218 protein-coding genes and 3 tRNA genes (1 of these 221 cut by a window edge) are annotated in these 224,167 nt (G+C 68.7%); 114 read left to right on the top strand and 107 right to left on the bottom strand.

What is annotated here, in order from left to right; all coding sequences use genetic code 11:
- On the top strand, window positions 1–780 hold the 3' portion of the coding sequence (locus HOW07_RS08385) for a MerR family transcriptional regulator (protein WP_175116636.1). Its footprint begins 48 nt before the window's first position; the window shows 780 of its 828 coding nt (coding positions 49–828); its start codon lies off the left edge, out of view; the stop codon is at window positions 778–780.
- Here the strand turns inward: HOW07_RS08385 and HOW07_RS08380 are convergent.
- Both HOW07_RS08380 and HOW07_RS08375 read right to left on the bottom strand, forming a co-directional pair.
- Entirely contained in the window at window positions 708–1,208 is a 501-nt protein-coding gene (locus HOW07_RS08380; protein ID WP_175116635.1) for a GNAT family N-acetyltransferase, read from the bottom strand. The two genes, HOW07_RS08385 and HOW07_RS08380, sit on opposite strands and share 73 nt — an antisense overlap.
- A gap of 288 nt (window positions 1,209–1,496) precedes the next feature.
- The gene (locus tag HOW07_RS08375) at window positions 1,497–2,132 is read right to left on the bottom strand and encodes a TetR/AcrR family transcriptional regulator (protein ID WP_175116634.1); all 636 of its coding nucleotides are present in this window, start codon (window positions 2,130–2,132) and stop codon (window positions 1,497–1,499) included.
- Window positions 2,133–2,195: 63 nt separating this feature from the next.
- On the opposite strand from HOW07_RS08375, the gene HOW07_RS08370 reads away from it, so the two are divergent.
- Complete coding sequence (locus HOW07_RS08370) at window positions 2,196–2,921, top strand: NAD(P)H-binding protein (protein WP_371743619.1); 726 nt, start codon at window positions 2,196–2,198, stop codon at window positions 2,919–2,921.
- Here the strand turns inward: HOW07_RS08370 and HOW07_RS08365 are convergent.
- Complete coding sequence (locus HOW07_RS08365; RefSeq protein WP_175117156.1) at window positions 2,909–3,898, bottom strand: aldo/keto reductase; 990 nt, start codon at window positions 3,896–3,898, stop codon at window positions 2,909–2,911. The two genes, HOW07_RS08370 and HOW07_RS08365, sit on opposite strands and share 13 nt — an antisense overlap.
- 168 nt (window positions 3,899–4,066) lie before the next feature.
- On the opposite strand from HOW07_RS08365, the gene HOW07_RS08360 reads away from it, so the two are divergent.
- The gene (locus HOW07_RS08360; protein ID WP_121292874.1) at window positions 4,067–4,729 is read left to right on the top strand and encodes a GNAT family N-acetyltransferase; all 663 of its coding nucleotides are present in this window, start codon (window positions 4,067–4,069) and stop codon (window positions 4,727–4,729) included.
- A gap of 19 nt (window positions 4,730–4,748) precedes the next feature.
- Here the strand turns inward: HOW07_RS08360 and HOW07_RS08355 are convergent, their stop codons facing one another.
- The 3 genes from HOW07_RS08355 to HOW07_RS08345 all read right to left on the bottom strand — a co-directional run bounded on the left by HOW07_RS08355 (window position 4,749) and on the right by HOW07_RS08345 (window position 8,599).
- On the bottom strand, window positions 4,749–6,398 hold the full coding sequence (locus tag HOW07_RS08355) for a cell wall metabolism sensor histidine kinase WalK (RefSeq protein WP_175116633.1): 1,650 nt from the start codon (window positions 6,396–6,398) through the stop codon (window positions 4,749–4,751).
- A 187-nt stretch (window positions 6,399–6,585) separates the two neighbouring features.
- Complete coding sequence (gene ctlX, locus HOW07_RS08350; RefSeq protein WP_175116632.1) at window positions 6,586–7,563, bottom strand: citrulline utilization hydrolase CtlX; 978 nt, start codon at window positions 7,561–7,563, stop codon at window positions 6,586–6,588.
- 7 nt (window positions 7,564–7,570) lie between these two features.
- Window positions 7,571–8,599 carry an ornithine cyclodeaminase gene (locus HOW07_RS08345; RefSeq protein WP_064293980.1) on the bottom strand — a complete coding sequence of 343 codons (1,029 nt, stop codon included), beginning with the start codon at window positions 8,597–8,599 and terminating at the stop codon, window positions 7,571–7,573.
- A gap of 162 nt (window positions 8,600–8,761) precedes the next feature.
- On the opposite strand from HOW07_RS08345, the gene HOW07_RS08340 reads away from it, so the two are divergent.
- A complete protein-coding gene (locus HOW07_RS08340) occupies window positions 8,762–9,193 on the top strand; it encodes an Lrp/AsnC family transcriptional regulator (RefSeq protein ID WP_056010076.1) in 432 nt (143 codons plus the stop codon).
- Window positions 9,194–9,391: 198 nt separating this feature from the next.
- Here the strand turns inward: HOW07_RS08340 and HOW07_RS08335 are convergent, their stop codons facing one another.
- From HOW07_RS08335 to HOW07_RS08325, 3 genes are all read right to left on the bottom strand, one after another.
- On the bottom strand, window positions 9,392–11,953 hold the full coding sequence (locus HOW07_RS08335) for a polynucleotide kinase-phosphatase (RefSeq protein ID WP_175116631.1): 2,562 nt from the start codon (window positions 11,951–11,953) through the stop codon (window positions 9,392–9,394).
- Window positions 11,950–13,344: a 3' terminal RNA ribose 2'-O-methyltransferase Hen1 gene (locus HOW07_RS08330; protein ID WP_175116630.1), complete on the bottom strand. Its 1,395-nt coding sequence runs from the start codon at window positions 13,342–13,344 to the stop codon at window positions 11,950–11,952. The genes HOW07_RS08335 and HOW07_RS08330 overlap by 4 nt, the downstream gene beginning before the upstream one ends.
- A 131-nt stretch (window positions 13,345–13,475) precedes the next feature.
- Window positions 13,476–13,955 carry a hypothetical protein gene (locus HOW07_RS08325; protein WP_175116629.1) on the bottom strand — a complete coding sequence of 160 codons (480 nt, stop codon included), beginning with the start codon at window positions 13,953–13,955 and terminating at the stop codon, window positions 13,476–13,478.
- Between the two features lie 77 nt (window positions 13,956–14,032).
- On the opposite strand from HOW07_RS08325, the gene HOW07_RS08320 reads away from it, so the two are divergent.
- Window positions 14,033–14,845: an endonuclease/exonuclease/phosphatase family protein gene (locus tag HOW07_RS08320; RefSeq protein ID WP_175116628.1), complete on the top strand. Its 813-nt coding sequence runs from the start codon at window positions 14,033–14,035 to the stop codon at window positions 14,843–14,845.
- Between the two features lie 39 nt (window positions 14,846–14,884).
- Here HOW07_RS08320 and HOW07_RS08315 read toward each other — a convergent pair whose 3' ends face one another.
- The 4 genes from HOW07_RS08315 to HOW07_RS08300 are packed head-to-tail and all read right to left on the bottom strand — an operon-like array spanning window position 14,885 to window position 19,856.
- On the bottom strand, window positions 14,885–15,613 hold the full coding sequence (locus tag HOW07_RS08315) for a YoaK family protein (RefSeq protein WP_175116627.1): 729 nt from the start codon (window positions 15,611–15,613) through the stop codon (window positions 14,885–14,887).
- A 48-nt stretch (window positions 15,614–15,661) separates the two neighbouring features.
- A complete protein-coding gene (locus HOW07_RS08310; protein ID WP_071261950.1) occupies window positions 15,662–16,630 on the bottom strand; it encodes an acetylxylan esterase in 969 nt (322 codons plus the stop codon).
- Window positions 16,631–16,671: 41 nt separating this feature from the next.
- Window positions 16,672–17,454, bottom strand: coding sequence for an IclR family transcriptional regulator (locus tag HOW07_RS08305; RefSeq protein ID WP_121292858.1), 783 nt, complete (start codon window positions 17,452–17,454; stop codon window positions 16,672–16,674).
- A 53-nt stretch (window positions 17,455–17,507) separates the two neighbouring features.
- Complete coding sequence (locus HOW07_RS08300) at window positions 17,508–19,856, bottom strand: FAD-dependent oxidoreductase (RefSeq protein WP_175116626.1); 2,349 nt, start codon at window positions 19,854–19,856, stop codon at window positions 17,508–17,510.
- A 162-nt stretch (window positions 19,857–20,018) separates the two neighbouring features.
- Between HOW07_RS08300 and HOW07_RS08295 the strand changes: the two genes are divergently transcribed.
- Window positions 20,019–21,368: an MFS transporter gene (locus HOW07_RS08295; protein WP_079000422.1), complete on the top strand. Its 1,350-nt coding sequence runs from the start codon at window positions 20,019–20,021 to the stop codon at window positions 21,366–21,368.
- A 65-nt stretch (window positions 21,369–21,433) separates the two neighbouring features.
- Here HOW07_RS08295 and HOW07_RS08290 read toward each other — a convergent pair whose 3' ends face one another.
- From HOW07_RS08290 to HOW07_RS08275, 4 genes are all read right to left on the bottom strand, one after another.
- Complete coding sequence (locus tag HOW07_RS08290; protein ID WP_147427163.1) at window positions 21,434–21,799, bottom strand: hypothetical protein; 366 nt, start codon at window positions 21,797–21,799, stop codon at window positions 21,434–21,436.
- Window positions 21,800–21,863: 64 nt separating this feature from the next.
- Window positions 21,864–22,304, bottom strand: coding sequence for a hypothetical protein (locus HOW07_RS08285; protein WP_175116625.1), 441 nt, complete (start codon window positions 22,302–22,304; stop codon window positions 21,864–21,866).
- Window position 22,305: 1 nt separating this feature from the next.
- Complete coding sequence (locus HOW07_RS08280; protein ID WP_121292850.1) at window positions 22,306–22,827, bottom strand: GNAT family N-acetyltransferase; 522 nt, start codon at window positions 22,825–22,827, stop codon at window positions 22,306–22,308.
- 12 nt (window positions 22,828–22,839) lie between these two features.
- Entirely contained in the window at window positions 22,840–23,838 is a 999-nt protein-coding gene (locus tag HOW07_RS08275) for an acetylxylan esterase (RefSeq protein WP_175116624.1), read from the bottom strand.
- Between the two features lie 95 nt (window positions 23,839–23,933).
- Between HOW07_RS08275 and HOW07_RS08270 the strand changes: the two genes are divergently transcribed.
- Window positions 23,934–24,755, top strand: coding sequence for a DeoR/GlpR family DNA-binding transcription regulator (locus tag HOW07_RS08270; RefSeq protein WP_064293993.1), 822 nt, complete (start codon window positions 23,934–23,936; stop codon window positions 24,753–24,755).
- Window positions 24,756–24,816: 61 nt separating this feature from the next.
- On the opposite strand, the gene HOW07_RS08265 is transcribed toward HOW07_RS08270, so the two are convergent.
- The 5 genes from HOW07_RS08265 to HOW07_RS08245 all read right to left on the bottom strand — a co-directional run bounded on the left by HOW07_RS08265 (window position 24,817) and on the right by HOW07_RS08245 (window position 31,004).
- Window positions 24,817–25,710, bottom strand: coding sequence for a LacI family DNA-binding transcriptional regulator (locus tag HOW07_RS08265; protein ID WP_121292846.1), 894 nt, complete (start codon window positions 25,708–25,710; stop codon window positions 24,817–24,819).
- 73 nt (window positions 25,711–25,783) lie between these two features.
- Window positions 25,784–27,688 (bottom strand): BNR-4 repeat-containing protein, encoded by a 1,905-nt coding sequence (locus HOW07_RS08260; RefSeq protein WP_175116623.1) that lies wholly within the window; start codon window positions 27,686–27,688, stop codon window positions 25,784–25,786.
- 46 nt (window positions 27,689–27,734) lie between these two features.
- Window positions 27,735–29,069, bottom strand: coding sequence for an extracellular solute-binding protein (locus HOW07_RS08255; RefSeq protein ID WP_064293996.1), 1,335 nt, complete (start codon window positions 29,067–29,069; stop codon window positions 27,735–27,737).
- Window positions 29,070–29,163: 94 nt separating this feature from the next.
- Window positions 29,164–30,102: a carbohydrate ABC transporter permease gene (locus HOW07_RS08250; protein ID WP_083397394.1), complete on the bottom strand. Its 939-nt coding sequence runs from the start codon at window positions 30,100–30,102 to the stop codon at window positions 29,164–29,166.
- A complete protein-coding gene (locus tag HOW07_RS08245) occupies window positions 30,099–31,004 on the bottom strand; it encodes a carbohydrate ABC transporter permease (protein WP_079000409.1) in 906 nt (301 codons plus the stop codon). Before HOW07_RS08245 ends, HOW07_RS08250 begins: the two co-directional genes overlap by 4 nt.
- 214 nt (window positions 31,005–31,218) lie before the next feature.
- Between HOW07_RS08245 and HOW07_RS08240 the strand changes: the two genes are divergently transcribed.
- Window positions 31,219–31,758, top strand: coding sequence for a hypothetical protein (locus tag HOW07_RS08240; RefSeq protein ID WP_064293998.1), 540 nt, complete (start codon window positions 31,219–31,221; stop codon window positions 31,756–31,758).
- Between the two features lie 72 nt (window positions 31,759–31,830).
- Here HOW07_RS08240 and HOW07_RS08235 read toward each other — a convergent pair whose 3' ends face one another.
- The 5 genes from HOW07_RS08235 to HOW07_RS08215 form a co-directional block, all read right to left on the bottom strand.
- Window positions 31,831–33,933 (bottom strand): alpha-galactosidase, encoded by a 2,103-nt coding sequence (locus HOW07_RS08235; protein ID WP_371743615.1) that lies wholly within the window; start codon window positions 33,931–33,933, stop codon window positions 31,831–31,833.
- A gap of 7 nt (window positions 33,934–33,940) precedes the next feature.
- Window positions 33,941–35,263: an ABC transporter substrate-binding protein gene (locus HOW07_RS08230; RefSeq protein ID WP_175116622.1), complete on the bottom strand. Its 1,323-nt coding sequence runs from the start codon at window positions 35,261–35,263 to the stop codon at window positions 33,941–33,943.
- A gap of 77 nt (window positions 35,264–35,340) precedes the next feature.
- Window positions 35,341–36,210, bottom strand: coding sequence for a carbohydrate ABC transporter permease (locus HOW07_RS08225; RefSeq protein ID WP_079000402.1), 870 nt, complete (start codon window positions 36,208–36,210; stop codon window positions 35,341–35,343).
- Window positions 36,207–37,151, bottom strand: coding sequence for a carbohydrate ABC transporter permease (locus tag HOW07_RS08220; RefSeq protein ID WP_064294001.1), 945 nt, complete (start codon window positions 37,149–37,151; stop codon window positions 36,207–36,209). The genes HOW07_RS08225 and HOW07_RS08220 overlap by 4 nt, the downstream gene beginning before the upstream one ends.
- The gene (locus tag HOW07_RS08215; protein WP_175116621.1) at window positions 37,148–39,157 is read right to left on the bottom strand and encodes a beta-galactosidase; all 2,010 of its coding nucleotides are present in this window, start codon (window positions 39,155–39,157) and stop codon (window positions 37,148–37,150) included. Before HOW07_RS08215 ends, HOW07_RS08220 begins: the two co-directional genes overlap by 4 nt.
- A gap of 151 nt (window positions 39,158–39,308) precedes the next feature.
- Here HOW07_RS08215 and HOW07_RS08210 point away from each other — a divergent pair, with 151 nt between their 5' ends.
- Window positions 39,309–40,331 carry a LacI family DNA-binding transcriptional regulator gene (locus HOW07_RS08210; RefSeq protein WP_175116620.1) on the top strand — a complete coding sequence of 341 codons (1,023 nt, stop codon included), beginning with the start codon at window positions 39,309–39,311 and terminating at the stop codon, window positions 40,329–40,331.
- 78 nt (window positions 40,332–40,409) lie between these two features.
- Here the strand turns inward: HOW07_RS08210 and HOW07_RS08205 are convergent, their stop codons facing one another.
- The 9 genes from HOW07_RS08205 to HOW07_RS08165 form a co-directional block, all read right to left on the bottom strand.
- Window positions 40,410–40,691 (bottom strand): hypothetical protein, encoded by a 282-nt coding sequence (locus HOW07_RS08205; RefSeq protein WP_175116619.1) that lies wholly within the window; start codon window positions 40,689–40,691, stop codon window positions 40,410–40,412.
- A gap of 86 nt (window positions 40,692–40,777) precedes the next feature.
- Entirely contained in the window at window positions 40,778–41,680 is a 903-nt protein-coding gene (gene rarD, locus HOW07_RS08200; RefSeq protein ID WP_175116618.1) for an EamA family transporter RarD, read from the bottom strand.
- A gap of 30 nt (window positions 41,681–41,710) precedes the next feature.
- A complete protein-coding gene (locus HOW07_RS08195) occupies window positions 41,711–42,223 on the bottom strand; it encodes a hypothetical protein (RefSeq protein ID WP_175116617.1) in 513 nt (170 codons plus the stop codon).
- A gap of 212 nt (window positions 42,224–42,435) precedes the next feature.
- Complete coding sequence (locus HOW07_RS08190) at window positions 42,436–43,209, bottom strand: ABC transporter permease (RefSeq protein ID WP_175116616.1); 774 nt, start codon at window positions 43,207–43,209, stop codon at window positions 42,436–42,438.
- A complete protein-coding gene (locus HOW07_RS08185) occupies window positions 43,206–44,165 on the bottom strand; it encodes an ABC transporter ATP-binding protein (protein ID WP_175116615.1) in 960 nt (319 codons plus the stop codon). Before HOW07_RS08185 ends, HOW07_RS08190 begins: the two co-directional genes overlap by 4 nt.
- Window positions 44,162–44,386, bottom strand: coding sequence for a helix-turn-helix transcriptional regulator (locus tag HOW07_RS08180; protein WP_175116614.1), 225 nt, complete (start codon window positions 44,384–44,386; stop codon window positions 44,162–44,164). The genes HOW07_RS08185 and HOW07_RS08180 overlap by 4 nt, the downstream gene beginning before the upstream one ends.
- Window positions 44,383–44,805 (bottom strand): hypothetical protein, encoded by a 423-nt coding sequence (locus HOW07_RS08175; RefSeq protein WP_175116613.1) that lies wholly within the window; start codon window positions 44,803–44,805, stop codon window positions 44,383–44,385. Before HOW07_RS08175 ends, HOW07_RS08180 begins: the two co-directional genes overlap by 4 nt.
- Complete coding sequence (locus HOW07_RS08170) at window positions 44,802–45,878, bottom strand: ABC transporter permease (RefSeq protein WP_175116612.1); 1,077 nt, start codon at window positions 45,876–45,878, stop codon at window positions 44,802–44,804. The genes HOW07_RS08175 and HOW07_RS08170 overlap by 4 nt, the downstream gene beginning before the upstream one ends.
- Before the next feature lie 206 nt (window positions 45,879–46,084).
- Window positions 46,085–46,171: transfer RNA gene (locus HOW07_RS08165), tRNA-Leu, on the bottom strand.
- Window positions 46,172–46,409: 238 nt separating this feature from the next.
- Here HOW07_RS08165 and HOW07_RS08160 point away from each other — a divergent pair.
- The 7 genes from HOW07_RS08160 (at window position 46,410) to pknB (ending at window position 55,332) form a co-directional block, all read left to right on the top strand.
- Window positions 46,410–47,156 carry a DUF3662 and FHA domain-containing protein gene (locus HOW07_RS08160; RefSeq protein ID WP_064294018.1) on the top strand — a complete coding sequence of 249 codons (747 nt, stop codon included), beginning with the start codon at window positions 46,410–46,412 and terminating at the stop codon, window positions 47,154–47,156.
- Entirely contained in the window at window positions 47,153–47,689 is a 537-nt protein-coding gene (locus tag HOW07_RS08155; RefSeq protein ID WP_064294019.1) for an FHA domain-containing protein, read from the top strand. Before HOW07_RS08160 ends, HOW07_RS08155 begins: the two co-directional genes overlap by 4 nt.
- A gap of 4 nt (window positions 47,690–47,693) precedes the next feature.
- Window positions 47,694–48,938, top strand: a complete 1,245-nt coding sequence (locus HOW07_RS08150; RefSeq protein WP_064294020.1) for a Stp1/IreP family PP2C-type Ser/Thr phosphatase — start codon at window positions 47,694–47,696, stop codon at window positions 48,936–48,938.
- Window positions 48,928–50,325, top strand: a complete 1,398-nt coding sequence (locus HOW07_RS08145) for an FtsW/RodA/SpoVE family cell cycle protein (RefSeq protein WP_064294021.1) — start codon at window positions 48,928–48,930, stop codon at window positions 50,323–50,325. Before HOW07_RS08150 ends, HOW07_RS08145 begins: the two co-directional genes overlap by 11 nt.
- The gene (locus HOW07_RS08140; RefSeq protein WP_079000372.1) at window positions 50,322–51,797 is read left to right on the top strand and encodes a penicillin-binding protein 2; all 1,476 of its coding nucleotides are present in this window, start codon (window positions 50,322–50,324) and stop codon (window positions 51,795–51,797) included. The genes HOW07_RS08145 and HOW07_RS08140 overlap by 4 nt, the downstream gene beginning before the upstream one ends.
- Window positions 51,794–53,536 (top strand): protein kinase, encoded by a 1,743-nt coding sequence (locus HOW07_RS08135; protein WP_175116611.1) that lies wholly within the window; start codon window positions 51,794–51,796, stop codon window positions 53,534–53,536. Before HOW07_RS08140 ends, HOW07_RS08135 begins: the two co-directional genes overlap by 4 nt.
- Window positions 53,537–53,640: 104 nt before the next feature.
- Entirely contained in the window at window positions 53,641–55,332 is a 1,692-nt protein-coding gene (gene pknB, locus HOW07_RS08130) for a Stk1 family PASTA domain-containing Ser/Thr kinase (protein WP_175116610.1), read from the top strand.
- A 91-nt stretch (window positions 55,333–55,423) separates the two neighbouring features.
- On the opposite strand, the gene HOW07_RS08125 is transcribed toward pknB, so the two are convergent.
- The 3 genes from HOW07_RS08125 to HOW07_RS08115 are packed head-to-tail and all read right to left on the bottom strand — an operon-like array spanning window position 55,424 to window position 57,026.
- Window positions 55,424–56,059, bottom strand: coding sequence for an aminodeoxychorismate/anthranilate synthase component II (locus HOW07_RS08125; protein ID WP_175116609.1), 636 nt, complete (start codon window positions 56,057–56,059; stop codon window positions 55,424–55,426).
- Entirely contained in the window at window positions 56,056–56,217 is a 162-nt protein-coding gene (locus HOW07_RS08120) for a hypothetical protein (RefSeq protein ID WP_162852296.1), read from the bottom strand. The genes HOW07_RS08125 and HOW07_RS08120 overlap by 4 nt, the downstream gene beginning before the upstream one ends.
- A 2-nt stretch (window positions 56,218–56,219) precedes the next feature.
- Entirely contained in the window at window positions 56,220–57,026 is an 807-nt protein-coding gene (locus tag HOW07_RS08115) for a class E sortase (protein ID WP_139382341.1), read from the bottom strand.
- Window positions 57,027–57,104: 78 nt separating this feature from the next.
- On the opposite strand from HOW07_RS08115, the gene HOW07_RS08110 reads away from it, so the two are divergent.
- A complete protein-coding gene (locus tag HOW07_RS08110) occupies window positions 57,105–57,350 on the top strand; it encodes a cell division protein CrgA (RefSeq protein WP_064294026.1) in 246 nt (81 codons plus the stop codon).
- A 417-nt stretch (window positions 57,351–57,767) separates the two neighbouring features.
- Here HOW07_RS08110 and HOW07_RS08105 read toward each other — a convergent pair whose 3' ends face one another.
- Together HOW07_RS08105 and HOW07_RS08100 are read right to left on the bottom strand one after the other, a co-directional pair.
- A complete protein-coding gene (locus tag HOW07_RS08105; protein WP_240555610.1) occupies window positions 57,768–58,460 on the bottom strand; it encodes a rhomboid family intramembrane serine protease in 693 nt (230 codons plus the stop codon).
- A gap of 165 nt (window positions 58,461–58,625) precedes the next feature.
- Window positions 58,626–59,183, bottom strand: a complete 558-nt coding sequence (locus tag HOW07_RS08100) for a peptidylprolyl isomerase (RefSeq protein WP_064294028.1) — start codon at window positions 59,181–59,183, stop codon at window positions 58,626–58,628.
- Between the two features lie 104 nt (window positions 59,184–59,287).
- On the opposite strand from HOW07_RS08100, the gene HOW07_RS08095 reads away from it, so the two are divergent.
- A complete protein-coding gene (locus HOW07_RS08095) occupies window positions 59,288–59,812 on the top strand; it encodes a hypothetical protein (protein WP_064294029.1) in 525 nt (174 codons plus the stop codon).
- A 70-nt stretch (window positions 59,813–59,882) separates the two neighbouring features.
- Here the strand turns inward: HOW07_RS08095 and HOW07_RS08090 are convergent, their stop codons facing one another.
- The 11 genes from HOW07_RS08090 to dnaA form a co-directional block, all read right to left on the bottom strand.
- Window positions 59,883–60,305: an NUDIX hydrolase gene (locus HOW07_RS08090; protein ID WP_079000360.1), complete on the bottom strand. Its 423-nt coding sequence runs from the start codon at window positions 60,303–60,305 to the stop codon at window positions 59,883–59,885.
- A gap of 74 nt (window positions 60,306–60,379) precedes the next feature.
- Window positions 60,380–60,452, bottom strand: a tRNA-Ala gene (locus tag HOW07_RS08085).
- A 55-nt stretch (window positions 60,453–60,507) separates the two neighbouring features.
- Window positions 60,508–60,581: transfer RNA gene (locus HOW07_RS08080), tRNA-Ile, on the bottom strand.
- An 87-nt stretch (window positions 60,582–60,668) separates the two neighbouring features.
- Window positions 60,669–61,076 carry a DUF3566 domain-containing protein gene (locus HOW07_RS08075; RefSeq protein WP_056010202.1) on the bottom strand — a complete coding sequence of 136 codons (408 nt, stop codon included), beginning with the start codon at window positions 61,074–61,076 and terminating at the stop codon, window positions 60,669–60,671.
- Window positions 61,066–63,690 (bottom strand): DNA gyrase subunit A, encoded by a 2,625-nt coding sequence (gyrA, locus tag HOW07_RS08070; protein WP_071261999.1) that lies wholly within the window; start codon window positions 63,688–63,690, stop codon window positions 61,066–61,068. Before gyrA ends, HOW07_RS08075 begins: the two co-directional genes overlap by 11 nt.
- A gap of 107 nt (window positions 63,691–63,797) precedes the next feature.
- Entirely contained in the window at window positions 63,798–65,807 is a 2,010-nt protein-coding gene (gene gyrB, locus HOW07_RS08065) for a DNA topoisomerase (ATP-hydrolyzing) subunit B (protein WP_121292818.1), read from the bottom strand.
- Between the two features lie 123 nt (window positions 65,808–65,930).
- Window positions 65,931–66,455: a DUF721 domain-containing protein gene (locus HOW07_RS08060; RefSeq protein ID WP_064294035.1), complete on the bottom strand. Its 525-nt coding sequence runs from the start codon at window positions 66,453–66,455 to the stop codon at window positions 65,931–65,933.
- Complete coding sequence (recF, locus tag HOW07_RS08055; protein ID WP_175116608.1) at window positions 66,448–67,677, bottom strand: DNA replication/repair protein RecF; 1,230 nt, start codon at window positions 67,675–67,677, stop codon at window positions 66,448–66,450. Before recF ends, HOW07_RS08060 begins: the two co-directional genes overlap by 8 nt.
- A gap of 160 nt (window positions 67,678–67,837) precedes the next feature.
- Window positions 67,838–68,728: a phosphogluconate dehydrogenase (NAD(+)-dependent, decarboxylating) gene (gene gnd / locus HOW07_RS08050; protein ID WP_056010210.1), complete on the bottom strand. Its 891-nt coding sequence runs from the start codon at window positions 68,726–68,728 to the stop codon at window positions 67,838–67,840.
- Window positions 68,729–68,745: 17 nt separating this feature from the next.
- The gene (dnaN, locus tag HOW07_RS08045) at window positions 68,746–69,897 is read right to left on the bottom strand and encodes a DNA polymerase III subunit beta (RefSeq protein WP_064294037.1); all 1,152 of its coding nucleotides are present in this window, start codon (window positions 69,895–69,897) and stop codon (window positions 68,746–68,748) included.
- Window positions 69,898–70,365: 468 nt separating this feature from the next.
- On the bottom strand, window positions 70,366–71,787 hold the full coding sequence (dnaA, locus tag HOW07_RS08040; protein WP_064294038.1) for a chromosomal replication initiator protein DnaA: 1,422 nt from the start codon (window positions 71,785–71,787) through the stop codon (window positions 70,366–70,368).
- A 327-nt stretch (window positions 71,788–72,114) separates the two neighbouring features.
- Between dnaA and rpmH the strand changes: the two genes are divergently transcribed.
- The 8 genes from rpmH to HOW07_RS08000 all read left to right on the top strand — a co-directional run bounded on the left by rpmH (window position 72,115) and on the right by HOW07_RS08000 (window position 79,258).
- Window positions 72,115–72,252, top strand: a complete 138-nt coding sequence (rpmH, locus tag HOW07_RS08035) for a 50S ribosomal protein L34 (RefSeq protein ID WP_056010217.1) — start codon at window positions 72,115–72,117, stop codon at window positions 72,250–72,252.
- Complete coding sequence (rnpA, locus tag HOW07_RS08030; RefSeq protein ID WP_371743614.1) at window positions 72,191–72,622, top strand: ribonuclease P protein component; 432 nt, start codon at window positions 72,191–72,193, stop codon at window positions 72,620–72,622. The genes rpmH and rnpA overlap by 62 nt, the downstream gene beginning before the upstream one ends.
- On the top strand, window positions 72,619–72,930 hold the full coding sequence (yidD, locus tag HOW07_RS08025; protein ID WP_079003764.1) for a membrane protein insertion efficiency factor YidD: 312 nt from the start codon (window positions 72,619–72,621) through the stop codon (window positions 72,928–72,930). The genes rnpA and yidD overlap by 4 nt, the downstream gene beginning before the upstream one ends.
- 9 nt (window positions 72,931–72,939) lie before the next feature.
- Window positions 72,940–73,923: a membrane protein insertase YidC gene (yidC, locus tag HOW07_RS08020; RefSeq protein ID WP_064294040.1), complete on the top strand. Its 984-nt coding sequence runs from the start codon at window positions 72,940–72,942 to the stop codon at window positions 73,921–73,923.
- A gap of 8 nt (window positions 73,924–73,931) precedes the next feature.
- Entirely contained in the window at window positions 73,932–74,435 is a 504-nt protein-coding gene (locus HOW07_RS08015) for a R3H domain-containing nucleic acid-binding protein (protein ID WP_064294041.1), read from the top strand.
- A 30-nt stretch (window positions 74,436–74,465) separates the two neighbouring features.
- On the top strand, window positions 74,466–75,107 hold the full coding sequence (rsmG, locus tag HOW07_RS08010; protein WP_121292810.1) for a 16S rRNA (guanine(527)-N(7))-methyltransferase RsmG: 642 nt from the start codon (window positions 74,466–74,468) through the stop codon (window positions 75,105–75,107).
- Between the two features lie 2,190 nt (window positions 75,108–77,297).
- A complete protein-coding gene (locus HOW07_RS08005; protein ID WP_276207400.1) occupies window positions 77,298–78,200 on the top strand; it encodes a ParA family protein in 903 nt (300 codons plus the stop codon).
- Window positions 78,200–79,258: a ParB/RepB/Spo0J family partition protein gene (locus HOW07_RS08000; protein WP_121292806.1), complete on the top strand. Its 1,059-nt coding sequence runs from the start codon at window positions 78,200–78,202 to the stop codon at window positions 79,256–79,258. Before HOW07_RS08005 ends, HOW07_RS08000 begins: the two co-directional genes overlap by 1 nt.
- Window positions 79,259–79,527: 269 nt before the next feature.
- On the opposite strand, the gene trxA is transcribed toward HOW07_RS08000, so the two are convergent.
- From trxA to HOW07_RS07970, 6 genes are all read right to left on the bottom strand, one after another.
- Complete coding sequence (gene trxA, locus HOW07_RS07995) at window positions 79,528–79,848, bottom strand: thioredoxin (protein WP_079003760.1); 321 nt, start codon at window positions 79,846–79,848, stop codon at window positions 79,528–79,530.
- Between the two features lie 45 nt (window positions 79,849–79,893).
- On the bottom strand, window positions 79,894–80,904 hold the full coding sequence (gene trxB, locus HOW07_RS07990; protein ID WP_175116606.1) for a thioredoxin-disulfide reductase: 1,011 nt from the start codon (window positions 80,902–80,904) through the stop codon (window positions 79,894–79,896).
- A gap of 151 nt (window positions 80,905–81,055) precedes the next feature.
- A complete protein-coding gene (murJ, locus tag HOW07_RS07985; protein WP_175116605.1) occupies window positions 81,056–82,672 on the bottom strand; it encodes a murein biosynthesis integral membrane protein MurJ in 1,617 nt (538 codons plus the stop codon).
- Window positions 82,665–85,004: a DUF6049 family protein gene (locus HOW07_RS07980; RefSeq protein WP_175116604.1), complete on the bottom strand. Its 2,340-nt coding sequence runs from the start codon at window positions 85,002–85,004 to the stop codon at window positions 82,665–82,667. Before HOW07_RS07980 ends, murJ begins: the two co-directional genes overlap by 8 nt.
- Before the next feature lie 134 nt (window positions 85,005–85,138).
- Complete coding sequence (locus tag HOW07_RS07975; protein ID WP_175116603.1) at window positions 85,139–86,818, bottom strand: DHA2 family efflux MFS transporter permease subunit; 1,680 nt, start codon at window positions 86,816–86,818, stop codon at window positions 85,139–85,141.
- 67 nt (window positions 86,819–86,885) lie between these two features.
- Window positions 86,886–87,266 (bottom strand): hypothetical protein, encoded by a 381-nt coding sequence (locus HOW07_RS07970; protein ID WP_064294055.1) that lies wholly within the window; start codon window positions 87,264–87,266, stop codon window positions 86,886–86,888.
- A 256-nt stretch (window positions 87,267–87,522) separates the two neighbouring features.
- On the opposite strand from HOW07_RS07970, the gene HOW07_RS19360 reads away from it, so the two are divergent.
- Complete coding sequence (locus HOW07_RS19360; RefSeq protein ID WP_254628261.1) at window positions 87,523–91,119, top strand: efflux RND transporter permease subunit; 3,597 nt, start codon at window positions 87,523–87,525, stop codon at window positions 91,117–91,119.
- On the top strand, window positions 91,082–92,707 hold the full coding sequence (locus tag HOW07_RS07955) for a methyltransferase (RefSeq protein ID WP_175116602.1): 1,626 nt from the start codon (window positions 91,082–91,084) through the stop codon (window positions 92,705–92,707). Before HOW07_RS19360 ends, HOW07_RS07955 begins: the two co-directional genes overlap by 38 nt.
- A gap of 20 nt (window positions 92,708–92,727) precedes the next feature.
- Here HOW07_RS07955 and HOW07_RS07950 read toward each other — a convergent pair whose 3' ends face one another.
- Window positions 92,728–92,985, bottom strand: coding sequence for a Txe/YoeB family addiction module toxin (locus tag HOW07_RS07950; RefSeq protein ID WP_064294057.1), 258 nt, complete (start codon window positions 92,983–92,985; stop codon window positions 92,728–92,730).
- 5 nt (window positions 92,986–92,990) lie between these two features.
- Window positions 92,991–93,242, bottom strand: coding sequence for a type II toxin-antitoxin system Phd/YefM family antitoxin (locus tag HOW07_RS07945; protein ID WP_121292796.1), 252 nt, complete (start codon window positions 93,240–93,242; stop codon window positions 92,991–92,993).
- A gap of 150 nt (window positions 93,243–93,392) precedes the next feature.
- On the opposite strand from HOW07_RS07945, the gene HOW07_RS07940 reads away from it, so the two are divergent.
- From HOW07_RS07940 to HOW07_RS07930, 3 genes are all read left to right on the top strand, one after another.
- Window positions 93,393–94,337, top strand: a complete 945-nt coding sequence (locus HOW07_RS07940) for a DnaJ domain-containing protein (RefSeq protein ID WP_121292794.1) — start codon at window positions 93,393–93,395, stop codon at window positions 94,335–94,337.
- Between the two features lie 88 nt (window positions 94,338–94,425).
- Complete coding sequence (locus HOW07_RS07935; RefSeq protein ID WP_121292792.1) at window positions 94,426–95,364, top strand: G5 domain-containing protein; 939 nt, start codon at window positions 94,426–94,428, stop codon at window positions 95,362–95,364.
- A 109-nt stretch (window positions 95,365–95,473) separates the two neighbouring features.
- On the top strand, window positions 95,474–96,025 hold the full coding sequence (locus HOW07_RS07930; protein ID WP_175116601.1) for a type 1 glutamine amidotransferase domain-containing protein: 552 nt from the start codon (window positions 95,474–95,476) through the stop codon (window positions 96,023–96,025).
- Window positions 96,026–96,326: 301 nt separating this feature from the next.
- Here the strand turns inward: HOW07_RS07930 and HOW07_RS07925 are convergent, their stop codons facing one another.
- On the bottom strand, window positions 96,327–96,590 hold the full coding sequence (locus HOW07_RS07925; RefSeq protein WP_079003747.1) for a GlsB/YeaQ/YmgE family stress response membrane protein: 264 nt from the start codon (window positions 96,588–96,590) through the stop codon (window positions 96,327–96,329).
- A 96-nt stretch (window positions 96,591–96,686) separates the two neighbouring features.
- Window positions 96,687–96,860: a CsbD family protein gene (locus HOW07_RS07920; RefSeq protein ID WP_064294062.1), complete on the bottom strand. Its 174-nt coding sequence runs from the start codon at window positions 96,858–96,860 to the stop codon at window positions 96,687–96,689.
- A 194-nt stretch (window positions 96,861–97,054) separates the two neighbouring features.
- Here HOW07_RS07920 and HOW07_RS07915 point away from each other — a divergent pair, with 194 nt between their 5' ends.
- Complete coding sequence (locus tag HOW07_RS07915; RefSeq protein WP_175116600.1) at window positions 97,055–98,137, top strand: alpha/beta hydrolase; 1,083 nt, start codon at window positions 97,055–97,057, stop codon at window positions 98,135–98,137.
- A gap of 10 nt (window positions 98,138–98,147) precedes the next feature.
- On the opposite strand, the gene HOW07_RS07910 is transcribed toward HOW07_RS07915, so the two are convergent.
- Window positions 98,148–99,068: a hypothetical protein gene (locus tag HOW07_RS07910; protein WP_175116599.1), complete on the bottom strand. Its 921-nt coding sequence runs from the start codon at window positions 99,066–99,068 to the stop codon at window positions 98,148–98,150.
- 111 nt (window positions 99,069–99,179) lie between these two features.
- A complete protein-coding gene (locus HOW07_RS07905; protein WP_121292784.1) occupies window positions 99,180–99,953 on the bottom strand; it encodes a 1-acyl-sn-glycerol-3-phosphate acyltransferase in 774 nt (257 codons plus the stop codon).
- A gap of 94 nt (window positions 99,954–100,047) precedes the next feature.
- Here HOW07_RS07905 and HOW07_RS07900 point away from each other — a divergent pair, with 94 nt between their 5' ends.
- The 3 genes from HOW07_RS07900 (at window position 100,048) to HOW07_RS07890 (ending at window position 102,836) form a co-directional block, all read left to right on the top strand.
- A complete protein-coding gene (locus HOW07_RS07900; RefSeq protein ID WP_071262019.1) occupies window positions 100,048–100,659 on the top strand; it encodes a TetR/AcrR family transcriptional regulator in 612 nt (203 codons plus the stop codon).
- A 157-nt stretch (window positions 100,660–100,816) separates the two neighbouring features.
- Window positions 100,817–101,263 carry a Fur family transcriptional regulator gene (locus HOW07_RS07895; protein WP_079003742.1) on the top strand — a complete coding sequence of 149 codons (447 nt, stop codon included), beginning with the start codon at window positions 100,817–100,819 and terminating at the stop codon, window positions 101,261–101,263.
- A 115-nt stretch (window positions 101,264–101,378) separates the two neighbouring features.
- Window positions 101,379–102,836 (top strand): catalase, encoded by a 1,458-nt coding sequence (locus HOW07_RS07890; RefSeq protein ID WP_079003741.1) that lies wholly within the window; start codon window positions 101,379–101,381, stop codon window positions 102,834–102,836.
- Between the two features lie 71 nt (window positions 102,837–102,907).
- Here HOW07_RS07890 and HOW07_RS07885 read toward each other — a convergent pair whose 3' ends face one another.
- Window positions 102,908–103,120, bottom strand: coding sequence for a hypothetical protein (locus tag HOW07_RS07885; protein ID WP_121292780.1), 213 nt, complete (start codon window positions 103,118–103,120; stop codon window positions 102,908–102,910).
- 97 nt (window positions 103,121–103,217) lie between these two features.
- Window positions 103,218–103,853 (bottom strand): uracil-DNA glycosylase, encoded by a 636-nt coding sequence (locus HOW07_RS07880; protein WP_158596626.1) that lies wholly within the window; start codon window positions 103,851–103,853, stop codon window positions 103,218–103,220.
- 136 nt (window positions 103,854–103,989) lie between these two features.
- Here HOW07_RS07880 and HOW07_RS07875 point away from each other — a divergent pair, with 136 nt between their 5' ends.
- From HOW07_RS07875 to HOW07_RS07865, 3 genes are all read left to right on the top strand, one after another.
- Complete coding sequence (locus HOW07_RS07875; RefSeq protein WP_175116598.1) at window positions 103,990–105,468, top strand: MFS transporter; 1,479 nt, start codon at window positions 103,990–103,992, stop codon at window positions 105,466–105,468.
- 63 nt (window positions 105,469–105,531) lie between these two features.
- Window positions 105,532–106,365, top strand: a complete 834-nt coding sequence (locus HOW07_RS07870; protein ID WP_175116597.1) for a siderophore-interacting protein — start codon at window positions 105,532–105,534, stop codon at window positions 106,363–106,365.
- Window positions 106,366–106,474: 109 nt separating this feature from the next.
- Complete coding sequence (locus tag HOW07_RS07865) at window positions 106,475–107,350, top strand: hypothetical protein (protein WP_175116596.1); 876 nt, start codon at window positions 106,475–106,477, stop codon at window positions 107,348–107,350.
- A gap of 18 nt (window positions 107,351–107,368) precedes the next feature.
- Here the strand turns inward: HOW07_RS07865 and HOW07_RS07860 are convergent, their stop codons facing one another.
- Complete coding sequence (locus tag HOW07_RS07860; RefSeq protein ID WP_175116595.1) at window positions 107,369–107,761, bottom strand: (deoxy)nucleoside triphosphate pyrophosphohydrolase; 393 nt, start codon at window positions 107,759–107,761, stop codon at window positions 107,369–107,371.
- A 214-nt stretch (window positions 107,762–107,975) separates the two neighbouring features.
- Between HOW07_RS07860 and HOW07_RS07855 the strand changes: the two genes are divergently transcribed.
- Entirely contained in the window at window positions 107,976–111,509 is a 3,534-nt protein-coding gene (locus HOW07_RS07855; RefSeq protein WP_175116594.1) for a bifunctional RecB family nuclease/DEAD/DEAH box helicase, read from the top strand.
- On the opposite strand, the gene HOW07_RS07850 is transcribed toward HOW07_RS07855, so the two are convergent.
- Window positions 111,484–112,107 (bottom strand): NAD(P)H-dependent oxidoreductase, encoded by a 624-nt coding sequence (locus tag HOW07_RS07850; protein ID WP_175116593.1) that lies wholly within the window; start codon window positions 112,105–112,107, stop codon window positions 111,484–111,486. The genes HOW07_RS07855 and HOW07_RS07850 overlap by 26 nt on opposite strands.
- Window positions 112,108–112,200: 93 nt before the next feature.
- On the opposite strand from HOW07_RS07850, the gene HOW07_RS07845 reads away from it, so the two are divergent.
- The 3 genes from HOW07_RS07845 (at window position 112,201) to HOW07_RS07835 (ending at window position 115,819) form a co-directional block, all read left to right on the top strand.
- Window positions 112,201–112,782, top strand: a complete 582-nt coding sequence (locus tag HOW07_RS07845; protein WP_371743612.1) for a TetR/AcrR family transcriptional regulator — start codon at window positions 112,201–112,203, stop codon at window positions 112,780–112,782.
- Between the two features lie 143 nt (window positions 112,783–112,925).
- On the top strand, window positions 112,926–114,476 hold the full coding sequence (locus tag HOW07_RS19795; RefSeq protein ID WP_285039827.1) for a trypsin-like peptidase domain-containing protein: 1,551 nt from the start codon (window positions 112,926–112,928) through the stop codon (window positions 114,474–114,476).
- A gap of 125 nt (window positions 114,477–114,601) precedes the next feature.
- On the top strand, window positions 114,602–115,819 hold the full coding sequence (locus tag HOW07_RS07835) for a DUF429 domain-containing protein (protein ID WP_175116590.1): 1,218 nt from the start codon (window positions 114,602–114,604) through the stop codon (window positions 115,817–115,819).
- A gap of 8 nt (window positions 115,820–115,827) precedes the next feature.
- Here the strand turns inward: HOW07_RS07835 and HOW07_RS07830 are convergent, their stop codons facing one another.
- Entirely contained in the window at window positions 115,828–116,325 is a 498-nt protein-coding gene (locus tag HOW07_RS07830; protein WP_064294077.1) for a DUF2809 domain-containing protein, read from the bottom strand.
- A complete protein-coding gene (locus HOW07_RS07825) occupies window positions 116,322–117,686 on the bottom strand; it encodes an LssY C-terminal domain-containing protein (RefSeq protein WP_354293967.1) in 1,365 nt (454 codons plus the stop codon). Before HOW07_RS07825 ends, HOW07_RS07830 begins: the two co-directional genes overlap by 4 nt.
- 63 nt (window positions 117,687–117,749) lie before the next feature.
- Between HOW07_RS07825 and HOW07_RS07820 the strand changes: the two genes are divergently transcribed.
- On the top strand, window positions 117,750–119,033 hold the full coding sequence (locus tag HOW07_RS07820; protein WP_175116589.1) for a M18 family aminopeptidase: 1,284 nt from the start codon (window positions 117,750–117,752) through the stop codon (window positions 119,031–119,033).
- 91 nt (window positions 119,034–119,124) lie between these two features.
- Here the strand turns inward: HOW07_RS07820 and HOW07_RS07815 are convergent, their stop codons facing one another.
- Window positions 119,125–120,207, bottom strand: a complete 1,083-nt coding sequence (locus HOW07_RS07815) for an NYN domain-containing protein (RefSeq protein ID WP_175116588.1) — start codon at window positions 120,205–120,207, stop codon at window positions 119,125–119,127.
- 17 nt (window positions 120,208–120,224) lie between these two features.
- Here HOW07_RS07815 and HOW07_RS07810 point away from each other — a divergent pair, with 17 nt between their 5' ends.
- On the top strand, window positions 120,225–120,674 hold the full coding sequence (locus HOW07_RS07810; protein ID WP_371743611.1) for a type II toxin-antitoxin system PemK/MazF family toxin: 450 nt from the start codon (window positions 120,225–120,227) through the stop codon (window positions 120,672–120,674).
- Window positions 120,675–120,695: 21 nt separating this feature from the next.
- Here HOW07_RS07810 and HOW07_RS07805 read toward each other — a convergent pair whose 3' ends face one another.
- Both HOW07_RS07805 and HOW07_RS07800 read right to left on the bottom strand, forming a co-directional pair.
- Window positions 120,696–122,174 carry a SulP family inorganic anion transporter gene (locus HOW07_RS07805; protein ID WP_121292759.1) on the bottom strand — a complete coding sequence of 493 codons (1,479 nt, stop codon included), beginning with the start codon at window positions 122,172–122,174 and terminating at the stop codon, window positions 120,696–120,698.
- Between the two features lie 131 nt (window positions 122,175–122,305).
- Window positions 122,306–123,724, bottom strand: coding sequence for an aminopeptidase P family protein (locus tag HOW07_RS07800; protein ID WP_175116587.1), 1,419 nt, complete (start codon window positions 123,722–123,724; stop codon window positions 122,306–122,308).
- Window positions 123,725–123,899: 175 nt separating this feature from the next.
- Here HOW07_RS07800 and HOW07_RS07795 point away from each other — a divergent pair, with 175 nt between their 5' ends.
- Entirely contained in the window at window positions 123,900–124,283 is a 384-nt protein-coding gene (locus HOW07_RS07795; protein WP_082915870.1) for a hypothetical protein, read from the top strand.
- Between the two features lie 33 nt (window positions 124,284–124,316).
- On the opposite strand, the gene HOW07_RS07790 is transcribed toward HOW07_RS07795, so the two are convergent.
- Window positions 124,317–124,877 (bottom strand): Lrp/AsnC family transcriptional regulator, encoded by a 561-nt coding sequence (locus tag HOW07_RS07790; RefSeq protein WP_079003723.1) that lies wholly within the window; start codon window positions 124,875–124,877, stop codon window positions 124,317–124,319.
- A 174-nt stretch (window positions 124,878–125,051) separates the two neighbouring features.
- Here HOW07_RS07790 and HOW07_RS07785 point away from each other — a divergent pair, with 174 nt between their 5' ends.
- Genes HOW07_RS07785 through HOW07_RS07765 form a run of 5 tightly spaced genes read left to right on the top strand, consistent with a single transcriptional unit; the run spans window position 125,052 to window position 130,203 of the window.
- Window positions 125,052–126,635, top strand: a complete 1,584-nt coding sequence (locus tag HOW07_RS07785; RefSeq protein WP_217485233.1) for an ABC transporter substrate-binding protein — start codon at window positions 125,052–125,054, stop codon at window positions 126,633–126,635.
- On the top strand, window positions 126,619–127,692 hold the full coding sequence (locus HOW07_RS07780) for an ABC transporter permease (protein WP_071262045.1): 1,074 nt from the start codon (window positions 126,619–126,621) through the stop codon (window positions 127,690–127,692). The genes HOW07_RS07785 and HOW07_RS07780 overlap by 17 nt, the downstream gene beginning before the upstream one ends.
- Window positions 127,689–128,570, top strand: a complete 882-nt coding sequence (locus tag HOW07_RS07775; protein ID WP_079704282.1) for an ABC transporter permease — start codon at window positions 127,689–127,691, stop codon at window positions 128,568–128,570. The genes HOW07_RS07780 and HOW07_RS07775 overlap by 4 nt, the downstream gene beginning before the upstream one ends.
- Window positions 128,571–128,608: 38 nt before the next feature.
- On the top strand, window positions 128,609–129,427 hold the full coding sequence (locus HOW07_RS07770; RefSeq protein ID WP_064294086.1) for an ABC transporter ATP-binding protein: 819 nt from the start codon (window positions 128,609–128,611) through the stop codon (window positions 129,425–129,427).
- Window positions 129,424–130,203, top strand: coding sequence for an ABC transporter ATP-binding protein (locus HOW07_RS07765; protein ID WP_079003721.1), 780 nt, complete (start codon window positions 129,424–129,426; stop codon window positions 130,201–130,203). Before HOW07_RS07770 ends, HOW07_RS07765 begins: the two co-directional genes overlap by 4 nt.
- A gap of 94 nt (window positions 130,204–130,297) precedes the next feature.
- On the opposite strand, the gene HOW07_RS07760 is transcribed toward HOW07_RS07765, so the two are convergent.
- Complete coding sequence (locus HOW07_RS07760) at window positions 130,298–131,065, bottom strand: DUF1353 domain-containing protein (RefSeq protein WP_175116586.1); 768 nt, start codon at window positions 131,063–131,065, stop codon at window positions 130,298–130,300.
- Between the two features lie 179 nt (window positions 131,066–131,244).
- Here HOW07_RS07760 and HOW07_RS07755 point away from each other — a divergent pair, with 179 nt between their 5' ends.
- Entirely contained in the window at window positions 131,245–132,183 is a 939-nt protein-coding gene (locus HOW07_RS07755) for a phosphodiesterase (RefSeq protein ID WP_285039841.1), read from the top strand.
- A 150-nt stretch (window positions 132,184–132,333) separates the two neighbouring features.
- Window positions 132,334–133,413 carry an SDR family oxidoreductase gene (locus HOW07_RS07750; protein WP_175116585.1) on the top strand — a complete coding sequence of 360 codons (1,080 nt, stop codon included), beginning with the start codon at window positions 132,334–132,336 and terminating at the stop codon, window positions 133,411–133,413.
- Between the two features lie 64 nt (window positions 133,414–133,477).
- Here HOW07_RS07750 and HOW07_RS07745 read toward each other — a convergent pair whose 3' ends face one another.
- Window positions 133,478–135,118 carry a stealth family protein gene (locus HOW07_RS07745; protein WP_371743610.1) on the bottom strand — a complete coding sequence of 547 codons (1,641 nt, stop codon included), beginning with the start codon at window positions 135,116–135,118 and terminating at the stop codon, window positions 133,478–133,480.
- A 188-nt stretch (window positions 135,119–135,306) separates the two neighbouring features.
- Between HOW07_RS07745 and HOW07_RS07740 the strand changes: the two genes are divergently transcribed.
- Together HOW07_RS07740 and HOW07_RS07735 are read left to right on the top strand one after the other, a co-directional pair.
- A complete protein-coding gene (locus tag HOW07_RS07740; RefSeq protein WP_175116584.1) occupies window positions 135,307–136,758 on the top strand; it encodes a CCA tRNA nucleotidyltransferase in 1,452 nt (483 codons plus the stop codon).
- Window positions 136,759–136,887: 129 nt separating this feature from the next.
- Complete coding sequence (locus tag HOW07_RS07735) at window positions 136,888–138,204, top strand: sugar ABC transporter substrate-binding protein (protein WP_064294091.1); 1,317 nt, start codon at window positions 136,888–136,890, stop codon at window positions 138,202–138,204.
- A gap of 65 nt (window positions 138,205–138,269) precedes the next feature.
- Here HOW07_RS07735 and HOW07_RS07730 read toward each other — a convergent pair whose 3' ends face one another.
- Window positions 138,270–138,968 (bottom strand): GntR family transcriptional regulator, encoded by a 699-nt coding sequence (locus tag HOW07_RS07730; protein ID WP_064294092.1) that lies wholly within the window; start codon window positions 138,966–138,968, stop codon window positions 138,270–138,272.
- 143 nt (window positions 138,969–139,111) lie between these two features.
- Here HOW07_RS07730 and HOW07_RS07725 point away from each other — a divergent pair, with 143 nt between their 5' ends.
- The 11 genes from HOW07_RS07725 to HOW07_RS07675 all read left to right on the top strand — a co-directional run bounded on the left by HOW07_RS07725 (window position 139,112) and on the right by HOW07_RS07675 (window position 151,871).
- Complete coding sequence (locus HOW07_RS07725) at window positions 139,112–140,737, top strand: ABC transporter substrate-binding protein (RefSeq protein WP_079003715.1); 1,626 nt, start codon at window positions 139,112–139,114, stop codon at window positions 140,735–140,737.
- A gap of 120 nt (window positions 140,738–140,857) precedes the next feature.
- A complete protein-coding gene (locus tag HOW07_RS07720; RefSeq protein ID WP_121292743.1) occupies window positions 140,858–141,871 on the top strand; it encodes an ABC transporter ATP-binding protein in 1,014 nt (337 codons plus the stop codon).
- The gene (locus HOW07_RS07715) at window positions 141,868–142,935 is read left to right on the top strand and encodes an ABC transporter ATP-binding protein (protein WP_071262053.1); all 1,068 of its coding nucleotides are present in this window, start codon (window positions 141,868–141,870) and stop codon (window positions 142,933–142,935) included. The genes HOW07_RS07720 and HOW07_RS07715 overlap by 4 nt, the downstream gene beginning before the upstream one ends.
- Window positions 142,932–143,864, top strand: coding sequence for an ABC transporter permease (locus HOW07_RS07710; protein ID WP_197478999.1), 933 nt, complete (start codon window positions 142,932–142,934; stop codon window positions 143,862–143,864). Before HOW07_RS07715 ends, HOW07_RS07710 begins: the two co-directional genes overlap by 4 nt.
- A 3-nt stretch (window positions 143,865–143,867) precedes the next feature.
- A complete protein-coding gene (locus HOW07_RS07705; RefSeq protein ID WP_071262055.1) occupies window positions 143,868–144,803 on the top strand; it encodes an ABC transporter permease in 936 nt (311 codons plus the stop codon).
- A gap of 72 nt (window positions 144,804–144,875) precedes the next feature.
- Window positions 144,876–146,042 (top strand): Gfo/Idh/MocA family protein, encoded by a 1,167-nt coding sequence (locus tag HOW07_RS07700; protein ID WP_064294097.1) that lies wholly within the window; start codon window positions 144,876–144,878, stop codon window positions 146,040–146,042.
- Window positions 146,039–147,565 (top strand): TldD/PmbA family protein, encoded by a 1,527-nt coding sequence (locus HOW07_RS19790; RefSeq protein ID WP_217485232.1) that lies wholly within the window; start codon window positions 146,039–146,041, stop codon window positions 147,563–147,565. Before HOW07_RS07700 ends, HOW07_RS19790 begins: the two co-directional genes overlap by 4 nt.
- On the top strand, window positions 147,562–149,001 hold the full coding sequence (locus HOW07_RS07690; protein ID WP_175116583.1) for a metallopeptidase TldD-related protein: 1,440 nt from the start codon (window positions 147,562–147,564) through the stop codon (window positions 148,999–149,001). The genes HOW07_RS19790 and HOW07_RS07690 overlap by 4 nt, the downstream gene beginning before the upstream one ends.
- Window positions 148,998–149,912 (top strand): DUF4438 domain-containing protein, encoded by a 915-nt coding sequence (locus HOW07_RS07685; protein ID WP_175116582.1) that lies wholly within the window; start codon window positions 148,998–149,000, stop codon window positions 149,910–149,912. Before HOW07_RS07690 ends, HOW07_RS07685 begins: the two co-directional genes overlap by 4 nt.
- On the top strand, window positions 149,909–150,793 hold the full coding sequence (locus HOW07_RS07680) for a DUF4438 domain-containing protein (protein WP_175116581.1): 885 nt from the start codon (window positions 149,909–149,911) through the stop codon (window positions 150,791–150,793). Before HOW07_RS07685 ends, HOW07_RS07680 begins: the two co-directional genes overlap by 4 nt.
- 58 nt (window positions 150,794–150,851) lie before the next feature.
- Window positions 150,852–151,871, top strand: coding sequence for a D-2-hydroxyacid dehydrogenase (locus tag HOW07_RS07675; protein ID WP_175116580.1), 1,020 nt, complete (start codon window positions 150,852–150,854; stop codon window positions 151,869–151,871).
- Between the two features lie 15 nt (window positions 151,872–151,886).
- Here the strand turns inward: HOW07_RS07675 and HOW07_RS07670 are convergent, their stop codons facing one another.
- The 3 genes from HOW07_RS07670 to HOW07_RS07660 are packed head-to-tail and all read right to left on the bottom strand — an operon-like array spanning window position 151,887 to window position 153,970.
- Window positions 151,887–152,192 (bottom strand): hypothetical protein, encoded by a 306-nt coding sequence (locus HOW07_RS07670; protein WP_121292733.1) that lies wholly within the window; start codon window positions 152,190–152,192, stop codon window positions 151,887–151,889.
- A 39-nt stretch (window positions 152,193–152,231) separates the two neighbouring features.
- The gene (locus HOW07_RS07665; protein WP_217485231.1) at window positions 152,232–152,723 is read right to left on the bottom strand and encodes a RidA family protein; all 492 of its coding nucleotides are present in this window, start codon (window positions 152,721–152,723) and stop codon (window positions 152,232–152,234) included.
- Window positions 152,681–153,970 (bottom strand): aminotransferase class I/II-fold pyridoxal phosphate-dependent enzyme, encoded by a 1,290-nt coding sequence (locus HOW07_RS07660; protein WP_175116579.1) that lies wholly within the window; start codon window positions 153,968–153,970, stop codon window positions 152,681–152,683. The genes HOW07_RS07665 and HOW07_RS07660 overlap by 43 nt, the downstream gene beginning before the upstream one ends.
- A 305-nt stretch (window positions 153,971–154,275) precedes the next feature.
- On the opposite strand from HOW07_RS07660, the gene HOW07_RS07655 reads away from it, so the two are divergent.
- From HOW07_RS07655 to HOW07_RS07640, 4 genes are all read left to right on the top strand, one after another.
- A complete protein-coding gene (locus tag HOW07_RS07655; RefSeq protein ID WP_175116578.1) occupies window positions 154,276–155,907 on the top strand; it encodes an ABC transporter substrate-binding protein in 1,632 nt (543 codons plus the stop codon).
- 124 nt (window positions 155,908–156,031) lie between these two features.
- The gene (locus HOW07_RS07650) at window positions 156,032–157,105 is read left to right on the top strand and encodes an ABC transporter permease (protein WP_175116577.1); all 1,074 of its coding nucleotides are present in this window, start codon (window positions 156,032–156,034) and stop codon (window positions 157,103–157,105) included.
- A 2-nt stretch (window positions 157,106–157,107) separates the two neighbouring features.
- Window positions 157,108–158,232 carry an ABC transporter permease gene (locus tag HOW07_RS07645; protein ID WP_121292725.1) on the top strand — a complete coding sequence of 375 codons (1,125 nt, stop codon included), beginning with the start codon at window positions 157,108–157,110 and terminating at the stop codon, window positions 158,230–158,232.
- Window positions 158,229–159,950 carry an ABC transporter ATP-binding protein gene (locus tag HOW07_RS07640; RefSeq protein ID WP_175116576.1) on the top strand — a complete coding sequence of 574 codons (1,722 nt, stop codon included), beginning with the start codon at window positions 158,229–158,231 and terminating at the stop codon, window positions 159,948–159,950. Before HOW07_RS07645 ends, HOW07_RS07640 begins: the two co-directional genes overlap by 4 nt.
- A gap of 76 nt (window positions 159,951–160,026) precedes the next feature.
- Here the strand turns inward: HOW07_RS07640 and HOW07_RS07635 are convergent, their stop codons facing one another.
- Complete coding sequence (locus tag HOW07_RS07635) at window positions 160,027–160,341, bottom strand: YbjQ family protein (protein WP_064294105.1); 315 nt, start codon at window positions 160,339–160,341, stop codon at window positions 160,027–160,029.
- A 99-nt stretch (window positions 160,342–160,440) separates the two neighbouring features.
- Between HOW07_RS07635 and HOW07_RS07630 the strand changes: the two genes are divergently transcribed.
- Together HOW07_RS07630 and HOW07_RS07625 are read left to right on the top strand one after the other, a co-directional pair.
- Complete coding sequence (locus HOW07_RS07630) at window positions 160,441–161,049, top strand: hypothetical protein (RefSeq protein WP_175116575.1); 609 nt, start codon at window positions 160,441–160,443, stop codon at window positions 161,047–161,049.
- 303 nt (window positions 161,050–161,352) lie between these two features.
- On the top strand, window positions 161,353–163,071 hold the full coding sequence (locus HOW07_RS07625) for a bifunctional 3'-5' exonuclease/DNA polymerase (protein ID WP_371743608.1): 1,719 nt from the start codon (window positions 161,353–161,355) through the stop codon (window positions 163,069–163,071).
- 79 nt (window positions 163,072–163,150) lie between these two features.
- Here HOW07_RS07625 and HOW07_RS07620 read toward each other — a convergent pair whose 3' ends face one another.
- Both HOW07_RS07620 and HOW07_RS07615 read right to left on the bottom strand, forming a co-directional pair.
- Entirely contained in the window at window positions 163,151–164,242 is a 1,092-nt protein-coding gene (locus HOW07_RS07620) for a hypothetical protein (RefSeq protein WP_175116574.1), read from the bottom strand.
- A gap of 8 nt (window positions 164,243–164,250) precedes the next feature.
- A complete protein-coding gene (locus HOW07_RS07615) occupies window positions 164,251–165,558 on the bottom strand; it encodes a heparan-alpha-glucosaminide N-acetyltransferase domain-containing protein (RefSeq protein ID WP_175116573.1) in 1,308 nt (435 codons plus the stop codon).
- A 204-nt stretch (window positions 165,559–165,762) separates the two neighbouring features.
- Between HOW07_RS07615 and rpsF the strand changes: the two genes are divergently transcribed.
- From rpsF to dnaB, 5 genes are all read left to right on the top strand, one after another.
- Window positions 165,763–166,170 (top strand): 30S ribosomal protein S6, encoded by a 408-nt coding sequence (gene rpsF, locus HOW07_RS07610; protein ID WP_217485263.1) that lies wholly within the window; start codon window positions 165,763–165,765, stop codon window positions 166,168–166,170.
- Window positions 166,171–166,175: 5 nt separating this feature from the next.
- Window positions 166,176–166,697, top strand: a complete 522-nt coding sequence (locus tag HOW07_RS07605) for a single-stranded DNA-binding protein (RefSeq protein WP_064295656.1) — start codon at window positions 166,176–166,178, stop codon at window positions 166,695–166,697.
- 65 nt (window positions 166,698–166,762) lie between these two features.
- On the top strand, window positions 166,763–167,026 hold the full coding sequence (gene rpsR, locus HOW07_RS07600; protein ID WP_056010351.1) for a 30S ribosomal protein S18: 264 nt from the start codon (window positions 166,763–166,765) through the stop codon (window positions 167,024–167,026).
- A gap of 12 nt (window positions 167,027–167,038) precedes the next feature.
- Window positions 167,039–167,491, top strand: coding sequence for a 50S ribosomal protein L9 (rplI, locus tag HOW07_RS07595; protein WP_056780635.1), 453 nt, complete (start codon window positions 167,039–167,041; stop codon window positions 167,489–167,491).
- A gap of 575 nt (window positions 167,492–168,066) precedes the next feature.
- Entirely contained in the window at window positions 168,067–169,440 is a 1,374-nt protein-coding gene (dnaB, locus tag HOW07_RS07590) for a replicative DNA helicase (RefSeq protein ID WP_371743662.1), read from the top strand.
- Window positions 169,441–169,613: 173 nt separating this feature from the next.
- Here the strand turns inward: dnaB and HOW07_RS19785 are convergent, their stop codons facing one another.
- A complete protein-coding gene (locus HOW07_RS19785; RefSeq protein WP_175116572.1) occupies window positions 169,614–170,300 on the bottom strand; it encodes a type II CAAX endopeptidase family protein in 687 nt (228 codons plus the stop codon).
- A 239-nt stretch (window positions 170,301–170,539) separates the two neighbouring features.
- On the bottom strand, window positions 170,540–171,277 hold the full coding sequence (locus tag HOW07_RS07580; RefSeq protein WP_175116571.1) for a MerR family transcriptional regulator: 738 nt from the start codon (window positions 171,275–171,277) through the stop codon (window positions 170,540–170,542).
- A 107-nt stretch (window positions 171,278–171,384) separates the two neighbouring features.
- On the opposite strand from HOW07_RS07580, the gene HOW07_RS07575 reads away from it, so the two are divergent.
- Window positions 171,385–171,630 (top strand): hypothetical protein, encoded by a 246-nt coding sequence (locus HOW07_RS07575; RefSeq protein WP_175116570.1) that lies wholly within the window; start codon window positions 171,385–171,387, stop codon window positions 171,628–171,630.
- A 51-nt stretch (window positions 171,631–171,681) separates the two neighbouring features.
- On the opposite strand, the gene HOW07_RS07570 is transcribed toward HOW07_RS07575, so the two are convergent.
- Window positions 171,682–172,134, bottom strand: a complete 453-nt coding sequence (locus tag HOW07_RS07570; protein WP_175116569.1) for a hypothetical protein — start codon at window positions 172,132–172,134, stop codon at window positions 171,682–171,684.
- Window positions 172,135–172,223: 89 nt separating this feature from the next.
- Between HOW07_RS07570 and HOW07_RS07565 the strand changes: the two genes are divergently transcribed.
- Window positions 172,224–172,589 (top strand): hypothetical protein, encoded by a 366-nt coding sequence (locus HOW07_RS07565; protein WP_175116568.1) that lies wholly within the window; start codon window positions 172,224–172,226, stop codon window positions 172,587–172,589.
- A 4-nt stretch (window positions 172,590–172,593) separates the two neighbouring features.
- Window positions 172,594–173,103 (top strand): RES family NAD+ phosphorylase, encoded by a 510-nt coding sequence (locus HOW07_RS07560; protein WP_371743607.1) that lies wholly within the window; start codon window positions 172,594–172,596, stop codon window positions 173,101–173,103.
- 46 nt (window positions 173,104–173,149) lie between these two features.
- Here HOW07_RS07560 and HOW07_RS07555 read toward each other — a convergent pair whose 3' ends face one another.
- Window positions 173,150–173,647 carry a CGNR zinc finger domain-containing protein gene (locus HOW07_RS07555; protein WP_175116567.1) on the bottom strand — a complete coding sequence of 166 codons (498 nt, stop codon included), beginning with the start codon at window positions 173,645–173,647 and terminating at the stop codon, window positions 173,150–173,152.
- A gap of 85 nt (window positions 173,648–173,732) precedes the next feature.
- On the opposite strand from HOW07_RS07555, the gene HOW07_RS07550 reads away from it, so the two are divergent.
- A complete protein-coding gene (locus HOW07_RS07550; protein ID WP_175116566.1) occupies window positions 173,733–174,605 on the top strand; it encodes an alpha/beta fold hydrolase in 873 nt (290 codons plus the stop codon).
- A 33-nt stretch (window positions 174,606–174,638) separates the two neighbouring features.
- On the opposite strand, the gene HOW07_RS07545 is transcribed toward HOW07_RS07550, so the two are convergent.
- Window positions 174,639–174,806, bottom strand: a complete 168-nt coding sequence (locus HOW07_RS07545; RefSeq protein WP_175116565.1) for a hypothetical protein — start codon at window positions 174,804–174,806, stop codon at window positions 174,639–174,641.
- Between the two features lie 78 nt (window positions 174,807–174,884).
- On the opposite strand from HOW07_RS07545, the gene HOW07_RS07540 reads away from it, so the two are divergent.
- Window positions 174,885–175,391: a hypothetical protein gene (locus HOW07_RS07540; protein ID WP_175116564.1), complete on the top strand. Its 507-nt coding sequence runs from the start codon at window positions 174,885–174,887 to the stop codon at window positions 175,389–175,391.
- Between the two features lie 337 nt (window positions 175,392–175,728).
- Here the strand turns inward: HOW07_RS07540 and HOW07_RS07535 are convergent, their stop codons facing one another.
- Window positions 175,729–176,598 (bottom strand): hypothetical protein, encoded by an 870-nt coding sequence (locus tag HOW07_RS07535; protein WP_175116563.1) that lies wholly within the window; start codon window positions 176,596–176,598, stop codon window positions 175,729–175,731.
- A gap of 318 nt (window positions 176,599–176,916) precedes the next feature.
- Between HOW07_RS07535 and HOW07_RS07530 the strand changes: the two genes are divergently transcribed.
- From HOW07_RS07530 to HOW07_RS07520, 3 genes are all read left to right on the top strand, one after another.
- Window positions 176,917–177,798 carry a MerR family transcriptional regulator gene (locus tag HOW07_RS07530; RefSeq protein WP_175116562.1) on the top strand — a complete coding sequence of 294 codons (882 nt, stop codon included), beginning with the start codon at window positions 176,917–176,919 and terminating at the stop codon, window positions 177,796–177,798.
- Between the two features lie 199 nt (window positions 177,799–177,997).
- Window positions 177,998–178,396 (top strand): hypothetical protein, encoded by a 399-nt coding sequence (locus HOW07_RS07525; RefSeq protein WP_137242998.1) that lies wholly within the window; start codon window positions 177,998–178,000, stop codon window positions 178,394–178,396.
- A 264-nt stretch (window positions 178,397–178,660) separates the two neighbouring features.
- A complete protein-coding gene (locus tag HOW07_RS07520; protein ID WP_175116561.1) occupies window positions 178,661–179,377 on the top strand; it encodes a hypothetical protein in 717 nt (238 codons plus the stop codon).
- Between the two features lie 142 nt (window positions 179,378–179,519).
- Here the strand turns inward: HOW07_RS07520 and HOW07_RS07515 are convergent, their stop codons facing one another.
- Complete coding sequence (locus HOW07_RS07515; protein ID WP_175116560.1) at window positions 179,520–179,948, bottom strand: helix-turn-helix domain-containing protein; 429 nt, start codon at window positions 179,946–179,948, stop codon at window positions 179,520–179,522.
- A gap of 110 nt (window positions 179,949–180,058) precedes the next feature.
- Here HOW07_RS07515 and HOW07_RS07510 point away from each other — a divergent pair, with 110 nt between their 5' ends.
- The gene (locus HOW07_RS07510) at window positions 180,059–180,934 is read left to right on the top strand and encodes an oxidoreductase (protein WP_175116559.1); all 876 of its coding nucleotides are present in this window, start codon (window positions 180,059–180,061) and stop codon (window positions 180,932–180,934) included.
- 90 nt (window positions 180,935–181,024) lie between these two features.
- Window positions 181,025–181,660, top strand: coding sequence for a LysE family translocator (locus HOW07_RS07505; RefSeq protein ID WP_175116558.1), 636 nt, complete (start codon window positions 181,025–181,027; stop codon window positions 181,658–181,660).
- 58 nt (window positions 181,661–181,718) lie between these two features.
- On the opposite strand, the gene HOW07_RS07500 is transcribed toward HOW07_RS07505, so the two are convergent.
- The 5 genes from HOW07_RS07500 to HOW07_RS07480 all read right to left on the bottom strand — a co-directional run bounded on the left by HOW07_RS07500 (window position 181,719) and on the right by HOW07_RS07480 (window position 188,941).
- Entirely contained in the window at window positions 181,719–184,550 is a 2,832-nt protein-coding gene (locus tag HOW07_RS07500; RefSeq protein ID WP_371743606.1) for an FAD-binding and (Fe-S)-binding domain-containing protein, read from the bottom strand.
- A 119-nt stretch (window positions 184,551–184,669) separates the two neighbouring features.
- Complete coding sequence (gene nagB, locus HOW07_RS07495) at window positions 184,670–185,455, bottom strand: glucosamine-6-phosphate deaminase (protein ID WP_175116557.1); 786 nt, start codon at window positions 185,453–185,455, stop codon at window positions 184,670–184,672.
- Window positions 185,456–185,474: 19 nt separating this feature from the next.
- Window positions 185,475–186,371, bottom strand: a complete 897-nt coding sequence (gene murQ, locus HOW07_RS07490) for an N-acetylmuramic acid 6-phosphate etherase (RefSeq protein ID WP_175116556.1) — start codon at window positions 186,369–186,371, stop codon at window positions 185,475–185,477.
- Window positions 186,372–186,458: 87 nt separating this feature from the next.
- On the bottom strand, window positions 186,459–187,610 hold the full coding sequence (locus tag HOW07_RS07485; protein ID WP_175116555.1) for an anhydro-N-acetylmuramic acid kinase: 1,152 nt from the start codon (window positions 187,608–187,610) through the stop codon (window positions 186,459–186,461).
- Window positions 187,611–187,618: 8 nt separating this feature from the next.
- Window positions 187,619–188,941 (bottom strand): MFS transporter, encoded by a 1,323-nt coding sequence (locus tag HOW07_RS07480; RefSeq protein WP_064295641.1) that lies wholly within the window; start codon window positions 188,939–188,941, stop codon window positions 187,619–187,621.
- A gap of 202 nt (window positions 188,942–189,143) precedes the next feature.
- Here HOW07_RS07480 and HOW07_RS07475 point away from each other — a divergent pair, with 202 nt between their 5' ends.
- Entirely contained in the window at window positions 189,144–190,034 is an 891-nt protein-coding gene (locus HOW07_RS07475) for a MurR/RpiR family transcriptional regulator (protein WP_121289396.1), read from the top strand.
- Between the two features lie 54 nt (window positions 190,035–190,088).
- Here the strand turns inward: HOW07_RS07475 and HOW07_RS07470 are convergent, their stop codons facing one another.
- On the bottom strand, window positions 190,089–190,880 hold the full coding sequence (locus HOW07_RS07470; protein WP_175116554.1) for an SDR family NAD(P)-dependent oxidoreductase: 792 nt from the start codon (window positions 190,878–190,880) through the stop codon (window positions 190,089–190,091).
- 96 nt (window positions 190,881–190,976) lie between these two features.
- Between HOW07_RS07470 and HOW07_RS07465 the strand changes: the two genes are divergently transcribed.
- Window positions 190,977–191,465 carry a MarR family winged helix-turn-helix transcriptional regulator gene (locus HOW07_RS07465; protein WP_121289390.1) on the top strand — a complete coding sequence of 163 codons (489 nt, stop codon included), beginning with the start codon at window positions 190,977–190,979 and terminating at the stop codon, window positions 191,463–191,465.
- Between the two features lie 53 nt (window positions 191,466–191,518).
- Window positions 191,519–191,923: a VOC family protein gene (locus HOW07_RS07460; RefSeq protein ID WP_175116553.1), complete on the top strand. Its 405-nt coding sequence runs from the start codon at window positions 191,519–191,521 to the stop codon at window positions 191,921–191,923.
- Here the strand turns inward: HOW07_RS07460 and HOW07_RS07455 are convergent.
- Window positions 191,878–192,387, bottom strand: a complete 510-nt coding sequence (locus HOW07_RS07455) for a hypothetical protein (RefSeq protein ID WP_121289384.1) — start codon at window positions 192,385–192,387, stop codon at window positions 191,878–191,880. The two genes, HOW07_RS07460 and HOW07_RS07455, sit on opposite strands and share 46 nt — an antisense overlap.
- Before the next feature lie 143 nt (window positions 192,388–192,530).
- Window positions 192,531–193,004 (bottom strand): GNAT family N-acetyltransferase, encoded by a 474-nt coding sequence (locus tag HOW07_RS07450; RefSeq protein ID WP_175116552.1) that lies wholly within the window; start codon window positions 193,002–193,004, stop codon window positions 192,531–192,533.
- Between the two features lie 121 nt (window positions 193,005–193,125).
- Here HOW07_RS07450 and HOW07_RS07445 point away from each other — a divergent pair, with 121 nt between their 5' ends.
- The 5 genes from HOW07_RS07445 to HOW07_RS07425 all read left to right on the top strand — a co-directional run bounded on the left by HOW07_RS07445 (window position 193,126) and on the right by HOW07_RS07425 (window position 195,880).
- Window positions 193,126–193,683, top strand: a complete 558-nt coding sequence (locus tag HOW07_RS07445) for a dihydrofolate reductase family protein (protein WP_175116551.1) — start codon at window positions 193,126–193,128, stop codon at window positions 193,681–193,683.
- A gap of 84 nt (window positions 193,684–193,767) precedes the next feature.
- Window positions 193,768–194,151 carry a cupin domain-containing protein gene (locus HOW07_RS07440; RefSeq protein WP_064295627.1) on the top strand — a complete coding sequence of 128 codons (384 nt, stop codon included), beginning with the start codon at window positions 193,768–193,770 and terminating at the stop codon, window positions 194,149–194,151.
- 92 nt (window positions 194,152–194,243) lie between these two features.
- Window positions 194,244–194,702 (top strand): NUDIX hydrolase, encoded by a 459-nt coding sequence (locus HOW07_RS07435; protein WP_175116550.1) that lies wholly within the window; start codon window positions 194,244–194,246, stop codon window positions 194,700–194,702.
- A gap of 32 nt (window positions 194,703–194,734) precedes the next feature.
- Window positions 194,735–195,049, top strand: coding sequence for a DUF6412 domain-containing protein (locus HOW07_RS07430; RefSeq protein WP_138945628.1), 315 nt, complete (start codon window positions 194,735–194,737; stop codon window positions 195,047–195,049).
- Between the two features lie 60 nt (window positions 195,050–195,109).
- The gene (locus tag HOW07_RS07425) at window positions 195,110–195,880 is read left to right on the top strand and encodes a membrane protein insertase YidC (protein ID WP_175116549.1); all 771 of its coding nucleotides are present in this window, start codon (window positions 195,110–195,112) and stop codon (window positions 195,878–195,880) included.
- An 81-nt stretch (window positions 195,881–195,961) separates the two neighbouring features.
- Here HOW07_RS07425 and HOW07_RS07420 read toward each other — a convergent pair whose 3' ends face one another.
- Window positions 195,962–197,032: a S41 family peptidase gene (locus tag HOW07_RS07420; RefSeq protein ID WP_175116548.1), complete on the bottom strand. Its 1,071-nt coding sequence runs from the start codon at window positions 197,030–197,032 to the stop codon at window positions 195,962–195,964.
- A 124-nt stretch (window positions 197,033–197,156) separates the two neighbouring features.
- On the opposite strand from HOW07_RS07420, the gene HOW07_RS07415 reads away from it, so the two are divergent.
- Both HOW07_RS07415 and HOW07_RS07410 read left to right on the top strand, forming a co-directional pair.
- Window positions 197,157–197,552: an SRPBCC family protein gene (locus HOW07_RS07415; protein ID WP_175116547.1), complete on the top strand. Its 396-nt coding sequence runs from the start codon at window positions 197,157–197,159 to the stop codon at window positions 197,550–197,552.
- A gap of 76 nt (window positions 197,553–197,628) precedes the next feature.
- Window positions 197,629–197,880, top strand: coding sequence for a hypothetical protein (locus tag HOW07_RS07410; protein WP_175116546.1), 252 nt, complete (start codon window positions 197,629–197,631; stop codon window positions 197,878–197,880).
- A gap of 111 nt (window positions 197,881–197,991) precedes the next feature.
- Here the strand turns inward: HOW07_RS07410 and HOW07_RS07405 are convergent, their stop codons facing one another.
- Window positions 197,992–199,041, bottom strand: coding sequence for an SDR family oxidoreductase (locus tag HOW07_RS07405; RefSeq protein ID WP_175116545.1), 1,050 nt, complete (start codon window positions 199,039–199,041; stop codon window positions 197,992–197,994).
- Between the two features lie 85 nt (window positions 199,042–199,126).
- Here HOW07_RS07405 and HOW07_RS07400 point away from each other — a divergent pair, with 85 nt between their 5' ends.
- The 3 genes from HOW07_RS07400 (at window position 199,127) to HOW07_RS07390 (ending at window position 200,529) form a co-directional block, all read left to right on the top strand.
- The gene (locus tag HOW07_RS07400; RefSeq protein ID WP_175116544.1) at window positions 199,127–199,441 is read left to right on the top strand and encodes a helix-turn-helix domain-containing protein; all 315 of its coding nucleotides are present in this window, start codon (window positions 199,127–199,129) and stop codon (window positions 199,439–199,441) included.
- Between the two features lie 99 nt (window positions 199,442–199,540).
- The gene (locus HOW07_RS07395; protein WP_121289352.1) at window positions 199,541–200,149 is read left to right on the top strand and encodes a DUF3887 domain-containing protein; all 609 of its coding nucleotides are present in this window, start codon (window positions 199,541–199,543) and stop codon (window positions 200,147–200,149) included.
- Entirely contained in the window at window positions 200,146–200,529 is a 384-nt protein-coding gene (locus HOW07_RS07390; protein WP_175116543.1) for a hypothetical protein, read from the top strand. The genes HOW07_RS07395 and HOW07_RS07390 overlap by 4 nt, the downstream gene beginning before the upstream one ends.
- A gap of 39 nt (window positions 200,530–200,568) precedes the next feature.
- Here the strand turns inward: HOW07_RS07390 and HOW07_RS07385 are convergent, their stop codons facing one another.
- The 4 genes from HOW07_RS07385 to HOW07_RS07370 all read right to left on the bottom strand — a co-directional run bounded on the left by HOW07_RS07385 (window position 200,569) and on the right by HOW07_RS07370 (window position 205,408).
- Window positions 200,569–202,200, bottom strand: coding sequence for a chromosome partitioning protein ParA (locus tag HOW07_RS07385; RefSeq protein WP_175116542.1), 1,632 nt, complete (start codon window positions 202,198–202,200; stop codon window positions 200,569–200,571).
- 124 nt (window positions 202,201–202,324) lie between these two features.
- Window positions 202,325–203,059: a FadR/GntR family transcriptional regulator gene (locus HOW07_RS07380; RefSeq protein ID WP_121289343.1), complete on the bottom strand. Its 735-nt coding sequence runs from the start codon at window positions 203,057–203,059 to the stop codon at window positions 202,325–202,327.
- A gap of 41 nt (window positions 203,060–203,100) precedes the next feature.
- Entirely contained in the window at window positions 203,101–204,567 is a 1,467-nt protein-coding gene (locus HOW07_RS07375) for an APC family permease (RefSeq protein ID WP_175116541.1), read from the bottom strand.
- Window positions 204,568–204,571: 4 nt separating this feature from the next.
- Window positions 204,572–205,408 carry a carbon-nitrogen hydrolase family protein gene (locus HOW07_RS07370; RefSeq protein ID WP_175116540.1) on the bottom strand — a complete coding sequence of 279 codons (837 nt, stop codon included), beginning with the start codon at window positions 205,406–205,408 and terminating at the stop codon, window positions 204,572–204,574.
- A 124-nt stretch (window positions 205,409–205,532) separates the two neighbouring features.
- Here HOW07_RS07370 and HOW07_RS07365 point away from each other — a divergent pair, with 124 nt between their 5' ends.
- From HOW07_RS07365 to HOW07_RS07355, 3 genes are all read left to right on the top strand, one after another.
- Entirely contained in the window at window positions 205,533–206,588 is a 1,056-nt protein-coding gene (locus HOW07_RS07365) for a nitronate monooxygenase (protein ID WP_175116539.1), read from the top strand.
- A gap of 70 nt (window positions 206,589–206,658) precedes the next feature.
- Window positions 206,659–207,318 carry a hypothetical protein gene (locus tag HOW07_RS07360; RefSeq protein ID WP_175116538.1) on the top strand — a complete coding sequence of 220 codons (660 nt, stop codon included), beginning with the start codon at window positions 206,659–206,661 and terminating at the stop codon, window positions 207,316–207,318.
- Window positions 207,315–207,581 (top strand): hypothetical protein, encoded by a 267-nt coding sequence (locus HOW07_RS07355; protein ID WP_064296028.1) that lies wholly within the window; start codon window positions 207,315–207,317, stop codon window positions 207,579–207,581. Before HOW07_RS07360 ends, HOW07_RS07355 begins: the two co-directional genes overlap by 4 nt.
- 231 nt (window positions 207,582–207,812) lie before the next feature.
- Here HOW07_RS07355 and purB read toward each other — a convergent pair whose 3' ends face one another.
- The gene (purB, locus tag HOW07_RS07350) at window positions 207,813–209,195 is read right to left on the bottom strand and encodes an adenylosuccinate lyase (RefSeq protein WP_175116537.1); all 1,383 of its coding nucleotides are present in this window, start codon (window positions 209,193–209,195) and stop codon (window positions 207,813–207,815) included.
- The gene (locus HOW07_RS07345) at window positions 209,192–209,719 is read right to left on the bottom strand and encodes a low molecular weight protein-tyrosine-phosphatase (protein ID WP_064296030.1); all 528 of its coding nucleotides are present in this window, start codon (window positions 209,717–209,719) and stop codon (window positions 209,192–209,194) included. The genes purB and HOW07_RS07345 overlap by 4 nt, the downstream gene beginning before the upstream one ends.
- A gap of 477 nt (window positions 209,720–210,196) precedes the next feature.
- Between HOW07_RS07345 and HOW07_RS07340 the strand changes: the two genes are divergently transcribed.
- Window positions 210,197–211,639: a hypothetical protein gene (locus tag HOW07_RS07340; RefSeq protein WP_175116536.1), complete on the top strand. Its 1,443-nt coding sequence runs from the start codon at window positions 210,197–210,199 to the stop codon at window positions 211,637–211,639.
- Between the two features lie 21 nt (window positions 211,640–211,660).
- Here the strand turns inward: HOW07_RS07340 and HOW07_RS07335 are convergent, their stop codons facing one another.
- A complete protein-coding gene (locus HOW07_RS07335) occupies window positions 211,661–212,053 on the bottom strand; it encodes a phage holin family protein (protein WP_079003649.1) in 393 nt (130 codons plus the stop codon).
- A 100-nt stretch (window positions 212,054–212,153) separates the two neighbouring features.
- Here HOW07_RS07335 and HOW07_RS07330 point away from each other — a divergent pair, with 100 nt between their 5' ends.
- The 11 genes from HOW07_RS07330 (at window position 212,154) to HOW07_RS07280 (ending at window position 223,566) form a co-directional block, all read left to right on the top strand.
- Window positions 212,154–213,305 (top strand): histidinol-phosphate transaminase, encoded by a 1,152-nt coding sequence (locus HOW07_RS07330; protein WP_371743604.1) that lies wholly within the window; start codon window positions 212,154–212,156, stop codon window positions 213,303–213,305.
- Complete coding sequence (locus HOW07_RS07325; RefSeq protein WP_071262139.1) at window positions 213,302–214,441, top strand: thiamine pyrophosphate-dependent enzyme; 1,140 nt, start codon at window positions 213,302–213,304, stop codon at window positions 214,439–214,441. Before HOW07_RS07330 ends, HOW07_RS07325 begins: the two co-directional genes overlap by 4 nt.
- Window positions 214,438–215,418: an alpha-ketoacid dehydrogenase subunit beta gene (locus HOW07_RS07320; protein ID WP_175116535.1), complete on the top strand. Its 981-nt coding sequence runs from the start codon at window positions 214,438–214,440 to the stop codon at window positions 215,416–215,418. The genes HOW07_RS07325 and HOW07_RS07320 overlap by 4 nt, the downstream gene beginning before the upstream one ends.
- Before the next feature lie 26 nt (window positions 215,419–215,444).
- Complete coding sequence (locus HOW07_RS07315) at window positions 215,445–216,818, top strand: dihydrolipoamide acetyltransferase family protein (RefSeq protein ID WP_175116534.1); 1,374 nt, start codon at window positions 215,445–215,447, stop codon at window positions 216,816–216,818.
- 175 nt (window positions 216,819–216,993) lie between these two features.
- Window positions 216,994–217,968 (top strand): metal ABC transporter solute-binding protein, Zn/Mn family, encoded by a 975-nt coding sequence (locus tag HOW07_RS07310; protein ID WP_175116533.1) that lies wholly within the window; start codon window positions 216,994–216,996, stop codon window positions 217,966–217,968.
- A complete protein-coding gene (locus tag HOW07_RS07305) occupies window positions 217,965–218,819 on the top strand; it encodes a metal ABC transporter ATP-binding protein (protein WP_175116532.1) in 855 nt (284 codons plus the stop codon). The genes HOW07_RS07310 and HOW07_RS07305 overlap by 4 nt, the downstream gene beginning before the upstream one ends.
- Entirely contained in the window at window positions 218,816–219,715 is a 900-nt protein-coding gene (locus HOW07_RS07300) for a metal ABC transporter permease (RefSeq protein ID WP_175116531.1), read from the top strand. The genes HOW07_RS07305 and HOW07_RS07300 overlap by 4 nt, the downstream gene beginning before the upstream one ends.
- A 92-nt stretch (window positions 219,716–219,807) precedes the next feature.
- Window positions 219,808–220,209 (top strand): Fur family transcriptional regulator, encoded by a 402-nt coding sequence (locus HOW07_RS07295; protein WP_064296039.1) that lies wholly within the window; start codon window positions 219,808–219,810, stop codon window positions 220,207–220,209.
- A gap of 7 nt (window positions 220,210–220,216) precedes the next feature.
- Window positions 220,217–221,305, top strand: a complete 1,089-nt coding sequence (locus HOW07_RS07290; RefSeq protein ID WP_371743603.1) for a permease — start codon at window positions 220,217–220,219, stop codon at window positions 221,303–221,305.
- Window positions 221,298–222,110 (top strand): TIGR03943 family protein, encoded by an 813-nt coding sequence (locus HOW07_RS07285; RefSeq protein ID WP_254628260.1) that lies wholly within the window; start codon window positions 221,298–221,300, stop codon window positions 222,108–222,110. The genes HOW07_RS07290 and HOW07_RS07285 overlap by 8 nt, the downstream gene beginning before the upstream one ends.
- A complete protein-coding gene (locus HOW07_RS07280; protein WP_175116530.1) occupies window positions 222,100–223,566 on the top strand; it encodes a hypothetical protein in 1,467 nt (488 codons plus the stop codon). The genes HOW07_RS07285 and HOW07_RS07280 overlap by 11 nt, the downstream gene beginning before the upstream one ends.
- Window positions 223,567–224,167: the final 601 nt, after the last annotated feature.

Below are 224,167 nucleotides of genomic sequence, written 5' to 3'. Positions count from 1 at the left end.
ATGCTCCGGCATTGGGACACCGCAGGTCTGCTCGTGCCTGCCCATGTGGACGAGTCCAGCGGCTACCGCTCGTATGATCCTTCGCAGTTGGAACGACTGCATCGGATCGTGGCGCTTCGCCATCTCGGCTTCGGTCTCGAGGACGTCGCCCTGATCCTCGACCAAGGGGTGGATGCCACGCGCATCGCCCGGTTGTTGCAGGCGCGTCGAGCCGAGGTCGAACGCGAGCAGCGCGTCGCGGCCGCACGACTCGTCGATGTGGAACGGCGGCTCCACCTCATCGAAAGAGAGCATCACATGTCAGAGATCGAGATCATCGAGAAACCCCTGCCCGCCGTTCGCCTGGCCGCCCGCCGTGGCATCGTCCCCTCCCAGCCGGACATCGCGGACTTCGTCGGACCCTCGTTCGACGCGGTCGCGTCCATCATCGGAGACGAGAGCGGTTCGCTGACCACGCCGATCGCGCAGTACAGCGCGAGCGAGGACGGCACGGAAGTCGTCGTCGGCTACGCCTACAACGGCGCGCCCCGCGAAGGCTTCGAGGTCGTCGAGCTGCCGGCAGAGCACCTGGCGATCTGCGGCATCCATCTCGGATCGATGGACCGGATCGCTGAGAGCTGGCAGTCGATCCACGCCGAGATCATCGCCCGGGGCTTCGTGCCGGCGGGGCCGTGCCGCGAGCTCTACGTTCGGGCGGTGTCGGAGGATCAGTCCGACTGGGTCACGGAACTGCAGCAGCCGATCGCTGCCGCCTCGGTGCTGCGGGACATCAGGACATAGGGCGCTCGTCCAGCGTGGTCGGTGACCGTCTGACGCGGCTCGAACCCGACGGCTCGCCAGAACCGGACGCCGCGCTCGTTCCCGACCTCCGGGTCGACGGTGAGTCGAGCGATGTTCCGTTCCCTTGCGCGGGCCACCATGGCATCGACCACCCGTCGACCGGTCCCCTGACCTCGCGCGGAGGGCGACAAGATGAGGTCGATCCCAGCGCAGTCAGCCCCGTCCACGTGCAGCTGGACGAGCCCGACCGCCTGCTCCTCGACGAGGACGAGGTAGCACTCGACGTCGGGCAGTCGCGCCCCTAGGTACTTGGCGCGGATGAGTTCGTCGGAAAGCCGTCCCGGCCCGCCCCATCCGTGGAAGGCAGGGTCATCGAACAGGCGACGAAGCGTGATGAAGTCATCCGTGGACGCGAGTTTCAGCCTCATCGAAGCCATCATGCCCGGGGGCCAGTGAGCGTCCATCCCCGCGGGCCGCCCTTACAGACCGGCGATTTCAGCCGATCGCACGACGAAGTACACGAGGATGGCGACGAATGCCACGACGAGGACGACGGCGGTCCAGAACATCACGATGCGAAGCCGTCGTATCTGTGGAGATTCGCCGGGTCGATTCCAGGGTGCGCGAGCCATGGAGCAACCATAACGGGGGGGTGGATCGGCGAACACGTCATCGCGCTCGCTCCCGCCGACGCCCCGCGCTGAGGAAGCCGCCGCTCAGGTCCTGCGGTCTCGAGTGGCATCGGGGACGGCAGACGCCGACGCGACGGCACGAACCACCACGGCGAGTGTCGAGGAGGCCTGGGCGGTTGAGAGCGACCCGGACATGACACTTCGGGCGAGGGCGTCCCCGGCACCGACGACAGCTACCAACGATGCACTCACGAGGGGTCCGGTCCAAGGCTCCAGCGCCTCGCGACAGATCTCGAGATACGCCTGCTCCGCCTCCGACCGCAGGGCGCTCAGGGTCTTCGACCCGCGGAGGGCGTCCACCACGGCCGAAAGCTCCAACCCCTCAGCGACCCAGCACGCGATGTAGGCCTCGGCGACCAGGTCGGCTACAGCATCGAGGTCCCGCGGGGCGCTCTCGAGGGCCCGGAGCAGGACGTCTCGCTGGTGGGACTCGAAGGCCCGGTAGGCCTCGGAGAACAGCCCCGACAGATCGCCGAAGTGGTCGTAGGCCACGGGCTTCGTCACGCCGGCGTGCGCGGCCACACGCGCCAGGGTGACATCCGCGAGGTCCTGCGTGCGGATGAGGTCGCGGAACGCATCGAGCAACTGCGCGTGGCGCGCTTCCCACGAGAGGCGACGTTTCGGCGTCGACCTCAGGCTGTCGTCCGAGGTGGTTTCCATCCCCCGATACTATCTACTCTTAGTAAGTTACTATCGGTAGGTAACAGATCGAGAGGATCACCCATGATGCCACGAGACACTATCGCCGCCACCGAAGGTTCGATAGAGGAGACTTCGATCGCATCCTCAACGCGCGTCTTCATCTTCGGGATCACGGGCAGGGTCGGTCGCATGCTGGCGACCCGGCTCCGCGCCAGAGGCGCCAGCGTCTCAGGTCTCACGAGGTCGCTGCCGGACCCCGCCCTCCACGCCGACGGAGTGACGACCGTGACCGGCGAGCTCGGGGTCGCCACCACGGAGGAGATCACGTCGATGATCTCGGACTGGGACGTCATCGTCTTCGCCGCGGGGTCGAACGCCGGAGCTCAAAGTGTGACAAACGACATCGACGACGCGGCGCTCCAGCGCGTGTCGGATGCAGTGATGGCATCACCGGGAAAACGCCTCATCTTGCTGTCCGTCCTGCCGGAGGCCTGGCGCGAGCGACAGCTGAGCGACGACGAGGAACACTACTTCGCCGTCAAGAAACGGGCGGAGGTCGCCCTCACCCGTCAGCCGATCGACTGGGTCATCCTCCGCCCGTCCCTGCTGACCGACGACCCGGGCCGGGGGACGGTCGCCCTCGGGCCCGCCGAGCTCCACGACGAGATCACACGCGAAGACGTGGCCGCGGTCCTCGAGGCACTCGTCCTCGAGCCGACCATCAGCCGGCGGATCCTCGAAGTGAACACCGGGCCGACCGCCATCACCGAGGCGGTCGGCCACGTCGCACGTTCCTACCAGGCGTAGGCTTCCGGGGCCTGGCCACCGGGACCGGGGAAGAGCTCGTCGAGAGAGGCGAGGTCATCGGCGCTCAGCTCGATGTCGACTGCTGCGACGGCGGACTCCAGCTGCTCGATCGTGCGCGGTCCGATGATCGGGCCGGTCACGCCGGGCTGGTGCAGAAGCCACGCGAGACCGAGCGACGCCGAGGTCCAGCCACGCTCGGCCGCGAAGCGGTCGTAGGCGTCGAGTTGCTCCTGCTGCTTGGCACGGGCCTCGGTGATGCGGGACTCGCCCGACCGCGCGCGCTTGTCGGAGGAACCACCGCTCAGCAGACCACCGGACAGCGGCGACCACGGCAGGATGCCGAGCCCGTAGTGCTGCGCGGCGGGGATGACCTCGAGTTCGATCGAGCGCTGCGCGAGGTTGTAGAGCGACTGCTCGCTGACGAGACCGAGGAAGTGCCGCTGAGATGCGACCTCGTTCGCCTGCGCGATGTTCCACGCCGCGAAGTTCGAGCTGCCCGTGTAGACGACCTCGCCGCGCGCGACGAGCACCTCCATGGCCTGCCACAGCTCCTGCCAGGAGATGTGACGGTCGATGTGGTGGAACTGGTACAGGTCGATCCGGTCCGTCTGCAGTCGCTCGAGCGACGCGATCGCCTCGCGACGCACCTGCCAGGCCGACGCACCACGCGCGTTCACCACATCCGAGCCGTCGTCGTTCGGGGCGACCATGGGCGAGTGGACTTTCGTCGCCAGGACGATGTCGTCACGGACGCCGGGGCGGGCTGCGAACCAGCGGCCGATGATCTCCTCCGTCGCGCCACGACCGGCGCTGCCGCCATACGCGTTCGCCGTGTCGAAGAAGTTGACGCCGAGGTCGAACGCCCGGTCCATGATCGCGAACGAGTCCTCCTCGCTGGTCCGATCGCCGAAGTTCATCGTGCCGAGCACGATCCGGGAGACCGTCGTCCCCGTGCGGCCGAGGTGCGTGTACTTCATCGTGGAGCCCTTCTCATCGTCGAACCGGGCCGCGATCCCGCGGCGCGTCGAGTGTGTCACGGAAGCCGCCCTCCAGACCCCCGGCTCGACAGGGCGGCCTCGACCGGCTACAGCGCTTCCCGGCACCTGGCGGGTGCTGGCGTCCGCCCGAGGCGATACCGTGGCCTGATGCTCAGCCTCACCGACGTCTGGCCGCTGTTCGGCCTGGAGATCCGCACGCCGAGACTCGTCCTGCGCCTCGTGCGCGACGAGGACCTCCCCGGACTGATCGAGGCCGCCCTCGCCGGCGTCCACGACCCCGCCGTCATGCCGTTCTCCACACCGTGGACCGACCAGCCGCGCGAACAACTCATCCGCGAGACGGCTCGGTTCCTCTGGACGCAGCGCGCAACGGTGACTCCTTCCTCCTGGACGCTCAATCTCGCGATCCTCCTGGACGGGACGCCGATCGGTCTCCAGGACGTCGGCGCCCGCGACTTCGCCGTCACGCGGACGGTCGGGAGCGGTTCCTGGTTGACGCAGGCACATCAGGGCAAGGGGCTCGGCATCGAGATGCGGGCCGGCATGCTCCAGTTCGCCTTCGACCACCTCGCCGCGGAGGTCGCCGTGTCGGACGCCGCCGTCTGGAACGGCGCATCGCTCGGCGTCTCGCGTCGACTCGGCTATCGGGACAACGGTCTGCAACGCTTCATCGGCCGACCGGGCGAACTCGTCGAGTCGCAGGGCCTCCGGCTGCACCGCGACGAGTTCATTCGGCCCGACTGGACGGCCGAGGTCACCGGCCTCGACGCGGCACGGTCGGCACTCCTCGGTGAACCGTCAGCAGACTAGGGCTGGCCGAGCGTTCGCGTCATCGTGACGGTGTGCGGACAGGCTCCGATGGCAGGACGAGGGTCGCGACGGTCCCACCGGGGACGTGTGCGACCGCGGGTGTGCTCCGCAGGGTCACGGAGCCGCCATGGGCCTCGGCGATCGCCCGCGCTGCCGGCAGGCCGAGTCCCACGCCCTGCACCGCCTGGTCCCGCGCGTACTCGGCCCGGTAGAACTTGTCGAAGGCCTGACGGAGTTCGTCGGCGCTCATCCCGACGCCCGTGTCGCTGACGGTCACCTCGGCGTGCCCGTCGCCCGGCTCGACGACCACGTCGACCGTCCCATCGGCCGGCGTGAACTTCACGGCGTTGGCGACGAGCTCGGTGATCGCACGGAGGACCTGCTCGGGGTCCGCGGAGACGACCGCCGCCGCGTCGGCGTGCAGTCGGACGGCCGGACCCGAGATTCCCGCGGTCGACGTCTCGATCGCACGCGTGGCTACGTCCGTGAGGTCGATACGACTCGGCGCGATCTGAACCGTCGAGTCGGACGCGGTCAACAGCTCCTGCACCCGCCGCTCCAACTCGACCGCGTTGCGCTGGACCACCCGCAGCGCCGGGAGCAGGCCGGGGGCGTCGACTTCGGCGTCGTCCATGATCAGTTCGAGGTAGCCGTGGATGGAGGTGAGCGGCGTCCGCAACTCGTGCGAGACCGTCGTGAGGAACGCCTCACGGACGTTGATCGCATTCGCGAGCTCGGTGACGTCGTGTGCGACGATGACCGTCCCCAGATGCGTGTCGCCGTTGCGCATGACCCGCGTGGAGCTGGCGAGGATCGCACGCTGTTGCCCGGCCTCCCCCACCCATTCGAGATGGTTCGACAGCAGCTCGCCCCGCAGCGCTCTGGGGATGATCTGCTCGTCGAACGGGATCGGTGTCCGGCGGTCGGCTTGGAGCACGTGTTCCCCGGCATACGGCGGGGTGTCCAGCCGGAACCCGACGGCGGCGACCATGTCCGCGGCATGCGCGTTCGCCACGCCCAGGGTGCCGTCCGCCGTGTAGAAGGCCACGCCCGCGTCCACCGTCTCGAGGATCGATTCGGCGAGCGCCTCCGCGTCGAGCGCCCTGGCGAGCGAGCGTTCGAGCTGCGAGGCCTGCTCCTGGATGGCTTGTCGGCTCCGTCGCAGTTGGCGGGCCCCGATGTTCACGGCGACCGCGATACCGATCGTGAGCATGGGCAGCAGGGCGACATTGAGCCAGTCCACGGCGGTCTCCGGCGTGCGAGCCCGGAGGACGTAGGGAGCACTGCTGATGAACAGGGTCCCCGCCACGGCCAGGATGATCATCCGCGGGGTGAACCCGAACGCCAACCAGAGGACGGGGAAGATGCAGAGCAGGCTCGCGCCCGGAGTCACACTGATGAGCTCGAGCCGGATGCTCGCGACGGCGAGGAGGTCGAGGACCGCGATGACGGCCATCGCGTGCGTCGGCCAGCGTTCCCAGGGCAGGAATCCCGCCAGGAGGGTGCTGATCGCCGCGAGAGCGGTGCCCGAGAGGACGGCGACCGTGAAGAACCGCTCGGGCAGGACGATCGCGACGAGGATCGCGACGATGCCGAAGGCTATCGCGAACGGGAGCTGTGCGCGGGCGAACACCCGGAGTCGGCCGCGTCGAGAGGCTTCATGTTCCAACAGCGGCATGATCGCCCACTCCCTGCAGCTCGGTCAGAGAGGACGTCGGCCGGATTCCGCGTCGATCAGCTGATCGATCGTCAATCTAGCCCATGCGCACGCGATCAGCCATCGGCGGAGGCCTGTCGGGCCCAGGCACTGCGTCTGACGGATGGATTTGCGTCAATCGGATCACCGATCGGTGGAATCAGGACCGGGCGAGCTGGGCGGTCGGTGCCACATCGGACGCCGTCGCCGCAGGCCGCCGGTCCAGATGGATCCCGGCGATCATGCATCGGACGGAACCCCCGGCGAGTTCGATCGTCGGGACGTCCAGCGGCAGGATCCGGCAGCTGCGCTCGATGATCGCGAGTTGTTCCGACCGCAGACTCTGGACGGCGCGACTCGAGATCGCGAGGAGGCGTTCCCCCGTCGCCGAACGCAACTCGATCGCGTTGCCGGCGAAGTCGCAGACCTGTCCGTAGTCGAGATCGACGATCGTCCGTCCGTGAGCCGTCAGCCGCTCGATCACCTGATCGCGCCGCGCCGGCGAGGCGATCAGGTCGAGACCGACGAGCGCGAACTCGGTCGCCACGCCCATCATGACGTTGGTGTGGTAGATCGGGACCCCGTGGGGGTCGACCGCGTCGAAGACGAGCGGCTCGTAGCCGAAGTTGGTGCAGAACCGCTCGAGGGCGATCGGGTCGGCACGGTGGGATCGCGCGACGAACGCCACTCGCGCTGCGTGATCGAGCACCATCGCACCGGTGCCCTCGAGGAACACGTCGTCGAGCTCCAGCCCCGAGTAGTCGATGACGTCCTGCACGCGGTACTCGCGCTTCAGCATCTCGACGATGTCCCACCGGCGCTCGCGTCGGCGGTTCACCGCGTACATCGGGTAGACCGCCAGGTGCCCGCCCGCATGGGTGGACAGCCAGTTGTTGGGGAAGACGCTGTCGGGGCGGTCCGGGTCCTCATCGTCGAACAGGTGGACGCGGACGCCCGCGGCATCGAGGGCCTGCGCCACGGCGGTGACCTCGTCGAACGCCGCGTGAGCCACCCCGGCCACGGACGCCGACGGGACGCCCTCCGCCACCTGGAAGACGTTGTCGGCCGCGGTCAGCGGGTTCGGCGTGAACCGGTGCGGCCGGATGAGCACCACGGCCGACGGCGCCTGGACGGACATGTGGGACTCAGCCGACGGGAGAGAGCGCGCCGACGAGCCCGAAGAGATCCTTCGGGTCGTCGGGGGCGGCGACGAGGTCGATCTCCTCGAAGTACTCGCTGCCGTCGACGGAGTCGCGGAGGAAGCGCAGCGCGGTGAAGTCCTCGATCGCGAAGCCGACGGAGTCGAAGAGCGTGATCTGCTCCCGCGAGGTGCGGCCGGGGACGGCACCCGTGAGGACCTGCCAGAACTCGATCACCGGGAAGTCGGGAGCCATCTGCTGGATCTCGCCCTCGATGCGGGTCTGCGGCGGGAATTCGACGAACACCTCGGCGCGATCGAGGATCGACGCCTCGAGCTCCGTCTTGCCGGGGCAGTCGCCACCGATGGCGTTCAAGTGCATGCCGGGCTCGACCAGGTCGTTCGTGAGCACGGTCGCGAGCGCCTTATCGGCCGTGCATGTCGTGACGACGTCCGCGCCCGCCACGGCGTCGGCGGCACTCGTCCCGATGACGACCTCGAATCCGAGCGGCTCCAGGTTGCGCGCGAACTTGTCCATCGCGAGCGGGTCGACGTCCCAGATCCGCACCGTGTTGATCCCGAGGGCGGCACGCATGCCGAGGGCCTGGAACTCGGCCTGGCTGCCGGCGCCGATGAGCGCGTGGACGCTCGAGTCGGGACGGGCGAGGTGCTTCGCGACCATGCCCGACGTCGCGGCGGTCCGGAGGGCCGTGAGGAGCGTCATCTCGGCGAGGAAGGTGGGGTAGCCGTTGTGCACGTCGGCGAGGACGCCGAACGCCGTGACCGTCTGGTAGCCCCGGGCGGGGTTGGAGGGGTGGCCGTTCACGTACTTGAAGGCGTACGTCTCGTGATCGCTCGTCGGCATGAGCTCGATGACGCCGAACGGCGTGTGGCTCGCGACCCGCGGGCTCTTGTCGAACGACGGCCAGCGGCGGAAGTCGGCCTCGAGGTAGCCGATCATGCCGGCGATGATGCGCTCGGGACCTCGGTCTGCCGTCCAGCGGACCATGTTGCGGACATCGACGAAACGCGTCATGACGTTCCCTTCCAGACGAGTTCGGGCTCGGAGCCGACCGGAGCGGACCACTCGCGGTTGCTTCGAGCCTAGGTTTCGACGATCTGCACTTTCCATTCCAGAGATGCACGATTTGTGCACAGGTTATGCACAATGTGAGTAACTCGGTTGTACATTATGTGCATGGCTGCGCTGGACGATCTGGACCGGAGGCTGTTGGCTGCGCTCCGAGCCGACGGCCGTGCGTCGGTCGCGAGCCTGGCCCGGTCGCTCGACGTCGCCCGGGCGACCGTGAACAGCCGTCTGGAGCGACTCGTCTCCTCCGGCACGGTCGTCGGGTTCTCGGTCCGGGTGCGCGACGAACTCGACCCCGGCACCATCCGCGCGATCGCGTTCATCGAGGTCGAGGGTCGCACCACCGACCACGTCATCCGCCAGCTCCGCGGCTTCCCGGAGATCAGCGCGCTCCACACCACCAACGGCGGGTGGGACCTCGTCGCGGAACTCCGCACCGAGACGCTGACCGACTTCGACCGCGTGCTCGGCGGGATCCGACGCATCGAGGGAGTCGTCAACAGCGAGACGAGCCTCCTGCTGAGTTCCGTCCTCCGCTGACGACCCGCCGGGGCCGCGGAGCTGCAGCCCGGGCCCCGAGGTGCAACCCGGTCCCCGAGGTGCAACCCGGTCCCCGAGGTGCAACCCGGTCCCCGAGGTGCAACCCGGTCCCTGAGCTTGTCGAAGGGCACACGGCCTGCCCCCGCCCTTCGACAAGCTCAGGGACCGAAAGGTGGAACGCAGGGACCGGGGTCGACGCTAGAGGCGTGGGTCGATCGGCTCGGACTCCATGGCGAGCACGCCGAAGACGGCCTGGTGCACCCGCCAGGTCGGTTCACCGGCGACGAACCGCTCGACCGCCTCGACACCGAGCGCGTACTCACGCAGCGCCATCGACCGCTTGTGGCCGATGTCCCGATCGCGCAGGCGCTCGAGGTTGTGGGGCTCCGTGTAGTCGGGACCGTAGATGATGCGCAGGTACTCACGGCCCCGCACCTTGATGCCGGGCTGCGCGAGCGCCTTCTCACCGCGGACGAGGCCGGCCACGGGCTTCACCACCATGCCCTCACCACCCGCACCGGTCAGCTCCTCCCACCACGCGGTCGCGGCGTCCTCGGACGCCGACGAGGTGAGGTCGACCTCGATCGAGCGGGTCCGGCGGATGAGCTCCGGGTCGGCGTCCGCGAGGCGGTCCGCCACCGAGAGGTGCCAGGCGTGGTCGCGGCCCAGGTGGCTCGTACCGGTCGAGGCGAGGAGCTGGAACGGCGCGAGCTGCACGCCCTTCAGACCGTTCGAGGGTGCGGTGTACGGACGGTAGGCCGCGACGTAGGCGTCAGCGGCCTCGGCCCGACGGCGCGTCCGCTCGAGCAGGTCCGAGACGTCGACACCGGTCGACGACGCCTGCTCCAGCACGCGGACGGCCGCCGGGAGCGCTGCGGTCGCGGCAGCTCCCACCGAGGCGTACTGGTCGCGGATCAAACTCTCCGCCTTCACCGACCACGGCAGCAGCTCGCTGTCGACGAGCATCCAGGAGGCGTCGAGCTCCTCCCAGAGACCGGCTCGCTCCACGGCGGCGTCGAGCCGGGTGAGGAGCGTCTGCGTCGTCGCATCGTCGAAGAACGGTCGACCGGTGCGGGTGTGGACGGTTCCGCGCCACCCCGCGGGAGCGCCGAAGGGTGCCGGATCACGCGTGAGCAGCACGACGGCACGCGAGCCCATGTGCTTCTCCTCGCAGACCACCCGGTCGAGCCCCTCCCTGCGATACGCCTCGAACGCCTCAGCGGGGTGCTCCAGGAGGTCCTTCCGCTGCGAGGTGCTCGGCGGGCTCATCGTCGGCGGCAGGTAGACCAGGCGCCGAGGGTCGATCGCGAACCGGCTCATGACCTCGAGTGCGCCGGCCGCGGCGTCCTCGCGGATGCCGACCCGGCCCGAGACGCGCGTCTCGACGACCTGCTTGCCGAGGACGTCGTCGATGCGCAGCAGCCCGGGATCCCGCTGCTCGCCGGCGGGACCGGTCGGGCGGCCGAGCGGCACGACGGGTTCGTACCAGACCTGCTCGGCCGGGACGTCGACGACCTCGCGCTCCGGCCACCGCAGGGCACTCAACTTGCCGCCGAAGACGCAGCCGGTGTCGAGACACATCGTGTTGTTGACCCACTCGGCGTCGAGGGTCGGCACGTGGCCGTAGAGGACGGTCGCCTTACCCCGGTAGTCCTCCGCCCACGGCAGCCGCACGGGCAGGCCGTACTCGTCGGTCTCCCCCGTGGTGTCGCCGTACAGCGCGAACGACCGCACCCGCCCGGAGGCGCGTCCGTGATACTGCTCGATCAGGCCGGCGTGCGCGACGACGAGCTTCCCGTCGTCGAGGACGAGGTGCGCGACGAGCTCGCGGCAGAACCGCTCGACCTCGGCCCGGAACTCCTCCGGCTCCTCGGCCAGTTGGGCGAGCGACTCGGCGAGCCCATGGCTGGTCTGCACCCGTTTGCCCTGCAGCGCGCGGACGAGCTTCGACTCGTGGTTGCCGGGCACCGCCAAGGCATGCCCCGCGCCGACCATCCCCATCGCCAGCCGCAGCACGCCAGGGGTGTCCGGCCCGCGGTCGACGAGGTCGCCGAGGAAGATCGCGCGGCGGCCCTCGGGGTGCGCGGCGTCGATCGGTCGACCCTCCACGTCGCGCTCGATCACGTACCCGAGCTTCGTGAGCAGCGTCTCGAGCTCACTCCTGCATCCGTGCACGTCGCCGATCGCGTCGAAGGGACCGCGCTCCTGACGGCGGTCGTTGAGCAGCGGCTCACGCACGAACGACGCCTGCGCGATCGCCTCGACGCCGGAGAGCACGTGGACCTTCCGGAAGCCCTCTTTGCTGAGGTGCCGCATCGACCGACGCAGTTGGTCCTGCTGCCGGGTGATGACGGCCGCGCCGAACGAGCGGTCCTCGCGGGCCTCGTTGCGCTCGATGCAGACGCGCTCCGGGACGTCGAGCACCACGGCGACAGGGAGGACGTCGTGGTTGCGTGCCAGATCGATGAGCGACTTGCGCGAGGCCGGCTGGACGTTGGTCGCGTCGATGACCGTCAGGAGCCCGGCCTCGAGGCGGCGTGCGGCGACATCGCGGAGTGCGGCGAAGGCGTCGGCGCTGGCGGCCTGGTTGTTCTCGTCGTTGGAGACGAGCCCGCGGAAGAAGTCGCTCGACAGGGTCTCGAACCGGCCGAAGTGCGTGGCGGCGAAGGTCGACTTGCCGGACCCGCTCACGCCGATGAGGACCACGAGCGACAGTTCGGGGATCGGCAGGGCAGCGGGGGTGTCCTCGAGGTCACTCATGCGATGGCCTTCCGGAAGATGGCGAGCTGCGTCGGCGAGCCGAGCTGCGGGTCGACGTCGCCGACCGTGCGGTGCTCGACGCCGTAGCCGTATCGCTCGGCCGCAGTGGTGCACCAGGTCGCGAACTCCTGACGGTCCCACTCGAAGCGGTGGTCCGGGTGCCGGAACGAGCCCGCCGGCAACGACGGATACAGCGCGTTGTATTCGCGGTTCGGCGTCGTGACGATCACGGCATCGGGAGCCGCAGCACCGAAGATCGAAGCCTCGAGTGCATCGAGGCGCTCGGCGTCGATGTGCTCCACGACCTCCATCAGCACGATCGCATCGAGTCCGCGCAGCCGGGTGTCGGCGTAGGTCGCCGAGGACTGCAGCAGCTGGACACGCTCACGGACGCGGTCGCTCGCGTCGCGGAGCCCGAGGCGCTGCGACGCGGATGCGAGCGCGCGTGCGGAGACGTCGGTACCGATCACCGAGGTGACGAGAGGATCCGCCAGCAATCGAGTGAGGAGGGCGCCCTCGCCGCACCCGACGTCGGCGACCGACCGAGCCCGCACGTCGGTGAGCGCCTGCAGGACCGCCTCGGCGCGCAGGCCGGCGAGCGCCGGGGCACGCTTCGTCTCTGACGCGGTGGCCGTGTCGTCCCCGTCGGTCCTCGCCTCCGGATCCAGTTGCGACTGCGCATCGGTGACCATCCGCGACTGGTGCGCGAGATACCGCTTGGTGATCAGGTCCCGGTCGGGGTGATCGGCCAGCCACCCCTCGCCGGCGCGGAGGAGCTTGCCGACCTCGTCGTCGGAGACCCAGTAGTGCTTGGCGTCGTCGAGCACGGGCAGCAAGACGTAGAGCTGGCGGAGCGCGTCCGCGAGGCGGAGATCCCCGGTCAGCTCGAGGTCGACGTATCGCGAGTCGCCCCACGCGGGGACCGTCGGGTCGAGCGGGATCACCCGTTCGACGACGGTCCAGCCGAGCGGGGTGAAGAGTCGGGTCGCCAGCTGCTCCAGACCTCGCGACGGCACCGCGGCGACGGTGATCGTCAGTGGGAGCGCTGCCGCGGCGAGCTCCGGGTGGGAGTCGCTGCGGCCGGTCATGGCGCTGCGGAACACCTGCCCGATCGCGACGGCGACCATCGACGACGACGCGTACGGTCGGTCGTTCACGTACTGCGAGAGCGACGCGCTGTCACCGCCGCCGAAGCGCTTCTGACGGACGAGCGCGATCGCGTCGACCTCGAGCAGCAGGGCCACGGTGCACCGCTCGTCGCTCGCCTCCGGGTAGAACACGTGGGCGCGCCCGACGCTGAGGTCGAAGCTCTGCGCCCGCGCGGGATGCTTGCGGACGAGGTGCCCCAGGTCGGCGGCCGACGGCGCGGTCGAGGTGATGGTGACGAGCACAGGTCCATCCGTCCGTTCGGCGGCGAGGTTCCTGAAAGCCTAGCGGCGGTCGTCGTGCGTGCGTGAGTCGCCCGGATCTGCATGGAATTCAGCGATCTCCGTGCAGGTCCGGGCGACTCACGGCCGGCTGATCAGCCCCCGAACAGCTTGCCGAAGAACCCCTTGCGCGGCTTCCAGCCTGCGGCGGTCAGGGTGTCGATCACGGGCTGCTTGACCTCGTCGGTCGTGAACTCGTAGCCCATGAACTGTCCGGTCGTCGTGCCATCGCGGTCGGTGGACTGCGAGATGGGCGCGACGCTCCGCCCGAAGGAGAAGGACTTCTGCGGCCCGGACTGCCAGGTGCGCTTCGTCGAGAGTCCGTCGACGCCGAGCGTCGTCTTCGAGGAGGACGACTGCTCTTGGAACTCCCACTCGCCGTCCTCGGGGTGCAGCTCGACCCGCAGCTCGTACTCGGCACTGAATATCCCGGCACCGATGAAGCCGAGCCATCGCTGGTCGGCGTAGCGCCAGTGCGCGACGATCCCGTCGGGTGTCGGGTCGTAGATGAAGGGGAGTTCTTCGCTGTTGAGCGCGAGGATCCGGGCCTGGGCGTCGCGGAGGTCGAAGGTCATGGGGCGAGTTTAGGCAGGCGGACCGCTCGGCGACATGGGGACAGCTCCCCGTCACCCGGCTCCCCTACGCTGGCCGGGTGAGCGAATCCATCCTGACCCAGAACGTCCTGACCGTCATGAGCTACAACATCCGCACCGCTGTCGCCCAGCCCGGTCACGAGTGGGCGGACCGTGCACCGCTCGTCTCGCAGGTCATCGCCCGCAACGCTCCAGACCTCCTCGGGCTGCAGGAGGTCCGCGAGCATCAGCTGCACGACCTGCTCCCGGGCCTCGCCGAGTACGACTGGTTCGGGCAGGGCCGTGACGGCGGTTCGGCCGGCGAGTACGGACCGGTGTGCTTCCGCCGCTCGCGGTTCGAGCAGCTCGACGCCGGCGAGTTCTGGCTGTCGGACACCCCCGACGAACCGGGCTCGAACACCTGGCCGTCACTGCACGCGCGGTTCGTCACCTGGGTCAGGCTCCGCGAGCGCCGCACCGGCGACGAGCTCGTCTTCGCCAACACCCACCTCGACCACGAAGGTACGCCGCACGGCGACGACGTCCGGACGCGCAGTGCGAAACTGATCGCCGACCGCTTCTCCGGCGTGGACGTGCCCGTCCTCCTCACCGGCGACTTCAACACCGAGCGCGGATCGGCGGCGCACGACGCCCTGGCGGACGCCGGGTTCGTCGACCTCTCGCCGGTGGAGAGCGACAGCATCGGCACGTTCCAGGGATACGGTCCGCAGCGTCCCGGGAACGCACGCATCGATTGGGTGCTCGGCCGCTCAGGCAGCGTCGCGCCGCACACCCGACTGGAACCGATCGAAGCCCTCGTGGACGAGCAGGAACCCACCTCGGAGGCGAGCGACCACTTCCCCATCGTCATCCGGGCGCAGCTCACCCACTGACGGCGGCGCGTCTCGGACACGCGCTCGAAGTTCGGTGGATCAGGCGTTGGAGACCGTCGGCGCGAGCCGGAGGAGGACCAGCCCGACGATCGATGGGAGGAGGGGCAGCGCGGCACCGAACACCGGGTCCACACCGGTGAGGAGCGAGCCGCAGAGGGCGCCCGTCACGAGCAGCACGATCGCGCCGATGCGGATGAGGTGGTGGTCGTGGACGCCGTCGGCGAGGCTCTGCATGAGACTCGTGAGGGTGCCGGTCACGAAGGTGGTCGTCACGCCCGACCGCTCGATGCGTCGCGCGACGGCCGTCTGCCCCGCCATCGCGAGCGTGGAGAGCGCGATGAGGGCGCAGATCACGGGCGTCGTGCGCAGGTCGGAGGACACGATCCATCCGATGAGGACGCACGCCTGCGCGACCACCGCACCGCCGAGGACGAGGACGAGCCGGTGCTGCGGCGCCTCCGGAGGCCGCCCAGGGGTGGCGACGAGCCTCGTGAAACGGAAGGCCAGGAACGTCCCGACGGAGAACAGCAGCACGGCGACCGTCGCCCCGAGCAGGACCTCGCCGAAGTCCGGTCTGCTCGTGAGTCCGGCCAGCACGAAGTTGCCGGTCATGTTCGCGGTGAAGACGCCGCCGAGCTGGAGGAACGCGAAGGCGTCGGTCGCTCCGGCCGCGAACGAGAGCACGAGCGCCATCGCCGCGATCATGCCGGCCCGCGTCCGACGACGGTTGGTCGTCAGTGTCGGGTCGGTACCGCCGGTCTCAGTCACGTGCACATCGTCCCACGCCCGCTCGCCCATCTTCGGGCGAACGGCGCGTCAGGCGAGGAGGTCCGCGAGGAAGGTCAGCTGCGCCTGCTGCTGCACCGGCCCGCCACCCTCGTGCCCGTTGTACGGGTAGACGGCGATGTCCTTCTGCGTGCCCGCGTAGTGGTTGAACGCCGCGTACACCGTCGAGGGCGGACACACCGCATCGCAGAGCGCGACGGAGAACAGTGCGGGGGCGGTCGCGCGGGCGGCGAAGTTCGTCGCGTCGAAGTACGAGAGCGTCCGGAACACCTCCTCCTCGTGACCACGTCGGCTGATGAGGTACGTCTTCAGCTCGGCGAAGGGGCTCGCGTCGGTGATCTGCAGGGCACGACGGAAGTGCGACAGGAACGGGACGTCGACGAGCGCCGCCGCGAGTCCCTCGCAGAGCCCGGCCGCGGCGAGCGCGATGCCGCCGCCCTGGCTCCCACCGGCGACGACGACCCGGGCGGGGTCGACCTCCGGGAAGCTGCGCACCGCGTCGACGGCGAGCGCCGCGTCCGTGAAGACCCGACGGTAGTAGTAGGTCTCGGGGCTGTCGAGCCCGGCGCTCATCTTGCCGGCGACCTGCGGACCGCTTCCGAACGGGTCGGCCGTCGCGCCCGGCAGGTTCGCGCTCCCCTGGCCGCGGGTGTCCATGACGAACACGGCGTAGCCCGCGGACGGGTGCATCGTCCACTGGTGGGCGAGCCCGCGACCGCCGCTGTACCCGATGTAGTGCACGATGCACGGGAGGGGCTCGGTCGCGCCCGCCGGCCGGATGAACCAGCCTTTGATCGGGTCGCCGCCGAATCCGGAGAACGTGACGTCCTCGACGACGAGACCGGTCAGCTCAGGGTCGGATCGTTCACGCACCGTCGGCTGGGCGAGGGCGTGGGCTTCGGCGAGGGTGTCCGCCCAGAACGCGTCGAAGTCCGGCGCCTCCTCGCGGTCGGGCCGGTACTGCTGGAGCTGGGCGAGGGGGAGGTCGAATTGCGCCACGGGTCACCTTCGGTTCGTGAGATCGGATGCGGGAGAACGAATCAGGAGGACGGGATCGCGGAGATGAGCCCGAGACCGACGCTGATGCGGTCGGCCACTTCGATGAGGTCCTCGGTGAGGACGTCGAGGTCGCGTTCGCGCATCAGGCTCAGCCGACCCGAGATCGAGATCGCCGCCACGACTCTGGCGTTCGCGTCGCGGATCGGCGCCGCGATCCCGAGACGACCCAACGCGAGCTCCTGGTCCTCCATGCAGACGCCGCGTTCCCGCGCCGCCGCGAGCTCCGCGGCGAGGGCCGCGTGCTCCGTGATGGTGTTGGCCGTGTAGCGCGGGAGCGGCTCGTCACCGAGCAGCGCACGGAGACCGTCCGCGTCGAGGTCGAGGAGCAGACACTTGCCGAGCGCGGACGCGTGCAGTGGCTGGCGCAGCCCGATCATCGAGTGCGACTTCGGTGCGAGGGCTCCCTCGAAGTGGCAGAGGTAGATGAGGCTCGAGCCGTCGAGGACGCCCACGTTGACGCTGAGCCCGATCCGTTGCGCGAGTTCCTGGGCGGGAGCGCGCGACTCCCGGTGCACCGGGTTCTGGTTGAGCCCTTCGCTCGCCAGCGCCAGGATGGTCGCCCCGATGGCGTAGGACGGACTGTCGGCCGCCTTCGTCACATAGCCGAGCTCCTCGAGCGTGCCGAGGAGGCGTGCGGTCGTCGAGGTGCCGAGACCGGTGGCACGGGCGATGTCGGAGGCCCGCAACGGTCCGGTGGTCGATGCGCCGAGCACGGCGAGCACGGATGCCGCACGGCCGATGCCCTGCTGGATCTCACCTGCCACGGGTCCTCCACGGTGTCGGTGTCGGTTCGGATGTCCGGCCTCGGAGGCCGTGTTCAGCGTAGCGGTCGGGCTCGGCGCGGCCGGGTGGTGCGCCCGCTCGGCTGTTCGAAGACCTTCACACTCACGACACTCACGTAGGGCGAGCCGTTCGTAGCCGTGACGACGACACGGAGGGCGTCGACCCGCACGGGCTCGACGTCGTGGATCCGGTGGCGGTGGCGGTTCCCCTCGACCTCGGCCAACACCGTCCACGTCCCTTCAGCCGCACCCGCGGGTCTCCCCTCGAGTCGGTAGTCGGCGACGAGCTCGGGGACCGCCTCGAAGTCGGTGCGGTGGTGGTGCAGGTTGATGAGGTCCACGTCGACGTCGTCGTTGAACACGATCCGCACGGACGCGACATCGACGGGCTCGTCCCAGTGCAGTGTGAGGACCTCGGGCTCGGCGACCAGATCGCGGTTGTCAGCGAGTCGCTCCGAGGACCACAGGTGCGGTCCCCCGTACGGTCGCTGGTAGCCGTCGACGATCCGCTCCGGGCGGTACGCCGTGGTGTCTCCACCGACGGTCAGCGCGACGCTCCGGCCGCGCAGCTTCCGCGCGTTCCAGTCCAGGATCGCCTGGTCCTGCTCCTCGGGGATGTGGTCGTCGAACACCTCGTCCGAAGCATGCTTGGCGGTCAGCACGAGGAGCCCGTAGGGGTGGCCTTCCGTGAGGAGCAGGCTGACGTCCGGGTTGGCACGGACGACGAGCACCGCGTTCTGCTCGATCTCCGGCGTCCATCCGAAGCGGACGGTGGCCGACACGCCGACCCCGGCGGCGATCTCCGCGGCTCCGTCGAGGAGGTGCTCGACCGGGACGGCGTTCTGGCGTTTGCCGGTGCTCCACAGTTCGACGCCGAGGGTCGTGTCGCGTGCAGCGTCGACGAGCAGGGTGATCTGGTCGAGTGACGGAGCGACGGGTACGAGGATCGCGACGTCGCGGTCGAGGGTGAACCGCTCGCCGGAGCCGAGGTGCTCCAGCGTGGAGATCGCGTCGAGCGCGCTCGACGCGGAGACCGTCGCCCGCCCGGCCAGATCGTCGGGGTCGTCCGTGGTGATGCCGATGACCGGGGCGTCCTCGCGGAGGAGCGTGCGCTGCAGGAGCGGGAGCGCCTGCCCGGCGAGCTCCCGCGGCGTCAGCCTGTCGCGGGCGATGAGCGCCGCAGCCGTCCCCGCCGCCTGACCCTGCGTGGCGCAGGTCGCCATGACGCGGGTGGACCCGAACGCGACATGGGAGGCGGAGATGTTGCGTCCGGCGAACAGCAGGTTGTCGACGTCCCGCGAGTACAGGCTGCGGAAGGGGATGCCGTAGGTGCCGTTGCTGAACCGCTGCTGCGCACCGGCGGTCTCGGCGTAGACGCCCTCCACGGGGTGCAGGTCGATCGACCAACCTCCGAAGGCCACGGTGTCCTCGAAGTCGACCTGGTCGAGCAGGTCGTTCTGCGTGAGGGTGTGGTCGCCGAGGAGCCGGCGGTACTCGCGCTTCCCCGGGATGGATCCGACCCACTCGAGCGTGAGGGTGTCGGCGTCGAACTCGCCGGAGTTCTTGATGTAGTCCCAGATCCCGAAGACGACGCTCCACAGCTCGTCTCGGATCTGCTCGTTCTCGGCGACGGTGTCGAGCTCGCCGCCCCACTCGATCCACCAGTAGTTGCAGCCGTTGTCGCCGGTCCGGATGATCCGGTTGGTGAGGATCGGGGTGTCGCGGATGTCGCGCGCGATGTCGGGAGCGACGAACCGCTCGGGGCGTCCGGCGTCCTTGGTGTAGAAGAAGATCGAACTGCCGAGGAGCTCGTCGTCCGCCACCTCGGGCGCCCACGGCTCGCCGAGCTCGGCGCGACCCTCGCGCCCGATGCGGGAGGTGGCACCGGCGAGATGCCCCACCAGCCCGTCTCCCGTGCAGTCGATGAAGACGGGGGCGACGAACTCGGTCTCGATCTCGCTGCCCATCGTCCATCCGGTGACGGACGCGATCCGCGGCGACGGCGACTCCTCACCGTCCGCCGGCTTCTCCATCGTGACGATGCGGACGTCGGTGTTGAGGTGCAGCTGCAGGTTCGGCTCGGCGCGCACGAGGTCGAGGACGGTCTGGTCCCAGTAGAACGGGTTACCCTCCGGATTGCGGTACTGGTTCTCGAGGAAGAGCTCCCCCATGATCCCGGTCTCCCGTGCGAACCGCTGGTGGCCGTGCGCGGTCGCTCCGACCACCCACACCCGAACCTCGCTCGACGAGTTCCCACCGAGTACCGGGCGATTGGTGACGAGCGAGACCCGCGAACCGAGGCGGGCGGCGGCGACGGCTGCTGACACGCCCGCGAGGCCACCGCCGATGACGACGACGTCTGCGGTCTGGGTGCGGTGCTGCATGGATGACACTCCTTCGTGATGCGTGATCCTGGAGGCCGTCGAACAGGTGGCGACCACCGGGCGAGTGCCACGCTACCATTCAGCGGTACGACTTTCCCATTCAGTGGGTAAGATTCTTCGGCAGGTGAACCTCGAAGCACCCCGACAACGATGTGAGGACCGATGGACGAGAGCAGGACCCAGGCTGCAGCCCTGGCCGAAGCCGCCGCGCACAGCGCACAGACCCCCTACGACGACGCGGAGCGATCACGCCGTATGCGGAAGGTGATCTGGGCGGCCGGGGCAGGTCACTTCGTCGAATGGTTCGACTTCGGCCTCTACGGCACGCTCGCGACCGTCATCAGCCTCAACTTCTTCCAGCAGGGCAACACCCAGGCGGCTCTCCTCTCCGCATTCGCGGTGTTCGGGGCCGGCTTCGTGATGCGTCCGCTCGGTGGCCTCTTCTGGGGCTCGCTCGGAGACCGCATCGGGCGCAAGACGGTCCTCGCGACGGTGATCCTCGTGACCTCCGGGGCGACGGTCGTCATGGGTCTCCTGCCGACATTCGACCTCATCGGCCTCTGGGCGCCGATCCTGCTCGTGATCGTACGACTCGTGCAGGGCTTCGCCGCCGGTGGCGAGAGCTCGGGTGCCACCACACTCCTCGCCGAGTACGCCCCGTCAAACCGGCGCGGCTTCGTGACGAGCTTCATCGACGTGTTCGGCTTCGCGGCCTTCGTGGTCGGTGCGGGCCTCGTGCTCCTCTTCACCTCGACGCTCGGCACGGACGCCCTCAACGAGTGGGGTTGGCGCGCGCTCTTCTTCCTCGCCCTGCCGCTCGGCCTCGCGGGCCTCTACCTGCGGAACAAGCTCGAGGACACCCCCGAGTTCCAGGCGATCCAAGCGAAGGGGGCCGTCTCGAAGTCACCGTTGCGGACCTCGCTGCGGACGTCCTGGAAGGCGCTGCTCTTCTGCGTCGGCTTCGTCGTCATCAAGGCCGTCGGCCACTGGATCCTGCAGACCTTCATGCCGTCGTACCTCCAGACCGATCTCGGCTACTCGCAGCCGCTCAGCTACGCGGTCACCGTGCTCGGGCTGCTCGCGATCGCCATCCTCGTGCCGTTCATGGGCCTGCTGAGCGACCGCATCGGGCGGAAGCCGGTGATGATCGCCGGTTGCGCCGGGTTCCTGGTGTTGACGTACCCGACGCTCATGCTCATGAGCGCGGGCAACTTCGCCGCTGCGGCCGTCGCGATGGTGATCCTCGGCGTCTTCATGGCCGCCTACGACGGTGCGTCGAGTGCTGCGATGGCCGAGCTGTTCCCGACCAGCATCCGTTACGGCTCGATGGCGATCGCGTACAACCTGTCGGTCGCCGTGTTCGGCGGGATCACGCCGTACTTCGCGACATTCCTGATCGCATCGACCGGCAACCGGTTCGCCCCCGCGTTCTACGTGATGGCGGCCGCGCTCATCACGCTGATCGTCGTGCTGCGGGCCCGCGAGACGGCCAAGCTGCCGCTCCCGCGCTGAGCGACCCGAGCGGACGCCGGCGTCGACCAGATGGGTCGACGCCGGCATTGTCGTGCGGGTACGAGTCAGCGGGAGAAGTCGCGCAGGTCGAGGTCGGGGTCCTCGAGCACGTCCGAGGTCTCGAGGGAGTCGCGTGGCTCGTACGCCGTCGTGGACGGGCGGAGGTCGTCGAGATAGCCCTGCAGACGCGATTCGGCCTCGCTGAAGTCCGGCACGTCGCGGTCCCAGTCGTGCGGCACTGAGAGCACGTCGTTGCCGAGACCGATCACGAGTTGGGCGGATGCGTCCTCGTCATCGGACTCCACGACGATCGGAATCGTGACCGCTTCGGCCCGACCTCGCTTGGCGAGCTCGGCGGTCAGCTCCACCAGGAGGCCCGCGACCTCATCGGTCGTCACAACGTTCTCACCCGCGTATGTAATGCATCGCATGCATCAACCCTGCCTGATCAGGCCTGGAACCTCAGGCCCCTTGACACCCGGTGGGGCCGGATGACTAGGCGGCTCCGAGGCCGGACTCGGTCGACGACGACCGGCGGCGGCTGGTCCGCCACGCTCGCCACGCTCCCGTCGACCAGAGCGCCCAGACGACGAGGAGCGGTTGGAACACCAGTCGGACACCGCGCGCGACATCGCTGTCGAGCCCGAAGGCGTCGGTACCGCGGACGAACTGCTCGATGTTGCCGGGGAACACCGCTACGAAGAACGCTGCGACGATCCAGCCGACGGCTATGCGATACCGGGCGAGCAGGATGAGCGAGAGGCCGAGGAGTATCTCGACGACTCCCGACGCCACGACGACCACGTCGACCGGCAGTGGCAGCCACTGCGGCACCTGGGCGACGAACGACTGCCGCGCGAAGGTGAGGTGGCCGACGCCGGCGAAGGTGAGGACAGCTCCGAGGAGCCAACGGGCGAGTGCGCGGACGAACTCCATGTCAGCTCACGGCCGTCACGGCGTACTTGAAGCCGCGGTGTGAACCGACGAAACCGAGGCGCTCGTAGAAGCGGTGGGCGTCCACCCTGGCCTCGTCGGAGGTCAACTGCACGATCGAGGAGCCGGTCGCCGGAGCGGCGACGTCCGTCACCCAGCGCATCATCGCCGTTCCGACGCCGCCGGATCGCAGCGCGGAGGAGACCCGCACGGCTTCGACGAGCAGTCGGGTTGAGCCGCGGCGAGCCATCCCGGGGATGCGCGTCAGCTGCATCGTCGCGATGACGGCCTCCGCCGCGTCGACGACCAGCAGGATCTCGTTCGCCGGGTCGCCGATGAGGTCCGCGAGCGCACGCTCGTAGGCGGGGAGATCGCTCTCGTTCGCCAGGTCACCGCGGGACGCACTGATCGGGTCGTCGGCGAGGAGCACCATCAGCGCGTCGAGGTCGGCCAGGTCGGCCCGGCGCAGCAGCAGTTCCTGCCCCGGTGTGGAGAGGGCGACGGGGAGCGTGAGGGCAGCGATCATCCATCCACCCTCTCACCTCGCGCCTGCAGCTCCTCCCACTGCCCGCGCGACCGACCGGAGCGCGTGCGCCCTCGTCGCCGCATACGACTCCGCCAGCACGGCATCGAGCCCCGGGTACTCGGTGTGCCCGGCGGGGAGGACGCTCAGCTCGACGTCCTCGAGAGCGTTGGCGACGGCGAACTGCCCGGGTGGTGGCACGTGTCCGTCCCAGAGCGCGGCCTCCACCCGCACCGGCACGTGGACGAACCCCGCGGCCGTCGACGCGTCGAAGAACCGCAGGACCTCACGCGCCTCCGGATGCTCGGCGACGTGGTGTCGAACCCGTTCTCCGCTCCCCTCGCACGGCAGGCGCAGACGCAGGTCGTACTGACCGAAGCTCGGCACCACGAGCGTCGCTCCGACGAAGCGGTCGTCCCATGGCAGGGCGAGCGCACCGATCCCGCCGCCGAAGCTCTCACCGACGAAGTAGAGCGGGAGCGGTCCGACGACGTCGAGCAGCGCCGACGCCGCGTGCCAAAGGTCGACGGCACACCGGCCGAGCGCGTAGCGCTCGACGCTGTCGATGCCGAACAGGACATGCCCGTCCTCCGGTGTCGGCGCTCCGAGTCCCGCGTTGAAGACGCCCTGGCCGCGGGCGATCGGGAAGATGACGGCAGCGTCGTCCGGGACGCGAGACCAGTCGGGCGCCTCCCGCCCGCCGTACCCGTGTCCATGCACCATCCCGAAGCGTGCAGGCCCGCCCGCCGGCATCGCGAGCCATCCGCGCAGACGGAGGCCGTCGGCGACCGTGTGCTCGACGACGAAGACCTCGTGCGCGCCCTGCCGGCCGATCGGGGTCAAGATCGGATCCGGAGACACCTCATGTGCCGCCGCGTACCACCCGCGCCACAGCTCCTCGAATCCGGCCGGCGGCACGACCGGTTCGACGGCCAGGAGCGCCTCGAGGTCGTAGCCGTAGGTGCCGTCGCGAACCACATCGCCGAACCAGTCCCGATGTCGTACCTCACGCATGCGTCATCCGCCTCCGTCTCGTCGTCGTGGATCGCCGGTGCCTCAGCCCGGCACGCGCTCGTGACAGACTGGCAACCGGGTCGAAGGAGGACGCTGTGCTCGGTGCGGAACGCAGATCGCAGATCATGTCGGAGGTGCGCCGCAACGGTGCGGCGAGCGTCGTCGACCTCGCGACCGCGCTCGGCGTCAGCGAGATGACCGTGCGGCGCGACATCGAGCAACTCGCCACGGAGGGCCTCGTCGACCGCGTCCGTGGTGGCGCCACCACGCCCCGGCTGCCCGACCGTGTCGAGCTCGGCTTCCCCAACCAGGCACGCCGACTGCTGGCCGAGAAGCGCGCCATCGCCCGTCGCGCGGCCGTCCTCGTCGAGCCCGGCATGTCGGTCGGCCTGTCCGGCGGCACCACCACCTGGACCCTCGCGCAGGAGCTGCGCGCCATCCCGGAGCTCACCATCGTCACGAACTCCCTCCCGGTGGCAGACGTGTTCGCGCGGCCCGACCGCGCCGACGAGCCGTACACCCAGACGGTCGTGTTGACCGGCGGCGTCCGTACCCCCTCGGACGCCCTCGTCGGTCCGGTCGCCGTGCGGGCGATCGAGTCCCTGCACTGCGACGTCGTCTTCCTCGGCGTCCGCGGGATCGACCTGCAGGCGGGACTGACGACCTCGAACCTCCTCGAGGCCGAGACCAACCGGGCGTTCGTCGGCGCCGGGCGTCGCTCCGTGGTCCTCGCCGACCACTCGAAGTGGGGTGCCGTCGGACTGACGACGATCGTCGACCTCCGCGAGGTGGACCACCTCGTCATGGATGACGACGTGACCGAGGACGTCGAGACCACGCTCCGCGCGCAGTTCGGCGAGGTCTGGCTCGCGCCGGTCGCTTCCGCTTCGGTCGACGACGACCGCATGGACGACTGACCGCGCCGCTTCCAGCACCCCGGCACAGCGGAGCGCCGGCCTGTCCTCCCGCTCATGGACCTCAGCGCGCCGTGCTGTTCCGCGCGACGATCCGCGCGTCGACGACCACGTGCCGGACCGGCGTGTCGGCACCGGGCGGGGCGGCGATCTGACGTTCGAGCTCGGTGAAGGCCGCGCGCACGATCGCGTCGTAGTCGGGGGCGACCGTGGTGAGCGACGGGGTCGAGAACTGGGCGGCGTGGACGTCGTCGATGCCGATCACCGCGACCTCCTCGGGAACCCGCCGGCCGGCTTCCTGGAGGGCCGCGAGCACGCCGAAGGCGATCGAGTCGTTGGAGCAGACGACACCGTCGAGCTCGACGCCCTCGGCGGTCATCCGACGCATCACGCGTCGTCCCTCCTCGGGGGTGAACGCGTCGACGTGCCCGATGAGCGACGGCTCCTGCGCGAGGCCGAGCCGCGCGACCACGTCCCGGTACCCGGCGTACCGCTGATCCGCTGCGTCGGACGGACGTTCGTCCCTGGGCCCGATGAACGCGATGCGGGAGCAGCCGACCTCGGCGAGGTGGGTCGTCGCGGCGTCGGCGGCCGCCCGGTTGTCGATCGAGATGTGCGTGAACGGGCTCACCTGGATGTGCTCGCCGAGGAGCACCAGCGGCCCCGGGGAGGTCCGCCGCGTCAGGTCGCCGACCGTCAGCGAGCGGGGGATGTGGATGAGTCCGTCCGTGAGCGGCAGGCCCACCCCGTTGGCGATGTCGACCTCGCGGTCGTGGTCGCCCTCGGTGTGCTGGATGAGGATCGACAGTCCACGCTCGTCGGCGCCGCGGACGAGGAGCGTCGTGAGCTCCGCGAAGTACGGTTCGTCCAGGTTCGGGACGGCGAGCGCCACCATGCCCGTGCGCGAGCGGCGCGGTACCGGTGCCGATCGCTGAGAGCCGAAAGCGGCGTCCGACATGGTGCTGCTCCTCACTGCTGACCGGGTGGATCCCGGCCGCTCGGGACCGTTGCGGTCCCGACTGAGCACAACGCTATCTCGGGACATCGTCGTTCCTCGCGGATTCGGTGGCGGGTGCCGCGATCGCCTCGATCTCGAAAACCCGCGCGACGTCGGTCGCCGAGGCGGAGGGGTCGGTGATGAGCAGGCGCACCGCGTCGACGACCAGTCCGTCCACGGTCGCGGTGACGGTACCGGCGGTGTTGTCGTCGAACCGTCCGACCTCGACCCAGGCACCGCCCGTCCGGACCTCGACGGTGAAGTCACGGAGCACCGAATCGGTCGAGACTCCCCCGGCGTAGCCGCTCTTGACTCTGACCTCGGCGAGCGCCGTCGGGGCCTGCCAGGCGGCCGTGATCGTGGGTGCCGTGTCGCCGACCGCGGAGATCCAGCGACTCGCGTCCGTGCACACGCCGTCGACGGCGAGCGCACCGCCGGTGTCGGCTCGCAGCGACGACGACACGCTGACGGTCGCACCGAGTGCCACGTTCGTGCCGGATGCTTCGCCACGAAGGCCCGACACGATGTCCTGGAGCGAGGTCCCGCCGGTCTCGGCCGACGCCGCTCGCGGGATCGCCGCGTACCGGACGGTGCCGCGAGTGGTCTCGCTGAGTGGCGCACTCAGGTAGAGCACATCCGTGCCGTCGACGGTCTCCGCCCGCAGCCGTTGCTGGCCGAGTCGATCGGTGCCGACCGTGCGGGCCGTCCACGGGGTGCCGACCGTCTCGCGCTCCAGCCGGACCACCTGGCTGCGGTTCTCGCCGCAGACCTGCACGGCGAGGACCGCGTAGACGCGGTCGACTCCGCCGGCGCTCGTCGCGTCGATCGCGGCGACGGTCGAGACGCCGGAACCGAGCGCGGAGGCGTCGATGAGCGACTCGTCGTTCCAGGCACCGCCGTCCCACGAGGTGTATCGCACGTCGTATGCGGTCTCGTCGGCTCCGACGAACCGGTAGACGATCCCCGCGAGCGCCGTGCCGTCGAGGGCGAGCTTCGCGGTCTGCAACGCCGGCGTGTAGCTGCCGATGGCCTCGCCGGCACCGAAGGGGCGCCAGACGACGGATCCAGGGGTGGTCGGGGTGATCGGTCCGGTGAGCGCGGTCCCTGTGACGTCGGCGAAGGAACCGTCGGACGGGTCGTACGTCGCGTACGACCCGAGGTGCCGCGCCGGGTCCGCCGGGAACGGGCCCCATTCCCACAGCACGTGGACGCGGCCGTCGGCGTCCACCTCGAGGTCGTCGGGATAGAAGGAGTAGCCGGTCGCTGCGGCGACCACTGCTTCGCGTTCCCAGACACCGGTGTCGAGGTCGTACCGGTAGAGCCGCCCCTCTCGTCGCCCCTGCGCGTCCGTCCCGACGCGCACGAGCACCCAGGCGTCGCCGTCCGGCCCGCGCGCCGTCACCGGATAGGTGATCGCCGCGTCGAGGTCGGGCATGGACGACGTCGCCTCCACGAGCGAGGTGACGTCGCCGGGCACTGAGGAGCGGAACACGTTCCACTGCTCGTTGTGCATCGACACGAAGGCGTGGATGACGCCGTCGCCGTCGACCACGATCGAGGGCTGGTTGTGGCCGTTGTCGTCGGTGAAGGTCACGCAGGCACCTCCGGCCGTCGAGCGCAGGCACCCTTCGGTCCACGTCCCGTCCGCGCCCCGCGAGGCCAGGTGCACCTCGTGCTTGGACGCGGTGGACGCCGGCGCGTTGAAGGCGAAGTAGGAGACACCGTCGACGACGTCGAGCGGTCGCCACCAGCCGGCCTGGTTCGACGTGTCGACGGTGACGGGCACGGTCTCGACCGTGTCGGTCACCGCATTCCCGCCCACGTCACCACGCACCGGTCCTCCGGGGGCTGCGACCGCCGGCGCCGTCACCCCCAGCGCGAGGACCGTGAGCGCGGCCGCGGCGAGCGCGCGGACGGTGTTCGATGAGCTGCGTCGCATGGTTCCCCCGCTGCCGGTCACAAGCGTCCGATCGTCGATCCGCGGCTCAGCCGACGAGCTTCTGAGCGGCTTCGCCCGCGGACTTCATGGCTTCAGCGGGCTTCTCCTGCCCGACGAGGACCGCCTGCACCTTCTCCGCGATCTTCGTCTCGATCTGCGAGTACTGCACGAACTTCCAGAACGGGTTCGTCGAGCTCGTCTTGGTGATGCGGTCACTGAAGTTCGTGGCGAACGAGTCGTTCTTCACGGCGTCGGAGTTGAGCGCGTCCTCGGTCGCCGGCGGCAGACCACGGGCTGCGAAGTCCTCGAGCACGGTCTCCGGGTCGGACGTCACCCACTGGGCGAAGTCCGCTGCGGTGCCGGCGGCCGGACCGTCGACCACGGCGAGCGCCCCACCCCAGACGAGCGCACGCGGCGTGTCACCCTGCTTGAGGACCGGCCGGGAGACCGGCTGCAGCTTGCTCGCGAAGTCGGGGTCGGGTGATTCGCCGGTCACGGCGCTCCGTCCGACGATCGCGTCGTCGTAGATCGCGGTGCGCCCCTGCGCGAACAGTGAGCGTGCGTCGAAGCGGTCGACGTCGGCGGCGATGAGGCCCTGGTCGTACAGGCTCTTGTACCAGGTGACCGCCTCGATGCTCGCGTCGTCGCCGATCGTGACGGTGTCCCCGTCGACCAGCGGGCTGCCGAAGGTCTGCATCCAGATGAGGATGTCCTTCAGCTGCGCGGCCTTCGTCGACGCGGCGTAGGGGATCATGCCGTTGCCGAGACCCTTGAGCTGCTTGAGCGACCCCTCGAACTCGTCGATCGTCGTGGGGAACTCGCCGATGCCGGCCTGGTCGAGGATCGCCTGGTTGGTGACGAGGCCGATCGCGCCGATCGTCCACGGGAGGCCGTACTGCACGCCGTCGAATGTCGCGGCCGTGAGCCCTGCCTTCGTGTATCCGCGTCCCTCGGTCAGCCCGGAGACGTCCTGCAGCTTGCCGAGGCTCGCCAGCGAGCCGAGCCAAGCGACGTCGACGTGGGCGACACCGGAGAACTGCCCGCCGCGCACCTGCAGCATGAGCTGGTTGATGTACTCGTTGTAGGGGAAGGACACCTCACCGACGTCGATCTTGGCCTTGCCCTCGTACTTCTGCAGGAGGCTCTGGATGGCGGGTGCCGAAGCCTTCTCGGTGAGCGACCAGCTCGCGAAGTCGAAGTCGGTCGCGGTGCCGCCGGCGGTCGCCTTCGGGATGGATCCAGCCCCGGGTGCGGCACCGGTGGGTGCACATCCGGCGAGGGTGGCTGCGGCGACGCCGATGCCGAGGAACTGCAGGGCACGGCGGCGGGTGATGACGGTCTGCTGTGCGGCGGTGGCGAAGGACGGGGTGCGGTGGGACATGGCTCCTCCTCGAGCGTGATCCTGGCGGGACGTGTCTGGGTTGGTGGGACGGATTATGGGGAGGCCGGCGGCGGGCCGGTCCGGTGTACTGCGCTCAGCCCTTCACGGCGCCGGCGGTCAGTCCGCCGACGAGATGACGCTGCAGGGCCATGAACGCGATCGCCACGGGTAGGGAGACGACGAGGGACGCGGCCATGAGCTCGGGCCAAGCCGTGGCCGCCTCACCGACGAAGGTGTTCACGAGGCCGGGCGGGAGTGTCTGCTTGTCGGGTCCCGCGAGCGTGAGCGCGAAGATGAAGTCGTTCCACCCGCGGACGAAGGCGAACAGGCCCGCGGCGACCAGGCCGGGTGCGGACAACGGGAGAACGATGGAGTGGATGATCCGCAGGCGGGAGGCCCCGTCGACGCGGGCCGCCTCGATGAGTTCGTCCGGGATCGTGTCGAAGAACCCCTTCAACATCCAGACGCACAGCGGCAGGGTGAACGTCGTGAACGACAGCACCAGCGCTGCATAGGTGTTGAGGAGCCCGTAGGCGCTGAACACCGAGTACAGGGTGATCAGCAGCAACGCCTGCGGGAACATCTGCGAGGCGAGCACGAAGTACATGAGTGATCGACGCCCGCGGTAGCGGAACTTCGAGAACGAGTAGCCCATGTAGGCCGAGACGATCACGGACAGCAGGGCGGTGATGACGGACACGATGATGCTGTTCCGCAGGTAACCGAACAGGTCCGGGTTCGATGCGAGGGCGGTGTAGGCCTCGAAGCTGATCTCCGTGGGGAAGAGCTTCGGTGGGTACGAGAAGACCTGGGCGCGTGGGGTCAGCGAGGTGGCCAGCAACCAGTACACCGGCAGCAGCCCGAAGCCGCCGCAGACGATCACCGCGACCCAAGCGCTGATCCGGACCGCCCGGCTCTCCGAGCGGAAGAGCGACGGACGGCGTCGCAACGTGCCGAGCTCGGTCGCGACGAACGGCGGTTGCGGGTCCGGCGTGGTGTCCTGCGGTGCCGGCGGGGCGGTGGAGACGCTCATTTCTGCTCGCCTTTCTCCGAGAATCGGACGTAGACGACGACGAGCGCCATCAGGAGGATGAGCCAGAGCAGCCCGAGGGCGCCCGCGTGGCCGAGGTCGAAGCCGCGGAAGGCGGTCTCGTAGACGGCGGTGGCGAAGGTCTGGGTGCTCCCAGCCGGGCCGCCGCCTGTCAGGACGTAGATGATGTCGAAGTGCTGGAAGTTCCAGATGAACTCGAGCAGCAGGACGAGGCCGATGATGCCCTTCAGCTGCGGGACCGTGATCGAGAAGAAGCGTCGGATGGTCCCGGCGCCGTCCATCTCGGCCGCCTCATGGAGTTCCTGTGGCACGGTCTGCAGGCCGGCGAGCAGCATGACCATGATCCAGGGGAAGGACTGCCAGGTCTTCGCAACGATCACCGCGAACATGGCCGTCTGGGGTTGTGCCAGCCACGCCTGCGCGTCGATTCCGAACAGACCGAGGATGGCGTTCGCCACTCCGTAGTTCGCGTTGAAGATCCACATCCAGAGGAACGACACGACGACGCCGGGAACGAGCCAAGGGATCAGCATGAGTCCGCGCATCACCTTGGCACCGCGGATGCGGGTGTTGAGCGCGAGGGCCAATGCGAAACCGATGACGAAGGGGGCGATCGTCGTGCCGAGCGTGAAGACCATCGTCTGCCCGAGCAACTTGAGGAAGTCACCCTGCAGCACATCGATGATGTTCTGGAATCCGACGAACTCGCGGCCGGGCACCACCAGGCTCTGCTTGAAGAACGCCGTGACGAGAGCGGTCAGCAGCGGATAGGCGACGACCGCGACGAGCAGCGCGAGTCCGGGGAGGACCAGGACGAACGCGAACATCCCGTCCGGCATCCGCCTCGGCTTGTTTGAATTTGCAACCAATTGTGAAGTCGTCATACTCACATCCTTGTGAGGAGCAGTCCGCTGCATGCGGGTCGTCCTGGGCGGCGGCGCCAGTATCAGCGGCCAAGTGTTGTTCAGCATGCCGGGTGTCCCCGGGACAGGTCAACGCACACTGGTCACGGTTCCATAACGGACTGTTCATAATTGATAGAACTTGTTGCTTGAGAGTGTCTGTCCGCTGTCAGAGTGGACATGGGAGAGTTGATGGGTGAACTACGACCTCAGCGCTCCTGCTCGCCGCGACATCAAAGGCCTCACGGCCGCCATCGAGTCGGCCGAGGACGCTGCTTCACTGCAAGCGCGTCTGAGCGTGCCCCGCTACGGCGTGTTCGACCTCGTCGGCCGGGCCCGCCGCTCGCCGATCATCGGCGGGCTCCTCCTGGCCGGTACGGCGCTCGACCAGAACGGCAAGCCGACGAAGCCGCTCCAGGTGCTCGAGACGATCCCCGAGCTGGACCCCGTCGACCCTGACCCCGGTGCCGTCGCCGCTCAGCTCGCCGAGCTCGCACATGGCGACCTCGTCACGGTGCGGTTCTCCGACGGCGCCTACGGCGACTTCGGCGTGACCGGCATCGCCGTCTGGTCGGTCCCCGGCACCACCTTCCTCGTGGGCGGCTGGCTCATCGGTTCCGCGGGTGCGCCGGCGCCCCGAGTCACCGAGCTCGTCCGTCTCGCACCCGTCGGCGACCACCCTTGGCCCGTCCCGGCCCAGATCACCGTCGTCGGCGAGGACATCGGCATCGACTGACCGTGCTTCGTTCGCCCAAACATGGGCGAACGAACACACATTCGCCCGAAGATGGGCGAATGAACGCGGCGGCTACTCCGCGTCGAGGGTGAAGAGCTGCGCCTGCTCGGGAGCGAGGAGCGGCATCGCGATCCCGACCTCGGCCAGCGCACGGCCGGTGAGCACGACCGAGCCCTCGACCAACCACCGGGGCGGTACGTCCTGGATCGACCGGGCGGGCGCACCGAGGTCGAGCGGGCGGACCCGATAGCGACGCTCGGGATCGAGGCCGGGCACGCGCAGCGGCGCGGGGATCGCCGTCAGCGGTGCGGCGAGCGCCACCTGCGCGACGATCGCGGACGAGCGGTCCTGGGCGATCACCCCGTGCGCGTGCAGTGCCGGGTCGGCGCTGTCCATGCGGACGATCTCGCCCGTGTGCAGCAGCGGGCGGAGGCGCTTGTAGTGCGCGATCCAGGTCGCGATCAGCTCGAGTTCCGGCTCGCTCGCCTCGTTGAGGTTCCACTCGATGCCAGCGCTCCCGAAGAGGGCTGTGGCGAGGCGGAACGAGAGGTCCGAGGTGCGCCAGGTGGTGTGCGAACGGGCCGCACCGAGATGACCGCCGAGGTACTCCGGTGGAACGACGAGCCCCGTGTAGCGCTGGATCGACTGCCGCTCCAGCGGGTCGTTCGTGTCGCTCGTCCACACCCGTTCGACCCGTTCGAGGATGCCGAGGTCGATCCGCGCGCCACCTGAGGCGCACGACTCGATGTCGACACCGGGGTGCAGGGCACGCACCTCGTCGAGCAGTCGGTAGAGCGCCGTCGTCTGCCGGTGCGCCGAGCCGCCGAGGAGGTCGCGGTTGTGGTCCCACTTGAGGAACGCGATGTCGTACTCGGTCAGCAACGCGTCGAGGCGTCCGAGGAGGTAGGCGAAGGTGTCCGGGTTGTCGAGGTCGAGCACCCGTTGGAAGCGCCAGGTGGGAGCGTCCGGGTGCCCCAGCACCCAGTCGGGGTGGGTGCGCGCGAGCTCGGAGTCGGGGTTCACCATCTCCGGCTCGACCCACAGCCCGAAGTCCATGCCGCCACCGGTGACCGCGTCGATGAGCGGCGACAACCCACCGGCCCAGCGTTCCGGGTCGACGAACCAGTCGCCCAGCGCGCGGCGGTCGTCCGTGCGACCGGTGAACCAGCCGTCGTCCAGGACGAACCGCTCGACACCGACGCGCTTGGCCTGCTCCACGAGGGTGAGCAGTGTCGGCAGGTCGTGGTCGAAGTACACGGCCTCCCAGGTGTTCAGCACCACCGGGCGGGGCTTCGTGATCGTGCTCCACGAGCGGATCCAGGGGTGCAGTCGCGCGGAGACGCCGTCGAGACCCGCGTCGGAGTAGACGGCGACCGTCCACGGCGACTCGTAGGTGTCCCCCGGTGCCAGCGTGACTTCACCGGGCGCGAGGAGTTCACCGGAGCCGGTGACCACGGGACCGAGTGGCGAGCGCTCGCTCCAGATCACCTTGTCGCCGCTCCATGCGAGGTGGGTCGCCCACACCTCGCCGCAGCGGAAGTCGAAGCCGGGTGCGCCCGCGACGGACAGGAACGCGTCGTCGTGACCGGGTCGTCCGTGACGGTGCTCGCGCGTCCAGGCGCCCTGCCCGAGGCGGTGGCGCTGCGGCGTGCGCTCGTGCGTCCAGAGACCGGTGAAGTCGAGGAGTTCCGTGGCGCGGTCGGGAAGCGGGAGCACGACGGCGAGGGCGTCGACGGCGAGGGGTCGGTCGACCTCGGCGTCGTTCCGCACCGTGTGCCGGACGCGGAGCACACCCTGGGGGGTCAACTCGATCGTCGAGACGATCGTCACCGCGGCGCGCTCGTCGGACGTCGTCAGGATCAGCGAGGTGTCGGTGGCCTGCTGGTCGATCAGCCGCAGCGCGAGCAGGTTCGACGCATCGGCTCCGCCCGGCCGGTGCACGCCGACACCCGGGCGGCCGCTCCAGCCGTCGAACACGATGGGCAGCAGGCTGAGGCGCGGCGGGGCATCGATGGACGAGGGCGGGATCGCCGGCGTCAGCCCGTCGGCGAGGGCGGTGAGTGAGTCGGTGGCGAGTTCGCCGACATCGGCTCCCCAGTGGAGGATGGTGGGCACCTCCGTGCCGCGGGCGTCGACGATCAGGCTGACGCCCGCGGCACGAAGGTGGTGGATCACTGCTCTGTTACTCCTTGACGGGGATGGACTGCGCCTTGAGGGCGTCGATCGTCGCCGACTGGCCCTTGGCGAGGGCGTCGAGCAGGGTTCCGTCGCCGGAGACCGCAGCCTTGAAGCCGTCGGACACGTCGTTGTACGTCTGCGTCATCGTCGGACCCCAGGCGAAGTCCTCCGACACCTCGGAGGAAGCCTCCGCGAAGACATCGTAGATCGGCTGGCCGCCGTAGAAGTCGACGCCCTCCTTGAGGACGGGCAGGTTCAGGCCCTCCTTCGTCGCCGGGTAGATGTTGGCGCTCGTGTTGAGCATGGTGAGCGCCTCGTCCGAGGTGTTCAGCCACAGCGCGAACTTCGACGCCTCATAGGGGTGCTTGGAACCGGTGAAGACGGCGGTCGAGGAACCGCCCCAGTTGCCTGCCGCGGAGTCGCCGGCCTCCCACTGCGGAGCCTTCGCGACGGCCCACTTGCCGGCGGTGTCGGGAGCACCCGACGCGATGGAGTTCGCGCCCCAGACGGCGGAGTTCCAGGTCCAGGCGGCGCTGGAGTTGTACGCGTTGTCCCACTCGGTCGTCCAGGTGGGGACGGTCGAGACGAGGTCCTCGTCGATCAGGTCCTGCCAGTAGTCGGCGACCTTCTTGGAGGCGGGGTCGGTCAGGTCGACGGTCCAGTCGGAGCCGTCGTTGTCGAACCAGCTGCCGCCGGCCTGCCAGACGAAGCCGGCGAACTGGTTGATGTCACCCTGCGAGAAGTTGGTGATGTAGGCACCGGTGGCGCGGACCTTCTTGGCGGCCTCCTTGTACTCCGCCCACGTCGTCGGGATGGCGATCCCGTTCTGCTCGAACAGGTCCGCGCGGTAGAACATGGCCATCGGGCCGGAGTCCTGCGGGACGGCGTAGACCGAGTCGGACTCACCGAGCGAGACCTGACCCCAGGTCCAGTCGACGAAGTCGTCCTTGGCGGCCATGACGTCGTCGCACGCACCGAGGTCCATGAGGCCGTTCTGCACGCGGAAGTTCGGGAGGGCGTCGTACTCGATCTGGCCGAGGTCGGGGGCGTTGCCGGCCTTCAGCTGGTTGAAGAAGTTCTGGTACGTACCGCTGTTGCCGTTCGGGCCGGTCTGGACCTTGACCTGGATGTCGGGGTTCTCCTTGTTCCAGACGTCGACGACCTCTTCGATACCGGGGATCCAGGAGGTGAAGCTGAGGTCGACCTTGCCCTCGGCCGGGGCGCAGGAGGAAGCAGCACTGCCGCCCTCCGACCCGGTGGAGGAGCAGCCGCTCAGGACGACGGCCGACAGCACCGCTGCGGCGACCGCTGTTCTCTTGAGGTTCATAGCGAATCCGTTCTTCTGTGAATGGTGTGGGATGGGTGTTGGTGCGGGATGGAGAAGATGCCTACTGGTCGGTCCGACTACTTCACGGCGCCGGCGCCGAGGCCGGAGCGCCAGAACCGCTGGAGCAGGAGGAAGGTGATGACGAGCGGGATGATCGACAGGAATGCGCCGACGAGGACGTAGAGGCGCAGCTCGGGGATCTGGTTGACCTGCGAGTTCCACGAGTAGAGCCCGAGGGTGACCGGGAACAGGGCTTCGTCGCGGAGCATGATGAGCGGCAGGAAGAAGTTGTTCCAGATGGCGACGAACTGGAAGAGGAACACGGTGACGAGCGCCGGGAACATGAGGCGTACGGAGATGGTGAAGAAGGTCCGGATCTCACCGGCACCGTCGAGACGCGATGCCTCGAGGAGTTCCTCGGGCACGCTCGACGCCGCGAAGATCCGCGTCAGGTAGACACCGAAGGGGCTCACCAGCGAGGGCAGGAAGACCGCCCAGAACGTGTTCGTGAGGCCCACCTGGCTGAAGATGAGGAACAGCGGGAGCGCGAGCGCGGTCGCGGGGACGAGCACACCGCCGAGGACGACGTTGAAGATCAGGTCGCGTCCCGGGAACCGGTACTTCGCGAGGGCGTAGCCGCACATGGCCGCGAAGAGCGTGCCGAGCAGTGCGCCGAGGCCGGCGTACAGCACCGAGTTCAGCATCCACTTGAGGTAGACGCCGTCGCGGTAGGCGACGAGCTGGCCGATGTTGTCGAACAGATTGAAGTCCGCGAACCAGAGCGGAGCCGAGTTGCCGAACTGCGCTGACGACTTCGTCGAGGCGATGAACAGCCACCAGATGGGGATGAGGAAGTAGAGCGTGAAGACGAGCATCACGATGAGCGCGCCGGCGCGCGACAGGCGGCTCTCCTGCGGGCCGCGGCCGGTGGACAGGATGGCGGTCATTTGCCTTCCTTTCGCTGCGTGAACTTCAGGAACCCGAAGGAGAGGACGAAGGTCGCCAGCGCGAGCACGACCGAGAAGGCGGCTGCGAGGTTCACGTTCGGGATGGACGAGGTGGTGTAGACGGTGAGGTTCGGGGTGAAGGTGCTGCTGACGGCTGAGCTGAAGGTGCGGAACACCTGCGGCTCGGCGAGGAGCTGCAGCGTGCCGATGATCGAGAAGATCGCCGTGAGCACGATCGCCGGCATCACGAGCGGGATCTTGATCGACCAGGCGATGCGCGCCTGACCGGCGCCGTCCAGCCGCGCGGCCTCGTAGATCTCCGTCGGGATGGAGAGCAGCGAGGAGTAGATGATGAGCATGTTGTAGCCGACGAACACCCAGGTGACGACGTTCGCGATGGCCCAGAGCACGAGGTCGGCCGAGAGGAAGTCCACGTTCTGCGTGATCGCGGTGAACGGCGAAAGGTTCGGCGAGTAGAGGAAGCCCCACATGATGGCGGCGATCACGCCGGGCACCGCGTACGGGACGAAGAACGCGAGACGGAAGAACCGCTTGCCGCGCAGGAGCGGTGAGTCGAGCAGCAGCGCAAAGAGGAGCGCGAGCCCGAGCATGACCGGCACCTGGACGACGCCGAACAGGAGCACCCGTCCGACGGACTGCCAGAACGGGCCGTTCTGGAAGACCTGCACGTACTGCGCCAGTCCGCCGAACACCTCCCGGGCCTGACCGAAGGTGCCGTCACGCTCGATCACGAGCAGTGACTGGTAGACCGCGTACCCGATCGGCACGAGGTAGAACAGCGCGAACAGCACGGCGAACGGGACGATGAAGATGGCGATCGCCCGCTTGTGCTGCACCACCGCCTTCGGCAGCTTGGCCGCCCTCGGCGGGCGGACGGGCCGCGGCGACGTCGCCTCGGCCGTCTCGATGTTGACGCTCATCGCGTGCGGTCCTCTCTGATGACGCGCACGGCGCCGGCTGGCACGCGTGCGATGGAGTCGACGGGTTCGCCGGTGACGAGCTCGCGCCCGCTGGCCGGCAGCTCGACGTCGTTCGTCGAGTGGTTGATGAGGAAGAGGTAGCTCCGACCCTCGTCGGCGCGGCGGATGACCTCGAGGCCAGGCTGGTCCGGATCACCCTGTGGCAGCGCCCCGGCCCCCGCGGCTGCGTCTCGGAGCACTTCGTCGAGCGCGACGGCATCCAGGTTCGTCGCGAGGTACCAGGCGTCACCGCCACCCGCGATGCGGTTGCGCGTGATGGCCGGGCGACCGATCGACGGGCCGTCGGCGAAGGAGTCGACGACCTCGGCACCGCGGACGCGAGACCGCTCGGACCAGGCCGTCGCAGTCCGGCCCGACGCGAGCGTCAGCACCTGGCCGGGGAGGACGGGGGCGAACTCCTCGACGTTGACGCCGAGCAGGTCACGGAACGCACCGGGGTAGCCGCCGGGGCGGACCCGGTCCTCCTCGTCGGCGATCCCACTGAAGAACGTGACGACGGCGTGCCCACCGGCTGCGACGAAGTCCGAGACGACCGCGGCCTCGCTGTCGCGCACCAGGTACAGGTTCGGGACGACGACGAGCCGGTAGGCGGAGAGGTCGGCGCCCGGACGCACGACGTCGACGGTGTGACCCAGACGACGCAGCGACGCGTGGACCGCGTGGACCTGCGAGAGGTGGTCGATCGCGTGGGTCGGGCGGCTCTCGCCGTCGGCGGCCCACCAGTTCTCCCAGGAGAAGAGGAGGGCGACATCGGCCTGGACGCGCGTGCCGGTGATCTCGTCGAGTCGGTCGAGCGTGCCGCCCAGCTCGACGACCTCGCGCCACACGTCGGAGTCGGTGCCCGCGTGCGGCAGGAGGGCCGAGTGGAACTTCTCCGAGCCCTGCAGTGACGCGCGCCACTGGAAGAAGCAGATCGCCTCCGCGCCCTTCGCGACGTGCGTGAGGGAGTTCCGGGTCATCTCGCCCGGTGCCTTCGCGAGGTTCTGCGGCTGCCAGTTGACCGCACCGGTGGACTGCTCCATGAGCAACCAGGCGCCGCCCCCGGCGAGACCGCGCGTGAGGTCGCTCGCGAACGCGAGTTCGGCCGTGGGGTCCGCGAGGCGGTTGTCGAGGTAGTGGTCGTTGGCGACGACGTCCATCTCGGGCGCCCACCGCCAGTAGTCGAGGTTCCGGATGTGCGCGGTGACCATGAAGTTGGTCGTGACGGGCACCGAGCTGTGACGGCGCAGGACCTCGAGCTCGGCCCGGTAATAGCCGAGGAGCTCGTCGGAGGAGAAGCGGTGGAAGTCGATGACCTGGCTCGGGTTCCGGCTCGACAGGGTCAGGCGCGGCGGCAGGATCTCGGCGAAGTCGCTGTACTGCTGGCTCCAGAACGACGTGCCCCACGCGATGTTCAGACGCTCGATCGTCTCGTAGCGGGCGCGGAGCCAGCCTCGGAATGCCTCGGCGCTCTCGTCGTCGTAGCAGAGCGCGTTGTGGCAGCCGAGTTCGTTCGACACGTGCCAGAGCTCGACGGCGGGGTGTGCGCCGTAGCGCTTGGCGACGCGCTCCACGAGTTCGAGGGCGTAGCGACGGAAGACCGCGGACGACGGGCACCAGGCCTGGCGACCGCCAGGGAAGCGGGTCGTCCCGTCCTCGGTCTCGGGGAGGATCTCCGGGTGCCGGAACGTCAGCCACGGTGGGGCCGATGCGGTGCCGGTTCCGAGGTTGACCCGGATGCCGGCCTCGTGGAGCAGGTCGAGGATCTCGTCGAGCCCGGCGAAGTCGAACTCGCCCGGCCGTGGCTCGAGGTGCGACCAGCCGAAGATGTTGAGGGCGACGAGGTCGACGCCCGCCTCCTGCATGAGCGCGACGTCTTCGCGCCAGACGGACCGATCCCACTGCTCGGGGTTGTAGTCGCAGCCGTAGGCGATGCCGTCGTGGCTGAACGTGGGGGTCGTGCTCATGGTGCCTTCCGCGATCTGTGAACGTGCACAGATCGAAGAGCGACAACTCCACGTTGAGAGTCTGTGAACGTACACAGAGTAGGCGTGCGTTTCGGAATCTGTCAACACGGAGCCCGCCGAAGGCCGCCCGGACCGGCGCTAGGGTGGAGCCGTGACCCCTCCGCCGACCCGACGCAAACGAGCGACGGTGCACGATGTCGCCGTCGAGGCCGGCGTCTCCCGAGGCACGGTGAGCCGGGTCGTCAACGGCGAGCGCTACGTGTCGGCCGAAGCGCGCGAGGCCATCGAGGCCGCCATCGAGAAGGTCGGCTACGTGCCGAACACGGCCGCCCGGAACCTCGTCATGCAGCGCACCCAGGCCGTCGGATTCGTCGTCCACGAGCCGCACAGCCTGTTCGTCGACGACCCCAACATCGGCAACATCCTGCTCGGGGCGAACGAGGCCCTGTCACAGGCCGACCACCAGCTCGTCTGCCTGGTCGTCGACTCCGAGCGCGACACCGACCGCATCACCCGGTACCTCTCGGGCGGCTTCGTCGACGGGGTGATCATGGTCTCCGCCCGCCAGAACGACCCGATCACGCGCGTCATCGAGCGCCTCGGTCTCCCCGCGACCTTCGTCGGCCACCCGCCCGACCTCCGTGAGCTCCCGTTCGTCGGGATCGACAACCGGTCGGCGTCGGTCGACATCACCGGTGAGCTGATCGGCGCCGGTCGACAGCACATCGGCATGATCGCGGCAGCCCTCGACCGGGACTCCGGCTCCGACCGACTGGCCGGATTCCGCAATGCGCTCGGCGACCGCTTCGACGAACGACTCGTCGTGGAGGTCCCGCTCTACTCGCACCAGGACGGCTTCGCTGGGATGGTGGAGCTGCTCCGCCGGGAGCCGGCCGTCGACGGCGTGTTCGCGGCCTCGGACGCCGTCGCGGCCGGAGCGCTCGAAGCCCTCCGTGCGGCAGGGCGGAATGTTCCGGAGGACGTGTCGGTCGTCGGCTTCGACGATTCGGCGTGGGCGCTCCGTTGCCACCCGCCCCTCACCACGGTCCACCAGCCGGCGGCGGCCGTCGGTCAGCGCGCGGCCGAGGTGCTGCTCGCGCAGCTCCGGGGTGAGACGATCTCGCCCGTCGGCTCGTTCGTCCCCACGTCGATCGTGCGTCGCGGGAGCGTCTGAGCCCGTTCGTTCGCCCATGCTTGGGCGAACCGGCGTTCATTCGCCCAATCATGGGCGAATGAACGCCGGTGGAGCGACTCAGAGCTGCGGCGACGGCCGTCGGATCGCGGCGCGCTTGGCCTCGTCGAAGGTGTCCACATGCAGCCATTCAGGCGGGCTGGGCGCGACGATGAGGACGTCGTAACCGGCGCCCTGTGCCTCGACGTACGCGAGACAACATTCGGGTGAGGAGGGATCGGCGTCGTTCGAGATCCGCCATTGCCGGGCACCGATCGGGACGACGTGGTGCCGTTCGGACGAGTCTCGCGCTGGAGGAAACGGCGACTCGAGCGACACTGCTGGAGCATGCTTCGTAACCATGCCTTCAGGCTAGGCGCGCTCGCGGAACGCGTCCCGAGGCTTGACTTCACAGGTTCGCGGCGACGCGCCGTGCTGAAGGAGGGCGCTCAGCGTGGCCTGCGCACGGTCTCGAGCCCGAGCAGGACGAGGGCGACCACGATCGGGCCGTAGACGAACCCGTCGGCGAGCGTCAGTGATTCGCCGAGGAGGAGGACCGCCACGAAGACCAGCAGCACCGGTTCCAGGTAGCTGAGCAGTCCGAAGACGCCGAACGACAGCAGGCGACTCGCGACGAGGTACAGCACGAGGGCGACGCCGCCGATCACCCCGAGGAGCACGATCCCCCAGCCCAGCTGCGGGTGCGCGGCCAGGATGGCGAGTGAGGACGGTTGCAGCGCCAGCACGATCGCGACGGGGACGAGGACCGCCAGCTCGAAGCAGAACGCACCGATGGAGTCGAGCCCGGCTCGGCGCCGGATCGCGAAGTACACCGGGTAGCCGACCGCGACCGCGATGGTCGCCCAGGACAGCCCACCGGCCACGACGATCGCGGCGGTGACGCCGAGGGCGGCTGCGGCCACAGCCGCGATCCGGAGCGGCGCGAGTCGCTCCCGATGCAGGACGACGCCGACCACGACCATCGCCAGCGGCATCAGGAGGTAGCCGAGTGCGAGTTCGAGCCCGTGCCCCGTCTGCGGTGCCCAACCGAAGAGCCACAGCTGCAGGGACAACAGGAGCCCGTCGAGCACGACCACGAGGACGAGGATCGGACGACGCGCGAGACGGACCGCGATGTCCCGGACCTCCCGCCACCACCCGAACACCGCGATGAGCGTCGCCAGCACCGGCACCGTCGCGATCACGCGCCAGGCGAAGATCTCGTTCGCCCCGAACGGCTCCAGCAGGGGCGGCAGGAAGAACAGCGCCGCGAACAGGAACGAGGCGACGACGGAGACGAGTACCCCGCGGGGCGTCGTCTCGCGATGCTCAGGGGGAAGGACGGCCGTCACGGGTCCTCACCCTATCGTCGCGCGGGCAGCTCAGCTCGTCGCCGACTGGGCGGCCAGGACGAGGGCCTCGGCTTCGCGACGTTCGTCCGCCGTCAGCTCCGAGTAGCCCGATTCCATGAACTGATCGGTCTTCGGCTTCAGCATGGAGTATCGGAACTCGATCGACGGGTGTCCGGTCGTCAGGTCCTCCGCGAACGTGGCGTAGCCGTTGCGGCGGTAGCCCCTGATGCTCGGACCATCCCGCAGGGCGATGCGGAAGCTCTGGGCTGTCCAGCTCAGTCCGATCGAGGTGACGTCGTCGATACGGACGACGCGGGAGCGGAAGGCCGTGTACGCCACCAGATGCTCATCGAGCACGACGATCCGGTGTGTCGTCACGACGAGGGTGTTCCATGCCACGGCTGCGAGGATCACGACGACGATCACCAGAGGCAGCGCAGCCGCTGCGAGTTTGTCCTTCGGCGTCACCAGGAAGATGAAGAGCGGCGCCACGCAGAGCATGGACACCTGCGCCTTCAGGCCGAAAGAGGGCACGTACTTCATGCGTCGCGGGTCGTCATCGGGTGCCTGGCGTCCTTCAATTCCGGGTCGTCGGGAGGAGCAGCCGTCCCGGAACCCGCAGCGCCTCGCGCATCGGGACGGACGTGGCGGAGGACCGCACGCGTTCGAGGCAGCACCGCATCATCTCACCTCACAACCGCGGAGCACCAGATGCCACCGCCGCCCCGCTCACCAGTCGTGGACGGTGCCGTCCGTCAGCCTGCGTCCCATCGGTGGAGCCCGGCGGCCGCGAGACCCGACACGACCGCGCACGCCGCCATCAGACTCCAGACCACCGCGAGCGGCACGGGCTGAGGGCCCTGGGAGATAAGCGCCTCGAGTGCGCCGACGATCCAGGTCGTGGGCAGGAGCCGGAAGAGACCGGCGACCCACTCCGGAAGGACCGCGAGCGGGAAGAGCGCCCCGGATGTGGCGAGAGCGAGCATCGGCAGCAGGTACGCGAGTTGCATGGCGATGTCCGGGTTCGACAACCGCGCCGCGAGGAGGTAGCCGAAGCCGAGCAGCATCGCGCCACCGAGCAGGATCGTGCCGGCGATCGCGATGAGGTCGGAGAGTGGACGGGTCGGCACCGTCCAGGCGGCCAGGGCGATGATCGCCGCAGCCTCGACGACGACCAACCCCACGCGGATCGGCAGATGTCCGAGCAGGTAGGCGTCGCGACGGGCCGGCGAGGTCGACAGCGCCCGCAGCAGGCCGGTGCTGCGATGCCGGACCAGCGGCACCGTGGTGAGCATGAACGCGATCGCCATCGATCCCGTGCTCGAGACGAGCGGGAGGCCACGCTCCAGCACACCGGCAGGCGCGCCGGACGCCGTCGCCACGAGGGCGTCCACACCCCAGAGCAGTGCGATCAAGGCCAGGAAACTCGCCACGAGCGCGATGACCGAGCGCGGGTCCCGGACGAGGTCACGCGCGTGGGCCGCGGCGAAGCTCCGCACCTGCGCCGGGAACGCATGCGTCGTGCTCATGGGCTGTGGGCCGGGTCGCCCGTGGTTGCCGACGTCGGCCGGTTCGCGAGATCGATGAAGAGGTCCTCGAGTGATCCGTGCGCCACTCGGAACCCGCGCGGTCTGAGACCGGTGGAGAAGGTGAGTCGGCGCAGCACGGCGTCGGGGTCGTCGGTCACGATCCCGACCAGGCTGACGTCGCCCTTCGCCGTCACGGTGATCTCGCCGGGGAGGTCGTGGGAACGCAGCTCGTCCGCGGTGGTCGGGCCGGGGACCTCGAAAGTCACCGTGGCCGTGGCGGCGTGTTCCCTGACCAGGGTCTCAGGCTCCCCCGAGGCGGCGATCGAGCCGTTCACGAGGACGGCGATCCGGTCGCAGACCTGGGTGGCCTCGTCCATGTGGTGCGTCGAGAGCAGGATCGTGGTCCCGCGTTCCTGCTGGCGCCGGATGATGTCCCAGAGGTTCCGTCGGGCCTGCGGGTCGAGTCCGGCCGACGGCTCGTCGAGGACGACGATCTCGGGATCGCCGATCAACGCGATGGCGATCAGCAGGCGACGCTCCTGACCGCCCGAGAGGTGCTTCACGCGCACGCGCCGCGCCTCCCGCAGATCGAGCTCGTCCAAGACCTCCTCGGGGCGCCGCGCGTCGCGGTAGAACGACGCGAAGAGGTCGAGCGTCTCCGCGACCGTGAGCGTCGGGAACAGGGTGGCGGCCTGCGGCTGCACCGCCATCCGCTCGGTCACGTACCGGCGGTCGATCGCCGGGTCTCGTCCGAGCACCCGCACGGTTCCGTCGGTGGGACGGCGGAGACCGACGATGGTCTCGAGTGTGGTGGTCTTCCCGGCACCGTTCGGTCCCAGCAGTCCGAACACCTCGCCCGCGCGGACCCGGAGGGAGACGTCGCGCAGGACGCTGCGGCCGCCGTAGCGTTTGCCGAGCCGCTCGACGGTGACGACCACTCGGTCCGGTCCGTTCATCGTCGTCCTCCAGACGGCGGGGCATCGTGTTCACCCGGGAAGAAGATGTCCTCGATCGGGCGGGAGAGCAGTGCGGAGACCCGGAACGCCAACGGCAGGGACGGGTCGTAGCGCCCGGTCTCGAGTGCGTTCACCGTCTGCCTGGAGACGCCGAGTGCTTCAGCGAACTGGACCTGGGTCCACCCGCGTTCAGTGCGCAGGGCGCGAACGTCGTTCTTCATCGGGTGGCCCGGAAGGAGACGACACCGATGGACACGCCCCAGACCGCCATCCCGCCGATGAACACCCACCATTCCGGCTGGGGGACGACGACACCGGCGGTCGACAGGAACACGACCGCGAGACTGATCAGCATCGCCGCACCGAACCCGATGGCGAGACTCAGCACGATCACTCCACGCTGCAGTTCGTCAACGCGACGCACGTGCCGGATGAGTGCGATCGCCATCCACACCACCGGCACGAGCGGGACGAGCGCGACCACGACGGCTGCGGGCGATCCCGGCTCGGTGGGGAACAGTTCCGGTAGGAAGAGGAACGTCACGAGGAACCCGACGGCACCGGCCGCGATCTCCCACATGTATCTGCGGGACGCGCGACGCTCCTGCGGCGTCGATCCCCGTGTCGTGTGCTCGTTCATGCAGCCACCTCTCGTTGTGTGTCGGACGTCGTGGTCGTCCGCCCGTCGCGCTCGGACTGATCCCACTCGAACCACCGCACGGCGAGCACGCCTGCTGCGACGGTGATGAGCGACATGAGCCCCCAGAGCGCGGGGACGGGGAGGAACGGTTCGGCCCCGGTCAGTGAGGCACTCGCGGCGACGGCGAACCAGGTGGTCGGCAGGCAGTCCATGGCGACCTGTACGGCGGCAGGGAGGATGGACTGCGGCAGGAGCCCACCCGACGCGAACACGAGCCCGATCGTCACCATCACCATCGTCTGTTGTATCGCCTCGGCGTTCCGCGATCGGGCGGCGAACACCAACGCCAGAGCGAACAGCATCGCCGCCCCGAGGAGGAACGAGACCCCCAGAGTGAGGAGGTCCACACCGTCGACGTACCTGCGCCAGACGGCGATCCCGGTCGTCAGCACCAGGATGCCCACCGCCACCAGCGCACGCAAGGGGAGCTGCGCGAGGAGGAAGGTCGATCGGCGGAGCGGCGTCACACCGAGCAGCCGGAGCAGCCCGCGCTCCCGCATCGCCACGAGCGGGACGGTCGTCCCGACGAACGCCAGGCTCGCGACCCCGACCAGGACCACGATCCCGAGGTTCTCCTGGAGCGGGTCGATCTTCACGTCGCCCTCGTCATCCGTCACCGTCACGTCGTGCGCAGGGACGCCTGCGTCGCGCAGCCCCCGCCAGATCGGGTCCCACGCAGCCTGGTCGGCAGCGTCGAGCACGACCAGGGCGCTCCCTTCGTGCACGGTCACCCGCGTGTTCCGATCGGGGGCGTCGTCGGTGACCAACCGCACACCGGCCCGCTCCAGAGCCGACGGGACTCCCGGGTCGTCCGTGTCCAGCGCGACGACCGGAGCGGGGCCCAGGACGACGAACGCGAGCCACATGGAGACGTAGATCACGAGGACGATGCCGGTCATGAACCACATCGAGATCCCGGTGAGCGGGTTCCTGAGCACATCGCGAGCGCTCATCGACGCCAGCCGCCGGAACGCGGCGCCACCGCGCCCCTCGCGCTCGGTGAGCGCCGCCATCAGCCGCACACCTCGGGTCCGCGATCCGCGGTGACAAGGAAACCTGACATAGGTCAAGCATGCTTGTCACACGACGACGTGTCAAGTGACCTTGTCAACGCGCGACGAGCGCCCCTGGCTCCACGAACACCGAGAACCGATTCGTCGATCGACGCCGACAACGACGAAGGCCCCCGATTCCTCGGGGGCCTTCGTGTCACATCCACTGGTGCGCGAGGCGGGACTTGAACCCGCACGCCCTTTCGAGCACTGGCACCTGAAGCCAGCGCGTCTGCCAATTCCGCCACTCGCGCGAGACACCAGACGTCACCGCTCTCGCGGCAACTTATCGAGGATAGCACGCGGAGCCCGGGTGGCAGAACACCGGAGATCCGCGCCAGAGCAGGACGAAACGGCCCCGACGGTCCGGTGCCGATGCTGATCTCCTGCTGCCGAGCGGGTGAACACCTGGCGTCGGCGCCCGCGTCGATTGGCCTCGTGTGCAGGCAAACCGTCTAACATTGCCTGGACACCGACACGAATCGAGAGACCGTGGGCATTCTGGACAACTTCGAGAAGGGACTCGAGCGCGCCGTCAACGGCGCCTTCGCGAAGACCTTCAAGTCCGGACTCCAGCCGGTCGAGATCACGAGCGCGCTCCGACGCGAGCTCGACACCAAGGCCGCCGTCGTGTCCCGCGACCGCATCCTCGTGCCGAACAAGTTCACCGTCCGCATGTCGCCCACCGACTTCGAGCGCATGGACGCCATCGGTCCCTCCCTCATCGACGAGCTCGGTTCGCTCGTCCAGAAGCACGCCAAGAGCCAGGGCTACTCCTTCCCCGGGGCCGTGACCATCAAGCTCTCCGGCGACCGCTCCCTCCCCGACGGCCTCGTCCAGATCGACAGCGTCAACCTCAAGGGCTCCGTCACCTGGGCGCCTGTGCTCGACATCGGCGGCAAGCGCTATCCGATCACGCAGGCCCGCACGGTCATCGGCCGCGGTGCCGAGGCCGACATCACGATCCCCGACACCGGCACCTCACGGAAGCACGTCGAGATCCTCTGGGACGGCAACGCCGGTCAGGCGCGCGACCTCGGCTCGACGAACGGTTCGAAGCTCAACGGCCAGCCCTTCCGCCAGGCGGCCCTCTCCCCCGACTCCGTCATCGAGATCGGCCGCACCAGGATCGTGTTCAGGGTGGTCGCCAAGGCCGGCGGATCCGATCGCCAGATGAGCGATGCGACCCGACGTCACGATGTGTCGTCCTTCGGCGACTCCTGGGGGGACGGCGCGTGAGCGAACTGACCCTGCTGGTCCTCCGCATCGGCTTCCTGCTCCTGCTCTGGACGTTCGTCTTCGGCATCGTCTACGCCCTCCGCACCGATCTCTTCGGACCACGTGTCCGGAAGCCGCAGCAGCAGTCGTCGAACGGTGCTCCGGCCACCCCGCCGCAGCCGATGCGCGCCGCGACCGCCCCGGCACCCAGTCGGCCCGCTGCCGGAGGATCGAGCGGCACGCCTCCACGCGCCACGGTCGACAACACCTCGCGCCTCGTCATCGTGTCCGGTCCCAAGCAGGGCACCGAGCTCCCACTCGGCCGCGAGCCGATCACCATCGGCCGCTCAGCGGACTCCGGCCTCATCATCCGCGACGACTACACGTCCACGCATCACGCGCGCCTCATGCTCTGGAACGACGAGTGGATGGTCCAGGACCTCGACTCCACCAACGGCACCTTCCTCGCCGGCAAGCGCGTGAGCGTCCCGACGCAGATCCCACTCGACACCCCCGTCAAGGTCGGCCAGACCAGTTTCGAGTTGCGGCGGTAACCCGGTGACGACCAGCGGCGCCGGCGCAGCGCTCTCCCACGTGGGTAAAGTGCGCTCAAACAACCAGGATTCCGGCTACTCCGGGCACCACCTGTTCGTCGTCGCCGACGGCATGGGTGGCCACGCCGGCGGTGACGTCGCCTCGGCGATGGCACTCAACCGCATCATCGAGGCCGACGAACCGTATCCGTCCTCCGAAGCCGCTGAGGCGACGCTCCAGTCCGCGATCCTCGCGGCGAACTCCATCCTGGGCGACACGGTCTCGAAGCACCGCGAGCTGACGGGCATGGGCACCACGGTCTCCGCGCTCGCGGTCATCGGCAACGAGGTCGCCATCGCCCACATCGGCGACTCCCGCATCTACCTCTTCCGCGAGGGCGAGCTCAGCCAGATCACGGTCGACCACACGTTCGTCCAGCGCCTCGTGGACTCCGGCCGGATCACGGCCGAGGAAGCGATGGTCCATCCCCGCCGATCGGTGCTGATGCGCGTCCTCGGCGACGTCGACGCCTCCCCCGAGATCGACACGATGACGCTCGGGACGCAGCCGGGTGACCGCTGGATCCTCTGCTCGGACGGTCTCTCGGGCGTGGTCGACGAGACGCACATCACCGCGACCCTCACCGAGAAGCTGTCGGCGCAGCGCACTGCCGAGAAGCTCGTCCGGCAGAGCCTGGACCGCGGTGCACCGGACAACGTCACCGTCGTGGTCGTCGACATCGTCGACGAGCCGGTGGGTGACGGCGAGCCCGTCGTCGTCGGTTCGGCCTCGAAGCCCGTGGCCTTCGCGCTCACCCCGTCGGTGAAGAAGCCCTCGCTCATCCCCAACAGCTGGCTGCATCCCGGCCGGGTCACCTCGCTCGGCAACTCGCACTTCGAGCCCGCCTCCGAGGACTACCTCGACGAGCTCATCGAAGAGGACGAGCGTCGTGCGAGACGGCGGCGCATCACCTGGCTCGTCGGCCTCATCGTGGTCATCGTCGCGATCGTCGGCGGGGTCGTGCTCGGGTACGCCTGGACCCAGACCCGCTACTTCGTCGGTGGCGACGACGACACCGTCGTCATCTACCAGGGCATCCAGCAGGACATCGGCCCCATCCAGTTGTCGAGCGTCAAGGAGGACACCGGCATCCCGCTCGGCTCGCTCTCCGATTTCGATCGCCAGGCCGTGGACCAGACCATCAGCGCCTCCTCCTTCACCGAGGCCCTCGACATCGTGAAACGTCTGCGGGTGACCGATGACCAGTGACGTCGCTGCCCCCATCCAAGCCGACACCGGCGTCATCAAGACGATGCGCCGACTCCGGCTGCCGAAGAAGCTCCGCAACCTCGAGCTCGCGCTCCTCATCTTCGCGTTCGCCATCAACGCGGTCGCGGTCATGCTCGTGCAGCTGGGCGCGCTCGGACACCTCGATTTCGCCCTGATCACCTTCGGCTCGGGCCTGTCGCTCCTGGTCCTCGCCTTCCACATCGTGCTGCGCTACACCGCGGCGGAGGCCGACCCCTTCCTGCTGCCGATCGCCACCGTGCTCGGCGGCGTCGGCATCGCCGAGATCTACCGGATCGACATCGCCCTCGGCGACTCCGGTTGGGCGAGCGCCGCGGTCCGACAGATGGTGTGGAGTGCGATCGCGATCGCCGGAGCCATCGCCGTGGTCCTGATCATCCGCAACCACCGCGTCCTCTTCAAGTACACGTACATCGCCGGCCTCTTCGCCTTCGTCCTGCTCCTGCTGCCCCTGCTGCCGGGCATCGGTCGCGAGGTCAACGGCGCCCGCGTCTGGATCGGCATCGGCGACGCGGTCACCTTCCAGCCCGGCGAGATCGCGAAGATCGCTCTCGCGGTCTTCTTCGCCGGCTATCTCGTGCGCACGCGCGACAGCCTCTCGATGGTCGGCAAGAAGTTCCTCGGGATCCAGTTCCCCCGCCTGCGCGACCTGGGCCCGATCCTCGTGGTGTGGGCGATGGCGATGGGCGTGATCGTCTTCCAGCGCGACCTCGGAACCGGTCTGCTCTACTTCGGCATGTTCCTCGTCATGCTGTACGTCGCGACGAGCCGTGCCAGCTGGATCATCATCGGCCTGACGATGTTCTTCGCCGGTGCGTTCATCGCCGGTCAGACCCTGTCCTACGTCGCCGGTCGTTTCCACAACTGGTGGGACGCCTTCAACCCGGAGGTCTTCGACCGCGACGGCGGCAGCTACCAGCTCGTGCAGGGCATCTTCGGCCTCGCCCACGGCGGACTGCTCGGCACCGGGCTCGGCCAGGGCATGCCCGAGATCACCCCAGTCCCGCAGAGCGACTACATCATCGCCAGCCTCGGTGAGGAGCTCGGTCTCGCCGGTCTCTTCGCGATCTTCGCGCTCTACCTGCTGCTCGTCTCGCGGGGCTTCCGGGTCGGCTACGCCGGTACCGACGACTTCGGCAAGCTCCTCTCGGTCGGCCTGGCGTTCACCGTCGCGCTGCAGGTCTTCGTCGTCGTCGGCGGCGTGACCCGCATCATCCCGCTCACGGGGCTCACCACGCCCTTCCTGGCGGCCGGCGGGTCCTCGCTCGTCGCGAACTGGATCATCATCGCCGTCCTGCTCCGCATCTCCGACACGGTCCGAACCCAACCCAAGGCGGTGGTCTCATGAATCGCGAACTCAAGCGGGTGAGCATCGTCGTCCTGGCGATGTTCCTGGCGCTCTTCGGGTCGACCACGATCATCCAGATGTTCCAGGCCGACACCCTCAACGCGGACGGTCGCAACACCCGGACGCTCTACGACAGCTACCGGACGGAGCGGGGTCCCATCCTGCTCACGGACGGGACCGCCATCGCCTCGTCCGTCGCGAGTGACGACGAGTACAAGTACCAGCGCGTCTACGCGAACGGCCCGCTGTACGCGCCCGTCACCGGTTACTTCTCGCCCACCCAGGGCTCGTCCGGTCTCGAACTCGCGACCAACGACCTCCTCAGCGGTACCTCGAACTCGCAGTTCCTCGACTCCATCAACCGGCTCATCTCCGGTCAGGCACCGAAGGGTGCCGCGGTCGAGGTCACCCTGGACCCCATCGTGCAGCAGGCCGCCTTCGACGCACTCGGTGACCAGGAGGGCGCGATCGTCGCCATCGAGCCGAAGACGGGCAAGATCCTCGCCTCGGTGTCGAGCCCCGGCTACGACCCGAACGTCCTGGCCAGTCACGACAACGCGGCGGTGCTCGACGCCTACCGGACCCTCGACGACGACGACCGCCAGCCACTCCTCAACAAGGGCGTCGACGGCGACCTCGATCCGCCCGGTTCCACGTTCAAGCTCGTCACCGCGGCCGCCGCGTTCGCGTCGGGTGACTACACGCCGGAGTCGGAGTTCCCGAACCCCTCCACCTACACGCTGCCCGGGACGAGCACCGTCATCCGCAACTCCGAGGGTGGAAGCTGCGGCGGCGGCGCGACGGTGTCCATCGCGACGGCCGTCGAGCTCAGCTGCAACATCCCGCTCGCGGAGCTCGGCGTCGAACTCGGCTACGAGAAGATCCGCGACATGGCGCAGAGCTTCGGCTTCAACATGGACGTCAACATCACCGGAACGGGACTCAACCCCATGCCGATGCAGCCGAGCACCTTCCCGAACGCGCTGAGCGACGACCAGACCGCCATGGCCGCCTTCGGGCAGTACACCGTGCGGGCCTCGGCACTCCAGATGGCCATGGTCTCGGCCGGTATCGCGAACGGTGGCATCGTCTGCAACCCGCAGCTGGTGAACCGCGTCGTGAACCCCGATCTGAGCGTGCTCAAGGAGTTCGAACCGGCGCAGTTGTCGCAGCCGATCTCGAGCTCGGTGGCCAAGGAGATCACGGACATCATGGTCCAGGGCGTCCAGAGCGGTGCTGCGACTAATGCAAGAATAGATGGGGTCGATGTGGCTGGAAAGACAGGCACGGCACAGAACGGATCCGACGATCCGTACACGCTGTGGTTCACCGGTTTCGCGCCTGCGGACGACCCGAAGGTCGCCGTGGCGGTCGTTGTTGAAGATGGCGGTGGACTCGGACAGGACGGTTACGGCAACCTCGTGGCCGCGCCGATCGCGAAGAAAGTACTAGAGGCGGTGCTGAACAAATGAGACCGACAGCCGGGCTGACCTTCGGAGGTCGCTACGAACTGCAATCTCGCATTGCGATCGGTGGCATGGGCGAGGTGTGGCAGGCCACTGACCTGGTCATCGGCCGGACCATCGCCATCAAGATCCTCAAGGACGAGTACATGGGGGACCCCGGGTTCCTCGAGCGGTTCCGTGCCGAGGCACGGCACGCCGCACTCGTGAACCACGAGGGCATCGCCAACGTCTTCGACTACGGCGAGGAGGACGGCAGCGCGTTCCTCGTCATGGAACTCGTGCCCGGTGAGGCCCTGTCCACCGTGCTCGAGCGCGAGCGCGTCCTGCCCACCGACAAGGTGCTCGACATCGTCGCGCAGACCTCGTCGGCACTCCAGGCCGCGCACGCCGCAGGCCTCGTCCACCGTGACATCAAGCCGGGCAACCTGCTCATCACGCCGGACGGCCGCGTCAAGATCACCGACTTCGGCATCGCCCGCATCGCCGACCAGGTGCCGCTCACGGCCACCGGTCAGGTCATGGGCACGGTGCAGTACCTCTCGCCCGAGCAGGCGAGCGGGCACCCCGCCTCACCGTCGACGGACATCTACTCGCTCGGCATCGTCGCGTACGAGTGCCTCGCCGGACGCCGTCCGTTCACGGGCGAGTCGCAGGTCGCCATCGCGATGGCGCAGATCAACGAGCAGCCGCCGGAGCTCCCCGTCACGATCGCCGAGCCGGTCCGCCGGTTCGTCATGTCGATGATCGCGAAGAACCCGGTCGACCGTCCGGCATCGTCCGCCCACGTCGCGCGCGCCGCCCAGGCGCTCCGTCGGGGCGACCTCAATGCCGCGGCCGCAGCCGTGCCGATGATCCTCGGTGGGGCCGGCGACGCCGCGACCACCGTGATGGACCAGACCCGCCGGATGCCCGCAGCCGACGACGCGACCACGCAGTTGCTGTCCGCCGCCGAAGCGGACCAGCTCGAGGACGACGTCGAGGGCGAGGGCGAGAAGAAGCAGCGCAGCAAGTGGACCTGGCCGCTCATCGGTCTCGTCGCCCTGCTCGTCATCGTGCTGGTCGGTTCGCTGATCGCCGTGTTCGCGAACCAGGGGAACGACGCGGGAGGTACGACTCCGTCGGCCACGACGTCCACGACGCCGAAGCCGACGAAGACCCCGACGCCCACACCGACGCCCACGCCCACGGTGTTCCCGATCAACCTGAGCGACCTCCAGGGCCGGTCCTTCGACGAACTCAACACGATCTTCAGCGCGCCGCCGTACAACTTCAGCGTGTCGAAGAACGTCGGCGACCCGGCCACGACGCCGGAACAGGTCAACACCGTCTACGACGTGAACCCCACGGGCAACGTCAAGACCGGTTCGGCCATCACGTTGACCGTCTACGACGAGATCGCGGTCATCAACCCGCCGACCGAGGCACCGAAGCTCGACCAGTCGGCACTCGACGACGGATCGCTCGTCATCCCGAAGGACGCGACCTCGACCTCGATCAAGGTCGACTGGCTCGCGGTGCAGAACGCCTGCCCGACCGGGGCCGACTTCCTCGGGTACACCGTCGCTGTCTCCGGCGGCTACTTCCAGAACAACTCCTCGGGCCAGTTCGATGCGAACACCACGACGGGTACCATCACAGTCGACGCGGTGGGCACGCTCTCGGTCTCGTACGCGGTCCGCTGCAGCACCGGTACCTCCTCCGGATCGCCGTCCTCGGAGTCGGTCAACGTCATCAAGGAGCAGTAGGCCGATGCCGCGACGAGTGCTCTCAGGGTCATCCCTGAGAGCACTCGGAAGGTGCCCGGGTAAGCTGTTAGTGTTTGTCCTCCAAGCGAATTCAGGGGTGGTACGTGGCTGACGATCAACGCCTGCTCGCAGGCCGATACGTCGTCGGCGACCTCATCGGTCGCGGGGGCATGTCCAACGTCTTCCGCGGCGTGGACACCAAGCTCGGTCGCACCGTCGCCATCAAGGTCCTGAAGTCCACGCTCGCAACCGACCCCGCCTTCCGCTCCCGTTTCCGGCAAGAGGCGCAGGCCGCCTCGCGGATGGCGCACCCGACGATCGTCCGCGTCTACGACGCCGGCGAGGAGCGGGTGAAGGACGTTTCCGGTCACGACCTCATCGAGCCGTTCATCGTCATGGAGTACGTCGAAGGGCGCATGCTCAAGGACCTCATCGCCGAGGGTCCCGTCGAGTCCGAGGAGGCGGTGCGGATCGCGCACAGCATCCTCACCGCCCTGGAGTACTCCCACCGCGCCGGCGTCGTGCACCGCGACATCAAGCCGGGCAACGTCATGATCACCACGGCCGGCGACGTCAAGGTCACCGACTTCGGCATCGCGCGCGCCGTCTCCGATTCGTCCACGACGGTCGCCCAGACGACCGCCATCCTCGGCACGGCTGCGTACTTCTCCCCCGAGCAGGCCAAGGGCGAGACGGTCGACGCCCGGACCGACCTCTACTCCACCGGCGTCGTCCTCTTCGAGATGCTGACGGGCAAGGCGCCCTTCCGCGGCGACACCGCCGTCGCAGTGGCGTACCAGCACGTGAGCGAGCGCCCGGTGAAGCCGAGCTCGATCAACCCGAAGGTGTCGCCGGCACTCGATCAGGTCGTCCTCCGAGCCCTCGCGAAGGATCGCTTCGAGCGGTACCAGAGCGCCGTCGAGTTCCGTGAGGACCTCGACGAAGCCGGAGCCGGCCATGTTCCGGTCCGCCGCGACGACCACGACTCACTGTTCGGCCCGTCTCCGACGGCGGCGTCCAGCACCGAGCAGGCGATCCGTCAGCTCACCTCGGACGACACCGTGACGCGTACCCAGCGCCGGCCACCGGTCGTGTGGATCTGGGCCGCCATCGCCGGAATCGCCGTCGTCCTCTTCTCCCTCGTGTTCTGGGTGGTGCAGCTTCCGCCCGCGACGAGCATCTCCACGGACTCCAGAGAGGTCCCGGATCTCGTCGACGCCACGTGGGAGAGCGCGAACAGCACGATCGAGCAGCTCGAGCTCGTCCCGACCAAGTTCGACGAAGCGAGCAGCGACTACAAGGCGGGTCACGTCATCCGCACCGACCCGCCCGGCGGCACCACGGTGACCAAGAACACGCAGATCAAGGTCTACGTGTCGACCGGCCGTGCCCAGGTCGAGGTCCCCGACGTCGTCAACCAGTCCTCCGAGGCTGCGTGGGCCGCGGTCGCCGCTGCCGGTCTCGCGCAAGGTTCCGTGACCCGGGAGAACTCGCCGACCGTGCCGGCAGGTGTCGTACTGCGGATGGATCCCGGAGCGGGTACCTCCGTCGACCAGGGGTCCACGGTGAACCTCGTGGTCTCCAGCGGGAACGTCACGCTGACGGACGTCGTCGGGCAGCCGCTCCTCGACGCGACGAACTACCTGCAGGACTCGACGAGGCAGTTCACCGTGCAGCCGCAGGCCGACGCGACGTGCAAGGCCGTCGCCGGCGACCCGGTCACGGCGATGTCTCCCGCACCGGGCGACATCCCGCAGAAGTCCGTCATCACGCTCACCTACTGCTCCGGTCCGTAGGCTGCGCCGGTCCGCGGGCGGCGCTGGTCCCTGAGCCTGTCGAAGGGCGGTCCCTGAGCAGGCTCTCCGGTCCCTGAGCCTCTCGAAGGGCCTACCGGGTCATGAGCGGGCTGAGCCCTCGTGCCCGCTCATTCACAGCGGTGAGCCCGGTCGTCTCGAGCCAGTTCGCCAGGAGCTGGTAGCCGCCCTCGGAGAGCACCGATTCCGGATGGAACTGCACGCCGTGGATCGGGGCGTCACGGTGGCGGAGCCCCATGATGACGCCGCCGGTCGTCCGGCTCGTCACGACGAGCTCCTCGGGCACGCTGCCGTCGACGACGGCGAGCGAGTGATACCTGGTGGCGTTGAACTGCGGCGGGATTCCCCGGTACAAGACACTGCCGTCGTGTTCGACGAGCGAGCTCTGCCCGTGCATCAGCTCGTCGGCAGTGTGCACGGTCGCTCCGAACGCCTCAGCGATCGCCTGGTGGCCGAGGCACACCCCGAGGAGTGGTGTCCCGATGCGGTACGCCGCGTGCACGGTGTCCAGTGAGATTCCGGCGTCGGATGGCCGACCGGGTCCGGGCGAGACGATGACGCCGTCGAACCCGCGGATCCGCTGCTCGAGGTCGTCGAGCGCGATGCCGTCGTTCTGCACGACGACCGTCTCGGCACCCAGTTGTTCGACGTACCCGTTCAGCGTGTAGACGAAGCTGTCGTAGTTGTCGATGACCAGGACTCGGGTCATTCGTCGCCGACGGTCACATTCTGATCGACGATGAACGAGTCCACGTAGGGGAACACCCACGTGAAGAGGGCGGCTACGACCGCCACGAACAGGACGACGAGGATGATGATCCTCAGCCAGACGGGTCCGGGCAGGACCCTCCAGAGTGCGCCGTACATCGTCAGCCTCCAGCGGCCGCGACGGACGCGGCGATCTCGGCGGGCGGTCCGGCGGACAGCGGCTGCCAGGACTCGTACACCGCGTAAGCGATACTGCGTTCCGCCGTCGAGTAGAGCGGGTTGCAGGTGGTCAGGGTGAGGATGCGCTGCGTGGGTGCGACGCCGTCCACCTGTGGGACGGGATTGAGGACGTCCACCTGGGTGGGCAACACGTAGGTGATGTTCCGGAACACGTAGGTGTAGTAGCCGTCGGCCGTCTGGACGTAGACCTTGTCGCCGATCTGCAGGTCGCTGATCAGGGTCATCGCACCGCCGTAGGCCTTGCGGTGACCGGCGACGACGAAGTTGCCGACCTCTCCGGGCATCTGGGTGCTCGGGTAGTGACCGACGCCGAGGTCGAAGCTGTTGAGGACGGTCGCGGTGTCGACACCCTCGGCGACGACGCGGCGGTAGTCGGCGCCGTACCGCGGCACGTAGAGCACTGCGAACGGGTCGCCCGGCGCGGGGCGGGCGGTCACGGGCGGCTCACCGTAGTTCGGCGCGCCGGTTGCATCCACGGTCGGTTCGGGCGCGGGAGCGGTCTCGGCGTTCTTGATCCACTCCTGCGACTGGCTCGATGCGGCGTTGGCCTGACTGCCGGCCATGATCATGTCGTTCCACCAGAGCTGCCACGCGAGGAACAGCAGGACCACCATGCCCGCGGTGATGAGCAGCTCGCCGGCCACCCCGAAGACGCTGATGCGGTGCTTCGACGGCGCTCTGCGCTCAGCGGCGCGTGCGCTCGCTCGCGAAGGTAGGTCGTCGGTCACGCATGGATTCTACCGAGAAGAACTCGGGATCGGCTGATCCCCAAGGCACCGATTGGGGTGAACAGGTAGAATGTCGGCATGGCACGCACGAAGTCACGAAGCAAACCGTCCCGCGAACCCGAGCAGACGAGCGGCGAACCCGCACCGAACGCGGTCTGGTTCAAGCCGGTCATGTTCGGCTTCATGCTGCTCGGCCTCGCCTGGATCGTCGTCTACTACTTGAGCGGCACGCTGCTCCCGATCCAGTCGCTCGGCCCGTGGAACATCCTCGTCGGCTTCGGCATCGCCTTCATCGGCTTCCTTATGACCACCAGGTGGCGCTAGCCTCCCTCACTTCACGCGTGCACAGCGGGTCGTCCTCTCGGACGGCCCGCTGTTTCGTTGTGCGCGGGATCCGGCGCATCGAGTTCTCCACAGCAATGTGGAGAACTTCCGAGTTATCCACATGCCGGTGTGGAGAACCGCAGGGAGTCCCGGAAACACGGGGAACCACACCGGTGTAATTATCCCCAGTGTTCATAACTCTGTGGATAACTCAGGCAACCTTCAACGTCTCCTGCATGGTTGCGGCTCGCCGCCGAGCGCGGCGATCGTCGACACACGGTCACCGTGCCATGGCGAATCACCGGCCCACACCCGGTCACCCAGCCAAAACCGATCACCCAGCCGAAACCGGTCACTGAATCGAAACCGGTTACGGAGCCGAACCCGGTCACTGAGCCTGTCGAAGTGCGGTCCCGCTCAGAGGAGGGCGGGAAGGAGGCTGGCGCCCAGGAGGACGACGCTCAAGGCGCCGATCAGGACTGCCTGGAGCGGCTGCTGCGTGCGCTTGCGGGTGTTGACGAGGATGAGGCCGACGAGGGCGCCGCCGACGAGCCCGCCCAGGTGGGCCTGCCAGGCGATGTTCACGCCGGGGATGAAACCGATGACCAGGTTGATGCCCAGGAGCACCAGCAGCCCGCGGGTGTCGGCACCCATGCGTCGTTGGATGACGAGGAACGCGCCGAGCAGACCGAAGATCGCGCCCGAGGCGCCGACCACGGCTGTCGTCGGGTCGGCGAGGAACAGGACACCGACCGAACCGGCGAACCCGGCGACCAGGTAGAGGGCGAGGAACCGCCAGTGCCCGAGCATCGTCTCGAGGATCCGGCCGAAGATCCAGAGCGTGTACATGTTCAGCAGGATGTGGAAGATGAAGCCCTGCGAGTGCACGAACACGGCGGTCAACATCCGCCAGGGCTGGAAGGCTCCGTACGACGGATCGGAGTACACGCCGGCATAGAGGAGCGCGTTCGTGACACCGAGCCCGGGGATCCACTGCAGCAGGAACACGAACGCCGTCACGGCGATGATCGCGTACGTGACGATGGGGGAGGAGTTGCTGATCCTCGCGCCGAGACGGTTGCGAGGGGCGCTCTGTCGTTGCGCCTTCATGTCCTCCGGACAGATGAAACCGACTGCCCCGGGCGTCTGGCATTCTCCACAGATCGTCCGACCGCAACGCTGGCAGAGCACGAAGCTCTGTCGGTCGGGGTGGCGATAGCAGAAGTTGGCCGACGGATCCCGGGGCAGGGTCACGGTCTGTCCTCCGAGCGGGGGCTAAGCCTCGGAGATGGTGACGCTCTCGAGGACGACGGGCTCGATCGGCTTGTCGCCGGCACCGGTCGGGACGGCCTGGATGGCGTCGACGACCGCGCGGGACTCGGCGTCGGCGACCTCACCGAAGATGGTGTGCTTGCCCTGGAGCCACTGGGTGGGAACGGTCGTGATGAAGAACTGCGAACCGTTCGTGCCCTCGACGGCGCCCGTGATGGCATTGCGACGCTTGCCGGCGTTCGCCATGGCGAGGATGTAGGGCTCGTCGAAGTTGAGCTCCGGGTGGATCTCGTCGTCGAAGTTGTAACCCGGACCACCGGTGCCGGTTCCGAGCGGGTCGCCGCCCTGGATCATGAACGCGGGGATGATGCGGTGGAAGATGAGGTCGCTGTACAGCGCGTCGTTCCGGGTCTGGCCCGTCTTCGAGTCCGTCCACTCGCGCCCGCCGGTCGCCAGGTCGGTGAAGTTCTTGACCGTCTTGGGAGCGTGGTCCCCGAAGAGGTTGACCTTGATCTCACCGTGGTTGGTGTGCAACGTGGCGACTGCGGTGTGCTTTGACATACTCCCAATTCTTGCACAAGGGTTCGGGACTCTCGGATGGTATCCAGGGGTCTAAGTGGCAAGATGGAGGTTACGTTGTTGCCGCGATCATTGGAGATGACCACATGAGCCTGTCACGCAAGCGCCGGAAAGAGCTCAAGAAGCTCAAGGGTTCCGCTGCCGACCTCTGGGACTCCCAGCAGGATGTCCTGAACCACGCCAACGAAGTCGCTCGTGAGGTGAGCCGTCAGCTCGGGAACTTCTCGAAGGAGCAGGTGGTCCCCGTCGTCCGCGACACCTATGAGCACCGCGTCGTCCCGACGGTCGACCGGGGGATCAAGGTCTCCCGCAACGCCGTCGATGGCGTGAAGAAGGGCATCTCGGATGGCGTCGTCCCCGCAGTCGGTGGCGTCGTCGGCACGGTGCTGAGCATCGGCGACATCGCCAAGGACACCCGCGTGCAGGCAGCCCTCCGCCGCCTTCACGTCCCCGAGCAGGTGCTGCCCGCCAAGAAGGGCGCGAGCGCCGGTACCGTCATCGCGATCGGCCTCGGCGTCCTCGCCGCTGCCGGTGTCGCCTACGCCGTCTGGCAGACGTTCCGCGCAGACGACGAGCTGTGGGTCTCCGACGAGGAGCCTGCCGCTTCCTGATCTCGCATCGCACGACGCAGCCCCTCGCCGGTTCCGACCGGGGAGGGGCTTCGTGTTGTGACGGCTGTGCTCAGATGAGGCCGGCGAAGCGTCGTCCGACGTCGACCAGGCTGACACGGTCGAGTGAGCCGACCTCCTCGAGCGGGTACCACGCGGCATAATCGGTGCTGCCGTCGGCCTCGTAGGTCAGCGTGCCGCCGACGAGGTGCGCCCGGTACACGATGCGCAGCGTGTGGAGCGGCCCGGAGGCAGCCGTGCTGAGCCGGCGCTCGACCGGCACGACCTGCGAGTCGACGCCGATCAGCTCGTCGAGCTCGGCGTGGTAGCCGGTCTCCTCGAACACTTCGCGGACCGCCGCGTCGGCCGGGTCCTCACCGGGGTCGATCCCGCCGCCGGGGAGCGTCCATCCGCTGTGTCCGCTCTCGTTCCAATGGGAGAGCAGCATGCCCCGTTCGTCGACGATGACGGCATATGCAGCGACGCGGATATCCATGCCGCCAGCCTAACCGCCGGGCCCCGCGACAACGGAGAACGCCCCCGGCGTCTGCCGAGGGCGTTTCTGGACTGTGGAGCCTGGGAGAATCGAACTCCCGACATCCTGCTTGCAAAGCAGGCGCTCTACCAACTGAGCTAAGGCCCCGGATGGAACAGATCCGGGGATCCGATCCAATCGGTGTGTTACTGGTCGTGCAGGGTGGGGCTACCAGGACTTGAACCTGGGACCTCTTCGTTATCAGCGAAGCGCTCTAACCGCCTGAGCTATAGCCCCGTTTTGAACCTTGTTGAGACTACCCGATTCCCGCCGCAACTCATAATCGGGCGGCGCCGCACGGCGCGGCGCCGACCCGACCGAGCGTCAGTTGTTGGTGAACCCGACGAGCAGGCCACCCGTGATCTTCACGCTGAGGTTGTAGAGCCCCGCGAGGAGGGCTCCCATCAGCGTGATGACGATGAGGTTGAGCAGCGCCACGATGCCCGCGAAGGCCATGACCTGCGGCAGGTTGACGTACTGCAGGATGTTGTTCCCCGGGCCCGCGATGTCGGTGAACAGGCCACCGACCTTCGTGAAGACACCGGTGGTGTTCAGCACGGTGTAGACGAGGAAGAAGAACACCACGATGACCACGGCGACCGCGATCGCCGCCAGGAACGACAGCTTCACCGCCGACCAGAAGTCGATGTACACCAGCTTCAGGCGCACCTGCTTGGTGCTGGTGCGTTTGGTCGACTTCTTGGCCAACTTCTCTGCGACGCTACTGCTCATCTACTTCTTCCTTCATCGCCGGAGTCTCGTCCGGCACGGATGCCTCGGGTTCTGCACCCTCCGTGGCGGCTGCGTCTGCAACCGTCTCCGGAACATCCTGGGTCTCAAGGTTTCGGTCACTGTTCTTGGCCAGCGCGATGATTCGGTCGCTCTCCGCGAAACGCGCGAAGACGACGCCCATCGTGTCGCGCCCCTTCGCTGGAACTTCGGCCACGGCAGACCTTACCACCTTGCCACTGGCAAGAACCACAAGGACCTCGTCGCTCTCGTCGACGATCAGGGCGCCCGCGAGGGTGCCTCGATCGTCGTTCAGCTTGGCCACCTTGATGCCCAGACCGCCGCGATTCTGGCCGCGGTACTGGTCGATGTTGGTGCGCTTCGCGTAGCCGCCCTCGGTCACGACGAAGACGAACGCCTCGCGTTCCTCACCCTCGACGGACGGCAGCACCGACGCCGAGAGAAGCTTGTCGTCGTCGCGGAAGTGCATGCCGATGACGCCGCTCGTCGCGCGTCCCATCGGCCGCAGGGTCTCGTCGCTCGCCGTGAAGCGGATCGACATGCCCTTGCGCGACACCAGCAGGACGTCGCTGTCGTTCTCCACGAGCAACGCGGAGGTGAGCTCGTCGCCCTCGCGCAGGTTGATCGCGATGATGCCGCCCGAACGGTTGGTGTCGTACTCCGAGAGCGCCGTCTTCTTGACGAGGCCGTCGTGTGTCGCGAGGACCAGGTACGTCGCGGCCTCGTAGTCGCGGATGTCGAGGATCTCGGCGATCTCCTCATCCGGCTGCATGGCGAGCAGGTTGGCGACGTGCTGGCCCTTGGCGTCGCGGCCGGCCTCCTGCAGCTCGTAGGCCTTCGCGCGGTACACGCGGCCCTTCGTGGTGAAGAAGAGGAGCCAGTGGTGCGTCGTCGTCACGAAGAAGTGGTCGACCACGTCGTCCGCGCGCAGCTGGGCACCCTTGACGCCCTTGCCACCGCGGTGCTGCTGACGGTAGTTGTCGCTCCGCGTGCGCTTGATGTACCCGCCGCGGGTGACGGTGATGACCATCTCCTCTTCGGGGATCAGGTCTTCCATGTTCATGTCGCCGTCGAAACCGAACATGATCTCGGTGCGGCGGTCGTCGCCGTACTTGTCGACGATCGCGGTCAGTTCCTCGCTGACGATCTCGCGCTGGCGGACCGGCTTCGCGAGGATGTCCTTGAGGTCGGCGATCTGCGCTTCGATCTCGGCTGCCTCGTCGATGATCTTCTGACGCTCGAGGGCGGCGAGACGACGCAGCTGCATGTCGAGGATCGCGCTGGCCTGGAGCTCATCGATCTCGAGGAGGTCCATGAGGCCCGTGCGTGCCTCATCGGCGGACGGTGAACGGCGGATGAGCGCGATGACCTCGTCGAGGGCGTCGAGCGCCTTCAGGTAGCCGCGGAGGATGTGTGCGCGCTCCTCCTTCTTGCGGAGTCGGAACACGGTGCGGCGGACGATGACCTCGACCTGGTGCGTCACCCAGTTGGTGATGAACCCGTCGAGCGGCAGCGTCCGCGGGATGCCGTCGACGATCGCGAGCATGTTCGCGCCGAAGTTGTCCTGCAGCTGCGTGTGCTTGTAGAGGTTGTTGAGGACGACCTTCGCGACCGCATCGCGCTTCAGCACGATGACGAGCCGCTGGCCGGTGCGACCGGAGGTCTCGTCGCGGATGTCGGCGACGCCGCCGAGACGACCCTCCTTGACGAGGTCGGCGATCTTCAGCGCGAGGTTGTCGGGGTTCACCTGGTACGGGAGCTCGGTGACGACGAGGCAGGTCCGACCCTGGATCTCCTCGACGTTCACGACGGCCCGCATCGTGATGGAACCGCGACCCGTACGGTAGGCGTCCTGGATGCCCTTGACACCGAGGATCTGCGCGCCGGTCGGGAAGTCCGGCCCCTTGATGCGCTGCATGAGCGCCTCGAGGAGCTCTTCCCGGCTGGCCTCGGGGTTCGCCAGGTGCCAGAGGGCACCGTCGGCGACCTCGCGGAGGTTGTGCGGCGGGATGTTCGTCGCCATGCCGACCGCGATGCCGACGGAACCGTTGACGAGGAGGTTCGGGAAGCGCGCCGGCAGGACGACCGGCTCCTGGGACTCGCCGTCGTAGTTGGGCTGGAAGTCGACGGTCTCCTCGTCGATGTCGCGCACCATCTCCATGGCGAGCGGGGCCATCTTCGTCTCGGTGTATCGAGGGGCTGCCGCGCCGTCGTTGCCCGGTGAGCCGAAGTTGCCCTGGCCGAGCGCCAACGGGTACCGCATGCTCCACGGCTGGACGAGGCGCACGAGCGCGTCGTAGATGGCGGTGTCACCGTGCGGGTGGAACTGACCCATGACGTCGCCGACGACGCGCGCGCACTTGGAGAACGAGCGGTCGGGGCGGTAGCCGCCGTCGTACATCGCGTAGATCACGCGGCGGTGGACGGGCTTGAGGCCGTCGCGGACGTCGGGCAGGGCGCGGCCGACGATGACACTCATCGCGTAGTCGAGGTAGCTGCGCTGCATCTCGAGCTGCAGGTCGACCTGATCGATCCGTCCGTGCACGCCGTGGTCCTCGTCCGGGACCGTGATCTCGTCGTTGGTTTCGTCTGCCATGTTCTCTTACTTCTCCTGGTCCCTGAGCTTGTCGAAGGGCCTGTCTGGTGCGAGGTGGATCACTTCGACAAGCTCAGTGACCGGTGGATGAGGGTGGTTCGTGCCACTCAGATGTCGAGGAAGCGGACGTCTTTCGCGTTCTTCTGGATGAAGGTCCGGCGGGACTCCACGTCCTCGCCCATGAGCGTGGAGAAGATCTCATCGGCAGCCGCGGCGTCGTCGAGGGTGACCTGGAGGAGCGTCCGCGTCTGCGGGTCCATCGTGGTCTCCCACAGCTCCTTGTAGTTCATCTCGCCGAGACCCTTGTAGCGCTGGATCCCGTTCTCCTTCGGGATGCGCTTGCCCGAGGCGACACCGTCGGTGAGGAGGGCGTCGCGTTCGCGGTCGCTGTACACGTACTGGTGGTCGGCGTTCGACCACTTCAGGCGGTAGAGCGGCGGCTGCGCGAGGTACACGTATCCGAGGTCGACGAGCGGGCGCATGTAGCGGAACAGGAGGGTCAGCAGCAGCGTCGTGATGTGCTGGCCGTCGACGTCGGCGTCGGCCATGAGCACGATCTTGTGATACCGCACCTTGTCGGGGTTGAAGTCCTCACCGATGCCGGCACCGAAGGCCGTGATCATGGCCTGGACCTCGTTGTTCGCGAGGGCGCGGTCGAGGCGTGCCTTCTCGACGTTGAGGATCTTGCCACGGAGCGGGAGGATCGCCTGGGTCTCCGGGTTGCGACCCTGCACGGCGGAGCCGCCTGCGGAGTCACCCTCGACGATGAAGATCTCGGAAAGCGACGGGTCCTTCGACTGGCAGTCCTTGAGCTTGCCGGGCATGCCGCCACCCTCGAGGAGGCCCTTGCGACGGGCCGTCTCGCGGGCCTTGCGGGCGGCGAGTCGAGCGGTCGCGGCCTGCAGCGCCTTCCGGATGATCTCCTTGGCCTGGTTCGGGTTGCGGTCGAACCAGTCGTTGAGCTGCTCGCTGACGACCTTCTGCACGAACGCCTTCGCCTCGGTGTTGCCGAGCTTGGTCTTCGTCTGTCCCTCGAACTGCGGCTCGGAGAGCTTGACGGAGATGACGGCCGTGAGGCCCTCACGGACGTCGTCGCCGGAGAGGTTGTCGTCCTTCTCCTTGAGGATGCCCTTCTCACGTGCGTAACGGTTCACGAGCGTGGTGAGCGCCGCGCGGAACCCTTCTTCGTGGGTGCCGCCCTCGTGCGTGTTGATCGTGTTCGCGTAGGTGTGGACGCTCTCGTTGTACGCCGTCGTCCACTGCATCGCGACCTCGAGCGCGATCTTGCGCTCGGTGTTCTCCGACTCGAAGGAGATGATCTCGTCGTGGACGAGCTCGGCCCGCTTGGCCTTGTTCAGGTACTCGACGTAGTCCTCGAGACCGCGCTCGTAGAAGAAGACGTCCTTGCGCTGCGAGTGTGCCGCCGAGTTGTCGTCGACGTCGTCGGCCTCGATGGCGTCGCGCAACGGACGCTCGTCGGCGAGCTCGATGCGGAGGCCCTTGTTGAGGAAGGCCATCTGCTGGAAGCGGGTCCGGAGCGTCTCGTAGTCGAACTCCGTCGTCTCGAACGTCTCGGCGCTCGGCCAGAAGGCGATCGTGGTGCCCGTCTCGGAGGACGGCTCGTCCTCGTGGAGCGGGGCGTCGGGGACACCGTGCTGGAAGCTCTGGCGCCAGACCGAACCCTGACGACGGACCTCGACGGAGAGGCGCGTGGACAGTGCGTTGACGACGGACGAACCGACGCCGTGGAGCCCGCCGGAGACCGCGTACCCGCCGCCGCCGAACTTGCCGCCGGCGTGCAGGATGGTCAGGACGACCTCGACGGTCGACTTCTTCTCCACCGGGTGGATGTCGACCGGGATGCCTCGACCGTTGTCGATGACGCGGACGCCGCCGTCCTCCAGGATGGTCACGAGGATCGTGTCGCAGTAGCCGGCGAGGGCCTCGTCCACGGAGTTGTCGACGATCTCGTAGACCAGGTGGTGCAGACCACGTGGACCGGTGGACCCGATGTACATACCGGGCCGCTTCCGGACGGCTTCGAGACCTTCGAGAACCTGGATGGCACTTGCGCCGTAATCAGAGTCTTGGGCGTGCGTGTTGGGTTCTGATGTCATAGGAAAAGAGGGCTCCAAACCGTCGAGATTCGACCGTTCCATCCTACCAAACAGACCCCGCGAAGCCGCGAGAAAACGCCCGTTTGAGGCACTTTTCCATGCCCGGAGGCCGTATTTGCCTCCCTAGCCGTAAGTATCGCGTGGACCACGCCCTGGAATCGACCTGGGGCCTCTTTTCCAGGAGGGTGCTCCGGGGCCCTGGAAACGGATCGTGTCGACACCGGCGTCGGGATAGCGTTCGGCGATGCGGACGAGGATCTCGTGGCGCATGTGTCGCAACTGTGTCGCCCAGGCCGTCGACTGGCATTGGACGAGCAGGACGCCGTCCGCGATCGACACCGGTTCGGAGTACCTGGCGGTGTCCTCGCCGCACAACTCCGCCCAGTTCCCGAGGACCTCGTGTTGGGCGAGTGGCGAGTTCCACCCGAGTCCGGCGGTCAGTGAATCGATGACCGTCCCTAGGCCCTTGGGGTCGCGTCCGACACCGTACGGCACCGAGTCCTGCGGCCCCTCGGCCGAGCGTTCCCGGCGCTTGCGATCACGGGAGACCCGTTCGCCGCCGAAGATCTCCTTGAACCGGAGGTACACCGTGGCGGACAGTTCCCCCGCCGGGTCGGCGTCCCGTCCGAGTCGACGCGGTTCAGTCATGCGTCGACTCCGTGGTGAGCGCCTCGTTCACTGGGCCGGCCGCCCCGTCCGGACCGTCCACGATCCGTCCGGCTTCGATCCGCACGACGTGCGCGGTGAACCGTTCGGGGACGTCGTCGAACACGGCCGCGGTGATGATGACCTGGTCGTACTCCGCGACCGCGGCCGCGAGGCGTTCCCGGCGACGTGCATCGAGCTCGGCGAAGACGTCGTCGAGGATGAGCACCGGATCACCGAGGGACGAGTCGGCGCGGAGGAGCTCGGCTGAGGCGAGTTTGGCGGCGAGCGCGAACGACCACGATTCACCGTGGCTCGCGTACCCCTTGACCGGCAGCCCGTTGAGACCGAAGAACACGTCGTCGCGGTGTGGCCCGACGAGCGTCAGACCCCGCTCGAGCTCGGCCGACCGGCGCTGCGCGAGCGCCGCACGGAACCGTTCCGCGATACGCGCAAGATCGACAGGGGCGCCCGGCTCCACGCCTTCCGTGGGATCGGCGGCCGCCGACTCGTCCTCGGCGTCGGTGCCGGCGATACTGAGCACGGGCAGGAGGACCGGTCGGTGATCGTCGCCGGCCACGGCCTCGTACGCGGCACGCAGTGGCCCACCGAGCATGGCCAGGAGCTGCAGACGTTCGGCGATGATCTCCGTGCCGTACTGCACGAGCCGGTCGTCCCAGAGGTCGAGCGTCGCCAGGGGCCCGGACTTCAGCCCGCGCGCCCTCGCCGACTTGAGGAGCGAGTTCCGCTGCTTCAGGGAGCGGTCGTAGTCGGCCATCACGCCGGCCAGCCGGGGGATCCGCTGCACGAGGAGCTGGTCGATGAACCGCCGGCGCGCCGACGGGTCGCCGCGGACGATCAGGAGGTCCTCCGGGGCGAACAGCACGGTGGACACGTACCGCGGCAGTTCGCGCGGCTTGATCTGGGACCGGTTCACCTGGGCGCGGTTGGCCGAACCCCGGTTGAGCTGCACCTCGGCGAGCAGCTCACGACCGTCGTGCACGATGCGCGCCCTGATGATCGCCGCGTCGGCACCGTGTCGGATGAGCGCCTGTTCGGAGGAGACCCGATGGGACCCGAGGCTGCTGAGGTATCCGATCGCCTCGACGAGGTTGGTCTTGCCCTGGCCGTTGCGACCCACGAACAGATTGGGTCCGGGTTCGAGCGCCACGTCGACCACCGCGTAGTTGCGGTAGTCGGTGAGATTCAAGTGCCGCACGATCACCACGTCACCCTACCGCCTCGCCCTGACGCCGAACGGGTCGGGGCGCCGTCGGACGTCCGAGCGCGGCCGTCACGACGACGCAGGGTGAACGAAATCGACCCTCCAGCGAAGCGGAATGCTCCGGGAGGGTCGATTTCGTTCGTCAGGAGACGTCGTGTCGTCAGTCGTCGGCCTTCTTGACCGCGTGTCCGCCGAACTGGTTGCGGAGTGCGGCGACCGCCTTCATGGCCGGCGAGTCCTCCTGGCGCGACACGAAGCGGGCGAAGATCGATGCCGAGATGGTCGGGACGGGCACCGCGTTCGCGATGGCCTCCTCGATCGTCCAGCGGCCCTCACCCGAATCCTCGACGTAGCCCTCGATCTGCTCGAAGTCCGGGTCCTCCTCGAGGGCGCGGACGAGGAGCTCGAGCAGCCAGGACCGGACGACGGTGCCGCGCTGCCAGGCCTTGAACGTGCCGGGGACGTCCTTGATGATGTCCTCGCGCTTGTCGAGGAGCTCGAAGCCCTCGGCGTACGCCTGCATGAGCGCGTACTCGATGCCGTTGTGCACCATCTTCGCGTAGTGGCCGGCGCCGACCTCTCCGACGTGGACGAAGCCCTCATCGCGCGGGCCCTCGGGGCGCAGGGCGTCGAAGACGGGCATGACCCGCTCCACCTGCTCCTTGGAACCGCCGACCATGAGGCCGTAGCCGTTGTCGACACCCCAGACACCGCCGGAGACGCCGGCATCGATGTAGTCGATGCCCTTCGCCGACAGCAGTTCAGCGTGCTTGAAGTCGTCCGTGAAGCGGCTGTTGCCGCCGTCGATGACCAGGTCGCCGGCCTCGAGCAGGCCGTTCAGCTCCTCGACGACCGAGTCGGTGATGGCCCCGGCGGGGACCATGACCCAGACCGTGCGAGGTGCCGGGAGCGCAGCGACGAGGTCGCTGATCGTCGCGACGTCGGTGACATCGGGGTTCCGGTCGAAACCGGTGACCTCGATGCCGTTCGCACGCAGACGCGTGCGCATGTTGTTGCCCATCTTGCCGAGACCGACGAGACCGATGTGCATGGAGGATCCTTTGCGTGTCAGCGCAGCAGCAGGTTCGGCTGCAGCAGGTACTTGTAACTGTCGGCACCCGGCTGATCCTTGGAGGATTGGCTCGTGATGAGCATGGGTCCCGGCTTGTTCGTGTTCTCCGTCTTCGTGAACGAGAACCGCACGTACTCGCTCCGGACCGCGGTCAGACCGTCGATCAGGAACTGCGGCTTGAGGGAGAGCACGATGTCGTCGCCGGTGAGGAGGGCGTCGATGCCCTCGGATGCCTGCGCCTGCTCGGATCCGACGGCCTCGAGCGTGAGGCCGTCGATGGTGAAGGTGAAGCGGAGGGCCGCTTCGCGCTCGAGGACGAGCGACATACGCCTGGTCGCCTCGATGAGTTCCGCGGTGTTGATGATCGCGTAGTTGTCGGTCGTCTCGGGGAAGAGCCGCTTGACCGGCGGGAAGTTGCCCTTGATCAGCAGCGAGGTGACCGTCTTGCGGTCGGCCCGGAACGCGATGAGCTCGCGGTCGTCGCGATTCGTGATCGCGACGTTGATGTTGCCGCTGTGGCCGAAGGTCTTGCCGACCTCCTGGAGGGTGCGGGCCGGCACGAGGGCCGTGATCGTCTCGCTGGAACCGTCGCCCTGGCCCGAGTCCCAGTCGATCTCGCGGACCGCGACGCGGTAGCGGTCGGTCGCGACGAGGCTGAGGCTCGTCTTGGAGACCTCGAGCTGCACGCCGGTGATGACCGGGGTCACGTCGTCGCGGCTTGCGGCGACAGCGACCTGGCTCACTGCGGTGGCGAACTCATCGGCGGGCACGAGGCCGAAGTCGGCGTCGACCTGCGGGATCGTCGGGTACTCCTCGACGGGCATCGATCCGAGCGTGAACCGGGCAGAACCACAGGTGACCTCGATGCGGTTCTCGACCTTGCTGAACCGGACAGGCGCGTTCGGAAGGCGGCTGGCGATCTCCGAGAGCAGCCGGCCGTTGACGAGTGCCGTGCCGGCCTCCTCGACCTCGGCCGCGATGCCGGTCTGGCTGGAGACCTCGTAGTCGAAGGAGGACAGGATGAGTCCGTCGTCACCGGCTTCGATGAGGATGCCGTTCAGGATCGGCAGCGTCGGGCGCTGCGGGAGCAGCTTCACTGCGAACGAGACGGCTTCGCTGAATACATCCCGGTTGACGCTGAATCGCACGACAAGTCCCCTGTCTCTGGCTCTCGATGACGTCACCAATGCTAGTGGGTCTGCTTCCGGGGTCGAGTGGGACGAGGTGCTGTGGAGAAGCGAGCCTGGGGAAAGGTTGTTTGGCGGAGAGATCATTGAATTAACGGTTAACAGTCTTAACCGGTGTGGAAACTGTGGATAAGTCCACCGAACCCGCTCGAACACAGGGAACTACATGTGTGTAACTTGGTGGTGGCCTGTGGAGAGAACGACACGAGGGTGTGGGACGCGAAGTTCGGTGAACGATGTTCACTCACAAGCCCGCCCGGAGCTTCCACATCTCTCCACAGGTTATCCACAGGGCTGCGACGGCGGAATGTGGAGAGATCGGTCGCGCATCATGTCGTCGAATGAGCGCTCGTCGTCGCCTGATGAACGAAATCGGCCCCTCGAGCGCACCGAGTGCGTCGAGGGGCCGGAAACGTTCACCAGGACGCGTCAGGCGCCGTAGCGGAGGTTCTGCTTGATGCGGCTCGTGAGCTCGGTCACCTGGTTGTAGATCGAGCGCTTCTCCTGCATGAGGTCGGTGATCTTCCGGTTGGCGTACATGACCGTCGTGTGGTCCCGGTTGCCGAACAGCTGACCGATCTTCGGGAGCGAGAGGTTGGTGAGCTCGCGACAGAGGTACATCGCGATCTGACGCGCCGTCGCCACCGCCTGCGACCGGCTCGAGCCGTACAGGTCGTCGACAGAGAGCTTGAAGTAGTCGGCCGTCGTGTTGATGATGTCGATCGGCGAGATGACGTTGTCGTCGTCGAGGCTGATGACGTCCTTGAGCACCGTCTGGGCCAAGGTCATGTCGACAGCGGTCCGGTTCAGGCTCGCGAACGCGACGACCCGGATGAGCGTGCCCTCCAGCTCACGGATGTTGCTCGACACCTTGGTGGCGATGAACTCGAGGACCTCGTCCGGGATGTGCAGCTTCTCGTTCTGCGCCTTCTTGCGCAGGATCGCGATGCGCGTCTCGAGGTCGGGAGCCTGGACGTCGGTGATGAGTCCCCACTCGAAGCGAGAACGCATCCGCTCTTCGAAGCCGGTGAGGGCCTTCGGCGGCAGGTCGCTGGTGATGACCACCTGCTTGTTGTGATCGTGCAGGGTGTTGAAGGTGTGGAAGAACGCCTCCTGCGTCTCCGCCTTGCCTTGGAGGAACTGGATGTCGTCGATCAGCAGGATGTCGATGTCGCGGTACCGCGACTGGAAGAACGAGCCGCGGTTGTTGGCGATCGAGTTGATGAAGTCGTTCGTGAACTCCTCGCTCGACACGTACCGGACGCGGATCCCCGCGTAGAGGTTCATCGCGTAGTGGCCGATGGCGTGGAGGAGGTGGGTCTTGCCGAGCCCGGAGTCGCCGTACACGAACAGCGGGTTGTAGGCCTTGGCCGGCGCTTCGGCCACGGCGACCGCGGCCGCGTGCGCGAACCGGTTGGACTGGCCGATGACGAAGTTGTCGAAGCTGTACTTCGGGTTGAGTCGGGTGTCGTTCTCCCGAGCCGGAAGCGTGGGCGTCGGGGTCAGCTGTGGCTGCGGTGACTCGAGCGGTGCCGGGTCGATGTGCTGGAAGCCTGTCTGCTCATACCGTTCCTCGACGATGTCGGGGTTGACGACGATCGCGTAGTTGCCGACGGGACCACCGTCGACGATGGATGCGAGTGCGGCGAGGATCGGTGCCCGCATGCGCTGGTTGAGCATGCCCATCGTGAACTCGTTGGGCACCTCGAGGTAGAACGTGCCGCCCATGATGCCCTTGGGGACGATGAGGTTGAGGAACCCGCGGAGCGGCGGGGTGATGCGGTCGTCGACGGAGAGGATCTCGAGCACCGATTGCCAGGTCTCAGCGATCGCATCGTCGGCGTCCGACATAGTTCTCCCCACACATACTCACAGGTTCATCCACAGGCTCTCCCCTGAGTATTCGGGGCTGAGCGCGGTGCTATCCACACGCTGTGCATAACCCGAGGGCTTACGCTAACAAGACGTCGCCCCAGTCCCAAATCACTGTACGGCCGCCCTGCGTGTCACTGCTACAATTTCTGAGAATCCTGTGGATAATCATTCGTTTGGGCGCCGCTGGTTTGACCTTCGCGCGAGTAGACCGTAGGTTTAATCAGTTGACTTCTGCCCACGGGCACCCTTCCGTACCCTGCTGCCACCTGTGCAGTGGTGGGTCATGATCCGGAGATCGTAATTATGAGCAAGAGAACCTTCCAGCCGAACAACCGTCGTCGCGCCAAGAAGCACGGCTTCCGTCTGCGCATGCGCACGCGTGCCGGCCGCGGCATCCTGTCGGCTCGTCGCGCCAAGGGCCGCACCGAACTCTCCGCGTAGAGCCGTCGTGCTCGAGCGTGCGAGCCGGATCACGTCCGGCGACGACTACCGAGGGGTAGTTCGTCGCGGGTCCCGGTTCGTCGGCGAGCACACGGTCACGTACGTACGCATGAACCCGAAGGGCGGACAGCCGCGCTTCGGGTTCATCGTTGCGAAAACGGTCGGAAACGCAGTGACCCGCAATCTCGTCAGACGCCGCTTGAAGGCCATCTGCCACGACAGCATCGTTCACGCTGCCCGCGGCGCTGACGTGGTCATCCGTGCGCTGCCGTCTGCAGCGACGGCTCCGTTCGCCTCGCTCCATGCCGAGGTCGATCGAGCCTTCGCCAAACGCGGCGTCATCGCCGAGGCTGCGGACGCGCACCGATGAACGGCGTCCTCGCTGCCACCTGCCTCGCGCCCCGCAATGCTGCGGTGCTGGCGCTTCGCGGGTATCGCGCCGCGATCTCCCCGCTGTACGGCGACGTCTGCCGGTATTACCCCAGCTGTTCCGCGTACGCTCTGGGAGCGGTGCAGCAACACGGTGTCGTCGTCGGTTCGGCGATGGCAGCGGCGCGCATCGCGAGATGCCACCCCTGGGCAGCACCTCGTTTCGACGAGGTACCACCCAAGAAGAACTTCCGGTACAGCGTCACTTCTCACGGATTTGTCGTGCAACCGAGCCACGGAAAGGGCTGACCCGCACCTATGGACATCATCGGCACAATTCTCTGGCCGCTCAAGTGGGCGGTCGAGCTGCTCCTCGTGGGCTGGCACCTGCTGTGGACGGCCATCGGACTCGACCCCGCGGCCGGTCTCACCTGGGTCCTCTCGATCGTCGGGCTCGTCCTCGTCGTCCGTGCCGCCCTCATCCCGCTGTTCATCAAGCAGATCAAGAGCCAGCGCAAGATGCTCGAGATCGCGCCGCAGATGAAGAAGGTGCAGGAGAAGTACAAGGGCAAGCGCGACCAGGCCAGCCGTGAGGCGATGTCCCGCGAGACGATGGAGCTGTACAAGAAGCACGGCACCTCCCCCGTCAGCGGATGTCTGCCGCTGCTCGTCCAGATGCCGATCTTCTTCGCCCTGTTCTCCGTGCTCAACGACGCCCAGAAGAGCAAGGCCGGCGTCGGTCCCCTGAACGAGACCCTCGCCGTGCAGTTCGGCGACGCGAACCTGTTCGGGATCGCTCCGCTGCACACGAGCATGCAGGCGGCACTCGCCGGCAACCCGGTCAACTGGGCGGTCGTCATCATCGCCGCCGTCATGGTCATCCTCATGTGCGCGTCGCAGTTCATCACGCAGCTGCAGATCGTGTCGAAGAACATGTCGGCCGAGACGAAGGCCAGCCCGCAGTTCAAGCAGCAGCGCATCCTCCTGTACATCCTGCCGTTTGTGTTCCTCTTCTCCGGCTTCGCCTTCCCGCTCGGCGTCATGTTCTACTGGCTGACGTCCAACGCATGGACGATGGTGCAGCAGTTCCTCGTCATCCGGAACATGCCCACCCCTGGTTCCGACGCTGCGAAGGCTCGTGAGGAGCGTCTCGCACGGAAGGGCAAGCTCATGACGCCGAACGGCGACGTCATCTCGATCTCCGAGGCGCCGGTACCCGAGAAGAAGACCCCGACGCAGCGTCAGCAGCCCATGGGCAAGGCGCGTGCGAAGAAGCAGCAGACCGACGGACGAGACAAGTAGGAGTATCGGTGACTGACCAGGAACTGGCCCCGGCCCAGGACGAAGCACCCACCATCACGCAGCTCGAAGAAGAGGGCGACGTCGCAGCGGACTACATCGAGGAGTTCCTCGACATCTGCGACATCGATGGCGACATCGACATCGATGCCCGCAATGGTCGTGCGTACGTGTCGATCGACTCCCCCACGGAGAGTAACCTGCGTCTCCTGTCGCGTCCCGACACGGTCAACGCGCTGCAGGAGCTGACGCGTCTGGCTGTTCAGAACCGTACCGGTGGCTTCTCCCGGCTCATCCTCGACATCGGCGGATCCCGGGAAGCGCGTCAGCAGGAGCTCGGCGCCCTCGTGGAGCGAGCGGTCGAGCGCATCGAGGCCGGTTCCACCGAGGCGGCACTCCCCCCGATGTCGAGCTACGAGCGCAAGCTCGTCCACGACATCGTGTCGGCTCGCGGCTTCGTGTCCGAGTCGCACGGCGAAGGCCGCGACCGTCACACCGTCATCACGCGCGGCTGACGCGGCCTGATCGTTTCACGTGAAACTGCGATGACTGACGTGCCTGTAGGACTCGAACCGGAACCGGCGGAAACAGCCGAGTTGTTCGGCGACCGGATCGATGTCGGTCGTGCCTTCGCCGCGAACCTGGCGGAGTTCGGCGAGCCTCTCGGGCTGATCGGGCCCCTGGAACTTCCGCGTCTGTGGACGCGCCACATCCTCAACAGCGTGATCGTGGCACCGCTCCTTCGTGCCGGGCGAGTCGGCGACGTCGGCACAGGCGCGGGGCTGCCTGGACTGGTGCTCGCGATTGCGCGGCCAGATGTCGAGTTCGTCCTCATCGAACCGATGGAACGTCGGGTCGCCTGGCTCAACGACCAGGTTGGGGTCCTCGGGCTCGAGAACGTCACCGTCGTGCGAGCGCGCGCTGAGGAGGTTCGCCTCGATGAGCCCCTCGACCAGGTGACCGCTCGGGCGGTCAGCGCATTGCGGAAGTTGCTCCCCCTCACCGCTCCCCTGCTTCGGGACGGCGGAGAGCTGGTCCTCATGAAGGGCGCCGGCGCGCAGGCGGAAGTCGACGCGTCGACCAAAGAGCTTCGCAAGTACCGGGTCTCCGGCGTCGAGGTTCGAACGCTTGGCGAGGGCGTTCTGGCGGAGCCGACCCGAGTCATCGTGGGAACCGTCCGCGGCTGAGGTCGGTCGGGAGCACTCGGGCGTCCGTGAGGGGCACCGCAGACGATATCGGTCGGTTTGTGAGCCCTCGGGAGAATGGCTCCTGACGAACCGGCCCGGAATATGCGGCCCGTTCAGCGGTCCTGAGTTCGTCAGGAACGATTCTCTGGTCCATTCGGACACGAATCCGGTGCGTTGGGCGGGCTAGATTCGAGTGTTTTCTGACGTTTGTCAGCCCTGGATTCTCTGGTATCTCATATATGTTCCTTTCTTGGTCCGTCATCCCGTTCCTGTGATGCGGGGTCGGCATGGCCACTGGCGAGCGGCGATGCTCCACGCTCCGCCGATCGTCGCACCCAGACGCCGATGCTCGACGCGGTGGCCGACCGTCCGACCGCCCCTTCGGAGATGACGGCCGAGTGTTGGCGGCAATGGTGAACCTCCCAGTTTGGTGATCCGGGCGTGCTCGTCAGGGATCTGCGGCCTTTGTTCGAAGTCCGGGTAGGCCCGTGTCCGCCCTTGGTTGCAGGGAAGATGCGTAGCCCCGTCCCACACGTTCGACTGATTCGCGGTGGTTCATCACGCGGCGGATGGTGCCGTCGGGCTCCTGCGGCGAGGTGCGCATTCCGCCAGTTCCTCAGGCGCTTACAGGCTGACTGGTGCCCGGCCGTCGGAAGACTCATGTCCGCCGGTGGGTCGGTGTTGGCTGAAGTGCTGGGAGAACCACCGCTCGGTAGGTCGAGGATGGTCGGTCTGGTGCCACCGCCTGCGTCGAAGGCGACCGCTCTCGGAGGTGCTGGCGTCGCGCGGTGCGTTCAGATCCGAGCAACCTGCTGCTCGCCCCCGCTCTCCTCGACCGGGCGGTGAGGTGCGCTGCACGGGGGCCGGTCGGCGTGACCATGTGTCGACGTGCGCCGGCACTTCGGTGGTCGTGCTCGTGACTCTTGTCGGCCTGGGCGGAGCAGGCGTGCTCCCGATTGACGATGCATGAATTTGCGCGCAGAGTCGGCTTCGAGAGGGTGCTCGGTGCCCGAACATTGAGATTGCACGACGTTTCACGTGGAACGTGGAAGGATCCCACTTGCGGGGGTCTCTCGTTCTCAGAAGTGGTTCATATCGGACTGGGAGTCGTGTACTCAGCTCTCTCAGTGGGTACCCTCCCGAGGGAGGCCGTCGTGGCTGGATCGGCTCCATATTCGACGTTTCACGTGGAACATGAGTTGCAATCTTTCCCTGCGTTGCTGTAGCGCGGTGGTGGTGATCAGTGGAGTTCGACGGGCACCACGCGCGGTCGCCGGTTGGCTCGCGCTCAAGGTCACACCCATCCGTTGCGTTGATCCTGTCGAGAGTGTTTCACGTGAAACAGCGGTCGAGTGCGACTTCGAGTGCGGGGCTGGAACGGTTGTGTAATGTCGCGCCGCTATCGCTCCCCCTCGTGTCGTATAAGCCGGTGAGGCGATGCGGGCTGTGGCCAGAGGCCGCAGGGGTGCCCACCGATGCGAGCCGTCGGGTGGCTCGGCGTGCGCCACACCTTGGTTTCACGTGAAACGCTGGCGCGGACTGGTGCCAGTCCCACGGTGCTCATCCATACACGTGTGTGGAGATGACGCCTGTGGATAACTCTGTGGACAGTTCTCGAGCGCAACCGCAGAAGGTGGTGGTCTCTCGGAGAGACGCGGACCACAATCCGTCTACCACCACTCTGTGGCCAATGCGCGCCGGGGCAGGAGCCTGGACCTGTCGGACGCGGAATGTGGCGTTCGGGTCCGAACTTCCGCGGAAAGACGCGGATCTCTGCCTGATCGCGGAGCGACCTCACCCATGGTTGTCAACACACGTCCGCTGGGCTCGTCTCGGGTCGATCGGACCAGCATCGACCTCCACGCGCGAAGCGCACGCGGTTGCGCGGGATTGCGCATACCGCTGCCCTGTGGATAACCCTGTGGAAGATGGAAGGCGAGGCGTCCCTGCTGGGCACCACTCGGGGCGTTCGACGAGATGCGTGTGTCGCGAAATGGCGCTCTGGGGCCTGCATGCGTACGCACTTCCCCCGAGCAGACTCGGAGATCGCTCCCCCGGCGTCAGCCCACGCTGGTACGGTTGAACTACACGTTTCGAGCGAGAAGGTTTCACGTGAAACAACCCGAACCAACGCATTCCGCGGCTCCCGAGCGCGACTCCGTTGGTAGCGCCTTCGACGCGTCCACGCCGTTGGCTCGCGAGCTCCATCATCTGACTGAGAGGCGTAAGGCCTTGGCTCACGCAACCCTGCCGACGCCCGACCACACTCGGGTCTTCACGGTCTCCAACCAGAAGGGTGGGGTCGGCAAGACGACGACCACTGTCAACATCGGCGCCGCCCTCGCCCGTTCGGGCGCTCGTGTCCTCGTGATCGATCTGGATCCCCAGGGGAACGCGTCCACCGCACTCGGCGTCGAGCACCACTCCGACGTCCCGAGCGTCTACGACGTCCTGATCGACGACTTCCCCCTGGCCGATGTCGTCCAGCAGAGCCCCGAGTTCCCCACGCTGTTCTGCGCTCCCTCGACGATCCATCTCGCCGGTGCGGAGATCGAACTCGTTTCACAGGTGGCCCGTGAGCATAGACTCCGGACGGCCCTCGAACAGTTCATCCAGGATGCCGATGAGCCGTTCCACTACGTGTTGATCGATTGCCCACCGTCCCTCGGACTCCTGACGATCAATGCCTTCGTTGCGGCCAAGGAGGTGCTCATCCCCATCCAGTGCGAGTACTACGCGCTCGAGGGATTGAGTCAGCTCCTCAGCAGCATCCAGCTGATCCAGCGGCACCTGAACCCAGGGCTCGCCGTCAGCACCATCCTCCTGACGATGTACGACGGGCGCACCAACCTTGCGCAGCAGGTGGCTCAGGACGTCCGAGACCATTTCACCGGGCAGGTCCTCGAGTCCGTCATCCCACGAGCGGTGCGTATCTCCGAGGCGCCCAGCTTCGGACAGAGCGTCATCAGCTACGACCCCACGTCGCTCGGCGCGGTGTCCTATCTCGAAGCAGCGGCGGAGATCGCCAACCGATGGGCCGCAGGCTCCTCCGATACACCCGATACGAACCACCCTGAGGGAGTCAGTCACTGATGGCAACGAAACGAACTGGACTCGGTCGCGGGATCGGTGCACTCATTCCGACGACGAGTTCAGACTCGCAGGCGAACCGTCCCGTCGACGTCTTCTTCCCCGACAACCAGGGCACTGCCCGCAAGGCAGCGAAGGACGCTGCGACCGCAGCCGCCGACGCCGCCGCAGCAGAGGCCGCGGCAGCCGACGCCCCCACTGGCCCGGACGCCGCTGCTACGACGGCAGATGGACCGCAGCTCGTGGCCGTTCCCGGTGCCCGTCTGGCGTACCTCTCCCCCGAACTCATCGTGCCGAACGCCAACCAGCCGCGGACGGTCTTCGATGAAGACCACCTCGCGGAACTCGTCACGAGCATTCGTGAGGTCGGCATCCTGCAGCCGATCGTGGTCCGACCGATCCCTGGCGACGACGAACGATACGAACTCATCATGGGTGAGCGGCGTCTTCGAGCCTCGAAGGAGGTGGGTCTTGACCGCATCCCCGCGATCATCAAGGACACCGCCGACGAGGACATGCTGCGCGACGCGCTGCTCGAGAACCTCCACCGCTCAGAACTGAATCCGCTCGAGGAGGCTTCTGCCTACCAGCAGCTCCTGGCCGACTTCGGAATCACCCAGGACGAGCTTGCCAACCGCATCGGGCGGTCCCGCCCCCAGATCAGCAACACCATCCGCCTGCTCAAGCTGCCGGCGGCCGTGCAGCAGCGCGTCGCTGCCGGTGTGCTGAGCGCCGGACACGCCCGAGCCATCCTGTCGCTGACCGATCCTGAGGCACAGCAGCGCCTGGCCGACAAGATCGTGAACGAGGACCTGTCCGTCCGCGCGGCCGAAGCTGCGGCGGCTCAGGGTGTTCAGGCGAAGAAGCCGCGTCCGATCGCCGGATCGCGACGCGGCCAACTCGATGAGATCGCGGACCGTCTCGGCGACCGTTTGAACACCCGTGTGAAGGTGACCCTCGGTGCGAAGAAGGGCCAGATGGTCGTGGAGTTCGCCACCATCGCCGATCTCAACCGCATCCTGAGCGAGCTTGGCGAGTCGGGCTTCGGTCAGTCTTCCTGACGTTGTTTCACGTGAAACAGGGGTAGCTCGGCCTTGAAATTCCCGCACCCTTCGACAAGCTCAGGGACCGAGAAGTTGGGTTATCAAGCTTGATAGGCGGTCGCCGCATCGCGGTCATTGAGCTTGTCGAAGTGCCACAGACACATTCTGTTTGATTTGAGAATCGCTGGTCAGAGCGCAATTCGCTGTGTTTCACGTGAAACACCCCACTAACGAAGAACCGCCCGACTCGGATGAGCCGGGCGGTTCAGTGGTTCAGAATGACCTGATCAGGCGATGAAAGCTGCGAGATCCTTCTCGAGTGCGGCCTTCGGCTTGGCGCCGATGACGGTCTGCACGACTTCGCCGCCCTTGAAGACCTTCATCGCAGGGATGGAGGTGATCTGGTACTTCATGGCGAGGTTCGGGTTCTCGTCGACGTTCAGCTTGAGAACGGTGATCTTGTCGCTGTTCTCGGAGCCGATCGTGTCGAGGATCGGGCCGACCGCGCGACACGGTCCGCACCAGGCGGCCCAGAAGTCGACGAGGACGGGCTTGTCGCTGTTGATGACCAGTTCGTCGAACGTGGCCTCGGTGACTGCATCTGACATGAGTGTTCTCCTTCGTGGTGGCCAGGCCGACAGCCTGGCCGTCGATCAAACGGTGGTGGTGAGCACGGGGTCGGCCGGCTGCGGGCGACCCGCGGTCTGTGCTTCGCCGATGGCCGACGCTTCCCCAGCAGCCTGCTCGAGGTCTGCGAGGTAGTGCTCCGCGTCGAGGGCGGCGATGGTGCCGCTGCCGGCGGCGGTGATGGCCTGTCGGTACGTGGGGTCGATGACGTCGCCCGCGGCGAAGACGCCGGGGAGGTTGGTCTTCGACGAGCGGCCCTTGACGGCGATCGTGCCCTCGGGGGCGAGCTCCAGCTGGCCGTGGATGAGGTGCGTCCGCGGGTCGTTGCCGATCGCGATGAACAGGCCACCGAGCGGCAGGTGGGTCTCCGTGCCGTCAATGGTCGAGCGCAGGGTCACGCCGTCGACCGCCTCGGCACCGGTGATGCCGGCGACTTCGCTGTTCCAGATGAACTCGATCTTCTCGTTCGCGAACGCGCGGTCCTGCATGATCTTCGACGCGCGGAGGGTGTCCTTGCGGTGGATGACGTAGACCTTCGACGCGAACCGCGTGAGGAAGGTGGCCTCCTCCATGGCGCTGTCGCCGCCACCGATGACCGCGATCGTCTTCTCCTTGAAGAAGAAGCCGTCGCAGGTGGCGCACCAGGACACACCGTGGCCCGAGAGCCGCTCTTCGTCGTGTAGACCGAGCTTGCGGTAGGCGGAGCCGGTGGCGAAGATCACGGTGTGCGCCTCGTGCACCTGTCCGTTGCCGAGGGTGACCGTCTTGACGTCGCCGTCGAGCTTGAGCTCGGTGACGTCGTCGTAGAGCACCTCGGTGCCGAACCGCTCGGCCTGCTCCTGGAGCTTCATCATGAGCTCAGGGCCCTGGATGCCCTCGGGGAAGCCGGGGAAGTTCTCGATCTCGGTGGTGTTCATGAGCTCGCCTCCGGCCTCGACCGATGATGCGACGAGCAGCGGCTGCAGCGAGGCGCGGGCAGCGTAGATCGCCGCCGTGTAGCCGGCGGGTCCTGATCCGATGATGATGACCTGACGCACGATGCTCCTCAGTGGTTCGTGGGCTCCCGGACCAGGTGGGTTCCGGGGTTCCGAGTGGTGTAACACATCCTAACCGGCCGCTATTCCGCTCCCCCAGGGCCCTCGGGCAGCTCTCAGTCGGGGTGCCTGGGGTGGTGCCGACGCGTGCGCGTCAGCGCCCGAATCGGGCGAGGACGGGTGCCAAGGCAGCCTTGAGCTCCGGCGTGCGCAGGATGGCGAGCACCGCGAGGTACACGGCGGCCATCACCGCCCCGACGACGGCCATGGTGACGATGGCGCCGGGGATCGTGGCGGTCGGGAACCCCTCTTCGCTGACACCGCCGAGCAGCAGCAGCACGACGACGCCGACCACGGCGGCGGGCACGGCGGCGGCGATGAACCGCACCAGGCTCAGGACGATGCGTCGGCCGTCGAGACCCCCGAGCCGGCGCCGGAGCAGCAGTGCGGCGACCACGGTCTGTGCGACGCACGCGATCGTGATGGCGAGCGCGACGCCGGCACCCACCAGATGCGGTGGGAGGACCAGGAGCACGATCAGCGCCAGGAGGACGAACAGGAGGGTCTGGAACAGGGTGAAGAAGAAGGGCGTCTTCGTGTCTCCGAGGGCGTAGAAGGCGCGCTGGAGGACGAAGAGGATGCAGAAGGGGACGAGTCCGATCACGAAGGCGATGATGATGCCACCCATCGCCTGCGCCTGCTCGAACGTCTCGGCGAAGACGCTCCCGAATGGCACGGCGACCACCATGATGACGGCCGCTGCGAGCACAATGAGGACGCTCACGACGCGGATGGCCCCGGAGATGTCGGCCTGCAGTCGCTGGATGTCCCGTCCGCGCTCGCGTGTGCCCTGCGCGTGCTCGCTCATCCGCGTGAAATAGGCTGTCGCGATCGAGACGGTGATGATCGAGTGCGGGAGCATGAAGATCAGCCAGGCGTAGTTGAGGATCGCGACCGAGGGCCCTTGATCGCTCACGGAGGCGACGATCTGGGTCTCGACGATCCCGGCACCGGTCGTCAGGAGCAGCATGCCGAAGGTCCAGCTGGCGATCCGTCCGGTGGCCCGGAGGCCAACGCCTCGCCACTGGAAGTCCGGTCGGAAACGCAGTCCGGCCCGACGCCAGAACAGCATGAGGAAGGCGGCCTGGACGACGACGCCGAGGGTGGCGGAGCCTGCGAGGAGCACCGTTCGACCATCGGTCCACTCGCTGACCGCGAGGTCGCCGCTGCCGTACAGGGTGATGAAGGCGATGAGCCCGGCGATCGCGATGACGTTGTTGAGCACCGGCGCCCAGGTGAACGGCCCGAACATCTTGCGTGCGTTCAGGACCTCGCCGAGGACGGTGTAGAGCGCGTAGAACAGGATCTGCGGGAGACACCAGTAGGCGAACGTCGTCGCGAGCGCGAATTGATCAGGCGACAGCGTCGCGGCCACGATGAACACGAACACGGGTGCGAGCAGGGTGATGAGCGCGGTGGCCCCGCCGATGAAGACGAGGGTGATGGTGACGAGCTTGTTGATGTAGGCGTTGCCGCCGTCGGTATGGATCCCCGCTCGCACGATCTGCGGCACGAGCACGGCGCTCAGCACGCCGCCACCGATGATGACGTAGATCGTGTTCGGGAGCTGGTTGGCGATCGCGAAGGTGTCACCGATGACCAGGACGCCGATGGCCTGAGCCACGAGGATCGCTTTGACGAAGCCGAGCAGTCGGGAGACGAGGGTTCCCGAGGCGAGGAGCGCGCTCGCCCTGCCGATGCCGTCAGCCATTCGTCTCCTGTCGTCCGGGTGACGACTCTACCGGGGGCTCATCGCCCGGGGGCTGACCGCTGTCCGGAGCAGCTGCGGAGGCGGCGGAAGTGCCGCCCGACGCGCGTCGCTTGGCTCGTCGACTGAGGACCATGCGGACCACACCGCTGACGAACAGCAGGGCGACGAGCAGGGCGAGGACGACGGCACCGATGCCCTCCCAGTCGGCGCGGACGTTCACGCCCACGAAGGACTGGTCACCGATCGCCTGCCCGCTGGTGCTGAAGAGTTGCAGCCGGAGGGTGACGTCGCCGTTGCCGATCTGCGACTGCACGGGGATGAGCACGGTGGCTCGCGAGTCCGCGGCGATCTCCTGCGTCACGGAACCGGAGATGCTCAACCGACCGTTGCTCGGTGAGGCCTCCATGACCACGGTGACGGGATAGGGCAGGTCGTTGCGAACGGCGAACGGCAGGGACACCTCGCCGCCGACCATGTTGATGCGACTGCTGTCGGTGACGCGCACCGATGCGAGGACCGTGTCCGTCCGTTCCTGCTGGGCGGTGACCGCCGATCCCCAGGCGTCCTCCGCACGCAGCCAGCCGGCCGCGAGGCTGGAGAGCAGGGTGGCGCGTTCCCGTCCGGTCAGCAGCTCGGGTTCGTCGAGCACCGAGGAGAAGGCGGTGACGTCCTGTTCCTCGTCGAGGAGGACCTGCACGTCGGACACGCGTTCGCTGTCGGGTGTCATCGCCCCGAGCGTCGCCGCCGCCGGGGGTTCGGCGAGCGTCGCCGCGAGGGAGGTCTGCGTCGTGGCCGGCAGGGAGCGGAGCGCGTTCACGGTCTCACCGAGGGCTGGGAGGGTCGCGTCCACTCCCCGAGGCAGCACGGCGACGACCGTTCCGCCCGACGAACCCTCCGTGCCGATGGCGGCAGCCCGGGCGTTCACGTCGGCGATGGCGCTCTCGAACGCGGCGTCCGTCGTGGCGGCGGCGGCGCCGCCCAGCGACTCGGCGAGGCCGTGGTCGGCGAGCAGCGTCTGCGACGCGCCGATCGTCGCCGAGGCGCGCACGGTCTGGCCGGTGTCGGTCGTGTTCGCGGAGTCGAGCATCGTGACCGTTCCGCCCGACGCGGCGAAGACGGCGAGATCCGCATCGGTCACCGCGCCTCCCGCCCACACGATGCTGGGGAGCGAGTAACTCCAGCTGAGGAGCTCGTCCATCGTCGGAACGGTCGGCACCGCCTGGCCGGGCGTCTCGGACGGGCTCGGTGTGGGTGTCGGTTCCTCCGAGGGAGTGGCTGCCGCCGACGGGTCGGAGGACGTGGTCGTCGAGGACCCCGCCTGTGGCGTCGGCTGGACGTCGTCGGGCCTGGTGGTCGGTGACCCGGTCGGGGTGGGCGTCTCGGTCGGCTGTACGACGGGGAAGTCGGCGACGTTCAGGGCGAAGGAGAACGAGCTCGGGGTCAGCAGTCGATCGAGGCCGGCCTCGGCCTGCACGGCGGGTTCGGCGTCGCCGTACTGGAGCGCGAAGGTCTCGTTGGGTGCGGCCTCGAGGCGGGCGAGCCAGGCGACGGCGCTCTCCGGGGCGCGCGTGCCGAGCGCGCGGACGGACGCGATGATGCGAGGGTCGATCCCGAGCGCGATCTGCTCGCCGAAGAGTGCGTCGAGCTGCGTCGTGAGCGCACCGTCGTCGGCCGTGAGCTCGGTGAGTTCGTCCGCATCGAGGAGTCCGCCGTAGCTGAGCGGCGCGGTGAGCGGGGCCACGAGCGCGACGGTGGCGGACGTGGGCTGGCCCTGCGCCCGCCAGACGAGCGCCGTCCGACCTCCGGCCGCCGTGTCGCCCGCGACGTAGCCGGCTGAGACGCCGTAGGAGCCCCACGCGTCGGTGTCGTCGAAGCCCAGCGCCGGAGGGGTGAAGTCGAGCCCGCTGACGACGTACTGCTGTCCGGCGATGAGCTCGGGGATGTCGATCGTCCGCACCACGGTGGTGCCGGCGGGGGTCGCGGCCGCGTCCGCCCCGGTCGTGTCGAGCCAGGCGTCGAGCGCCGCCGTGCCGGTGATCCTCGCAGTGGTGACCGCCACGGACACGGAGCCGGCGGGGAGATCGGCGTCGGTGCCGTTCGTGAGCGTGATGCCGAACGAGGTGAGGGACGAGGGTTCGACCGCTCCCCCGTCGCTCGGGCTCACCTCGACGGACACGAGGCCGTCGGGAGTCGATGCCGTGTTCGCGCTCAGCTCGGGTGAGGCGATCGCACTGGAACCCGTGGACCAACCGCCGGCGGACACCACGGCGAACGACAGCGCGGCTGCTGCGAGGGCGCTGAGGAGGCGTGGGCGGTGGCGGTGGCGTGTCATGGGCGGTGGGGACGGTCCGCTCGGGCGGAGCCGTCCGGTGACGATTGTACGGGGGCCTCCCAGTCGAACCTGGGTGCTGGTGTCCTGGGAGACGCCGTTGCGCCGCCGGCGGGGGTGTGAGGTGGCCTCGCGCCCTACGCCCGCGGGGCCGGGTCGGACGTGTCGGACGAGTCCGTCCCGCCTGCTCGTGCTCCGGCGTCGCCCGGTCGATCCTCTCGGCGCCCGGACCCGAGCGACAGGGTGGCGAGGAAGCCGACCGCCAGGAATCCTGCGGCGGCGAACGCCGCGGAGCGGGTGCCGTCCGACAGGGCGATCCTGGCGTCCTCGGCCACCGTCGCAGTCGCCGGGTTCGCATCGAGACCGGCGATGGCGGCGCCCGAGCTGTCGACGACGCTCGTCACGAGGGCGTCGCGCTGTTCGGCCGGTACACCGGCGTCCTCGAGTCGTCCGTCGAGGACCGACGCCGTGCTGACGAAGAGGATGGTCCCGAGGACGGCGATACCGAGGGCCGAGCCGATCTGTCTCGCCGTGCTCTGCGTCCCGGAGCCCTGGCCGCTCTGCTCGACGGGTACGTCCTTCAGGACGACGCCCGTCAGCTGTGCGGTGGCGAGACCGACGCCGAAGCCGTAGACGAACAGGAACGGGACGATCGCGAACCATTCGGTCGCCGGCCCGACGACCAGCCCGATACCCGCGACACCGATGATCTCCGCGACGATGCCGACGCGGACGATGAGGACGGGCGCGACCCGGTTGCCGAACGCGCCGGCGAACCCGCTCGCGACGAAGGAGCCGATCGCGAGGGCCAGGAGGATCAGACCGGTCTGCAGTGCGCTGTAACTGAGGACGAACTGGAGCCAGATCGGCAGTGAGAGGATGATGCCGAACTCCCCCAGCGAGACGATGAGGGCGGCGATGTTGCCGTTCCGGAACGACGGCAGCGAGAACAGGGAGAACGCGATGATCGTGCTGCGCCCCTGCCGCATCCGGTGGCGTCCCCAGAGGACGAACGCGACGCCTGCGACGACCGTGACCATGAGGGCCACGGGCACCGGGGAGAGCCTGAACGGCCAGGTCCAGTCCCCGATGACGAGCGGGTTCTCCGTGAGCCACCACCCGAGACTCCGGCCCTCGATGAGTCCGTAGACGAGGGTCGCGCTCGTCAGGATGGACAGGACGGCACCGACCACGTCGATGCGGTCGGTCGCGGGTTCCCGTGACTCCCCCACGAACAGGAGGAGTCCGACGATGATGAGGACACCGAGCGGCACGTTGATCCCGAACGCCCAGCGCCAGGAGAAGTCGGTGGTGAGCCAGCCGCCGAGGAGCGGACCGACTGCCACCATGCCGCCGATCGTGGAGCCCCAGACCGCGAAGGCGATCGCACGGTCGCGGCCTCGGAAGGTCGCGTTGATGATCGAGAGGGTCGTCGGCAGGATCATCGCGCCGCCGACGCCCTGGATGACCCGGGACAGGATCAGGAGGTCGCCCGTCGGCGCGACGGCGGCGAAGACGGAGGCTCCGCCGAAGACCACGACGCCGACGAGCAGCATCCGACGACGGCCGAACCGGTCGGCGAGCGTACCGAACACGATGAGCAGGGCGGCGAAGACGAGCGTGTAGGACTCCTGGACCCACTGCACCTGGGTCGAGGAGATCCCGAGGTCGTCGACGATCGACGGGATCGCCACGTTGACGATTGTCGAGTCGACGATGATGAGGGCCACGGCGATGCTGATGACGACGAGGCCGAACCATTTGCGACGGTCCGACGGCGAGCGCTCAGGCTTCGCGGAGGGCGTGGACTCCGTCATGCGCGGAAACGATCAGCTGGCTGCATATTTTGATTATGCGCCCGCTCGACCCTGTTGTCACGCCGTTCTACTCGGCGTCGTCGCCCTCCCACGGCGGCCGGGCGACCTTGCCGGACATCCGCCACACCGCTCGGGTCAACTCAGGGTGCACGCGGGCGATCTCACGGAGCACCTCGTACTCGAGGTGGTCCGCGTTGTCGCGGTGATCCTGCGCGTCGTCGAGCGACGAGTACCCGGCCAGCCGAGCCATCGCGTGCTGAGCGGCCAGACCCCGGGCGTGCAGTGCGTCGTCCCGGAGGACGGCGACGACGAGCTCGTCGACCGTCGGCATCGAGGGCAGGAAGTCCCAGGGGTCCTCGCCGTCGCGGGCGCGGTGCTCGATGATGACCTCGCGCTCGAGCTGTGCGTCGCGGCGCAACCTGGGGAGGTCGACGGCCTGCAGATCCACGTACCCTCCTCGCTCCGGCGCACCCCGCGGCGCGCACTCGGGTATCAAGGGTACGCCCGGTATCGGAGGACCGTGCCGTCAAGGCGCAGCTTCCTCGCGGTCGAGGCTGGTACCGCGGGACCACCGATGTCGTCCGATCGGCGGATGCCGGTGCCGTTTCAGGTCCATCCTCGTGCGGATGTGACCGGCGGCGGCGCTCCATAGCGTGGAGTCGGGCGGATGGCGCCCACTCCGCGACCGAGAGGCCCGTCCTTCCATGTCATTCCTCACGAGGCTCAGCCTCGCCAATCGACTGATCGTCGGCCTCATCACCGCGGCGATCGTGGCCTTCGGACTCTTCGCGGTCGGTTCCCTGAAGCAGGAGCTGCTGCCGTCCGTGCAGCAGCCGGGTGCCGTCGTGGCCGCGACGTACCCCGGCGCCTCGCCGTCGTCGGTGGAGCGCGAGGTCACGAAGCCCGTCGAGCAGGCGGTGCAGGGGGTCAAGGGCGTCACCGGCGTCACCTCGACGTCGGTCAGCGGTTCCACGTCCGTGCAGGTGAGCTGGGACTTCGGGCAGGACGACGAGAAGATCGTTGGTGACATCCGCAGCGCCCTCGCCGGCTTGAAGAGCACGCTTCCGAGCGACACGACCACCGAGGTCTACGCGGGCGGCAGCGACGACATCCCCGTGCTGCAGCTCGCGGTCGCGTCCGAGGACGAGTCCGGTGAGTTCGCAGGCAAGGTCGAGACCACCGTGCTCCCCGCGCTCCGCGGCATCGCCGGCGTGCGCCAGGTCGATCTCGCGGGCGAGAACGCCACGCAGCTCGTCATCACGATGCGTCCGGCCGACCTCGCGGCCAAGAAGGTGACCGCGGAGGAGGTCATGGCGGCCGTCCAGGCGAGCGGCGTCATCACGGCTGCCGGCACGAGTGTCGACGCCGGCAAGGAGCTCTCGATCGAGGTCGGCTCGGCCGTCGGCTCGCTGGCCGAAGTGCAGGCGCTCCCCATCCAGCACGAGGACGGGCCCTTCGCGCTCTCCGCCGTCGCGGACGTGGAGCTCGTGCCCGCAGCGGAGACCTCCATCGCCCGGGCGGACGGCCTCCCGTCGCTGTCGCTCACGATCCTCAAGGACCCGTCGGCCAACGCCGTCCAACTCGCCCACACCATCCGTGACGCCCTCCCCGGGCTGGAGCAGGAGCTCGGCTCGGGTGCGGCCTTCACCGTCGTCTTCGACCAGTCGCCGATGGTCGAGCAGTCCATCCACGACCTCTCCGTCGAGGGCGGGCTCGGGCTGTTGTTCGCGATCATCGTGATCCTGGTGTTCCTGCTGTCGATCCGGTCCACGATCATCACGGCCGTGTCGATCCCGCTCTCGCTCCTCATCGCGATGATCGGTCTGTGGATCGGCGACTACTCGCTCAACATCTTCACGCTCGCGGCGCTGACCGTCGCCGTGGGGCGAGTGGTCGACGACTCGATCGTGGTGATCGAGAACATCAAACGTCGGCACACCGGGCGGGCGATGACGACCACGAGCGTCGTCGAGGCGGTCCGCGAGGTCGCCGGTGCCGTGACCGCGTCGACGATCACGACCGTGGCCGTGTTCCTCCCGGTCGCCTTCGTCGGCGGGACGGTCGGCGAGCTGTTCCGACCGTTCGCCGTCACCGTGTCGGTCGCGCTCATCGCATCCCTCGTGGTCTCGCTCACGATCGTGCCGGTGCTCGCCTACTGGTTCATGCGAGGCTCCTCCGCCCCGGCTGTCGGCAAGGCCACCGACGACGCGGCCACCGAAGCGGCGTCCGTCGTCGAGGACGAGTCCGAGGCGTACTCGAAGCTCCAGCGCGCTTACCTGCCGGTCTTGCGCACCGCCCTGAAGCGTCCGGTCGTGACCCTGCTCGTGGCGGCGGTCGTGTTCGCCGGGACGATCGTCTCGGCCGGGTTCCTGAAGACCGACTACCTCGGCGACATCGGGGGCGAGAACACCGTCACGGTCACGCAGGAACTCCCGGAGGGGACGAGCCTCGACCTGACCAGCGACGCGGCCGCGGCCGTGGAAGCGGTCCTCGCGAAGACCGCCGGCGTGTCCGGGTACCTGACCACCGTCGGTGGGAACGGTTCGAGCAACACGGCACAGATCAGCGTGACCGTCGGTGAGGAGAGCTCGCGCGAGGGCGTCGCCGACACCATCCGGGACGCCGTGGCGAAGCTCGACGACGTCGGCGAGGTCACCGTCGGTGATGCCGCCGGTGGATTCACCGGTGGCGGAGGCGGCATGGAGGTCACACTGCAGGGTGAGGACCCCGCGGCGCTCGCCACGGCGGCGGCCGCGGTACAGGACATGCTCGGCGGCACGGACGGCCTCCGCGATGCGACGAGCGACCTCGCCGACGAGCAGGGCCTGCTCAAGGTGAACGTCGACCGCGCCGCCGCCGCCCGGTACGGCTTCACGCAGGAACAGATCGGCCAGGCCATCGCCGGCGCGCTCCGCGGCACGCCGATGGGTTCGGTCATCCTCGAGGGAGCGTCTCGCGACATCATCGTCCGCTCGCAGCGGGTCGGCACGACGCCGGCCGAGATCGCCGCACTCCCCCTTCCCGTCAGTGCCTTGCAGCAGGCCGCGGCTCAGAAGGCCGCGACCGACGCCCTCACGGCCGAGCAGGACGAGGCCACCCAGCGCGCGAAGGACGAGGCGGCATCCCAGGCCGCGACCCAGCGCTCGGAACTCCAGGACGCCCGCTCGACCGCGGCCTCGCAGCTCGACGCCCTGCGGGCTCAGCTGAGTGCGTTGCAAGCGGCTCCCGTCGAGGTGCCGCCGGTCACGCCCACGACACCGGAGGAGGAGGCGGCACGACAGGCCTACGAGGCACGCGCCGCCCAACTCGCCGGACTGAGCGACGCCATCTCCCAGCTCCAAGGCTCGATCACGACCATCGACGAGCAGCTGGAAGCGATGCGGGACGCCGAGAGCGAGGCCGCCGAACAGCAGGCGGAGGCGGACCGCCTCACCCAGGCGCAGAAGGACCTCGCCAACGTCAGCGCCGTCCCGATCCCGGTCAGCGCCGTCGCGCAGGTGGGCGAGGAACGTGCCGCAGCGGCGATCACGCGTATCGACGGCGTCCGGACCGTGACCGTGTCGGCGACGCCGACGGGTGACGACCTCAGCGCGACGACGCTCGCCGTCCGGGAGGGCCTCGACGGCCTGGACCTGCCGAGCGGGGTCACCGCCTCGGTCGGTGGTGTCGCCCAGGATCAGGAGGAGTCGTTCGCCCAGCTCGGCCTCGCGATGCTCATCGCGATCGTGCTCGTCTTCATCGTCATGGTGGCGACGTTCCGGAGCCTCCTGCAGCCGCTCATCCTGCTGGTCTCCGTGCCCTTCGCGGCGACCGGCGCGATCGCGGCCCTGCTCATCACGGGGACCCCGCTCGGCATCCCGTCGATGATCGGCCTCCTCATGCTCATCGGCATCGTCGTCACGAACGCGATCGTCCTCATCGACCTGGTCAACTCGTACCGGGCTCGGGGCGACGGCATCGACGACGCGGTCCTGCACGGAGCCCGACTCCGTCTGCGGCCGATCATCATGACCGCCTGCGCGACCATCTTCGCGCTCGTGCCCATGTCGCTCGGCCTCACCGGCGGTGGGGTGTTCATCTCGCAGTCGCTCGCGATCGTCGTGATCGGTGGTCTGGTGTCGTCGACGCTCCTGACGCTCATCCTCGTGCCCGTGCTGTACCTGCTCCTGGAGCGCCGGACCGAGCGCCGTCTGGAGAAGCGTGAGCGGAAGCGCACGGCGAAGGCCGCGCAGCGCGGGCTCGAGGAGCACGACGAGCAGACCGATGAGGACCTCGACGCGATCCTCACCACGGATCGCTGACGGCGGCTGCGGGGTGGGCGATCCGGCCCACCCCGCAGCTGGCACACTGGTGGGCGTGGACCAGCGACTGATCGACCTCCTCCGTTCCGACCTCGACGCGGCCGGCTACACGGTGGAACGGGTGCGCGGTCTCTGGGGCGAGACGGCCGAGGCGGCCTTGCACCGCTCCAACCGGGTCGTGGCGATCCGTTCGCTCGGCGAACGCCGCCGGACGGCCGGCACTGAACCGATCGCGACGCTGGCGACGCTGTTCGTGCTCGGCGTCGCCGTGGGGGCCGATGACGCGGCGCGTGCACTGCCGTCGCTCGGCCTCGATGGCGCGGTGGCGCTCGGTCTCGTCGGCCTGAGTGACGACGGGTCGGTCGCCCCGGCCGTCGATCTGCGTCCGTACGCCTGGGTCGACGCCAACGGGAGCGGTGCGTGGTGGATCGCCTCCGACCTCGGAGAGCTCGCGCTGGGTCACGAGCTCGGCGAAGAGCACGTCCTCGGCGTCGGCGGCGCGTCGATGACCCTGAGCGGCATCATCCTGCCCGAGCGGATCGGAACGGCACTCGACCTCGGGACCGGGTGCGGCATCCAGGCGCTCCACCTGTCGCGGATCGCGGATCACGTGGTCGCGACGGACATCTCCGAACGAGCACTCGAGCTCGCCGCACTCAACGCGCGCCTGAACGGCATCGACTCGATCGAATTCCGCCACGGCAGCATGTTCGAACCCGTCGCCGGTGAACGGTTCGACCGCATCGTCTCCAACCCGCCGTTCGTCATCACCCCGCGCGCCGAGGGCGTGCCGAGCTACGAATACCGCGACGGCGGTCTGGTCGGCGATGCGCTCGTGGAGTCGGTGTTCCTCGAGGCCGCCCGGCATCTGACGCCCGGCGGAGTCGCGCAGTTCCTCGGGAACTGGGAGTACCGAGACGGTGCCGACGGGCTCGACCGCGTGGCCGGATGGGTGGAGCGCAGTCCGGAACCGGTCGACGCCTGGGTCATCGAGCGCGAGGTGCAGGATCCGGCCGAATACGCGGAGACCTGGATCAGGGACGGTGGCACCCGCCTCGGGACGCCGGAGTTCGAGCGCCTCGCGGGAGCCTGGCTCGACGACTTCGCGGCTCGGGCTGTGATCGGCGTCGGCTTCGGTTATGTCCTGCTCCGTCGATCGGACCCGTCCACGCCGCTGCGCCGTTTCGAGCGGCTGCACGGGCAGGCGGGTTCGAACGCCGCCGGGCTCGGTGCGCACCTCGCCGTGTGTCTCCTCGCACACGACTGGCAGGTCGCGCTCGACGACGAGCAGCTGCTCGGCGAACGCGTCATCCTCGCGGGCGACGTCACCGAGGAGCGCCACTACTGGCCCGGTGACGAGGATCCGACGGCGATGACCCTGCGGCAGGGTGGCGGCCTGGCCCGCTCGGTGGGAATCGACACGGGCCTGGCGGGGCTCGTCGGCGCCTGCGACGGCGAGTTGACCCTGGGAGCCATCATCGACGCGATCGCCCAGCTCGTCGAGGTCGATGCGGCGGAACTCCGCGCCGAACTCCTCCCCCGGGTCCGCGCACTGCTGGACGACGGCATCCTCCTGCCGAGCTCCTGAGGTGTTCCGGGTCCCCGGCCCTACTCGTAGTGGAAGCGCGCCTGGGCGATGAGGACGCCGTCGTCCGTGAGGCGGTAGACCAGCCGATGCTCGTCGGTGATCCGTCGTGACCAGAATCCCTGGAAGCCGTGCTTGAGCGCCTCAGGTTTGCCGATGCCCTCGTTGCCGTTCCGGATGATGTCCTTCAGGAGGAGATTGATCCGTTTGACGATGCGCCGATCCTGTTGCTGCCAGTGGCAGTAGTCCTCCCAGGCGGCGTCGGACCAGATGAGCCGCACGCCGACTACTCGACCAGGTCGTGCTCGGTGCCCGTGCCGGCCTCGAGGTCGTCGATGGCCTGGAGGAGCCGACGTGCGTTCGACGGCGTCCGCAGCAGATACGCCGATTCCTTCAAGGACTCGTAGTCGTCGAGCGCGACGATCACGACCGGGTCGCGCCCCGCTCTGGTGATGATCACCTCCTCGCGGTCGTCGAGGACCGAATCGAGGGTGGCCGCGTAGTTCGCGCGGGATTCCGAATAACTGAGGGTACGCATCAACATCCTCCAAGTACAACAAACTGTACGTTGGCTCGCTGGAGTTGTCCACAGCGCCGACCGGGTGCCGGTTCGGGCGGTCTTCCAGGTGATGGCGATAGTCTGCCGTGTCGGACCGACCGACGCCGCCGACGAAAGCGACCACCCTCCATGCCGGAGAGCCCACTCTCAGCCAGCCCCTACGAGGTGCTCGGCGTGAGCACGACGGCGACGCAGGACGAGCTCCGGAGGGCCTACCGACGGCTCATGCGCGAGACCCACCCCGACCTCGGCGGAAGCGCGCGGCAGTTCAACGCCGTCCAGCTCGCCTGGGAGCGCGTCGGAACCGAGCAGGACCGGGCCGCCTACGACCGCGGGTGCAACGTGCCGTCCTCCGACGCGGGCGATGACGACGCTCCGACCTGGTCGGCGTCGAGCACGGGTCGGTCGGGTACGCAGCGCGCCGACTCGCGACCCCGCGCTCGCGCCTACGGGCACCCCGGCGGAGACTCGCGCGAGGCCTATCTCGGGCTCATCCGCGAGTGGGTCGGCCGTGGTGTCCCGCTCGACGACCCCTACGACCCGAAGCTCGTCCGTTCGGCTCCGCGCGAGATCCGGCACCAGTTGGCCAACGCGCTCGCCGAGGAGCAGACGGCGCGCACCGTGGCGACGCTCGGCATCGGATACACGGTCTGGCACGACGTCCTGGCGCCGGGCGAAGCGAAGCTCGACCATGTCGTCCTCGGTCCGACCGGCCTGTTCGCGGTCAAGTCGGAGGACTGGGGTGGGCCGGTCCGGGTGCACCGTGGAGAGGTCGTCGGGGAGACGCTCGATCCTCGCGAGGAGCCCGTCCGGTCGATCGTGCGCTCGGCCCGGACCGTCGCGAAGGCGGCTCGGGTGAAGTTCACGGCTTCCGTCATCGTCGTGCCGGACGGCGCGACCCCGGAGTCGGTGGAGTTCATCGGTCGCAAGCATCCGGTGACGGTGCTCGTCGAGCGCTCCCGCCTGGCCGACCTCCTCCGCACCGGTCTCCCGGGCGTCGACCGTATGGGTGGCAACCAGCTGTTCGACATCCGCACGCGCCTGCAACAGACCATCCGCTTCGTCGGACTCTGACGAGCGGCCCGACACGGCGGGGGAGGAATCCCCTCCCGCCCCACTCGGGGACCTTGTGCCGTCCTGCTCCAGGCCCCAGCATCAGGGCATGACTTCTCCCGCAGGCTGGTATCCCGATCCTGAGCAGCCCGGCCAGCAACGATGGTGGACCGGAGTCGGCTGGGGTGGGCAACGCGTGCCGGCGGCCGTGCCCGCTCCCCCGGCCGCCGTCCCTGCTGCTGCTGTGGCGACCCGGACGCGCCACCTCGGTCCGCTCCACATCGTCCTGCTCAGCCTGGTCGGAGCACTGTTGCTCGTCAGCGCCGTCGGTGGCGCGTTCTGGGCGATGCTCGCACTCGTCGCCCTGGTGGCCATGGTGATCGGTGCGGTCGCGCTCGTCCGTGGTCGCGTCTCCTCCCTCGGGATCCGCAACCGCGGGATGGCGGCCGCGGTGATCGGTGCCGCCCTGTGCCTGGTCGTCGTGGGTGGTGGCGCCAACGCGGCCATCCACCCGGTCGCGCCCCGGCCGGCGGCGCTGTTGTCGGCTCCGGAGGGGACGTCCGCCGCCGAACCGAGTGCCACGCCGACCCCCACCCCGACCGACGTCGTCACCGAGGTGACCGAGGTGGTGGAGATCCCGTTCGCGGTGACCGAGGTCCAGGACCCGGACATCGACGTCGGTCAGGTCGTCGTGACGACGGCGGGCGTCCCCGGGCAGCAGACGAACACCTACCGCGTCACCACGCGAGCCGGGGTCGAGATCGCTCGAGAGCTCGTCGCGCAGCTCGTGTCGGTCCAACCGATCGCGCAGGTGACGTCCGTCGGGACGCGGCAACCCGCTCCGCCGCCTCCTGCGCCGGTCGCCGAGCCGGCCGGTGGAGGGTGCGACCCGAACTACGAGGGGCAGTGCGTTCCGATCGCCAGCGACGTCGACTGCGCCGGCGGGAGCGGCAACGGCCCGGCGTACACGCCCGGCCCGGTGTATGTCGTCGGGAGCGACGTCTACGACCTCGATCGGGACGGTGACGGCATCGCCTGCGACGCCTGAGCAACCCCGTTCGCGCTCGGCGGAAGCCCGGGTCCGAGCGGTGGGGCCGAGCGTATCGTCGCTGGCGAGGCGCCGGACGGTGTCTCGACGCTGACGGATTGGAGCGACGATGAGCGCAGAACTCAACGGCAAGCAGGTGGCCTTCCTGCTCACGGACGGCTACGAGGACAGTGAACTGACGAGCCCCTGGGAGGCGGTCACCGGAGCCGGAGCGACCGCCCGACTGGTGTCGCCCGCCACCCAGGATGTGACCGGGAAGAACGGACACGTCCAGCCCGTCGACGTCGCGGTCGCCGAGGCCTCCTCCGACGACTACCACGCACTGGTGCTGCCCGGCGGTGTCGTCAATGCGGACGACCTCCGCGTGGACGAGGCCTCGGTCGCCTTCGCGAAGGCCTTCTTCAAGCAGGGCAAGCCGGTCGGGGTGATCTGCCACGGCGCCTGGATCCTCATCGAGGCGGACGTCGTCCGCGGTCGCGAACTCACGAGCTACCCGAGCCTGAAGACGGATCTGCGCAACGCGGGTGCATCCTGGGTGGACGAGGAGGTCGTCGTCGACCAGGGACTCGTGTCGAGCCGCACGCCCGATGACCTCCCGGCCTTCAATGCGAAGCTCGTCGAGGAGATCGGCGAAGGCGAGCACGAGGGCCAGCGCGCCTGACTCCGGTCGCAGCGTGACGCACGAACGCCCGGTCCTGGTGGACCGGGCGTTCGTGCGTGCGGGTCAGACCCAGCCGCAGATCGCGCGGAGCAGCTCGAGCAGCTTCCGGTAGAAGTCCATGAGACCCCCTCCTCTCATACTCATATCAGATGCTGATATCGGACATCAGACATTCTGACAGGACTCGGGACGCCACACAGTCCCCGAAACGGCGGACACCGAGCTGCCGGCGACGACCTCCGCACGCACGGACGCCCGGCCCCCTGGAGGGGCCGGGCGTCCGAGTGCTGTGTGGAGGCGCTTACGCCTTCTTGTTGCGGGTCAGTGCACCGTAGATGAGGAGCACGACGATGGAACCGCCGATGGCGAGGAGCCACGTCTGCAGCGAGAAGAACTCCTGCAGGTTCGCGCCGAAGAGGATGCCGCCGAGCCATCCGCCGAGCAGTGCGCCGACGACGCCGAGCAGCAGCGTGATCAACCAACCGCCACCCTGACGGCCCGGAAGGATTGCTTTGGCGATGGCGCCGGCGATGAGGCCGAGCAGCAGGAAGCCGAGAAAACTCATGATGTCTCCAAATGTGATCGCTGGATCGAACGGGGTGCCGGTCGACCGTGTTACCGCCCCCGCCGGTGGGCGGGGGCAGCCACTGTACCGCGAGGACTAGTGCTTGAACGCGTCCTTGACATTCTCGCCGGCCTTCTTGGCGTCGGCCTTCGTCTGGTCGGCCTTGCCCTCTGCGACCTTGCTGTCGTCGCCGGTGACCTTGCCCAGGGCTTCCTTCGCCTTGCCCGCGAGGTCCTCAGCGGCGTTCTGGATCTTGTCCGATGCACTCATGGCGTTCTCCTTCGTCTGCGTTGGAAACCGGTGATGATGTCCGGTCATCGGGTAAGACGCAGCTCAGTGGGCATTCGTCATGAAATCCGTCGAAAAACTTCCGGGGCGCAGTGGGTGTCCGATCGAATGCGAGACTGGACGTTCGTGTTCCGCCAGGCAGCGCCGCCGTCCAGACCCGCCAGGAGGTGAATCGCTTGAGGACAGCACCCCCTCGCTCGGGCTTCGCGCGCTTCCTCCGTGTCGTCCGCAACACGATGTTCTGGATCATCGGCGTGATCCTCGCCATCGCGCTGGTGATCTTCGTCTGGTTGCAGCTGACCCCGTGGCCCGGCTCGATGGTCATCCGCATGGCCTTCGACGAGCGGGCGAAGGTCGTGCAATCGGACCTCGTGAAGTACGTCCCAGACGGTGTCGACGTCCGACAGGACATCCCGTACCGCTCCGGCGACGCGGACGCGCTGCTCGACGTCTACACGCCCGATGGCGTCCGCGGGAGTGGCGCGGCCCTCCCGACGATCGTGTGGGTGCACGGCGGAGCCTGGATCTCCGGCAGCAAGGAACTCATCTCCAACTACATGCGCGTGCTGGCCGGAGAGGGGTACACGGCGGTCGCGGTCGAGTACACGATCGCGCCGGAGGGCCAGTACCCGTTGCCCATCGAGCAGGTCGCCGACTCGCTCGGCTACCTCGACGCCAACGCACGCGCGCTCAACGTGGATTCGTCCAAGCTCATCCTCGCCGGCGACTCCGCCGGTGCCCAGATCGCCGCTCAGGTCGCGAACGTGGTCACGAGCTCCGAGTACGCCAGCTCCATCAAGGTCGAATCGCCGATCGAGCCGGAGCAGCTCGCCGGGGTGGTCCTCGCGTGCGGGGCGTACGACCTCAGCCTGGTCAACGCCGAGGGCAGCTTCGGGTGGTTCCTCGACACGGTGCTCTGGTCGTATTTCGGTGCGCGCGACTACAAGACCCGACCGGAGGTGGCGTCCGCGTCCGTCGTCGACTACCTGACCGCGAAGTATCCGCCGACGTACATCACGGTGGGCAACTGGGATCCGCTCTACCCGCAGTCGGTCGAGTTCAAGGCGAGGCTCCAGGGCCTCGGTGTGGATGTGCAATCGATGATCTTCAACCCGGACTTCCGGCCAGGGCTCGAGCACGAGTACCAGTTCCTGCTCAACGACCAGGGTCGGTTCAACCTCCAGCGCATGGACGCCTTCATCGACGGCGTCACCGACACGAGCCTGCCGTTCGGCCAGCAGGGTCCACCCGTCCGCTGAACGACCTGTGTCAGGGGAGACGGATGCGTTCGCCGTCCTCGATGAGACGACCGTGGAGCACCGCCTGGGCGAGTGTCAGGTCGAGCCAGCGTCGAGCGGTCTCACCGAGGCGACCGTAGCCGAGCACGGACGCCGCCTGCATCGGCAGCTGCTCGCGGTCGACCTCGTGATCGGGGCTCGCGGTGATCACGAGCTCCATGGCGTTGCAGATCTCCGCGGGACTGATGTCGGTGACCGCGCGGTGGTCGCGATGCACGACCCGGCGGACGCCTCGCCACGTGACGACGTCGAGTCCGGTGGGCCAGGCGAAGCCGTTCTGGACGACGAACGCGTCCGTCACCAGCGCCGACAGCTCGGTGCGGGACTCCTCGGACGGTCGGTCGACGCCGAAGCGCCGAGCCACGATGGTCACGAGGCGAGGGACGGCGATCGGGCCCTCGGTCGTGAGGATCGCCGATGCGACCCGGGTCACGGCGGCCTTCGTGAGTTCGAGGTTGTCGAGGACGGATGCCGGGCCGATGACGGAGTCGTCGGCGAGCTCGAAATCGGTGATGGCGACGCTCAGCGGGACGACCGGGGCGGACGCGGTGACGGGGAGGGCGACCGGGTCCACCAGGCGGGTCGTGGACCGCGCGTCGGCTGAGGTCGCCTCGTCGACGTCCGTGCCGGCGACGGGCGTCCGGGGTGCGTGCGCGTCACCGCCGTCCAGTGGCGCCGAATCGTCGGGCTGCAGCGCCTCGGGCGTCGGCGTCGCCCGAGGCGTGGGATCCGGCGTGCGCCGTGGCGAGTGGTCCGCTGCGGACTCGGCGCCGTTCGTATCCGGTGCGATCGGCGCCGCGGGGGTCTCCGACAGCGCGCGCTCAGCGCGTTCGCGCCAGGACTTCGGGAGCCACGTCGACTTCGCGACGAAGCCGTTCCACCCACGACTCACGGTGCCACGCTCCGCTCGGGGCGCGGGCTGTCAGAGCGACGACGCCCTGCGGGGTGGGTCGACGAGGTCAGAGGTGGCACCTCCACAGGATAGACCGCGGCGGACGTCCGCTCAGCTCGTCGTCTGCCGACGCGCCTCGCGTCGGCGCTCGCGTTCGAGGTCGGCGGCTGCAGCCTCGGCAGGCGTCGGAGCCGTCCCACCCAGAGCGCGAGGTTGCCACCACGCCCCGGTGCCGTCGACGGGATAGTCGCGTTGCATCTCGTCGATCATGCCCTGGAGGCGGTCGCGGAGCTGCTCGGTGCTCGCGCCCACATCGGCGCCGGGCGCGACGGTGATCGGCTCGCCGAACGAGAAGTGCACGGGGACCCCGAACCGTTCGCGGAAGCCGACCCGGTGGTTCTTCGTCAGGAGGCGATGACCACCCCAGACCGCGACGGGGATGATCGGCACGCCGGCCTCCTGTGCGAGGCGGACCGCGCCCGACTTGAGCTCGCGGACGGTGAACGAGGCGCTGACGCCGGCCTCGGGGAAGACCCCGACCAGCTCGCCGCTGCGGAGCGCTGCGACGGCGTCGGCATAGGCGGCCGCACCGGCACGCATGTCGACGGCGATGTGCCGCATGCTCCGGAGGAGACGGCCCACGATGGGCTGGTCGAAGGCGCCCTGCTTGGCCATGAACCGGATGCGGCGGCGGTTGTGGAGCACGGTCGCCCACTCGACGAGTGCGAACTCGAGGTACCCGAAGTGGGTCATCGCGATCACCGCACCACCCTCGTCGGGCAGGTGCTCGATGCCGCTGGTGTGACGGCGCAGGCGCCAGAAGCCGAAGAGGGAGCGACCGACACCGACGGCGGTGTCGTACACGGGCTCGATGCGGCGTCTCATGGCGACACCGTACGACAGGGACCTGGGGAAGTACCGGGCTGGGGGTGCCTCGGGACCCTTCGCCGGCGGACCGCACGCCCGATACGATCGCAGGATGACGGTGACGCAGACGGGCCGCTCCCGCGGCAGCTACGCCAAGACGGCGGCACGACGCCGGGAGATCCTCGAGGCGGGGATGGACGTCTTTGCCGAGCAGGGCTTCCGCAGCGGATCGCTCCGCGAGGTCGCGGAGCGCGTGGGCATGAGCCAGGCCGGCCTCCTCCACCACTTCTCGACCAAGAACGATCTGCTCGCCGCGATCCTCGACTTCCGTGACGACCGGGATCGCGAGGAGTCGGGCATCGAGATCGGGAGCGGCATCGAAGGTATCCGCGGGCTCCTCCGCCTCGTCGAGCACAACATGCGCGTCCCCGGTCTCGTCGAGCTCCACTGCGTCCTGTCCGCCGAGGCGACTTCACCGGACCACCCGGCGCACGAACACTTCGTCCGGCGGTACAGCTGGTTGATCGACGGGATGACCGTCTCCTTCGAGGTGATGGCGCGCGAGGGTCAGCTGGTGGACGGCGTCGAACCCGCGAGTGCAGCGCGCATGCTCATCGCGATGATGGACGGTCTCCAGCTGCAGTGGCTGCTCGATCGTGACTCCGTGGACATGGCCGAGGAGACTCGACGTTCGCTTCGACCTCTGCTGACGGTCGAGCTCTAGCCCGGCGCTCGCCCGTCGTGACCGGGAGTTCTCCACATCCGGCGTCACCCATCGGTCCATCACTCATATCTGATATTAGAGTTGGGCTGGCTGCGGGACAATGCGGAGGGGAAGTCCTTATTTTGACTAATTCAAAACAACTCGGTACGGTGGCTGCATGAACGGATCGGAGGTGGAGTCGGCGACGAACGACTTCCACACGAGGATCCGGGCCGCCGGGCTGCGGGTGACCACGGGACGTCTCGCCGTCCTCGAGATCCTCGCCCGGACACCGCACGCCGACGTGGAGCAGGTCGTCGCTTCCCTGAAGCCGCGAGCACCGCAGACCTCCCCACAGGCCGTGTACAGCGTGCTCAACGCCTTCGTCGCAGCCGGCCTCGTGCGCAGGATCGAACCGGACGGCCATCCCGGCCGGTACGAGCTGCGCGTCGACGACAACCACCATCATCTGGTGTGCAGCTCGTGCGGCGCCGTGGTCGACGTCGACTGTACGCAGGGCGCGGCGCCATGCATGCACCCGGACGACGCGGCGGGGTACCTGATCGATGCGGCCGAGATCACGTTCTGGGGAGTATGCCCCGCGTGCCAGGCGGATGCCGCCTGACACCGTTCCACAGACCACTCGACGGCACCTCCATGCCGATCGTCAGCTGTCACCGCAAGGGTGGCAGTGCTGAATCCATCCGACCGTCCGACCAGCCCCACCCTCGAGGAGAGACATGTCCGAGACCAGCTACACCACCACCAACAGCGGAGCACCCGTCGCGAGCGACGAGCACTCCCAGAGCGTCGGCGCAGACGGAGCGATCGCGCTCCACGACCACTACCTGGTCGAGAAGCTCGCGCAGTTCAACCGCGAACGGGTACCGGAGCGTGTCGTCCACGCCAAGGGCGGTGGTGCGTTCGGACGGTTCGTCACGACCGGCGACGTCTCCCGGTTCACGCGTGCCGCACTGTTCCAGCCGGGCGTCGAGACCGAGATGCTCGCACGCTTCTCCACCGTCGCCGGTGAGCAGGGCAGCCCCGACACCTGGCGCGACCCCCGCGGCTTCGCGCTGAAGTTCTACACGAGCGAGGGCAACTACGACCTGGTCGGCAACAACACGCCGGTGTTCTTCATCCGCGACGGCATCAAGTTCCCCGACTTCATCCGCTCGCAGAAGCGACTCCCGGGCTCGCACCTGCGCGACCACGACATGCAGTGGGACTTCTGGACGCTCTCCCCCGAGAGCGCACACCAGGTCACCTGGCTCATGGGCGACCGCGGTCTTCCGGGCTCCTGGCGGCACATGGACGGGTTCGGGTCGCACACCTACCAGTGGGTCAACGCCGCAGGCGAGCGCTTCTGGGTGAAGTACCACTTCAAGACCGACCAGGGCATCGAGATCCTCACGCAGGACCAGGCCGACCAGATCGCCGGCGAGGACGCCGACTTCCACATCCGCGACCTCTCCGAGGCGATCACCCGCGGCGAGCACCCGAGCTGGACGCTCTCCGTGCAGGTCATGCCGTACGCCGACGCCGCGGGCTACCGCTTCAACCCGTTCGACCTCACCAAGGTCTGGCCGCACAGCGACTACCCGCTCATCGAGGTCGGCAAGATGACCCTCGACCGCAACCCGGAGAACTACTTCGCGCAGATCGAGCAGGCGACCTTCGCGCCGTCGAACTTCGTCCCCGGGATCGCTGCGAGCCCCGACAAGATGCTCCTCGCCCGCATCTTCAGCTACGCGGACGCACACCGCTACCGCGTGGGCACCAACCACGCACAGCTGCCGGTGAACGCCCCGCATGCGCCGGTGCACACGTACTCGAAGGAAGGCGCCATGCGCTACACCTTCAACGACGCGGACGCGCCGGTCTACGCACCGAACTCCGTCGGTGGCGCCCACGCCGACCCTGCGCGTGCCGCTGAGTCCAACGGCTGGCAGTCCGACGGCGAGCTCGTGCGGGCAGCCGCGACGCTGCACGCCGAGGACGACGACTTCGGTCAGGCCGGGACCCTCGTGCGCGAGGTGCTCGACGACGCCGCCCGCGACCGTCTCGTCGGCAACATCATCGGGCACGTCTCGAAGGTGACGCGAGCGGATCTCCGCGAGCGGGTCATCGCCTACTGGACCGCCGTCGACGGCACGCTGGGCGCTCGCGTCGCAGCAGGCCTCCCGCCGCTCGTCTAGAGTTCACCGCCGAACGTGCGGAACGGTCGCCATCCCTCGCGGGGGGCGACCGTTCCTGTGCGTTCGCGGGGTCAGAACCCCATCGGGCCACCGCCACGACGGGGCACGCCGCCGGTGCCCTCCGCGAGGCCCCTCGCGCGTTCGCGCTCGACCTCCGCGTCGTTGTCGTGCGAATGGTGTTCGTCGGCCGAACGCGCGGCGTGGTCTCGCCGTGACACGTACCAGACGGCCGCGACCGCCAGGAGGACGAGCGCGGCGAGGATGGCGATGGTGCCGATGTCCATGTGATGCTCCTCTCCTCGTCCATCGACCCTAACGAGGCCTCAGATGCACGCAACCCCCTCGCCCGACGGGCGAGGGGGTTGCGAAAGGGGCGTGTGATCAGCCGGCGACCTGTTTGGCGCGGGCGAAGACCTTCTCGATCTCCTCGCGACGACCCGGCTGCTTCAGCGACAACGGCGAGGGGTGCGGAGCGTTGAAGGCGCTGTACGTGTTGCCGAGCAGTGGCTCGACGTGCTTCCACCAACCGTCCTGAGCGTGGGGTCCGCAGAGGACGACGACGCGCAGGTTCTTGAGGAGCGGCAGGAGGGCGCGCAGTTCCATCGCGCCCTGGGCGACCTCGGGCGCGTTCGGCTTCTTCCGCCCGGCGCTCAGGTACCACGGGACGATGTTCCACACCATGACGTCGTCGAAGCCGATGTCGTTGCGCAGATTCCAGAGGCTCTCGGCGATCGGGTCGTCGTTGTCGACCGAGGCGAACCCGGATCCCGGAGCGTCGAGGCTGTCGGGGGCGAGGGTCCCCGGGGCGTCGAGGAGGATCAGTGTCTTCGCGTTGACGGCCGCATCGGCCGGGTCGACGAGCGGGAGGACGAGGTCCGCCTGCCGCCGTCCTCGGCGGGTCATCATCGCGTCCGACCAGTCGCGCAGCGGCGCGAGTGCCGGCGACTCGGCCAGCATGCGGTGTCGTTCGGCCAGTTCGTCGGGGTCCTGCAGCCCGCGAGGGGCATCCATATGCATCTTCCGAGCGTAGCCCGTGACGGCTGCCCCGTCATCGTCTGCGCCGGTTCTGAGCCCGAAGATGCTGCACAGGACGGTGGATCCGCGCCCGTCAAGCCGGGGCGGACCGGGTTGACGCGGGCCTAGGCTGGCCAGGATGACTGACGAGCGAACCGCCCCCGACGACCGGACGAAATGGCGCGCGTTCGCCATCTGCGTGTCGGTCGCCGCCCTCACGATCCTCGACCTCTCGAAGGTCAACGTCGGACTGCCGTCGATCGAGCAGGCGCTCGACGCCGGCCCGACCGCCCTGCAGCTGATCGTCGCCGGGTACGCCCTGGCGTTCGGTCTGATCCTCGTGCCCGCCGGGCGCTACGGCGACCTGCACTCCCGGCGTCGCATGTTCATGATCGGCCTGAGTGTGTTCGGAGCGGCCAGTCTCGCCTGCGCCGTCGCACCGAACGTCGGGATCCTCATCGGCGGACGGATCCTCCAGGGCATCGCTGCGGGCCTGCTGATGCCGCAGGTCATCGGGCTCATCCAGCAGCTGTTCGTCGGCAAGGAGCGTGGCCGCGCCTTCGGTCTCTTCGGAGCCATCATCGGCCTCTCGACGGCGTTCGGACCGACGCTCGGCGGCCTGCTCATCGCCATCGGCGGCCCGGAGGACGGCTGGCGCCTGCTCTTTTGGATGAACGTCCCGCTCGCGATCATCCTGTTGCCGATCGCCGCGCGACTGCTGCCCAAGCAGCAGCCGCACGAGGCGGGCGCCGGATCGCTCGATCCGGTGGGCATCGTGTTCCTCGGTCTCGCCGTGCTCTCGCTCATGCTGCCCTTCGTCCTGACGACCGGTTCCCCGGGCGACGACCCGGCGCGCTGGTGGCTGCTGGTCGCGTTCGCCGTCTTCGCCGGCCTCTTCGCGTGGTGGGAGGGTCGCTATCAACGCGCCGGGAAGACACCCGTCGTCGACTTCTCCCTGTTCAAGCTCGGCAGCTACCGCAACGGCGTCCTGATCTCCACGACGTACTTCGCGGCGATGCCGGCCACCTTCCTCACGCTCACGCTGTTCGTGCAGCAGGGGCTCGGGCTCGAGCCGGTCTTCGCGGGCATGATCACGATCCCCTTCGCCCTCGCCTCGGCCGTCAGCTCGTGGTTGAGCGGTCGGGTCGTCGACCGACTCGGACGCCCCCTGGTCGTCGGTGGGCTCGTGCTGGTCGTGGTGGGGTTCAGTCTCAACTCACTCCTCGCCTTCATCACGCCCCCGGAGATCACGCCGTACGCGATGGGTGCCGCGATGCTCCTCGCCGGCATCGGCGGTGGCGCGGTCATCTCCCCCAACCAGACACTGATGCTCGCGGACATCCCCGTGGCCTCCGGTGGTGTCGCCGGATCGATCGGCCAGCTCGGCCAGCGCATCGGGACCGCGGTGGGACTCGCCGCCGCGACGGCGACGTTCTACGCGACGGTGTACTCCGAGAACGACGGCGGCGCCTCCGGTGCGTCGCTCGACGTCTATCACGACGCGTATCGCAACAGCACCCTCGTCACGATCGGCTTCGTGGTCGTGGCGCTCGTGTTCGCGTCACTCGACGCCCGTTCCCGGAAGGTCGCCGCTGCCGAACCCGACTCCTCCAAGTAAGGGTGACCTGAGTTAGGGTAGCCTCAGTCGCGGCTGTCGGAGCCGCCTGAGGAAGGGGCTCGAGTGGCTCGCACGAATGCCGAGACGGCGCGCATCAAACCCGAGGCGGCGACCCTCCTCACGCTGCGGGTCGTCCGCCGCTCGCGCGTCTCACCGAACATCGCCAGGGTCACCCTCGGTGGCGGTGACATCGCCGACTTCACCTTCCTCGGGTACGACCAGTGGTTCCGGTTCTTCATACCGGTCTCCGAGGGCGGTCTCGAGCGGCTGCCGACCAAGCTCGACATGCTGGCCTACGCCAAGTACCTCGCGATCTCCAAGTCCGTGCGACCGGTGCTCAGGAACTACACGGTGCGGGATTTCCGTCGCGACGGCCCCGACGGGCCGGAGTTGGACATCGACTTCGTCATCCACGGGTCGGCCGCCGAGGGGACCGCGGGGCCCGCGGCGAGCTGGGCCCAGTCGTGCGAGGTGGGCGATGCGGTGGGGCTGCTGGACGAGGGGCGCATGTTCAACCTCCCGGCCGACGTGGATCGAGTGCTGTTGGTCGCCGACGAGACCGGGCTCCCCGCCGTCGCCGGCATCCTGACCGCGCTTCCGGCGTCGACCGTCGGGACGGCGATCGTCGAGATCCCCTCCGCGGAGGACGCGCAGGACATGCGTGTCCCGGACGGGGTCGAGCTGCGATGGGTGGTCCGAGAGGATCCGCACGACGTCCCCGGACGAGCGGCGCTGGCTGCCGCGACGGCCCTCGGGGTGCCGCCCGCCCCGTGCTACGGGTGGGTCGTCGGAGAGCAGTCCCTGGCGGCGAACGTGCGTCGGCTCTGGGTCCGTGGTGGCATGCCCAAGGACCGTGTCATGTTCTGCGGCTACTGGAAGGTCGGCAAGGCGCACTGATCGGCTGACGGTGTCGGCGTTCGGGTCGGCCATGCGGCGAATTGGGTCGATCACCCGAATTCGGGGTGTCACCGACGTGCTGCGCTGACGGCTCCACTAACCTCACGACATGCCCTCTTCCGCCGGTGCGTCCGGAAACACGATCGGTGCGCTGCCGACCGGTGTCGCGACGGGTCTGATCCGGACGGTGACCGGCGGATCGGCCGACCGGGCGTTCGAGGTCGATGTCCCCGAAACGGCCTCCAGCGGTGTGGACACGTCGTCGGACTCGCACGACGCCCTCCGCAGCTGGGACGTCGTCCGCTCCACCTTCCGACCGGGCGAGGCCCTGACCTTCGACGAGCGCTACCGGTACGCCCAGCTCCCCCTGATCGACGCCGACCACCCGCTCGCGCTCGCCGCGAGTCCTGACGGCGTCTACCGTGGCGGGCGGTACGCCGAGGCGCGCCTGGCGGTCGTCGTCCCCGTCCCGGTCGAACGGCTGTTCGTCGATCCGATCTTCCTGAGCTACGAGGCCGACCTCGCCTCGGCACCCTTCGCACCCAAGCTCGCCCGAGGGATCGAGCTCCGACGCGCACACCGGTTGCACGCGACGCTCTCCTCCATCGACGCGGACTCCGGGTTCCTCGACGCGCTGCGGACGAGCGTCGGCGAGTTCACACCCTTCCGGGTCAGGCTGGCGGGCCCCGTCATCGGCGGGTTCAACCGGGGGCGCTGTTACCTCCCCGCCACCGCGGACGCCTTCGCCCCCATCCAGCGGGCCGTCGGCGGGCGTCCCGCACCGCTCGTCGGGGTGGGCCTGCACCACTTCCGCGATGAGCTCGACGCCGCCGAGACCGCGGCGCTCGCCGCCTTCCTCGAACGTTGGCGCGACGTCACCCTGTTCGAGTGGACGGTCACCGAGCTGGCGGTCACCTCGACCAACGACGACCTCGTGCTGAGCGGACGCACGCTCGCCCGCATCCCGCTCCACGCGGTCGAGTGACGCCCTGGGGCTCCGGGGTCAGCTCGCGGTGAGTCGCCTGACCATCGGGAGGTCGGGCGTCGCCCAGCCCAGCCCGAGGAGCCGTTCGCGGGTGACCCAGCGCAGTTCGTCGTGGTCCGTGCTGTGGGTCGGGGGTGCCCCGCGGAAGGTGACCTCGTAGCAGGCGAGGTCGATCACGAGCTCGCCCACGGTGACGGTGGAGCGGTCCAGCAGCGCCCCCACAGCGACGTCGGCGTCGAGCTCCTCGCGCAGCTCACGAGCCAGCGCGTCTTGCGGCCGCTCGCCGGTCTCGACCTTGCCTCCGGGGAACTCCCACAGGCCGCCGGACGCCCGCCCGGGTGCCCGCCGGCACGCGAGCACGGTGTCGTCCTGCGTGGCGACACCCGCGACGACCTGGATCGTGGTGGTCATGATGCACTCCCGTCCCATGGCGTCGTGGTCCGTCTCCAGGCTAGGGGACGTGGGATCGAGCGCGCCCGACGCCGCTCCACAGACGGCTCCCGCTCGGCTGGCGTCACCCTGCGTCCCGCGGCGGCGCTGCGGTCGGTGGTGCGTGCCAGACTGACAGCGATCGGAGGCGGACCAGCCCCCGCAGCAGTCGTCTCGAAAGGCACCCACCGCACCGATGTTCCTCCTCGACGGTTCCGCCATCACGAGCGCCAGCGACCTCTCCAACGCCTCCCACTGCGAGTTCGCGTTCCTGCGCACGGTCGACGCGAAGCTCGGTCGGATCGAACCGATCGTCGAGCCGGAGGACGAGATGCTCATGCGGACCTCCAAGCTCGGCGACCAGCACGAGCTGCGGGTCCTCGAGTCGTACCGCGCCGAGTTCGGCACCGGCGTCGTCGAGCTCGACCGCCCCGACGTCCGAGACACGGTGGCGCTCGCCGCAGCCGTCGAGTCGACGATCACGGCGTTCCGCGACGGAGCCCCGGTCGTCTTCCAGGCCGCGTTCTTCGACGGATCGTTCATCGGCTTCGCCGACTTCATCGTGCGCCGGCCCGACGGCCGGTATCGCGTGCAGGACACCAAACTCGCGCGCTCGCCGAAGGTCACCGCCCTCCTCCAGCTCGCCGCCTACGTGGAGCAGCTGGAGACGGCCGGGATCCCGGTCGACGACGACGTCGACCTCATCCTGGGAGACGGCACCGTCAGCACCCACGCGGTGGCCGACATCCTGCCGGTGTACCGTCGCCGTCGTGCGCGCCTGCTGCGGATCGTCGCCGAACGGCTCGAAGCCGACGCCCCGGTGGCCTGGGGCGACCAGCGCTACAGCGTCTGCGGACGATGCGCGTGGTGCGACGCCGAGATCACGGCCTCACGCGACGTCCTGCTGGTGGCCGGGCTCCGGTTGACGCAGCGCGACCGCCTGCTGGCGGCCGGCATCGCCACGATCGACGATCTGGCGTCGCTCACGCTCACCGGATCGACCGAGCGACCAGGGCCGCACGGGCTGTCGGGTGGCGCCGGCGGGACGGTCGACGGCATCGCCGAGAGCACGCTCGCAGCGCTGCGCGAGCAGGCGCATCTGCAGCTCGAGCCGTCACCAGCCGCCGGCGTGCCGGCGTTCCGTGTGCACGACGCCACGGCACTCGGGCTCCTGCCGCAACCCGATCCCGGCGACGTCTTCTTCGACTTCGAGGGCGACCCGTTGTACACCGAGGGCGAGCCGGGTGACGCCCGCCGGGGCGTCCGCACGAGGTGGGGCATCGACTACCTGTTCGGCCTGGTCGACACCGACGGCCGGTTCCGATCCTGGTGGGCGCACGACTTCCATGAAGAGCGGACGGCGCTGATCGACTTCCTCGCCTACCTCACCGCCCGCCGTGCCGAGTTCCCGGGCATGCACGTGTATCACTACGCCGCCTACGAGCGGACGCACCTGCTCTCGCTGGCCGCCCGGCACGGGGTCGGGGAGGACACGATCGACGACCTCCTCCGCGAGGCCGTGCTGTTCGACCTCTACCCGTTCGTCCGCAAGACGGTGCGTGTCGGATCGCGGTCGTACTCGATCAAGAAGCTCGAGCCGCTCTACATGGGTGAGGAGCACCGCGACAGCGACGTCACCGACGCCGCGGCATCCATCACGGCCTACGCGGAGGCGCGCGAGCTGAGTCGGAGCGACGACCCGGAGCTCGTCGCCGAAGGCGAACGGAAGCTCTCGGAGATCGCCGAGTACAACGCGTACGACTGCGAGTCGACCCGTCGGCTGCGGAACTGGTTGCTCGACCTCGGTGCGGAACGGGGCGTGCTGCCGGGCACCTTCGTCACCGACGCACCCGAGCCCCTGGTGGACGAACCGACGCCGCTCCACGACGCGCTGACGGCGTTGGCCGGAGACCCCCTCGACCCCGAACGCTCCGACGACGCCACCGCGTATGCGCTCGCGGCGGCCGCCATCGACTACCACCGGCGTGAGCACAAGTCGTTCTGGCAGGAGCACTTCTCCCGACTCATCGCCGCGCGCGACGAATGGGAGGACACCCGGAACGTCTTCACCGTCACCTCGGGAGTCGTCGAGCGCGACTGGTTCCGCGAGGGACGGCAGCGCAGCGACCGCCGTCACATGCGACTCCGCGGCCGATGGGCCCCCGGCAGCAGTGTGAAGGTCGGCGCCGACCCGTTCGCGGTCTACGACCACCCGGGACCGTACACGCTCCCCCGCGCCGAGCCCGGCTCCCGACCGGCCGGACAGATCACGGTCCTCGAGGTCGACGACGACTCCCTGCTCATCCAGGAGACGCTCAAGACGGATCGTGAGCCCTACACGGAGCTGCCGGTCGCGCTCACGCCGTCTCCTCCCCCGCGACCCGGAACACAGGTCGATGCGATCGCCGAGTGGGGGCAGGCGGTCCTCGACGCCGCTCCAGGGTGGCCGGACGACGGCGTCGTCGACATCCTGCGGCGACGACCGCCCCGCACGAGCTCGGGTGAGCCGCTCCCCCACCGCGGAGACGGGCGCACGATCGAGGACGTGACCGCCGCGTTGCTCGACCTCGACGACTCGGCGCTCGCCGTCCAGGGGCCGCCTGGAACCGGCAAGACCTACGTCGCCTCGCACGTCATCACGGCCCTCGTGCAGCAGCACGGCTGGCGGATCGGGGTCGTGGCGCAGTCGCACGACGTCGTCGAGAACCTCCTCGAGCGTGTGGTGAAGGCGGGGCTCTCCCCCGCGCTCGTGGCGAAGACCCTGCGATCCGGTGCCGACCCGGATGCTGAGCGCGGCTACACCGTCCTCCCGGCCAATGGTCATGGCGCGTTCATGGCCGAGCAGACCGGCGGCTTCGTCATCGGCGGGACGGCCTGGGACTTCAGCAATCGGAACCGGTTCGACCGGAGGTCGCTCGACCTGCTCGTCGTCGACGAGGCCGGTCAGTTCTCGCTCGCCTACACGATCGCGGCGAGCGTAGCCGCGCGGAACCTCCTGCTCTTGGGCGACCCGCAGCAGCTGCCGCAGGTGAGCCAGGGGACGCATCCCGAACCGATCGACACCTCGGCCCTCGGATTCGTGGCCGACGGTCGCGACGTCCTTCCTCCGGAACTCGGCTACTTCCTCCACGAGACCTGGCGGATGGACGCCGCGGTCACCGAGCCGGTCTCGCGCTTGTCATACGGTGGCGAGCTGCGCTCAGCGGCGGCCACGACGAAGCGTCGTCTGGAGGGTCGTGCGCCGGGGCTGCACGTCGTCCCGGTCCATCACGTCGGAAACGCGACGAGTTCGCAGGAGGAGGCCGACCGCGTCGCGGAGCTCGTCCGGTCGACCATCGGGCTCCGCTGGACCGATCCGGATGCCGGCCGCATCGACGACCCGGTGAGCGAGGCCGACATCATCGTCGTCTGTCCCTACAACGCCCACGTCGCCGTCGTCCGAGCGACGCTCGACGCGGCCGGGTTCGACGCGGTGCGCGTCGGGACCGTCGACAAGTTCCAGGGTCAGGAGGCCGTCATCGCGATCGTCTCGCTGGCCGCGTCCTCACCCGCCGACGTCCCGAGGGGCATGTCGTTCCTGTTGATGAAGAACCGACTGAACGTCGGTATCTCCCGCGCCCAGTGGGCGGCGTACCTCGTGCACTCCCCCGCACTCACCGAGTACCTGCCGGTCACGCCGGAGGGCGTCGCCGAGCTCAGTGCCTTCATCCGGTTGGTCGACGGCCACTGACCAGTTCTGCGGCCGCAGCGGAGGAACGAGAACTCCGTCGCGCCGCGTCGGAACGACCGTTCTGTGCCGCCTTCGCGAGCCACCGCCGACGCTGCTCCACGGTCGAATCCTTCACCCGACCGAACCGGTTCACGGCGACGGGCTTGACCCCGCAGAACCTGAGGGTGGTGGTGCGGAGTTGCTTCACCGTCGTGTCGCCGACGAGCGGGAGGTACCACCACGGCGAGTCGGTCGTGACCATCACCCGCCCCGAGCGGCCGGCGAGCAGTCCCTCGGGGAGACCGTTGTCCTTGGTCCGGTAGGCGCGACGGGGAAGCAGCAGGCGATCGAAGAACCCCTTGAGCAGCGCCGGCACCGATCCCCACCAGACCGGCGCCACGATCACGAGGTGGTCCGCGGCGAGGATCTGCTCCCACGCTCGTTCGAGGTCGGGCTCCAGGTCTTGACGGCGGGTGTACCCGAGGCGGAGGTTCGGGTCGAACGCGAGGTCGCGCACGGCGAGGACGGTCGCGTCGCCGTGCGCCTCCGCGTAGTTCGCGGCGAGGGCGGCGCACAGAGACCCGGGGTTCGGGTGTCCGTCGATGACGAGGGTGGGCATCAGTTCTCCATCAGTTGTAGGTCTGGACAGTGCCAAGAATCTGGACACTGTCCACTTCTGGTCGGAACCGACGGTACGGGTACGATGTTGCTTGTGTCAAGATCGACGACGGCGTACCACCACGGCAACCTCGGGCCGGCGCTCGAGGACGCTGCGCTCGAACTCATGCGGACGCACGGCCATGCCACGCTGAGCCTGCGAGAGGTCGCACGTCGCGCCGGAGTCAGTCACAACGCGCCGTACCACCACTTCGGCGACCGGACCGCGCTCCTGAAACGGTTGAGCGAACGCGGCATGGCGGAGCTCTTGGAAGCCATGCGCGAGGAGCGGCAGGCGACGGCGGGTCGAGACCCACAGGAGACGGCCGTCCGGATCGGTTCGACGTATGTGCACTACGCGGCGCAGCATCCGGAGCGGTTCCGCCTGATCTACGACCCCGAAGTCTGTGTCCCCGGCTCGCCCAGCGAGGCTATGGCGCCACTCATCGGTGGCGTCGAGGCGCTGCTCGCCGAGACGACGGCGTCGCTGGCCCCCGGTGCCGAGCCGCAGGTCATCGCCGCCCTGACCACGGCGGTCTGGGCTGCGGTCCACGGGCTCGCGGAACTCGTCGTCGCCGGACACATCTCCGAGGCTGAGGCCCGACCCGCGCTGGAGGCGTTGCTCACGCGACCCTGAGGTGGTGTCGGGCATGGAGCCTGTACACGATCGTCATCCGGGAAACGGTCGGGAAGCTCAAAGGTCGTTCATGGTCGAACCAGACGATTCACTCGGATTGCGGGAGTCAGATGATCTCAGCACCCCCGCCGAGAGGAATCCCCGTGAACACCACCCCAGACCCCGAACGCCCTGAACCGCGTCCAACGGACGGCGCCCGACCGGCGGAGACGCCGCAGTCGTCCCCCGCTCCCGATCCGTACCAGCCGCCCACCGGCTCGTACCAGCCCCAGCCGGGTGTGGACGTCACTCCCCCGGCCGGCTACCCCGGCAACACGGCCGCGGGTGGTCCGCGACGCGAGCCCACGACGCCCTTCGGTTACGCGACGGCTCCCCACGCGACGAGCGGTCACGCGTGGCCCGGTCATCACCAGGGCCCACAGGGTCAGTATGGTCCGTACGCCGCCGGCCAGGGCCAGTACGCCCCCTCCGGCACCTGGCAGCCCCGACCGTACGGACAGCAGACGATCCCCCAGCCGCCGTCGACCACCGGCACCCCGGCGAAGAAGCAGCCCATCGGGTGGATCATCGCCGCCGCGACGGCCGCCACGGTCGTGTCCCTCGTGACCGGTGGCCTCGGTCTCGCTTCGCTGGCGGCCGGCGCGTTCCAGAGTGTCGCCGCCTCCTCACAGGTGACGGAGACGGTGCCGGACGAGGGCGGTCAGAGCTTCCGCGCTCCCGGCGGGCAGCCTGGGCCACAGCAGGCGACGCCGGATGCCGCGACGGCGAACACCCGAAGCGCCACCGCCGCGGAGTCCGTGGGTGTCGTCGACATCGACACCGAGCTGGCCTATCAGGGGGCCGCCGCCGCGGGAACCGGGATGATCCTCACCGCGGACGGCCAGATCCTGACCAACAACCACGTCGTCGCGGGAGCGACGAGCATCGTCGTCACCGTCGTGGCGACCGGGGAGCAGTACGACGCACGCGTCGTCGGGACGGATGCCACGAACGACGTCGCGCTCCTGCAGCTCGACGGCGCCTCAGGGCTGGACACCGTCACGATCGACGACGACGGCGGCGCAGCCGTCGGTGACGCCGTCACCGGGGTCGGAAACGCCGGCGGCACGGGTGGGACCCCCAGCGCTGCGGACGGGTCCGTGACCGCCCTCGAGCAGGACATCACGGTCCAGGATGAGACGACCGGGGCGGGCAAGCAGCTGACCGGATTGATCCAGACGGACGCGGACATCCAGTCCGGCGACTCCGGCGGGCCGCTCTACGACTCGGAGGGCGAGGTCGTCGGCGTCGACACCGCTGCCTCCTCCGGCGGGACCGACATCGACGGATTCGCCATCCCGATCGACGACGCGTTGTCCATCGTCGACCAGATCCGTACCGGCGTCGAGACCGACACCGTCTCGATCGGCTACCCGGCCTTCATCGGGATCGGTCTGGCCGCGTCCGGCGCAGCCCAGACCGTGCCGGGTGCCGTGGTCGGTTCGGTGATCGAGAACACGCCCGCGGCGTCGATCGGCCTCGCAGCCGGCGACGTCATCACCGGCATCAACGGTGCCGCCATCGACTCCGCTCAGACCCTGACGGCGACCATGGCCACGCTCGAGCCCGGCCAGACGGTCTCCGTCACCTGGACCACGGCGAGTGGGACCTCCCAGACCGCTGACGTGACGCTGATCGAGGGCCCAGTCGGCTGATCGAGCGCTCGGGACGCTCGACGGCTCCTCACCTCCGGCCCGCCGCCGGATCCGAGGAGTCGTCGACGTCTGCCCAGTAGGCTCGGGAGGCGGTGCCTCGCCGCCTGCACCGGAAGGAACCGCTCGTGACCCGCTTCCTCGGAGTCGACCTCGCCTGGGGCGAGGGGACCGGCTCCCGCGCGGCGAACGAGTCGGGACTGGTGTGCATCGACGAGACCGGGACGGTCATCGAGGCCGGGTGGGCCGTGGGGATCGACGCCGTCGTCGCCTGGATCGTCGCCACCGCCTCACCGGGCTCCGTGATCGCGGTCGACGCCCCTCTGCTCGTCCAGAACGAGACCGGCATGCGTCTCTGTGAACGTGAGGTCGGGCAGCGGTACGGGCGCTGGCAGGTCTCGGCCTACCCGTCGAACCTCGGCCTGCCCGCGCTCGGTGGTGTCGCGCTCTTCACGGCGCTGGAGGCGGCGGGGTTCCAGTACTTCGACGGACTGAGCACGCCGGCGGCGGATGCCGTCGTGTTCTTCGAGGCCTATCCCCACACCACGTTGGTGGGTGCCGAGGAGTTCGGTTACCCCGATGCGCGGCCCCGGTACAAACGCCTCGACCCCGGTCTCCCCGCCGCCGAGCGACGGCGACGGCGCGCGGAGGTCTGTGACGACCTCGTCTCGCGCCTGCAGGCGCTGACCTCGGCAACTCCGCCACTCGACCTCGACACCCACCCGGTGACGGCGCTCCTCGCCGCGGAACCCTCGCCGCTGAAGGAATCGGCGCACAAGCATCGGGAGGACCTCATCGACGCGGCCATCTGCGCGTGGACGGCATCCGCCTGGTCCCGTTGGGGGCTGGAACGGTTCCAGGTCCTCGGTGCCTCGGACGTTCCGGACGACCGTGGGCGTGTCCCCACGCTCCTCGCCATGGCGCGACCCGAACAGCGTTCCAAGCAGGACATTCCCAAATTGGCATATATTGAATCGGCTCCACCCCCGGCGTCCGCGCCGCCGTCGGAGCCCATCGCCCGACAAGCCACAGCAGTCCACGACCTCGATGAAGGACATATGAAGAAGAAGGCATACGCTCAGGACGACACTCCGGCGGAATCGAACACGATCGAGTTCGTCCCCGGCGGAGCGGCGAACGCCGAAGTCCCACCCGCGGCCTCGACGCGAGCGCCCTCCCCCGCTCCGACCACCGTCGAACTCCTGCGCAGTGCCACCTGGCACCTCGAGCATGCCCGGGTGGTGGGCCACCCCGACGACGTCGAGTTCGAAGCGGCGAGGTCGGCGTTGGCCGAGGCCGTCTTCGACCTCGAACACGTCCAGTACGGGGAGACGACTCGCGGCTAGGGCGCTGGTCAGGCGGGTCCTGAGTCCGATCGGCGCCGTGTCTCCCGGTCCGCGCGTGCGCGTCGTTCGAGGATGTCGTTGCGAACCCAGCGGATCACCAGCGACATGGCGAGCGATAGGAACAGGAACGCCGCCGCGCCCAGGGCGTAGGAGATGAAGTCCGTCGGGATGAACGTCGTGCCCAGCACGAGCGCCGAGGGCGGCCACTGGTCCGCGAGTGCGGCCGGCACGCCCGTGGCCTGGAAGCACTCGATCGCCGCCGAGAAGCCGAACGCGCCGAGGGCGATCTGCCACAGCGGACGCCGTGGGGCGGCGAAGGCCAGCAGGAGCGCGACGAGGACCGTGTAGAGCGCGTTGGTCACGGGGTTCGCCCAGGCCGCTGCCACCGACCAGTGCACCGTCAGCCCGGCGACGATCGTGATGATGGCTGCGCCGAGGAGCAGCGCGCGCTTGAGCGAGGTGGCGGGGCGTGGCCCCTCGTCCGTCTGGTCGGGTGCGTCGGTCATGCTTTCGTCCTCCGGGTGCGTCGTTGTCGCCCACGGGCCCAGTCACGGGCCTCGGTTCCGGAGAGGGCGAGGATGATGGAACAGTCGACCGCGAAGCCGATCAGGTTGGTCTGCAGCGTCAATCCGCCGGCGCCGGCGACATAGCTCGCGGCGAGGGTGGCGATGGACGTCGAGCTGAAGGTCATGGCGAGCAGGCGCGCGAGGTTGCCTCCCCGATGGACCCGCCAGGCGAGGACGAGGTAGCAGAGCGTCACCACCGCCGACAGGGCCAGCACGGCCCCGACCACCCACGGGATGAGGACGACGTCGTCAGCCGTCGCGGCCGTCGCACGGGCCTCCGAGATGACCTGCTTCCAATCGGAGACGAGGAGGACGCCGGAGAGCACGGTGGACAGTGCCGCGACGACCATCAGGACCACGCCGACGGTGGTGTCGAGGGGCCGCGGGTCGCCGGCCCGGATGAGGGAGCGCGTCGGGGGAGCGTCGGCGGCCGGCAGGGTCGCCGCCGGCGGGACGACCACCGCGCTGAGATCGATGATCGGCAGGTCGCCGTCGGTGACGATCGCGTCGCCTCCGCCGTTCCGTGAGTGGTAGCCGGTGGAGAACTTCTCGATCACGGACGTCGTCGCTCCGACCTCCGCCGCCGCGATCGACGCGACGATGTGATCGCGCTCGTCGTCGACGTCGTCGGCGATCCGGTGGGTCACCTGCAGCGTGAAGATGCTGATCCCGACCGATCGGTCGTACGTCCCGGCGGCCAACCAATCCGCCTGGTATCCGCCCGGGAGCAGCCAGCCCGCTGGTGTCGGCCAGAACCGGACGTGGTGCCGCTTCCCCGGACTGCCGTCGACCTCCTGCTGGTAGCAGAACGCCTGGCGGCGACCGAACAGGTAGAGCGACGAGACGGGCGCCTCCGAGTAGCTGCGCCTGGTCAGCGTCGAGGTCACGATCCGCAGGTTCGCGCGCAGCCCGAGGTCGTCGGCGAGCGTCCAGCCCGCCGAGAGCATCGCCATGTGGATCTGCTCCTCCCGACCCCGGAGGCCGAGGTTCACGGGATCACCGAGGATGCCCTCGCGCGTGCGAGTGCGTCCGATGAAGTAGTCGGGCAGGTAGACGCGCGACAGCACGGTGTGCAGGCGGGGGAGGATCAGGTAGGCGATGACGAGGTAGATGACGAGGATGAACCAGGCTTGGGCCCAACCGCGGGCGAACGCCTCGGTGAGCAGCACGTAGGCCAGGAAGACGGCCGCAGCCGTGCCGAAGGCGAAGAACCAACCGTCGACGATGCGTGCGATCCGTCCGCGACGATCCTCGGACAGGCCGCTTGCGGGCCCGATGAGGTCGCTGCGGGTCTTCGTCACCCGTCCAGGGTAGGGCCTGGTGCATCCACGTGCCGGGTGCGTGGGTGGTGGGAGGATGGTGGGATGGACTCCGTCGCCCACATCACCGACCTCGCCGACTTCATCGTCGCCTCGCCCACCTCGTATCACGCGGTCGCGGAGAGCGCTCGGCGCCTCACGGCGGCCGGCTTCACCCGGCGGCTCGAGACCGAGCCCTGGGACGGTGGCGCCGGCCCGTTCTTCGTCGAACGCGAGGGTGCGGTGATCGCCTGGGTGCAGCCCGAGCAGGCGCACGCCACGACGCCGTTCCGCATCCTCGGCTCGCACACGGACTCGCCGAGCTTCAAGCTCAAGCCGAAGCCGACGACCGGCGCCCACGGGTGGCTGCAGGCCGGGGTGGAGGTCTACGGCGGACCGCTCCTCAACTCCTGGCTCGACCGCGAGCTCGAACTCGCCGGACGCCTGGTGACGCTCGACGGGACCGTGCACCTCGTCCGGACCGGACCGTTCCTGCGCATCCCGCAGCTCGCCGTGCACCTCGACCGAAGCGCCAACGACGGCCTCGTCCTCGATCGCCAGCGTCACCTGCAGCCGGTGTACGGGGTCGGTGACCTCGCCCACGCCGACGTGCTCGCGCACCTGGCGGCGATCGCAGGCATCGATCCCACCGCGATCGCCGGGTACGATGTGCTCGTGGCCGACACCCAGGAGCCGCGGCGATTCGGTCTCGACGGGCAGCTGTTCGCCGCCGGACGCATGGACAACCTGACCTCGGTCCACGCCGGACTCGCGGCACTGCTGGCCGCGAGTGACGGGGGAGCGACCGACCACGCCGGACACATCACGGTCTTCGCCGCCTTCGACCACGAGGAGCTCGGTTCGGCCTCGACCTCCGGCGCCAGCGGTCCGTTCCTCGACGACGTCCTCACCCGCATCGGTGCGTCGCTGGGGGCGACGGTGTCCGAACGGCTCCAGGCCTACGCGGCCTCCTGGTGCCTGTCAGCGGACGCCGGCCACGCGATCCACCCGAACTACCCGGAACGCCACGACCCGGCCAACCGGCCGATCGCCGGTGGCGGTCCGCTCCTCAAGATCAATGCGAACCAGCGCTACGCGACCGACGCCCTCGGGGCCGCGCTGTGGGCCCGGAGCTGCGCCGCCGCAGGTGTGCCGTCGCAGGACTTCGTGTCGAACAACACGGTGCCGTGCGGCTCGACCATCGGCCCGCTCACCGCGACGCGACTCGGCATCCGGACGGTCGACGTCGGGACGCCGCTGCTGTCGATGCACTCCGCCCGCGAGTTGTGCCACATCGACGATCCGACCGCTCTGAGTGCGGCGGTCCAGGCGTTCTTCCGGGGCGCCTGAGCACCGCCGCAGCAGGAGAACCGCGCGGGAGCAGGACGCCCGAAGGCGGACGGTCCTGCTGCGAGGCTGATCTCCTGCCGCGGGGTCGGGCTCAACCCAGTTCGCGCAGCCGCAGCCGTCGTCCATCGGGGCTCGCGTCCGGGTTCACCTCGACGAGGTCCGAGCGCGAGTTGATGAAGTCGCTGAACGAGCGGTAGCCGAGCGGCTTCTCCTTGAACGCCGGATCCATGCGGATCATCTGGTTCTTCACCTCGGCGTTCAGCAGCCAGTCCTCGTCGTCGTTCTTGGCGTGCACGAGGCGGAGTGCGCGCACCAGGAGCTTCGTCGCCGCGCGCTGTGCGTCGGGACCGGAGGGGTCCGCGGTCTCGTCGTCGGAGTCGTCCAGGTCGTCGGCGTCGCGGTGGCTGAAGACCGGCTCGGTGAAGAGGCCGCCGATCCGCGGAGGTGTCTGGGCGACCGGTGCTTCGGCCGTCGGCGCGGACCCGGACGAGGCGCGACGACGCCCTCCGGACTTGGGTGCGGACTTCGGTGTCTCAGAGGACACCTCCGCCGTGCTCTCGACGGCGGCAGGGGTGCGGGGCGTGCGCGTGACGACCGGGCGGACGATCCCGGGGATGTCGTCGTAGTCGGAGAACTCGTCGCACGCCGCCATGAGCGCACGACTCGTCGCACCGGCGACACCGATCCCGATCACGTGGCGTCCGAGGCGTCGGCAGCGCTGCGCGAGGGAGATGTAGTCCGAGTCGCCGGCGACGATCACGATGTGCGTGAGGTCGGGGAGGCGGAAGAGGTCCTCGACGACGTCGACGGCGAGGCGGATGTCGGCACCGTTCTTCATCGCCTTCGTCGTGGGGAACATCTGCGTCAGGTCGACCGCGCGGTCCACGAGGTCCTTCTGGTACGCGGAGTTGACCGGCTCGGACCAGTCGGCGTAGGAACGGCTGATGACGATGTTCCCGAACGACGAGGTGTAGTCGAGGATGGCGCCGACGTCGACGCGAGCGGCCTGCAGGCGCTCGGAGATCTCGTCGCCTTCGGGTGCGGCGGAGGGCACGTGGGACCGCGCACGATCCCGGCTGAACGCCGCCTTCCCGTAGAGCTGGTTGTAGCGCGAGATGACGATGTTGTCGAAGTCGATGTAGACCGCGACTCTGGGCGTTCCGGTTTCTGCCATGACTCCATCATCCTCTGGTGGCCTGCGAATCGGCGACTTCAGTCCTCCACAGCTCGGCTTGCGAAGCTCCTCTCCACCCCTGCTGCGCCGGCCAGGCCGCGACCGACCTGGGCTGCGTACCGTGGACCCGCCGCGGTGACATCCGATGGGTCGATCTCGGCCCTCGCGAATGGGGGAGTGCGCCCGCCGGTCGGCGCCCGGTCGTCGTCGTCCAACATGACGCCTACACGCGGAGCGCACTCCGGACCGTGATCGTCGCGGTCGTCACGTCGAACACGGCGCTCGCCGAGCTCCCGGGCAACGTGTTCCTCCCTGCTGCGGCTTCCGGCCTGCCGAAGGATTCGGTCGTGAACACCACGCAGCTGCTCACCCTCGATGAGGACGACCTCGGTCCGGCCGCCGGAAGGGTGCCCGTCACCCTGTCACTGGATCTGGACGCGGGGCTCCGGCGAGTGCTGCACCTCTGAGGTGGTGCCGGAGCGATCGGCTCAGAGGTGGCCGGTGAGCTTCCCGTGGAAGGCCGAGCTGCGTTCGTCGAGTCCGGTGAACACGACCTGCTTGCCGTGTGCGGCGTACTTCTCCTGCACGGCGTCGAGGACGGCGACGCTCGAGGCGTCCCAGATCTGCGAGGCGGTGAAGTCGACGACGACGTCCGCAGGGTCGGCCGCGTAGTCGAACTGCTCGACCAGGTCGTTGCTGCTGCCGAAGAACAGGGGGCCGATGACGCTGTACCGGACGGAGGTGGCGTCGTCCGCGAGGACCCGGCGGACGCGGATGACGTGGGCCACGCGTCGCGCGAAGAGCACCATGGCGAGGACCGCTCCTGCGGCGACGCCGATCGCGAGGTTGTGGGTGACGACGACCACCGCGACGGTCACCACCATCACGACCGTCTCGGGGATCGGCATCCGTCGCAGGGTCGCCGGGCGCACGCTGTGCCAATCGACGGTCTTGATGGCGACGATCATCATCACGGCGGCCAGCGCGACCATCGGGATCTGCGCCATCACCGGGCTGAGCGCGGTCACGAGCAGCAGGAGGAAGACGCCGGCGACGAAGGTGGAGATCCTCGTCCGAGCGCGGCCCAGTTTGACGTTGACGACCGTCTGACCGATCATCGCGCAGCCGGCGATCCCGCCGTACCAACCGGCCAGGATGTTGGCGACGCCGAGGGCCCACGATTCGCGCCCCTTCGACGACGTCGTGTCGGTGATGTCGTCGACGAGTTTCGCCGTGAGGAGGGTCTCCATGAGCCCCACGAACGCGACGCTCAGCGCGGTCGGCCAGATGATGCCGAGCGTCTCGAGGTTCAGCGGCACGAGCAGCGCGGTCAACCCGGGGAGGCCGCCGGAGACGTCGCCCTGGTCGCCGACGGTCGGCACGGCGGCGTGCGCGATCATCGTGATCGCGGTGACGACGACGATGGCGACGAGCGGCGCCGGCACCGCGGTGGTGAGCTTGGGGAGCAGCAGGACGATCAGGACCGTGATGACGAACAGCGGGTAGACGAGCCACGGGACGCCGAGCAGGTGGGGGACCTGGGCGACGAAGATGAGGATGCCGAGCGCGTTGACGAAGCCGATCATCACCGAGCGGGGGATGAACCGCATGAGTCGGGAGAGACCGGTGACGCCGAACACGATCTGGATGAGGCCCGCGAGGATCACCGCGGGGAGCAGGTACTCCACGCCGTGTTCCTTGACGAGCGGCGCGACGACCAGGGCGACGGCGCCCGCGGCGGCCGTGATCATCGCCGGACGCCCGCCGAGGATCGACATCGAGATCGCGAGGACCACGGAGGCGATGAGGCTGACCTTCGGGTCGACGCCGGCGATGATCGAGAAGGAGATGACCTCGGGGATGAGCGCCAGCGTCGTGACGATTCCGGCGAGGATCTCGACGCTGAAGGCGCTGGGGTTCCGCAGGGTCGCGAGGACGCCGGGGCTCGGGCGGACGGCGGTGCGCATGGGGGCGTCGGGCTGACTCACCGTGCAAGCCTAGGCTCGTTCGCAACGCAGGACGCACCGGGCGAGTCGCTGGCAGCACCGAACGGAAGGGCCGCGACACGCGGTGACCGTCCTGCGTTGCGAACCGTCGGTCAGCTCCGCAACCAGGCCTCGAGACCGTCCGCGCTGATCGGGAGTGCCGCGGAGAGGACCTCGTGTCCGGTGGCGGTCACGAGCAGGTCATCCTCGATGCGGACGCCGATGCCGCGCAGCTCCGGCGGCACGGTGAGGTCGTTCGCGTGGAAGTAGAGACCTGGTTCGACCGTCAGGACGGCGCCCGGCTGCAGCGGCTCGTCGAGGTACCGCTCGTCGCCGATGCGGGCGCAGTCGTGCACGTCGAGTCCGAGGTGGTGGCCGGTGCCGCTCGGCAGGTAGCGGCGGTGCTGCTGGCCGTTCGGCGACATCGCCTCGTCGACCGACACCTGCAGGATGCCGAGGTCGCGAAGGCTCGTGGCGATCTGCTCGTACGCCGTGTTCCGCATGTCGATGAACGAGCGGCCGGGGCCGACCTGCGACATCGCGGCACGGTGGGCCCGCTCGACGTGGTCGTGGACCTCGCGCTGGGCCGCGGAATACGACCCGCTCGCCGGGAAGGTCCTCGTGACGTCGGCGGTGTACAGCGAGCGGGCTTCGACGCCGGCGTCCATGAGGATGAGGTGCTCGGGGAGGACCGGACCGTCGCAGCGCGTCCAGTGCAGCGTGGGAGCGTGTGGCCCGCTGCCGATGATGGTCGAGTACCCGACACCGTTGCCGAACGTGCGGGCGTAGCGCTCGAAGGTCGACTGCAACCAGCGCTCTCCGCCGAACTCGATGGCGGCGGGCAGTTCGCGCACGACCGAGCGGAACCCGCCGACCGTCGCGTCCACGGCGGCGCGGAGCTGCGCGATCTCCCAGTCGTCCTTGAGGAGCTTCGCGGCGGACAGGGCGATGAGGAGCGCTCGCGACGCCGCGAATCGACCGTCGACCCGGGGCTCCGGGGCGCCTGCGCGGAGTGCGTCGGCGGGCACGAGCGCGAGGGACTCGTCCAACACCTCGAGGGAGCGGACCTCGATGCCGAGCGCCTCCGCCCACTGGGGGAGTCCGGCGGACGGGCCGATCCAGAGCTCGCCGCGCATGGCGTCGGCGTAGAACGCCTCCTCACCGGGACCGACGGGCTCGGCGAGGTACAGCGTCGCGTCGTGCCCACCGGCGGTCGGCCGCATCACCAGGACCGCGCCCTCCGCCTGACAGGAGGTGAGCCACACGAAGTCGCTGTCCGGACGGAACGGGAACTCGGTGTCGTTCGCGCGCGTCACGGCGCGTCCCGCGGTGACCACGAGCCAGTGGCCGGGGAACTGCGCGCTGATGGCGTCGCGGTGACGTCCGGCGGCTGCGCCGGCACCCTCGGCGAGGTCCACTGAGCGGTCCACCGCACCCCAGCCCGTCGCGAGGTACTCGCGGAACGCGTCGTCCCGGGGGAGTGGCTGGGTGCGGGGGTCGCGGAACTGCAGGCTGTCTGGACACATGGACATCAGTAAGCCACCCGCGGTGGACGCCGTCAAGCTGCGACCTCCGGAGCCAGCGGAACATCTCGTCTGCACCGTCTGATCCGTCGTTTCGTCCTGTCAGACCGGCTCAGGTGATGGACCGGATGGACGGATCGTCGGCAGGTTGACACCTGTTCGGACGCCTCCGCAGAATGACGGCATGACAGGAACCGCCGACACCGGCACCAGCGCCACGCTCGACTTCAACCTCGACGCGAAGGTGTTCGACATGGTTTCGTCGTCCGCGAGCGTCGTCGACGCCGACGCGCCCACGCGATTCGTCTACCACGAGACGCACGGCGTGCTGTGGGGCGAATACGTCGGTGACACCGTCTCCGTCGGACGGTTCTGCGGGGTGCGCACCGGCGAACGCATCGACATCTCGTTCGTGCACCGCAACCGTGCCGGCGACCTGACGACGCGCGGCGAAGCGAGCTCGATCATCTCCCGCGCCGAGGACGGCTCGTTCATCCTCACCGAGGACTTCATCGGTCCGGACGGACAGGCTCATGTCAGCATCTGTCGGGAGATCGTCGCCGCCTGAACCGGTCGGGGTCGGCACGCCACCGCCGACGGGTCAGCGTCCGCGTCGCTCCGGCACCCGCTGGGCGCGCTCGTCGCTCGTCCGGACGAATCGGGTCATGCCGAAGCGCTCGCCGGAGTCCTCGACGCTCGTGCGCTCGGACCTCGTCATGCGGAGCGACACGTTCGACCGCTCCTCGTCCATGAGGAAGACGGTCGTCGTCGCCTTGATGGACGGCCACTGTGCGAGCCGGGTGGCGACCAGTTCGTGGATCGCCGCCACGTCGGGGGCCCGGATCAGCATCATCGCGTCGTGCTCGCCGGTCGTTACGGCGAAGTACTCCAGCTCGGGGACCGAGGACAGCCGCGCGCGGAAATCGGCCCACTGGCTCTGGCGCAGCGTGATGAAGACCATCGCCGCGACGCCGAGTCCGACCGTCGCCGGCTCGATCTCCGCGTGGACCCCCTTCAGGACGCCGGCGCGGAGCATGGCCTCATACCGCGAGTAGGCGTTCGAACGGGAGATCCCGAGCTCTTCGGCGAGTGCGGCGACCGAAGCCCGCCCGTCCTCCCGGAGCAGCTCCAACATGCGGATGTGGGTGTCGTCGAGTTGCATCGATTGCTCCAAACGTCCAGATTCGGCGGTGGTCCTGGCGGTCGATTGAGAGGATATGGCAGATTCGCCGCGAAATCGAGACAATTCTTCTTTGGTAACGGCTTGTGGATTGACGAATGATCGCGTATCGCACTACTTTCAGCTCATCCCTCCAACCAGATAAGGAGCTCCACCTTGTCACGATCCTTCAGCCGCACCAGCCGGCGCGGCATGGCGGCCCTCGGCCTCGCCCTCGCCGCCGGCCTCGCGCTCAGCGCCTGTTCCCCCTCAGGCGGCTCCGATGACAGCGCGGGCAAGTCGCTCGTCGTCGACGCGTCCTTCGACCTCAAGACCGCCGACCCGAACCGCGAGTACGAGACCACCGGCTCGATCGTCGCGAAGGCGCTCTACGAGACCCTCCTCACCTTCAAGGACGACGACGTCACCGCCCCCGTCGACGGCCTCGCGAGTTACGAGATGAACGCCGACAACACGGTGATGACCCTCACGATGAAGGACGGCAAGAAGTTCTCCGACGGCTCCGACGTGACCGTCGACGACGCGGTGTTCTCGCTGCAGCGCGTCCAGGGCGTGAAGGGCAACCCGTCCTTCCTGCTCGACGGCGTCACGATCGAGAAGACCTCGGACACGACGCTCACGCTCACCTCAGCGACGCCGAACCCCGCCCTCCCGTTCATCCTTCCGAACCCGGCCCTCGGTGTCGTGAACAAGAAGGTCGTCGAGGAGAACGGTGGCAGCGCGACCGCCGACGATGCGGCCGAGTCGTTCCTCAACACGACGTCCGCGGGCTCCGGCCCGTACAAGCTCGAGTCCTTCGACGCCGCCTCGCAGGTCGTCTTCACGGCGAACCCCGAGTACACGGGGACCAAGCCCGCGTACGAGCGCGTCGTCCTCCGCAACGTGCAGGGCCCGACGCAGAAGCTCAACGTCGAGGCCGGTGACTCGCAGGTCGCCCTCGATCTGAACCCCGACCAGGTCTCCGAGCTCGACGACTCGAAGGTGAAGATCATCGCGAACCCCTCGCGCTACATGATCTTCCTCATGCTCAACCAGGACCCCGCGATCAGCGACATCACGAGCAACCCGAAGTTCCTCGAGGCCGTCAAGCTCGGCATCGACTACGACAAGATCGTCGACCTCGCTGGCGACGGTTCCGTCCGTCCCGGTGGCTTCATCCCCTCGATCTTCAACGGGGCGCTCGACGCCGCCGACGGCAACCAGTTCGACGCCGATGCGGCGAAGGCTTCGCTCAAGGAGTCCGGGTACGCCGGCGAAGCCGTCACGCTGAACTTCCCGAATGACATCACGGTGCAGGGGCTGTCGCTCCAGAGCATCGCTGAATCGGTCCAGGCGCAGCTGAAGTCGGTCGGCATCACCATCACGCTGGCCCCGGCTCCGGTCGCCACCGAACTGGACGCCTACCGCGACGGCAAGGAGACCGTGGGTCTCTGGTACTGGGGCCCGGACTTCCCGGACCCGTCGAACTACCTCGCGTTCACGCCGGGTGAGCTCGTCGGCCTCCGCGCGGGCTGGCCGGCAGGCGCCGACCCGACCGTGACCGACCTCGCGAACGCGGCGCTCGCCGCGACCGACACGGACGCCCGTGCCGCCGCGTACCAGGACCTCCAGAAGGCGCAGAACGCGAGCGGACCGTTCATCCCGCTCCTGCAGCCGGCGCAGAACGTGGTCACCGCGACCACGATCACCGAGGTTCCGCTGAACCCGACGTGGACCGTCGACCTTGCCGGAATCAAGTAGCGTCGCACCGACGACGTCCAGCGCGCGAGCGGGTCTCCACCCGCTCGCGCGCTACCTCGGCATCCGGCTCGGACTCACGGTCCTCCTGATGTTCGGGGTGACGCTCGTCACCTTCACGCTGACCAACCTCGTCCCCGCCGACCCCGTGCAGGCGGCGCTCGGTGAGCAGGCCGCAGCGGACCCGACGATCGTCGCGCAGTTCCGCGAGAACGCCGGCCTCGACAAGCCATTGCCCGTCCAGTACGTCACCTACGTCGCGAACCTGTTCCAGGGTGACCTCGGGACCTCGCAGCAGACCCGGGGCGCCGTCGCGGACGAGCTCGGTCGCGCCTTCCCGGCAACGGCCGAACTGGCCCTCACCGCCATCGTCATCTCGATCGTCATCGGCGTCGGCCTCGGCATGTGGGCCGCGCTGCGCCGGAAGACGATCACCGACCAGGTCATCCGGGTCGTGAGCCTCATCGGCATCTCGGTACCGTCGTTCTGGCTCGCACTCGTCGTCTACTTCGTGTTCTTCTCCCAGCTGCACTGGTTCCCGGGCTCCGGGCGACTCTCACCCGCGGCGATCCCGCCGCCGAAGGTCACCGGGATGTACACGATCGACGCGTTGCTCGCCGGCCAGTGGTCCACCTTCGGCGACGCCATCGCCCACCTGATCCTGCCCGCCTCCGTCCTGGCGCTCTACACGATCGGCCTGCTCACCCGGTTCGCGCGGTCGGCGATCCTGGAGGTGCTCGACCTCGACTACGTGCGGGCAGCGCGGGCGAAAGGCCTTCCCGGCCACGTCGTCGTGACCCGGTACGTGCTCCGCGGTGCGCTCGTCCCCATCATCACCGTGCTCGGCGTCGCCTTCGGATCGCTGCTGTCCGGAACGGTCCTCGTCGAGAAGGTGTACTCGTGGCACGGCCTCGGCGAGTACGCGTACTCCGCGGCGACCAAACTCGACCTGCCCGCGATCATGGGCGTCGGGCTCATCGTCGGCTTCGTGTACATCGGCCTGAACTTCCTGGTCGACGTGCTGTACGGCTTCATCGACCCGAGAGTGAGGGTGGCATGACCGACGTCCTCGCCGTCCAGACCAAGCGCAAGGGCCGCCTCCGCATCTCGAAGCAGCTGCGCACCCCGCTCGCCGTCGCGGGTGGCGTCATCGTGCTCTTCTGGCTGCTCGTCGCGGTGCTCGCGCCGTGGATCCGGCCGTTCGACCCGCTCGCCCAGGACTTCGACCGGCTGCAGGCCCCGAGTGCCGCGCACTGGTTCGGCACCGACCAGGTGGGCCGCGACGTCCTGTCCCGGGTCGTCAGCGGCGCGCAGGTCTCGATCCCGCTCGCCCTCATGCTCGTGATCTTCGCGATGCTCATCGGTTCGCTCCTCGGGGCGATCGCCGGCTACTTCGGCAAGGCCCTCGACGAGACCATCATGCGGATCGCCGACCTCGTGTTCGCGTTCCCGACGATCATCCTCGCGATGGTCATCGCCGCTGCGCTCGGCCCGAGCCTCACGAACGCCGTCATCGCGATGCTCATCGTGTCGTGGCCGGCCTATGCCCGCGTGACGCGTTCGCTCGTCATCGGGGCACGAGGCGCTGAGTACGTCATCGCCGGTCGTCTGCTCGGCAACGGGCCGTTCACCTCGCTCGGCAAGGACATCCTGCCGAACGTCGTGTCGCCGGTCGTCGTGCTCGCCACACTCGACGTCGGTACGGCCATCCTGCTGCTGTCGGGTCTCTCGTTCCTCGGTCTCGGTGCCGTCCCGCCGACGCCGGACTGGGGTGCGATGGTGTCCGACGGGGTGCAGAACTTCTCGTCCTGGTGGATCGCGGTCTTCCCGGGACTCGCCATCCTCACGGTGGTGCTCGCCTTCAACTTCCTCGGCGACGCCCTCCGCGACGCCCTCGACCCCCGGTCGCAGGAAGCCGTGCAGGGGCGCGCACTGTGAGCGGCGCACGCGGTGCGGGCGACCCGAAAGGACGCGACATGACGCAGGCAGCAGGCGGTGGCGGCGGGATCGTCATCGAGGGGCTCACGCTCGGCTTCGGTCGCGGCGCCGCCACCAAACAGATCCTCCGCGGCATCGACCTCGAGGTCCCCGCCGGTCGCATCACCGGACTGGCCGGTGAGTCGGGGTCCGGCAAGACCATGACCGGGCTCGCGATCTGCGGGCTCCTGCCGGCCGGAGCGGACCTCGGCGGCAGCATCCGCTTCGACGGCACCGAGCTGGTGGGCCTCAAGCAGCGCACCATGAACCGGTACCGCGGCACGGAGATCGCGATGATCTTCCAGGACCCGACCGCGAGCCTGCACCCCATGCTCACGGTCGAGGCCCAACTCGTCGACCACTACCGGCACCACACGGGAGCCTCGAAGGCGGCCGCCCACGCGCGGGCGCTCGAGATGCTCGGCCTCGTCGCCGTCCCGAACCCGGAGGCGGCGCTGCGCAAGTACCCGCACCAGTTCTCGGGGGGACAGCTGCAGCGCATCGCGATCGCCTCGGCGCTCATGTGCGAGCCGTCCGTGCTCATCGCCGACGAACCGACCACGGCCCTCGACGTCACGGTCCAGGCCGGCATCCTCCGCCTGCTGCGGAAGCTGTGCGACGAGCTCGGGATCGCGATCATCCTCGTCACCCACGACCTCGGGGTGATGTCGGCGCTCGCCGACACGATCGCGGTCATGCGGCTCGGCGAGATCGTCGAGCACGGCAGCCGGTACCAGGTCATCACCGCTCCGCAGCACGAGTACACCAAGGCGCTCATCGACGCGCTGCCCGACACGGGAACGGAGGCGGCGTCATGACGCTGCTGCACCTCGACGACGTCCATGTGACGTACAAGCTGCCCGGTCGCGGCACGCTGAACGCGGTCGACGGCGTGAGCTTCGACCTCGAGCCGCGACAGGTGCTCGGCCTGGTGGGGGAGTCGGGCTGCGGCAAGTCGACCCTCGCACGAGCGGTCTGCGGGCTGGAACCGACCTCGGGTGGCGCGATCACGTTCAACGGGACGCCCATCGGCAAGCTGGGTCTCCGGAAGCGCGCACCCGAGCTGCTGCGGATCCAGATGGTCTTCCAGAACCCGTACGCCTCGCTGAACCCGCGCCGCACGGTCGGGAGTCAGATCGAGGACGGCCTCCGGGTCAACCCGGTGCGCGACGCGTGGGATGTCGGTCAGCTGCTCGAGCACGTCGAGCTCGACGCAGCCAGCCGCACCCGCTATCCGCACCAGTTCTCGGGCGGCCAGCGGCAGCGCATCGCGATCGCCCGGGCGATCGCGGCGGGTCCCGAGCTGCTCATCGGTGACGAGCCGATCGCGTCGCTCGACGCCTCCCTGCAGGCACGGGTGGCGAAGCTCATGCGGAAGCTCGCGGTCGAGACGGGTGCGGCGCTCCTCTTCATCAGCCACGACCTGTCCGTCGTGCGGGTCATCGCGGACGACGTGGCGGTCATGAGCGCCGGTCGCATCGTCGAACACGGTCCGGTCGACCGCGTCTGGTCCGATCCGCAGGACGCCTACACGCAGCGGCTGCTCGCGGCGATCCCGGTCGTCGACGGACTCGGCACCCTCCCCGGCGCCTGACCGGACCCCTGCTCCGTCCCTGTCTCAGGAGCGTCTCGGCGTGTCGGGTCCCCCGCGTTCGACACGCCGAGGCGTTCCTGAGACAGGGAACCGGTCAGCGGAGGGTCGGCGGGCCGACGGGGCCGGGGGAGTCGTCGATGAACGGGCGGTCGATGGTCTCCCGCACGAGGAGTTCGATGAGGCGGAACGCCCCGACCGCCGCGAGCTGGACGAGGAGGAGGGGACCGAGGAGCGCACCGGCGTACGGCAGCCAGACGAGGAGTCTCCGTTCCTCCCGCCAGCACACGGCGAGGACCGCGGGTGCCATCGCGAGGCCGAGCCACCCGGGCGTCGGAGCGCCGAGCACGGGCGTGACGAGTCCGATCGTCGCGACCCAGACGGCCAGGACCCCGAGGACCGACTGCCCGATCAGCACGGCGGCGACGCCTGGAGCGTGCCTGACGTACCGCTCGACCGACACGACGGCCCACATGAGCCAGGCCCGGAGGAGCGGCACCCGCTGCTGGCGGAGTCCGACGCGGAACTGTCGGTCGTCCTCGAACCGCTGCTCGAGTGCCTGGTCCGCCGGGAGCCCCAGTGCGAGGAGCGCGCGGTGGTCGTGCACGACGGCCGGCGCGGACTGTCGGCCGTAGCTGCCGATGAAGCTCCACAGGACGCCCGGGACGGACGCGAGGTCGGTCCAGCCCTCCGCCCGGTCACCGTCGCGGCCCTCGTCGGACGCCGGTGCCCACACGACGGGACCGTCAGGGGCGTGCTCCTGGAACCCGATCCGCCGCTCGAGCCGGAACCGGCGTCCGGTCGGGGGGATCTGCGCCAGATCGATCCGCTCCAGCGGCTGCTCGTCGTCGTCGAGGTAGGGCATGCGGACATCCTCTCGCAGCCCACCGTCAGGTGTGAGTCCCCTGGATGTCGGCTTCTGACCTTGCTCACGAGTTTCCTGCGTCGTAGCGTGGCGTTCCGTTGCCGTTCAACCGAGTCTGGTCAGATGGTCAAACAGCTGCGATGCGGTTCGGAGAGCATCGCTCGAACGAGAGTTGTCACGTGAGTCTTCGCACGGCCGAGTACCCGAGGCCCGATCACTTCCTGCTCCATGTGAGCGACACGCACCTCCTGGCCGGCGGGGGGAGCCTCTACGACAGTGTCGACAGCGAGACGCACCTGCGTCGACTGTTCGCCGAGTTCGAGGCGTCCGGCGGTCGGCCTGAAGCGATCGTCTTCACGGGCGACCTCGCCGACAAGGGCGAACCCGACGCGTACGACCGCATCCGCTCCATCGTCGAGCCGGTCGCCGAGCGCCTCGGATCGCAGATCATCTGGGTGATGGGCAACCACGACGACCGCCAGGCGTTCCGGGCCGGGCTGTTCGGTGAGGTGCCGACCACCCGACCGGTCGACCGCGTCTACGACGTCAACGGCCTCCGCGTCATCACCCTCGACTCGAGCGTCCCCGGGCACCACCACGGTGAGGTGTCGGACGAGCAGCTCGACTGGCTCGCAGAGGAACTCTCGACGAAGGCGCCCCACGGCACGATCCTCGCGATGCACCACCCGCCCGTCCCGAGCGTGCTCGACCTCGCCGTGAGCGTCGAGCTGCGCGACCAGGCGAAGCTCGCCGAAGTGCTCGAGGGGACCGACGTCCGGAGCATCATCGCCGGGCACCTGCACTACTCGTCGACCGCGACCTTCGCGGGTATCCCGGTGTCGGTCGCCTCGGCCACCTGCTACACGCAGGACCTCAACGTGCCGGTCGGCGGGACGCGTGGTCGCGACGGCGCGCGGGCGTTCAACCTCGTCCACGTCTACGGCAAGACGGTCCTGCACTCGGTGGTGCCGCTGGGGGAGACCCCGCCGCTGCACTACATCGACGCCGAGGAGAGTGCACGTCTGCTCGCTCGCGACGGCATCGAGCTGCCCGTGTCGGACACGGTGCCGGTGCAGCCGGAGCCGCCGCTGACGATGCCGATCGGCGTCCTCGTCTGACGACGACCGGTCCCTGAGCTCGCCTCCGGTCCCTGAGCTTCCCCTCCGGTCCCTGAGCTTGTCGAAGGGCCGCACCGCGGCAGGGTACCGCAACCCGGCGGGTCCGCCGTTCCGGGAGCCTCCCCGGTCGGACGCGCCTATCGTGGACGGATGACCTCCCCAGAAGCACTCCGTACCGCACTCGTCGTCGGCGCCAGCGGCATCACCGGTTCCGCGATCGTGTCGCAGCTCCTCGAGGACGGTGGCTGGCGGATCCTCGCCCTCTCTCGCCGCGCGCCGGCGGCCCACCCGCAGGTCGAACACGTCGCGGCCGACCTCCGGGACGCGGACGACCTCGCACGCGCCCTCGGCGGCACCGGCGTCACCCACGTCTTCTTCACCGCCTGGTCGCGTCAGGACACCGAGGCCGAGAACATCCGGGTCAACGGCGGCATGGTCCGCGACCTGCTGGCCGCCCTCTCCGCCGAGCCCGTTCAGCACGTCGCCCTGGTCACCGGCCTCAAGCACTACCTCGGCCCGTTCGAGGCCTATGCGGCGGGCGAGATGCCCGACACGCCGTTCCACGAGGACGAGGACCGACTCGACACGCCCAACTTCTACTACGAGCAGGAGGACGAGCTCTTCGCCGCGGCTGCGCGAGCGGGCTTCACCTGGTCGGTGCACCGTTCCCACACCGTGATCGGACATGCGGTGGGCAACGCGATGAACATGGCGTCCACGCTCGCGGTGCAGGCGGCGCTCTGCAAGCGACTCGACCGGCCGTTCGTGTTCCCCGGTTCCGAGACCCAGTGGAACGGCCTCACCGACATGACCGACGCCGGACTCCTCGCCGAGCAGATGCTCTGGGCGGCGACCTCACCGGCCGGTGCGGACGAGGCGTTCAACATCGTCAACGGCGACGTGTTCCGCTGGCGCTGGATGTGGCCGCGACTGGCGGCGCACCTCGGCGTCGAGCCGGAGGGTTTCGACACCGCGCCGCGTCCGCTCGAGCAGCAGATGGCGGGCGTCGAGGGCACCTGGGCCGAGGTGGTGGCCGAACACGGTCTCGTCGAGGCAGACCTCTCCCGCGTGGCGTCGTGGTGGCACACCGACGGCGACCTCGGCCGGGACATCGAGGTCGTCACCGACATGAGCAAGAGTCGACTCGCCGGCTTCACCGGCTACCGGCGGACGCTGGACGCCTTCACCGCGATCTTCGACCGACTCCGCGCAGAGCGCATCGTCCCGTAGCGGTCCCTGAGTTCAACTCCGGTCCCTGGGCACCCCTCCGGTCCCTGAGCCTGTCGAAGGGCGGTCAGCTGAGCTTGGCGGGCTCGATCTCGAGCGCGTTCGGCACGGCCGCTTCGCGCTCCCACGGCGCCGGGAACGGGAAGTACCGCTCGAGGAAGTCGATCACGGCGGTGGTGCGCTGCTCCACCGAGATCTCCGGCCGGCTGCCGTCGTTCAGGCAGAACATGTCCTGGTCGCGTCGTTTGAGGAGTCGCTCCATCTGCCCGAGCGACTGCTTGAGCGTCGTCTCGATGTAGCGGACCTTCGCCTGGGTCTGCTGGACCGCGCGACCCGTCATGAGGCCGTAGTAGTGGTAGAACGAGTTGGTCACCGAGATGTTGTCCGCAGCGCGGAAGGCGCTGTGGGCGGTCGCGCGGAACTCCTCGGCGAACTCCCGCTCCATCTCCGCCATGATGCTCCTGCGGAGGGGGGCGGCGCAGTGCTCGAGGTGGCGGGTGGTGACGCGTCCGAAGCGCTCGTGCAGGAGCCGACGGTTCACGCGGGCCGCGTTCTCGAAGCCGCTGCGCGAGGGGTCGTTCGCCCCGAGGCCGATGCGGGTGGTCGCCTCCACGAACTTGCTGATGCCGCCCGGTGAGAAGAACAGTTCGGGACTGATCGGTCGACCGAGGAACATGTCGTCGTTGGAGTAGAGGAAGTGCTCCGACAGCCCCTCGATGCGGTGGAGCTGGCTCTCGACGGCCATGGAGTTGTGCGTCGGCAGGGCGTCGAGGTCGCGGAAGAACTCCTCGCTGCGCACGATGGTGACCTTCGGGTGCTCCGCCAGCCATTCGGGCGCGGGGGAGTCGGTCGCGATGAAGATGCGTCGGATCCAGGGGGCGAAGGTGTGCACGCTGCGGAGGGCGTACTTGAGCTCGTTGATCTGGCGGAAACGGGCGTCGGAGTCGTCGCCGTCGCCGACGACGTAGCTCTGCATCCGCTTGGCGCGGGCACGCTGGAACTCCTCGGAGGAGCCGTCCACCCACGAGAAGACGAGGTCGATGTCGAAGGTGACGTCGCTCGCGAGTGCGCCGAACATGTGCTCGAGCGTCCGCCAGCTGCGGCCGTAGCGTTCGACGGTCGTCTCGACGGCCTCCGTCCGCGGCATGTAGGTCCGCATGAGGACGTTCTCCACGGGCGCGGTGATCTCCTCGTCGCCGAAGCGCCAGAGTTCGAGCTGCAGGGCGGTCTCCATGCCGTAGCGGAGGCGACCGAGCGGTTCGATGCGCGGCCGGTACAGCCGGAACACCTCAGCCTTGCGGGCACCGTTGAGCAGGCCGTCGGAGAGGAGGTGCGGATCGCCGGCCGGCTTCACCGTCGACATGCGTGCTTTGAGCGGCACGCTGTAGAAGGGCTCGTCGGCGAACGCCTCCGCGAGTGCGGTCTGCAGGCGCTTGCGCAGGGAGCGGTCGACGACGATGACGGGGCGGTCGTGCTCGCCTCGGATGAGCAGGTACTCGATCTCGGCCGCGTCGAGCACGTCGGCGACGGCGAGCAGGTCCTCCACCATCGACTGCTGTGGGGTCAGGTGGCCGTTGATGAGGGTGTAGACGCCCTTGCGCTGCACGACGTCCGGTCGGTCGAAGCGCTGGGACCGTGAACTTCCGGTCACGAGGACGAGTTCAGGGGCGGTGGTGAACGGGAGTTCCGGCGGAATCGGGTCCTTCACGGTACTGGTGAAGGCCGTCGGTGCCTGAGTGCCGACGGTTGGCCGCTGGTCGTCGAGTTCGTTCGTGATCGTGTCCGCCTCTGGTCTGCTGGGGAGTGGGTTCCTCGTTATTGTACGGCCGTCGCCCAGGAGCGCTCGCGGCTTGACGGCGACGGGGTCGCGGGCGGCGTCCGGGTACGATTGACCCCATGGTGAGCGTGGCGGAATCCTTGGTGCGCCTGCAGGACCTGGCCTCGTCGCCCGTGGTCGCTCGGGTGGCGTCGGCGTTCGCCGAAGCCGGGTACGAACTGGCCCTCGTCGGCGGACCGGTCCGCGATGCGATGCTCGGTCGCACGGTGAGCGACCTCGACTTCACGTCGAACGCCTCGCCCGACCAGATCCTCGCGGTCCTCAAGCCGATGGCGAGCGCCTGGTGGGACGTCGGCCGCGACTTCGGGACGATCGGCGCGAAGGTCACCGTCACCGACGACGACGGCGTCGAGCACGCCGACACGGTCGAGATCACCACCTATCGGGCCGATGCCTACGACGGCGTGACCCGCAAGCCGGTCGTCGCGTTCGGCGACACCCTCGAAGACGACCTGCGTCGGCGCGACTTCACGGTCAACTCGATGGCGCTCCGCATCCCCGAGATCACCCTCGTCGACCCGTCCGGCGGCGTCGAGGACCTCGTCGCCCACCTGCTGCGGACGCCGAGCTCGCCCGAGGTGTCCTTCGGCGACGACCCGTTGCGCATGCTCCGGGCCGCGCGGTTCGCTTCGCAACTCGGCTTCCGGCCGACCGACGACGTGATCGAGGCGATGGAGGAGCGTCGCGAGACCATCTCGATCGTGAGCCCCGAGCGCGTCCAGGCAGAGCTCGGCAAACTGCTCGCGACCGACCACCCGCGCGCCGGCCTCGAGCTGCTCGTCGACACCGGCATCGCCGACCTGGTGCTGCCCGAGCTGCCGGCACTCCGGCTGGAGCCCGACGAGCACCATCACCACAAGGACGTCTACCAGCACTCGCTCACGGTGCTCGAGCAGGCGATCGGCTACGAGCACTCGCGGCACCCCGGTGAGGCGCCCGACCTCGTCCTGCGCTGGGCCGCGCTGCTGCACGACATCGGCAAGCCGGCGACGAAGAAGACCGGCCCCGGCGCAGCCGTCACCTTCTACCACCACGACCTCGTGGGTGCGAAGCTGGCCAAGAAGCGCCTCACCGCGCTCCGGTACGACGGCGACACGATCAAGAGCGTCGCGCGGCTCGTCGAACTGCACATGCGGTTCTTCGGCTACTCGGAGGGCGTGTGGGCCGACTCCGCGGTGCGGCGCTACGTCCGCGACGCCGGTCCGCTGCTCGAGCGACTGCACATGCTCGTCCGTGCCGATGTCACGACCCGCAACCGGCGCAAGGCCGACCGCCTCGGCTTCGCCTACGACGACCTCGAGCAGCGCATCGTGGAGCTCCAGGAGAAGGAGGAGCTCGAGTCCGTCCGGCCCGACCTCGACGGCAACCGCATCCAGGAGGTGCTGGGCATCGCACCTGGTCGCGAGGTCGGCGAGGCGTACCGCTGGCTGCTGGAACTGCGTCTCGACGAGGGCCCGCTCGGCGAGGAGGAGGCGACGCGTCGCCTCCTCGACTGGTGGTCCTCCCGGTGACGCTCCCACCTGCCCGCGAACTGTCACGAACGCACAGTCCGACGGCGTCACACTGACCGTTTCTGACAGCTCGCGGGCGTTCAGACTGAACTGCTAGCCTCCCTGAGGTTCACGGAACGAAGGATTCTCATGCTCAAGAGACACGCCGCCCTCGCGATCGCGGCCGCCTCCGCCCTGATGCTGAGCGGTTGCGCCGCCGGATCCACCGAGCGCACGACGGTCACCGTGCGCGTTTGGGATTCCGCCGTCGCCGACGCCTATGAGACCTCGTTCGCCGCCTTCGAGCGCGAGAACCCCGACATCCGCGTCCGCGTCGACGTCGTCGAATGGGCCGACTACTGGACGAAGCTCCGCACCGACGTCGCGGCGGACAGCGCTCCAGACGTCTTCTGGTTGAACAACTCCTACCTCGCCGGGTACGCGGACAGCGGGAGCGTGCTCGACGTCGGGCAGACGCTCGGCAAGGACGCCTCGAAGGACTGGGCACCGAGCGTGGTCAGCCAGTTCACCCGGAACGACAAGCTCTGGGCCGTTCCGCAGCTGTCCGACGCCGGTATCGCGGTCTACTACAACGCCGACCTCCTCGACGCGGCCGGCGTGAAGCCCGCCGAGCTCGGGGAGGCGACCTGGTCGCCCGATGCGACGAAGGACACGTTCCTGCCCTTGGCGAAGAAGCTGACGAAGGACGCGGCCGGGGTCTCGGCCGACCAGCCCGGCTTCAACCCCGCGGCCCCCGCGACCTACGGCACCGGCCTCGGGTACGACCTGCAGGCCGTGCTGCTGCCGTTCATCGGCTCGAACGGCGGGAAGTACCAGGACGGCGACGACTTCGCGTTCAACGACCCGAAGACGAGCGAGTCCGTGAGCTACCTCGTGAACGCGATCAACGGCGCCAAGGTCGCCCCGCCGGCCGCCTCCACGAACGCCGACGGTGACTTCGCCCGCGACGCCTTCATCCAGGGCAAGGTCGCGATGTTCCAGTCGGGGCTCTACAGCCTGAAGGCCGTGCACGACGGCGCCGACTTCCGCTGGGGTGTCGCCGAGCTCCCGGCCGGCCCCGCGGGCAAGGTCAGCGTCACGAACGGGATCGCCGCAGCGGGCAACGCGGCCACCAAGCACCCCGACCAGGTGAAGAAGGTGCTCGCCTGGCTGGGCAGTTCCGAGGGCAACGCGCCCGTCGGTGCCTCCGGCTCGGCGGTCCCGGCCGTCACCGCCGCTCAGAAGCAGTACTTCGACTACTGGAAGGGCCAGGACGTCGACGTTCAGCCCTTCTTCGACGTGATCGCCGACGACGCGAAGACCATCGCACCGCCGACGGGTGCCGGGTATGCGAAGGGACTCGCCGCCTACGACCCGATCTTCAAGGAGATCTTCGCCGGCACGACGCCCGTCGCCGACGGCCTCAAGAAGGCGCAGGAGGCGGCCAACGCCGCCATCAACGACTGAGGGGGCACCCGGCCGGGTGCACGTCGAGCGCTTCCGAGTCCTGCCGGGTCACCGCGCCCGAGGGCTCACACCGGTTCGACGACCGCTCCGTCGCTTGCAGCAGCGCGGGCGTCTCCGGCCAGTCGTTCGCTGACCCGCCCGTACCCGGAACCGATGTGCCGCTCGATGGTTTCGTCGATCGCACCCGAACGCCGTTCGACGAGCAGGTCGAGGAGTTCGGTGTGCTCCTGCACGATGATGCTGTGGTAGTCGTCCACCTTCACACGCCGGGTGAGCAGGAAGAGCGCGACCTGCCACTTGATGGCCTGCCAGGCGGTGTAGAGCCGTGAGTGGTCGGCCAGGAGGAATACCTGGTCGTGGAAGTCGATGTCGAGTCGGACGAGCTTCGCCTTCTGGTCCGTCTCCACGGCGACACGCATCTCCTCGATGATCGCGCGCATGGCCGCGACCTCGTCGTCGCCGGTGCGTTCGATCGCACGCGACCAGGCGAGCCGTTCGAGGGCGGTGCGGAGCGTGGACAGCTCGAGGAAGTCCTGTGGTGACAGCGTGACGACCGACGCTCCCTTGTACGGGAGAGACACGACGAGCCCCTCCTGCTCGAGGTGGAGGAGGGCTTCTCGCACCGGGGCGCGGCTGACGCCGAGGGTGGTCGACAGATTGACCTCGCTGAGGCGTTCACCTTGGACGAGGCGACCCTCGAGGATCGCCTCCCGCAGCTCGTTGACCGCGGCTCCTGTCAACCCGGTTCGTTCGAGAGTTTCCATGCCCGAATCCTAGCCCAAGCGAATCGGTGTTGTCGATTGTCGACAGTGTGCAGTCTGTGATATCGTCCACCAACAGCACACGAACGTTCCGTCGGCGGCTCGCTTCCTCAGGAGGTCCGGCACAACCCTGACAGGAGAACTCAGTGAAGAAATCACTGCGAGGCGCGCTGCTCGGAGCAGCGCTCGCGGTCGCTCTGACGGCGTGCAGCGCTGGCGGTGCCGGCGGCGGCAGCACCTCCGCCACTGGTGGCGACCCCAAGTACGGCGGCACGATCACGACCGCCGCGGCGTCCGACCCCGAGACCTTCGACCCGGCCGTCTGCACGGGAGCGACGTGTTGGAACATGATGCGGATGATGTTCGACCGCATGTACGACTACGACCGCGACACCAGCGAGCTGAAGCTCCAGGCGGCCGAGTCGTTCCCGGAGGTCAGCGACGACGGGCTCACCTACACGATGAAGCTCAAGGAGGGACTCACCTTCAGCAACGGCGACCCGCTCACGGCCAAGGACGTCGCCTACTCCTACGCCCGGGTCCTCGACCCCGCGACGAAGGCGGGTCTCGCCGAGTTCTGGCGCGGTATCGCCGGCGCCGAGGAGTACGCCGCGAACCCGACCGGACTCCCGAGCGGCATCGAGGTCGTCGACGATCAGACCCTGAAGATCACGCTGACGACGCCCAACTCCTCGTTCAAGTACATCCTCGCCATGCCCGCGGGCTCGATCATCCCCGAGGGCAGCGGCGGTACCGTCGCGACCGAGCCCGTCGGCTCCGGGCCGTTCACGCTGAACACCTTCAGCGCCGGCAAGGAGATCACGCTCGACCGCAACGCCGACTACTGGGACTCCCCCCGCCCGTACGTCGACCACATCCGCATGATCCTCGGCGTCGACCCCGACAACCAGGTCCTCATGCTGCAGAAGGGCGACATCGACCTGATGGGCAGCCCGATCCCGCCCGCCAAGTTCATCCAGGTGACCTCGGACCCGAAGCTCAAGGATCAGCTCGTCGAGATCGAGAAGCCGAGCACCTACTACCTCACGATGAACGTCAACACCGCCCCCTTCGACAACCCGAAGGTGCGTGAGGCCGTCTCCCTCGCCTTCGACCGGAAGGCGCTGCTCAAGCTCGTCAACGGCCAGGGCTCTGCGGCGACCGAGTTCATCCCACCGAAGGTCCTCGGCTACACGGGCGACGAGATGACCCACGAACAGGACGTCGAGAAGGCCAAGCAGCTGCTGGCGGAGGCCGGGTTCGCGGACGGCATCACGACCGACATGTACGCCTGGAACGTCCCGCCCTTCTCGGCCCTGGCGCCGCAGATGCAGCAGGACCTCAAGGCCATCGGCATCGACGTCAACCTCCAGACGCTGGCCCCGAACACCTTCAGCGAGTTGGCGGGAGCCGGCAAGGCGCCGCTCGCCCTCACCTTCTGGGTGGCCGATTACCCCGAGGGCTCGGACTTCCTGCAGGCGCTCATGTCGTGCGCCTCGGCGGTCCCGCAGGGCCACAACTACGCGTACTACTGCAACCCGGAGATGGACGACCTCGTCGCCCAGGCGCTCGCCGAGACCGACCCGGATGCGGCGACCGCGAAGTACGAGGAGGCGTCGAAGCTCATGCTCGCCGACAACCCGATCGTGCCGCTGTACTTCGGTACCAAGACCGAGCTCCACAGCACCGGCATCGAGGGGTACTTCCCGCAGCCGATCTGGGGCTGGGACATGGCCGAGTACTGGAAGTCCGACGGCACCGCCAAGCGGTAGCCACCGGATACGCGTCACCCGGCGCACCGGCGCGCCACCCGCATCACCGCACCACGGAACCCGAACCGCGGGTGGTCCTTCGACGGACCACCCGCGGCGCCCCCACCGAAAGGACGCGACATGAGTGCGCTGCTCGACGTCTCCAACCTCGTGGTCGACTTCCCGACCTCCTCGGGGGACCCCTTCCACGCCGTCGACGGCGTCTCGTTCCAGGTGTCCGCGGGTGAGCGCGTCGGCATCGTGGGGGAGTCGGGTTCCGGCAAATCCCTGACGTCGCAGGCCGTGATGCGGCTCGTGTCGGACCCCGGTGTCATCGCCGGCGGATCGGTGCGGTTCGGCGGGGAGGACGTCCTCGCCTACTCCGACCGGGCGCTGCAGCAGTGGCGCGGTTCGCAGGTCGCGATGGTCTTCCAGGACCCGATGTCGAGCCTCAACCCGCTCATGCGGGTCGGCCGGCAGATCACGGAGTCACTCGAGACGCACCTGGGCATGGGTCGCGTCGCCGCTCGCGCCCGCGCCGTCGACCTGCTGCGCCGCGTCGGGATCCCCGACGCGGAGGCGCGCATGAACGACTTCCCCGGGGCGTTCTCCGGCGGGATGCGGCAGCGCGTCTGCATCGCCATCGCGACCGCCTGCTCACCGAAGCTGCTGATCGCGGACGAGCCGACCACGGCGCTCGACGTGACCGTGCAGGCCCAGGTGCTCGACCTGCTCGACGACATGGTCTCCGAGCAGGACACGGGCGTCATCCTCATCAGCCACGACCTCGGTGTCATCTCCAGCTTCTGCGACCGCATCCTCGTCATGTACGCGGGGCGCATCGTGGAGGAGGGCACGGCCGAGCAGATCGTCGGCGACCCGCAGCACCCGTACACGCACGCGCTGCTCGGCTCCATCCTCAAGTTGTCCGAGCCGATCCCGCCGCGGCTCCGCACCATCTCCGGGGCGCCACCGACAGCCGGTCGTCGCCCGAGCGGTTGCGCGTTCGCGCCGCGTTGCCCGGCGGCCGTCGACGCGTGTCTGACGAACGACCCGGCGCTCGTCCAGGCACCGCTCGGCGGTGTCGGGCAGCGGGTCGCGTGCGGCGTCGTCGCACCGGAGGCCTTCGCGGTCGAGCAGGAGTCGGCCGCATGAGCCGGCTCGACGGTTCGGACCTCGTCAACGGTCCCAGCAGCCGCTCGCGGGCCGGCGAGGCGCTGCTCGACGTGCGGGACCTCGAGGTCACGTTCCGCCGCTCCGGTGGTATCGGCCGACGGGCGTCCCGCGTCCCCGCCGTGCAGGGCGTCAGTTTCCAGCTCCGTGCCGGCGAGACCCTCGGCATCGCCGGCGAGTCGGGCTCCGGGAAGAGCACCATCGCCAGGACGCTCATGGGCATCAACCAGGCCTCCGCCGGCAGCATGCGGCTGAACGGTGAGAACGTGGGAGCGCTGCGAGGACGTCGGCTCGCGGAGTACCGCCGCACGATGCAGATGATCTTCCAAGACCCCTACGACTCGCTCGACCCGAGGATGAAGGTGGGGGAGACCCTGCTCGAGGCGATCTCGCTCCGGACCACCAAGCCGACCGATCCGAAGCGGGCGGTGGAGGGCATCCTCGACCAGGTGGGCCTGTCGCGGAGCTTCATCGAACGGCGTCCGCGCGAGCTGTCCGGCGGACAGCGGCAACGCGTGTCGATCGCTCGCGCGCTCTGCGTCGACCCGCGCCTGATCCTCTGCGACGAGGCCGTCTCCGCGCTCGACGTCTCGGTCCGGGCGCAGGTGCTCAATCTGCTCAAGGACCTGCAGGAGGAGCTCGGTCTCGCGTACCTCTTCATCTCGCACGATCTGTCCACCCTCCGGTTCATGGCGGACCACGTCGGCATCATGTACCTCGGACGTCTGGTCGAGATCGGGACGCGCGACGAGATCTTCGAGAACCCGCAGCATCCGTACACGAGAGCCCTGCTGTCGGCGGTGCCGGAACCGATCGTCCGCGATCGCTCGACCCGCCTGCCGCGCGTCCGTCTCACGGGCGAACCGCCGAGCGCCGCGAACCCGCCGAGCGGGTGCAGCTTCCACCCGCGGTGTCCGATGGCCCAGGAGGTCTGCCGGACCGTCGCCCCGCCGCTGCGGACCACGACATCGGGGCAGGACGCGGCGTGCCACTTCGCGGATCCCGTCCTGGTCCCGGAACCCGCTCGGATCGGAGCCGACGCATGAGTGAAGCACTGCCTCCCGTCATCGGCCAGGGTGTCGACCTGGCGGCGACCGACGATGACCGACCGATGCGCGCCCGCGAGGTGCTGCGCAGTCTCCGACGCGACCCTGCGGCGTTCGTGTCGCTCATCGTGCTGCTCCTCATCGCGCTCATCGCGGTGCTGGCTCCGCTCATCACGCCGCACGACCCGTTGCAGACCTACAACGACATCGGACTCGGGCCGCAGGGACAGCCGCTCCCGCCCGGGACGCCCGGGTTCCTCCTGGGGACCGATGCGCTCGGTCGCGACGTGCTCTCGCGGCTCATCTCGGGCACGCAGGTGTCCCTCGTGATCGGGATCGTGGCCAACGGACTCGCGACGATCGTCGGGGTGACGGTCGGGGTGATCGCCGGCTACTTCGGCGGCATCGTCGAGGCGGTGCTCATGCGCATCACCGACGTCGTCATCTCCTTCCCGATCCTGCTGCTCTGCACCGCCCTCATCGCGGTCACGACCCGGAGCACCACGAACGTCATCATCGTCATCGCCCTCATCTACTGGACGACGCTCGCCCGCATCATCCGCGGCATGGTGATCTCCCTGAAGCACCGCGAGTTCGTCGTCGCGACCAGGACGCTCGGTGTCGGGCACCTCCGCATCATGTGGAAGCACATCATCCCGCACCTGCTGCCGGCGATCATCGTGTACGCCACGCTCGGCGTCGCCTCCTCGATCCTCATCGAGAGCGCCCTGTCGTTCCTCGGCATCGGTGTCCCGATCCCGCAGGCCTCGTGGGGGCAGATGATCTCCGACGGGAGCACCTACTTCCAGATCGCCCCCTGGATGCTCTTCATCCCCGGCATCTGCCTGATCGTGACGGTGATGGCGTTCAACCTCGTCGGCGACTGGTTGTCCGAGATGCTCGACTCAGCTGCACCGATGGCGAGGTAGACCGTGTTCTGGTGGCTTGCACGACGACTCGGCCAGATGGCCCTCGTCCTCTTCGGGGTGGTCAGCCTCGCGTTCCTCCTCGTCTACGCCGTCCCCGCGGACCCGGCGGCGACCCTCGCCGGGCCGAACGCGAGTGCCGAGACCATCGCGTCCATCCGCGCACAGCTCGGCCTCGACGCCCCGCTGTGGGAGCAGTACCTCGGGTTCATCGGCCGGCTCCTGAGCGGCGATCTCGGCACCTCGTACGTCCTGCGGGAGACGAGTGTGTTCGAGCGGATCGTCTCCGCTCTGCCGACGACGGTCCTCGTGGCGATCGGCGGGCTCGTCTGGCAGATCATCCTCGGTGTCCCGGCCGGTATCTACGCCGCCTACCGTCGCGGTGGTTGGGTCGACCGCACGGTGACCTTCGTGTCGCTGATCGGACTGTCGGCGCCGTCGTTCTGGCTCGGCCTGCTCCTCATCTACTACTTCGCGTTCAGTTGGGGACTGTTCCCGCTCAACGGGCTCGGTGACCCGATCATCTGGTACCTCGTGCTCCCGACCTTCACGCTCGGGTCGGGCGGCGGTGCCTGGTACGCCCGCATGACGCGGACGAACATGATCGAGACGCTCGACTCGCCGTTCGTCCGGATGGCCAGGGCGAAGGGCATGCCCGAGCGGACCATCCTCTGGCGCCACTGCTTCCGGCACGTCGCGATCCCGCTCGTCACGATGATCGGACTCGACTTCGGATACTTCCTCGGAGGCGTCGTGATCGTCGAGACCGTGTTCGGACTGAACGGCATCGGCCGGCTCGCCTTCGACGCGATCTCCAACCTCGACACCCCGATGATCGTCGGCACCGTGCTCTTCTCGGCCCTCTTCATCGTGGTCGTCAACTTCATCGTCGACCTCCTCTACTCCGTCATCGACCCACGCGTCCGCCTGCAGCGCGCGTGACCTGAACCTCCGACCGATCCCACCACCGTCCGCGCATCGCACGATGCCGGCACCCGCAGAAGGAGAACCACCATGTCCGAGTCCGATCGCAAGCTCCGAGTCGCCGTCGTCGGTGCCGGCCGCTGGGCCGTCCGCTCCCACATCCCCGGCTGGCAGCGCGACCCGCGTGTCGAGGTCGTCGCGCTCGCCGAGATCGACGAGGAGGCGCTCGCGTCGGCGGCAGCGGAGTTCGGTGTCGAGCGTGCCGTGACCGACTACCGCGAACTGATCGACGACCCCGACATCGACGTCATCGACGTCGCGACCGGCAACGCCATGCACTTCGAGATCTCCATGGCGGCCATCGCGGCGGGCAAGCACGTCCTCTGCGAGAAGCCCGTCAACAGCGACTACACCGAGACCCGGCGTGCCGCGGCGCTCGCCGCCGAGCGTGGCGTCAAGACGAAGCTGGGCTTCACCTTCCGCTTCGCCCCCGCCATCCAGTACGCGAAGCACCTCATCGACCAGGGGTTCATCGGCGAGCCCTACATCTTCAACGGCTACGAGCAGAACAGCCAGTGGATCGACCCGAAGACGCCGCTGCGTCAGGTGGACCCGGACGCCGACCCCGAGGTCATCGCCGTCTCCTCCATCGAGGGCTACGGCGCGCCGATCATCGACATCATGCACTGGTGGCTCGACGCCCCCATGACGAGCGTCGTCGGGACGATGCGCAACTTCGTCCCGGAGCGGATGGTCCGCGACACGGGCGCGATGCAGCGGATGAACATCGACGACGGCGACATGTGGATCGCCGAGTTCGAGCAGGGCCGTCTGGCGTCGATCCAGTCGTCCTACGTCACCGTCGGCAACTTCCCCGGCATCGAGGCCCGCATCTACGGTTCGGAGGGCGCGATCATCGTCCGCCTCGTCGAGGAGGCGGGTATCTGCCAGACGATCAAGGTCGCGAAGAAGGACCAGGTCGAGTTCGAGGAGCTCGAGATCCCGCAGGAGTTCTTCCCCGAGGGCGGGGCGTCCACCGAGCCCTGGCCGTTCCTCTTCTACTCGAACCTCTGCAAGGACTTCGCCACCGAGATCCTCTCCGGTGAGGACTTCAACCAGGGCAACTTCGACCAGGGCGCGCTCGTCCAGGAGACGATCAACGCCTTCGAGCTGTCCTTCCGCACCCGCGCCTGGTGCGACTTCCCCCTCGCGCTCGCCCCGTCGGACGCGAACGACGCCGAGGCGGCCCGCGCGTGACGAGCGCCGACACGGTCGCGCCGCTCGCCGCGGTGGACGCCGCGGCCCACGCCTGGGGTGAACTCGCGGACGATCAGGCCGCGGCGACCATGCTCAGCAGGGTGCTCGCCGCGGTGGATGTCCCAGGCGTGAGCTACGCCGACGCCCGCCTGATCGAGGCCGAGGAGGTGCGCCTCTACTCCACCCTCGAGTCCGGTCTGGACGAGCGGATCGAGCACAACCTCGGCGTCGGTGTCCGGGTGCTGTTCAACAGCAGTTGGGGGTTCGCCTCCGTGCCGATCGACGACGCCGACGACCTCACGCTCGCCGCGCACCGGGCACTCGCCAACGCGCGGAACGCCGACCGCGTGTCCGACGCGTACCGCACCGAGCTGCCACCGATGCCGGCGGTGAGCGGTCGGTACGCGACCGACGTCGTGCTCGACCCCTTCGCGGTGTCGGCGTCGACGCGGCAGGCGCTGCTCGGCGACATCCTGAGCGCGGCCAGCGCGCCCGTCGAAGTCGTCATGGCGCAGGCCGGCCTGAATGCGAAACGGCAGCATCGGCACTTCGCCAACACCGAGGGGTCGATGCAGCACCAGCACCTCATCGAGAGCGGGGCTATGGCGCTCGTGAACGCGGTCGGCAACGGCACGATGCAGCGTCGATCCTTCCCGAACTCGTTCCACGGCAACACCGCGCAGGCGGGATGGGAGTACGTGGAGGGGCTCCGGATGGTCGAGGAGGCCGACCGGATCGGACGCGAGGCCGTCGAACTGTTGACCGCGCCACTCGCGCCGCAGGGCACGGCCGACGTCATCATCGGGCCCGCCCAGATGGCGCTGCAGATCCACGAGTCGACGGGTCACGCCCTGGAACTCGACCGGATCCTCGGTGACGAGGCGAACTACGCCGGCACCTCCTTCATCGGACCCGATGCGGTCGGAACGCTCCGTTACGGCTCGGAGGCCGTCAACATCACCTCAGACCCGACGGTGCCCGGTACCCGCGGCTCCTTCGCCTTCGACGACGAGGGTGTCCCGGCCTCCCGGCAGCCGCTCATCTCCGAGGGGATCATCCGCAACTTCCTCTCCACCCGGGACTCCGCGGCCAGGATCGGCGTCCCGTCGATCGGCGCCGCCCGCTCGGACGGCTGGGGCTACACGCCCGTGTGCTTCGCGACGAACGTGTTCCTCGAGCCCGGCAGCGGGTCGACCGAGGAACTCCAGGAGCGGCTCGGGAACGGCTACTACATCGACGACAACCGCAGCTGGTCGATCGACGAGCGTCGACACAACTTCCAGTTCGGCACCGAGGTCGCCTACGAGGTGAAGGACGGCGTCCGAGGCCGTCTACTCCGCGGCTTCTCCTACGGCGGCACGACGCCCGAGTTCTGGCAGTCCGTCGAGGCGGTCGCCGGGCCGGAGGAGTTCAAGGCCTTCGGCATGCCCTGCGGCAAGGGCGAACCCAAGCAATGGGGCTTCCTCGGGCACGGCGCCTCGCCGACGCTCGTGCGGAACCTTCGGATCGGAGTGGACCGATGAGCGACACCGACAGCACGACCACGACCGCCTTCGAGCCCGTCGTCGGCGGCGAGCGAGCCGCCGAGGCGCTCGAGGCAGCCCTCCGCGACGCCCCGGCCGACCGGATCGAGGCGTTCCTCACCGGGCGGCGCGGCGACTTCACCCGCTTCGCCGGTCGCCGGGTGCATCAGAGTCAGGCCATCGACGAGGTGCAGATCATGGTCCGCGCCGAGGTCGACGGGCGGGCGTCGCTCGCCGCGGCCAGCTCGATCTCCGGGCTCGGCCGGGCGGTCGCGAACGCCAGCGCCGCCGCGCGCGAACAGGCCAGACAGGGGCTCCCCGCCGCGCCACCGCGAGCCGAACCGGGCCCTGTCGACGAGCCGGTGGTGTCCGGTCGCACCGCGTCCGGCGCCCTGCTCTGGGGCGAGGACACGGCGGCCTGGGACGTCGGCGAGCACGTCGCCCTCGCCGACCGGGCGATGGCGGAGGCCGATCGCGCCGGTGGTGTGGCCGCAGGCATGTTCGGCCGGGCGGTCACGGAGGTCGCCTTCCACGACCGCGAGCGCGGGACCTCCCGGTACGCTGCGGCGACCGAGGCGCAGGGTTCCCTCACCGTCCGCATCGACGACGGTTCCTCCCACTGGAAGGACCTCTCCCGATCGTCGGACCGCCTGCTGGCGGCGGAGTCCGTCGAGCGGACGCTCTCGGAGGCGTCCGCCACCCGGGGTCGCGCCCCGCTCGCCCCCGGCGAGTACGACGTCGTGCTCGGGGCGCTCGCCGCCGGAGAGTTCCTCGACTTCTTCGGCGCCTTCGGGTTCACGGGCGGAGCCCTCGCCTCGGGATTCGGCACGGCCGCGACCCGCGCCGGGGAGCAGGCGGCCTCGTCGCTCGTCTCGGTGCACGACGACGCGACGGCCGACCTCGGACTGCCGTTCCCGTTCGACTTCCAGGGCACCACGAAGCGCGACGTCCCGTTCCTCGACCACGGCCGGGTCGCGGAGGTCGTCACCGACCGGGAGACCGCCTTCGCGCTCGGGACGGCATCGACCGGCAACTTCCACATCGCCCGGGAGGAGGCGCCCCATGCGATCCCGATGAACGTCATCCTTCGCGCGGCCGACACGACCGAGCTCGACCTCATCGCGGGCGTCGAGCGCGGGGTGTACCTGCAGCGCTTCTGGTACACGCGCACCGTCGATCCGGTCCGCTCCACGATCACGGGGGTCACGCGCGACGCGTGCTTCCTCATCGAGAACGGTCGCATCACGCGGCCGGTCGAGTCGCAGCGCTTCACGGTGAGCGTGCTCGACAGTCTCGCGCGCGTCGACGGCGTCGGATCGGTCTCGCTGAGCCAGCCGCTCATGAACGTGTTCAACGGTGCCGCGACCGCGCCGCCACTCCGCATCCGCGGCTTCGCCCTCGGCACAGCCCCGGCCCCGAAGGGAGCGACGGCATGAGCCTCAGGACCAACGAGGACCGCCTGGTCACGCAGATCCTCACCGGAGAGGTCTGGCCGCCCCAGGCCGAACGGCACGGCTACCGGGTCGACCCCGACGGCCACCCCTTCATCCTGCCCGGCATGGGCGGGGTGACGATGGGGGCGCACGTCGGTGAGGCCGCAACGGGGCATGCGAGCGACCATCTCGAACCCGGCCTGTCGATCCGGCACGCGGGCGCCGAGGCGAACGCCGCGCTGCAGTTCCTCAGCTGCGTGGGCAACATCGTGACGGTGCGCTCCGGTCCTGCCACCGGCGCCGAGGGGGTCGTCATCGGTCAGCACGCCTACGTCCTCGCGGACTTCGCGGACGGCGCACTCCGCCAGGTGACGACCGGCGACGCCGTGAGCGTGGAGGCCCGCGGGCAGGGCCTGCGCCTCCTCGACCACCCGGAGATCCGGGTGAAGAACCTCGACCCACGACTGCTGCCGCACCTGCCGTTCTCGACGGCGGCCGACGGCACGCTCGAGGTCGGCGTGGCCATGCGCGTCCCGGCCGAGGCGGCCGGCGCCGGTGGCGGCATGCTCTCCGAGTTCGCCAACACCGACCTCATGGGCGCCTACCCGGGCCTCAGCGAGGACCTCTCGCTCGGCCTCGAGTCCCTCCGCATCGGCGACATCGTCGTCCTCGAGGACCAGGACCACTCCTACGGACGCGGCTACCGGCCCGGCTGGATCACGATCGGGGTCATCTCCACCGGCGAGTGCCGCCTCTTCGGGCACGGACCAGGGCCCTCGACCCTGCTGTCGGGACCCGCGTCGGCGTTCACCGTCCTCGACGACCCTGCGGCGAACCTCGCCACCGCGCTCACCGCGATGGGCCGGGCGACGACCACCTCCACCCCCACGACCGCGACGGAGACGACCGTATGAGCTCGATCATCGCCAACAACCTGCTCGGCTTCGTCGAGCATGCCGGCCTCACCCCGATGGTGTCGTACAGGATCGACCGCGACGGGCACCCCTACGTGCCGGTCGGCGACGGCGGTGTCGTGCTCGGCGTGCACCTGGGGGACTCGGTGTTCGCGACCGACACGGACCACGCGGCACCCGGCGTCACCCTCGTGCACCCGGACCCGGGATCGCGCTTCGGCCTGACGTCCTTCGCGTGCGTCGGCAACCGCGCCACGGTGCGATCCGGCGCGGCGACCGGCGCGACGGGTTCCGTCGTCGGCAAGCGCGGCGAGGCCGGCAGGGTCATCGTGTCGTTCGACGACGAGACCATGGCGGCGCTCCTGCCCGGAGACCGCATCGCCGTGCACGCGATGGGCCAGGGGTACGAACGCGCCGACCTACCGGAGGAGATCGTCCTCCTGAACATCGACCCCGCACTGCTCGACGCCCTCCCCGTGACGGTCGACGCGGGTGTCGCGACCGTGGACGTGGTCGGGGTCCTCCCCGGCAAGGTGGCCGGGAACGGGATCGGCCGCCCGGCGCACCAGTGGGACGTCGATCTCGCCGTCACGCCGGACTCGCCGGAACTCGACGGCATCGACATGCGCCTCGGCGACCTGTTCGCCGTCGAGCACCTCGACGTCCGCCACAACATGGGGTTCCGCCGCGATTGGATCACCGTCGGGATCATCGTCCACGGAGGCTCGCCCATGCCAGGGCATGGACCGGGATTCCTGCCGATCGCCTGCGGACCGCGCCGCGTCCTGCAGCCCCGTGCCACTCCCGGGGAGTCTGCCGCCGAGCGGCCCGCGCTGACGTCCGAACGGCTCGCGGCGGTCGCGCCCTGGCCGACCGCCTGACCGACCGACGCCGCGTCCCGACCCGTGCACCGCCGCGCCCGCGGCAGGATGGACCATCATGCAGATCCTCATCACGAGCTACCTCGAACCGGAGCACGTCGAGGCGATCCGCGCCTCCCACCCGGACGTCGAGGTGCTCTACGACCCGACGCTCATCGGCGTGCCGCAGTACGTCGCCGACCACCACGGGCCGACGCCGCAGCTGAGCACCGCCGACCAGCGGCGCTGGGAGGACCTGCTCGCGCGGGCCGAGGTCGCGTTCGACTTCGACTGGCAGGACCCGGCGGCGCTCCCGCAGCGCGCACCGAACCTGAAATGGATCCAGGCGACGAGCGCCGGCATCGGTGCGTTCATGCGTCGCACCGGACTCGACCGCAGCGGCATCATCGCGACGACCGCCGGTGGCGTGCACGCCGTGCCACTCGCCGAGTTCGCCCTCACCGGGGCGCTCTTCGTCGTGAAGGGACTGCCGTACCTGCAGCGGCAGCAGCGCGAGCATCGGTTCGAGCGGTACACCACCCGGCAGCTGGCCGGCATGCGGGTCACCGTCGTCGGCGTCGGCGGCATGGGCTCGAACGTGGTCCGGACCTTCGACGCGATCGGCGCCCGCGTGACCGCGGTTGGTCGTGTGGGCGGACGCTACGAGCTGCCGCAGGGTGTCGAGCTGAGCGATGTCGACCGGCTCGATGAGGTGCTGCCGACGACCGACGTACTGGTGCTGTGCACGGCACTCACCCCCGAGACCGAGAACCTCATCAGCGCCGACCGCATCGCGATGCTCCCGACGCACGCGGCCGTGGTCAACATCTCACGCGGTCAGGTGGTCGACGAGGACGCGCTCATCGACGCCCTCCGCGCGGGTCGACTCGGCGGTGCGGCCCTCGACGTGTTCCGGGAGGAGCCGCTGCCCGCCGACTCGCCGCTGTGGGATCTCGAGAACGTGCTCATCTCGCCGCACTCCGCGTCCACGGTGGAGAGCGAGAACGCGACCCTCACGGCGCTGTTCATCGAGAACCTCGCCCGGTACCGCGCGGGGGAACCGCTCCTCAACCGCTTCGACGCCGAGCGGGGCTACTGAGCCGTCGACCCACGGTCACCGCTCGCGGATCGCCCGCCAGTCGTGCCGCGCGGCGAAGCGGCCGTCGATGAACACGTCGATGTAGCGTGCGCCACCGTCGATCGGTTCCTGGATGATCACCCGAACCGACACCATGTGTCGTTCCTGCACCCCGACCTCGACGTCGAAGACGTTCGGCATGATGCGCCCCAGATTGCCCCCGCTGTCGGCCGCCAGCCACCCGTCGACCTCGATCGTCACCCGGTTCCGGATGCCGGCGACCCGCACCGTGACGTGATGGGGCTCGCGGACTCCGACGGTGAAACTGAACGAGACGGCCATCCCACCATCAGACCACAGGCGTCGTGCGACGGGCGCTGATCAGGTGCTCGTCCGGTCGGCGCATCGGGCGATGAGCTGGATCTCGACGGGCGCGTCGCCCGGCAGTGCGGCGACGCCCAGCGCAGCACGGACGGGGAGCTCGGCGTCCGGGAACCGTTCGACGACCACGGCGCTCGCCGCATCGGCGATCTCACTCAGCCGGACGAAGCCGTCGGTCACGGCGAGGTAGACCGTCAGGGAGACCACCTCGGTGAGGGCTGCCCCCGCGGGGACGGCGCTCGCGGCGGCGGCGAGGGCCCGTTCGGTCGCGATCCGGGTGGCGGCCAGCGCCTGGGCGTCGTCGAGCTCGCGACCGATCCGTCCGGTCGCCACGAGTGCGCCGTCGACCCGTGGGGTCATGCCCGCGGTGTGCACCAGCTCGCCGACGAGGCGTGCGACGGAGTATGCGCCGGCCGGCTGGAGCCCCGCGTCGCGAGGTGCGCCGTCGGTCACGCGTCGATACCGGCTGCGGTCGCGAGGCCGGTCAGGCACGCCACCATCCGCTCGAGCGCCGCAGCCCACTCCGTCTCGTCGCGGGCGTAGCAGATCCGGAAGTGCCCGCTGCCGGAGGGGCCGAACTGGTACCCGGGCGAGACGACGACCTGCGCCTCGCGCTGCAGGGCTCCGGCGACCTCGACGTCCGACACCCCGAACGCCGAGACGTCGAGGAACAGGTAGGCGGTCCCGTCCTGCGGTGTCATGCGCAGGCCGGGGACCCGCGACAGGCTCTCGACGGTGGTGCGCTTGATCGCCTCCAGGTCGGCGATGCGTTCGCGGAGGAAGTCGTCGTCGTCGACGAGCCACCGGGCGAGCATGCGCTGCGCGTAGGCGGGGGCGCGGAGGGAGGTCATCGCGAGCGTCTGCTCGACCGACGCGATGACGTCCTCCGGGGCGACCACGACGCCGATCCGGAAGCCGCTCATGGACTCGGTCTTCGACGGACCGAGCAGGGTGATGGTCCGGTCGGCCATGCCGGGCTCGGAGCGGAGGTGCGGGAACGGGGTGCCCGTGTAGAGCAGGCGACTGTACAGCTCGTCGACGAGGACGCGGAAGCCGCCGGCGACGGCGAGCTCGGCGACGCGGGAGATCATCTCCGCGGGATAGACGGCGCCGGTCGGGTTGTTCGGGTGCGAGAACATGAGCAGCTTCGGCTGCTCGGGCAGGAACCGTTCGACCACGTCGAGGTCGAGGCCGGGGTGCTCGCCGTCGAGGATGAGCGGGATGCGCTCGACCCGTGCTCCGAGGAACGCGAGGATCCGCTCGCAGAACAGGTAATCCGGGTCGGCGAGGAGGACGAGGTCGCCCTCGTCGACGATCGAGGACAGCGCCGTGAACAGGGCGCCCTGCGTCCCGGGGGTCAGGGCGAGGTTGCCGGGACCCACCGGGCTGCCGAGGAAGCCGCTGATCGCCGAGGCGAGGTCGGAGAGCACACCGGGGTCGCCTCGGTACGGGGTGTACGCCCATTCGCCGTTGGCGACGGCCTCGCGGATGGCCTGGTCGGCCCAGGCCGGTGGTGGGAAGCGGACGGTGTCGAAGTGCGTCGTGTCGAGGAGCCCGTGACCGCCGCCGTCGAGTCTGAGCGACAGGTCCGCTTCACGGACGGAGAGCCCGGGAGCCGCCTCCCGATAGGTGAGGTGCGTCCGCGCCACGCGAGCGCTCTGCGCCGGGCGCAACTCGGGAGCGGCGGGCGTGTCGCCGCCCAGCTGGGCGGTGGTGGCCGCAGGCGGGTGCACAGACATACGAGCTCCTCAGAGTCTTGAGGTCCGCCTCATCCGGACCTGTCATCTGTAGACTGTATACTATCGACAACCGGTGATCCATGATCGGTGCGAGATGGCGAGTTCCACGGACTGCGGGCCAAACGCGCGGTCCTTGCGCGACAGCTGCCGCATGCGCACGTTTCGTGCTCGTAACGAATCAGCACCGGAAGCCTTCTGGGTTTGAGGGATTTGTTCGGAGCGTGCTGTAATCCTCTACAAGCACGTGCGAAGAACCTGCACACAGCCGTGCCGTCTCTCACACACAGAAAACGAGGTCGACATCAATGTCATCCCCACGTAGCGGATTCCGGAAGAGCGCCGTCGCGCTCGCGGGTCTCTCCATCACCGCCCTCGCCCTCGCAGGCTGCGCCGCCGGCGGCGGGAGCGGCTCCAGCAGCGGCGCCAGTGGCACGATCGTCATCGGCACGACCGACAAGGTCACGACGCTCGACCCGGCCGGCTCCTACGACAACGGCTCCTTCGCCGTCATGAACCAGGTCTTCCCGTTCCTCCTGAACACGCCGTACAACAGCCCGGACGTCGAGCCCGACATCGCCGAGTCGGCTGAGTTCACCTCGCCGACCGAGTACACGGTGAAGCTCAAGAAGGGCCTCAAGTGGGCCAACGGCAACGACCTCACCTCGTCCGACGTGAAGTTCAGCTTCGACCGTCAACTCGCCATCGCGGACGACAACGGACCGTCCTCGCTCCTCGGCAACCTCGAGAAGACCGACGCGCCCGACGACCTCACCGTCGTCTTCACGCTGAAGACCGAGAACGACCAGACCTTCCCGCAGGTGCTCTCGAGCCCCGTCGGCCCGATCGTCGACGAGGACGTCTTCTCCGCCACCGAGATCACGCCCGACGCGGACATCGTCAAGGGCAAGGCCTTCGCCGGCCAGTACACGATCGACAGCTACAAGTTCAACGAGCTCATCTCGTACAAGAAGTACGCCGACTACCAGGGCCTCCTCGGCGAGGCGAAGAACGACACCGTCAACGTGAAGTACTACACCGACGAGTCCAACCTGAAGCTCGACGTCAAGCAGGGCAACATCGACGTCGCATCGCGCAGCCTCTCGGCGACCGACATCGAAGACCTGAAGAAGGACAAGAACGTCAAGGTCGTCGACGGCCCCGGTGGCGAGATCCGCTACTTCGTCTTCAACTTCGACACGATGCCCTACGGTGCCACCACTGCTGACGCCGACCCGGCGAAGGCGCTCGCCGTCCGCCAGGCCGCCGCGGACCTCATCGACCGCGCCGCGATCGCGAAGGACGTCTACAAGGACACCTACACGCCCCTCTACTCCTACGTGCCCGCCGGCCTGACCGGTGCCACCGAGTCCCTCAAGGGTCTCTACGGCGACGGCGACGGCGGCCCCGACGCCGCGAAGGCCAAGGAGACGCTCGAGGCCGCCGGTGTGACCGTCCCGGTCGCGCTGAACCTCCAGTACAACGGTGACCACTACGGCTCCGGGTCCGGCGACGAGTACGCGCTCATCAAGGACCAGCTGGAGGCCGACGGCCTGTTCACCGTGAACCTGCAGCAGACCGAGTGGGTGCAGTACTCGAAGGACCGCACGACGGACGTCTACCCGGCCTACCAGCTGGGTTGGTTCCCGGACTACTCCGACGCGGACAACTACCTGACGCCGTTCTTCGCCACGGACAACTTCCTCGCGAACCACTACGACAACCCGGCCGTCAACGACCTGATCAACGAGCAGCGCTCCACGACGGACGCGGACGCACGGACGAAGCTCATCGAGCAGATCCAGGACGCGGAGGCGGCCGACCTGTCGACCATCCCGCTGCTCCAGGGCGCGCAGGTCGCGGTCGTCGGCAAGGACATCTCCGGTACCGTCCTCGACGCGTCGTTCAAGTTCCGCTACGCACCCATCACCAAGGGCTGAGTAGCCTGACCAACTGATATCCGACTACAGTGAGTCGGACGTCGCGATCGGGGTGGCTCCACAGAGCCGCCCCGATCGTCTGTCCGGGCTCTACCGAGTCGGTGATCGAGGAGGATCCACTGCAATGACGGCAGCTGTCGCAACCCCACCCCCCAAGGCGGCCAGACGTTCCGGAGGTGGCGGACTCTGGCGGTACCTCGTCATCCGCTTCCTGCTGATCATCCCGACGGTGTTCATCCTCGTCACCATGGTCTTCTTCCTGATGCGCCTGACCGGCGACCCGATCACGGCGGCGCTCGGAGGCCGGCTCCCGGCCGATCAGCTCGCCGAACGCATCAGCGCCGCCGGCTACGACCGGCCGCTCTTCGTCCAGTACGTCGAGTTCCTCGGACAGATCGCGGTCGGCAACTTCGGCACGACGATCTCCGACAACCGGCCGGTCATCGAGGTCCTCCTCACGTACGGCTCCGCGACGCTCGAGCTCGCGATCTACGCGCTCATCGTCGCGTTCATCGTCGGCATCCCACTCGGCATGCTCGCCGCCGCCCGCCGCGACCGCTGGCAGGATGCGGGCCTCCGTGTCTTCGCGATCCTCAGCTACGCGACCCCCGTGTTCTTCGCCGGGCTGCTGCTCAAGCTCATCTTCTCCGTGTGGCTCGGGATCCTCCCGGTCGCCGGCCGGGCGAGCACCGGTACGGAGCTGACCCTCCAGACCATCTCCAACCCGTCCGGCATCTACCTCATCGATGCGATCCGCCTCGGCGACCCGACGGCGATCAGCGACGTCCTCGCCCACGCGGTGCTGCCGGCGATCGCCCTCGGCCTGCTGACGGCCGGCGTCTTCCTGCGTCTGGTCCGCACCAACGTCATCGGCACGCTCGGTTCCGGCTACGTCGACGCGGCCCGGTCGCGCGGCGTCAGCGAGTTCCGGCTCGTGACGAAGCACGCCTACCGTCCGGCACTCATCCCGATCATCACGGTCATCGGGCTGCAGATCGCGCTCCTCCTCGCGGGCGCGGTCCTCACCGAGACGACCTTCGAGTGGAAGGGCCTCGGCTTCATGCTGAGCGAATACCTCAAGGCGCGTGACTTCGTCGCCGTCCAGGGGATCGTCGCGCTGCTGGCCGTCATCGTCGCCCTGACCAACTTCATCGTCGACATCATCGCGGCGATCATCGACCCGAGGGTGAGGTACTGAGCATGAGTGCTCCGACAGCCACCACCGCCGTGCACGCCGCGCCCGCGAAGCGCCCGTTGCGCGACCGCCTGCCCGTCGTCAAGCAGTTCCGCCAGTCGGTGGGGCTCCAACGGGCGATGCTCGTCATCGGTCTCGTCGTCACCGGCGTGTTTGTGCTCATCGCGATCTTCGCGCCGCTTGTCGCGCCCTACCGGTTCAACCAGCTGCGCGGCGACGACGGCTCCTTCGGCACACAGCAGGCGCCGAACGCGACGAACCTCCTCGGCACGACCGTCGGCGGGTACGACGTCCTGTCCCGCGTGCTCTGGGGTGCGCAGACCGCGCTCTTCGTCATCGTGTCCGCGATCATCCTGTCGATCTTCATCGGCGTCCTGCTCGGGCTCGTCGCCGGGTACTTCGGCGGCTGGCTCGACCGCGTGCTCGTCGTCGTGTGCGACGCGGTGTACGCCTTCCCGTCGTTGCTGCTCGCGATCGTCATGTCGATCGTCATCAGCCGCGGCCAGTCGAGCCTCTGGGGCGGCATCCTCGCCGCCGCGATCTCGATCACCGTGGTCTTCATCCCGCAGTACTTCCGGGTCATCCGCTCCGAGGTCGTGCGCATCAAGAGCGAGGCGTTCGTCGAGTCGGCGAAGGTCATCGGTGCGTCGAGCTCCCGCATCATGTTCCGCCACGTGCTGCGGAACGCGACCCGGACGCTGCCGCTCATCATCACCCTCAACGCCTCCGAGGCCATCCTCACGCTCGCAGGGCTCGGCTTCCTCGGGTTCGGCATCGAGCCGACCGCGGCCGCCGAGTGGGGCTACGACCTCAACCGGTCCGTCTCCGACGTCACGAGCGGGATCTGGTGGACCGCGCTGTTCCCCGGCCTCGCGATCGTGCTCGTCGTGCTCGGCATCACGCTCGTCGGTGAGAGCCTCAACGACCTGTCCGACCCGCGTCTGCGCAGCCGTCGTCGTGTCGGTGCGTCGAGTGGATCGGTCGCTGCGACGTCGAGCATCACGACCACCGGTGGCACGCCCGACAGCCCCGGTGGCGCCGGGATGATGGACGCCGAATCGCTGGGAGCCGTGAGCGACGCCGCGGCGGACAGCGATCTGGAGAACCGACGAGAGGACGAGCGCTCATGAGCCAGTCGACGCCGACCACCGGTCCACGCGACCTCGGCACCAAGGACATCGTCAGCATCCGCGACCTCGGGGTCTCGTTCTCGACCGACGCCGGCGCGGTGAAGGCGATCAACGACATCTCACTGTCGGTCGCACCGCGCGAGATCGTCGCGATCGTCGGCGAGTCCGGCTCGGGCAAGACGGTCACGGCCAAGACCATCCTCGGCCTGCTCCCGGAGACGGCGACGGCGTCCGGCGCGGTCGTGCTGCGCTCCCGCGACGGTTCGACCGAGCAGGACGTCGTCACGGCGTCGGCTGAGCAGCTGCGGTCCATCCGCGGCAGCGACGCGGCGATGGTGTTCCAGGAACCGTCGACCGCGCTCAACCCCGTCTACAAGGTGGGCTGGCAGATCGCCGAAGGTCTCCGCGCGCACGGTTCGTACACGAAGGCCGAGGCACGGGCCAAGGCCATCGACATCCTGCGTCGCGTCGGCATCCCGGAGCCGGAGGAACGGGTCGACTACTTCCCGCACCAGTTCTCCGGCGGGCAGAAGCAGCGCATCGTCATCGCGATGGCGCTCGTGCTCGACCCCGGACTGATCGTGGCCGACGAGCCGACGACCGCGCTCGACGTCACGGTGCAGGCGGAGATCCTGGACCTCCTGCGTCGGTGCCGCGACGAGTTCGGCACGGCCATCGTCCTCATCACCCACAACATGGGCGTCGTCGCCGACCTCGCCGACCGCGTCGTGGTCATGTACCAGGGCGACATCGTCGAGGAGGCTCCCGTCCAGGAGCTGTTCTCCTCACCGAAGGCCGAGTACACCAAGAAGCTCCTGTCGTCGGTGCCGCACGTCGGCCGCGGCAAGAGCTCCGCGCCGGCCGAGGTCGAGCGTGGGAAGCAGTTGCAGCTCGGTGAACCGGTCGTGGTCGCGAAGGGACTCGAGATCGAGTACCCGGGGCGCTTCGGCCGTGCCGGGTTCCGGGCGGTCAACGGCGTCGACTTCACGATCCACGCCGGCGAGGTCCTCGGCCTGGTGGGGGAGTCGGGGTCCGGCAAGACCACGATCGGCCGCGCGATCGCCGGGCTCACCAAGGTGACCGGCGGCTCGCTGTCGGTGCTCGGTGTGGAGATGAACCGGGTGAAGGAGCGCGAGTTCGCTCCGAAGCGCCGCGAGATCGGGTTCGTGTTCCAGGACCCGGCGACGAGCTTCAACCCGCTGCTCACGATCGCCGAGTGCGTGGCGGAGCCGCTCATCGTGCACGGTCGCTTCGGCGACACACGGGCGGCCCGACGCCGCGTGGACGAGCTCCTCGAGGCGGTCCAGCTGCCGAAGGCGTTCGGCGACAGGTTCCCGCACGAGCTCTCCGGAGGGCAGCGGCAGCGCGCTTCGCTCGCGCGGGCGTTGGCGCTCGAACCGGCACTGCTGGTGGCCGACGAACCGACCTCGGCACTCGACGTGTCCGTGCAGGCCCGCGTGCTGGAGCTCTTCGCCGAGCTGCAGCGCGAGTTCGGGTTCGCGTCGCTGTTCATCAGCCACGACCTCGCCGTCGTCGACATCCTCGCCGACCGCATCGTCGTGCTGTATCGCGGCGACATCGTGGAGGAGGGGCCCGGCTCAGCGGTGCTCGGTGCGCCGAGCGACGTCTACACGCGCCGACTCCTCGCATCGCTCCCCGTGCCAGACCCGGCCGAGCAGGCCGTCCGTCGCGAGGAGCTCAAGCGCCTCCGCGCCTGACCCTCACCCCCGTCACTGAGCCTGTCGAAGTGCGCCCTTCGACAGCTCAGGGACCGCGTCGGTTCAGGCCCCGTGCTCAGCCGAGCTTGACGGCGGTGCCGTAGGCGACGACCTCCTGGTAGTTCTGGCCGACCTCGGCCGCGTCGAACCGCATCGCGAGCACCGCGTCGGCGCCGAGCGCGGTGGCCGCCTCGATGAGTCGCTGCTTCGCCTCCTCGCGGCTCTCAGCGAGCTGCTTGGTGAGCCCGGAGAGCTCACCGCCCAGCAGCGCCTTGAAGTTGGCGCCGAGTTGCACGCCCGCGTTGCGTGCACGGACCGTGAGTCCGGTCACCTCGCCCAGCACCTCGGTGACCTGGCGGCCGGGGACATCGTTCATCGTCGAGATCAGCATGTTCGCAGTCTGGCACCGCTGCGCCCACCCCCATAGGGGGGATGTCCCGGGTTCCGACCGCTTCATGGGAACGATGAAGTCAAATATATTTGACTCAACTTGCATCTCATATTCCTTTATGGTCATGGCAACCTGGAAGTTCCAGGAGAACAGGGGTTCAAGATGAGGAAAGTATCCGTGCGTGGCGGCGTTACTGGAGCGGCGGTGGCCGCACTCGTGGTTTCCGGGGCGGTCTTCCCGGCGCATGGCGAGACAATTGAGCCCGCGCAGCTCCCCGCCTCATCGCCGTCGAGCGGCCTCCCAGCAGGGGAAATCGATCAGGATACCGTCGCAGCCGCTGTTGCGAATCTTGAGGTTTCGGACTTCGAACGCGCGACCACCATTGACGGTTCATCAGTCATCACCACATATGACTTGGGATCCGGGATTAAGTTGGCCGTTTCTCAGGACCGATCGCGTCTCGGTGGCGGCTGGGGGCCTTACGGGCTGTATGTGGATCTCAATCGGACCGATCGAGGGATCATCGCTAGCGGCGGTGCCGGTGCTCTGGCGGTTGCGCTGTGCGCATTGCCCGGCGTTGGCATTCCGCTCTGCGCAGTAGCTACCGGGGTCTTCGTTGCAGCGGCAGCCGCTATTGCCGCTCATGGTCTATGCGGCAATGTGCTTCGTATCCACGTTCAGCAGCTCGGATATCCGCAGTGCGTGTGAACTCCCGCCGCGAGCCGCTGCAGATCCGACGCGCTATGACCGCCGGATTAGTGTCCAGCGCGGTTCTGATTGCCGTGGTCGGTCAGAACCTGACGTATACCCCGGCGGAATATGCGGCAGTTGCGGGCGGAGTCGGTGTTCTGCTTCTCGCTTGTTATCTCGTCCTGAGGTGGATCAACGAAACCCGCTCGAGGTGATCGCGGCACACGCATCGTGAACCCGGCTGCCGGACGGAGGGCCTTTCCTTCGTTCGGCCGCTGGGTCGCGTCGGGCGAGGTCGGCGGGTGACGGCAGACTGGGGTGGTGCACATCGTCCTCCAGCAGCTCGACGGCGCCCGCGTGCGCGTCATGCACCTCGAGGACCGCCCCATTCCGTCCGGCGAACCACCTCCGGTCTCCGAGACCACCATCCCGCGCGCCGACCTCGCGGCCTTCGTCCGGCGTCTCGAAGCCGAGCCGAATCCGCCGCGCTGGGTCTGGGACGACACCACGCTCTGGTACCCGGCGCTCCTCGCCGCGGGTGTCCGGGTCGCCCGCTGCGTCGACCTCCGGCTCTCACACAACCTCCTCCGCAACGCCGCCTTCACCGCCGACTCCGCCCTCGCGACGGCTCCGGCGGGCCCGTGGGACGAGGTCCTCGACCCGCGCGTCGCCCAGCGTGCGGAGGCGGTCGGGACCCTCTTCGACCTCGACCTCCCGGGCGGCGAACGCGATCCCGTCGCCGAGTTCACGCTCCAGCGTGACGCCGTCGACGGTGCGACACCGCAGGGACGCTCGCAGCTCGGACTCCTCCTCGCCGCCGAGTCCGCCGGTGCCCTCATCGCCACGGAGATGACCTTCGCCGGTCTCCCGTGGGACGCCGAGGCCCACGACCGCATCCTCGCCGACGCCCTCGGCCCCAAGGTGCCGCCCGGTGTCCGTCCGGCGAAGCTGGCCGCGGTCCTCGAGGAGGTCAAGGCCGCCCTCGGGGTGCAGGAGCTCAGCCCCGAGTCACCGGGCGAGCTCCTCAAGGCCCTGCAGCGTGCCGGCATCAACGCGACGTCCACTCGCCAGTGGGAGCTGCAGGAGATCGAGCACCCCGTCATCGAGCCGCTGCTCCGGTACAAGAAGCTGTCCCGTCTCCTCACCGCGAACGGTTGGACGTGGGTCGAGACCTGGGTGAAGGACGGACGCTTCCGTCCCACCTACGTTCCCGGCGGGGTCGTCACGGGCCGTTGGGCGTCCGACGGGGGCGGTGCCCTCCAGCTGCCGCACCAGGTCCGCGGTGCCGTCCTCGCGGACGAGGGGTGGCGCTTCGTCGTCGCCGACGCCGCCCAGCTCGAGCCACGCATCCTCACCGCGATGTCCGGCGACCGTGCGATGGCCGATGCCGGACGCGGGGTCGACCTCTACCAGGGCATGGTCGACGTCGGCGCGGTCGACACCCGACCACATGCGAAGATCGCGATGCTCGGTGCCATGTACGGCGCGACGACGGGGGAGAGCGGGCGCCTCCTGCCCCGGCTCACGAGGGCGTTCCCGCGGGCGATCGAGTTCGTCGAGACGGCAGCCAGGGCAGGAGAACGCGGCGAGCGGGTCAGCACCCGGCTCGGTCGCACGTCACCGCTGCCCGGCGAGACCTGGCGCGAGATCCAGTCGGCCGCATCGATGGAGGGGGCGAACACCGCCGCGACCCAGCGCGCCCGCATGGAGGCGCGCAGCTGGGGTCGCTTCACCCGCAACTTCGTCGTGCAGGGCACTGCCGCCGAATGGGCGCTGTGCTGGATGGCCGGCCTCCGGACGCGGCTGCAAGCGCTCGCCGCAGAGTCGGTCGGACCGGCGGCCGCGCTCACCGAGTCGGCCCACCTCGTCTTCTTCCTCCACGACGAGATCGTCGTCCACTGCCCCGAGCACCAGACCGAGCGGGTCGTCGCCCTCGTGCGCGAGGCGGCGGCCGAGGCCGGTCGCCTGATCTTCGGCACCGCGCCGGTCGAGTTCCCGGTCACCACCGCCGTCGTCACCTCCTACGCCGACGCCAAGTAGCCCGCGAACTGTCACTTGACGCGGGTGCGCGTGGCCCGCACTGTTCCGAAGTGACAGTTCGCGGGCTGGGATGGGGGGTTCAGCCGCCGGTGATCGCCCGGACGGCGTCGGTGATGATGAGGTACCAGCCGTAGACGCCGAGGGCCAGACCGATGAGCCACCACCATTCCGTCCGACGGGACAAGCGCCGTCCCTGCCGTGCCACTCCTCGTGGTGGACGGATCAGTGGGAACGAAGCCGCCATCGACGCCGCGTCGGCCGGTTCCAGTCGGCGATCCCGCCAGCGCTCCCATTGCGCGACGCGCTCGGTCAGGATGTCGACGACCGACAGCACCCACGTCCACACCTCGGGGTCGAGGGTCGAGAGGTCTTTGGGTGAGTAGAGGAAGAGGTGGTCGTCGACGATCTCGACGTCGAGCTCGGCGACGGTGTCGATGAACCGCGCCATGATGTCCGGCGTGAAGAGGTAGAGGGCGTCGGTCTCGTACCCGCGCGGGCAGTACAGCGCGAAGTGGCGGTCGAAGTCGCCCTCGAGCCGCAGCCGTTGGTCCTTCGTGAACGTGACTGGGAGCCTCGGGTGCAGGAGCGAGTTGTTGCCGACGGCGTCCAGGACGATGTGGGGGAGCGCCACCGGCAGCCGAAGGGCCACGTAACCCCAGCGGTGCACCTTCCGGTTCCGCCCCGAGCCGATGGTCGTCTCCAGGTTCGCGACCGACAGCTGCGACCTGCCGTCGCGCCAGACGAGGTCCCTGGCCACGCTCGTCCCACCCATGGTGAAGATCAGCCCGGGCAGCGCCACGGGAACGGCGATCGGTCGGTAGCCCAGGCCGTTCGCCCGAGCGAATCGGTCCAGCCGGTACTGACGCACGCCGCTGCGTCGTCGGACCGTGCGCACCAGCAGGACGAGCATGCCGACGGGCAGCGCGAGGTAGGGCAGGAGGATCAGGGCCGACCATCCCAGGGGTTCATCCGGCATCGAGCCGTCTTCGAGCACCAACCACCAGGCGGAGAGGAAGAAGATCGGCAGCACCGCCAGCACGACGGCGGGCCAGATCGCCGCCAGGAGTGGTGGACGGATCTCGCCCGGGAGGCCCCTGCGGTACTCGCGAAGCGCGCGTCGGTCGATCCGTTCCGTGAGCGGTCGCGTGTCCAGCGTCGAGGTTCGTGTCATCGGACCGGTCATCGTACGTGCGGTGTTCCGTGCGGTTCGGGCACGGGCGTCATCGTCGCGGGCGTCCGACCAGGGCGGTTCGCGGCGACCGTGAGTGCCCGGCCGGCCGCGTGGACCAGGGCCTCGAGCGGACCGCGACGCTTCGTGAGGGCGATGATCCAGCCGAGGAGGAGCGCGCCGGCGACGTGGACGAGCCAGAGCTGCGGGCTCGAGATGAGCCACGCCGTGTCCGCGTACGTCCCGGCGATCGCGGCGATCAAGGCTCCCACCGACGCCATGAAGACATGCGCCGAGTAGACGGTGAGCGGAGCGGCCCCGGCGCCGGTCGCCGGCAGGAGCGCGAGCGACCAGCCGCGGTTCAGGGCGGTGCCGAGCGCCAGGCACAGACCGATGACGACCGCCGCGATCCCGATCGTGAAGACGAGGTCGAGCGTCGTACCCGAGTGCGGGGCGCGGGCGACGAGCCACCAGAAGGACTCCGTGGGGCTCGTGCCGTACATCCCTTCGGCGAGGGCGTCCTCGACGGCGGTGATCGTCGTCGGATCGGGCTCGAGGCCGCCGGTCCAGGCGCGCGCGATGCCCTGCACGCCGCCGACGGGACCGAGGAGCAGGGCGGCGAGGCGGTCCGCGGCGATGGCGACGACGAGTCCGATCGCCGCGAGCCGGAGTGCGAACCGTCGCAGGGTCCCGTCCGCCCGCGCATCCATGAGCAGCCGGCCGACCGCCATCCCGACGAGGACGTAGACGATCCACGTGAGCGCCGGGTACACCCCGGTGAGGAGCAACCCTCGGGCGAACCCACCGCCCGAGACGTCGAACCAGGACGCACTGCCGATCTCGGGGGAGTCGACGCCGCTGAGCGGCATGCGGAGCGCCTGCGAGCAGATCGGCCAGACCACCGCCCAGACGGCCGCGACGATCAACAGCGTGCGCGGACGCCACGTGACGGCCGGGATCGCGAGCCAGAAGGTCACGCCGTAGTAGGCGATGATCACGTAGATACCGCCTGGCAGGACGCCGAGGGTGAGGCCGAGGACGAGCAGGGCGAAGCCGCGGCCGAAGAGGTTGAGGCGCGCGGCGGCGGGGGATCCGGCGGCGAGGTCTCGGCGGCTCGTGAGGACGATCCCGATGCCGGCCAGCACGGCGAACAGTGCAGCGGCCTTGCCCGACAACACCTCCGTGATCGGCGTGTGCCCGCCGGTGGCGATGTCGAACGCCCACACGTGCGTGGCCATCATGCCGATGAGGGCGAGGAAGCGCGCGAGGTCGAGACCGATCAGTCGGTCGGCGCGCTGTCGGCTGGCTGGGCTGCTCATCGGGTCCAGCATCCCACGCGTGGCGGCTCCGCGACAGGCCCGCGGTGGCGGTACGGGCTCCCGTCCGGTACGCTGTGGAGGTTGCCCGGGTGCGTACGCTCTGTTCTCGCCCGATCGCAACGATGCTTACACCCTCCTGCCACAGAAAGTCTGTGGCCGTTCGAGTCCGAAGGAGGTGGGTTAGTGACGCATCAGTACGAACTCATGGTCATCCTCGACCCCGAGATTGACGAGCGCACGGTTGCACCGAGCCTCGACAAGTTCCTCAACGTCATCCGCAACGATGGTGGAACCATCGACAAGGTCGACATCTGGGGCCGTCGTCGTCTCGCTTACGAGATCAACAAGAAGACCGAAGGCATCTACGCCGTCGTGGACTTCACTGCGACGAGCACTGCCACGCAGGAGCTCGACCGTCAGCTGAAGCTCTCCGAGGCCGTCATGCGCACCAAGGTGCTGCGTGCCGAGGAGGCCATCGCTCAGGTCGCCACCGAGACGAAGCGCAGCGAAGAGAAGGCCGCCCGCAAGGCTGCCGCAAAGCCCGCTGCCGCTGTCGCCGCGGCTCCCAAGGCAGACGCGGCTCCGGCTGCGGCTGAGACCAAGGAAGCCTAGGGCTCATGGCCGGCGAGACCGTCATCACCGTGGTGGGCAACCTGACCAGCGATCCGGAACTGCGTTTCACGCAGAACGGCCTGGCTGTCGCCAACTTCACCATCGCTTCCACGCCGCGCAACTTCGATCGCGCGACGAACGAATGGAAGGATGGCGAAGCGCTGTTCCTGCGCGCGAGCGTTTGGCGTGAATTCGCCGAGCACGTGGCCGGATCGCTCACCAAGGGAAGCCGCGTCATCGCGACCGGGCGTCTCAAGCAGCGTTCCTACGAGACGAAGGAAGGCGAGAAGCGGACTTCGATGGAACTCGAAGTCGACGAGATCGGCCCTTCGCTCCGGTACGCGACCGCGACCATCAGCCGTGCACCCTCGGGTGGCGGCGGCGGTGGTCAGCAGCGCGGCGGCGGAGCTCCGCAGGTGCAGCAGAACGAGCCCTGGGCTCAGAGCGCACCCGCAGCTTCCGGCGGCAACGGCGGTGCAGATGCCTGGAACACTCCGGGTAGCTACAGCGACGAGACCCCCTTCTAAACAGATTCGATCGGTCCGGTTCTGCCGGGTAGCCGATCACTCCATTCACACGCAAAGGAACAACCATGGCTGGAAAGTCGAGCGGCGACCGCCGCAAGCCTGCCCGCGGTGCCAAGGGCGGCAAGAACGTCGCTCCCGCGAAGGCGATCCGCGTCGGTGTCATCGATTACAAGGATGTCGCCACGCTTCGCAAGTTCATCTCCGAGCGGGGAAAGATCCGTGCTCGTCGTATCACCGGTGTCAACGTCCAGGAGCAGCGACTCATCGCACGTGCGGTCAAGAACGCACGCGAGATGGCGCTCCTGCCCTACGCCGGCTCTGGCCGCTAGGAGGCGCCGCACATGTCGAAAGTTATTCTGACGCACGAGGTCTCCGGCCTCGGCTCCGCTGGTGACGTCATCGACGTCAAGAACGGCTACGCCCGCAACTTCCTCGTGCCCCAGGGTTTCGCGACCCCGTGGACCCGCGGTGGCGAGAAGCAGGTCGAGCAGATCAAGTCGGCCCGCGCTGCGCGCGAGCACGCCACGATCGAAGAGGCCCAGGACCTGAAGGCTCGCCTCCAGGCCACCAAGGTCAAGCTCACGGTCAAGACGGGTGGCGAAGGCCGTCTGTTCGGTTCCGTGAAGCCTGCCGACATCGCGAAGGCCGTGGCGGAAGCCGGGCTGGGCGAGGTCGACAAGCGCAAGATCGAGATCCACACCCCGATCAAGTACGTCGGCGAGCACGAGGCCACCATCAGCCTCCGCGACGAGATCGTCGCCACGATCACCCTTCAGGTGGTCGCGGCCAAGTAGTACCCGCCGTGCGGTGTCGGGCCCTCGGGTCCGGCGCCTCATGCACGTCGTGATGAGCGCGATGGCGGTGGACCGAGAGGTCCGCCGCCATCGCGTTTTTCTGTGCCCAGAACGGGGGCGGAGTGTCGTCTCGGCGTCTGCGCGTTACACCCGTTTCGTCCTCGGAGTCAAGCAAGTTGTACACAGGTGACCCCCGTTCTCCTCAACGTTCGACACAGGATCGAAAGAACTTTCCACACACAGCCTGTGGAATCAGAATCTCCTGGTCAGGACAGTATTGACTGGCGGAAAAACTTCTCTCTCCACAGGGTTTCCCACAGCTTGTGCACACGACACGCGGCGTTTCCCCCGATCTCTCCACAGAGTTATCCACAGGCGGAGTTGGTTGTGGAGACGAGTGGCCCTATCGTGAGTCATCGGCGTCTCGGAACAGCCGGGCGAGCAGGCTGAGCAGCCCTCGTCCGTAGCCCGTGGGCGCCCCGCAGGGCCCGTGCGTGTCGCACGTTCCTGCTACACCTGAGTCGTCTCCACCCGCACCATCTGAGTCCACATCGAGAAGGGATGTCCACTTGTCGATCGCTCACCTCAACCGCTCTGAGAGCGGCGGATCGTACGACGAGCCCCGGAGCGGTGAGCGGGTCCCTCCGCACGACCTCCTCGCGGAGCAGAGTGCACTCGGCGGCATGCTGCTGTCGAAGGACGCGGTCGCCGATGTGGTCGAGACGCTCCGTGGTGTGGACTTCTACATCCCCAAGCACGAGGTCATCTACGACGCCCTGCTGACGCTGTACTCGCACGGTGAGCCCACCGACGTCATCACCGTGACCGACGAGCTCGTCAAGACGGGCGAGCTGTCCCGCGCCGGCGGTGCCGATTACCTCCACACGCTCACGAGCCTCGTGCCGACCGCGGCGAACGCCGGGTACTACGCCCGCATCGTCGCGGAGCGCGCACTGCTGCGTCGTCTCGTCGAGGCCGGCACCCGCATCGTGCAGATGGGGTACGCCGCCGAGGGTGAGGCCGTCGAGCTCGTCAACTCCGCTCAGGCCGAGATCTACGCCGTCTCCGGCAACCAGGAGGTCGAGGACTACGTCCCGCTGACCGACGCGGTGAGTGCGGCGATCGACGAGATCGAGGCCGCCAAGCACACCGACGGTTCCATGACCGGCGTGCCGACGGGCTTCCGCGAACTCGACGAACTGACGAACGGTCTGCATCCGGGTCAGCTCATCATCGTCGCCGCCCGACCCGCCATCGGTAAGTCCACGCTCGCGCTCGACTTCGCCCGAGCTGCGTCCGTGCACTACAACCAGCCGTCGATCTTCTTCTCGCTCGAGATGGGTCGTAGCGAGATCGCGATGCGTCTCATGAGTGCTGAGGCGTCGGTGCCGCTGCAGCTCATGCGCAAGGGCACCGTCGACTCGCAGGACTGGACGAAGATCGCGCAGGTGCGTGGGCGCATCAACGACGCTCCGCTCTACATCGACGACAGCCCGAACATGACGCTCGTCGAGATCCGTGCGAAGTGCCGTCGACTCAAGCAGCGTGTGGGACTCAAGATGGTCGTCATCGACTACCTGCAGCTGCTGACGTCCGGTAAGCGTGTCGAGAGCCGTCAGCAGGAGGTCTCGGAGTTCTCCCGGGCGCTGAAGCTCATGGCGAAGGAGCTCCAGGTCCCCGTCATCGCGCTGTCGCAGCTGAACCGTGGTGCTGAGCAGCGAGCCGACAAGATGCCGGCACTGTCCGACCTCCGTGAGTCGGGCTCGATCGAGCAGGACGCCGACATGGTGGTGCTCCTGCACCGCGAGTCCGCCTACGAGAAGGACAGCCCGCGAGCAGGCGAGGCCGACCTGATCATCGCCAAGCACCGCAACGGACCGACCCGCACGATCACGGTCGGCTTCCACGGCCACTTCTCGCGCTTCGCCGACATGGCGCCGGGGATGTAGCCCTCTGGCTCACTCGGAGTGGGCAACCGGCTCTCTCTGCGCCTCCCAGGAAGCGGAAGGCGAGCGGGAGATGATGAGCCCGCGACCGATTCGGCGTGTATCGCCGGTCAGGACGCTCTGGTATTCCACGCCGGGGGAAATCGCGCGATGGTGCCTTCCTATTCGTCTCGGCCCTACAGCCCGAGGCCCTTGGCGATGAGGGCGGCGGAGTTGTAGGTGATATGGACGATGACACTCGTCCAGATCGATCCGGTCCGCCAATAGAGGTAGGTGCTCACGACCGACATGAAGACGGCTGAGAAGAAGACGACGTTGATGCCGTGGGCGAGTGCGAACACCAGGGTCGATCCGATGATCATCACCCATGGCCCCCAACGCTTCAGAAAGCTCGCGAGGACACCGCGGAAGAGGAGCTCCTCGCCGAACGGTTCGATGACTCCGCCCATGGCGAGCGTTCCGAGGAAGAATGCGATGCCTGCGGTCGCGGCGGTGTCGTAGTCCGCTTGCGTGTTGTCGTCAGGGAAGAGCGGATCGAGGACGAAGATCGACAGCAGCGACGCGAGGCCCATCGCGACGAGGCCCAGCAATGCCGCGAGGAGCAACCACCTCGGGGCGACCCGGCGGAACCCGAATGCACTCAGCGGTCGCCGGCGGATGAGGACCGCGGCGACGAACGCGAGCACGGGGACGGCGGCAGAGAGTGCGAACTGCGCGACTCCCGATGCTGCGGCTGGGAGCTCGAGCAGATAGAGGCCAAGCCCGCCGCCGATGTACAGCACGACAGCGGTGATCGCCGCGACGGCGAGTTCGGGCCAGCCGACGCTGCGAGAACGATCTGTCGGCATGGTGTCGGTGTTCACTGAAAAGCCCTCCTGTCGGTGTCGCGCACTTCACGACACGGACAGTCGACAGCCTGCCCTTGGGGCCGAGTCAAGCCTCGCCGATTCGAATGATCACGTGCCCTCTCGGCGAATCGGGCGATCGCGTGAGCGCGGATACAGCCGTCAGGCCACCGAGAAGGTGTTGTTCTTCATGGGCGTCATCGGACACCGTGCCCCGACGACAGGGTCAACTCCGTGGCGCCCGTGACGCGGATCGATCACAGCGTTTCATCGTCCACTGGGTCAGCCTTGCGCACGATCTCGTTCGCGCGCGCGAGAGCGCGCAGCTGGCCGTGGTTGAAGGCATCGACGACCGCAGAGGAGAGTGCCTCCTGCGCGAGATTGCCCTTCGTCCGCTGAGCCGATCGCAGATCAGCAGCCCACGGGAACCGTTCCCGGTGAGCCGCCATCGACACCGCGAGGAGCTGTGCGACATCGTCGACGGCCCTGTCGTCCGACTCGTCGGTGAGGGCTTCGAACGGTTCGCTCGCCTCATCCGGCTCGTTCAGGAGGTCGCTCGTGTCGTGGAGCGCCGTCTCGTTCAGGACGCGGGAGTACACGGTGAGCAACCCGCGATAGTGCTCCGGGAGGCCGTCGGCGGAGTGCGCGAACGGCGTGGGCGTGTCGAGCGGCGCGCGGTATCGCAGGAGGAGGGCGAGTTCCGCGCGCACGCGCTGCAGTCGTTCGATGCTCGCCTCGAGTTCGGCATCGAGGACGGCGATAGATGCGTCGGTATCGACCATGCTCGTGGCGAGCGCGCGGATCTGCGCGAGGGAGATGCCGAGATCGCTCATCCTCTTGACCTGCAGGAGCCGCACCAGGTGGGAGGTCTGATACTGCTTGTAGCCATTGCGCGCGCGCTCCGGCTCATCGAGGAGCCCGACCTGATGGTAGTGCCGGACCGTTTTCACCGTCGTGCCGGCCAGATCGGCCAGCTGCTGCGTGCTCCACGCCATGCGGTTCTCCTCCGTCTTCGATCTCAATACCAGCAGATGCCCCAGGGGCAGCGTCAAGCGAACGGATGACTTGACTCGGCCCCAAGGGCACGGTGTCCTCTCATTCCATGAAGAAATTGAGTGCCGCCCTCGCCGTCCTCGCGGGTCTCGGAATCCTGATCGCCGTCTCCTTCACCCTGCACAACAGCAACCCGAACGTGCTGCGCTTCCTCCCCGACCCGATCACGAACTTCATGATGGACCACGGTTGGGTGTCCTGGATCGGGACCGCGGTAGGCGCGATCGCGATTCTGTCTCGGCTGTATGTCGAAGGTCGAGTCGAGAAGGAGCAATCGCGTCGTTCCGCTCAGTAGCGTGCTTGCCCCACTCCGGCCTCACTCGTCCCGGTGCGCGCGCCGCTGCGGTCAGCGGCGCGACGACCGTCGTGCGGTCGTCGACGTGGCATGACGGTCGGCTCGTCGCCTGCGGTCGGCGCGGATCGTGACCGCGGTCAGCAGAACTATGATCCCGAAGGCGCCGAACAGCCATCCGCCGACCGCTCCGGCGTCGAGTTGGCGATCGTCGTCAGCGCCCACGGCTCCGCGATAGAGGGCGACCGCGGTGACGATGACGAGCAAGGTGATCGAGAACGTCTCCGCGGTCGGAGCGAACGCCCGTCGAGTCGGCACGGGGAGCAGCGACACCGTGACGCCAGCCAGCAAGGCGACCACCGTGGCCGGCCCGGCGACCGCCACCGCCGTCATCGCGTCGAGGTACTGGTTCCGGCGGCCCGGGGGTCCCATCATCGCCGCCGAGACCAACGTCGAGGCGAGGAAGACTCCGAGCAGCGAACCCCACAATGCCGCATACGCCTTCATCCGTCGCCTCCCTCGAACGACCATAGCGGCCCTGCAGCCCCTTACCGAGAGCGTCCGTTCCGTTCCCTCATCGCCCTCGAAGCAGCAGAATGCGCACTCTCGACGACTGGCTCGTCGCACTGCGACGACGGGCCCGAGGAGCGTCTCCGTGGCTCAGCGCCTTCCAGCAAGTAGAACGCGCACTGCCGGCGGCCACCGACCCGTCGGCCACCGCCGATATGACCATGGTGGTCATGGCCGATCTCACTGGACCTAGACGGGCGGAGCTCGTCGACATCGTCCGCCGACTCCAGGCCGCGACGGGGACCGAGGATGAGCAGGACCAGCTCCTCGGGGTCCTTCGCGCGAACGTGCCTGATCCGCGCGTGTCCGACCTGATCTACTGGCCGCCGTCCGTGCTCTCGCCCGACGAGATCATTGTCCGCGCGCTCGCCTACCGGCCGTTTGCGCTCTGACACAGTGACCGACATCGGCCTGACCTTCGCGCCACCACTGAGGGGCACGTTCTACCGCGCGATCGACCCGAGCTTCCGCGAGTTCGCGATCGCCGGATCGCGCACCGCTGGGCGCTACTCGCGGGCGAACGAGCCGACGCTGTACCTGAGCTCGTCCGTCGACGGTGTCGAGGCCGCGATGATCGCCCACCAGGATGCTCGGGCGGGGGCGCGCGAGATCGTTGAGATCGACGTCGAGGCGCCCGGCATCGTCGACCTGCGCGACGCGCGGGCTCTGGAGTCGGCAGGCATCGACCTCGCCGACGCGACAGCCCCGTGGCAGGACATCGCCGCCGGCGGAGGCACGCCGACGTCGTGGAGCGTCCGCGACCGCCTCCTTGCCGGCGGCGCGAATGGATTGATCGATCCCTCGCGCAAGCGGCCGGGGCTCTGGCATCTGGTGCTCTTCCGCTGGAACGAGCCTGATGCGCCGAGCGTCAGCTTGAGAGGGACTCATGTCGCCGCCGCGAAGTGACGCCGCGACACGACGTTCGTCCTGATCCGAGCGTGTACCGGGCCGCTCAGCTCTGAGCGCGGCGCGCATGCGTGCGCGCCTTCATCCGGTTGCCGCAGACCGCCATCGAGCACCACTTCGCGGTGCCAGGGCGGCTGTGGTCGAGGAGGAACAGGTTGCATTCGTCGTTCGCACACGCACGGAGGCGACCAGGGAACTCCGTGATCACGCTCGACCACGCCAGGACGGCCCCCGCCACCAGGCGGTCGTCTTCCGGCATCTGCAGGTCCCAGATCACGCCGTCCCGGGTGACACGCGGGGTGCGCACGGCATCCCCGAGGATGCCCGCGAGGTCTCTGACCGCTCCTCCGTCATCTCCACGGATCATGGTCTGCAGCGCCTGCCTCGCACGTCGAAGGCGCGTCAACTCGTCCACGGATCCGGTGCCGCCCCAGCTGCGCGCCAGGTCTTGCCCGGCCACCCCCTCGAGCTGATCGGTCGGGGTGCCCTCGACGACCGGCGCACTGTTCAACAGGCCCAGCAGCAGCTCCTCGTCGCGAAGCATCGTTCTCCGTTCTGTCGCGCCGACCGGCGCCCTGGATCCATGCTACCGTCTGGCTAACCAGTAAAACAATCTTAAGGGGTTAGCAATGGTCACCGTCCACCACCGCACCGTCTCGATCGACGGGCTCGACGTCTTCTACCGTGAGGCCGGCCCTGCCGACGCTCCCGTGCTCCTGCTCCTTCACGGGTACCCGAGCAGCTCCCACATGTTCCGGCACCTCATCCCGGCGCTTGCCGGCCAGTACCGCGTCATCGCTCCAGACCACATCGGCTTCGGTCGCTCCTCCGCCCCCTCGGTCGACGAGTTCGACTACACCTTCGCGGCCCTCGCAGGGGTGACCAGCCGGTTCCTCTCGACCATCGGCGTGACGCAGTACACGATCTACGTCCAGGACTACGGCGCCCCGGTCGGCTGGCGACTGGCCCTCAACGACCCCACTGCCGTCGTCGGGGTCATCTCCCAGAACGGCAACGCCTACGAGGAAGGCTTCGTACCGAGCTTCTGGGACCCGATCTGGGCCGACGCCGCCGAACGGACCACCGAGACGCGCGACGCGCTCCGTCCGGCCCTCGGGCGGGAGGCCGTCGAGTGGCAGTACACCCACGGCGTGCCGGACCCGACGACCGTCGACCCCGACGCCTGGGAGCACGACCTCGCGCTCCTCGCCCGACCGGGTCAGGACGACGTGCAGCTGGCGCTCTTCCGCGACTACGCCACCAACCGGGACCTCTACCCCGCGGTGCACGAATGGCTCCGCACCTCACAGGTACCGGTGCTCGCGATCTGGGGGCGTCACGACGAGATCTTCGCAGCCGCCGGCGCCACGGCGTTCACCCGCGACGCCCCCGATGCTCGCGTCGAACTCGTCGACGGCGGACACTTCCTCCTCGAATCCGACCTCGACCACGTCGCTACCACCATCACGGACTGGCTCCGGACGACCGAGCGAAGCGCCTAGCTCGGCAGGTCGGTCCCTCCACCCTGACTGCGCTCAGCGGCGGCGCGTTCCGGGCCGGCCAGCTCGGAAACCTCCCCGCCGACGACTGGCCCGTGCGCCGAACTCGTCCAGCGCCTGCAGGACCTCGCCGGCCTGCCAGTAGCGGTTCCGTCCGCCTGCGCAGGACTGGACGAGGATCCCGGCGTCGACGAGCTTCTGCACCGAGGTGTCCGCCGTCGAGAAGTGCAGCCCCGGGATCGATGCTGCGCGATTGTCACCGTCGCGGGTAGGTTCGGTTGCATGGCTCAGACGCTGAACGTCCACGGTTTCAGGAAGCTGGTCGATGAGCCGCTCGCCACCTGGCCGGGTGCGTTGGTCGTCCTCCTGTCGGTACTGGGCGTCGGCTGTATAGCGTCGGCAGCGTTCATCGGCCCGCTGGACGACTACTCGGAGAAGGAGCTGGCGCAGGTACTGCCGATCTTCACGACCTCCATAGGGGCGTTCGTCCTGTCTGCCGGGGTCATCGTCCAGCAGTACACGGGAGCCGTGCAGCTGCGGATCGACTCGGTCTCCCGCGCGGTGGAACGTCTGTCCGAGCCAACGACTCCTGCGCCGGCCACACCTGCAGACGAGGTGTTGCTTCGGCGCTTCACGGCAGAGATGGCGGGACACGTCGAGACCGTCACGCGGCTGCGGAAACGCCTCGGGCTGACCAGGAGAATCAGCGCGGGCCTCGTCTGGGGCGCCGCCGTGATACTCGGTACCGGCGCAGCCCTGAGCTGTTGGGCCCTCCCGGCTCTCAGCTGAGGTCGGATCTCGAAGTCATGCTCCTCGCCCCCCGGACCTGGGCGAGCGTGGCTTCAGCGGCCGTGTTCGCGATGTCGATGCCGTGCCGGAGCGTCGAAGACGCCCGGTACCGACCGAGCTGTACCCCGCGATCGTGCAGAGCCTCCTCCTGCTCGCAACGGCTATCGGCATCATCAGTGTCATTCGCGAGGACCGGCGGAACGCGCGGGTGAAAGCTGCATGAACGGCGACGAGGCATCCGTGCATCGGCGAACGGAGCGCTGCTGACCGGATGAGAGGATCCTCGCCCGGAGGACTGTCGTGCGTCGCTGTCGGTCGGCGGTGCTCACGCTTCATCTCAGCCTGCGTCGCCCCGCCAGACCGCGGCAGGATTCTTGCATCGGAGGCGCCGTGCGTCGCGAGCCCGGACCATCTTCTCCCCCTCCAAGACCTCGAGCGTCACACCGTAGGAGCGATCCGCTGCACGCCGCTCAGTCGGCGTGAGCGTGCTGGGGAGCGCAGCCCACCACTGCCGCAGTGGATCGACGTCTCCCGGGCTCCTGCCCCACTCGTCCTTCGCCGCCGTGATCGGATCAGCGAGCGCGACGCGGTCCCGGCGGCGAGCGACCACCGCCAGCGCAGCGATCCCGGCCACAGCTATGCCGAGGAGCACGAGGCCCGTCATGGCTCGGGCGGGCTCGTACCGATCGACCTCATCCCAGCTGACTACCACGTAAGCGAAGACCACTGTCCACACGACGCCGACCACCACGTACAGCCGCGCCGCGCCGCGCGTGTGTGCGCCGAGCAGGAACGACGTGAGTCTTCCCCGTTCGAGGAGGCCGAAGATCACCGCTGAGACGATCGCGCACAGCCCCACCCACATCGCGGCTTCGTCGACACCGAGAGCCGGCCGGCCGTTGCGAGGAGACGGCAGGACAAGGCCCGCCGCGAGGAGCCCGAGCAGGAGCGCGACCACCGTCGCCGTGTCGCGAGCGCCCCAGCGGGTGCGGGACGCTCTTCGTCCGTCGCCACCGCTGTCCCGAGCAAGACGCGCCTGTGCGCTGCGCAGCCTCGGCACTGCCGCCAGTACCGCCGCGCGGGAGGCCTCGACCACGGCATCGAGGCGCTGCCGACCTCGCAGCTCGGAGAGACGGGTCGTCAGCTCGGCACGCACGTCGGCGTCAAGATCACCCGGGTCACTGTTCCGCAGGACGCGATCGGTCATATCGCCAGCGTAACCACGGTGCCCCAGGGTGCAGCCCTGTGCCGAGCGTGCGCCTTCGGTTCGTTCGTCACGCCTTGGCGAGCGGAATGCGCGCTCTCGACGGACCTTCGACGCGAGTGGCGGGCGATGTGGTCCTGGGAGAGGTTCAGGCTCGTTGCTCTGGTCATGGTCGGCTTCATCCTGTTCGTGCACTCGAACGTAGGAGAACCACAACTGAGGCACATCCGTCTCCCGGGGGACGGCCGTGGGTCGACTTGCACCTGCCGTAGCGTCATGTGGTGCAGTGGACGTATTCCGCCCACCGAGGAAGGCCCCCACATGTTCTCGACTTTCACCCCGCCGCGCCAGGTCACCATCGGAGGCGCCGCCGCGTTCGTCGGCATCACCCCACGGGCGATCCGTCACTACCACCAGATCGGTCTGCTCCCTGAGCCCGAGCGGGGGAGCGACGGTCGCCGCCGCTACGGCTACGACGAGATGATCCGGCTGCTCTGGATCCGTCGGATGGCGGACGCCGGCATCGCCCTCGACGACATCCGCGACGCCTTTGCGGAAGGCATCACCGATACCGACGATGATGTCGCGCGGATCCTGGACCGCCTGGAGGGCTCCCTCGTCGCTCGGCAGGCGGAACTCGAGCAGCAGCGGACCGCCGTGCAGCGCATGCGTGCGCAGGGCAGCAGGTTGGGGCTGCTCTCCGACGTCGTGAGCGACCGCCTCACAGACCTGCCCGTGGGCGCCCTGCGGCAGGACGACCTGGACACCCTGCTCGTGACCGAGCGGATCTTCGGTGGGCTCGGCGCCTCCGTCCAGGCCTCGCGGTTCATCGCCTTGGCCACCCACCCGGAGCTGCGGGAGGAGTCCGACCGGGTCGACGCCGCCGAAGCAGCACTCGACGACACGGTCGCGGTCGACGACCCCCGCGTCGCGGAGGTCGCCGCCGAACGGCATGCCTTCGAGGCGGCCCTCCGCACGGTCATCGAGGACTCCGGCCTGGCGCAGGCCGACGACGACCGCTTCGACGCGTGGGACGAGTCGCACCCCCTTCCCGACGACGAGGACGGCGCAGGCCTGACGTGCGGCTCGACGAGCCTCACCGAGGCCGTCCGGATGATGCCTTACGACTTCTCCCGCGCACGCCTGCGGTGCATGGAACTCGTCCTCGAACTCGATGCGCTCGACCTCACGCCACCGGCCTAGAGGTTCTTCATGTGGGTGTCGATGGTGCGGCCTCCGATCCAGCGATCGGTCCCGTGGCCACAATCGGGCCGGGCTGGCGCGCGGATCGTCGGAGTGGCACGCGCGCCCGCGAATAACACGCCTTCGTCCTTGACTTCAAGCGACGACGGGTGGGTACGGTGTCGGCTTCGGAAACAAACGAGACAAAGGAGTATCTCTGATGCGTACGAAGTTCTCTCGGATCCTGATCACCGCGGTCGCAGCGATGGGGCTGACCGTCGGCGCGGCGGGCGCCGCGAACGCCGAACCCGCTGGGCAATACGAATACGTCTGCGTCGGCACCGACGGCTCGTCCTACAGCATGACCAAGGGCGCGGCGCTGAGCACCTGCAAGGGCTCGTACCTGCAGAAGTACATCAACGGCAAGCAGATCGAAACCATCGCGCTGACCGGACACGGGACCATCGCCGATCCGAACGCCATCAACATGGATTGCCTGGTCGCCGTCGTCGGCACCGGCGCGTCGGCGTACGGCATCGTCCAGACAGCCGGTACCGGCGTCGTCGCCTACGTGGGCCTGGCTGCTTCCGTCTACGGACTGAAGTCCTGCGTCGCGTAAGCGCACACGGTGCGATGACGGGCCCCGGGAGATCTCTCGGGGCCCGTCCGCGGTCAGACCCGGATCGCTTCCCAATCCGGGCCGAGCCAGCCGCGCACCGGCCCACTGTCGTTCCGAGGAATGCTCACAGCACCCAGGGTAGAGGCACCGCCGCACTGCTCGACGAGTGGCCGGGAGACGTGTTCCGGCTCAGGGACCGGTTGCGACATCCGCTTGAGGAAGCTATCTTCCTATAAACACGTTCCATGGACATTGGGGGAGACGATGATTCGGAAGAAGATCCTGGTATTGCTCACGTCCGGACTGGTGGTCGCCGGCGGACTCGGCGGTGTGGCAGCGCAGGCCGTGGCGAGCTCCGCGGAGGCGCCGGCGGAGGCGACCGCGACGCCGACCGAGAGTGCGTCTCCGGCCGCGACCACGCTGCCGACCGAGTCCACGCACATCAACGAGTTCTACCTGCAGGGTCTGTGGCAGCGATTCTTCGAGGTTGGTAAAGCCGCGATGGCGTCCTGCATGACCGAAGCGGGGTTCGGGTTCGACGACACCAGCTTCGACGGGATGCCGCCAGGCCTGAGCGAGGCCGACCAGGATGCCTGGCAGACGGCTGCGGTCCCTTGCCGGGAGGAGCGTGACGCGGCGACCACTGCCGCCGAGGCGGCCTACGTGCCGACCGAGGAGGAGCGTGCCACGGCACTGGCGTTCGCGACGCAGTACCAGGGTTGGATCGATGCGATGCGCTCGTGCATGGCCGACCGCGGCCATGAGTTCGTGGGCGCCGTCGACATGACGCTCCAGGCCTACCCGTACCCCGAAGGTCAGCAGGCGACCGGGATGCCCGACGGCTTGTCTCCCGAGGAGAGCCACCAGTGGAAGTTGGATGCCACCGGCTACGACTCCTCCTTCCCCGAGTCGGAGCAGAGCACCTGGGAGGCGTCCTGCGGGTTCGTCGCCGACGCCGCCTACGGTGGGCCCGGCCACTGATCGGTTCTGCATGAGCCCCGCGTTCCTGGTTCCGTTTCTCCGGAGCCAGGGCGCGGGGCATGCTCACGAGCCCGGGCGACGGGGAGTGCGTCGAGGACGAGGTCTCTCAGGTTCCGATCGAATCCTGCCGAGGCTCGCGATTTCAGCGGTCCCGGCCGGCGTCGAACCGCGCTTGGTGCGCCGAGACCTCGTCGCGGTGCAGCTCGGACCACTCCTTGAGCTGCCGGACGGTCTCATGGAGTGAGAGCCCGAGGTCGGTCAGGTCGTAGGTCACGGTAACGGGAACCGTCGCGGTCGCCGTCCGGCTGATGAGCCCGTCGCGTTCCAACGACTTCAGGGTCTGCGATAGCATCTTCGGGCTCACACCCGCGAGCGTCCGCGCCAGCTCGGAGTACCGCATCGGTCGCGGCTCGCCGTCGCAGTCCGGACCGCTCCCGAGCGCCGACAGCACGAGAGCCACCCACTTCCCGGACACCTCCGCGAGGAGCTGCCGGCTCGGACAGGTGGCGAGGAACGCGTTGTACTGCGCCTTCGCCGCAGCCCGCTTATCTGCCGCGGTGATGGTGGCCATGGTCTCGCTTTCGGTATCAACGCACTTTCGGGTAACTCCTTCCGAAAGGGTAGCGCCTCGCCCAGAGTGGATGACGACACTTCGTCCGACACCTACCGGAAGGCACATCGATGAACCCGACCACCCTGGAACTCCCCGGCGGCACCTGGACCCTGGGTGACCACACGGTCTCCCGCTTCGGCTACGGCGCCATGCAACTCGCCGGGCCATGGGTGGTCGGCCCGCCGAAGGACCATGACGCGGCTCTCGCCGTCCTCCGCGAAGCGGCCGGCGTCGGCATCACCCACATCGACACCGCGGAGACCTATGGGCCCCGCGTCGTCAACGAACTCATCCGCGAGGCCCTGCACCCGTATCCTGCGGAACTGCTCATCGCGACGAAGGCGGGCGGACGCCGTGACGCGCAGGGCGGCTGGCCTGCAGCGCGGAAGCCCGATGAGCTCAAAGCGCAGATCGACGACAATCTCGAGACGCTCGGTGTCGACGTCCTCGACCTCGTCCATCTCCGCCTGGGTGATGCGAACGGACCGGTTCCCGAGCCGGTCACGGAAGCCTTCGAGACCCTGGTCGACCTGCAGCGACAGGGACTCATCCGTCACCTCGGCGTGAGCAACGCCACCGCCGAGCAGGTGGAGGAAGCGCAGGCGATCGCGCCGATCGTGTCGGTGCAGAACATGTACAACCTGGCCAACCGAGGGGACGACGCGCTCATCGACCGACTCGCCGGCGAAGGGATCGCTTACATCCCGTTCTTCCCCCTCGGTGGGTTCAGCCCGCTGCAGTCCGACGCGCTCACCGCGGTCGCAGCTCGACTCGACGCCTCGCCGATGTCCGTCGCGTTGGCGTGGCTGCTGCAGCGCTCACCCAACATCCTGCTGATCCCGGGCACGTCATCCGTGGCCCATCTCCGCGAGAACATCGCGGGCGCCGCGCTCACGCTCGCCGAAGCGGACCTCGCCGAACTGGACCGGATCGCCGCGCCCTGATCGAGTGGATGAGTGGCGACCGACCGGTGCCGGTTCTCGCCCCCGCTTGGTCAGATCAGGAGGAACGCGTCGATAGAGTGGGAGTCCGTGATGCCTCCCGCGGAAACCCTCTGGTCGTTCGCCCTGGTCGTCGGTCTGTTGACGATCACCCCTGGGCTGGACACGGCCCTCGTCCTGCGCACCGCCGCCTTCACCGGCAAGCGGCGCGCCTGGGGCGTGATCGCCGGTATCCAAGTCGGCACGCTCGTCTGGGGCGCCCTCACCGCGATCGGGGTGACAGCACTGTTGACCGCGTCCGAGGTCGCGTACGACGCACTTCGCCTCGCGGGTGCCGCCTACCTGGTCTGGATCGGTGGGCGCATGGTGTGGACGGCGCTGCGGAGCAAGCGGTCGATTGCGCCTGACGCTCGGGACACCGAATCGTCGGGCGGCGTGGTGTCGGGCTTCGTCCAGGGGCTGACGACCAATCTGTTGAACCCGAAGATGGGCGCGTTCTACCTCGCCCTGCTGCCCCAGTTCATTCCGTCGTATGCACCGCAACTCGCTTGGGGCATGGCGCTCACCAGCGTCCACGTCATCCTCGGATCGGTGTGGCTCACGACGCTCGTCCTGACCGCCCAGGTATTCCGCCAGTGGCTCAATCGACGAGCGGTCGCCACGACCCTCGACGTCGTCGCCGGCACCGCGATCACCGGGTTCGGCATCCGTCTCGCCGTGGCGCGCTGAGCACGGGCAGTCGAGGGCGTCGACTCGGGATCAGAACGGCAGCGGGGCGCGGTGTCTCCTAGGCCGGGCCGGACGACGCGGCGTCGAGCAGCTCGAGCACGTGGCGGTAGTCCTCGCCCGTGGCACGGGTCATCCCGAGCTCGCAGGTGCGGTTGCACGACGCGTGCGCGTCGGCACCGAGGGCGGCGACCTCGGCGGCCTCGGCTTTCGTCGCGGACGCCGTCAGCTCGGGGTGCAGCATGCCGCGGTCGCCGGCGAAGGCGCAGCAGCCCCAGTCGTCCGGGACGTGCACGCGCTCGGCCACGGCTTCGCCGATCCGCACGAGATCCGGGTCGAGGCCCATCTGCCGTGAGGAGCAGGTCGGGTGCAGGACGAGTTGTTCGATCTGCGCTGAGACGTCGACCCGAGGCAGGATCTCCCGGGCGGCGAAGGCCACCGCGTCCTCGACGACCACGCCGCTCTCGCTGAGGAGCTTCGCGAAGCCCTCGGTGCAGCTCGACGCGTCGCTGACGACCACCAGGCCACTGTCGGCCACGGACGCTCGAATGCGTTCGACCGTGCGCTGCTCGTTCACCGCAGCGCCGGACGCGAAGCCCTTCGACGACCACGGGGTGCCGCAACAGATCGACTCGACGCCGTCGGGCACGACCATGCTCAGGCCCGACCGTTCGAGCAGGCGGGTGAACGCGCCCATGACGCCGTCCCCGCCGTCCGCCGCGCCGAACATGCTGTTCACGCACGCCGGGACGTAGATGCCGACGGTCGGGCCGTCAGCGGCACCCACCGTCCGACCGAGTGCCTTCCGCGAGCGTCCGCCGCCCGGCAGATCTCCTGAGTACTTCGGCACGGTGTCGGTGCCGAGCACGGCCCTGGCCACGTCGGTCACCGCACCGACCACCGGAGCCGGCAGGAGCTTCGCGCCGGAGAGTGCGACCGAACCGATCCGCGTGACCGGCCCCCAACCGGTGGCGGCCGCCTTCCACCCCGCGGCGGCGACCGGAGCCGCCTCCGTTCGCCGGATGCGCTTGACCAGCGCGCCCGTGTTGATCTGGACCGGGCACGCGGTCTGGCACATCCCGTCGACGGCACAGGTCTGCACGCCGGCGTAGTCGTAGTCGTCTGCCAACTCCTCTGCGAGGGCGATGTCCCCGCGGGCGCGAGCGGACTCCTCGGCACGGCGGACGACGATGCGCTGCCGCGGCGTCAGCGTCAGGTCGCGACTCGGGCAGACGGGTTCGCAGTACCCGCACTCCACGCAGCGATCGACCTCCTCCTCGACCGTCGGCTGGAGCTTGATCCCCTGGAGGTGCGCCTTGGGATCCTCGTCGATCAGCACGCCGGGGTTCATCACCCCGGCCGGGTCGACCAACCGCTTCAGCTCGAGCATCACCCCGTATAGCTCATCGCCGTACTGCCGGCGGACGTACGGTGCCATGGCGCGACCCGTGCCGTGCTCGGCCTTCAGGTTGCCGCCCGCGTCGAGGACGAGGTCGACCATCTGCTCGGTGAAGCCGTTGAACCGGCCGAGCGCGGCGTCGCCCTCGAACCGGTCGGTGAGCATGAAGTGGATGTTGCCGTCCTTCGCGTGGCCGAAGATGACCGAGTCGCGATAGGCGTGCTGCACGAAGAGCTCCTGCAGGCTCGCGCAGGTGTCTGCGAGGGCCGCGGTCGGGACGACGATGTCCTCGAGGAGGGCCGTGGTGCCGGAAGGGCGCGCTCCCGCGACCGAGGCGTAGAGACCCTTGCGGAGCGCCCAGGCGCGCGACCGCTGGGACGCGTCGCTCGAGAACACCACCGGCGCGTGCACGTCCAGACCGTTCAGGAGCACGCCGCCCGCCGTCGCGCGGTCCCGGAGCTCGACGGCGTCCTCGGAGCGGTATTCGACGAGGAGTGCCGCGTGATCCTGCGGCGTGAACCCCTGGATCTCCGCCGGGCTGCCGGGGAGCCGCTGCCCGACCGTCAGGGAGGTGGCGTCCATGAGCTCGAGCGTGGCGGCTCCGGACGCGACCAACTCGGGCAGCGCACGCGTCGCCGCGTCGAGGGAGGGGAACACGGCCAGTGCCGTCGAAACCAGCGGGAGGACGGGGACGGTGCGGAAGGTCGCCTCGGCGACGAAGGCCAGCGTGCCCTCCGAGCCGATGATGAGGTGCTGCAGGACGTCCACGGGCGACTCGAAGTCGAGGAACGCGTTGATCCCGTACCCCATGGTGTTCTTCAGGGAGAACTGGCGCTCGATGGACGCGACGGAGGCCGGGGCCGATCGCACGCGGCGCTGCAGGCGCTCGATGCCCTCGGCGAGCTCCGGTTCCGCTTCGTGGAGCTGCCGGTCGGCCGTCGGGTCGGCCGTGTCGATCGTGGTGCCGGACGGGAGGACGAACACCATCGACTCCAGCGTCCGATAGGTGTTCTCGTCGATCCCGCAGGCCATACCGCTGGAGTTGTTCGCGATGACGCCGCCGATCGTGCACGCCACCTCGCTCGCCGGGTCCGGGCCGAGCCGGTAGCCGAGCCGCGTGAGTCGCGCGTTGACCTGGGCCACCGTCGCCCCCGGCTGCACCCGGACGCGCTTGCCGTCGTCGAGCACCTCGATGGACTTGAACCGCTGCCTGGTGTCGACGATGATGCCGGAACCTGACGCCTGGCCGGACAGGCTCGTGCCTCCCGACCGGAACGTGACGGGTGCGGCGGACCGCGTCGCCGCCCGGAGGATCGCGGCGACCTCGGCAGCGCTCTCCGCGATGACGACCGCCTCGGGCGTCAGCAGGTAATGCGATGCATCCCCGGCGTAGGCGGCCAGGTCGATCGCTCGGGTGCGGATCCGGGAGGGGTCGCCCACGGCTCCGCCGATGGCTTCGGTGATGCGGGATGGGGCGGTGGTCGGGTGTGCCACGAGGCTTCCTTCTCGAATGCGGGCGTCAGCGGGGGTGCAGGGGTGCGGGGTGCTCGGGTGCGGCTGCGGTGGCCGGACGCCTCAGAGGATGGGGCGTCGCCGGCCATCGCCCGGCCGATTCATTCGAAGCGTTGCCAGTCCGGCCGGTTGTCGTAGGTGTAGCGATAGTAGTCCGACAACCGCAGCCTCGATGCCGCTGCCTCGTCGACGACGACGGTCGCGTGCTCGTGCAGCTGGAGCGCCGACCCGGGGACGAACGCGCTGAGCGGTCCTTCGACGGCGGCCGCGACGGCATCGGCCTTCCCGGCGCCCTGGGCGACCAGCACGAGCTCGCGCGCCTCGAGGATGGTCCCGAGTCCCTGCGTCATGCAATGGGTCGGCACCTGGTCGGGCGAGTCGAAGAAGCGGGCGTTGTCCTGTCGGGTCTTCGGCGCGAGGGTCTTGATGCGCGTGCGTGACGCGAAGGACGACGTGGGCTCGTTGAACCCGATGTGTCCGTTCGACCCGATGCCGAGGATCTGCACGTCGATGCCGCCGGCCTCGGCGATGGCCCGGTCGTACTCCTTCGCGGCGGCCGCGAGGTCTGCGGCGCGGCCGTCCGGGACGCGGACGCACGAGGGGTCGAAGCCGAGCGGGGCGACGACCTCGCGCGCGATCACGCTGGCGTACGACTCGGGGTGGTCGGCGGGGATGCCCACGTACTCGTCCAGCGCGAAGCCGCGGGCCTCGGCGAACGACAGCGAGCCCGCCTGCACGCGACGGGCCAGCTCCTTGTAGATGCCCTGCGGGCTGGACCCGGTCGCCAGGCCGATGACGGCCTGGGGCCGCCCGGCGACGATCGACGCGATCTTCGCGCCGGCGACGCGACCGACCTCGGCGGCGTCGGGAAGGATGATGATCTCCACGGTGTCCTCTCGTTCCTGCTCAGGCGCTCGCCGCAGCAACGGCCGAGCGGACGTCGCCGTCGTGCGACTCGAGCAGCCGGGCGGCCGTCGCCGCGTCCACATCGGCGAGCAGCATGACGACCGCGGTCTTGGCGTGTGCGCCGGCCTGCTCCAGGGCGGCGTCGGCGATCGACCGTTCGACACCGGTGGCGTCCGCGACGATCCGCTGCGCGCGGTCGACGAGCTTCTCGTTGGTCGGCTTCACGTCGACCATGAGATTGGAGAAGACCTTGCCCGAGCGCACCATGGACGCGGTGGACAGCATGTTGCAGACGAGCTTCTGCGCGGTGCCGGCCTTCAGCCGGGTCGAACCGGTGAGCGCCTCGGGGCCGGTCATCACCTCGATAGCGATGTCCGCCTCGGCGCTGATCCTGGCGTTCCGGTTGCAGGACACCGCGATCGTCCCCGCGCCCAGATGGCGTGCGTAGCGCAGGCCGCCGATGACGTACGGGGTGCGACCACTGGCCGCGAGACCGACGACGACGTCCGTGGGGCGGAGGTCGGCCGCGATGAGTTCCGAGGCGCCGAGCTCGAGGTCGTCCTCGGCACCCTCGACGGCGACGACGAAGGCGTGCTCGCCCCCGGCGATGAGCCCCAGCACCTCGGAGGGGTCGGTGCCGAAGGTCGGCGGGCACTCGACCGCGTCGAGCAGTCCGATCCGGCCGCTCGTCCCCGCACCGAGGTAGACGAGTCGCCCACCCTGCCGGCGAGCTTCCGTGATGCGTTCCACGGCGCGCGCGATGCTCGGCAGTTCCGCTCGGACCGCGTCGGCGACGAGTCGGTCCTCGTCGTTGATCACCTCGAGCAGCCGGAGCGTGTCCAGCGTGTCGAGGTCGACCGTGCGCGGGTTGCGTCCCTCGGTGGAGAGCGCTGCCAAAGTACTCGATGCTTCAGGCACGAACGGCCCTCCGTTCTGGGTCGGACGGGCTGACGCCGTCGTGGTGGTCCGTGGGGCTGTCGACGTTCATGCTTCGAACCGCAGCGAGCGAGGCGGCCCGTCGAGCGTCCGCGCGGGGAGCGAGCGTCCCGGGACGATCGCACCCAGGACGCTGCCGTGTGAGGCGCCGGTGGCCGAGGGGAGGGATCCGGCCTGGCCGTTCACCGTCAGGAAGCCGAGGACGGCGAAGGCGAGCGCCTCCTTCGCGTCGGAGGGGAGGCCCGCGTCGTCGCTGCTGACGACGTCGGCCTCGGGGAGTGCGGCCCGGATGCGCGCGACGAGCTGAGGATTGCGCACCCCTCCGCCGGCGAGGATGACGCGCTCCACCCCACGGACGGCGTCCGCCACGGTCCGTGCGGTCAGCTCGGTGAGGGTCGCGACGAGGTCCTCGATCGGAAGCGTCGGACGGCCGGCGAGCTGCTCGCTGAGGTAGTCGAGGTGGAACAGTTCCTTGCCCGTCGACTTCGGGGCGGGGCGCTGGTAGTACGGCTCGCGCAGGAGGAGGTCGAGCATCTCATGGTCGACGGTGCCACGCGCGGCGAGCTCGCCGTCGGCGTCGAACTGCCGGGCGCCGCCAGTGTGCTCGGCGACGACGGCGTCGATGAGGGCGTTCGCCGGTCCGCTGTCGAAGGCGATCGGGTCGTGGCCCGGCCGCACGATGGTGGCGTTGGCGATGCCGCCGAGGTTGACGGCCGCAGCGGTCTCGCCACCCAGCCAGAGCGCGTCGATCATGCTCACGAGCGGAGCACCCTGCCCGCCGGCCGCGACGTCACGCGAACGCAGGTCGGCGACGACGGTGCAGCCCGTGCGTTCGGCGATCCAGGCCGGCTGGCCGAGCTGGAGCGTGCCCTCGACCCGGCCGTCCTCCACCCAGTGGTACATCGTCTGGCCGTGGGAGACGATCAGGTCGGCCTCCCCGTCGCAGAGTTCCGCGACCGCTCGGACCGCGAGATCGGCGAAGGCCTGCCCGATCCGCGTGTCCAAGCGGCAGACGTCGTCGACACTGGTGGTCGCCGGCGGCAGGGCTGCGGTGATCGAGGCTCGCAGTTCCGGGTCGTACCCGGCGGTGATCATCCCGAGCGGGCGGACCACGAGCGTGTCGCCGTCCACGCCGATCTCGGCGGCGGCGGCGTCGATCGCGTCGTGCGAGGTGCCGGACATGAGGCCGATGACGCGCATCGGGCGGCTCACTTGCGCAGCTCCGCCCGGTGGGCGTTCCCGCGGAGCGTGCCGATGGCGATCGCGCTCACCAGGCAGGTCGCCATCACGTAGTAGGCCGGGACGTCGACGTTGCCGGTCGAGGCGATCAGCGAGGTGATGATGAGGCCGGCGCTGCCCGAGAAGACGGCGTTCGAGATCGAGTAGGACAGTCCGAGACCGGTGTACCGCACGGAGGTGGGGAACATCTCGGCGAGCATGGCGGGGCCCGGGCCTGCGATCAGGCCGACGACCGCTCCGGCGACGAACACGGCGAGGCCGTGGACACCGACGCCGAGGTCCGGGTTCTGCAGCACGTTGAGCAGGGGCAGCGCCAGGATCACGATGAGACCGGTGCCGGTGAGCATCACCCAACGCCGACCGATCCTGTCGGACAGCCAGCCGGCCGGGAGGATCGTCGCCGCGAAGCCGGCGTTCGCGAGCACCGTGGAGATCAGTGCCTCCTGGAAGGACGCGTTGAGGCTGCTCTGGAGGTAGGAGGGCATGACGACGAGGAAGGTGTACCCGGCGGCGGACCAGCCCATCAGGCGGCCGATCCCCAGGAGGATCGCCTTGGCGGTCTCTGCGGCACCCGCGCGGACGACGGGCTCGGCGACCTTGGTGGTGTCGGCGGTGGCGACCTTCTGGAACTCCGGCGTCTCTTCGAGCTTCAAGCGGAGGAACAGGGCGACCGCGCCGAGGGGGATGGCGAGCAGGAAGGCGATCCGCCAGCCCCACGCCGCCAGATCGGCTTCGGACAGCAGGGATGCCAGCAGCGCGACGGTGCCGGCGCCGCCGAGGAGTCCGAGTGCGACCGTGAACGACTGCCACGATCCGTAGAAGCCACGCTTCCCGGCCGGTGCGAACTCGGTCATGACCGAGACAGCGCCGCCGAACTCTCCGCCGGCGGAGAGGCCCTGCAGGATGCGCACGATCGTGAGCAGGATGGGCGCCGCGACGCCGATGGAGGCGTACGTCGGGAGGATGCCGATGAGGGCGGTCGCCCCGGACATCATGACCAGGACGAGGATGAGCGTCGGTTTGCGGCCGATCCGGTCGCCGATGCGGCCGAAGAGCGCAGCCCCGACCGGGCGGAAGAAGAAGGCGATCGCGAAGGACGCGTAGGTCGCGATGAGCGACTCGATACCGGTCTGTTGGCCGTCGCTGAAGAACTGTGCGGCCAGGATCGTGGCGAGGAACCCGTAGATCCCGAACTCGTACCACTCGATGAAGTTGCCGACGCTGCCGGCGACGATGGCCCGGCGTCGGGCGGTGCTGCTGATCACGTCGCTGCGTGGTGTGGAGCTGGTCACGGGACCTCCCTTGGTTCCTGGATCGTGCATGCCGGCAGTACCCGCGGTACTCCGCTATACGTGTCGGCCAGTCCGCACCTGAGGAGGGCACCGGTCGCGAGTCGTTGCAACAAACATACACAGTTTGACGATGGATGGTAATTTCCATACATCCCGCCGGTGGGTGCCGACGGTACAGTGTTCACGGTCGAGAGGAGCACCGATGGGAGCCGACGTCCACCGGACATCACGGGCGGTGTCCACCGAGGTGCGCGCCCGCCTCGACGAACTCCGTCCCTCCGAGCGGCGGATCGCCGAATCGCTGCTCGCCGACCCGGGCGCCTTCGCGACGCGGTCGGTCGCCGAGATCGCGGAGGAGGCCTCGACCTCGACGACGACGGTCGTGCGCTTCACGCGCAAGATCGGCTACGACCGCTTCAAGGACTTCCGCCACGACCTGACCGAGGAGAACCTCCGCGAACGGCTCGCGCTCGCCGGGACGAACGTGCAGTCGCCCGACATCGTCGCCGGAGACAGCCTCGACGACATCGTCGCGAAGGTCGCTGCGAACGAATCGCTCTCGATCGCCGACACTGCACAGGCGCTCGACACGGCAGCCCTCACGCGGGCGGTCGCAGCGGTCGCCGGCGCTCGCCGGGTCGACATCTTCGGTGTCGGAGCGAGCTCGATCGTCGCCGTCGACCTGCAGCGGAAACTCTCGCGGATCGGACGAGTGGCGCTCGAATGGCCCGACCCGCATGCCGCCTGGACCGCCGCGGCGATCCTCGACGAGCAGGCGGTCGCCGTCGCGATCTCGCACTCCGGCGCGACCGCGGACACCGTCGACTACCTCCGGCTCGCGGCCCGCTCCGGCGCGACGACCATCGCGATCACGAATCACGCGGAGTCGACCCTGGCGACCAGCGCGGACATCGTCCTCCAGACGTCCGCGCGGGAGACGGCGTTCCGTTCGGGAGCGCTCGGGAGTCGGATCGCGCAGCTGATGGTCGTCGACTGCCTCTTCATCGGCGTCGCCCAGGTCGACTCCGAGTCGTCCATCGGTGCGCTGCAGCGGACCTTCGAGGCGGTTCGGGAGCGTCGCTCCTCCGAGTGACGAGGGTGCCGGTATCCGATATTGACGCCGCCAGCCCCGTCGCAACCGGCCGGGCTAGAGCATCCCGGTCAGCACGCCGCCGTCCGCACGCAGGGTCGCACCGTTCGTCGCCGACGCCAGCGGGCTCGCGAGGTAGGCCGCAAGCGCGGCGATCTCATCGGGCTCGATGAAGCGTTCGAGCAGCGTGGTGCGGTTCTGGCCGATGATCGACGCCTTCACGGCGTCGGCCGGTGCGGACTGGTCGGCGGCGATGGCCTCGATCGTGGTGGCGACGCCGTCCGAGTAGGTCGGGCCGCCGAGGATCGTGTTGACCGTCACGGCGGTACCACGGGTCCGTTTCGCGAGTCCGTTGCCGAGGGCGATCATCGCCGCCTTCGTGACGCCGTAGTGGATCATGTCGGCGGGGATGTTCACGCCGGACTCGCTGCTGATGAACAGGATGCGCCCCCAGTCGCGATCCAACATGCCTGGCAGGACGTGCCGGGACAGTCGGACGCCGCTCATCAGGTTGACCTCGAGGATGTGGGCCCAGTCGTCGTCCGAGACGGACTCGAACTGCGCGAGACCGAACTGGCCCACGTTGTTCACCAGGATGTCGACGGCGCCGAGGTCGCCGAGCAGTCGCTCGACGGAGGCCGGATCGGCGAAGTCGGCGACGATCCCGTCGTGGCCGACGTCGGGGTGCATGCGCCGAAGTGCGGCGACCGCATCTCGCACCGCCTGCTCGGAGCGCCCGTTCACGATGACCCGTGTGCCCTCCGCGGCGAGCGTCCGGGCGATGGCTGCGCCGATCCCGCCGGTCGATCCGCTGATGAAGGCCGTCTTGCCTCGGAGTTGTAGGTCCATGTCATCTCCCTCTGTCGGCGATGCGCCGATTCACTTGCTCAGGAAAGTCACCATAGGTCGGTTCACTTGCTCAAGCAAGTCGAATAGGCTTGCCCCATGACCGATCCCGCCGAACGTCCCGGCCTCAGCGGTGATCGGCTTGCAGCCTGGGCGTCCGTCGCCACCCTGCTCGAGCGACTCCCCGCGGCCCTCGACGCCCAGCTGCAGCGCGACAGCGGGCTGAGCCACTACGAGCACGGGCTGCTCTTCGCGCTCGACACCGCCCCGGACCGCGCGCTCAGGATGAGCACCCTCGCCGGGTACGCGAGCAGCACGCTCTCCCGGCTCTCCCGCGCGATCTCGCGACTGGAGAAGCACGGCTGGGTGCGGCGTGAGGTCGACCCGAGCGACGGTCGGTTCACGCTCGCGGTGCTCACCGACGACGGGCACGCTCACGTCGCGCGGTCCACGCCCGCGCACCACGCCCTGGTCGAGGAGCTCGTCTTCGGCTCGCTCACCCAGGCGCAGGTGCGGCAACTGGCCGAGATCAGCGCGAAGATCGCGACGACGATCGACCCGACCGTGCCATGGGCGCCGTCCGAGTGAACCTCGGAAGAACGTCCTTGTGGACCCGCTCACGCCGGGCGTAGCTTGACCGCATGAGCCTCTTCATCACGTGTCCGGTCGAGAGCGTCGAACGCGCGACCGCCTTCTACGACGCCCTCGGCTGGACCCGCAACGCCGCGATGTCCACCGACCAGGTGTCCTGCTTCGAGATCGCTGCCGAGCAGTACGTCATGCTCGGCAGCCGGGAGATGTACGCGAGCGTCGGCGGCACTGAGGAGCTGATCGGTGGACCCGACACGCCCTCGAAGGTCACGGTCTCGTTCGACCTCGGGAGCCGCGAGGCGGTCGACGAGCTCGTCGAGCGCGCTGGGGCCGCGGGTGGACGGATCGGCGAGACCGACGACTACCCCTTCATGTACCAGCGCCAATTCGACGACCCCGACGGGTACCACTACTCGCCGTTCTGGATGAAGCCCGACGCCGAGCCGACCGACTGAGCGACCTCGCCGCGACACGGCACGGCGAGCAGGTCGCCGGGCGCGAGGTCGCGGGGGAGTGGCACGCGCTGCTCGATTCCGGCCTCGCTGCCGATGCGGAACGGCACCGTGTGCGTCGTCGACGCTCGCCCGATGAGCCGGAGTTCCGACCAGCACGGTTCGACGTCTGAGAGGCAGGCCTCGAGGGTGAGGTGATGGCCGTCCTCGTCGAAGATCGCCGTGTTCACGCGGACGACGACCACGGAGGTGCGTGCGGCGGGGGACGGGCACCCGCCCGTGCCGGGGATCACCGCTGCCGCCGAATGGACGCACGGGGTTCCGCACTGTTCGACCAGGCGCAGCATCGGAACGTCGTCGACGATCACGTCCGTGGTGCTGAGGTGGGTGTGTGCCGGCCAGCGGTCGGGGACGAACGGGTCCGGGATGCTGCGGCGGAGTGAAGGCAGGATCGTCGTGAGGGTCATGACCTCCGGTCTACGCCTCACCACCCGCGCGAGCCGCGGTCCTCACGGGATCCATACGTCGATCCCCGGAACCCCGACGGTCTCCTCACGTTCCGCTCGGGCGAGCGGAGCCATCAGGCCTCGACCATGGCTTGCATCTGCTGTCAGAGCTCGCGCGCGAACGACACCGTCGTGGTCGTGCGTCCGGTCTCCGCGAGTCCCGCCTTCAGGAGCACCCGCTGTGATGCGACGTTCGTGACGTCGGTCTCAGCGGCCGCCCGTTCGGCGCCGTGCGCTGCGGCGAACGACAGCGCGCCGACGACCGCTTCCGTCGCGAGTCCGACCCCGCGAGCGGCGGGAACGAGACCGTAACCGAACTCGACGCGACCAGTGCTGTCGGGCGGCCCGAAGAAGCCGAGTCCACCGACGGCCGAACCGTCGGCATCACGGATGAGGTACATCGTGAAGATCGGGTCGCTGACGGTCGATTCCGCAAGACCGCGCAGCGGGCCGAGCTCATCGGCGAATGGGTACTCCGGGTGCCAGGCGTCACCGTCACGCTCGTCGCGTTCGACGATGCGTCGCGCGAGCGCCGGTGAGATCGGTTCGAGGGTGGTTCGTTCGGTGCGGATGATCATCGACGCCAGTCTGGCAGGGCGACGAGACACCTGTGATCGACATCCGATCAGCGACGTGGTTCGCTGGCCAGACGGGTTCCCAGCGTCGGGAGGCCGTCGATCCGTGAGGGAGCGCAGTGCGATGAGACCACTCCGATACTCGATCAACGTCACGCTCGACGGGTGCTGTCATCACGAGGCGGGGCTCCCACCCGACGAGGAGTCGATGCGGTACTGGACCGCGCAGCTGGCGCGGGCGGACGCCCTCCTGTTCGGCAGGGTGACCTACGAGATGATGGAGTCCGCCTGGCGGAGGCCGGCCTCCGGCACCTGGCCGGACTGGGTCGAGCCGTGGCAGGTCCCCTTCGCGGAGACCATCGACCGGGCGGAGAAGCGCGTGGTCTCGAGCACGTTGAGTGATCCCGACTGGAACGCGGAGCTGGTCCGTGGCGACCTCGAGGAGGCGGTCCGGCGGCTCAAGGAGGAACCGGGCGAGGGCCTGTGGGTGGGTGGGGTGGCGCTGCCGCTCGCGCTGGCGGACCTGGGACTGATCGACGAGTACGAGTTCCTCGTGCAGCCGGTGCTTACCGGACGCGGCCCGACCCTGCTCGCCGGGCTGCGTGATCGCATCGAGCTCGAACTCGTGGACCGCCGGGAGTTCCGCTCGGGCGCGGTCGCCATGCGATACCGACCCGTCTGACGTCGTCGCCAGATGGCCCATGCTCGATGCCCCTGCTGAAGAGGGACGTCCGCATAAGCACTCCAGCCGGGAGAGGATGGACACATGAACGCTCTCCACGGAATCGACATCGCCGCCGAACTCCGACAGGTCGAGGCCCATTGGACGCCTCGAGTGGTCGGGCGGGTCAACGATCAATACGTGAAGGTCGCGAAGCTCCTCGGCCAGTTGGTCTGGCACGACCACGCGAACGAGGACGAGATGTTCCTCGTCGTCTCCGGCACGCTCCGTATCCAGCTCCCCGACGATGAGGAGGTCGTGCTCACGCCGGGCCAGTTCTTCGTCGTGCCGCGGGGCGTGCAGCACAATCCCATCGCCGACGAGGAGGTCGAGATCGTCCTGATCGAGACCGTCACGACTGCGCACACCGGCGACGTGATCGTCGAGGGCACGGTGCCCGTCGAGCGCCAGCTGGGCGACTTCCGCTGAGGACACGATCGCCGGACGGCTCGTGAACACCGCCGCTCAGGATGCGTGGGAAGGGACCGGTCACGCTCCCTGGGTTCAGGTACGCTCGCGGCGTGAACGAAGACGAGACGCTCGTCCACGTGACGTATGACGCGCCGTGGCTGCCTCCTGGAGGCCGGGCCGAGGTCGTCCGCCGGACGACGCCACCCCGGCCGATGTCGGTCGTGCGCCTGCTCCTGCGCGACTCCGACCGGGTGTTCTGCGTGCCGAGGCAGGGCACAGCTCGCCTCGATCTGCCGATGCTCGAGGCCGCACGCGATGACCCCGACGGCACCGCGACCGTCCGTGAGCTGGCGAAGCGCATCAACGGCGAGCACCTGACCATGCAGTTCGTCGGCGCCGTGCGCAACGTCGTCGAAGCGCCGAATGACGGATACGAGTGGCCGGCCCCGCTCGCCCACTTCGGCGTGTGGGCTTCGGACGCGGCCCCGATCACTGACGGCACGTGGGTGCGTCTCGACGATGACGAGTATCAGCTGCGCGACCGACACTGGTACCCGTTGGTGAACTGAGTCGACTTCGAGGGAGCTGCTAGCGTCGGAGCATGGTCGGTCTGCTCGAACTCGTGGCGCGGACGTTCGCGCTGCTGGGAGCAGGGGGCAGCGGCAACGTCGTGATCCCCGCCCTCATGGTGTTCGGGTTCATCGGGGCCGTTTCCGCGGCGGCTGTCCTCATCGCCGTCATCCTGCAGGTGCGGGTGACGCTCCGGCCACGCACCGGTCCGGTCGAGCTGCGCGAGGTCGAGAACCTGCGCGTGCTGGTCACGCACAACAACCCCGACGCACCGGGGCACGTCCGGTCGCGAGCACCCGGGAGCGCGATCGTGACCGTCAGAACGGCCGGCTTCAGCGTGCAGTAGCGCCCCGGTGGTCCGTGACGGTCGAACGATCCTCTTCCGTTCTCGATCGAAGGACCACTCATGGACCTCTCCACCATCCCGTTCGTCTCCACCATCCTCGACGGCCTCGCCGGGTTCGTCGCAGCCACCGGCGCCGCCCTCGAACCGTTCACCGGCTCGTGGGCGCCGCTCTTCGCCATCGTCGTCCTCACTGTGCTGGTGCGCCTACTCCTGCTCCCGGTCGGTGTCTCACAGGTCCGCGCCGAACGCACCAGGCGTCGCCTCGCCCCGGAACTCGCAGCCCTGCGGAAGCGCTACGCCGGACGCCCCGAGGAACTGAACCGCGCGCTCGTCGAGCTCTACCAGCGGCACGGCACCTCGCCGGTCGCGGGCTGCCTGCCGCTCCTCGCGCAGGCTCCGGTCGTCTCCGCGGTGTACGCGTTGTTCGTCCACCAGGACATCGCCGGTCACGCCAACACGCTGCTCTCTGCCGTGGTCGGGGGTGTCCCGCTCGGCTCGAACCTGTTCCAGCTGATCGGCACCACGGTCACGGCGGTCTGGCCGTTCCTCGTCGTCCTGCTGCTCCTCGCCCTCGCGATCGAACTCACGAGGCGCGCGAGTGCGCGTTGGACGGCCGTGCCCGACGAAGCTGCAGCGGTGCGGACGCCCGTTTCTGCGGGCACCGCCGCGATCGCGCCCATCATGCGCTGGCTCCCGTTCCTCTCGGTCGGCTTCGCGGCCATCGTGCCGTTCGCGGCCGCCGTCTACCTCGCGACGAGCGCGCTGTGGACGGTCGCTGAGCGGGCGGTGCTCCGCCGCACGCTCCGCGACCCGTTCGCACCCGCGGTCTAAGCGCATTCGATCGAGAGTGCTCGTTCTGCCCGCTGATCGGGCGCGGAACAGCAGAACGAGCACTCTCGATGAACGAGGTGTTCAGCCGCGGTTCGCGAGCCATGTGCTGATGGCTGTCGGCAGCTGCACGACGTCCTCGACGGGGGTGTCGGGCACGATCGGGACGCCGTAGCGCTTGCCGGTACGGTCGGCGTCGACGGCCACGGTCAGATTGACGACCGCGCCGTCGTAGAGGCGGACCGGCTGATTCGCCGTACTGAAGCCGTAGCTCGGCTGTCCGAACACGTGCACGTTCGACTGCCCGATGAAGGCGATCGCGACCGCCTCCGCGGAGCTACCGGTCATCCCGTTGATGACCACGGCGATCGGCCCGTGCACCTTCGGCTGCGGTGTCGTCGCCGCACCCTGTCGTGTGCCGTCGGACGAGACGGTCCCGCCGTCCACGGACACCGTCGTCGACCCGTCGACGGACTCGAAGGTCTCGACGGTCCCGTCATCGGGCAGCGGTGCCACGGCGGCCAGCATGGGCCACACGTTGCCGCCGTGGTTGTCCCGCAGGTCCACCACCCACGCTGAGGTGTCGGGCGCGGCGGCGGCGATCGCGTCGACGGCCGTATCGATGTACCGCTGGCCGAAGGAGTCCTCTCCGGAGCCGCCACCGATGAGCGTCGGGAGGCGGATGGTCGTCACGCCGTCAGCGCTCGTGACGGTGGGCAGTTCGTTCTCCGCCTTCGATCCCGACGACGGGCCGAACAGTTCGGCCGCGGACGCAGGATCGTTGAAAGTGGTGTGGGGGCCGCCCAGCTCGGCCGCCGCCTTGGTGAGCGGCCCGTAGGTGTCGGCGTAGTCGGACGCGTCCGCGACGGAGGCCAGAGCCCGCTCCCGCACCTGCGTGTAGCGGTCCGGCGTCGCGTCGATCCCCTGCCGCATCGCATCCAGTGCGACCTCGGCGTACGTCTGCGGCGACGGCGGGACGAGGTAGATCCCGTACGACCGCAGGAGCGGTGCGGCGGCGAAGGACCCACCGACGACCAAGGCCAGGAGGGAGGCTACGACGATGCCTGCGATCAAGCCACGTCGACGCCGACGATGACGCCGTTCCGCCGAGGCCGGTGGTGACGGGGCCGAGCGATCGCTGGTGTTCCGGGGCATGCCTCCAGGCTACGAACCATCGACGGTCGAATCGTCAGTCTGCAGCACGATCCCGCTCGCGGAGCATCATCCGCAGGCGGGACGTGGCTGATGGATGACACACCGAGGTGGCATGATGCCGTCCATGAGAAGTCGCCACGTGAGCCGGGTCATCCACGCGTCGCCGGATACCGTCTACGAGTACGCGTCGGACGTCGACAACCTCCCGCAGTGGGCGGCCGGTCTCGCACAGGCCGAGGTGGTCCGTGAGGGCGACGCGTTGTTCGTCGAGTCGCCGATGGGCCGGGTCGAGGTCCGGTTCGTCGAGAGCAACCGCTTCGGAGTGCTCGACCACGACGTGACCCTGCCGTCCGGGACCGTCGTGACCAACCCGGTCCGCGTGCTGGCGCATCCGGAGGGTGCCGAGGTGGTCTTCACGGTCCGACAGATCGAGCTGGACGACGCCGCGTTCGCGCGGGACCTCGCCACGGTCGAGGCGGACCTCGAGCGCCTCGATCGTCGGCTCACCGGGCATGAGTGATCGGCACCCGTTTGACCTGGCCGCGGTCTCGTCGGTTGGTGGGCCGTCGCTCCGGATCTCGCGATAGCGTCCTCCCATGGACTCGCTCGTGCAGCAACGGCTCGCCTTCGAACGTGAGCGCACCGTCGGCTGGGTGATGATCACGGTCGGTCTGCTCTTCGTGGTCGGCTCCGTCTGGTTCGCAGCCGCAGGCGCCCCGCTCAGCTGGGCGATGGCGGTGATCTGGACCGTCTGGGCGTGCTTCGGCATCCGGCGGGTAGTGGCTTCGCGTCGGACGCAGCAGACGTTCGAGCGGGAACACGGCGCTACCGCCGGCATTCGTCGATGAAGCAGGGCGTCGCCGTCCAGCTCACCGGTGGGCCGGTGTTCGGGCTCGAGGGGACGTCTCCTCCTCTCGATCCCTCGACATCGCCTTCGAGCAGTAGCCGGGCTCCGACGCTTACGGGATGAGTCGTTGCTCCCGCAGGTCCTGGAAGATGCGGAGGAACATCGCCTCGGTCTCGACGTACTCGTAGAAGCCGGCCCGGCGGGACTTCGAGGTGTCGGCGATGACGTCGTAGTCCCACGCGAAGACGAAGTCGCCGAACGCCCACGACGACACTGCTGCGTAGCTGGTGGGCGCGAGGCCGTGCCGCTCGACCATCGCGTTCCACAGGGCCTCCTTGTCGGCCATCACCTCGGAGAGGCTCATCTCGAGTGGCGGCGCGACGTCGAGGTCGAAGAAGGCGGCGATCTTCGGCCACATCGACGACCACCGGAACAGGTCGCCATTCGTGATGTTGAACGCCTCGTTGCGGGCATGCTCCGTGGTCGCCGCCCACACCGTGGCCTTCGCGAGGAGATCGGCGTCCGTCATCTCGATCAGGCTCGTGTACGCGCCGGGCTTGCCGGGAAAGCGAAACGGGATGCCGAGCTCCTTGCTCATGGACGCGTAGACGGCGATGACCATCGCCAGGTTCATCGGGTTGCCGAGGCCGATCCCGGCCACGACCGACGGTCGCAACGCCGACCACGACCAGCTGGCCCCGGTTTGGCGGCGCTCGAGGAACTGCTGCTGGTCGACGTTGAACTCCGGTGGCATGTGCGGCGGGTCGGACTCCTTCGCCGGTGTGGCGAAGGGCCCCAGGTGTGCGCCGTAGACCTTGTAGCCCTGCATCAGGCTGATGTGTTCGAGGCCCGGCGCGACGGGTTCGACGGCGTCGACGACGTTGGTGAGCATCGCGAGGTTCGGCGCGACGAGCTCTGCCCAGCTAGGGCGGTCCTGGTACGCGGCGTAGAAGATGTGCGTGATCTCGGACAGGCCCCGCAACCGGCGGATGGTCGCGTCGCGGTCGAGCAGGTCCACCGCGAGGTGCTTGACGGATGCCCGGTCGGTGCCGCCGCGGCGGGACAACCCGACCACGTCCCAGCCGAGCCCCTCGAGGTGGGTGATCAGGTTCCCGCCGATCACCCCGCGGGCGCCGACCACCAGTGCTGTGTGCTGCGTCATGACATCTCCATCGTTAGATCGCGATTTACCGATCCATAGTGTCGCACAACATCGTGGAATCGCGATATTGCGATATGGTTGATGTGTGACGAACGCTGACGAGTTGGACCTGGTGGCGATCTTCAAGGCGCTCGGCCATCCGACTCGCCTCGCGATCCTGGGGTGGTTGAAGGATCCGGAGTCGTTCCCGCCGCAGGATCAGCCGGCGGTCGAGGTCGGCGTGTGTCTCAAGCACATCCAGGCGAGGGCCGAGGTGTCGCAGTCGACCGCCTCGCAGTTCATGGCCACGCTCCAGCGCGCCGGCCTCGTGACGTGCACCCGGATCGGCCAGTGGTCGCATTACCAGCGCGACGAGGCTGCGATCGAAGCGCTCGGTCGGCAGGTGTCGCTGGCCGTTTAGTCCTTCGCCTCGACTCGCCCTCCAGGGTGGCTTGAGTGTCTGAGTGGCGAAGGCGGGCAGGGGCTGTACACCACCCGATTGTAAACGTATGGTTTACATATGCAAGATAAATTGACGGATGCGCTCGCGGAGCTGATGGAGCGCAGCGACCGGCTCGTCATGGCTCCGGTCCTCGGCGACCCGGCGGATCCGACCCGCCTGGTGCTCGGGGCGCTCGGTGTCCGCGAAAGCGCTGAACGCGTCGTCATCGCGGCGGTGCAGCAGGCCCGCCGCGACGGAATCAGCTGGCAGGCCATCGGCGACGCCCTCGGCGTCACCAGGCAGGCGGCGTTCCAGCGCTACGGCAAGCCCGTCGACCCACGAACAGGAGCTCCCATGAACACCACCCCGCTTTCCGACGCCACAACCCTCGCCGTGACGGTGATCGACGACCTCGCCGCCGGTCGGTGGGAGGACGTGACGGCGCGATTCGACCCCACGATGCGCGACGGCCTGCCCGCGACCGCGCTGGCCGCGGCCTGGGCGCAGATCGCCGGGCTCGCGGGTTCCTACGAGTCCCACGCCGAGCCCCAGGCGTCGCGGGCCGCAGACATCACCGTCACGAACACCCCGCTCGCCTTCGAGGCCGGCGACTACGTCGCGCGCATCGCGTTCCGCGACGATCGGACGATCGCCGGCCTGCACATCCTCGACGCGGCGTCCGCATGACTCGCCGCGGCGGTCGCCGCGGCCTCGTCGACGTCACCATGGAGGGCGACGAGGTCGTCGTCACCACGCGCGGGTGGTGGGCCTTCCTCAGCCTGCGCCGTCGGATCCGGCTTCCTCGCGAGGCCGTCCGTTCGGCTCACGTCTCCGGAGACCCGACGGCGGAGGTCCCGGTCACGTGGAGGTCCGGTGGCACCGGGACCTTCATGATCCGCGCCGGGTACTGGCGAGGTTCCGGCGTGCGCTCCTGGTGGTGCTACCGCTATGGGCAGCCTGCCGTGCTCATCGAGCTGACGCTCACGCGGCTTCGGGCCGTTGTCGTCATGACCGACGACGACGACGCGACGGTGGACGCCATCATGTCCGCGCGTCAGACGGCTTGACCGCGATCATGGCGACCTGAGGTGGCGCAGGTGTCCCGGTCAGAGTCCGCGGGACACCGCAGCAGCCGCTGCGAGCCACGCCCGCTGCGTGCTCGATCGCAGGGCGTCGTGACGGATGACGCCGTTCTTCAACGCGGGATCGAAGGGCACGACGACGACGTCGCGCACGTAGGGGCGGAAGTCCTCGGCGTAGGCGTTGGCGATCGACGTGTCCTTGGCCTCGGCCTCGGAGACGATGACGACGGCGTTGCGAGCGAGCTCGGCACCGCGCTCGCTCACCCGGCTGACGGCGGTGAGGGTGAGTCGCGCGCCCTCCTTCTTGTCCTCGACGGTCGTGGTCGGGATGACGAGCTGGTCGGTCAGCTCCACCATGCGCCGCCAGTTGGGGGCGCCGGCCGAGTTGCCCGAGTCCATGACGATCAGGCGGTAGTACTTCGCGAGGACGCGGTGGACGAGGTCGACCTCGTCGGCGGTCACCACGTGCTCGCCGTCCGCCGCGGATCGCAGCACCTCGTACTTGTCGCCGGGCTGGTGGTGGACGAACCGCGAGAGGTCTGCCCGCTCGGCGCCGGGGGAGAGGAGGTCGCCAGCCGCGGCGAGGAGGTCGAGGACGGTCGAATCGTGGCCGCCCTGCTCGGTCCGCCAGCCGAGCGTGCCCATGGTCTCGTTGTTGTCCCAGGCCGCGACACCGCCACCGCCGTACCGGGCGAAGACGGACGACAGGTTGACGACGGTCGGCGTCTTGTTGGCGCCGCCCTTCTGATTCGCGACGGAGATGGTGCGACGCCTCGGGAAGTGGCGTGACACGGCGTGGACGTCGTCACGCTCGGCGCGCTCGGTCGCGGACGGCGGTACTGAGAAGCCGAGCTTGTTGAGCAGGCCGGCGAGCCCGTGCTGCGCCGGGCCGATCGTGGGTGGCGCGAGGAACGAGGGTGCATCGCGCAGATCGCGGCGAGCCGGGGCGGCCGGCTGGCCGGGAGCCTGCTGCTGCGGAACCGGGGGCTGCTGCTGCGCGGGCGCGGCCGGCGGCGCCTGCACCGACTGCTGTGCCGGGACGGCACGCTGCGCGGGTACGGGCACCTGCTGCGCGTTCGGCTGATTCGAGATCGGCTGGAACGGCGGTGTGTCGAACGCGGGTTGCTGCACGGTCGGGCGCTGTGGCGGGACGGGCTGCGGCGTCGTGGTCGACTGCGGGTTGGCGGAGACCGGCGGCGCGGCCTGCGCCGAAACCGGCGCAGGTGTCGACGGCTGGGCGGGTGTGGCGCGGGGCGGTGTCTGCGGCTGAGCAGGGACCGGGCGCGCTGGTGCCGATTGTGAGGGCGTGGGCGGTGGCGCCTGGATGAGCGGCACTCGTTGCGCCGCTGCGGGCTGTGGCGTGGCCCGCTGCGCGGTGCGCGCGGGCGCTGCGGACTGCGGTTCCTCCTGCAGTTCGCCGTCGACACCGATGAGGAGCACGGTGACGCTCGTCGGGTCGGTCACCGTCACACGGATCGGTCGACCCGCCTTTCGGGCCTCCGCCTGCATCAGTTCGACGAGCTGGCGGCGGGCCGTTCCCGCGTCGGTGGCGCTCAGGTACTGCTCGGCGGTGCCGACGCGGAACACGCCGGAATTGTCCGCCAGCAGCGATGCCGTCATCGGCGGGAAGTCCTGTATCGAGGCCTTGTCGATCATGCTCTCACTCCTTCGCGGCGGGGGTGAACCCGTCCCCACTATGCCTTAGTACGGCGCATGTCGGATTTCCGGGCCCGGCCTTGACGCCTCGCCGAGGGCGCGCGTTGGGTCGTCTCCGGGCGCTTCAGGGAGCGGATTGCGCGCCGTCGGCGGGCCCCGCGAGGCCGACGTACATCGAGCGGTGGAGCTCTGCGACGTGGTCGAAGGCCAGGCGGCTCGCGGCTGCCGCATCGCCGACGCGGAGCGCCTCGACGAGCTGAGCGTGCTCCTCGTTCGACGCGCGCAGGTACTCGATCCGATAGGGGATGAAGTAGGAGTACAGCTCACGGGACACGCGGTCGTGGAGGTCGGCCGCGCCCGGCACGCCCGCCGACATCGCCAGCTCGGCGTGGAACGCCGCATCCGCCTCGCGGAACCGGCTCCAGTCCGGCTCGGTCCGCATGGTCGCCACGAGGTCGTCGAGTCGGTGCAGGGAGGACGCCCCTGGTGCCGCGGCAGCCCGCGCCGCCAGCCCGGCTTCGAGCGTCGCGCGCTGATCGATGAGCGCGTGCACGTGGACGGCGTCCTCGCGGTAGGCGGCGATCTCGGGAACGGTGCCCACCGCGGGTGCATCCGAGATGAACGTGCCACCCGTGTTGCCCTGCCGCCGGACGACGACGCCCTCGTCGCTCAACGCGCGATAGGCGCGCCGCACCGACATCTCGCTGACCCCGAACGCTCGAGCCGCTTCCTCTGGTGCCGGGAGCCGTTGGCCGGGCACCAGCATCCCGAGCTCCAGCGCCAGCGAGATGCGCGCGCGGACGGTGTCGACGGCGGTCGTGCGTCGGATGGCTCCGAGCGAGGGCGAACCCAGATCCATGGCACCCCCGTCTCGTCGCTGCTCGACTCCGCGACCCTGCCTCAGCCGGCCGTCGGCTGGTCGGCGGTCGCCTCGCTCACCGCGCCGTCCGGCTCGGCGTCCAACGGGAACCGCTTCCCCGCCACGATACCGATCAGCATGGCGACCACGGGGATGAGGGCGAGCACGACACTCACGGTGACGCTTCCGCCGGTGACGAGCGTGAAGTTCGACAGCACCAGCCACAGCGCGAAGGCGAGTCCCATCACCGCGAGGATCGGGAACACCCGCGCACCCCAGGTGCGGCCGGCGACGAGCTCGGGTCGGCGCGCGAAGAACACGAGGACGGCGATCGAGGTCGTCAGCATGAGCAGGACCATCCCGACGGTCGCCACCCCGGCCATGGATCCGAAGACCCCGACGAGCGGGTCGAGGCCGGCGAGCGCGAGCGCGGCGAGGACGATGGCGGCTGTCACCGTCTGCACGATCGAGGAGGTCGACGGGGAGTGGTGCGCGGGGTGACGCCTGCCGAGGCGGGCGGGCAGCACCGACTTCTGCGCCAGCGTGAACTGGTAACGCGCGATGACGTTGTGGAACGACAGCACGCACGCGAACAGGCTCGTGATGAGCAGCACCTGGACGACATCGCGCATGATCGGGCCGAGGTAGGTCGTCGTCGTGTCGAGCAGGAGGTTGCCGTCGCCGGCGAGCGTCTGCTGGGCGACCGCGACGGCGTTCCCCGCGCCGACGCCCGTCACGAGCGCCCAGCAGGAGATGGCGTAGAACACACCGATGATGACGACGGCCAGGTACGTGGCTCGCGGGATGGTGCGTTCCGGGTTGCGCGCCTCGTCCCGGAAGACCGCGGTCGCCTCGAACCCGATGAAGCCGGTGAGGGCGAAGAGCACGGCGACGCCGATCCCACCGGTGAAGATGTTGGCGGGGTCGAAGGTCTCGACCGCGATGCCGTCCGCACCGCCCGTCGCGAAGATGACGACGTCGAGCACGACGACCACGAGGATCTCGAGCGTCAGTGCGATGCCCAGTACCTTCGCGCTCAGGTCGATGTGTCGGTAGCCGAGCACCGCGACGATCGCCATCGTCGCGAAGGAGTACAGCCACCAGGGCAGGCTCGGGCCACCGAAGTACGTGACGAGGTCGTCGAGCGCCCAACCCATGTAGCCGTACACGCCGACTTGGATCGCCGTGTAGGCGACGAGCGCGGTGAAGGCGGAACCGAGGCCGAGACGAGAGCCGAGTCCCGCCGTCACATAGGAGAAGAACGCACCGGCTTCGCGGACGAACGGCGTCATGGTGACGAAGCCGACGGAGAAGACGAGGAGGATCACGGCGGCGAGGGCGAAGCCGATCGGCGCTCCGGCGCCGTTGCCGGTCCCGATCGCGATCGGGACGTTGCCGCCGATCACGGTGAGTGGTGCTGCGGCGGCGATCACCATGAAGACGATGGAGCCGGTACCGAGTTGGCCGTCGAGGCGCTGGCGCGGCTCGGCGATGGGGTTCACGGTCATGAGGTCACTTTCCGGGGGAGTCGGGGGACTCGGAGGGGGAGGGGAGGAGGGACGGCGTCCCTCGATACAGCTCGGCGCGGCGGTCGGCGAGGTAGGGGTTCTCCTGCCTGGCGCGCTTGGTGGCCTCGGGATCGATCGTGGCGATCATGAGACCGACGGCGTCCGCGTCGAGCGCGTCGAGGACCACGCCGTCCGGACCGACGATGCTGCTGCGGCCGACGTAGGTGAGGTCCCCTTCGGAGCCGACGCGGTTGACGTAGACGAGGTGGACCTGGTTCTCCCAGGCGCGCACCGGGATGAGCCGTTCGGCGATGTGCGCGTAGGGCTCCATCTGCGCGGTGGGGACGATCACGACGTCGGCGCCGTCGAGGGCCGCCGCGCGGACGGTCTCGGGGAACTCGACGTCGTAACAGATGAGGACGGCGACGCGGACGCCGCCAAGGTCGACGGTCGGCGCGAGGGTGTCACCGGCCACGAACAGCTCGCGGTCGAGCTCGCCGAACAGGTGCGTCTTGCGGTAGCGGAGCAGCTCGGACCCGTCAGGACCGATGAGGACGATGGCGTTCGCGACGGCTCCGCCCGGGAGCGGCTCGGGCAAGCCGGCGAGGATCGCGATCCCCGTCCCGGCGGCGATGGCGGCGACCCGGTCGACCAGCTCCGGCGTGGCGAGCGGGGCGAGACGGTCCCCGAGGTTGTAGCCGGTGATGAACATCTCGGGGGTGACGAGCAGGTCCGCGCCGCGATCCGATGCCTGCCTGGCGGCGTCGGCGACGAGCGCGAGGTTCGCCTCGACGTCTCCGGGGACTCCGTGGTGTTGCAGTCCGGCGATGGTCAGGGTCATGGCGGTGGAGCTCCTCTGCAGGCGTGCGTCGATGCACTCAGTAAACAACTCAAAGTGAGCTGTTTGATGTCCATCATGTTTCGATCCGGTTTCACCCGCAAGAGGCGAGGGACATACTGGTGGCGTGCGCGCCCTTCCTGTCGATGTCCCGATCGTGCTCGGCCCCTTCGGAGGCTTGTCCTCCGTCGAACTCACCGCGACGGTGAGTGAGCTGGGCGGCCTCGGTTCCTTCGGCCTGTACGGCTACGACGCCGAGCGCATCGAGCGGACGGTCACGGCGCTCCGCGAAGGGACCGCGGCGCCGTTCGCACTGAACCTGTGGCTGCCGCGTGGAGACGAGCTGTCGCCCGACGACTCCGAGGCGTCCTTCGCAGCCGCGGTCGAGGGGCTCCGACCCGTGTTCGACGAGTTGTCACTCGAGCTGCCCGATCGCCCGGCCCGGTACATGCCGCCGTTCGACGAGCAGATCGAGGCGGTCCTGGAGGCGCGGCCCGCCGTGGTCAGCTTCGTCTTCGGGGTTCCACCGCGGTCGGTGGTCGACGCGGCGCGCGAGCGGGGCATCGTCGTGGTCGGGACGGCGACCACGGTGGCCGAAGGGCTCGCCCTGCAGGAGGGCGGCGTCGACGTCGTCGTCGGCACGGGCATGGAGGCCGGCGGCCACCGCGTCTCGTTCCTGCGAGCAGCCGAGGACTCCCTCGTCGGCCTGGTCGCCCTGATCCCGCAGCTCGTCGACGCCCTGGACGTCCCGGTGATCGCCGCCGGCGGTATCGCCGACCGACGTGGTGTCGCCGCCGCGCGGGCACTCGGCGCCGCCGGCGTGCAGGTCGGGACCGCCTTCCTCCGCACGAGCGTCTCCGTGGCGACGGCCGAGCATCGAGCGGCCATCGTCTCGACGCCCGCCGACGGTACCGTCCTCACGCGCGCGATGAGCGGCAGGCTCGGACGGGGTGTCCCGAATCGGGTGTTGCGCGAGATCGAGGCGTCGGGGGTCGTCGCCCCGTTCCCGGTCCAGAACTGGCTGACCGGGCGGTTCCGCACCGTCGCCTCGGAGCAGGGCGTCGCAGAGCTCCAGGGCTTCTGGGCTGGGCAGGCGTCACTGCTGACCCGCGATCGGGCGGATGCCGAGGCCGTCTTCGCGGAACTCGCCGCGGGCCTGTCGGTCCCACCCAGGGCACCCTGACCCCGGTCCGCGTCGCCCGCAGGACCGCGTAAGCTGGAGTGGACTTCCTGCAAGAGATGAGACGTTCACCGTGCCCAGCATCCCGTTCGACGGCGCCAAGCACGATCGGTACTGGATGGTCCCGATCCTGCGTGCGGTGATCGCGCTCGCCACGGCGGGGGTCGTCACCTTCACGCAGGGCCACTCCTCGCAGTTCGGCCTCGTGGTCTTCGGGGTCTTCACGCTGCTGTCCGGCGCGATCGTCGGCGCCTTCGCCTTCCCGAACTTCTCCGACACCGTGACGCGCGCCTTCTTCCTCGGGCAGGGCGTCATCGGCGTCGTGACCGGCGTCTTCTCGCTGCTGGTGAGCGGCGGCGGGCTGAGCATCTTCCTCTACGTCGTCACGCTGTGGGCGGCCCTCACCGGATTCCTCGAGCTGTACAGCGGGATCCGCTGGCGCGGACGCCTCGCCGCGGCGAAGGACTGGACCGCGGTCGGTGCCTTCACGGTGCTGCTCGCCATCGCGACGCTCCTCGTCCCGCCGGGACTCGAGCAGCGATTCGCCGCCCCGGGAGGTGTCGAGGGTGTCCTCCGTGCGGACATCGTCGTCGTCGGCCTCGTCGGGGCATACGCCGCGATCATCGGCGTCTACCTCGTCATCGGCGGACTGTCGCTGCGGTGGGCGGGCAAGCGCCCGGTCGCCGGCGCAGTCACCGACGACACCACCGGCACGGCGGGAGCCGCATCATGAGCAAGCCCAACCGCGACGACGTCCTGCGGCCGATCGAGCTCCTCGTGCTCTCGGGCGTCATGGGGGTCTTCACCGGCGTCGTCGTCCTGATGTCGACCCGTGAGATCGTCCTCGCGCTCATCGGCCTGGGCATCGCGTTCATCGCCTCGCTCGTCGTCCTCGCGATGCTTGCGCTCGCCGTGAAGCCCGACTTCCAGGAGAAGCTCGACCTCGACGAGCAGGACGGCGACGACAAGCGTCCGCCGCGTCCCTCCGGCCACTGAGCGTCTCGTCCCTCCGGACCTGAGCGCTTCGCCCGGTCCCCAAGCGTCCCTTCCGGTCACTGACTGCCGGATCCGGTCGCTGAGCGATCCTTCCGGTCTCTGACTGCCGGATCCGGACCCCGGGTGCCCCTTCCGGTCCCCGGGTGCCCCCTTCCGGTCCCTGAGCCTGTCGAAGGGCGTCGACAGGCTCGGTGACCGGTCTCCCGTTCCCCGAGCCTGTCTCCGGGCCGTCTACGGCAGGTAGTCCACCAGGTCGTCGGAGAGCCCGAGGTACGTCGCCGGGGTGAGCTCGAGCAGGCGCTGCTTCGCGGCGTCGCCGATGTCGAGCTTGGAGACGAACTCGACGAGCTCCGCCTGGCCGAGACGCTTGCCGCGCGTCAGCTCCTTGAGGAGCGCATAGGGGTCCTCGATGCTCGAGCGACCCGCGGTCACCTCGGCGCGGATGACCGTCTGGATCGCCTCCGCGAGCACCTCCCAGTTGTGGTCGAGGTCCGCGGCGAGCACGTCCTCCGCGAGGTCGATCTGCCCGAGTCCGCCGAGGATGTTGTCGAGGGCGAGCAGCGAGTGGCCGAACCCGACACCGATGTTGCGCTGGGCGCTCGAGTCGGTGAGGTCGCGCTGGAGTCGTGAGGTGACGAGGGTGGCGGCGAGGGAGTCGAGGATCGCGCTCGACAGCTCCAGGTTGGCTTCGGCGTTCTCGAAGCGGATCGGGTTGACCTTGTGCGGCATGGTCGACGAGCCGGTGGCGCCCGCGACCGGGATCTGCCGGAAGTAGCCGATCGAGATGTACGTCCACATGTCCGTGGCGAGGTTGTGCAGCACGCGGTTGGCGTGGGAGATCTTGCCGTAGAGCTCCGCCTGCCAGTCGTGCGACTCGATCTGCGTCGTCAGCGGGTTCCAGTCGAGGCCGAGTCCCTCGACGAACTCCCGCGAGATGGAGGGCCAGTCGGCGTCGGGGTCGGCGACGACGTGGGCGGCGAACGTGCCGGTCGCGCCGGAGAACTTGCCGAGGTACTCGTTCGCCTCGATCTGCAGGGCGATGCGCTCGAGTCGGTAGACGGTGACGGCGAGCTCGCGGCCCATCGTGGTGGGCGTCGCCGGCTGGCCGTGCGTGCGGGCGAGCATCGGGACGGCCCGGAAGTCGACGGCCTTGGTGCGCAGTGAGTCGAGGACGAGGCGCAGCTTCGGCAGCCAGATGGCGCGGACGGCCTGCGACACGGTGAGCGCGTAGGAGAGGTTGTTGATGTCCTCGCTCGTGCAGGCGATGTGGGTCAGTTCGGCGATGCGGTCGAGACCGAGCTCGGACAGGCGGTGGCGCACGAGGTATTCGACGGCCTTCACATCGTGACGCGTGACAGCCTCCTTCTCGGCGAGCCAGTCGATGTCGGCCTGTCCGAAGTCGAGGTAGAGCGCGCGGAGCTGCTCGATCTCCGCCGGGGTCAGCGGGGAGGATCCGAACATCGAGTGCTCTGTGAGGTAGACGAGCCACTCGACCTCGACCTGCACGCGGGCGCGGTTCAGGCCGGCCTCCGAGAGGTACTCTCCGAGCGCCGTCACGGCGGGGCGGTAGCGACCGTCGAGCGGGCTGAGCGGCTGGGCGGGGAATTCGGTCATGGGGTGGCTCCCTGGGTCAGTGCTGGTTCGAGCTGGTGGAAGAGGGATCTGCAGGCATGGTCGATCATGCCGAGGACGGTCTCGAACATCTGGGCGTCCGAGTAGTAGGGGTCGGGGACGTCGCGGGTCCCGGAGGTGCTGTCGAAGCTCAAGAGCAGGTGCACCTTGGAGCGGTCGGTGTCGTTGCCCGCCCAGGCCCGCAGGATGCGTTCGTGACTGCGGTCGAGGGCGACGACGAGGTCGTAGCTGTCGAAGCGGTCGGGGTCGAACTGCTTGGCCCGGTGGGCGGTGGCGTCGTGGCCGTGCGCTCGCAGCGCGGTGACCGTGCGGTGGTCGGCGTGCTCGCCGACGTGCCAGTCGCCGGTGCCGGCGGAGGAGACCTCCACGACCCGCTCCAGCCCGGCAGCCGCGACGAGGTCGGTGAAGACGCTCTCGGCCATCGGGGATCGACAGATGTTGCCCGCGCAGACGAAGCACACGCGGAACGGGGTTGTGCCGGGGTCGGCCTCCCCGAGGGTGTTCATGCGTCTATTCTGGCCGACCGCGCCCGAGCCGTCGAACCGTTCTCGACTGACTCCGCTCCACAGTTCCACTCCGGTGAGCTTCCTCCACATCAGCACGGTGTGCCGTCGTGACCGCACCGCCGGTTGGGCAGAGTCGAGTGTGATGCCGGCGGTGGGCGGGCGGAGGGCGAGGCGACATGGCGTTGGAGTACGACCCGTTGGCGATGGGCTTTCCGTCGCAGTCGACGGCAGAGGAAGCTGCTTCGATCCTCCAGGGGCGCGCTCGATGTCTCGAGGACGTGCTGCTCGAACTGGAGCCGGAGATCGTGAGGTTCGCGCAGGCGCGCAGCGGTCTCGAGTGGGTCGGTCCCGCAGCCGTGCAGTTCGCCTGGTCCGCGGACGAACTGACCGCAGTGCTTCGTGAATCGGCCGCTGCACTCGATGAGGGACTCAGGAGCGCTCGTGGGGCGGCATCGTCGATCGCCGTTGGAGCGGAGCATGAGTGACGACCTCACCATCCGAGGCGGTGGTGTCGTAGCCGTCGCCACGGAGGATCACCTGCTCCTCGGCGCGTTGCTCCTCGAACTCGGCGAGGCCTGCGCGAGCTGGGCCGACCGCGTGGAATCGGTGTCGACCGACGACGTGTCCCTGGCGCCCGTCGGCCCGACGATCGTCCCCCAAGCCGATGCGGGGGCGGGAAGCGGGGCGGCTGCGAGGGCCGCCACCAGCTTGCGGCGTGCGAGCGACGACGCGAGCCGGTTGGGTGGGCATCTCATCGTCGGGGCGGAGCAGTACGGAGAGCTCGAGCGGATGGTCCAATCGTTGTTCACGTTCACCGGGGATGCCGCGGGATGGGTCCTGGGAGCCTCCCCGTTGATCCCCCTCGGTGTCCTCGCCGCCGTCGGAGAGGTGACGCTCGTCAGGACGGTGTTCCGCGGAGTGTTGGGTCTGCTGTCCTCGGACCTGCAGGACGGCTTCGATGAGGCCTCGGCGAAGACTGCGCGTGAGCTGATGTCGTCACCCGCGTTCGTCGCCCTCGTGCGCGGAGTCGTATCGGGTTCCGACGAGTTCCTGATCAGCGCGTTCGGTCTGCCGGCGATGCTCGACGCGAACCGTCTGGGCGAGGAGGGCATCACCGGGGTGGCGTTCGCAGCCCTGGTCGCACTGGGCACAGTCGACCGTGCCGGCCTCCTCACTCCCGCGGCGCCGGTCCGTACGGTCGAGGTGAAGGCCCAGGGCGCTCCGGCGCCCCTGAAACCTCCGACCCGGTACGAGGACCTGGCCGAGCGGATGCCGCACGGGGGAGCGGGCTCGCCGCAGATCAGGATCGAGCGGTACGAGGACGCCTCCGGCGCCGACCAGTGGATCGTCTGGTCGGGTGGAACCATCGAGACCGGCTTCCCTGAGGCGTCGACCGAGCCCTTCGACAACCGCAGCAATGTCAACGCCGTCGCAGGTATGGAGGCCGAGAGCGCGGAAGCGACCCTCCAAGCCATGCGACTCGCGGGCATCCCTGACGGTGCCTCCGTGCTTCACGTCGGGTACTCCCAGGGCGGCATCATCGCGTCGCGCGTCGCCGCCAGCGGTGCCTACGACTCCTCGGTCGTCACCTTCGGATCGCCGGTCGAATCCATCGACTTCGCGGACGACCTCCCGCGCACCCATGTCGAACACACCGAGGACGTCATCCCCGCGCTCTCCGGTGAACGACGCGACTCGCTCAACGGGGGTACCGTCGTCCAGCGTTCGTTGTACGACGGAGGACCACCGCCGGCCGGTGACGACCCCCTTCCGGCTCACCATCTCGACCGCTACCGGGAGACGGCACGCCTCATCGACCAGTCCTCGGAGGAGCGGCTCGCACCAGCGATCGACCCCCTCGCCGGGCTCACGGGCACCGGGGAGGTCTGGCGATACCGCGCCGACAAGGTCCTTCCGTGACCAAGCGGTCGAGCCGACGGGTCAGTCGCGCGCCTTGGGGCGGATGACGATGCCGAGCAGCCAGTTCACGATGGAGATGACGATCGCGCCGAGGACGCCCCACCAGAAGCCGTCGACGGTCAGGCCGAAGCCGAACCAGCCGCTGATGCCTGCGGTGATGAGGAGGAGGAGCCCGTTGATGAGGAGCCCGATGAGACCGAGCGTGAGGATGTACAGGGGGAACGCGAGCACCTTGATGACCGAGCCGATGATGGTGTTCACGACGGCGAAGATGAGCGCGACGAGCGCGAAGGTCAGGATCGTCTCCAGCGTGCCGCCGGGCGCGTACGGTGTCACGTTCACACCGGCGACGATGAGGGTCGTGACCCAGATGGCGAAGCCGTTGACGATCAGGTTCAGCAGAAAACGTCCCATGACGGCAATCCTCCCACCCTTGCCACAGCGGGCAAAGGGCCGATTCGGACCGGCGCACTGCATTCCGACGCAGGTATCCTTCGCGGCCTAGACTCGTCGAGTGAGTGACAACCTGCCAACCACCGCCCAGCCGGCCGCTCAGCCGGGCCGGAGCCCGGTCCGTCTCCGTCCGGAGATCGCAGAGCTGCCGCCCTACCGCCAGGGCAAGCCGGCCGCACCCGACGCCTTCAAGCTCTCGAGCAACGAGGTCCCGTTCCCGCCACTCGACGCCGTCCTCTCGGCCATCACCGACACGGCTGCGGACTCCCACCGCTACCCCGACGGCGCCGCACTCGCACTGCGCACGGCGCTCGCCGAAGCCAACGGCGTCACGCCGGAACGCATCCACATCGGGGCCGGCTCGGTCGCACTTCTCAGTCAGTTCATCACCGCGACCGCCGGTCCGGGGGACGAGGTCGTCTTCGCCTGGCGCTCCTTCGAGGCCTACCCGGGTCTCGTGACCGTCGCCGGCGCGACGTCCGTGCGCGTCCCCAACCGGCCCGACGGCTCCCACGACCTCGAGGCGATGGCCGCAGCTGTCACCGACCGCACCCGCGTCGTCATCGTCTGCACGCCGAACAACCCCACGGGGCCGGTCGTCGAACGCGCCGCCTTCCTCGCCTTCCTCCGCTCCGTGCCGTCCGACGTGCTCGTCCTCCTCGACGAGGCCTACCGCGAGTTCGTCACCGATGACGACGCCGTCAACGGCATCCCGCTCCTCGACGAGCACCCGAACCTCGTCGTGCTCCGCACCTTCTCGAAGGCCTACGGACTCGCCGGCCTCCGCGTCGGCTGGGCCATCGGCCACGAGCTCGTCCTCGACGGCGCCCGCAACGCGGCCATCCCGCTCTCCAGCACTGCACCGGCGCAGCAGGCGGCCATCGCCGGACTCGCGAACGCCGAGGACATCCGAGCCCGCGTCGCGGTCATCACCGCACGACGCGACGACCTCGACGCCGCACTCCGCGAGCAGGGCTGGTTCATCCCCGCGGCGCAGGGCAACTTCGTCTGGTTCGGCCTCGGCGAGCAGACGGCCGCGGCGAACGAGACCTTCCTCGCCCACGGCATCGTCGGCCGAGCCTTCCCCGGCGACGGCGTCCGCATCTCGATCGGTGAAGCCGAGTCGATCGAACCGCTCCTCGCCGCCGCTGCGGAGATCCTCGCCGGACTGCCGGCCGACCACCCGACACGAGAGGGAGTGCGCTCACGATGAGCCGTTCCGGAGACGACCCCACCGTGCCCAGCGTCCAGTTCATCGACGCGGCCGGCACCTTCGCGCCGAACGAACACGCGGAGCGCTATCAGCCGTTCCTCGATCGCCTGACCGAGACCGACCTGCAGCAGTTCTACCGCGACATGGCGAACGTCCGTGCCTTCGACATCGAGGCGACGAACCTGCAGCGCCAGGGCCAGATGGCGCTGTGGCCACCGAGTCACGGGCAGGAGGCGGCACAGGTCGGTTCGGCCCGCGCAGCGCGAGCCCAGGACCACATCTTCCCCTCCTACCGCGAACACGTCGTCGCGATGATCCGCGGGGTCGACCCCATCGACATCGTCCGGCTCATGCGCGGCAACACGCACGGCGGTTGGGACCCGGCAGATCCGTCCAACGGCAACGTGCACCTCTACACGCTCGTGCTCGCCGCGCAGACCCTGCACGCGACCGGCTACGCGATGGGTCTGAACTTCGACAAGGCCGTCGGCACCGGCGACCCCGAGCGCGACACGGCAGTGCTCGTCTACTTCGGTGACGGCTCGAGTTCCGAGGGCGACGCGAACGAGGCCTACATCTACGCCGCCAGCTACCAGACGCCACAGGTGTTCTTCCTCCAGAACAACCAGTGGGCCATCTCCGTCCCCGTCTCCCGCCAGGCCCGCGAGCCGTTGTACCAGCGCGCGGCCGGCTTCGGCCTCGACAGCGTCCGCATCGACGGCAACGACGTCCTCGCGAGCTACGCGACGGCGGCGAAGCACCTCGACGACGCCCGCGCCGGCCGCGGCCCGAGCCTCATCGAAGCGATGACCTATCGCGTCGGCGCGCACACCACGAGCGACGACCCGACCAAGTACCGCACCGACGACGAACTCCAGTCCTGGATCGCCCGCGATCCGATCGTCCGGTTCAAGACGTACCTCCAGGGGCTCGGCGCCTCGGACGCGTTCTTCGCCGAGGTCGACGAGGAGGCTGCGGCGCTCGCCGAGGACACCCGCGTGCGCACGCTCGCACTCGAGGCCCCGGGCCCCGAGCTCATGTTCGAGGGCGTCTACTCCGAACCGCACCCGCTCATGGTGGAGCAGCAGGCCTGGCTCGAACGCTACGAGGCCTCGCTCGAAGGAGGCAACGCATGACGACGACCACCATGCCGATGGCCAAGGCGCTGAACGCCGGCCTGCGCAAGGCGATGACCGAAGACGACAAGGTCCTGCTCATGGGCGAGGACATCGGCCCGCTTGGCGGCGTCTTCCGCGTCACCGAGGGCTTGCACGCCGAGTTCGGTGGCGACCGCGTCCTCGACACCCCGCTCGCGGAGTCCGGCATCGTCGGCACCGCGATCGGCCTCGCCATGCGCGGCTACCGACCGGTGTGCGAGATCCAGTTCGACGGCTTCGTGTTCCCGGCCTTCAACCAGATCACGACGCAGCTCGCAAAGCTCACCAACCGGCACGAGGGCAAGCTGCAGATGCCCGTCGTCATCCGGATCCCCTACGGCGGACACATCGGCGCGGTCGAGCACCACCAGGAGAGCCCCGAGGCGTACTTCGCCCACACGGCCGGCCTGCGCGTGGTCAGTCCGTCGACCCCGAACGACGCCTACTGGATGATCCAGGAGGCCATCGCCTCGAACGACCCGGTCGTCTTCCTCGAGCCGAAGAGCCGCTATTGGCCGAAGGGCGAGGTCGACCTCGTCGGCTCGGCCGCACCACTGCACGGCAGCCGCGTCGTCCGCACCGGCACGGAGGTCACTCTCGCCGGACACGGCGCGATCGTGAGCGTCATGCTGCAGGCGGCTGAACTGGCCGCCACGGAGGGCACGAGCGTCGAGGTCGTCGACATGCGCTCGCTGTCGCCCATCGACTACGACCCGCTCGTCGAATCCGTCCGACGGACCGGCCGCCTCGTCTACGTGCAGGAGGCGCCCGGGTTCACGAGCGTCGGCTCGGAGATCGCGGCGACCGTCACCGAGCGCGCCTTCTACTCGCTCGAGGCACCCGTCCTGCGGGTGTCCGGGTTCGACACCCCGTTCCCGCCGGCGAAGCTCGAAGGCGTCTACCTCCCGGATGCCGACCGCATCCTCGAGGCCGTCGACCGCTCGCTGGCGTACTGAACTCCGAAGGAAGACGAGGAACCACGATGAGTGATCTCCAGTTCGAACTGCCGGACGTCGGCGAAGGCCTGACCGAGGCCGAGATCGTCGCATGGAAGGTCGCGCCGGGCGACGCCGTCTCGGTCAACCAGGTCCTGGTCGAGATCGAGACCGCGAAGTCGCTCGTCGAACTCCCGTCGCCGTTCGCCGGCACCGTCGGCGCCCTGCTCGTCCAGGAGGGCCAGACCGTCGACGTCGGGACCCCCATCATCAGCGTGAGCACCGGTGGTGGAGCGCCGACCGCCGAGCCGACCGCGCCCGCACCGGCGGTCGTCGAGTCGGAGGAGGCCACGCTGGCCGCCGACACCGCGGCGAGCGTCTCTCCCGCCGAGGAGCCGCGCCCTGGCGCCGTGCTCGTCGGATACGGCAGCGCCGGCAGCACCTCGAGTCGTCGCCGTGGCCGTGGCGCGACGCCGGTCGTCGAGCCGGCGAGCCCGGCCGTCACCCCGCAGCCGCCCGTGCGCCGCCAACCGCCGTCGAGCATCCCCGCCGCGTCCGCGCTGCCGGTCATCGCCAAGCCGCCGATCCGGAAGCTCGCGAAGGACCTCGAGGTCGACCTCACGGCGATCGAGGGCACCGGGCTCGCGGGGGAGATCACCCGCGACGACGTCATCCGTGAGGCCAGCCAGGCGAGCGTGTTCCGCAACATCGAGACACCGGAGTGGGCCGACGAGCGCGAGGAGCGGATCCCGGTCAAGGGCGTCCGCAAGGCCATCGCGACAGCCATGACCCGCAGTGCCTTCACCGCGCCGCACGTCTCCCTCTTCGTCGACGTCGACGCGACGCGCACGATGGAGTTCGTCAAGCGCCTGAAGAACTCGACGGACTTCGCCGGCGTCAAGGTCTCGCCGCTGCTCATCATGGCCAAGGCGATGATCTGGGCGGTCCGCCGCAACCCCACGGTCAACAGCGAGTGGACGGACCAGGAGATCATCGTCCGCCACTACGTGAACCTCGGCGTCGCCGCCGCGACACCGCGCGGACTGATCGTCCCGAACGTCAAGGAGGCGCAGGCGATGAGCCTGCTCGAGCTGGCACGCGCCCTCGAGACCCTCACGCTCACGGCCCGCGACGGGAAGACGCCGCCGGCCGACCAGCAGAACGGCACGATCACGGTGACGAACATCGGTGTCTTCGGCATGGACACCGGCACCCCGATCCTCAACCCGGGCGAGGTCGGCATCGTCGCGCTCGGCACGATCAAGCAGAAGCCGTGGGTCGTCGACGGCGAGGTGCGCAGCCGCTTCGTGACGACGCTCGGCGCCTCCTTCGACCACCGCGTGGTGGACGGCGACGTCGCGAGCCGCTTCCTGGCGGACGTCGCGTCGATCATCGAGGAGCCGGCGCTGCTGCTCGACTGAGCACTGGGCCCCTGAGCCTTCCCTTCGGTCCCTGAGCCTCGCCTTCGGTCCCAGAGCTTTCGCTTCGGTCCCTGAGCCATCTCCTCGGTCCCTGAGCCTGTCGAAGGGCGATTTTGAGAATCAGTATCAATAGGCGTAGCGTTGGCCTTCTCACCCCGATCGAGAAGGTTCATCAATGCGCGCTCGCACCCTGCTCCCAGCCTTGGCCGTCCTCCCGGCAGTCGCCCTCGTCCTCGCGGGCTGCTCCGGCAGCAGTGCGTCGAGCGCGGCCGACGACGGCAAGATCAACATCGTCGCCTCGACGAACGTGTACGGCGACATCGCTTCGAAGATCGGCGGCAAGGACGTCGAGGTGACCTCGCTCATCTCGTCGGCCGCCCAGGACCCGCACTCCTACGAGGCGAGCACGCAGGATCAGCTCTCCATCAAGAACGCCGACCTCGTCATCGAGAACGGCGGAGGCTACGACCCGTTCATCGACACACTCCTCGACGCGGCCAAGAACGAGTCCGTCGAGGTCGTGAACGTCGTCGATCTGTCGGGCCTCGCCCCGGACGACGACCACGCCGACGAGCAGCACACGGATGAGGCGCACGCCGAGGACGACGGTCACGACCACATCGAGGGCTTCAACGAGCACGTCTGGTACAGCCTCCCGACGATGGCGAAGCTCGCCGACGAGCTGGCCAAGGAGCTCGGCGAACTCGACAGCGCGAACGCGACCACGTACACCGCGAACGCGAAGGCCTTCACCGAGTCCCTCGGCACGATCGAGACGGCCCAGGCCGCGATCAAGACCGCACACGACGGCGAGGGCGTCGCCATCACCGAGCCCGTGCCGCTCTACCTGCTCGAGGGCGCCGGACTCGTGAACCGCACCCCGGAGGCGTTCAGCGAGGCGATCGAGGAGGGCACCGACGTGTCGCCGACCGTCCTCAAGGAGACGCTCGACCTCTTCGGCGGCGGATCGGTCGCGCTGCTTGCCTACAATGAGCAGACGAGTGGCGGCGAGACCGAACAGGTCAAGACCGCCGCGGAGAACGCAGGCGTACCGGTGCTGTCATTCACCGAGACCCTCCCGGACGGCAAGGACTACCTCTCGTGGATGACCGAGAACGTCGACGCCGTGGCGGACGCCCTGGATCGATGACCAGCGGTCCGACCGACGACTCAGGCCCCGTCGACGTCCTCGCGCTCGCCGGGGCCGAGCTCGGTTTCGGCGGACGCACGCTCTGGGACGGTCTCGACCTCTCGGTGCGCCCGGGGGAGTTCCTCGCCGTGCTCGGCCCGAACGGCTCCGGCAAGACGAGTCTGCTGCGCACCATCCTCGGGCAGCAGCAGCTCGACCGCGGGACCATCAGGGTCGCCGGAGGCCCGGTGCACCGGGGTGACCGCCGCATCGGCTACATCCCGCAGCAGAAGCTCATCCCCGCCGGCACGCCGATGCGCGGTCGCGATCTCGTCGCCCTCGGCGTCGACGGCCACCGCTTCGGACTCCCCATCCGCACCGCGGCGACGAAGCGTCGGGTCGACGAGCTGATCGCCTCCGTCGGCGCGACCGCATACGCCGACGGCGCCGTGGGCACCCTGTCCGGCGGTGAGCAGCAGCGGCTGCGCGTCGCCCAGGCGCTCGCGGACGACCCGATCCTCCTCCTCTGCGACGAACCACTGCTCAGCCTCGACCTCCAGCATCAGCGCGGGGTCAGCGAGCTCATCGACCGTCGTCGGCGCGAGCACGACACCGCGGTGGTCTTCGTCACCCACGACGTGAACCCGGTGCTCCCCATGGTCGACCGCATCCTGTACCTCGCGGGCGGCCGATTCCGGGAGGGCTCCCCCGACGAGGTGCTCCGCAGCGAGGTGCTGTCTGAGCTCTACGGCACGCCCGTCGACGTACTCCGCAGCCATGGCCGGGTCGTCGTGGTCGGCATCCCCGACAGCGAGACCCACCACCATCACCACGACGATCCGCACACCGGTGCGGTGGGGGTCGGCGCATGAGTACTGACGACCTCTGGGGACGCCTGTTCAACTTCCAGGACTACGGCGCACTGCTCGAACTCGTGCAGAACTCGATCATCGCCGGCGCGGTCCTGGGCATCGTCGGCGGCCTCATCGGCGTGTTCGTCATGCAGCGCGACATGGCGTTCGCGGTGCACGGGATCAGCGAGCTCTCCTTCGCCGGCGCTGCCGGCGCGCTGCTGTTCGGGGCTAACGTCGTCGTCGGGTCCCTCGCGGGCTCACTCGTAGCCGCGATCCTCATCGGCCTGCTCGGTTCGAAGGCCCGCGACCGCAACTCGATCATCGGGGTGCTCATGCCGTTCGGCCTCGGCCTCGGCATCCTCTTCCTCGCGCTCTATCCGGGCCGGAGTGCCAACAAGTTCGGGCTCCTCACCGGGCAGATCGTGTCGGTCGACGACCCGCAGCTCGGCCTGCTCATCGTCATCAGCATCGTGGTGCTGATCGCGCTCATCCTCCTCTGGCGCCCCCTCAGCTTCGACAGCCTCGATCCGGACGTCGCCGCGGCGCGCGGGGTGCCGAGTCGGTTCGTCTCGCTCGCCTTCATGGTGCTGCTCGGGCTCACGGTCGCGGTGTCGGTGCAGATCATCGGCGCGCTGCTCGTCCTCGCACTGCTCGTGACGCCCGCGGCCGCGGCGCTCCGGGTGTCGTCGTCGCCCGTCCTCGTCCCGGTGCTGAGCATGCTCTTCGGCTTCGTCTCGGCGGTCGGCGGCATCCTGCTCGCCATCGGTGGATCGCTCCCGATCAGCCCCTACATCACGACGATCTCCTTCCTCATCTACCTCGTCTGCCGCATCGTCGGGCCGCGCACCGCGTCCGGGCGACGCGGTCGTCGGGCACCTGTCGGCGAGACGCGGCACGCCCAGGTCGCGCGATGACCGTGGACCGTGCGCCGCGTCCGCGTGGAGCTGCTTCGGAGCGTCCTCCGAGCGGTTCCCGGGTACCCTTGAAGCGACAGGCAGGAGCACCCGTGGCGAAGCGCAACACCTGGCAGCGAGAAGCTGTCCGCGAGGCCCTCGGCGGCAACGACGGATTCGTCAGCGCCCAGGGACTGCACGCCGAACTCCGCGACACCGGTTCGCCGATCGGGCTCGCGACCGTGTATCGAGCCCTCTCCGACCTCGCGGTCGAGGGCGAAGCGGACTCCCTGCAGTCGCCGGAGGGCGAGAACCTCTACCGTGCCTGCACGCCTGGCACCCACCATCACCACCTCATCTGCCGCAACTGTGGTCTCACCATCGAGATCGAGGCCGACGAGGTCGAGGCCTGGGCGCGGTCGGTCGCGTCGCAGCACGGGTTCACCGAGGCGAAGCACGTCGTCGACGTCTTCGGGCTCTGCGAGAACTGCTCGGCGGCGGCCCAGCGCGCGTGAGGCCGGAGTGAGCAGGACGACCGGCACCCTCGGGGTCGACGACGACTGGACCGCGCCCGACGACGACGGCGCGGAGCACTGGGGTCGCACGGAAGGGCGTGATCCACGGAACCTGCGGACACCGCTCCTGATCGGTGTCGCACTGCTCGTGGTGGTCGGGCTCTTCGTGCTCCGGGCGCTCATGCCGCTCGGTGAGGTGCTCACCCCGCCCACCGCGGTGCGCGACTTCGTGACCCTGACGCTCAGCGTGGTGGTGGAGTCGCTGCCGTTCGTGGTGCTCGGCATCGTGCTGTCGATCCTCGTGCAGATCTGGCTCCCCGACGGCTGGCTCGAGCGGTGGTTGCCGACGCAGCCGATCCTCCGCCGAGCCTGCATCTCGCTGCTCGGCATGTTCCTGCCGGTCTGCGAGTGCGGCAACGTCCCGCTCGCCCGCGGCCTCATCGTGCGCGGGTTCACGGTGCCGGAGTCGATCACCTTCCTGCTCGCGGCGCCGATCCTCAACCCCATCGTCATCGTCACGACGCATCAGGCCTTCGGCTGGGATGGCGGGATCCTCGTCGCCCGGCTCGTCGGCGGGTTCCTGCTCGCGAACCTCATCGGGTGGCTCTTCAGCAAGCACCCCGACCCCAGCTCGCTGCTCACGCCGACCTTCCAAGCCAGCTGTGAGGTGACCGAGCAGCACGGGCACGACCACACGAAGGTGGAGCGCAGCCTGCAGCAGTTCGTCGCAGAAGCGCGCGCGATCATGCCGGCGCTGCTCATCGGTTCGGCCGTGGCCGGCGCCGTGCAGGTCCTCGTCCCACGCGAGGTGCTCGTCACACTCGGCGCGAACCCGGTCTGGTCGGTGCTCGCGATGATGACGCTCGCCGTGATCGTCTCGATCTGCTCGAACGTCGACGCCTTCTTCGTGCTGTCCTTCGGATCGACGTTCATGCCCGGTTCGATCGTCGCCTTCCTCGTCCTCGGCCCCGTCGTCGACGTCAAGATGCTCGCGCTCATGCGCACCACCTACACGACCAGGACCCTCGTGATCATCACCGCGGTCGCCGTGCTGTTCTCGGCGGCCCTCGGATTCGGAGTGAACGCCCTTGCCTGATCAGAACGCCACCCACGGACACGCGCACGCCGAGACGTCGATGGTCGGCGATCGTCGCGTGCCCCTGCTCGAACGCCTCCGGCAGCGGTGGTGGGGTGTGCTCCTGCTCGTCACCGCCGCCGTGTGCATCCTCTGGCTCGCGCTCACCGATCGACTCGGGCTCTACATCCACCCGCGCTACTTCGTGTTCACCGTCATCATGGCGCTCATCGCGGTCGCTCTCGGCATCGTCAGCGTCCTCGTCCATGTGGACGTCGATGAGGTGCCGAAGCGTCGCGGGCGGACGGTGCTGCAGCTCGCCTCGGTCGTGGGCAGTCTCGCGGTCGTCGGGGCGATGGTGGTGCTCCCGCCGTCGACGCTCTCGGTCGCGACAGCCGACCAGCGCGCGGTGAACTCCGGCACGCTCGCGGGGGAGGTCCAGGGGCAGGACGCCCAGACGGTACTGACCTCGAACCCGGACTTCAGCACCTTCGGCATCAAGGATTGGGCGACACTGTTGCGCCAGACGACGCGGCCCGCCGACCTCGAAGGGCGCGCTTTCTCCGGGGTCGGTTTCGTGATCGCCGATCCGGACGCGGCCGACGTCTTCTACGTCTCGCGGTTCGTCGTGAACTGCTGCGCCGTGGACGCCCAGCCGGTCGGTGTGCCCGTGCAGCTCGACGGTTGGGAGCAACAGCTCAAGCCCGGCGACTGGGTCGAGGTCTCGGGCGCGCTCACCGCGAGCGACGCCTCGCATCTGCCGTTGGTGGTCGGGACGGCGAAGGTCGACAAGGTCGAGGAGCCGGCGGACCCGTATGACTACTGATCGCCGGGATGCTGCACGAGGCCGATCGACGCAGGCCGCCGGCGACCGGAGCGGTTTCGGCCGACTGGTCGCGATCGTGCTGATCGCGCTCGTCGTCATCGGCGGCGGTGCGGCCGTCGTCGGTCTGACCCAGGGGCCGAAGCTCGTCCGCACGGTGGTCGACCCGACCGGACTCGTGGAGTCCTGGGGCCAGCGTGTGGTCTTGGCGGTGAATCAACCGATCGCCGATCTCGGGTCGGACCGGGTGCGGATCGAGCCGGCAGCCGACTTCGACGTCAGTACCGGGGCCGGCGGCATCACGCTGGTGTTCCCCGAGCCGCTCGCCTATGCGACGGACTACCGGATCACGGTCGACGGGGTCACCGCGCCGGGTGGCGGCCCGGCTGCCACGCTCACGACGTCGTTCTCGACGCCGCCCGTCGAGGGGTTCTCGCTCGTGAGGAGTCCGGTCGAGGACGGCGGCTCGGCGGCGACGAAGGCGGACGACCGGATCGTGCGGCTCTCGATCGGCGGTGGTGAACCCGAGACCGCGTACGAAGCCGCGAAGATCCAGGAGTTCGCGACGATCGGCGACTCCCTGATCGTCGTGGAGCAGGAGACGAGCGGGCTCGGTCGCATCGTGGTGGTGGACACGACCGACGGGAGTACCCAGGAGGTGGCCCTCCCGATGGGCGGGATGATCACCTCATTGCAGACCGCTACGGCGCAGAGTCGGGTGGGGTTCCTGTTCACCGAACAGTCGTTCGGCCGCGATGGGGGCGACAACCTCACGCTGTACTCGTTCGAGCTGCGGCAGGGGAAACCCACGGAGGCCGCCCGGGTCGGCGGGATCGACGGGGCTGCGGTCCAGGCGGCGGAGTGGTCGTTCGTGCCCCGGACCTCCTCGATGCTCGTCCGCACGGTGGACAACTCGCTCGAGCTGCTCGATCCTGCTGCGACGACCGATCCGGTGTTGCTCGGCCGGGCCTCACTCATCTCGAGCTACATCCCGGGCACCACCAAGGTCGTCATCGAGCAGGTCGACGGTGTTGTCGTGCTCGATCTCGCGACGGGGAAGAGCGAACCGTTCGTCCTGCCCTCGGTGGCACCCACCGAGATCCCCGGACAACTCGTCGCACTGTCCGAGTCCCTGTCGGCCAGGATCTACGCCGACTACGACCGTGCCGCCGGAACCACGGAGCAGCGGGTACTGGCGATCAAGGACGGCGCGACCGCTGAGCTCTATCGACCCGACGCGGGCGCCGTCATCTGGTCGTTGTGCGCGAGCCCGAACGCGGAGTACGTCGCGGTCGTCGTCGTCCCCGACTTCGCGAAGGCCGGATTCGACGGGTACGCCAACGCCCCGATGCCGAACGGTCCCGAGATCGAGGTGGTCGACGCCCGCACCGGCAAGGTGGTCGGGACGCAGGCCGGCTTCGACCTGTCTTGGTGTGCCGGCACCGGTGTCGCGCAGTGACCCCGCGCCGCGCCGTTCGCGGCCGCCTCGGCGAAAACCGCGTGTTTCCGGGCGACACGCCCGGGATGCAAGCGGAATTTGCCACGATCCCGAGACACACGTAGAGTAATCACTCGTCACCCCAAAGGTGCGGGAAGCGGAAGAGCTTCTCGGCCTCAAGCGGGGACAATCCCCAGCCAAAAGCGAGAACATTTCGATGTTACCGTTTCAAGTCTCGGTTGGATGACTTCTTCCTGGTGTCACTCGTGCTCAGCATGACTCTGTTCGCAGATCGGCTGAAACGCCGAGTTGACAACAAGCCGGGAAGATGTAAGATAGAGAAGTTGCCCTGCAGGGCGGTCGTGATGGCCAAAGGCAGGAGCATCCGATCCTTGAGAACTCAACAGCGTGCACAATGTCAAATGCCAAAAACCTCGTGCAATTGATGCCTTCCTTTTCGGTTGGTTGATGTTGTAAGAGATTCCTTTGGAAAACATTTACACAAAACAAAGCAAGTCAGTAATGATTTGTTCTGTCAGTTTCAAACTTGCATCGTGTTCACCTATTCCGGTGGCATGGTGCGCGAAATGTGCCGGTCTTCGGATCGTGCAATTCAACATTT

This window comes from Plantibacter sp. MCCC 1A11337 (assembly GCF_013349365.1).
Classification (GTDB): Bacteria; Actinomycetota; Actinomycetes; order Actinomycetales; family Microbacteriaceae; genus Plantibacter; species Plantibacter flavus_A.
The sequence above is the reverse complement of the archived record's forward strand: the minus strand, read 5'-3'. Positions and strand labels throughout refer to the sequence as shown.

Excerpts from the sequence above, each read along its gene's own strand:
- HOW07_RS08380 (WP_175116635.1), bottom strand. The coding sequence starts at position 1,208 with ATGAGGCTGAAACTCGCGTCCACGGATGACTTCATCACGCTTCGTCGC.
- HOW07_RS08375 (WP_175116634.1), bottom strand. The coding sequence starts at position 2,132 with ATGGAAACCACCTCGGACGACAGCCTGAGGTCGACGCCGAAACGTCGC.
- HOW07_RS08370 (WP_371743619.1), top strand. The coding sequence starts at position 2,196 with ATGATGCCACGAGACACTATCGCCGCCACCGAAGGTTCGATAGAGGAG.
- HOW07_RS08365 (WP_175117156.1), bottom strand. The coding sequence starts at position 3,898 with ATGAAGTACACGCACCTCGGCCGCACGGGGACGACGGTCTCCCGGATC.
- HOW07_RS08360 (WP_121292874.1), top strand. The coding sequence starts at position 4,067 with ATGCTCAGCCTCACCGACGTCTGGCCGCTGTTCGGCCTGGAGATCCGC.
- ctlX (WP_175116632.1), bottom strand. The coding sequence starts at position 7,563 with ATGTCCGTCCAGGCGCCGTCGGCCGTGGTGCTCATCCGGCCGCACCGG.
- HOW07_RS08345 (WP_064293980.1), bottom strand. The coding sequence starts at position 8,599 with ATGACGCGTTTCGTCGATGTCCGCAACATGGTCCGCTGGACGGCAGAC.
- HOW07_RS08340 (WP_056010076.1), top strand. The coding sequence starts at position 8,762 with ATGGCTGCGCTGGACGATCTGGACCGGAGGCTGTTGGCTGCGCTCCGA.
- HOW07_RS08335 (WP_175116631.1), bottom strand. The coding sequence starts at position 11,953 with ATGAGTGACCTCGAGGACACCCCCGCTGCCCTGCCGATCCCCGAACTG.
- HOW07_RS08325 (WP_175116629.1), bottom strand. The coding sequence starts at position 13,955 with ATGACCTTCGACCTCCGCGACGCCCAGGCCCGGATCCTCGCGCTCAAC.
- HOW07_RS08300 (WP_175116626.1), bottom strand. The coding sequence starts at position 19,856 with ATGCAGCACCGCACCCAGACCGCAGACGTCGTCGTCATCGGCGGTGGC.
- HOW07_RS08295 (WP_079000422.1), top strand. The coding sequence starts at position 20,019 with ATGGACGAGAGCAGGACCCAGGCTGCAGCCCTGGCCGAAGCCGCCGCG.
- HOW07_RS08290 (WP_147427163.1), bottom strand. The coding sequence starts at position 21,799 with ATGCGATGCATTACATACGCGGGTGAGAACGTTGTGACGACCGATGAG.
- HOW07_RS08285 (WP_175116625.1), bottom strand. The coding sequence starts at position 22,304 with ATGGAGTTCGTCCGCGCACTCGCCCGTTGGCTCCTCGGAGCTGTCCTC.
- HOW07_RS08280 (WP_121292850.1), bottom strand. The coding sequence starts at position 22,827 with ATGATCGCTGCCCTCACGCTCCCCGTCGCCCTCTCCACACCGGGGCAG.
- HOW07_RS08275 (WP_175116624.1), bottom strand. The coding sequence starts at position 23,838 with ATGCGTGAGGTACGACATCGGGACTGGTTCGGCGATGTGGTTCGCGAC.
- HOW07_RS08265 (WP_121292846.1), bottom strand. The coding sequence starts at position 25,710 with ATGTCGGACGCCGCTTTCGGCTCTCAGCGATCGGCACCGGTACCGCGC.
- HOW07_RS08260 (WP_175116623.1), bottom strand. The coding sequence starts at position 27,688 with ATGCGACGCAGCTCATCGAACACCGTCCGCGCGCTCGCCGCGGCCGCG.
- HOW07_RS08255 (WP_064293996.1), bottom strand. The coding sequence starts at position 29,069 with ATGTCCCACCGCACCCCGTCCTTCGCCACCGCCGCACAGCAGACCGTC.
- HOW07_RS08250 (WP_083397394.1), bottom strand. The coding sequence starts at position 30,102 with ATGAGCGTCTCCACCGCCCCGCCGGCACCGCAGGACACCACGCCGGAC.
- HOW07_RS08245 (WP_079000409.1), bottom strand. The coding sequence starts at position 31,004 with ATGACGACTTCACAATTGGTTGCAAATTCAAACAAGCCGAGGCGGATG.
- HOW07_RS08230 (WP_175116622.1), bottom strand. The coding sequence starts at position 35,263 with ATGAACCTCAAGAGAACAGCGGTCGCCGCAGCGGTGCTGTCGGCCGTC.
- HOW07_RS08225 (WP_079000402.1), bottom strand. The coding sequence starts at position 36,210 with ATGACCGCCATCCTGTCCACCGGCCGCGGCCCGCAGGAGAGCCGCCTG.
- HOW07_RS08220 (WP_064294001.1), bottom strand. The coding sequence starts at position 37,151 with ATGAGCGTCAACATCGAGACGGCCGAGGCGACGTCGCCGCGGCCCGTC.
- HOW07_RS08215 (WP_175116621.1), bottom strand. The coding sequence starts at position 39,157 with ATGAGCACGACCCCCACGTTCAGCCACGACGGCATCGCCTACGGCTGC.
- HOW07_RS08205 (WP_175116619.1), bottom strand. The coding sequence starts at position 40,691 with ATGGTTACGAAGCATGCTCCAGCAGTGTCGCTCGAGTCGCCGTTTCCT.
- HOW07_RS08195 (WP_175116617.1), bottom strand. The coding sequence starts at position 42,223 with ATGAAGTACGTGCCCTCTTTCGGCCTGAAGGCGCAGGTGTCCATGCTC.
- HOW07_RS08190 (WP_175116616.1), bottom strand. The coding sequence starts at position 43,209 with ATGAGCACGACGCATGCGTTCCCGGCGCAGGTGCGGAGCTTCGCCGCG.
- HOW07_RS08185 (WP_175116615.1), bottom strand. The coding sequence starts at position 44,165 with ATGAACGGACCGGACCGAGTGGTCGTCACCGTCGAGCGGCTCGGCAAA.
- HOW07_RS08180 (WP_175116614.1), bottom strand. The coding sequence starts at position 44,386 with ATGAAGAACGACGTTCGCGCCCTGCGCACTGAACGCGGGTGGACCCAG.
- HOW07_RS08175 (WP_175116613.1), bottom strand. The coding sequence starts at position 44,805 with ATGAACGAGCACACGACACGGGGATCGACGCCGCAGGAGCGTCGCGCG.
- HOW07_RS08170 (WP_175116612.1), bottom strand. The coding sequence starts at position 45,878 with ATGGCGGCGCTCACCGAGCGCGAGGGGCGCGGTGGCGCCGCGTTCCGG.
- HOW07_RS08145 (WP_064294021.1), top strand. The coding sequence starts at position 48,928 with ATGACCAGTGACGTCGCTGCCCCCATCCAAGCCGACACCGGCGTCATC.
- HOW07_RS08140 (WP_079000372.1), top strand. The coding sequence starts at position 50,322 with ATGAATCGCGAACTCAAGCGGGTGAGCATCGTCGTCCTGGCGATGTTC.
- HOW07_RS08135 (WP_175116611.1), top strand. The coding sequence starts at position 51,794 with ATGAGACCGACAGCCGGGCTGACCTTCGGAGGTCGCTACGAACTGCAA.
- HOW07_RS08125 (WP_175116609.1), bottom strand. The coding sequence starts at position 56,059 with ATGACCCGAGTCCTGGTCATCGACAACTACGACAGCTTCGTCTACACG.
- HOW07_RS08120 (WP_162852296.1), bottom strand. The coding sequence starts at position 56,217 with ATGTACGGCGCACTCTGGAGGGTCCTGCCCGGACCCGTCTGGCTGAGG.
- HOW07_RS08110 (WP_064294026.1), top strand. The coding sequence starts at position 57,105 with ATGGCACGCACGAAGTCACGAAGCAAACCGTCCCGCGAACCCGAGCAG.
- HOW07_RS08105 (WP_240555610.1), bottom strand. The coding sequence starts at position 58,460 with ATGAAGGCGCAACGACAGAGCGCCCCTCGCAACCGTCTCGGCGCGAGG.
- HOW07_RS08100 (WP_064294028.1), bottom strand. The coding sequence starts at position 59,183 with ATGTCAAAGCACACCGCAGTCGCCACGTTGCACACCAACCACGGTGAG.
- HOW07_RS08095 (WP_064294029.1), top strand. The coding sequence starts at position 59,288 with ATGAGCCTGTCACGCAAGCGCCGGAAAGAGCTCAAGAAGCTCAAGGGT.
- HOW07_RS08090 (WP_079000360.1), bottom strand. The coding sequence starts at position 60,305 with ATGGATATCCGCGTCGCTGCATATGCCGTCATCGTCGACGAACGGGGC.
- HOW07_RS08075 (WP_056010202.1), bottom strand. The coding sequence starts at position 61,076 with ATGAGCAGTAGCGTCGCAGAGAAGTTGGCCAAGAAGTCGACCAAACGC.
- gyrA (WP_071261999.1), bottom strand. The coding sequence starts at position 63,690 with ATGGCAGACGAAACCAACGACGAGATCACGGTCCCGGACGAGGACCAC.
- gyrB (WP_121292818.1), bottom strand. The coding sequence starts at position 65,807 with ATGACATCAGAACCCAACACGCACGCCCAAGACTCTGATTACGGCGCA.
- HOW07_RS08060 (WP_064294035.1), bottom strand. The coding sequence starts at position 66,455 with ATGACTGAACCGCGTCGACTCGGACGGGACGCCGACCCGGCGGGGGAA.
- gnd (WP_056010210.1), bottom strand. The coding sequence starts at position 68,728 with ATGCACATCGGTCTCGTCGGTCTCGGCAAGATGGGCAACAACATGCGC.
- dnaA (WP_064294038.1), bottom strand. The coding sequence starts at position 71,787 with ATGTCGGACGCCGACGATGCGATCGCTGAGACCTGGCAATCGGTGCTC.
- rpmH (WP_056010217.1), top strand. The coding sequence starts at position 72,115 with ATGAGCAAGAGAACCTTCCAGCCGAACAACCGTCGTCGCGCCAAGAAG.
- yidD (WP_079003764.1), top strand. The coding sequence starts at position 72,619 with ATGAACGGCGTCCTCGCTGCCACCTGCCTCGCGCCCCGCAATGCTGCG.
- yidC (WP_064294040.1), top strand. The coding sequence starts at position 72,940 with ATGGACATCATCGGCACAATTCTCTGGCCGCTCAAGTGGGCGGTCGAG.
- rsmG (WP_121292810.1), top strand. The coding sequence starts at position 74,466 with ATGACTGACGTGCCTGTAGGACTCGAACCGGAACCGGCGGAAACAGCC.
- HOW07_RS08000 (WP_121292806.1), top strand. The coding sequence starts at position 78,200 with ATGGCAACGAAACGAACTGGACTCGGTCGCGGGATCGGTGCACTCATT.
- trxA (WP_079003760.1), bottom strand. The coding sequence starts at position 79,848 with ATGTCAGATGCAGTCACCGAGGCCACGTTCGACGAACTGGTCATCAAC.
- murJ (WP_175116605.1), bottom strand. The coding sequence starts at position 82,672 with ATGGCTGACGGCATCGGCAGGGCGAGCGCGCTCCTCGCCTCGGGAACC.
- HOW07_RS07980 (WP_175116604.1), bottom strand. The coding sequence starts at position 85,004 with ATGACACGCCACCGCCACCGCCCACGCCTCCTCAGCGCCCTCGCAGCA.
- HOW07_RS07975 (WP_175116603.1), bottom strand. The coding sequence starts at position 86,818 with ATGACGGAGTCCACGCCCTCCGCGAAGCCTGAGCGCTCGCCGTCGGAC.
- HOW07_RS19360 (WP_254628261.1), top strand. The coding sequence starts at position 87,523 with ATGTCATTCCTCACGAGGCTCAGCCTCGCCAATCGACTGATCGTCGGC.
- HOW07_RS07955 (WP_175116602.1), top strand. The coding sequence starts at position 91,082 with ATGAGGACCTCGACGCGATCCTCACCACGGATCGCTGACGGCGGCTGC.
- HOW07_RS07945 (WP_121292796.1), bottom strand. The coding sequence starts at position 93,242 with ATGCGTACCCTCAGTTATTCGGAATCCCGCGCGAACTACGCGGCCACC.
- HOW07_RS07940 (WP_121292794.1), top strand. The coding sequence starts at position 93,393 with ATGCCGGAGAGCCCACTCTCAGCCAGCCCCTACGAGGTGCTCGGCGTG.
- HOW07_RS07935 (WP_121292792.1), top strand. The coding sequence starts at position 94,426 with ATGACTTCTCCCGCAGGCTGGTATCCCGATCCTGAGCAGCCCGGCCAG.
- HOW07_RS07930 (WP_175116601.1), top strand. The coding sequence starts at position 95,474 with ATGAGCGCAGAACTCAACGGCAAGCAGGTGGCCTTCCTGCTCACGGAC.
- HOW07_RS07925 (WP_079003747.1), bottom strand. The coding sequence starts at position 96,590 with ATGAGTTTTCTCGGCTTCCTGCTGCTCGGCCTCATCGCCGGCGCCATC.
- HOW07_RS07920 (WP_064294062.1), bottom strand. The coding sequence starts at position 96,860 with ATGAGTGCATCGGACAAGATCCAGAACGCCGCTGAGGACCTCGCGGGC.
- HOW07_RS07905 (WP_121292784.1), bottom strand. The coding sequence starts at position 99,953 with ATGAGACGCCGCATCGAGCCCGTGTACGACACCGCCGTCGGTGTCGGT.
- HOW07_RS07900 (WP_071262019.1), top strand. The coding sequence starts at position 100,048 with ATGACGGTGACGCAGACGGGCCGCTCCCGCGGCAGCTACGCCAAGACG.
- HOW07_RS07895 (WP_079003742.1), top strand. The coding sequence starts at position 100,817 with ATGAACGGATCGGAGGTGGAGTCGGCGACGAACGACTTCCACACGAGG.
- HOW07_RS07890 (WP_079003741.1), top strand. The coding sequence starts at position 101,379 with ATGTCCGAGACCAGCTACACCACCACCAACAGCGGAGCACCCGTCGCG.
- HOW07_RS07885 (WP_121292780.1), bottom strand. The coding sequence starts at position 103,120 with ATGGACATCGGCACCATCGCCATCCTCGCCGCGCTCGTCCTCCTGGCG.
- HOW07_RS07880 (WP_158596626.1), bottom strand. The coding sequence starts at position 103,853 with ATGCATATGGATGCCCCTCGCGGGCTGCAGGACCCCGACGAACTGGCC.
- HOW07_RS07875 (WP_175116598.1), top strand. The coding sequence starts at position 103,990 with ATGACTGACGAGCGAACCGCCCCCGACGACCGGACGAAATGGCGCGCG.
- HOW07_RS07865 (WP_175116596.1), top strand. The coding sequence starts at position 106,475 with ATGCCCTCTTCCGCCGGTGCGTCCGGAAACACGATCGGTGCGCTGCCG.
- HOW07_RS07860 (WP_175116595.1), bottom strand. The coding sequence starts at position 107,761 with ATGACCACCACGATCCAGGTCGTCGCGGGTGTCGCCACGCAGGACGAC.
- HOW07_RS07855 (WP_175116594.1), top strand. The coding sequence starts at position 107,976 with ATGTTCCTCCTCGACGGTTCCGCCATCACGAGCGCCAGCGACCTCTCC.
- HOW07_RS07850 (WP_175116593.1), bottom strand. The coding sequence starts at position 112,107 with ATGCCCACCCTCGTCATCGACGGACACCCGAACCCCGGGTCTCTGTGC.
- HOW07_RS07830 (WP_064294077.1), bottom strand. The coding sequence starts at position 116,325 with ATGACCGACGCACCCGACCAGACGGACGAGGGGCCACGCCCCGCCACC.
- HOW07_RS07820 (WP_175116589.1), top strand. The coding sequence starts at position 117,750 with ATGGACTCCGTCGCCCACATCACCGACCTCGCCGACTTCATCGTCGCC.
- HOW07_RS07815 (WP_175116588.1), bottom strand. The coding sequence starts at position 120,207 with ATGGCAGAAACCGGAACGCCCAGAGTCGCGGTCTACATCGACTTCGAC.
- HOW07_RS07805 (WP_121292759.1), bottom strand. The coding sequence starts at position 122,174 with ATGCGCACCGCCGTCCGCCCGAGCCCCGGCGTCCTCGCGACCCTGCGG.
- HOW07_RS07800 (WP_175116587.1), bottom strand. The coding sequence starts at position 123,724 with ATGTCCATGTGTCCAGACAGCCTGCAGTTCCGCGACCCCCGCACCCAG.
- HOW07_RS07795 (WP_082915870.1), top strand. The coding sequence starts at position 123,900 with ATGACAGGAACCGCCGACACCGGCACCAGCGCCACGCTCGACTTCAAC.
- HOW07_RS07790 (WP_079003723.1), bottom strand. The coding sequence starts at position 124,877 with ATGCAACTCGACGACACCCACATCCGCATGTTGGAGCTGCTCCGGGAG.
- HOW07_RS07775 (WP_079704282.1), top strand. The coding sequence starts at position 127,689 with ATGACCGACGTCCTCGCCGTCCAGACCAAGCGCAAGGGCCGCCTCCGC.
- HOW07_RS07770 (WP_064294086.1), top strand. The coding sequence starts at position 128,609 with ATGACGCAGGCAGCAGGCGGTGGCGGCGGGATCGTCATCGAGGGGCTC.
- HOW07_RS07765 (WP_079003721.1), top strand. The coding sequence starts at position 129,424 with ATGACGCTGCTGCACCTCGACGACGTCCATGTGACGTACAAGCTGCCC.
- HOW07_RS07760 (WP_175116586.1), bottom strand. The coding sequence starts at position 131,065 with ATGCCCTACCTCGACGACGACGAGCAGCCGCTGGAGCGGATCGATCTG.
- HOW07_RS07750 (WP_175116585.1), top strand. The coding sequence starts at position 132,334 with ATGACCTCCCCAGAAGCACTCCGTACCGCACTCGTCGTCGGCGCCAGC.
- HOW07_RS07740 (WP_175116584.1), top strand. The coding sequence starts at position 135,307 with ATGGTGAGCGTGGCGGAATCCTTGGTGCGCCTGCAGGACCTGGCCTCG.
- HOW07_RS07735 (WP_064294091.1), top strand. The coding sequence starts at position 136,888 with ATGCTCAAGAGACACGCCGCCCTCGCGATCGCGGCCGCCTCCGCCCTG.
- HOW07_RS07730 (WP_064294092.1), bottom strand. The coding sequence starts at position 138,968 with ATGGAAACTCTCGAACGAACCGGGTTGACAGGAGCCGCGGTCAACGAG.
- HOW07_RS07720 (WP_121292743.1), top strand. The coding sequence starts at position 140,858 with ATGAGTGCGCTGCTCGACGTCTCCAACCTCGTGGTCGACTTCCCGACC.
- HOW07_RS07715 (WP_071262053.1), top strand. The coding sequence starts at position 141,868 with ATGAGCCGGCTCGACGGTTCGGACCTCGTCAACGGTCCCAGCAGCCGC.
- HOW07_RS07710 (WP_197478999.1), top strand. The coding sequence starts at position 142,932 with ATGAGTGAAGCACTGCCTCCCGTCATCGGCCAGGGTGTCGACCTGGCG.
- HOW07_RS07700 (WP_064294097.1), top strand. The coding sequence starts at position 144,876 with ATGTCCGAGTCCGATCGCAAGCTCCGAGTCGCCGTCGTCGGTGCCGGC.
- HOW07_RS07690 (WP_175116583.1), top strand. The coding sequence starts at position 147,562 with ATGAGCGACACCGACAGCACGACCACGACCGCCTTCGAGCCCGTCGTC.
- HOW07_RS07685 (WP_175116582.1), top strand. The coding sequence starts at position 148,998 with ATGAGCCTCAGGACCAACGAGGACCGCCTGGTCACGCAGATCCTCACC.
- HOW07_RS07680 (WP_175116581.1), top strand. The coding sequence starts at position 149,909 with ATGAGCTCGATCATCGCCAACAACCTGCTCGGCTTCGTCGAGCATGCC.
- HOW07_RS07675 (WP_175116580.1), top strand. The coding sequence starts at position 150,852 with ATGCAGATCCTCATCACGAGCTACCTCGAACCGGAGCACGTCGAGGCG.
- HOW07_RS07670 (WP_121292733.1), bottom strand. The coding sequence starts at position 152,192 with ATGGCCGTCTCGTTCAGTTTCACCGTCGGAGTCCGCGAGCCCCATCAC.
- HOW07_RS07660 (WP_175116579.1), bottom strand. The coding sequence starts at position 153,970 with ATGTCTGTGCACCCGCCTGCGGCCACCACCGCCCAGCTGGGCGGCGAC.
- HOW07_RS07655 (WP_175116578.1), top strand. The coding sequence starts at position 154,276 with ATGTCATCCCCACGTAGCGGATTCCGGAAGAGCGCCGTCGCGCTCGCG.
- HOW07_RS07650 (WP_175116577.1), top strand. The coding sequence starts at position 156,032 with ATGACGGCAGCTGTCGCAACCCCACCCCCCAAGGCGGCCAGACGTTCC.
- HOW07_RS07645 (WP_121292725.1), top strand. The coding sequence starts at position 157,108 with ATGAGTGCTCCGACAGCCACCACCGCCGTGCACGCCGCGCCCGCGAAG.
- HOW07_RS07640 (WP_175116576.1), top strand. The coding sequence starts at position 158,229 with ATGAGCCAGTCGACGCCGACCACCGGTCCACGCGACCTCGGCACCAAG.
- HOW07_RS07635 (WP_064294105.1), bottom strand. The coding sequence starts at position 160,341 with ATGCTGATCTCGACGATGAACGATGTCCCCGGCCGCCAGGTCACCGAG.
- HOW07_RS07620 (WP_175116574.1), bottom strand. The coding sequence starts at position 164,242 with ATGACACGAACCTCGACGCTGGACACGCGACCGCTCACGGAACGGATC.
- HOW07_RS07615 (WP_175116573.1), bottom strand. The coding sequence starts at position 165,558 with ATGAGCAGCCCAGCCAGCCGACAGCGCGCCGACCGACTGATCGGTCTC.
- rpsF (WP_217485263.1), top strand. The coding sequence starts at position 165,763 with ATGGTCATCCTCGACCCCGAGATTGACGAGCGCACGGTTGCACCGAGC.
- HOW07_RS07605 (WP_064295656.1), top strand. The coding sequence starts at position 166,176 with ATGGCCGGCGAGACCGTCATCACCGTGGTGGGCAACCTGACCAGCGAT.
- rpsR (WP_056010351.1), top strand. The coding sequence starts at position 166,763 with ATGGCTGGAAAGTCGAGCGGCGACCGCCGCAAGCCTGCCCGCGGTGCC.
- rplI (WP_056780635.1), top strand. The coding sequence starts at position 167,039 with ATGTCGAAAGTTATTCTGACGCACGAGGTCTCCGGCCTCGGCTCCGCT.
- HOW07_RS07580 (WP_175116571.1), bottom strand. The coding sequence starts at position 171,277 with ATGGCGTGGAGCACGCAGCAGCTGGCCGATCTGGCCGGCACGACGGTG.
- HOW07_RS07575 (WP_175116570.1), top strand. The coding sequence starts at position 171,385 with ATGAAGAAATTGAGTGCCGCCCTCGCCGTCCTCGCGGGTCTCGGAATC.
- HOW07_RS07570 (WP_175116569.1), bottom strand. The coding sequence starts at position 172,134 with ATGAAGGCGTATGCGGCATTGTGGGGTTCGCTGCTCGGAGTCTTCCTC.
- HOW07_RS07565 (WP_175116568.1), top strand. The coding sequence starts at position 172,224 with ATGCGCACTCTCGACGACTGGCTCGTCGCACTGCGACGACGGGCCCGA.
- HOW07_RS07555 (WP_175116567.1), bottom strand. The coding sequence starts at position 173,647 with ATGCTTCGCGACGAGGAGCTGCTGCTGGGCCTGTTGAACAGTGCGCCG.
- HOW07_RS07550 (WP_175116566.1), top strand. The coding sequence starts at position 173,733 with ATGGTCACCGTCCACCACCGCACCGTCTCGATCGACGGGCTCGACGTC.
- HOW07_RS07540 (WP_175116564.1), top strand. The coding sequence starts at position 174,885 with ATGGCTCAGACGCTGAACGTCCACGGTTTCAGGAAGCTGGTCGATGAG.
- HOW07_RS07535 (WP_175116563.1), bottom strand. The coding sequence starts at position 176,598 with ATGACCGATCGCGTCCTGCGGAACAGTGACCCGGGTGATCTTGACGCC.
- HOW07_RS07530 (WP_175116562.1), top strand. The coding sequence starts at position 176,917 with ATGTTCTCGACTTTCACCCCGCCGCGCCAGGTCACCATCGGAGGCGCC.
- HOW07_RS07525 (WP_137242998.1), top strand. The coding sequence starts at position 177,998 with ATGCGTACGAAGTTCTCTCGGATCCTGATCACCGCGGTCGCAGCGATG.
- HOW07_RS07520 (WP_175116561.1), top strand. The coding sequence starts at position 178,661 with ATGATTCGGAAGAAGATCCTGGTATTGCTCACGTCCGGACTGGTGGTC.
- HOW07_RS07515 (WP_175116560.1), bottom strand. The coding sequence starts at position 179,948 with ATGGCCACCATCACCGCGGCAGATAAGCGGGCTGCGGCGAAGGCGCAG.
- HOW07_RS07510 (WP_175116559.1), top strand. The coding sequence starts at position 180,059 with ATGAACCCGACCACCCTGGAACTCCCCGGCGGCACCTGGACCCTGGGT.
- HOW07_RS07505 (WP_175116558.1), top strand. The coding sequence starts at position 181,025 with ATGCCTCCCGCGGAAACCCTCTGGTCGTTCGCCCTGGTCGTCGGTCTG.
- HOW07_RS07485 (WP_175116555.1), bottom strand. The coding sequence starts at position 187,610 with ATGCGCGTCATCGGCCTCATGTCCGGCACCTCGCACGACGCGATCGAC.
- HOW07_RS07475 (WP_121289396.1), top strand. The coding sequence starts at position 189,144 with ATGGGAGCCGACGTCCACCGGACATCACGGGCGGTGTCCACCGAGGTG.
- HOW07_RS07470 (WP_175116554.1), bottom strand. The coding sequence starts at position 190,880 with ATGGACCTACAACTCCGAGGCAAGACGGCCTTCATCAGCGGATCGACC.
- HOW07_RS07465 (WP_121289390.1), top strand. The coding sequence starts at position 190,977 with ATGACCGATCCCGCCGAACGTCCCGGCCTCAGCGGTGATCGGCTTGCA.
- HOW07_RS07460 (WP_175116553.1), top strand. The coding sequence starts at position 191,519 with ATGAGCCTCTTCATCACGTGTCCGGTCGAGAGCGTCGAACGCGCGACC.
- HOW07_RS07455 (WP_121289384.1), bottom strand. The coding sequence starts at position 192,387 with ATGACCCTCACGACGATCCTGCCTTCACTCCGCCGCAGCATCCCGGAC.
- HOW07_RS07450 (WP_175116552.1), bottom strand. The coding sequence starts at position 193,004 with ATGATCATCCGCACCGAACGAACCACCCTCGAACCGATCTCACCGGCG.
- HOW07_RS07445 (WP_175116551.1), top strand. The coding sequence starts at position 193,126 with ATGAGACCACTCCGATACTCGATCAACGTCACGCTCGACGGGTGCTGT.
- HOW07_RS07440 (WP_064295627.1), top strand. The coding sequence starts at position 193,768 with ATGAACGCTCTCCACGGAATCGACATCGCCGCCGAACTCCGACAGGTC.
- HOW07_RS07430 (WP_138945628.1), top strand. The coding sequence starts at position 194,735 with ATGGTCGGTCTGCTCGAACTCGTGGCGCGGACGTTCGCGCTGCTGGGA.
- HOW07_RS07425 (WP_175116549.1), top strand. The coding sequence starts at position 195,110 with ATGGACCTCTCCACCATCCCGTTCGTCTCCACCATCCTCGACGGCCTC.
- HOW07_RS07420 (WP_175116548.1), bottom strand. The coding sequence starts at position 197,032 with ATGCCCCGGAACACCAGCGATCGCTCGGCCCCGTCACCACCGGCCTCG.
- HOW07_RS07415 (WP_175116547.1), top strand. The coding sequence starts at position 197,157 with ATGAGAAGTCGCCACGTGAGCCGGGTCATCCACGCGTCGCCGGATACC.
- HOW07_RS07410 (WP_175116546.1), top strand. The coding sequence starts at position 197,629 with ATGGACTCGCTCGTGCAGCAACGGCTCGCCTTCGAACGTGAGCGCACC.
- HOW07_RS07405 (WP_175116545.1), bottom strand. The coding sequence starts at position 199,041 with ATGACGCAGCACACAGCACTGGTGGTCGGCGCCCGCGGGGTGATCGGC.
- HOW07_RS07395 (WP_121289352.1), top strand. The coding sequence starts at position 199,541 with ATGCAAGATAAATTGACGGATGCGCTCGCGGAGCTGATGGAGCGCAGC.
- HOW07_RS07390 (WP_175116543.1), top strand. The coding sequence starts at position 200,146 with ATGACTCGCCGCGGCGGTCGCCGCGGCCTCGTCGACGTCACCATGGAG.
- HOW07_RS07385 (WP_175116542.1), bottom strand. The coding sequence starts at position 202,200 with ATGATCGACAAGGCCTCGATACAGGACTTCCCGCCGATGACGGCATCG.
- HOW07_RS07380 (WP_121289343.1), bottom strand. The coding sequence starts at position 203,059 with ATGGATCTGGGTTCGCCCTCGCTCGGAGCCATCCGACGCACGACCGCC.
- HOW07_RS07375 (WP_175116541.1), bottom strand. The coding sequence starts at position 204,567 with ATGACCGTGAACCCCATCGCCGAGCCGCGCCAGCGCCTCGACGGCCAA.
- HOW07_RS07370 (WP_175116540.1), bottom strand. The coding sequence starts at position 205,408 with ATGACCCTGACCATCGCCGGACTGCAACACCACGGAGTCCCCGGAGAC.
- HOW07_RS07355 (WP_064296028.1), top strand. The coding sequence starts at position 207,315 with ATGAGCAAGCCCAACCGCGACGACGTCCTGCGGCCGATCGAGCTCCTC.
- purB (WP_175116537.1), bottom strand. The coding sequence starts at position 209,195 with ATGACCGAATTCCCCGCCCAGCCGCTCAGCCCGCTCGACGGTCGCTAC.
- HOW07_RS07345 (WP_064296030.1), bottom strand. The coding sequence starts at position 209,719 with ATGAACACCCTCGGGGAGGCCGACCCCGGCACAACCCCGTTCCGCGTG.
- HOW07_RS07340 (WP_175116536.1), top strand. The coding sequence starts at position 210,197 with ATGAGTGACGACCTCACCATCCGAGGCGGTGGTGTCGTAGCCGTCGCC.
- HOW07_RS07335 (WP_079003649.1), bottom strand. The coding sequence starts at position 212,053 with ATGGGACGTTTTCTGCTGAACCTGATCGTCAACGGCTTCGCCATCTGG.
- HOW07_RS07325 (WP_071262139.1), top strand. The coding sequence starts at position 213,302 with ATGAGCCGTTCCGGAGACGACCCCACCGTGCCCAGCGTCCAGTTCATC.
- HOW07_RS07320 (WP_175116535.1), top strand. The coding sequence starts at position 214,438 with ATGACGACGACCACCATGCCGATGGCCAAGGCGCTGAACGCCGGCCTG.
- HOW07_RS07315 (WP_175116534.1), top strand. The coding sequence starts at position 215,445 with ATGAGTGATCTCCAGTTCGAACTGCCGGACGTCGGCGAAGGCCTGACC.
- HOW07_RS07310 (WP_175116533.1), top strand. The coding sequence starts at position 216,994 with ATGCGCGCTCGCACCCTGCTCCCAGCCTTGGCCGTCCTCCCGGCAGTC.
- HOW07_RS07305 (WP_175116532.1), top strand. The coding sequence starts at position 217,965 with ATGACCAGCGGTCCGACCGACGACTCAGGCCCCGTCGACGTCCTCGCG.
- HOW07_RS07300 (WP_175116531.1), top strand. The coding sequence starts at position 218,816 with ATGAGTACTGACGACCTCTGGGGACGCCTGTTCAACTTCCAGGACTAC.
- HOW07_RS07280 (WP_175116530.1), top strand. The coding sequence starts at position 222,100 with ATGACTACTGATCGCCGGGATGCTGCACGAGGCCGATCGACGCAGGCC.